This window comes from Ramlibacter paludis (assembly GCF_022012305.1).
Classification (GTDB): domain Bacteria; phylum Pseudomonadota; class Gammaproteobacteria; order Burkholderiales; family Burkholderiaceae_C; genus Ramlibacter; species Ramlibacter paludis.
On record NZ_JAKLTM010000004.1, the window covers coordinates 275,476 to 491,566 of the forward strand.

The following is a 216,091-nucleotide window of genomic DNA, read 5'->3' on the forward strand; positions in this document are numbered from 1 at the left end:
AGCGTCGACGAATGTAGCCCAGGATCGTGCCTGAGGCCTTTTTGCACGGCGTCCCCCCTCTGTCGGATTGACGCCAGCTCGGCAGTTGCTCATCATTGCTACAACAACAAGTGCGACTCCCCGCGGGAGGCGCACGCCATCGGAGTCGGACATGGGAATTTTCGGGCGAATCATGGGCAAGGGCGAGCCGTCCAAGCCCGCCGGCTCCAGCCGCAGCGGCAGCAACAGCAAATCGCCGGTCAACAGCACGCAGTTCGCGCCGTCGCAGGCGGCCAACTCGCGCGACCCCGCCACCAGCGTGCACGCCGTGCGCAAGGAAGTGCTCAAGCTGGTGATGCGCGAGACGCTCAACCGCAACGGCATTCCCGAAAACTGGCTGTCGGCCGACCTCCTGCGCACCAACAGCGCCCGGCGCGAGCAGGGCATCCACGTGCGCCTGCTGCTGCGGCACTGGGACCCGCGCCTGATGCAGCACGGCGTGGCGCTCGAGCAGGAGTTCTACAAGCGGTTGCTGGCGCTGGACCCGACCGCGCCGAACTGGCTGATGGGGTTCTCCTGGCAGTTCGCGATGGAGGACCTGTCGGCCTGCCCGCCCCTGCCGCATCCAGGCTCCTGGACCGCCCCGACGCAAGCCCAGGCGGGCGACGACCGGCCCACCACCCGCGCCGGCGACATCATCGAAGGCCCGGTGATGATCCCGCAGACGCAGGACGAGGTGCGCGCCGACCTCGAGCGACTGCTCGCGCTGCGCGACGAAGACATGAAGCAGCACGGCGACGGCTTCGCGCCGACGCGCCCGGTGCAGCTCTAGGCCGCACGGGCCTTCCAAGCATTCCCGCGGCCGTGTCTTCGCGCCGCTTCGCCTTTCTGCTCTCCGCCTGGCTGGCGCTGTGGCTGCTCGCCGGCCCCGCCGGCGCGCGCACGGGGCCGGTTCGAGATGGGGCCCTGGACCTCGACGCCCGCTCGGCCGCCAGCGAGGTGATCGAATTGCGCGGGGACTGGGGCTTCACCTGGCGGCGCTTCCTCGACCCCGACCAGCCGGCAAGTGCCGGCGCCACCGCGCCCGTGCCGTCCAACTGGAACGCGGTCACGGCCGGCGGCAAGCCGCCCGGCACCGACGGCTACGGAACCTACACCACACAGATCAATTGCCCGGCCGGCCAGCAGATGGCGCTGGTGGTGCCGGCGCAGCGCACGGCGATGAGCCTGTACGTCAACGGCCGGCTGGCGGCCAGCCAGGGCGAGCCCGGGAACACGGCCGCAGTGGCGCACCCGGCCATCGGCAGGCGCGCGGTGCTCACCGACAGCTTCCCCTGCCCGCTGCGCATCGTCGCGCACGTCTCCAACTACGAGCACCGCGCCGGCGGCATGGTGCGCGCGCCGGTGCTGGGCCCGCTGGAGGCGCTGTCGGCGCGCTTCAACCAGAACCTGGCGCTGGACACCATCCTGCTGGGCGCCTACCTGATGCTGGGCGTGTCGCCGGTGATCTTCTGGCTGGGCCGGCGCAAGGATGCGGCGCCGCTGTTCGCAGGCCTGTTCTGCCTGGCGCAGATGGTCTACGCCGACATGACGGGCGAACGCCTGCTGCTGCAGCTGCTGGGCCCCGAGACGCCGTGGGAGGCCTACCTGCGTTCCGAGTACCTGGCCTGGTTCGCGTCGATGGCCTTGTTCCCGGTGATGGTCGACCGGCTGTTCCCGCGCACCTTGCATCCCGCAGCCGTGCGTCTGTGCGTGGCGCTGTGCGGCCTCGGCGCGATGGTGGTGGCGGTGACCTCCTCGCGCACCTTCAGCGAACTGGTGCTGTTCGGCCAGGTGGTCGGCGCGGCGATGGGCCTGTACATCACGGTCTCGCTGCTGCGCGTGGCCCGCCATGGCCGCACGGATGCCGGCGTGCTGCTGGCCGGCATGGGCTTCCTGCTGCTGGTGCTGGTGTTCAACCTGCTGCAGTTCTACACCGGCATCGCGCTCAAGACCTTCACGGCCTTCGGCCAGCTCTGCTTCGTGTTGTCCGCGCCCATGGTGCTGCTGCGGCGCCTGGCCCGCGCGCTGACCGCGGAGGAACTGCGCAGCACCGAGCAGCGCGAGAAGGTCGACCTGCTGGTGCGCACCACGCAGGCAGGCATCCTGGACTGGGACGACACCCGCAACCTGCGGCGCTATTCTCCGCGCTTGCTGGAGATCCTGGGCTACCCGGCCGGCACGGACACCGACGGCGAGGGCTTCCCGGATTTCTTCGGCCACCTCCATCCGGACGACCGCGGCCGCGTGCTGGACCTGTTTCGCAACCAGCTGCGCGACCGCTCGGTGAAGGGCGGCGAGCTGCGTCACGAGCCCCTCGAATACCGGATGCTGCGCCGGGACGGCAGCTCGGTGTGGGTGCATGCGGAGGCCATCAGCATCCGCGGCGACGACGGCCGCACGCTGCGCTACATCTGCTCCGTCCTCGACATCACGGAGCACCGCGCGCTGGCCGAGCGCCTGCAGCGGCAGAACGCGGCGCTCGCCGAGAACGCGCGCCTGCGCGAGGACGTGGAGCGCATGTCGCGCCACGACCTGAAGACGCCCTTGAACAGCATCATCGGCGTCGCGCGGCTGCTGGCGGAAGACGCCAGCCTGCAGGCGGAGCACCGCGAGCTGCTGGCGATCACCGAGCGCGCGGGCTACCGCATGCTGGAGATGGTGAACCTGTCGCTGGACCTCTCGCGCATGGAGCTGGGCACCTACGACTTCCGGCCGCAGGCGGTGAACCTCGTGGACGTGGTGAGCCGGGTGATGCTCGACTTGCACAGCCTGGCGGAGTCGTCCGGCGTGCGCGTGCGGCTCGACCAGGCCTTCAGCCGCCCCGTCTACGCCCGCGCCGAGGAGCTGCTTTGCTACTCGATCCTGGCCAACCTGCTGAAGAACGCGATCGAGGCCACGCCCGCCGGCGGCATGGTGCGCGTGGGCATCGTCCCCGGCGACCCGGTGCAGCTGCGGCTGCGCAATCCCGGCCGCGTGCCCGAGGCGGTGGCGGGGCGCTTCTTCGACAAGTACGTGACCGCGGGCAAGAGCGGCGGCACCGGCCTCGGCACCTACTCGGCCCGCCTGATGGCGCGGGTGCAGGAGGGCGAGCTGGAGATGACCACCGGCGACGACGGCACCGTTCTCACCCTCAGCCTGCGCGCGCTGGGCGCCGAGCAGCTGCCCGTGGCCGGCGCGCACCTTGCCAGTACGCTGGGCCGCGCGCCGCAGCCGGCCGCGGTGGCGCTGGCCGATTTCGCGCCGCGCCGCGTGCTGCTGGTCGACGACGACGAATACAACCGCCTGCTGCTCCTGCGCTACCTGCCCTCGCCGCCGTTCACCGTGGACACCGCGGCCAACGGGCGCGCCGCCACCGAGGCCTTCGTGCGCCATTGGCCGGACATCGTGCTGATCGACATGGAGATGCCGGTGATGAACGGGCTGGAGGCCGTGGCGTGGATGCGCGAGCGCGAGCGCCAGGACGGCCGCCCGCCCTGCGTGGTGCTGATGATGTCGTCCAACGACGACCAGGCATCGATCCGCCGCGGCCTCGCCGCCGGCAGCAACCGCTACCTGACCAAGCCTTTCACGCGGGAGACGCTGCTGGCGACCTTGCACGAGCTGGACACGGGGGCGGCACCGGCCCAGGTGCCGCTGCAGCTGGAAGCACCGGCGCGTGCCGAAGACAAGCCACCGGCCGCGCCAGATGCGCCAGTGCCAGTCGATGCGGAACTGCTGAAGGAAGTGCCGGCCTTCCTGGAGTCGCGCCGCGCCATGGCGGCAACCATGGCGCAGGCGCTCGCCGCCGGTGACCGCACCCAGCTGCGCTCGGTGGCCCACCGGGCGGCGGGCGGCCTGGCCTTGTTCGGATTCCAGTGGGCCGCCTGGCAAAGCCGGCGCATTTCGCACCAGGCCGCGGCCGGCGAGGCGCAGGCGCTGGAGCAGGAGATCGCGCGCCTGCGGGAGCACCTGGAGTCGGTGCGGGTGCGCTGAGGGCAAACAAAAGCGGCCCGCAGGCCGCTTGGACTCAACGCCGGCGGTATTGCGGCGGCGGGGGCGAACCGGGGTTGCGGTTCGGCAGGTGGCGGAACATGATCCGGCCCTTGGTCAGGTCGTACGGGGACAGCTCCAGGCTCACCAGGTCACCCGCGATGATGCGGATGTGGTTCTTGCGCATCTTGCCGCCCGTGTAGGCCACCAGTTCGTGGCCGTTGTCGAGGATCACGCGATAGCGCGAATCCGGCAAAATCTCGGCCACCCGGCCGTTCATCTCGATCAGTTCTTCCTTCGCCATATCCCGCGATTGTAGCCGGATCAGGTGGAAAGCGCCGCAACACGCGCCAACTCCGTGCGCAGCCATTGAATGCCGCGATCGGCCCCGGCCCTGGCATCCCAGCACAGCAGCGACTGGTAAGCAGGCAGCGCGAAAGGCACTTCCTGGATGTGCAGGCGATCGGCGAACGCCCGGGCCACCCGGCCTCCGAGCACCGCCGCGTGGTCGCTGTGTTGCAGCTGGTGGACGATCTGGCCGAAGCTGGTGACGGCAATCTGGGCCAGCCGCTGGCGCCCGCTCCTGGCCAGGGTCTCGTCGATCAGGTCGTCCAGCATCGAGGCGCCGTAGCCCAGGAACACCTGCGGGATCGCGCAGAAGCTGTCCAGCGTCACCGGTTCGCCGGCGCGCGGATGGTCCTTGCGCATCACGTACACGTAGCGGTCTTCGTAAAGCACCTCGGTTTCCATGTCCTGCGGCCGCCGGATGCGCGCGACCACGGCCAGGTCCAGCTCGCCCTGGCGCAGGTGCTCCGCCAGCGACCAGGTGCCGGGCGGCACCCAGACCAGGCGGATGGACGAGCCCAGCGCGATCAGCGTGCGCGAGAGTTCCGGCAGCAGCATGCGGCTGGCGTGGTCCGAGCCGGCGATGCGGAAGATGCGGCTGCTGGTCGCCGGATCGAAGCCGGCGTCCGCCTCCAGCAGGCCGGCCAGGTCCGCCAGCAGCTTTTCCACCTGCGGCGCCAGCGCCCGCGCGCGTTCGGTCGGCAGCACGCCGTGGCTGGTGCGCGTGAAGAGCGGGTCGTCGAAGACTTCGCGCAGGCGATTCAGCGACGCGCTCACGGCGGGCTGGCTCAGGAACAGGCGGGCGGCGGCGCGCGACACGTTCTGCTCGCGCATCAGCGCGTCGAAGGTGCGCAGCATGCCGACGTCGAGGCCACGGATATCACGCCGGTTCATATGTCATATCCAAACATTGGACTGGACGGCCGGCGGCCGGCACGGGCAGGATGGACGAACCAGAAAAGCATCAGGAGACAACATGACGATCACGCGTAGAGCCTGGCTGGCCACGGCCGGCGCCACCCTGTCGGCGGCGGGCCTGCCCGCCTGGGCCCAGTCCGGCTTCCCCAGCCGGCCCGTGCGCATTGTGCCTTTCGGCACCGCCGGCGGCCCCATCGACACCATTGCCCGCGTCTACGCCGACAAGCTGTCGGCGCGCTGGGGCCAGCCCGTGGTGGTGGACGCGAAGCCGGGCGCGAGCGGCATCATCGCCGCCGACTTCGTCGCCAAGGCCGCGCCCGATGGCCACACCGTGCTGCTGACGCTGCCGCTCACGCACATCAACAACGCGATCCTGCAGCCCAAGCTGCCCTACGACCCGGTGAAGGACTTCCAGCCGCTGTCGATGGTGGCCGCCGGCGGGCCGATGATCGTGGCGCGCGCCAACGCGCCCTACAACAACCTGCAGGAGTTCGTCGAGTTCGCGAAGAAGAAGGGCCGCATGACCTACGGCACCTGGGGCAACGGCTCCACGGCGCACCTGTTCGGCGAACTGCTCAAGCGCCAGACCGGCGCCGAGCTCGTGCACGTCGCCTACAAGTCGGAAGCGGCGGCGCACAACGACCTGTTCGGCGAGCAGCTGGACTTCGCCTGGGCCAATCCTTCGACCGCGCGCAACCAGAGCCAGGGCGGCAAGATGAAGGTGCTGGGGATCGCCGCGACGCAACGCGTGTCGACCCTGCCCAACGTGCCGACCTTCAAGGAACAGGGCTTCCAGGGCTTCGACGTCGAAAGCTGGATCGGCGTGTATGCGCCGGCGAAGACGCCCGAACCCATCGTGCAGGGCTGGGTGAGCGCTCTGCGCGAAGCGACGGCCATGCCGGACGTGCAGGCGCGCCTGATCGGCTTCGGCTTCGAGCCGCTGGGCAACACGCCGGCGCAGTTCATGGAGCGCTACCGCGCCGACTATCCGCGCGTCGCCGAACTGATCAAGGCGGCCGGCGTAACGCTGGACCAGTGAGCCCATGAACGCACGCGTCATCCCCATCGTTCCGGACACGGGCACCGCCTACGGCCGGCCCGCGCCCACCTCGCGCAGCGAGCTCACGCAGGTCGGCGCCGGCACGCCCATGGGCGAGCTGCTGCGCCGCTACTGGCACCCGATCGGCCTGGCGGGCGACGCCAACGCCACGCCGCGCAAGGTGCGCGTGCTCGGCGAAGACCTGATCCTGTTCCGCGACGGCCAGGGCCGGCCCGGGCTGGTCTATCCGCATTGCAGCCACCGCGGCGCTTCGCTCTACTACGGCAAGGTGGAGGAACGCGGCATCCGCTGCTGCTACCACGGCTGGCTGTTCGACGTGCAGGGCCACTGCATGGAGCAGCCCTGCGAACCCGAAGGCGGCCGTGCCCGCGCGGCGGCGCGCCAGCCCTGGTATCCGGTGCAGGAGTTGTACGGCCTGGTGTGGGCCTACCTCGGCCCGCCGGACAAGAAGCCGGTGCTGCCCCGCTACGAATGCCTCGAAGTGCTGGACGAGGGTGAATTCCTGGAAGCCGACGACGCCAGCATCGGCGGCGGCGGGCCGCAGGTCATCCCCTGCAACTGGCTGCAGCACTACGAGAACCTGGTCGATCCCTTCCACGTGGTGGTGCTGCACTCGTCTTTCAGCGGCACGCAGTTCGTGCCCGAGATGGCGGTGATGCCGCAGGTGCAGTGGGACACGACGGAGATCTCGGTGCGCACGCTGTCGCAGCGCAAGTTGCCGGACGGGCGCAACTTCCGCCGCATCAGCGAGGCGGGGCTGCCCACCTTGCGCGTGATCCCGAGCCCGCGCGTGGGCCGCATGGGCCGCGTGGAGTCATTGGGCTGGGTGCTGCCGATCGACGACCACAGCTTTCGCATCTACGTGGTGGGACGCGTGCTGGAAAAAGGCGAACTGCACAAGATGCGCTCGCGGCCCGACGGCAAGAAGCTGTGGGAGGAACTCACCGAGGCCGAGCACCAGCAGTACCCCGGCGACTACGAAGCCATGGTCAGCCAGGGCGCGGTGGCGAAGCACTCCGAAGAGCACCTAGCATCGACGGACAAGGGCATCGTGATGCTGCGCCGGCTGCTGCAGCAGCAGCTGGAGGCCGTGCGCAACGGCAAGGACCCGGCCGGCGTGAGTTTCGATCCCGACGCCGCGCCGGTGAAGTTCAGCGCCGGAAACTGGATGGAGTGACGCTCAGCGCATCAGGCCGTTGATGCCGTCGACCACCATCATGGAGCCGAGGGCCACCAGCAGCACGTCGCCGGCCACGTTCACGTAGCGGTAGCCCGTGGGCACGGGCGGCAGCTGCACCAGCACCGGCTGCGGCACGGGGGTGTAGACCACCGTCGTCGGCAGGCGCTGGCCCACGTGCCACTTCTTCGCCTGGCCGGGAGGCATGCAGCCGTTGTGCTTCTTGGCCAGGCCCGGCGGGCAGTGCCGCGGCTCGGCGTAATAGGTGCGCACGACTTCGCGATGGTGGTCGTCGAAGTAGGCGCCCGGCGCAATGTGCCGTTCCTCGTGCTTCTCGTGTTTCTCGGCCTTGTCGTGGCCCTTGCCATGGCCCTTGCCGTGGCCTTCGCCATGGTCCTTGGCGTAAACCGGCGCGGCGGCCAGGACGGCGGCGGCCAGCATGGCCGGAAGGAAAGAAATGGACGCGCGCATGTTCGACTCCCTGGATGAGATAGCCAGACTGTCGATGCAGCCGGCGACGCGGCCCGTAGGACGGGCGCGCGTTGCGGCCTCAGACGGCGGCGAGCGCCGGCGCGACTGCGGCCTTGGTGAGGCCCAGGCGCTCCGGCGAGATGTACTGCTGCCGGTACTGCTCGAAGGGCATGCTGTCGCCGGCTTCCACCGCTTCCTGGTCCGCGAGCGATTGGCGGGCCACCGCATCCAGCTTCGTGTGCAGCGCGTCGGCATAAGGCAGCTTCAAAAGCTTGGCCTTCGCCTGTTCGGATTGCGCCAGCGTGAACGCCGCGAAGCTGTTCTCGTGGTCGCGCGCCATGGCCGCCAGCACGCGGGCGGAGGGCAGCATGTCGGGGGTCTGCAGCAGGGCCTCGGCGGCCCGCACGGCGTCGCCGTAGTCGGTGGTGCTGTGCACTTGGTCGAGCAGCGCGGCGAGCGGCGCGCACTCGGCCACGATCTCGGCGCCCCAGTCGGCCAGCGTCACCTCGCGGCCGCCGCGCTCCAGCGCCAGCCCCGGCTGGCGGCCGAAGGCCGCGGTGCGATGCTGGTTGCGGCCCAGGGCGGCGATTTCGGCCGGCGTGTCGTCGGGGCTGTCCGAGAACAGGCAGTGCAGCAGGAAGACGTCGAGGAAGCGGATGGTCTGCGCCTTGATGCCGACGGGCACGAAGGGGTCGAGGTCCATCAGGCGCACCTCGACGTATTCGACGCCGCGCTCGCGCAGCGCATGCAGCGGCCGTTCGCCGGGACGAATCACGCGCTTGGGCCGGATCGTGCCGTAGAACTCGTTCTCGATCTGCAGCAGGCTGGTGGCGAGCTGGTTGTATTCGCCGCCCGGGTTGACGATGCCGATCGCCTCGTAAGCCGGGTAAGGCCGCGTCAGCGCCTCGTGCAGCGAAGCCGCGTAGCCATCGAGGCTGTTGTAGCTGACGGCCAGGCTCGCCTGCGCGTCGCTCTGGTACCCGAGGCGGCCCATGCGCAAGGAGGTGCCGTGCGGCATGTAGACCGTGCCGGGCGACAGCGTCTGCAGTTCGTGCTTGCGGCCCGCCACGAAGCTGGAACAGGCGGCCGGCGAGGCGCCGAACAGGTACAGCAGCAGGAAGGCGTGGCGGCGGAAGTTGCGGATCAGGCCGAAGTACTGCGCGTCCGTGACGCCGGGCAGCGACCAGTTGTAGTGGATGCCCGAGATGGTCTGCATGCGGCGGCCGTAGCGGTGCGCCAGGCCCATGCGGTAGACGCTCTTGGCGCGGCCCACGTTGGAGGAGCCGTACCGGCCGATCGGGATGTTCTCGTCGGCCGGCAGCGTACAGGGCATGCTGCCCACCCACATCAGCTCGTCGCCCAGCGCGCGGTAGGTGTACTGGTGCACCTGGGTCAGCTCTTCCAGGCACTGCTCCACGCTGGCATGCACGCCGGTGATCAGCTCGAGCTGCGACTCGCTGTAGTCGGTGGTGATGTGGGGATGGGTCAGGGCCGAGCCCAGGCCGGCCGGATGCGGCGTGAGGGCCAGGGCGCCGGTGAGGGTGGCGCGCAGGCTTTCCTTCTCGATGCCGCGGCGGATGCCTTGCAGGCGCGCGGGCGCAAGCGTGCTCAAGGCCTGTTGCAGGTTGCTCATGTTCCGGGGATGCGCCAGTAGCGTCTGTCTTCTGAAGTGTGGCGAAGTTAACACCTTTGCGCAAAACCTGCTGGGGCGGGTTCAAGCCGGATTTGCTAGGGAAGCGGCTCTACGAGAAGCGCCTCCATTAGGTCGCCTGCCCTAGGCCGGATCCGGAGAATGGGCGTCAACAACCCGGAGCAAGAACCATGAACACCGAACGTTTCGCCCCCGTGGCCGAGCAATGGATCCACCTGTTCGACAACGGCGCCCAGCGCGCCATCGGCGCCTGGCGCGATGGCGGCGAGCAGCTGGGCGCCCTGGCGCGCGAGCGCTGGGACAGCGCCCTGGCCGCATCGCGCAAGGAGCTGTCGAAGGAAACGCTGCGCAACGCCGCCCGCACCCGCCAGGCCGTCGCCGGCGCCTACGCCAAGGGCCTGGAACTCTCGACGGCCGGCGCCGAGACCGCCGTCGGCACGCTCGTGCAGGCGGCCCGGGGCGCCGTGGCGCGCGCCGAAGCCTGGCGCGCCGCTCGGGCCTGACGCAGAATCCGGCCACCCCAACCAGCGAGGAGGCGGCAATGACGGTCAGCGTGAAGATCGACCTGGGCTACGAGTTCGAGGTCAAGGCGAAGTTCGACACCGTCTTCGCGGTGCTGTCGGACGTGCCCAAGTCGGCCTCGCACTTCCCCAAGCTGGAGAAGCTTACCGACCTGGGCGACGGCGCCTACAAGTGGGAGATGCAGAAGGTGGGCACCGCGCAGGTGAACATCCAGACCGTCTACGCCAGCAAGTACGTGAGCGACCCGGCCAAGGGCACGGTGAAGTGGACGCCGGTCAAGGGCGTCGGCAACGCCCTCGTCGGCGGCAGCTGGAAGATCACCGACAACAAGGGCAAGTCGACCAAATGCGTGCTGAAGATCGACGGCACCGTCGACGTGCCCCTGCCAGGCCTGATGAAGATGGTGGTCGAGCCGGTGGTCACCGCCGAATTCGAGAAGGCCGTCGAGAAGTACATCGACAACCTGATCAAGACCTTCGGCGGCGAGGTCTAGCGAGGTCCAGGTCAGTGCGGCGTCGCCGACTCCCGGAACTGCACGTCCTCGATTTCCTTTTCCAGCGTCGCCCGGCCCTCGTCCAGCACCTCGTCGACGTGCGGTGACACGTCGCCCTGCGGCGTCAGCTGGTCCACCATCTCCGGCATGATTTCGGCAAACGCCTGCGCGACCTGCTCGCGCGGCACGCCCAGGCGGTCGGCCATCTGCTGGATGTCGGCATCGCCGACGATCTGCTGCACCGCCTGTTCGTCCAGCGGCTGGTTGTCGCCCGGCTCCAGCCAGGAACGGGCCTGCTGGCCGTAGCCCTTCTGCTGCACGCGCTTGAGCACCGCGCCCAGGCCGCCGGTGTTCTGCACCCAGCGCATCGCCAGGGGCAGCAGCATCATCAGCAGCGCCGAGCGGTTGCCGCCGAGCGAACGGCCGGCGGCGACGCTGCCGCCCCGGCGCGCCATGGCGCCGCCCAGCACGCTGCCCAGGACTGCGCCGCCGAGGCCGCCACCCATGCCACCCATGGCGCCGCCACCGCGCCGGGCGAGCGCCCGGCCGAAGACGCCGCCCAGTACCTGCCCCAGCAAAGGATTCCTGGTCATCGAAAGCTCCTGTGTTGTTTGAACTGCTTTCGACACTAGCGGCGGCAAGGTCCTGGCGGTGTCAGCCGCCGGGCCGTTCAGGAGGTGGCCGGTTTCGCCAGAACCCGGACCAGCCAGGCATTGAGGTCGGCAACCTCTTCCATGCAGACCGAATGGCCCATCGGATAGCTGTGCCACTCGACCTGGTAGCCCAGCGCTTGCAGGGCATCGCGCGACGCCGCGCCGCGCTGCGGCAGCACGATGTCGTCCATGTCTCCGTGCGCCAGGAAGATCGGCGTGTCCTGGTTGGCCGGGCTCCGTTCGGCAGCGGTGGTGGAAGCCAGCGGCAGGTAGCCCGACAGGCCGGCGATGCCCGCGAGGCGTTTGCCATGGCGCAGGCCCGCCAGCAGCGACATCGCACAGCCTTGCGAAAAGCCCGCCAACACGATGCGCTCGGATGCGATGCCGCGCTCCTCCTCGCGCACCAGCAGCGCCTCCACGGATTCCCGGGAAGCGCGCAATCCCGCTTCGTGCTCGCGGCCCTGCATCTCGCTGCCGAGGATGTCGTACCAGGCCCGCATGCGGTAGCCGCCGTTGATCGTCACCGGCATCACGGGTGCATGCGGGAAGATGAAGCGCACCGGCCCCAGGGCCTCCAGGTCCAGCTCCTGCGCAATGGGGACGAAATCATTGCCATCGGCGCCCAGCCCATGGAGGATGATGATGGTGGCCGAGGGATGGGGACCCGACTCGGCTTCGATGGTTTCCAGCGCGGCCATGGACAGAACTCCTTGATGCGCGCGAGCATAGCAAGCGCAACGACCGGCAAGCGGCGTCCCACAGGCCAATAGCCCTTGTCCGACTTGCCGCCGCTGCCGTGGACCGCAGAGTAGAAGGTGGACCCCAAGAAAGGAAACCGCATGAAAGTTCAAGTCAACGCCAGCAATGCCATCCACAACAAGGAGGCCCTCGAAACCTGGGCCAACGAGTTCCTGAACGAGCGCCTCTCACGCTTCGTGCAGGACGTCACCAGCATCGAAGCGCAGCTGACCGACGAGAACCATGCCACCAAGGGCGGCGACGCCGACAAGCGCTGCATGCTCGAAGCCCGGATGGCGGGCCGCGCGCCGCTCGCCGTCACTGCCTTCGGCGCCGACCAGAACCTCGCCTTCCGCGCGGCCACCGAGAAGCTCGAGCACGCGCTCGACCACGCCATCGGCAAGCTGGACCGCCGCGAGCACCGCGTGCGCGACACGATCCGCAAGGACCCGGAGATGGTGGACGCGATCGCCACCCTGCCGCCGCAGAGTTGAGGCGGGCTCAGTAGCGCACGGGCACGCTGTAGCGCGGCTCGTAGTGCCAGTCCCAGTACATCTGCAGCACCCGGCGCGTGATGGCGCCGGGCTCGCCGTTGCCGATCCGGCGGCCGTCGACGATGGTCACGGGCAGCACGCCGCCGCCGGAAGAACTGAGGAAGGCTTCGTCGGCGGTGCGCAATTCCTCCGCTGGCAAAGCGCGCACGTCCACCGGAACGCCCAGCGTCCCCGCGATCTCCACCACCGTGCGCCGGGTGATGCCTTCCAGCACGCCCTCCGCGGGCGTGACGAGGCGGCCGCCGCGCACCGCGAAGATGTTGAAGCCTGGCCCCTCGACGACGTTGCCCTGCGCATCGCTCAGCACCACCGTATCGGCGCCCGCATCGAGCGCATCGAGCAGGCCCATGGTCATGTCGTTCCAGTGGTAGTTCTTGGCGGTGGGATCGACGCTTGCCGGCGGGATCCGCTGCACCTTGCTCACCTGCACGTGCAGGCCGTGCTGCCGCTGCTCCTCGTTGGCGATCCAGACGTAGGGCACGGCGAAAGCGCGGAACTGGTTGACCGCCTGGCGCGGGTCGCGCGAACCCCAGGGCGGCTGGCCGCGCGTGACCAGCATCTCCACGTAGGCGCTGCGCAGGCCGGCCAGCTTCACGCACTGCGACAGGATCTCGACGATCTCCTGCGGCGTCCGGCCGGGGTCGAGCCGGAACTTGCGGCAGCTGCGCAGGAAGCGTTCGAGGTGCAGGTCCAGCCGGAAGAAGGCGCCGTCCCAGACCGTGACCACGTCGTAGGCGGCGTCGGAACGCAGGAAGCCCCAGTCGGTCAGCGGGACGCTGGCCTCGGCGATGGGAACGTAGCGGCCGCCCTGCCAGGCCGCGCCCTTGGAATAGTCGGCACTGCTCATCGGGGCATTCTGGCGCACGGCCGCACTGCCCACCATGCGGGTCACCCCGCAAGGACCGATCGCCGCGGCGATCGTCGCAGGCTTACCTGGACGGCCCGCCGGCGACGACGGCGTTCGCCGGGCCGTGGTAGCCCAGCATGCTGTTCCAGATGCCGTCGTTCCAATGCGAGTCCGCGGCAACGGTGCGCGGCACATTGGCGCATCCGCCCAGGGCGAACGCGACGGCCAGCAATGCGATCCAACGAGTCAACATGGTGCTCCCCTTGTATGTAGCACCCGATTGGATGCCGCGGCGGGCGGCGCGGCTGTAGGTTACAGCGCCTTCATCACGCGCGACACGAACCCCGGCGAGTGCGCAGGATCGAGCCAGCGTACGACGGCGACCAAGGCGTTCTCGGGATCGACCCAGGTGTAGTGGCCGCCTGCGCCCACCAGGAAGAAGCTGGCGCGCGAGGCGTCCGCGAACATCTGGCCCTCGCGGTTCAGCCAGGTGAGCCAGCCGTAGAACGGTGCGACGGCCGAAGGCCGGCGCATGCGCGCGATCCAGTCCGCGGGCACCAGTTGCCGGCCGCCATGGGCGCCGCCATCCAGCATCAGCTGGCCGATGCGGGCCTGGTCGCGTGCGCTGATCTTCACGCCGCCGCCCCAGTGCGTCCCGCCGGTCACCGACTGCATGCGCCGGCCGTCGATCTCCACCCAGGCGTCGTCGTAGCCTTCCCACAGGAAGCCCTCGCCGCCGCCGAGCGGGCCGAGGATCTCCTGCACGAACACTTCGGGCAAGGGACGGCGGAACAGGTGCAGCAGCGCCAGCGCGAACTGGTTGATGCGCACGTCGTTGTATTCCCAATAGGTGCCGGGCGGCTGCAGCTTGCGCGCCTCGCCCTTGCGCCCCTGCGGCGGCTTGGGGTCGTGGCTCACGCGCCGGTTGTGTTCGACCTGGTCGGGCATGCCGAAGCAGCTGCCCTGCCACTCGCTGGTCTGCTCCAGCAGGTGGGCCCAGCGGATCTCGCGGTTGTGCGCGTCGTCGAAGCCGATGCCGGGCAGGGCCTCGCCCACGCGCTGCTGCGCATCCAGCAGGCCGCGCGCCTGCGCGACGCCGGCCAGCAGCGCGAGATAGGTCTTGGCGACGCTGAAGGTCTGGTCGGCGCGATCGGGCTCGCCCCAGCGCGCCAGCTCTTCGCCATGGCGCCGGATCACGCCCGACACGCCGCCGCGCACGTGCACCGGCCCGCGCAAGCGGTTGTAGGGCGGCGGGTCCTCATGGTGCACGCCCCAGCGCGCGGGGTCCGCCTGCGGGTCGCGCGGCCAGGGCACTTCGTGCGCCTGGGCGAAGGTGATGGCTTCCGTGAAATCCGGCATGGGAGGAGCATAGCGGCCCGGCCACGCCCTCTGCTAGTCTTGTCCCATGGAATTGATGAAGGAGCGGGTCGAGTCGCCGGCGCTGGCGTCGGCCAGCGTGGTGCTGCTGCGCGACGGCGCGCAGGGCCTCGAGGTGTTCCTGCAGAAGCGGCACGGCCTGTCCGACGTGCTGGGCGGCGCCTACGTCTTCCCCGGCGGCAAGGTCGACCCGGAAGACGCCGACTGGGCGCTGCGCACCGATCGCACGCCGGCCGAATTGCAAGCAGCGCTGGCCGAACCCGAGCTCGAGCCGGAAGCGGCCGCCGCGCTTTTCGTAGCGGCGATCCGCGAAGCCTTCGAGGAAGCCGGCATCCTCTTTGCCGACGTCAGCCCGGAACAGGCGCGCGCCGACTGGGAAGCGCTGCGCCGCGGGCCACGCTTCGGCGAACTGCTGGAAGGCCGCGGCCTGCGCCTGGCCGCGAGCAGCCTGCTGCCCTGGTCGCGCTGGGTCACGCCCACGCTGCCCAGCATCAGCCGCAAGCGCTTCGACACCCGCTTCTTCCTGGCCACCGTTCCGGAAGGCCAGGTCGCCTCGCACGACACGCACGAGGCGACCGAGAGCCTGTGGCTGCCGCCGAAGGACGCGCTGCGGCAGTACTGGGACGGCGGGATCGAACTCGCCCCGCCGCAGATCATGGGCCTGGCCCACCTGGCGCGGCATGCCAGCGTGGCAAGCACCTTTGCAGCGGCGCGCGCCCGCACGCCGCCTTGCATCCGGCCGCAGCCCTTCGACGTCGACGGCGTGCGCACGCTCTGCTATCCCGGCGACCCCTGGCACTCGTCGCCCGAGCAGCTGCTGCCCGGGCCGACGCGCCTGCATTACCGGAACCGGCGCTTCGAGCCGGACGGCGGCCTCGCGGTATTGCTGGGCGAATAGGAACCTGACGCCCGCGGTCGAGCGGGGACTACAGCCGCTGCCGCCGTGCGCCTTCGAATTCGCGCCGGCCCGCCCGCTCCAATCCATTGAAAGCCAGCCGGACTCCGCGCTACGACGACAGGTATCGGACTCTCCGCCTCCGCAAGCGATCAGCGAGAACATTGTCCAGTGGACCGGTTGGCTTTTACCGCGGCGCGTCGCACACACGGGCTTCCCACGCAGCCGCGCGACGGCGGACTACAGGGTCATTGCACCCCCCGGCCCTAAGCTCCCTGTGCAGTTTCCAAAGTACCAGGGAGAACTCCGATGAGCCCGCTGATGATGCGCTTCTTCACGCTGGTCGGCATTGCACTTGCCGCCGCCAGCATGCAGCTGAAGGCCCGTGCCGCGGCCCTGGACGAGCCCATCGTGCAGCAGCAGGTTCATGCCGTGCCCACCGCGAACAAGGGCGAGCGATGAACGAGGACTTCGTCGGACCTTTTCGGCGCGCACCCCAGCCCGGCCGCTGGCATGGAGCCGCAGCTGCCTGGGCGCTGCTCTTCGCGCTGATCCTCGGCACCGCGGCCATGTTCGCGAGCGCCGCGCCCAAGCAGCACGAGGTGGACCCCGGCGTGCGCGAAGTCGTGCAGAGCCAGCTGCAGGCGCTGGCCTCGGAAGACGCGGGCAAGGCCTTTGCCCTGACCGACCCCGCGCTGCGCACCCGCTTCGGCAGCGCCGAGGCTTTCTACGCCACCGTGCGCGAGCAGTACCCGATGGTGGTGCGGCCGGCCAGCGTGCTGTTCCTCAAGCCCGAGAGCGACGGCAGCATCGCCTTGCAGAAGGTGCGGCTGACCGACAGCGACGGCTTCAACTGGGTGGTGACCTACCTGCTGAACCGGCAGACCGACCACCAGTGGCGCATCAGCGGCACGCTGGTGGAACGCGAAGGCGTGCACGTCATCGTCTGAGCCGGCCCACAACGCTTCGCCCTACTCCGCGCGTTCGATGGCGGAGACGAAGTACGCGCCGTCCTTCTTGTCGGCGGTGAACCGCACCTTGTCGCCTTCCTTGAGCCCTTCCAGCAGCTTCGGATCGCTGGCGGTGAATACCATCGTCATCGCCGGCATGTCGAGGTTGGCCAGCGGTCCATGGCGCAAGGTGATCTTGCCCAGCGCCAGGTCGATCTTGCGGACTTCGCCTTCGGACTGCGGCTTGCCCGCCGCCTGTTCGGCGTGGTGCCCCGCGTGATCGGCGGAGGGAGCCGCTTGCTGTGCGAAGGCGCCGGCGGATGCCAACAGGCTGGCGGCGATGACGAGCGTGTGCACTGCCTTCATCGCACGACCACCTTTCCGATCATGCCGGCCTCGAAGTGACCCGGCTGCAGGCACGCGAACTCGAAGCTCCCGGGCTGGGTGAACTGCCACACGATCTCGCCGCTGCTGCCCGGCTTCACATGGGCCATGTTCGGGTCCGCATGTTCCATGCCGGGAAACTTCTTCATCAGCGCGGCATGCTCCTTCAGCGCTTCGGCCGTGCCGAGCACCATCTCGTGCAGGACCTGGCCCTCGTTGCGGACCACGAACTTCACCGTCTCGCCGCGCCTGACCGTGATGGACGACGGGGTGAACCGCATGCTGTCGGTCATGCCGACCTTCACGGTGCGCGACACCTTCGCCGGATCGCCCTCCTGCCCGAAGGCAGTCGCTTCGACCTTGCTCGCGTCGAAGCGGCGTGGAGCGGCGTGCTCGTCGCCATGCGCCATGGACTGCGTCGACACGAGCATCACCGAAAGGGCGGCGCAAATGGTGAGGGACTTCATCTTCATCTCCTTGTTCAATGGCCCGCATGGCCGGAAGGCCGGCGCACGGACAGGTTCGTCTTTCCCGGGGCGGGCGGCTGGGCGCGCGCCGGCTCCCGCAGCTGGCCGGTGTATTCATAAACGACGGTGCCGGGCGGGTGCTTGTAGGCGCCGGGATCCTTGAAGTCGCCGGGACGGACGTCGTCGCGCACCTTCACCACGCTGAACATGCCGCCCATGCCCACCGGGCCGAACGGGCCGCGGCCGGTCATCATCGGCAGGGTGTTGTCCGGGATGGGCATTTCCATCTCGGCCATCTCGTGCATGCCCTTCTCGCCCATGGCCATGTAGTCGGGCACGAGTTTCGCGATCCGTTCCGCTACGCCCCGCTGGTCCACGCCGACCATCGTGGGCACGTTGTGCCCCATGGCGTTCATGGTGTGGTGCGACTTGTGGCAGTGGATGGCCCAGTCCCCGGCCACGGCGTTGAACTCGATCGCGCGCAATTGCCCGACCCCGATGTCGGTCGTCACCTCCGGCCAGCGGGCCGCCTTGGCGATCCAGCCTCCATCGGTGCCGGTGACTTCGAAGTGCGGACCGTGCATGTGGATCGGATGGTTCGTCATGGTCAGGTTGCCGATGCGGATGCGGACGCGTTCACCGGTGCGGGCGACCAGCGGGTCGATGCCCGGAAAGACGCGGTTGTTCCACGTCCACATGTTGAAGTCGGTCATGGTGCTCACCTTCGGCGTCATCGCGCCCGGCTCGACGTCGTAGGAAGCCAGCATGAACATGAAGTCGCGGTCGACCTTCATGAAGCTGCTGTCCTTCGGGTGCACCACGAGGCAGCCGTACATGCCGAGCGCGAGCTGCAGCTGTTCGTCCAGGTGCGTGTGATAGAAGTGCGACCCCGGCCGCAGCAGCGTGAACTCGTAGACGTAGGTCTTGCCCACCGGGATGGGCGGCTGCGTCAACCCTGACACGCCGTCCATGCCAGAAGGCAGCAGAATCCCGTGCCAGTGGATCGCGGTCGGCTCCGGCAGCTTGTTGGTGACGAAGATGCGGACGCGGTCGCCTTCCACCGCCTCGATGGTGGGGCCGGGGCTGGAGCCGTTGAAGCCCCACATGTTGACCTTCATGCCCGGGGCGAACTCGCGTACCACCGGCTCGCAGACCAAGTGGAATTCCTTGACGTTGGCGTTCATGCGCCAGGGCAGCGACCAGCCGTTGAGCGTCACCACCGGGTTGAACGGCCGCCCCGTGGGCGGGGCTGGCGGTGGCTGCGTGGCGGCCGAGGACTGGACCACGGCTTCCGGCAGCGAGGCAGCGCCGGCGCGGCTGACCGCACTGGCACCGAGCGCGACGGCTCCTGCGGTCTTGAAGAAGTTGCGACGATTCGACATGGTTGTTCTTTCTCAGTGCGCCTGCGACGGAACCGCACCGGTCGCAGTCCTTGGCTGCGCCAGGGCCGACGCGCCCGGCGACCCGCCCGTGAGCGCCGTCTGCAGGTTGGTATCCGCGACCCAGAAGTCGCGCAGCGCCTGCACGTAGCCGGTCACGCCCGCGACCTGTTCGCGCGCATCGGCCAGCAGCTCGAACACGCTGATCAACATGCCGTTGTAGCGAAGCAGGTTCTCCTCGGAGATGCGCTTGCGCAGCGGCACGACTTCGTCGCGGTAGTGCCGCGCCAGGTCGTACGCCGTGCGATAGGCCGAGTACGACTCGCGCACTTCGGAGCGCGCGTTGACGGCCACTTCCGCCGTGCGGTTCACCGATTGCATGTAGATCGCTTCGGCGCGCGCCGCGCGGGTGGCGCCGAAGTCGAACAGCGGCAGTTCCAGCTCGATCTCGTAGCCGTCGGATCGCGGGACACCCGTCTCGCTCTTGTTCTGGTAGCCCAGCTCCAGCACGTTGATGAATCGCGTGGCCATCGTGAGCCCCAGCGACCTGGCAGCGGCCTCCGTGCCGCGCGTGGCCAGGAGGACGTCCAGGCGCTTTTCCAGCGCCGTGCGCTCCGCGTCGCGCGGGTCGGCTGGCTGTTTCGGCAGGTCCGGCAACCGCTCGGGGAGCCGGATGGCCGGGTCGCCGGAAAGTCCGAGCAGCCGGATGAGGCGTTCACGATCGGCAGTGGCCTGGTGCTGCGCGCGGGCCAGCTGCGCGCTTGCGTCCGCGTAGAACGCCTGCTCGCGCATCTGCGTGAGCTTGCTGAAGTTGCCGGCCTGCAGCATGCGCTTGGCGAGTTCATTGGAGGCATCGGCCGCCTCCTTCACCTGCTGGTGGAACCTGACCAGTTCCTGCGCCGCCACGGCGTCGAAGTAGGCGCGCCGCACGGTGTTCGCCACGCCGACTGCGTCCAGGGCGGCCTGGTACTGGGCCTGCTCGAAGCGGCGCTGGCCGACTTCCGAAGCCACGGGCAGGGTGAGCAAGCCCAGCACGTTGAACAACACGCTGCGTTCGATTTCGACGCTGCCGCCGCCGGAAAGGCGGCCGAAGCGGAAGACCGGATTCGGCAGCCGCCCGGCACGCACGGCGTCGGCCTCCGCGATGCCGAGTTCACCCAGCCGGGCCTGCAGCCCGCGGTTGTTCAGGAAAGCGATTTCGACGGCGGCGTCCGCCGTGAGTGGTTGCGCAAGCAGTTCGGCAACGCGTCCCTGGGCCACCTGGCGCTCGCTGTCGGCGCGCTGCATCGCCACTTGCTGGCCAGTGCGCTCCTTGGTCAGCTGCGCCACCTTGTCGAAGCCGCCGTCGGCGGAGAAGGAGGCGCAGCCGGCCAGGAGCGCGGATGAGGCCGCGATTGCGCACGGGCGCAACCACGGAAAGGCTGCGGGCAGCCTGCAGGTGTTCTTGTTCATTCCAAAGCCAATCCGAATCGCCGACGGGGGTCGGCCGATGCCCGTGCGCAGCGCGCGCGAGCGCCATCAGGCCTCGTGCGGAGGCCTCAATGGGTCAGATGGTTCGGGGTGGGCGCTCCTGCCCGCCGCAGAAGAACTCGGCGGCCGGAGCCAGGTACTCGGAAGCCGGAGCCGCTGCGGGCGGCCCCTGGGGAAGCGTGATGCTGGATGCAACCGTGGCCGGCACGGAACAGCAGGACGCGCACGAGCTGCACTTGTCCGTGCCGTCGTGGCCGCCGCCGTGATCGTGTGCGGCATTCGGCTGGGCAGCCGCTTGGTCGTGGCTTGCCTGGTGCTCATGGCCGTGGTGGCCGCCGGCGGCTGCAACGTGCGCATGCGTGCCGGAGGGCGCGCACAGCATGGCAGCGGCCATCGCACCCCGCATCGGGAGTGCGAACGCCAGCAGGACCAGGAGCCACACGCGAATCAACTTCACAGTGCTTAGGTTAACACGGGCGGAAAAGTTCCATCGACGCCGCGCAAAATAGTCCTTGACCTTGCCACCATGGGAAGGTTGATCATTGCTCCATCACCATCGCATCGGAGCACTCCATGGTCACTTTCAAGATCCCCGACATGACCTGCGGCCACTGCGCCGCAACCATCGCCAAGGCCATCGCTGCCGAAGACGCAGGCGCGCGCGTGGAGTTCGACCTGCCTGGTCACCTCGTGCACGTGGCCGGCAACTCGGCCATCCCCGCGGAACTCGAATCGGCGATCCGGGAGGCGGGCTATTCGCCGAGCGCCGTTGAAGCCCAGCCGGCGCGCTCCGGAGGCTGCGGTTGCGGCTGCGGCAGTCCGAAGGGAGTTGACCTGCCTCAAGCGCAGGGGAGCGCCAGGGGCGGATGCTGCATCTGATTACCTGGGAGCACTTTCATGAAATCCACGACCTTCGCGATCGCACTCGGTCTTGCCAGCTCGCTTGCCGCAGCACAGGGGAATCCGCAAGACCACGCCGCTCACCATCCGGAAGGCGCGGCGTCCGCTCCATCCGCGCCGGCACAGCCTGCAAAGCCTTCCGCGGAGCAGTTCGAACGGCAGATGCGAACGATGCAGGACATGCACCAGCGCATGGAGTCCGCCAGGACGCCGGCCGAAAAGCAGGCGCTGATGGCGGAGCACATGAAGCTCATGCAGTCCGGGATGGAGATGATGTCCCGCATGGGCGGCAAGGGCATGGGCGGCATGGGCGGCATGGGCGGCATGGGCGGCATGGGTGCTACGGGCGGCATGGGCGACATGATGGGCATGCACGGCGCCATGGAGCGCCGCATGGCCATGATGGAGCAGATGATGCAGATGATGGTCGACCGCGAGGCGGCGACGCCGCGTCGCTGATCCCGGGCGGTCACCAGGCTCTGCGCAACCCTTGGCGCAGGCCTGAAAGAAAACAGGAAACGCTGCCATGCAAGTTCCCTCCATTCACGCGGAGCACGGCCACCACCACGCCCCCACCGCCCCGGCCGCTCCGCTGACCGGCCATCAGGACGGCAAGGCCGTGGAATACACGTGCCCCATGCACCCGCAGGTTCGCCAGATGGGGCCCGGCCATTGCCCCATCTGCGGCATGGCCCTCGAACCGGTGCTTGCCACGGGCGACGCCGAGAGCCCGGAACTGCGCGACATGACCCGCAGGTTCTGGATCGGGCTGGCCCTGACGGCGCCGGTGTTCATCCTGGAAATGGGCGGGCACCTCCTCGGCTGGCATCTCCTGCCCGGCCAGGCGTCCAACTGGGTGCAGCTGCTCCTGGGCACGCCGGTGGTGCTGTGGGCCGGTTGGCCGTTCTTCGTTCGCGCACTGGCGTCCGTGAGGAACCGCAGCCTGAACATGTTCACCCTGATCGCCCTGGGCACCGGGGCGGCGTGGCTGTACAGCATGGCCGGCACGCTGGCGCCGGGCCTGTTCCCGCCGGAGCTGCGCGCCCACGATGGCTCGATCGCGGTGTACTTCGAGGCCGCGGCGGTCATCACCGTGCTCGTGCTGCTGGGCCAGGTGCTGGAACTGAGGGCGCGCGAGAAGACGTCCGGCGCGATCAAGGCCCTCCTCGACCTCGCGCCCAAGACCGCCGTGCGCGTGGGGCACGAAGGCGCCGACGAAACCGTCCCGATCGACACCATCCAGGCCGGCGAGCTGCTGCGCGTGCGGCCCGGGGAGAAGGTGCCGGTGGACGGCGAGCTGGTGGAAGGAAAGGGAACCGTGGACGAGTCCATGGTCACCGGCGAGCCGATGCCGGTCGCCAAGGCGCCGGGCGCGAAGGTCACGGCGGGCACCTTGAACCAGACCGGTGGCTTCGTGATGCGCGCCGAGAAGGTCGGCGCCGAAACGCTGCTGGCGCAGATCGTGCACATGGTGGCCGCAGCGCAGCGCAGCCGCGCGCCCATCCAACGCATGGCCGACCAGGTGGCCGCCTGGTTCGTGCCCCTCGTGCTCGCGGTGGCGCTCGCCACCTTCGCAGCATGGCTCGCTTGGGGGCCGGCTCCGGCTTTTTCGTACGCACTGATCGCCGCGGTCGCGGTTCTCATCATCGCCTGCCCCTGCGCCCTGGGGCTGGCGACGCCCATGTCCATCATGGTGGGCGTGGGGCGCGGCGCCCAGCACGGCGTGCTGGTGCGCGACGCCGAGGCCCTGGAGCGGATGGAGAAGATCGACACCCTGGTCGTCGACAAGACCGGCACGCTGACGGAAGGCCGGCCCCGCGTGGTCCACGTCGAGCCGGCCGCCGGCATCGAGGCCGACGACCTGTTGCAAAAGCTGGCCAGCGTGGAGAGGAACAGCGAGCATCCCCTGGCCATGGCGATCGTTGCGGCCGCGCTCGAGCGCGGGCTGACCTTGTCCGCCGCGACCGACTTCGATTCGCCGGTCGGACAGGGCGTGGTCGGCCGCGTCGAGGGCGTCGACGTGGCCAGCGGCGCGCCCCGCTTCCTGGCGCAACACGGCGTCGACGTGTCTTCGCTGCAAGCCGCCGCCGAGCAGCAGCGCGCCCGCGCCGCCACCGTGATCTTCGTCGCCTTCGATCGCCGGCTGGCCGGCTTCGTCGCCATCGCCGACCCGATCAAGGCGACCACGCCCGCCGCGCTGCAGGCCTTGCGAGCCGCCGGCGTGCGCATCGTGATGCTCACGGGCGACGGCAAGACCACCGCCGAGGCCGTGGGCCGCGAGCTGGGAATCGAGGAGGTGGTGGCCGAGGTGTTGCCGCAGGACAAGGCCAGCACCGTGCAGCGCCTGCGCCAGCAGGGCCGCATGGTGGCCATGGCCGGCGACGGCGTGAACGACGCGCCGGCCCTGGCGGCCGCCGAAGTCGGCATCGCCATGGGAACCGGCACCGACGTGGCGATGGAAAGCGCCGGCATCACGCTGCTGAAGGGCGACCTGATGGGCATCGTGCGCGCACGCAAGTTGTCGCACGCGACCATGCGCAACATCCGCCAGAACCTCTTCCTGTCCTTTGCCTACAACGTGGCCGGCATCCCGCTCGCGGCAGGCGTGCTCTACCCGTTCTTCGGGCTGATGCTGTCGCCGGTGGTCGCGGCGGCCGCGATGGCGCTGTCCTCGGTGAGCGTGATCGCCAACGCCTTGCGGCTGCGCACGGCCCGCGTCGACTGAATTCCGGCGCCGCAAGAAAAAAGGCCCGCGACTGCGGGCCCCTTTCCTGGCGCCAGGCGCGATCAGCCGCGGTCGGCCTTGACGACCTTCTTCTTGGCCTTCTTGGTGGTGTGCTTGGTGCTCGACTTGGAGCCCATGTCATTGCCGGCCATCGTGGTCGACGAACCGGCGGTGGTGCCGGCGTTGGCGGCGGCGCTGGTCGCAGCGGTGCTGCCGGCGCTGCTCGTGCCCATGCTGCCCTGCGCCGTGGCGCCGGCGCCGCCCGGCGTGCCGGTCGTGCCCATGGGGGTGTTCTGGCTGCTGCGCTGGCCCGCGCCCTGCGCGGGGTTGGCCACCGCGGGGTTCGGCGGGTTGCCCTGGGCAAAGGCAAGGGCGACGGTGGCGGTGGCCAGACCGGCGACCAGGGTCTTCAGGATGGTGTTCATGGTTCAGATCTCCTAGCTATGGTGTACGTTGTAACCGGCAGATGCCAGCCCGCCCAGCGTGAGGAGAATGACGCAACGGCTTCGTCGGTGCCGCGCTTGCGGCTGTGTCGGACGGCGCCTCAGGACGCTTCGAGCGCGGCGAAGAAGGACTTGGCCGGTCGCGATTCCGGCAGCACGTAGACCACGCTGCGGCCGGCGCCGAGCACGTTGGCGACCACACCTTCGTAGAACGCCACCGGCACCACGACGCAGCCCCAGGACACCCGGTTGTCCGTGGGCGTGGCCGTCGCCAGGCGCTCGGCCCGCGCCTTCCAGGCCTTGCCCGGACGCACGCGGTGGATGGCGAAGGCGCTTTCGTAGTCGACCCAGACCACGTCCTCGCCCTGCAGGTTGCGGCCCGGCTGCGCCTCGAAGCGGCCGGCCGGCGTGGTCTTGTCCTCGTTGCGCAGGCTGCCGGCCGCGGTGCGTTCGCCCACGCCCGGCACGATGTGGTCGCCGCGCGCCGACCCGAGCAGGGCCACGCTGCTGCCGGCGAGTCGGCCGTCGGCGTCGAACACGTAAAGCATGGCGTGGCGCTTGTCGACCAGCGCAAAGGGTCGGCCCTGGGTGTCGCCGCTGGCCTTGATCCAGGCGAGCAGCCTCTGCGCCTCGGGCAAGGCCTTGAGCAAATAGGGCTGGCCGGCGCCCGCTGCAGCGGCCAGCATGCAAAACGCCGTACAGACGGCTGCTTTGCGCAGCCACCGGCTTGCCATCGACATCCGAGTCCCCCGTGCCGAGCGGTGGGTGGCTCAGCTGGGGTCGGATGCTAGCAAGCCCGCTCGGCGGTGGGCAAGGGATGTAAAGGTAACAGCCGGGCCAGGCCCGACGTTCAGCGCTTGAATGCGACTTGTTGCGCGTGCGCGTTGCCGGCTTGCGCCTGCAGCACGTCGTAGGCGCCGAAGACCTGTTCGGCCGACCGCGTTTCGGGCAGCACGTAGACGATGGCGCCGTATTTCTTCACGGTGGGATTCAGGACGTCTTCGTAGAAGCTCACCGGCAGGTTGATGCAGCCGAAGGAAATGCGGTTGTCGTCCACGGTCAGCGTGGCCAGGCGCTCCAGGCGGCGTTCGGCGGCCACCAGCGGGCGGATGCGGTGCATGGAGACGGCCGCTGCGTAGTCCACCCAGACGACGTCTTCGCCGTTGGCGTTGCGGCCCGGCTCGGCGACGAAGCGGCCGGCCGGCGTGGTCTTCTCTTCCGGCAGCACCTGGGCGATCGGCTTGTCGCCCACGCCCGGGAAGGTGTCGTCGCCGCGGGCGGCGCCCAGCAGCGCGGGAGCGCTGTCCTTCAGCTTGCCGTCCGGGCCGAACACGTAGACGCGGGCGTCCTTCTTGTCGACGATCACGAAGGCGTGCTTCTTGGCGTCGCCGGTGAAGACCGCCCAGTTCGCCACCTTGAGGGCGTCGGCGGAGGGCTGCTCGCCCTTGAAGTCGGCCAGCTGCACGCCGTTCACGCTGTCGGGTGCGGGAGCCGCGGCGGGAGGCTGCTGCGTGGCCGGGGCAGTCGCCACGGCCGCATGTTCGGCCGCCTTGTTCTTCTGCGCCATGCGCAGCGGCGGGATGATGATCACCAGCAGCGCGATGCCGACCAGGGCGCCCTTGCGCAGCGCATCCCAGAACTCGTTGCGTTCGGTGTTCTCTTCGGGCTTGTCGGATTGCATGGCTACGGCGGAGGAAGTGGGCAGGTGGCGGCCAGCTTAGGAAGCGGGCCGCTCAGCCCGGGTGGGCGGAAGGCGGCGTCGCCTGTAGGCGTCCGCGCCCTCCCGCTTCGCTTCAGGAAAGTTCGCGCGGCGCGGGACTGGCCTCGGTGGACCAGCACGCGATGTGCAGGGACGGGTCGGCGCACTCGAAGCCGAGGGCGTAGTCGAAATCGTCCTCCGGGGCGGCGGCCATGGCCACGGCGGGGGGCAGGCCGGCGGAAGCCGGATCGGGCTGGTGCAGGTCAGGCATGGACTTCTCCCTCAATCGAAGAGCCATTCTTGGGGCGCGCGTGCAATCGCCCTATCCGCACAAGGCGCAAGGCAGCGTAGGAAGGCCCCTACGCATGAGCGGTAACCCTAGGGTGGGCGCGCTAGGCGTGCGCCGAAGCTTTCTTCCCGCGCAGGCGTTGCGCCAGCGCGTAACCCGCCAGCAGCACGCCGCCCGCCACCATGCCGACCACGGCATCCAGCAGCATCGCCAGCGGCTTTTCCCAGGCCCCGGCGGCCGCGGCCGTCGCCTCGATCCAGTGGTGCAGCGGGGGGATGCCGTGCGCCAGGATGCTGCCGCCCACCAGGAACATGGCGACGGTGCCGGCCAGTGACAGGCCTTTCATCAGCCAGGGTGCGGCGCGCAGGATGCCGTTGCCGACGGCCTGCGCGGCTCCGCTGCCGCGCCGCGTCAGGTAAGCGCCGAAGTCGTCCAGCTTCACGATGGCGCCAACCAGGCCGTAGACGCCGGCCGTCATCACCAGGGCGATGCCCACCAGCACCGCCAGCCGCGTGAGGAAATCCTGGCCGGCCACCGCCCCGAGCGAAATCACGATGATCTCGGCGGAGAGGATGAAGTCGGTGCGGATCGCGCCCTTGATCTTGGCCTTTTCGAAGGCCACCACATCGACCTGCGGATTGGCATTGGCCTCCACCATTTCGCGGTGGTGCGCATCGTCCTCGGCCCGGCTGTGCAGCAGCCGGTGCGCCACCTTCTCCATGCCTTCGAAGCAGAGGTAGGCGCCGCCCACCATCAGCAGCGGCGTGACGGCCCAGGGCGCGATCGCGCTGATGGCCAGCGCCGCCGGCACCAGGATCGCCTTGTTCACGAGCGAGCCCTTGGCGACCGCCCACACCACGGGCAGCTCGCGCTCGGCGCGCACGCCGCTCACCTGCTGCGCGTTCAGCGCGAGGTCGTCGCCCAGCACGCCGGCGGTCTTCTTGGCGGCGACCTTGGTGAGGACGGAGACGTCATCCAGCAGGGTGCTGATGTCGTCGAGCAGGGCAAGCAGGCTGGTGGCCATGGAGGAAGGAAGGGTGGGGGCCGGCCATTATCATGGGACCATGAAAGATGAGGGGGCGAACGCGCCCGTCTACCAGGCGGTGCTGCTGCCCTCGGGCCGGCGCTTCAGCGCGCGCGGCGACCGGCCGCTGCTGCTGTCGGCGGCCGACGCGGGCTTCGCGCTCGCGAGCTCGTGCCGCAACGGCACCTGCCGTGCCTGCCTGCGGCCCTTGCACTCCGGGGCCGTGCGCTACCGCATCCCCTGGCCGGGACTGTTGCCGGAGGAAAAGGCGAGCGGCGGCTGGGTGCTGCCCTGCGTCGCCTTTCCCGAAGGCGACGTCGTGCTGGGGGACTAGTAATTCCCGGTGCGGTACGGGCTGCGCGGCACGTACTTGTGCTCGCCGTCGGGAATCGGTTCGGCCTTGGGGTCCGGACGGTGCTGGACGGCGTTGGTGCCCTCTTCACCCTGCGGCGGCCGCCGGCGCGGACGGTCTTCGGCCTGCTGCCTGGGCTTGCTGGAGCGTCGGTAGAGATTCATGCGACTCACCATAGTGAGCGCCTTTCGCGGCCCGTGTAGGACGAGCCCCCTGCGCTTGTCCGCTGGCTGCCGACGGGGCGGGACGCGCGCGTCAACAATGGCATAGTCCCGCGGATGCGCGACATGATTTTTTTCCTGGCGATGGGCGTGGCGGCAATCGCCGCCACCGCCGCGCCGGTGCGTTTCGAGGACACCATCGCGCAACGCACGCTGGCTTGCACCAGCTGCCACGGCCGCGAAGGCCGTGCCGGTCCGGACGGCTACTACCCGCGCCTGGCCGGCAAGCCGCAGGGCTACCTGTACAACCAGCTGTTGAACTTCCGCGAAGGCCGCCGGCACTACGGCTTGATGAGCGCCCTGCTCGATCCGCTGTCCGATGCCTACCTGTACGAGATCGCGCAGCACTTCGCTTCGCTCGACGTGCCTTACCCGCCGCCGCAGCCCGCGGGCGCGCCACCAGAAGTGCTGGAGCGGGGCCGCGCGCTCACCTTGCACGGCGACCCCGCGCGCCAGCTGCCCGCCTGCATCAGCTGCCACGGCAAGGCCTTGACCGGCGTGCAGCCCGCCGTGCCGGGCCTGCTGGGCCTGTCGCGCGATTACCTCAATGCGCAGCTGGGCGCGTGGCGCACCGGCCAGCGGCGCGCGCATGTGCCCGACTGCATGGGCGAGATCGCGCGCCGGCTCGAGCCGGAAGACCTGGCGGCGGTCACCGCCTTCCTTGCGGCCGAAGCGTTGCCGCGCAATCCCAAACCTGCCGCGGCCCCGGTGGCGGTTGCGCCCGTGCGGCACAAGGGCCGGCGCGGGGCACCCGCCGCGGCCGTCGAACCCCCACCGCCGATGCGCTGCGGATCCGCGCAGGCGCCGGCCGGAGCCAGGCCATGATCAAGCGCGTGCTCTGGGCGTTGCTGGCGCTGCTGCTGGCCGGCGCGGCGCTGGTGTGGATGATCAACTTCGGCAGCGGCCCGCGCATCCAGGACCTGGCGCCGACGGCGGCGCCCAGCGGCGAGCAGGTCGCGCGCGGCGCCTACCTGGCACGCGTGGGCAACTGCATGCTGTGCCACACCGAGCGCGGCGGCCCGCCCTATGCCGGCGGCCGGCCGATCGCCACGCCTTTCGGCACGGTGTTCTCCAGCAACCTCACGCCCGATGCGCGCACCGGCATCGGCAGCTGGTCGGCCGCGCACTTCCGGCGCGCGCTGCACGAAGGGCGGTCCCGCGACGGCCGCCTGCTGTACCCCGCCTTCCCCTACACGCACACGACACTGGTGACCGGCGCCGATGCGGATGCCCTCTTCGACTACCTGCGCAGCCTGCCGCCGGTGAACCGTCCCAACCGGCTGCATCGCCTGCGCTTTCCCTACGACAGCCAGGCGGCGCTGGCCGTGTGGCGCACGCTGTACTTCCGGCCGGAGAAGTTCGAGGAGGACGCGGCCCACACGCCCGAGTGGAACCGCGGCGCCTACCTCGTGCGCGGCCTGGGCCACTGCGGCGCCTGCCACACCGCGCGCAACGCACTGGGCGGCTCGCGCGACCTGGCCGACCTGTCGGGCGGGCTGATCCCGATGCAGAACTGGTACGCGCCTTCGCTGTCCTCGCCCAACCAGGCCGGTGTCGCGGAGTGGCCGATTGCGGAGATCGAGCAGCTGCTGTCCACCGGCGCCTCGCGCAATGCGATGGTGCAAGGGCCCATGGGCGAGGTGGTGCTGCACAGCCTGCAATACCTGGAGCCGGTCGACATCCGCGCGATCGCGGTATTCCTCAAAAGCCTGCCGCCCACGGGCGGCGACAGCGATCCGCGTGAAGTGCCGCAAGCCGGCGCGCAGCTCCTGGCACGCGGCGGCAAGATCTACGAGCAGCACTGCGCCGGCTGCCACGGCGACGCGGGGCAAGGCGTGCCCAATGCCTATCCGGCGCTGGCCGGCAACCGCGCGATCACGCTGCCGGTGACCGCCAACCTGGTGCAGGTGGTGCTGAACGGCGGCTTCGCGCCGGCCACGCGCGGCAACCCGCGGCCCTTCGGCATGCCGCCCTTCGCGATGCAGCTGAGCGATGCGGACGTCGCTGCCGTGCTGACCTTCGTACGCGCGTCCTGGGGCAACCGCGCGGCACCGGTGTCGGAGCTGGAAGTGACCCAGCAACGCAGCAGCGCGCGACCATAATCCGCCATGGCTTTGCGACGCGTCCACCTCCCGCCCGAAGTGCCCGGCCAGTTGTGGCTGGGCTCGATGCCGGGCCGCTTCGAAGCCTGGTCGGCTTTCGAGGCGCAGGCCGACCGCACGCGGCTGCGGCTGGTGGTGTGCCTGACCCCGCGCCAAGAGCTGGCCGAACTCTCGCCCGACTATCACGCGGCCGTGGTGGCGGGGCGCGTCAACTTCCGCTGGCAGCAGGTGGCGATGCGCAACTTCGGCGTGCCCGAAGACCCGGCGGCCTTCCGCCGCGACATCGCCAACGTCGTCACCGCGCTCCAGACCGGCGACGCCGTGCTGCTGCACTGCGCCGCCGGGCTGGGCCGCACCGGCACCGCCGCCGCCTGCGTCCTCAAGGCCCTGGGGCTGGACACCGGCGAGGCACTGCAGCGCGTGCGCGAGGCCGGGTCGAATCCGCAGAATGCGGAGCAGTCGGGGCTGGTCGACTGGTTCTAGGGGCCCTGGATCCCCGCCTGCGCGGGGATGACATTATTTTGCGAACGGGTTCGCGAACACGAACATCATCGCCACGCCGACGCCGATCAGGAAGTTGGCGTCGATCAGGCCGGCCAGCAGGAACATCTTGGTCTGCAGGGGTTCCATCATCTCCGGCTGGCGCACCGCGCCGTCGATGAAGCGGCCGCCCATGGCGCCTATGCCCAGGCAGGCGCCGATGGCGCCCAAGCCGATGATGAGCCCGCAGGCCAGCGCGATCAGTCCGGTGTCAGTCATGATTACCTCCGTTGTCGAAATCCATGCCGGTATCGTGCCGGCCGGCCGTCATGCTGGCGATGACGCGGGAGGTAATGCGGTGATGCGCTGGGAGGCGACGGCTTGCAGTTCGTCCCCCGTGACGAGGTGCGGTGCGATCTCGGCGAGCGGACGCAGCACGAAGGCGCGTTCGCGCATGCGCGGATGCGGCACGACGAGCGACGCGCTGCCAACCTGCGCCGAGCCGTACAGGAGCAGGTCCAGGTCCAGCGTGCGCGGCGCGTTGCGGTAAGGCCGCTCGCGCCCGGCGCCCTGCTCGATCGTTTGCAGCTGCGCGAGCAAGGCATAGGGGTCGAGGGCGGTGGAAATCGCCGCGACTGCGTTGACGTAGTCAGGCCCGCCCGCATCGATCGGCTCGGAGCGGTAGAAGGACGAACGTGCAAGCACCGACGTTGCCGGCAGCTGCGCGAGCGAAGCCAGGGCGTCGTTCAGCGCCCGCGCGGGATCGCCGAGGTTCGCGCCCAGCCCCACGTAGGCAGTGACCGGGTCGCGCATGGCCTCAGGACGAAGCGTCCTGTCCCTGGCCGTCGCCGCCGCCCTGCCCCGCGGGCTTGCGGCGGCGCCGCCGGCGCTTGCGCGGGGCGTCGGCGCTGGCGCTGCCGGCTTCCGCATCCTCGGCCTCGGGGGCCACGGAATCGGGCGCGGATTCGTCGCGCGGCGGCGCCGGCGGCCGCGGCTTGCGCACGCCGCGCTGGTGCTTCTGCTGCTCGTCGCGCAGCTGCATCACCAGGTCCTCGCGCACGGCGTCGCTGGCCTGGCTGAACTCCTGCCACCAGTCGGCCAGCACCACGTCCACTTCGCCGATGTCGGCGCGCAGGCGCATGAAGTCGAAGGCGGCGCGGAAGCGCGGCTGCTCCACCAGGCTGAAGGGCGTGCTGCCCATGCGCTTCTCGAAGCGCGGCTGCATCATCCAGATCTCGCGCATGTCGGCGCCGAGCTTGCCGCGGCCCGAGATGTCGCCGATGCGCGACTCGAACACTTCGTCGATCGCTTCCTGCAGCGCCGGGAAAGGATGCTGCCGGCGGGCGAGACGGGCGGCCCAGCCGTCGCGCACGTCCGCCCACAGCACGCAGGCCAGGAGGAAGCTGGGCGCCACCGGCTTGTTCTCGGAGACGCGGCGGTCGGTGTCCTGCAGCGCCGCGCGCACGAAGGGCTGCTCGGCGCGCTCGACCACCAGGTCCAGCAGCGGATAGATGCCGCGTGCCATGCCGAGGAACTTCAGCTGCTCGATCGTGGCCAGCGAGTGGCCCGTCTGCAGCAGCTTGAGCATTTCGTCGAACAGGCGGCTTTGCGGCACTTCCTGCAGCAGCGACAGGCTGGGCAGCAGCGGCGCCTTGGTCTTGGGATCGAACTTGAAGCCCAGCGCCGCCAGCTTGGCGGAGAAGCGCACCGCGCGGATGATGCGCACCGGGTCCTCGCGGTAGCGCGCAGCGGGGTCGCCGATCATGCGCAGCACCAGCTTCTTCGCGTCCTTGATGCCGCCGTGGTAGTCGACCACCACGCGCCGCTCGGGGTCGTAGTACATCGCGTTGATCGTGAAGTCGCGGCGCGCCGCGTCCTCTTCCTGCGGGCCCCAGACGTTGTCGCGCAGCACGCGGCCGGCGGAGTCGACGGCGTGCTTCATGCCCGCCAGCTGGCTCTTGCTGGTGCGCTCGTTGCCGCTGACGGATTCCGCCGCGGCGCTGTCCATGTAGGCGCGGAAGGTCGAGACCTCGATCACCTCGTGCTCGCGCCCGCGGCCGTAGACCACGTGGACGATGCGGAAGCGCCGGCCGATGATGAAGGCGCGGCGGAACAGCCCCTTCACCTGCTCCGGCGTGGCGCTGGTGGCCACGTCGAAGTCCTTGGGCCGCAGCCCGAGCAGCAGGTCGCGCACGGCGCCGCCGACGATGTAGGCCTCGAAGCCCGCTTCCTTGAGCGTGTGCACCACGTTGAGGGCGCGCTCGTCGACCAGCGTGGGGTCGATCGCGTGCTCTTCGGGGCCGACTTCCTGGCGCTTGCCGAACTTCGGCGGCTTGCCGCCCCCGAGCAGGTTTTCGATGAACTTTTTAATCATTGGTATCGGTGAACAGGTCGAGGATACGCCAGCCGCGCTCCAGGGCGATGGCGCGCAGCCGCGGGTCCGGATTGGTGGCGACCGGATGGTCGACCTTCTCCAGCAGCGGCAGGTCGTTGGTGGAGTCCGAATAGAAGGTCGTTTCCACGTCCAGCCAGTCCTGGCCGCGCGCGCGCAGCCAGTCGGCGACGCGTACCACCTTGCCCTCGCGCATCGAAGGCACGCCGGCGATTTCGCCGGTGATCCAGCCGCCGGCGTCGCGCACGAGGTCGACAGCGATCAGCTCCGGCACGCCGAAAGCCTCGGCGATCGGACGCGTCACCAGCTCGTTGGTCGCCGTCACGATGGCCACCGCGTCGCCGGCCTGCTGGTGGGACCGCACGAGGTCGACGGCCGCGGCACGCAGCGGCAGGATGTGCTGCCGCATGAAGCGGGCATGCGCATCCGCATAAGCCGCTGCGCCCTTCAGGCGCAGGGCTTCGGTGGCGAAGCGCACGTAGTCGTGCACGTCCAGCGTGCCGGCGACGTAGTGCGCGTAGAACTGGTCGTTGCGGCGCTTGAACTCCACGCGATCGGTCCACCCGATCTCCTGGGTGAATTCGCCCCAGGTGTAGTCCGAATCGATCGGCAGCAGCGTGTGATCGAGGTCGAACAGCGCAATCCGGGGTTTGCTCACTCGCTCTCCAGCATGGATCGGATCAGGGGAATGGTGATGGCGCGCTGCGTCTGCAGCGCATAGGCATCGAGGTGGTCCAGCAGCTGCATCAGGCTGGCGAGGTCGCGCGAGAAGCGCGAGAGGATGAAGTCCATCACCTCGTCGCTGAGGAACACGCCGCGCGCGTCGGCCGCCTGGCGCAGCACCGCGCGGCGCTCGGGCTCGCTCAGCACGTGCAGCTGGAACACGTGGCCCCAGCCCAGGCGCGTGCGAAGGTCCTCGCGCAGCTGCAGCTGCACGGGTGCATGCAGGCCGGCGGACAGCACGCCGCGCTGCAGGGCCTGCGCCTGCACGAACCAGGAGAAGGCGGCCTGCTGCTGCACCGCCGAATAGAGATGCACGTCGTCGAGCAGCACGACCGCCCAGCGTTCGTCGAAGGGCGGCGGCTCCGCCAGCGAAGGATCGAGCCAGCCGGTGGCGGCGCCCTGCTCCCGCAGGCTCTCCTCCACCGCGCGCAGCAGGTGCGTCTTGCCGCTGCCCGGCTGGCCCCAGAGGTAGGTCGGCACCGGCGAGCGGGTCGGGTTGCCGGCCCAGAGCTGCAGGTGCCTCCAGGCCGCTTCGTTGGGGCCGGCGAGGAAGCTCGCGAGGCTGGGCGCGCGGGCCAGGCCGATGTCGAGTGCGAGTTGCTTCATCGGCATGGCGCTCACCCGTGGTACAGCTGGCTGGCGAGGTAGCCGCTGCGCGCGCGCCGCACGGCCACCAGCAGCACCGCGCTGGCCGGCAGGGCGACCAGCACGCCGACGAAGCCGAACAACTGGCCGAAGGCGAGCAGCGCGAAGATCACGGCCAGCGGATGCAGGCCGATGCGCTCGCCGACGAAGCGCGGCGTGAGGTAGAAGCCTTCGATCACCTGGCCGGAGCCGTAGACCACGCCCACCATCACCAGCGCCTTGATCGAAGCGAATTCGAGGAAGCCGGCCATCAGCGCCAGCACCAGCCCGATGCCGAAGCCGACGTAGGGCACGAACATCGCCAGGCCGGTGAACACGCCGATCGGCACGGCGAGGTCGAGCCCGAACAGTGCCAGGCCCGTGCTGTAGAAGATCGCCATCACGACCATCACCAGCAGCTGGCCGCGCAGGTACTGGCCCAGCACCTGGTCGGCCTCCGCCGTGAAGGCATCGACGCCGGGACGCGCACGCGGCGGCACCAGTTCGAGCACGCGCGCGACCACCTGCTTCCAGTCCATCAGCAGGTAGAACAGCGCCACCGGGATCAGCACCAGGTAGCCGACGACGGTGAGCGCGACGTTGCCACCCATCTTGACCGACGACCAGATCGAGCCGAGGCCGAGGCCGCTGCCGGTGCTGAGGTAGTCCACCAGCTGGGCGCGCAGGCTTTGCAGGTCCAGCGAGATCTTCAGGCCGAACTCCGCCAGCAGCGGCGACAGCGCCGCATGCAGGCGGTCGAACAGGACCGGCAGCTGCTCGCGCATCAGCGGCAGCTCCTTCACCAGCACCGGCACGATCAGCAGCACCAGCGACACCAGCGCCAGCAGCACGATCAATTCCACCAGCACCACCGCCAGCACGCGCGGCATGCGGCCGCGCCCCATGTCGTCGAGCCGGTCCACCAGCGGCGTCAGCGCATAGGCCAGCACCGCGGCCACCACGAAGGGCGCCAGCACCGGGCCGAGCGCGCGCAGCACGAGCACGGCCAGGAGCGCGATGCCCAGCCAGGTTGCGGCCCGCTTCTGCGTGGGGGTGAATTGCATGCGAGGGAAAGCGCGCCTTTTTCAGCGGAGCTGCAGGTCCTCGTCGCTGAAGCGGATGCCCAGCGGTTCGATCAGCAGCTGCTTGTCGCCCGCCTCGACGCGGCCCGCGAGCGTGGCGGCGATGCCCAGCGACTGCGCGATCTCCACGGTGCGCTGCGCATCGCCCGCGGCGACGAACAGCGCGAAGCCCGCGCCCATGTTCAGCGTGCTGTAGGCCTCGCGGTCGTCCTGGTTGGCCTGCTGCTGGATGAAGCGCAGCACCGCCGGCACTTCGGGCAGCGCGGCTATGCGGTACGTCAGCTTCGCCTGGTGCCGCAGCAGCTTGCGCCAGCCGTGGCCGGTGACGTTGGCGCAGTAGTGCGGCGTGATGCCGGCCTTGTACAGCGCTTCGGTCACGGGCGAATACAGCACGGTGGGCGCGAGCAGCGCCTCGCCGTAGCTCTGGCCGTCGGGCAGCTTCGTGAGATAGCCCTGGGGCAGGCGTTCGACCAGCTTGCGCGCCAGGCTCAGGCCGTTGGCGTGGATGCCGCTGGAGGCGAGCAGCACGATTGCATCGCCGGCGGCCAGCTTGTCGCCCACCGAGAGGCGTTCCTTGGGATTGATCAGGCCGGTGCAGGAGGCCGCCAGGTCGATGCGCCCGGCTTCGACCACGCCGGCCAGCGCCGGCGTCTCGCCGCCGCCCCAGGCCACGCCGCAGGTGTCGCAGGCGCGCTTCCAGCCTTCGACCAGGGCCTGCGCGCGCTGGGCGTCGCCGAACCAGTCGGAGCCGCCGGCGGCCCAGTAGGCCTGCACCACCAGCGGCGTCGCGCCGACGGTGATCAGGTCGTTGACCGCCATCGCGATCGTGTCCTGGGCGATCGCGTCGTAGTAGCTCTTGCCGGTCAGTTGCCGCATCTCGTCGGCCACCAGCGCCTTGGAGCCGAGGCATTCGACGATGGAAGCCAGGTAGAACGGGCCGACGTCCACGACGTAGGCCGACTCGCCGCGCGAGGCCTTGACTTCGCTGAAACCGTGGGCCGCCAGGTGGCCGGCGGTCGCGGCCGCGGACCGCTGCGCAGCCACCTTGAGGGGATCGATCAGGTCGTAGTTGACGCCGGCCTGCTCGTAGCTGAGGGTGGTGGCGGAGGACGCGGCTTTCGGATTCATCCCTAAATTATCGCCGCTCGCCCTACACTGCCCCGGCCGCCATGAATCGCCACCCCGCTTGAACGAAGCCAGGACGCCCCCGAGCACGCTGCCGCCCGGCATCTGGGCGCTGGGCCTGGTGAGCCTGCTGATGGACGTCTCTTCGGAGCTGATCCACAGCCTGCTGCCGGTCTTCATGGTCACCACGCTGGGCGCCAGCATGGTCACGGTGGGCCTGCTGGAAGGCGCGGCGGAGGCGACGGCCTTGATCGTCAAGGTGTTTTCCGGCGCCTGGAGCGACTGGCTGGGCCGGCGCAAGCCGCTGGCGCTGCTGGGATACGGCCTGGGTGCGGCATCGAAGCCGCTGTTCGCCCTGGCCGGCTCCGCCGGACTGGTGGTGGCGGCCCGGCTCATCGACCGGGTCGGCAAGGGCATCCGCGGCGCCCCGCGCGACGCGCTGGTGGCCGACCTCGCGCCGCCCGGCATGCGCGGCGCCGCCTTCGGCCTGCGCCAATCGCTGGACACCATCGGCGCCTTCCTCGGCCCGGTGCTGGCCATCGCCTTGATGCTGCTGTGGGCCAACGACATCCGCGCGGTGTTCTGGGTGGCGGTGATTCCCGGCGTGCTCGCGGTGGCCGTGTTGCTGTTCGGGGTGCACGAGGCGCCGCACGACCCCGCCGCCGTGCGCATCAACCCGATCCGGCGCGACAGCCTGCGCCTGCTGCCGCCGGCCTACTGGTGGGTGGTGGGGATCGGGGCGCTTTTCACGCTGGCGCGCTTCAGCGAAGCCTTCCTGGTGCTGCGGGCTCAGCAAGGCGGGCTGGCGCTGGCCTGGGTGCCGCTGGTCCTGATCGTGATGAACCTGGTCTACGCGCTGGGTGCCTATCCGCTGGGCAAGCTGGCCGACCGCGCCAGCCACCGCGGGCTGCTGGCCGCCGGCCTGGTGGTGCTGGTGGCCGCCGACGTCCTGCTGGCGCGCGCCGACCACGGCTGGCCGCTCTGGGGCGGCATCCTGCTGTGGGGCCTGCATATGGCCATGACCCAGGGCCTGCTGGCCACGATGGTCGCCGATACCGCGCCGGAGCAGCTTCGGGGGACCGCCTTCGGCGTGTTCAACCTGGCCGGCGGCCTCGCGCTGTTGCTGGCAAGCGGCATCGCCGGCTGGCTCTGGGACCGCTTCGGGGCCTCCACCGCCTTCCTGGCGGGCGCCGGCTTCAGCACCCTGGCGCTGGCGGCACTGGCCTGGCGGCGGCCGGCCGCGGCGTGACCGAAGCCACGCCTCGCTACAACATCTCTAGCATCTGGATACCACGCCTGCTGGACGGCCGGCCGGTTCTGGCCCACACTGCCGAGGTCGTTGGGGAGGATGGAACATGCCAGTGATCGCCGTCGTCAACCGCAAAGGTGGGAGCGGCAAGAGCACCTTTGCCGCCCACGTGGCGGCCTGGTGCGCCCGCCAGGGCCATGCCGTGATGCTGGGGGACATCGACCGCCAGCAATCCAGCCGCGGCTGGCTGCGCCGGCGCGATCCGTCCCTCCCGGGCATCGCGCCCTGGACCGTCGACCAGAAGAACGTGCTGCGCGTGCCGACCGGCATCACCCACGTGGTGCTCGATACGCCCGGCGGCCTGCACGGCTTCGAGCTCGCCCGCATCGTCATGTTCGCCGACGCCATCGTGCTGCCGGTGTGTCCTTCCGTCTTCGACCGCGAATCGGCCGCCGCCTGCCACGCGGAACTGATGACGCTGCCGCGCGCCGCCAAGGGCCAGTGCAAGCTGGCGGCGATCGGCATGCGCGTCGACGGCCGCACCAATGCCGCCGCGGTGCTCAAGGACTGGGCCGCCGAGCGCAACCTCGAGATGCCGGGTCACCTGCGCGAGACGCAGCTCTATGTGCGCAGCCTGGAAAGAGGCCTGACCCTGTTCGACCTGCCGCCCAGCCAGGTGGCGACGGACCTGGCGCAGTGGGAACCCGTTTTGGACTGGCTGCGGCCGGTGATGAATCCGGCGCCCGTGGCGCGCGAGCCGGCGCCGCGCGACGTGTTGCGCACGCGCACGCCGATGTCGGGGGTGCTGGCCGGGGCCAGGCCCTTGAATCCGGTGCAAAGGGTGGCGTAACCCACGTCATTGCGGGCTGGACCCGCAATCCAGCTACGCTGCTCGATCAGGCCGGGATGACAAGTTCCTAGTGCTTCTCGCGTCGCAGGTCCGCGACGCGGTCCGCGATCGCATCGATGTCCAGCGCGTCCTGCGCATGCACCAGGTAGGTCTCCAGGTCGTCGACCGCCAGCGCCGTGTGGCCTTGTTCGGCGTGCGCCAGTCCGCGGTCGCGGTACTCGGCCCAGGCATCGGGCAGCAGGATCAGCAGCCGGTCCTGCACCGCGATCACGCGCTGCCAGTCTTCCTGCGCCCGGTGGATTTCCTTCAGGTTGCGCAGCATGCGCGCCAGGATGTCGCGCGGCGGCGCGGCTTGCAGGTACAGGCCCAGCGGCACCTCGAATTCGTCGACCAGGCCGCTGCGGCGCTTGTAAGGCTCCAGCCGTTCACTGAGTTCTTCGCGGGACAGCGACTGGCCGGTGAACGGATCGATCACCACCTGCCCCTTCGGCAGGTTGACCTTCACCATGAAGTGGCCCGGGAAGCAGACGCCGCGCGCATGCAGGCCGATGCCTTGCGCCAGCTCGATCCACAGCACGGCCAGCGAGATCTGGATGCCGCGGCGCGTGCGCAGCACCACGTTCAGGTAGCTGTTGTCCGGGTCGCAGTAGTCGTTGACGTTGCCGCCGAAACTCAGGTCGCGGAAGAAGAACTGGTTCAGGGTGCGCAGCCGCTGCAGGGCTGCGGCATCGGCGGGAATGCGGCGCTTCAGGCGCGCCAGCAGCTGGTCGACGTCGCCCAGCACCAGCTGGAGGTCGAGATCGGGATATTCGTCCTGCGCCAGGCTGGCCGCCGCTTCCAGCAGGGGGAAGTGCTCGTCGCTTTGCACCAGCATCCGGAAATACCCCAGAGGCGATGGTGACGCGAATTGCAGGGTCATGCGTTCCTTTGTAATGGACCGGGTGGGGAGCGTCAAGCCACCGTTGCCGCCAGGCTTCAGTGGCGCACGAACTGGCGCAATTTGAGTCCCGCGATCCGCAGCGCGCCGAAGTAAAGCACGCCCGACGCGGCCATCAACCCCGCCATCACGCCGATGCGCAGCAGCTTCTGGTCGTTCCAGGCGATCCAGGGCAGGTTGAAGGTCGCCCACGTCAGGAATACCCCCAGCAAGGCGCTCGCCGCGAACACCTGCAGGGCGAAGCGGCCCCAGCCCGGGCTCGGCTTGTAGCGGCCGCGGCGCAGCAGCCCCGCCAGCAGCAAGCCGGCATTCACCAGGGCCCCCAGCCCGATCGACAGGGCCAGGCCCGCGTGCCTGAGCCACGGGACCAGCGCGAGGTTCAGCAATTGCGTGATGAGCAGCGCCACGATCGCGATGCGCATCGGCGTGCGCATGTCCTGGCTGGCGTAGTACCCGGGAGCCAGCACCTTGATGGCCACCAGGCCCAGCAGCCCGCTGCCGTAGCCGCCCAGCGCCAGCGCCACCTGGTCGACGTCGCTGGCCTTGAAGGCGCCGTAGTGGAACAGCGTGGCCACCAGCGGGCGCGCGAACACCAGCAGCGCCACCGAGCAGGGAATCGCGAGCAGCACCACGAGGCGCAGGCCCCAATCGAGCATGCCCGAATAGCGCTCCTCGTCCTGGCTGGCGCGCGCCGCGGCCAGCTGCGGCATCAGCACCACGCCCAGCGCCACGCCCAGCATCGCGGTCGGGAATTCCATCAGCCGGTCGGCCGAATTCAGCCAGCTGACGCTGCCCGGCGCCAGGTGCGAGGCGATCTGCGTATTGATCAGCAAGGAGATCTGGGCGACGCTCACGCCCAGCAGCGCCGGCAGCATAAGGCGCAGGATGGTGCGGGTGGACGGGTCGTTCAGCGCCGCGCGCAGGCCGGCGAAGGTGGCGCCGATGCGCGGCAGCATGCCGATCTTGCGCAGCGCGGGCAGCTGGAAGGCCAGCTGCAGGATGCCGCCCAGCATCACGCCCACGCACTGGGAGTAGATCGGCTCGATGCCCAGGCGCTGGAACCAGGGCGCGACGACGACGATCGACAGGATCAGCGTCAGGTTCAGCAGCACCGGCGAAGCCGCCGGCACGGCAAAGCGCTTCCAGGTGTTGAGGATGCCGCCCGCCAGCGCCACCAGCGACATGAAGCCGATGTAGGGGAACATCCAGCGGGTCATGACGATGGCCGCGTCGTAGGCATGCGGCGTCTGCTGCAGGCCGCTGGCCAGCGCCCAGACCAGCAGCGGCGCGCCCACCACGCCCAGGATGCAGAGCAGCACCAGGGTCCACAGCAGCACGGTGGACACGTGGTCGACCAGTACCTTGGCGCCGGCATCGCCTTCGGTGGCCCGGTTGCCGGCCAGCACCGGCACGAAGGCCTGGCTGAAGGCGCCCTCGCCGAAGACGCGGCGGAACAGGTTGGGGATGCGGAAGGCGACGTAGAAGGCGTCGGTGAGCGCGCTGACGCCGAACACGGAGACCATCAGCACGTCGCGCAGGAGCCCGGTGACGCGGGAAGCCAGGGTCAGGAGGGAGACGGTGGAGGCGGCTTTGAAAAGGCTCACTGGCCCGAGTGTAGCCCCCGGAAACGGCCGACTACCCCTTGGGCGGCGGGGAAATGGCGGGCGGCTATAATGGTGGGCTTTGCTGGCATCATCCTCAGACACCTAAGGACTCACCATGGCCTCTGCCAAACCCAAGAAAAAGAACCCGCGCCTGGCCTCCGGCCGCAAGCGCGCCCGCCAGGACGTGAAGCTGAACTCGGCCAACACGTCCCTGCGCTCCAAGTACCGTACCGCTGTGAAGAACGTCGAAAAGGCGGTCGCAGCGGGTGACAAGGCCAAGGCGACCGAACTGTTCGCCAAGGCCCAAGCCATCGTGGACACGGTTGCCGACAAGGGAATCTTCCACAAGAACAAGGCAGCTCGCGACAAGAGCCGCCTGTCGGCGAAGGTCAAGGGCCTCGCCGCCGCCACCGCCTGACACTTCCGTCAGGTCAGCCCGTGGGCCGCAAGGCTCGCGCCGTTTGAACCGGGTGCGCTGCCAGCAAGCAAAAGTGAAAAACCGCCTTCGGGCGGTTTTTTCATTTCACCGGCCGGTCTTCGGGCAGCAGGCAAGCCTCGCCCACCTGCAGGTCGTTGTCCTTGGCGAAGTTCAGGCAGAAGTCCCAGGCCATGGGCTCGTGGGCGCGCAGATCGCTGTTGACGATCACGCACTTGATGCCGTTGATGACGGTGGGCACGACCCAGGGCGAATAGCTCAGGTGGCTGCCCGGCTGGGCGCCGCCGGGGCGGAAGGAGCTCATCACCCCGGCCAGCCGCTCGGCCCAGTCGCTGGGGCGGAAGGTGCGGCCATCCTGGGTGATGCCCTGGATGAACACTTCTTTGGCGTTGCTGGAAACCATGGGTCGGAGGGGCGGCGGCGCGTGGCCCGTCTGCCTTGCTGCGCCGCACAAGTATTCTATCTTATATAAGAGTTGGCTCGTCCGGCGGTGCATTGGAGTGATGCGGAATTCTCAAACATTGCACGCAAGCCGTGTGCCTACAATCGCGTTCCAACGGCTCACCAGACACGTTGAGCCGCTTTCATTTGTGACGCGAAAAGGAACAGCTGCAATGGCCCACATCGAGCCGTCGTCCCCCCACACCATGAACACCTATGGCCGGCTGCCGATCGCGCTGTCGCATGGCCAGGGCGTGCACGTCTGGGACGTCAACGGCAAGCGATACCTGGATGCCCTGGCCGGCATCGCGGTCAACACGCTGGGGCACAACCACCCCAAGCTGGTGCCTGCCCTGCAGGACCAGGTGGCGAAGATCATCCACAGCTGCAACTACTACCACGTGCCCAACCAGGAGAAGCTGGCGGCCAAGCTGGTGGAACTGTCCGGCATGACCAACGTGTTCTTCGGCTCGACCGGGCTGGAGGCCAACGAGGCGGCGATCAAGCTGGCGCGCAAGTACGGCCACGACCGCGGCATCGAGAAGCCGCAGATCGTCGTCTACGAGAAGGCCTTCCACGGCCGCAGCATTGCCACCCTCTCGGCCACCGGCAACGAGAAGGTGCAGGCCGGCTTCGGCCCGCTGGTCGAGGGCTTCATCCGCGTGCCGCTGAACGACATCGCCGCCCTGAAGAAGGCCACCGAGGGCAACAAAGACGTGGTGGCCGTGTTCTTCGAGACGATCCAGGGCGAAGGCGGCATCAACGCCATGCGCATCGAATACCTGAAGCAGGTGCGCGCCCTGTGCGACCAGAACGACTGGCTGCTGATGATCGACGAGGTGCAGTGCGGCATGGGCCGCACCGGCAAGTGGTTCGCGCACCAGTGGGCCGGCATCGTGCCGGACGTGATGCCCCTGGCCAAGGGCCTGGGCTCGGGCGTGCCGATCGCCGCGGTGGTGGCCGGCCCCAAGGCCGCCAACATCTTCCAGCCCGGCAACCACGGCACGACCTTCGGCGGCAACCCGCTGGCCATGCGCGCGGGCGTCGAGACGCTGCGCATCATGGAGGAAGACAAGCTGGTCGAGAACGCCGCCCGGGTCGGCGCCCACCTGAAGGCGGCGCTCGAGCGCGAGCTGGGCGGCCTGAAGCAGGTGGTGGAGATCCGCGGCCAGGGCCTGATGATCGGCGTGGAGCTGGACCGCTCCTGCGGCGTGCTGACGCAGCGCGCGGCCGACGCCGGCCTTTTGATCAGCGTGACCGCCGACACCGTCATCCGCCTGCTGCCGCCGCTGATCATGACCGAGGCGCAGGCCGACGAGGTCGTGGCCATCCTCGCCCCGCTGGTGAAGAAGTTCCTGGCCGAATGAGCAAGAGCGACATGGCGATCCGGCATTTCCTGCAGTTCACCGATTTCACCGCCGACGAGCATCGCTGGGTCTTCGAGCGCGCCGCGGCGATCAAGCGCAAGTTCAAGGGCTACGAGAAGTACCACCCGCTCGCGGACCGCACGCTGGCGATGATCTTCGAGAAGGCCTCGACGCGCACGCGCGTGAGCTTCGAAGCGGGCATGTACCAGCTGGGCGGCTCGGTGGTGCACCTCACCACCGGCGACAGCCAGCTGGGACGCGCCGAGCCGATCGAGGACAGCGCCAAGGTGATCAGCCGCATGGTCGACCTGGTGATGATCCGCACCTTCGGCCAGGACAAGATCGAGCGCTTCGCCGCGCACTCGCGGGTGCCGGTGATCAACGGGCTGACCAACGAATTCCATCCCTGCCAGATCCTGGCCGACATCTTCACCTACATCGAGCACCGGGGGTCGATCGCCGGCAAGGTGGTGGCCTGGGTCGGCGACGGCAACAACATGGCCAACACCTGGCTGCAGGCCGCGGAGCTGCTCGGGTTCACCGTGCACGTCAGCACGCCGTCCGGCTACGAGGTCGACCAGGCCGTGGCCGGCTTGCGCAGCAACGACAGCTACAAGGTCTTCCGCGACCCGATGGAAGCCTGCCGCGGCGCCGACCTGGTGACCACGGACGTCTGGACCAGCATGGGCTTCGAGGCCGAGAACGAAGAGCGCCGCGCCGCCTTCGCCGACTGGCGCGTCGACGCCGACATGATGAAGGTCGCCAAGCCGGATGCGCTCTTCATGCACTGCCTGCCCGCGCATCGCGGCGAGGAAGTCGAGGCCGAAGTGATCGACGGCCCGCAGTCGGTGGTGTGGGACGAGGCGGAGAACCGCATGCACGTGCAGAAGGCGCTCATGGAGTTCCTCCTGCTGGGACGCGTCAAGGACTGACGCCGCGGGTCAGGCGCTGGTGGCTTCCGCCTTCGCGCCATCCAGCACGCTCGCCACCGCATCGCCCAATTGCGCGATGTCGAAAGGCTTGCGCAGGATGGTGGGCTTGCCGGCCAGGCGTTCCACCGCCGCCATGTCGGCATAGCCCGTGGCCAGGATGACCGGGATCGCTCCCAGCAGCTGGCGCGCGCGCGAAATCACCTCGGCGCCGGTCATGTCGGGCATGGCGTAGTCCACCACCAGCAGGTCGGGCCGGGACGTGCCGAGCTGCGCCAGCGCCTCGCCGCCGTTGGCGGCCTCGGAGACGCGGTAGCCGATCAGGCTCAGGCACTCGACGATCACGCGGCGCACGTCCGGGTCGTCTTCCACCACCAGGATGTGGCTGGCGTTCGCCTTGGGGGGCAGGCCCACGGCGCGCACCGGCGCGGCCGGCGGCTCCGCTTCCTCGTCGGCCTGCGGGAACAGCATCTCCACCGTCGTGCCCTTGCCCAGCTCGCTGCGCAGGCGCACCACGCCGCCGGACTGGCGCGCGAAGCCGTAGACCTGGCTCAGGCCCAGGCCCGTGCCGCTGCCCACCGGCTTGGTGGTGAAGAACGGGTCGAACACCTTCTGCAGCAGGTTGGGCGGGATGCCGCTGCCGCTGTCGCTCACGGACACCAGCACGTAGTCGCCGGCCGGGAGGTCGCGCTCGTCGTCGAAGTAGCGGGTGCCGGTGGTGATCGTGAGCTTGCCGCCTTCGGGCATCGCGTCCTTGGAGTTCACCGCCAGGTTCAGGATCGCCATTTCCAGCTGGCCCGGGTCGAGCACCGCCGTCGCGTCTTCCTCGCACAGGTCGTAGGTCACTTCCACGCCCGAGCCCACCGAAATCTCCAGCAGGTCCTTCATGCCGCCCAGCAGCTGGTTCACGCTGGTGAGCTTGGGCATCAGCGACTGGCTGCGGGCAAAGGACAGCAGCTGGTTGGTCAGGCGCGAGCCGCGCCGCGCCGCGCTCTTGGCGCGGTCCACCACGGGCTTGACCTTCTCCTCCTTGGCATAGAGGGAGACCAGCTCGAGGTTCATGTTGACCACGTGCAGCAGGTTGTTGAAGTCGTGCGCGATGCCGCCGGTGAGACGGCCGATCGCCTCGAGCTTCTGCACCTGCGTCAGCGCGTTCTGCGCCCGCTCGCGTTCGTTGATCTCCTTCATCAGGCGATCGTTGGCGCTGGCGAGTTCCCTGGTGCGCGTGAGGATGCGGTTTTCCAGGTCGCCGTTCAGGCGCTCCAGCTCCTGCCGCGTGCGCCCGAGTTCCTCCAGGTGCTGGCGCGCCGCGTACTGGCGGCGGCGCGCGCGCACGGCGGACTCGGCGGCGCTGGCGAGGGTCTCGGCGTTGAGCGGCCGCTCCAGCAGCACCAGGTTGCCCAGGCTGTGCAGGGAGCGGAAGTCCTTGTCGGCGCGGCGGCCCTCGCGCTTGGTCGCGAGCACCACGAAGGGGAAGTCGGACCAGGGCGGCTGGTTCTGCAGCCACTGCGTGAGGCGGTTGTCCTGCAGCAGTTCGGCCAGCGCTTCCTCGGTCAGGATCACCGCGGCGGCGCCTTCGTCCAGGCGGGCCAGCAGGTCATCCTGGTCGGCACAGACCCGGGCCGTGATCTTCTGTCCGGCCAGCACGCTCTCCACCACCGCGGCATCGCGGCCGCGGGGTGCGTAGACCAGGACCCGCAATTCCATCAGTGCTTCCTCGAATGCTCGTCGTCACCGAGCAGCGGCATCGCGCCGCGGTAGTGGGCCACGCCGGCCAGCACGCCGATGAAGTCGGTCAGCGCCTCGCCGATCTCGATGCCGCCGGCCTGCATGCGCAGCTCGCGGATGGTCTGCTCGTGCTGGTTGGTCCGGCTCTTCACCATCGAAACCGCCTTCAGCACCTGGCCGCGCGCCTCGAAGAAGCGGAACAGCAGGATGCCGTCGGCGAGGTAGCTCATGTCGATGTCCGACTGGATCTCGCCGATGATGCCGTGCTGCCCGAGGATCAGCAGGGTGACCACGTCGCGGTGGCTCAGGTAGGTGAGCAGCTCGTGCATCTGCAGCATCAGGTACTTGCTGCCGGGCATGGCCTGCAAGTAGGCGTTGAGGCTGTCGATGACCACCATCCCCGCGCCATCTTCCTCCACCGCATGCCGCACCCGGTGCGCGAACTCGCCGGCGGACACCTCGGCCGGGTCCAGCGGCACCAGGCTCAGCTGCCCGTTGTCGAGGTACGGCGTGATGTCGAGATTGAGCGCCTTGGCGCGCTGCACCAGCGTGGCCAGGCCTTCGTCGAACAGGTAGTAGACCGCGCGCTCGCCACGCTTCAGCGCCGCCAGCACGCAAGCCAGCGCCGTGGTCGTCTTGCCGATGCCCGAAGGACCGCAAAGGAGCGTGTTGGTGCCCCGGGACAATCCACCGCCCACCAGGCCGTCCAGCCGCGCCATGCCGGTGCTCACCACCTTGGCCGTGGACTCGACGCGGTGCTCCGCCGCCACCAGGCGCGGGAACACCGCGAGGCCGCCGGTGTCCAGCACGAAGTCGTGTTCGCCGCCCCGGAACTTGATGCCGCGCATCTTGATCACGCGCAGGCGGCGCCTTTCGGGACCGTACTGGTCGACCGCCTGCTCCAGGTTCACCACGCCGTGCGCGATGCTGTGCAGTTGCTGGTCGGTGTGGCGGCTGGAGCGGTCGTCCAGCATCAGCACCGTGCAGTCGTGGTCGGAAAAGAATTTCTTCAGCGCGAGCACCTGGCGCCGGTAGCGCAGCGGGTCCTGCGCCAGCAGGCGCATCTCCGACAGGCTGTCGAAGATCACGCGCTGCGGTTTCAGGCGCTGCACCGCCGCCATCACGCCGCGCACGGTTTCGCCGAGTTCGACTTCGGCCGGATGCAGGATCGACTGTTCCAGCTCCGGGCTCAGGCCTTCGCTGCTGACCAGTTCGAACAATTCGATGCCTTCGAGGGACCAGCCGTGCGACGCGGCGACCGTGCGCAGCTCGGACGAGGTTTCGGACAGCGTGACGTACAGGCCGCGCTCGCCGTGGCGCGCGCCCTCGGCCAGGAACTGCAGCCCCAGCGTGGTCTTGCCCGCGCCGGGATCGCCCTCCACCAGGTAAAGGTGCCGGACGGGAAAGCCGCCCCCCAGCACGTCGTCGAGACCGGGGATGCCGGTGGACGCGCGTTCCTGGGTGGGTAGGTTCAGGGGAGGAGGTGGCCGTTTCATGCGGTAGGTAAAAGCCGCATGAAATGCGGTGCGCGGCCATAGTAACGGGGCCGCACCACCGGGGCTGTAGGCCCTTTCCGACAGTTCAGTTCGGTTGCTGCCTTGGTCGAGCTTCAGCTGGCGCTTTCGGCCTCCTGGAGGCTTCGCCACATCACCTTGCCGCTGCCGCTCTTGGGCAAGGCATCCGCGAACTGGACGATGCGCGGCACCTTGTAGACGGCCATGTTCTCGCGGCACCAGTCCACGATCTCCTGCTCGCTCACCTGGCCCTTGAAAGACGGCCGCAGGACGACGACGGCCTTGACCGTTTCGCCGCGGTAGGCGTCGCGCGCGGCGATCACGCAGGCTTCCTGGATCGCCGGGTGGCGGAACATCAGGGCCTCGACTTCCGCCGGCCAGACCTTGAAGCCTGACGCGTTGATCATTCGCTTGAGGCGGTCGGTGAGGAAGAAGTAGCCGTCCTCGTCGGTGCGCCCGAGGTCGCCGGAGCGGAAGAAGCGCTTGCCCTCGAACTCGACGAAGGCCGCAGCGGTCGCATCGGGCCGCTTCCAGTAGCCGTCGAACACCATCGGGCCGTGGATGATGATCTCGCCCTGCTCGCCGGGCGGCAGCTCGCGCAGCGTCTCGGGGTCCACCACGCGCGCATCGCAGCTCATGAAAGGCACGCCCAGGCACTGCTGCTTGGGTGCATCGATCGGGTTGCTGTGCGAAGGCGCAGCCGTCTCGGTGAGGCCGTAGCCCTCGATGTATTTCAGGTTGAACTGCTCCAGCAGCCGCTGCGCCACCGCCTGCGGCATCGCGGCGCCGCCGCCGCCGATGTGCACCAGGCTGGAGAGGTCGTAGCTCGCGAAGTTGGGGCTGGCCAGCAGGTCGATCACCATCGTCGGGATGTTGGTCCAGCTCGTGACCTTCCAGTTGGAGATCAGCCAGCCGGCCAGCTCGCGGTCCCAGCGCGGCATGAGCACGATGGTGGCCGCGGAGTAGATGTTCGAATGCAGCGCGCTCACCATGCCGGTGATGTGGAACATCGGCACCACGAGCAGCGTGACGGTCTCGGAGGTGGCGTTGCCCCACACGGCGCTCGCGATCGCGTTGTGCATCAGGCTGCGGTGCGGATGCATGCAGCCCTTGGGGTTGCCCGTGGTGCCACTGGTGTAAGGCAGCACGGCCAGGTCGCTTGGCCCCACCTCCAGGGCGGGGAGGGCCAGCGTGTTGTCCAGCGCCGCGCTCCACGCCTGCACTTCGCCGCCGGCGAGCTGCGGCAGCGGGTGCCGCGTGAGCAGCCATTCGCGCCAGGCCGCGGGCATGGGGCCGGCTTCCGGCGCTTCCGGGTCGAAGGCATCGGTGAACTGCGTGACGATCATGTGCCGCAGGCGGTCCGCCTCGGGCAGCTGGGCGTCGGCCTTGGCGATCTCGGCGGCGAGGTCGCCGGTGGTGATGGCGACCTTCGCGTCCGGGTCGGTGATGTAGTGCTTCAGCTCCTCGGCGCGGTTCATCGGGTTGACCGGCACAACCACCGCGTTGGCGCGCAGGATGGCGAAGTGCGCGATCACGAGCTGCGGGCAGTTCTGCATGTCCAGCAGCACGCGGTCACCCTTGCGCACGCCCAGCGCGTGCAGGCGCGCGGCGAGCCGCTCGGCCCGCTGCTGCAGCTGCGCGTAGGTCAGCACGCGGCCGAAGAACACGAGCGCCGCCTTGCCGGGATAGCGGCGGGCGCTGGTGGCCAGGTTGTCCCAGAGGGAAGTGGCAGGCAGCGTGATGGCGTGCGGCAGGCGCTTCGGCCAGAACTTGTGATGCGGACGGTCCATGGAGCGGAGGGTAGCGAACACCGGCCCCGGCGCCATCGGGAAAGGTCCCGAGCCCGGTCGCCTGGGCGACCCACCCTATCATGGCTGCGCATTCGAACCAAGGAGACACCATGCGATTCTGGAAGGCCGCCGCCGCGGCCCTGCTGGCTGCCACGTCCTTCACCGCCCTGGCGGCCTACCCCGACAAGCCGATCCGGCTGGTCATCGGCTTCCCGGCCGGCGGCCCGCTGGACCAGCACGCCCGCCTGTTGTCGGAACGCCTGCAGGCCGTGCTGGGCCAGCCGCTCGTCATCGACTACAAGGCCGGGGCCGGCGGCACGGTGGGCGCGCAGGAAGTGATGAAGGCGCCCGCCGATGGCTATACCCTGATGCTGGCCAATACCGGCGTGATGGTGATCAATCCGGCGCTGTACGCGAAGCTGCCCTACCAGACGCTGCGCGACTTCACGCCCATCGCGCGCACGGCCATGCAGCCGCTGGCGCTGCTGGTGAATCCCAAGCTGCCGGTCAACACGCTGCCCGAATTCATCGCGTATGCGCGCTCGCGCCCGGGCCAGGTGAACTACGGCTCGGCGGGCAACGGCGGCATCAGCCACCTGGCGCCGGAGATGTTCAAGAACGCCACCGGCCTGTTCATGGTGCACATCCCCTACCGCGGCAGCGCGCCCGCGTTCACCGACCTGATGGGGGGCCAGGTGCAGTTCATGGCGGAGTCGATCCCGCAGGCGGCGGCGTACCACAAGCAAGGCAAGGTGAAGGCGCTGGCGGTCACCAGCCGCGAGCGCAATGCCGCCCTGCCCGAGGTGCCGACCGTGATCGAGAGCGGCGTGAAGGACTTCGAGGTGGTCGGGTTCTACGGCTTCCTGGCGCCGGCCAACCTGCCGAAGGACGTGACGGCGAAACTGAGCGACGCCTTCCGGCAGGTGCTGGCCAGCCCCGACATCCGCAGCCGCATGACCGCGCAGGGCGCCGACCCCGCCTTCCTGGGCAGCGAGGACTTCGCGAAGTACCTGGCCGCGGAGATGCCGCGCTGGGCCGACGCGGTGAGGAAGTCCGGCGCGAAGATGGACTAGGAGAGCACGAAGACGAGCCCGAAGGCGCCGACGGACACCGTCTTGCCGCGCAAGGTGGTGTACGAGGCGACGCCCAGCGAGTGGTAGCTGGAGGCAAAGGCCGCCAGCGCGCCGACTCCGAGCGCGCGCACCACCGGGTTGCGCTCGCCCAGCGCTTCCTGGATGCGCTGGCGGTGCTTCTCCGGCGAGGGGTTGAGGAGGACGGCCAGCAGCAGCACGACGGCGGCCGCCAGCAGCGAGATGCCTGCTTTCTTCATGCCGCAATCTAGCAGACGGCACAATGCCGGCATGCGCCATTCCACCCTCGCCCGGGCCGCCCTGCTGGCCGCTGCCCTGTTCGCATCCTCCGCCTTCGCCTTCGACCTGCAAGGCCATCGCGGCGGCCGCGGACTCTCTCCGGAAAACACCCTGCCCGCCTTCGAGCGCGCGCTCGCGCTCGGCGTCGACACGCTCGAACTCGATGTCGGCCTGACGGCCGACGGCGTGGTCGTCGTCTCGCACGACCCTTACCTCAATCCGATGATCGCGCGCGACGCCAACGGCCAATGGCTGGAAGGCTCGCGCGGGCCGCTGATCAAGTCGCTGACGCTGGCGCAGCTGCGCGCCTACGACGTGGGCCGCATCCGCCCGGACAGCACGTACGCCGCGAGCTTCGCGACCCAGGAAGCGCGCGACGGCACCCGCGTGCCCACCCTGGCCGAGCTTTTCGCGCTGGTGAAGGCGCGCCGCTCCGGCGTGCGCTTCAACATCGAGACCAAGGTGTTTCCCAACCGGGCCGAGGACACGGTGGCGCCCGAGGTGCTGACGCGCGCCCTGCTGGCCGTGATCCAGGAAGCGGGCATGCAGTCGCGCGTGAGCATCCAGAGCTTCGACTGGCGCACGCTCAAGCTGGTGCAGCAGCTGGCGCCGGCGATTCCCACGGTCTACCTCACCTCGCAGACCGCCACCAGCGACAACAGCAAGGACCCGGCCTGGACGGCGGGCCTGCGTTTCGACGACCACGGCAGCGTGCCGCGCATGGTCAAGGCCGCCGGCGGCGCCGCCTGGTCGCCCAACGGGCCGGCCCTGACCGAGCCGCTGGTGAAGGAAGCGCACGCGCTGGGCCTGCAGGTGATCCCCTGGACCATCAACAACCCGGCCGACATGGAGCGCTTCATCGCCTGGGGCGTGGACGGGATCATCACCGACTACCCGGACCGCCTGCGCGAGGTGATGGGCAAGCGCGGCATGCCCTTGCCGGCCCCCGCTCCGAACTAGTGTCCGTGGCGGTGGTGCGCATCCGGGTAGTGCGGATGCGTGTGCACCACCGGGGCATGCACGTGCGGATGGCTGTGGCGCGTGCCGGGCGCCACCGGCGGCACGTGCACGTGGCCGTGGTGCGCGTCGTCGTGCACATGCTCGTGCTCGTGCGCCAGCTCCTCGTGCGCGTGGGCATGCTCGTGCCGCTCGCGCAGGTGCAGCCACACGCCTGAGGCCATGAGGAGGGCTGCGGCGGCCAGTTGCCAGTGCACCGGCTCGCGCAGCAGCAGCACGGCCAGCAACGCGCCGAAGAAGGGCGCCACCGAAAAATAGGCGCCGGTGCGGGCCGTGCCCAGCCGCCGCAGCGCCAGCACGAACAGCACCAGGCTCACGCCGTAGCTCGCGAGTCCGAGCAGGCCCGCGGCGAACACCGCCGATGGGGCGGGCCAGTGCGCGCCCAGCGCGAGGGCGATGGCCAGGTTGACGCTGCCGGCCAGCAGCCCTTTCACCATCGCGAGCCACGACGCATCCGCCAGCGAGACCTTGCGCGTGAGGTTGTTGTCCACGGCCCACGCGAGGCAGGCCGCCACCACCAGCAGCATGGAAGGCCACGCGCCCTTCGCCTGCGTGCCGTCCGGCCAGGCCAGCACGACGCCGCCCGCAACGATGCAGGCCATGCCCGCGGCCACGTGGCGGTCCACGTTCTCCCTGAACACCACCCAGGCCAGCAAGGCCGTGAGCACGGCTTCGGCGTTCAGCAGCAGCGAAGCCTGCGAAGCCGGCAGTCCCGACAGTCCCAGCAGCAGCAACACCGGGCCGGCCACGCCGCCGCACAGGATCGCGCCGGCGAACCAGGGCCATTCCCCCGCGGCCAGGCGCACGCGCTCGCCTCGTCGCAAGGCGCGCAGGACCGCGAGCCCGAGGCCGGAGCCGAGATACAGCAAGGCAGCCAGCAGCCAGGGGCTGGCGATCTGCAGCAGCAGCTTGGCGAGCGGCGCCGCGGCGCCGAACAGCAGCGCGGCGGCCAGGGCAGCGCCCACGCCGGGCGGAAGTCGCTTCATGGAAGCCATGGTTGCAGAAACAGGAAAGCCGGGCGGATCGCTCCGCCCGGCCGTCCGGATTGGGTCGGGCCCGATGGCCCGGGGCGCTTCAGCGCAGGATCTTGGCGATCACGAAGCCGGCGGCGAAGGCGACGCCCAGCGCGGCCAGCGGGTTGGCGCGGACCTGTTCGCGGGCCATGTCGCCGTATTCCTGCTGCAGGCTCATCATCTTGTCGCTGCTGGTCCCGAGCTTCTGCTCGAGCGTGTCCACCGCCTCGTGCAGGGTCTGGGCGACCTTGCGCACGCGGTTCACGTCGCCGTTCAGTCCGTTGGCGCCGCTGCTGCTCTGGCCCTGCTCGGCACTGGTGGGGAAGGGGTTGCTGGCCGTTTCGGCGTTCATGGCGGTTCCTCTCTCGGGGCTTCGTTGCGGTGAATGCCGGCACATGCCGGCGGAAGCCACCACTTTAGGAAGCCCAGCCTTTGGCGACTGTCGGAGAAGGCGCCGCTCAGGGTGTAGGACAAATCCTCCCCCGATAATCCCCGCATGCGGACTTCGATCACCAGCGTCGCCGGCATCCTGGTCGGCCACTTCACCGATACGCGCCGGCCCACCGGCTGCACCGTGGTGCTTGCACCGGGCAGCGCCATTGCCGGCGTGGACGTCCGCGGCGCGGCCCCCGGCACGCGCGAAACCGACCTGCTGCATCCTTCCAACGTGGTCGAGCGGGTCCACGGTGTGCTGCTGTCCGGCGGCAGCGCCTGGGGCCTGGACGCCGCCGGCGGCGTCATGCGCTGGCTGGACGAGCAAGGCATAGGCATGACGGTCGGGCCCGCACGCCTTCCGATCGTGCCCGGCGCGGTGCTGTTCGACCTGCCGCTGGGCGACCAGCGCATCCGGCCCGATGCCGCCGCGGGCTACGCCGCGTGCCAGTCCGCCAGCAGCGCGCCGCCGGAAGAAGGCTGCGTCGGCGCCGGCGCCGGCGCGGTGGTCGGCAAGATCTTCGGCTTCCACCGCGCGATGAAGGGCGGCATAGGCACCGCTTCGATCACCGTGGACGGCGTCACCGTGGGCGCGATCATTGCCTGCAACGCGCTGGGCGACGTGGTCGATCCCGACACCGGCACGGTGATCGCCGGCGCGCGCAGCGAGGACGGCCTACGCCTGCTGGACACGCGGCGGGCGCTGCTGCGCGGCGACACGCCCAAGCCCATGCTGGCGGGCAGCAACACCACCATCGGCGTCATCGCGACCGACGCCGTGCTCACCAAGGTGCAGGCGGGCCGCCTTGCCACCATGGGCCACGACGGGCTCGCGCGCGCGATCAACCCGGTGCACACGCTCTCCGATGGCGACGCCCTCTTCGCGCTGGCCACCGGCGCGAGCGGCAAATCGTTGGGAATGATGACCCTCGGCACCATGGCCGCCGAGGCCTGTGCGCTGGCGACGGTGCGTGCGATCCGTGCCGCGCGCGGCGTGCGCCTGGGCGACCTGCACCTGCCGGCGACGGGCGAGCTCGCATGAAGCGGCACATGAAGCCGGTGAAGGCGCTGCACAACACCCTGCTGTCCCTCCGCGACCTGCTGGTGTCCGCGGGGCCTGTGCTGCTGCTGGCCGTGGGCCTGCTGGTGCTGGCCTACTGGTGGCTCGACCCCAACCCGCCCAAGCGCGTGGTGCTGGCCACCGGCGGCCCGCAAAGCGCGTACGAGGAGTTCGGCAAGCGCTACCAGAAGGCGCTCAAGGCCTACGGCATCGAGGTGGTGCTGGTGCCCAGCGAAGGCTCGCCCGCCAACCTGCGGCTGCTGCGTGCCGGCAAGGCAGACCTGGGCTTCGTGCAGGGCGGGACGAACGACCGCAGCGTCAGGGAGGAAAGTGGCATCCAGTCGCTGGGCAGCCTGTTCCTGGAGCCGCTCTGGATGTTCTACCGCACCGAGGCGGCCAAGGGCATGCCGGCCGGGGTGCTCAGCTCGCTGACGCAGCTGCAGGACCTGCGCATCAACGTCGGCTTTCGCGGCAGCGGCTCCCCCTCGCTGATGCGCAAGCTGTTCGAGCAGAACAGCCTCGACCCCGCCAGGATGAAGATCTCGCGCCTGGACGAGACGACGGCGACAGTCGGATTCCTGAACGGTGAACTCGACGTGATCGTGTTCGCTTCCGCGCCCGAGTCGCTGATGGTGCAGATGCTGCTGCAGACGCCGGGGGTGAAGCTGATGGACTTCAGCCAGAGCGAGGCCTACTCGCGCCGCCTGCCTTTCCTGACCCCGGTGGTGCTGCCGCGCGGCATCGTCGACCTGGCGAAGGACCAGCCGCCGCAGGACGTGCGGCTGGTGGCGACGACCACCTCCCTGCTCGCGCGCGAGGGCACGCACCCGGCGCTGCTGCAGCTGTTCGCGCAGGCCGCGCGCGACATCCACGGGCCGGCCGGCTGGTTCAACCGCGCGAGTGCCTATCCGACGCTGGAGCGCACCGAATACCCGGTCTCGGCCGAAGCCGAACGCATGCTGCGCAGCGGCAAGCCTTTCCTGCAACGCTGGCTGCCCTTCTGGATCGCCAACCTGGTGGAACGCATGTGGCTGGTGCTGGGCATCATCCTGGCGGTGCTGCTGCCGCTCACGCGCATCGTGCCGCCGCTGTACCAGTTCCGCATCCGCTCGCGCGTCTTCCGCTGGTATGCGCAGTTGCGCGACATCGAGGCCCGGCTGCATGCCGAGCCCGCAGCGGGCCAGGAACTGGTGGGGGAACTGGACGCGCTCGACGAGCGCGTCGGGCGCGTCAGCGTGCCGCTGTCGTATGCCGACGAGCTCTACGCCTTGCGCAACAACATCGAGGCCGTGCGGCGGCGCGCCGCCGCCTGATCAACGACCCTTGGGCGAGTCGTAGGAGGCGGTCATCGTGCCGCCCTGGTTCATGCGGCCCTTGAGCTCGCCCAGCTGCTGCTCCAGCTCCGCGGCTTCGCGCGCGCCCAGGCGGGCGTTGGCGATGTGGCGGCGGGTCTCCACCGGCAGCTTGGCGGTATTCTTGCCGTTCCAGACACTGCGGCCCTTGGACGACAGGTTGTAGTAGATCGAGACGCCTTCGCGCAGCTTGCGCGCCTGTTGCTCCGGCGTGAGCTTCAGGCCGGCGATGCGGCGCGCGCTCCAGATGGCGGCGTCGCGCATGTGTTCCGCGGCCGCATGCACGGCTTCCACCGGGTCGGCAGGATTCACGATGCCCATCGCCTTGGCGGTGGCGGGCTCGAACTGCGCGATGCCGAGGTTGGGCGTGCCGTCCTTGCTGGCGCCCAGGCGCGGGATCCAGCTGGTTTCGGCGTTGATGATGCCGTAGACGTCGCGGTAGCTCAGCCCCACTTGCTGCAGGTTGGCGTCGCGGGCGGCCGACTGCGCGAGCAGCAGGCGCGATTGCGCGTCCGGGGTCTTGAGTTCGGTGCCGCCGAAGCGCACCGGCAGCCAGCGCACCTTCTCGCGCAGCGCGTCGTAGCGGCTGTTGAACTTGAGCGTGGCGGCGGCAGCGTTGGCGACCATCATGGGCGCGGAGCCGACGTCGTGCGCGGCCGCGGTGATCGCGGCCACGGCGGCCTGCGCGGTTTCCGTGACGTGGCCGGCGTGCTGCCGCTGGGCCAGGGTATCGGAGGTGGAAGGGGCGACGGCGATCGAACCGCTGAGCCCGATGCCGACGAGGCCGGCGAGGACCAGGTAATTCGGCACGCGGGCCACTTTCGCTGCGATGCGCTGGTTCATTTGCAATGTCCCCTACTGTTCGTAACTGCGAACTCTCTTGAGGGGTCGTGTCGGAGAAAGTTCAGGCCGTTACAAGGTCCCGTCCTACACGCCTTTTCGCCTGCGCCGACTGATCCATGGGAAAGCGAGCCGACACGCGGGCTGCGGCGGTTCCTGCAGCTGAGGCAGCGCGTCAGCGTGCCGACAGGGACACCTCGGAACCATGCATGGCGGAGGCGTGAATATTCACGCCTCGCGCTTGTGGCTCAACTTGTATACGTGTATAAATCGTTTCCGCATGCATGCCTCAGCCATTCCCCAGACCACGTCCGCCGCCGTCATCCAGCTGCTGAGGCAGTCGCTCGATCACGGCCGCTGGTCGCCCGGCACCGTCTTGCGGCAAGAGGACATCGCGGCCGAATTGGGCGTGAGCCGCGTTCCCGTGCGCGAGGCCTTCTTCCAGTTGCAGGCCGAAGGATTGGTGCAAGTGGTGCCGAACAAGGGCGTCTACGTGCGCACCTTGAGTGAAGCGAACCTGCGCGAACTGTTCCGCTTGCGCCGGCTGCTCGAATGCGACCTGCTGGCCGATGCGGTTCCCTTGCACGATGCGGCGAGCCTCAACCGGCTCGACACGGTGCAGGCTGCGCTCGACAAGGCCGGCCGGGTGGCCGACTGGATCGCCGGCGACCGCGAATTCCACGAGGCGCTGTACGCGCCGGCGGACCGCCCCGAAACGATGGCCATCGTGCGCAGGCTGCGGCACCAGGTCGACCGCTTCTACTACGCGCGGATGAAGCCCACCACACGCACGCAAGGCTGGTACGACGAACACCACGCGTTGATTCGCGCCGTGCGCAGGCGCGATGCCGCCGCCGCGTGCAAGCTGCTGGCAACGCACCTGGCGGAAACGGAGCGCAGCGCGCTGCTCGCGCTGGCCAGGGCCTGAAGAAGGAGACGCGATGTCGCGCCACACCTGCACCGTGAGCTGGGAGCGCGGCGACGCCTCCTTCCTCGACCAGCGCTACAGCCGTGCGCATGCGTGGCGCTTCGATGGCGGCGCGGTGGTGCCGGGGTCCAGCTCGCCGCACTCGGTGAAGCTGCCCTGGTCCGATCCCGCGGCCGTCGATCCGGAAGAAGCCTTCGTCGCTGCGGTCTCGAGCTGCCACATGCTGTGGTTCCTCTCACTCGCGGCGCAGGAGGGATTCCGTGTCGATCGTTATCTCGACGCCGCCGAGGGCACGCTCGGCACGATGAGCGATGGCCGCCAGGGCATGACCGAAGTCGTGCTGCATCCGGACATCGCCTTCTCCGGGGAACGCCTGCCCGACGATGCGTCGGTGGACCGCCTGCACCATGCCGCCCACGAGCGCTGCTTCATCGCCAATTCGATCCGCAGCGAAGTGCGCATCGCCGGAAGCTGGCGCGCCGCCTGACGTGGCCCGCAAGCGCGCCTCCCTGCACTACCACGTGTACGTGGTGGAACTGGGCGACGCCGTGTGGAACAACGCGCGCTTTCGCCGCTGCAATCCCGACTACCGGCTCGGCATGCCTTTCGTCTATGTCGGCATGACGGGCCTCGATCCGGACGTGCGCTTCGACAAGCACAAGGCCGGCATCCAGGCCAACAACTTCGTGCGCGACCACGGCGTGCGGCTGCTGCCCGCTCTCTATGCGGTGTACAACCCGATGCCCTACCAGGCGGCGGTGGAGATGGAAGTGGAGCTGGGGATCGCGCTGCGCGAGAAGGGCTACGGCGTCTGGCAGGCGTGACTACAGACTGTTCTTCCAGGCGGCGCGCACGACCGCATCGAGCGCGCCATCGACGACTGCCTGCGTCGCCACCAGCCTGAGCGAGCCTTCGGCCAGCATCTCCTGCAGGCGCCGCCGCGTCATCGAACGGCTCGCGCCGTTGCCCTGCGCGAACAGGAACAGCAGGCCGTGCGGGCTGGCCCAGGTGAGCTGCCAGCGCTCCCAGCCTTCGCCCAGCACGTCCACCCAGGTGCCGGGCCGCAGTTCCACCGGCGGCAGCGTTTCCGGCTCCGGGCGGTCCCAGCCGGAAGGCGTGCGCAGCTCCGGCACGAAGCCCGAGTCGTGCATCTCCAGCGGCGCCAGCCAGGTGTCGACACCGGGCGGCAAGGGCGCCGGTTCCGACGCGTGCGGCTCGGCGCCGGCCGCCTTGAACTGCGCCTGCACGCGCAGCTTGCGCAGCAGGGCCTGCCAGCGCGCGGTCTCGCCGGCCGGATGGTCGATGCTCGCGAGCCCGGCTTCGATGCGGCCGGCGAGCTGGCCGGGCTGCGCGCCGGCGCGGCCGCAGAGCGCCGGCTGCACGCTCCACAACACGCCTTGCACGACGCTGCTCCAGCCGCCGGGATCGTCGGCGCCGGTGTCGTCACGCAGCCGCGCCTGCGCCATCACCTGCGCCCAGGGGCCGGCGAGGAAGGCCAGCGCCTCTGGGGGCACGTCCAGGGCATCGGGCCGCTGCCGCAACTGGCGCGCGATGCGGTCGGCCAGCAGGTTGCGCTGCTCCGCCCGCACCAGCGCACGCACCGCCTTCTCACGGCCACCGCGGCGCGCGCGCGGCTGCGCATCGTCCCAGGCCTCGTGCAGGGCCTCCAGCGCCACTTCGAAAGGCTCGGCGCCGGCGGCGCGGGTTTCCAGCAGCACCTCCACCGCCTGCAGCAGGCCCTCGAGGAACTCGCGAAACCCCGGCGCGCGCGTGTCGCTCCAGGCCAGGCTGCGCTGCGTGGCCTCCTCGAGCAGCTGGCGGGCCGGATGCTCGCGGTCGCTGAAGAAGCGCGGGTCCGCCAGGGCCAGCCGCAGCAGCGCAGGTTCGAGATCGCGCACCGCCTCCTGCACCGGCGGCAGCAGGCGCGGATCGTCGGCCAGGTTCTCCACCATCAGGCGCACGACCTCGAGTCCGAGGGCTTGCGCCGGCGTGCGTGCTTCGCGATGGACCGCGGCGCGGAAGTCGGCCCGGCTGCCGGCCGCGCTGTCCGGCATCGCGGCCTGGCGCTGGCGCAACTGCAGCAGCAGCTGGTCGACCTTGCGCATGTCCTGCAGGGCCGTGAGCGCCGCCGGAACGGTCTGCGAGAAGTCGGGCGGCGGCGGCTCGCCGGCTTCGATGGCCGGCATCGGCGCCGCGTCGCCGGCCAGCAGCTTCTGCAGTTCGCGGATGGTGATCTGCGTCTCGCGGTCCTCGCCCGGGGCCGGCGGGCCGGGAGGCGCCGGCGGGGCGGCGACCACGCCCTGTGCCGCCAGTGTCGCGGCCAGCTGCTCGTAGCCCTGCGCGAGCTCGGGCGCCATCGCCAGCGGCAGGTAGCGCAGCCAGCGCCGACGCACGATGGCCGAGACGGGGCTCTGGCGCGCCAGCCGGTGCAAGGCGCGCACGTAGATCTCGGGACGCAGCGGATGGCGCTGGACGCCGCCGGCGGGCGCCAGCCGGGCCGCGGCCAGCAAGGTTTCGAACGGCGCGAGCTGCGCCTGCACGGACTGCGCCAGCGCTTCGCCGGCGCGCATCACGTGCACGTTCTCCTGCAACTGCTCGTCGACCAGGAGCGGCAGGCTGTCGAAACTCAGGGGGGTGGCGCGGTCACCGGCAATGGCCTGCGCGAATTCGGCCAGCAGCGCCTGCGGATAGGCCTCGGCCAGGGCCTGCTGCTGCTCGCGCGCCACCGCCAGCGCGTCCAGCAGCAGGTTGCGCTCCACCACGTCGCTGATGGCTTCGGCCTGCGCCGGCAGCTCGGCAAGCGCACGCCGCAGCGTGGCCTGCATCAGGGTCGCACCTTTGGCGGCCGCCTCCTTGATGCAGGCGCGGTAGAGCGCCTGGTACTGGGGTTGCGTGCCGCTCATGGCGGCTGCCTCTCCTCGACGGTCGTCCGTGCTGGGTCCCCGCCTGCGCGGGGACGCTGAAGCACGCCCATCCTGCGGATGGGCTTACTTCAGCGCTTTATACCTGACGCGGTGGGGTCTTGCACCTTCCTCGCCCAGGCGCTTCTTCTTGTCGGCCTCGTATTCCTGGTAATTGCCGTCGTAGAAGACCCATTTGCCTTCATCTTCGGCCGCCAGGATGTGCGTGGCGATGCGGTCGAGGAACCAGCGGTCGTGGCTGATCACCATCACGCTGCCCGCGAATTCCAGCAGGGCGTCTTCCAGCGCGCGCAGGGTTTCCACGTCCAGGTCGTTGGACGGCTCGTCCAGCAGCAGCACGTTGCCGCCCTGCAGCAGGGTCTTGGCCAGGTGCAGCCGGCCGCGCTCGCCGCCGGACAGCATGCCGACCTTCTTCTGCTGGTCGCTGCCGTTGAAGTTGAAGCGGCCGCAATAGGCGCGGCTGGCCATCGTGAACTTGCCGATGTTGATCATGTCGAGGCCGCCGGAGACGTCCTCCCACACGGTCTTGTCGTTGGCCAGCTCGTCGCGGTGCTGGTCGACGAAGGCCATCTGCACGGTCTTGCCGATCTTCACCTCGCCCGCGTCCGGCTTTTCCTTGCCGGCGATCATCTTGAAGAGCGTCGACTTGCCGGCGCCGTTGGGGCCGATGATGCCGACGATGGCGCCGGCCGGCACCTTGAAGCTCAGGTTGTCGATCAGGACGCGGTCGCCGAAGGACTTGCTGACGTTCACGAACTCGATCACTTCATGGCCCAGGCGGTCGCCCACCGGGATGAAGATCTCGTTGGTCTCGTTGCGCTTCTGGTATTCGTAGTCCGACAGTTCCTCGAAGCGGGCCAGGCGCGCCTTGCTCTTGGCCTGGCGGCCCTTCGGGTTGGAGCGCGCCCACTCCAGTTCCTTCTTCATGGCCTTGGTGCGGGCGTCCTCGGTGCGCTGCTCGCTCTCCAGGCGCGCTTCCTTCTGCTCCAGCCAGGTCGAGTAGTTGCCCTTGTAGGGAATGCCGCGGCCGCGGTCCAGCTCCAGGATCCATTCGGCGGCGTTGTCCAGGAAGTAGCGGTCGTGGGTGATGCCGACCACGGTGCCCGGGAAGCGCGCCAGGAACTGCTCCAGCCACTCGACCGATTCGGCGTCCAGGTGGTTGGTGGGTTCGTCGAGCAGCAGCATGTCGGGCTTGGACAGCAGCAGGCGGCACAGCGCCACGCGGCGCTTCTCGCCACCCGACAGGTTCTTGATCACCGCCTCCCAGGGCGGCAGCCGCAGCGCGTCGGCGGCGATCTCCAGCAGGTGCTCGCCATCGCCTTCGGCGCCGGCGGCGGCGATGATCGCCTCCAGCCGGCCCTGCTCTTCGGAGAGCTTGTCGAAGTCGGCGTCGGGTTCGGCGTAGGCGGCGTAGATTTCCTCCAGCCGCGCCTTGGCCTGCTTGACCTCGCCCATGCCGCTTTCGACGGATTCGCGCACGGTGTGCTCGGGGTCGAGCTGCGGCTCCTGGGGCAGGTAGCCGATCTTGATGCCGGGCATGGGGATCGCTTCCCCTTCGATCTCGGTGTCGATGCCGGCCATGATCTTCAGGAGCGTCGACTTGCCCGAGCCGTTCAGGCCCAGCACGCCGATCTTGGCGCCGGGGAAGAAGGACAGCGAGATGTCCTTCAGGATCTGCCGCTTCGGCGGCACGATCTTGCCGACGCGGTTCATTGTGTACACGTATTGAGCCATGGGGGGATTATCCCGCATGACGAAATGACCTCGGGGCGGCACGGCCGCCCGCGGGCACTCAGCGCTTCTTGTCGATCGAGTTCTTGAGCGCCGCCTGCGCGACCTGGTCGAGCGCCTCGTCGACCACCGGCCGGTCGGCCACCACCTTCAGCTGGCCGTTGCCGCGCAGCTTGTCGAGCGTGCGGCGGGACATCGAGTGCGCGGCGCCGCCGATCGAGGTGAACATGAAGAGGGTCGAGTGCGGGCTGCACCAGGTGAGCTGGGCGCGCACCCACTGGCCCTTGATCTCGATCTCGGCCCAGGTGCCGATGCGCAGGTCGTCGCGCGGCAGGTCCGGCAGCGGCTCGGCTTCCGAGAGTTCCACCACCTCCACGTCGCCCTGCGGGAAGTCGTCGGGCGGGGCGGCGGCCGCGGCCGCTGCAGCCTCGGCTTCAGCCGCTGCGGCCGCCGCGGCAGCGTGCGCAGCCGCCTGCCGCGCCCGCGCTTCTTCGGCCGCGGCCTGCTCGGCCTCCTGCTGCACCGCCTCGGGCGAGGCGACGCGCTCGGTTTCCATGTCGGGGCCGGAGTCGACGTAACCGGACTCCTGTGCCTCGTTCTCGTCCAGCCACATCTGGATCTCGTCCTGCGCGCTGTCGCTGAACTGCGACTCTTCCGCCCAGACCGAATCGGCCGCCTCGCGCGCGGCCTTGGCCTCCGGCACGTCGCGGCCGTCCTGCACGGCGGCGCGGTGCAGGGTGATCAGGTGGTCGAAGAAGCGCTGCGTCAGCTCCGGCGGATAGCCGATGCCCTGCAGGCCCTCGCGCAGGCGCTGCAGCAGGCCCGGGATCATCTGCACCAGCCGGCGCGCGCGGCCCTTCTGCGCGGCGCTCTTCTGCACGCTCCAGATCAGGTCTTCCACCAGCTGGCGGTAGCCGAAGGGGTCGGACGAGCCGTCGGCGCAACTGAGCTGCGCCTCGGCCACGACCTGCGCCCAGGCGTTCTTCAGGAAGTCGCCGATGAAGTCGGCGACGTCGAGGCCCTGCAGCATCTGCGCGAAATCGGCGGCGAGCTTCTGGGCCAGCAGGTTGCGCTGCTCGGCGTGCAGCAGCGCCCGGGCGGCCTCCTCGCGGCGCTGCTTGGCGCCCACGTCCTGGCCGGACCATTCGTTTTCCAGCTCGTCCAGCATTTCGCCGAAGGTGTCGGCGTCGATCACCTTGCTGGTGAGCCAGCGGCTGGTCTTGTCGAGCGTGGCTTCGAAGCGGGCCCAGCCCGGGTCCTGCTCGGAGCTGAAGGCCAGGCTGCGCTGCGTGATGCGATCGAGCAGCTGCCGCGCCGGATGGTTGCGGTCGCTGAAGAAGCGCGAATCCTGCTCGGTCAGCCGATGCACGGCCGGCTCGAACTTCTTGAGCTGCTTCTTCAGCTGCGGCAGCAGGCGGCGGTCGTCGCCCAGGTTGTCGAACATGAGCCGCACGACTTCTTCGCCCAGCTGCTGGCCGATGCGTGGCGACTCCTTGGGCGGGGCGGCCATCTCGGCCAGCATGTCCACCGGCTGGGCCGGCGCCGCCGCGGGCTTGGGCCTTTGCTCCAGCCGCTTGACGAGCTCGTCGGCCTTCTTCAGTTCCTGCAGCATCGACATCGACGCCGGCACGGTGTGCATGAAGTCGGCCTTCTTCGGCTGGTCGAAATCGCCCGTGAGCAGCTTGCGCAGGCGGTCCAGGGTCAGCAGGGTCTTGGCGGCGGTGTCCGTCACGGGCGCGCCACTGGCGCCGGTCGCCTTGTTGATGCGGCCACCCAGCGGCACGGCGGGCTCGACCCCGGTGGAGCGCAGCCAGTCGGCCAGTTCGCGGTACAGGCGGCGCAGGTTCACGCCCAGCAGGCCGGCGGCGGGCACGATCAGCACTTCGCGGACCTGCCCGTCGGGCACGTGTTCGGCCAGGGTGGCCTGCAGCGCGCGCACGAAGACGTCGGGCCGGATCGGATTCAGGCCCGGCTGGATGGTGCGCCAGCCCAGCATCGTGCTGACCAGCGCATCCAGCGGCGGCAGGGCATCGTCGACCGAATGCGCCACCTCCTGCTGGGCCCGCGCCACTTCGATGCTCTGGTCGAGATCCTCGTCCTCGAACAGCTGCAGGTCCTGGAAGCGCAGCGTCTCGGTGGGCTGCTGGTCCTTGCCGCCGCCTTCATAGACGAGGCGGGTGAGTTCCTTGACGAAGCTGGCGCTGACCGCGGCCGACTTCTCGTTGAGGCCCTGCACGGTCTGCTTGATGTCGGCGCGCTGGAAGGACTGGATGCGGCGGGCCCCCGCGGCCACGGCGCCCTGCTCCAGGCCCTGCAGGACGCCCAGGAACAGCGGCTCCGCCTGTTGCAGCATGGCGGCCAGGCAGTCGTTCAGCGTCGGCTGCAAGGCGGTGGGATCGTCGGAGACGCCCACCCGGAGCTTCATCTTCGAGGTGGCCATGGGTCTTATGGGTTACGGCCCATTATGGGACTGGGCGCGCGGTGTCAACATTTTCCGCCGCCGTACGGCCGCGTAGCGGGGGCGAGCGGCACGCTGTGGCAGCGCGCTGACACGGTTCGGCACGTCCGGCCGATCCATGCGACAATAGGGGCTCTTGCGACGCTCCAGTTGCCCGCAAGCTCAGCGTTTCCGCTGGGGACGAAGCTGGTCCGCCACCCAAGAAAATGGCGCGTCCGCTGGCTCCCGCCACCAAAACCTTCATCTGCCTCCACTGGATCCGGCTGCTCTTTGCCCGGAACGGCCGATGCCCCAGCGCCCGGGAAGGCGCTTATCCACTTAATGACTTTTGATGAACTGAATCTCGCCCCGGCCATCCTGAAGGCCGTGCACGAGCAAGGCTACGAAACCCCCACCCCGATCCAGGCCCAGGCGATTCCCGCCGTGCTCGAGGGCCACGACCTCCTCGCCGGCGCCCAGACCGGCACCGGCAAGACGGCTGCGTTCACGCTGCCGATGCTGCACAAGCTCACCAAGGGCCAGGTCAAGACCAACAAGTTCGGCAAGGACGGCGTTGCCGCCCTGGTGCTCACCCCCACGCGCGAACTCGCCGCGCAGGTGGAAGAGTCCATCCGCACCTACGGCAAGTACCTGCCGCTCACCTCCACGGTGATCTTCGGCGGCGTGGGCATGAACCCGCAGATCGACCGCATCAAGAAGGGCGTCGACATCCTGGTGGCGACGCCGGGCCGCCTGCTCGACCTGCAGCAGCAGGGCCACCTGGACCTGTCCACCGTGGAAATGCTGGTGCTCGACGAAGCCGACCGCATGCTGGACATGGGCTTCCTGCCCGACGTGAAGAAGATCCTGGCGCTGGTGCCCAGGGACAAGCAGAGCCTGCTGTTCTCGGCCACCTTCAGCGACGAGATCCGCGACCTGGCCCACACCCTGCTGAAGAACCCGCAGAGCATCCAGGTCACGCCGCGCAACACCACCGTGCAGCGCATCACCCAGGTGGTGCACCCGGTGGGCCGCGGCAAGAAGAAGGAACTGCTGGCGCACGTGATCAAGGAGCACAACTGGTCGCAGGTGCTGGTGTTCACGCGCACCAAGTTCGGCGCCAACAACGTCGCCGAGTACCTGGCCAAGCACGGCATCAGCGCGATGGCGCTGCACGGCAACAAGAGCCAGACCGCGCGCACGCAGGCGCTGGCCGGCTTCAAGAGCGGCGACATCCGCGCCCTGGTGGCGACCGACATCGCCGCCCGCGGCATCGACATCGACGAACTGCCGCACGTGGTGAACTACGAGATCCCCAACGTGCCGGAAGACTACGTGCACCGCATCGGCCGCACCGGCCGCGCGGGCAACGACGGCGCCGCCGTCAGCCTGGTGTGCCTGGACGAGGAAGGCTTCATGCAGGAGATCGAGCGCTTCACCAAGCAGCAGATCGCCGTGCAGGAAGTGCCGGGCTTCGGCCCCGAAGCCGGCGAGCAGGCCGAGCCCATCGCCATGGGCCGCCAGGTCCTGTGGGGCGGCAAGGGCCGTCCGCCTTCGCGCGACGTGCTCAATGCCGCGGCGAAGGCCGCGCGCAGCGAGATGATGCAGCGCATCCGCGAGAACAAGGAAAAGTCCGGCGGCTCCGGCCGTGGCGGCCGCGGCGGCAATGGCCAGGGCCAGCGCAATGGCGACGGCCAGCAGGCCCGCGGCGCCAACGGTGGCGGCAATGGTGGTGGCGGCAATGGCCGCCGCCAGCAGCCGCAAGGCGAAGGCGCCCAGGCGCGTCCGCCGCGCCAGCAGAATGGCGCCGGCGGCAACGGCCACCGCAATGGCAACGGCAACGGCAATGGCGCTTCGCAGCGTCCGCCGCAGCCGCGCCGCGACGACGAGCAGCAACCCCGCGAAGGAGCGCACAATAGCCGCAGCCCCTTCGTCGTGAGGGAACCGGTTCAACGAAGCACCGATGGACAACCCGATCCGCTCCGCACCAGTGTCGACAGCATGGCCAAGAACGGACGCCGCGGCGGCGGCGGGGGCGGGCGCCCGAACCGTGGCGGTGGCGGGGGCTACGGGTCTCGTGGGCAGGGCAATCCTCCAAGGACTTTTGGCCGATGACGGCATAGCGGCGGTCCATGTCCTGGGCCGCCGCGCCCCGCAGCTGCAACACGCCAAGCTGCATTTCCACCAAGTCGAATTTTCCGACCCGGCGGCGCTGAAGGCGCTGCCGCCGCTGGACGAGGTCTACCTCGCCCTCGGCACCACCATCAAGGTGGCCGGCAGCCAGCCGGCCTTTCGCGCCGTCGATTTCGACGCCAACTACGCCGTCGCCCGGGCGGCCCGCGCCGCCGGCGCGCGCCATGCGGGCGTGGTGAGCGCGATGGGCGCCGACGCCCGCTCCCGCATCTTCTACAACCGCGTCAAGGGCGAGCTCGAGGAAGCGCTGGGCGCGATGGGCTTCGAAGGCCTGGTGATCGCCCGGCCGTCCTTCCTGGCCGGCGACCGCGAATCCCTCGGCCAGCCCGTGCGCGGCGGCGAGAAGCTCGCGCTGCGCGTGAGCCAGTGGCTCAAGCCGCTGATCCCCGCCAACTACCGTTCCATTGCCGCCCAGGACGTGGCCGGCGCGCTGTTGCGGCACGTGCCGCAGTCGCGCGGCCGGCTGGTGCTGTCTTCAGGCGTGATGCAGCGCGGCGCCTAGGAGCCTGGGCTCAGGAAAGGCGGCGCGGTCCCCGGGCGGGCGCGCCCTTGGGCCGGGAATCGCGCAGGCGGCTGATGCCGCGCTGCATGGCCGGCGCCAGCACGTTCCAGTGCAGCAGCCGCGCGAAGCGGCTGCGCAGCGCGCGGTAGGCGTGCGAATCGACGAACTCCCCCGGGTCCTGGTACACGCCCAGGTCGTCCAGCACCATCGGGTCCTCGTGGGTGGCGCGGCCGCCGACGAAGGAGTGCTCGTAGCCGTCCCACAGCATGGCACCGCCGACGTGGACGCCGAAGCCGTAATCCCAACCCCGCTCCTTCAGCCGCTGGCGCGCAGCCGCCATGTAGGCGGCGTCGAAGATGTAGGTGTCGGTGCGCAGCCAGCGGCCGTGCAGCCAGATCTCCGCCAGCGGGCGCGCCGCCTTGCGCACCCGGGTCGTCAGCCCGCGCAGGATGTCGCCGCTCACCAGCACGTAGCGCAGGCGCGCCGGGATGCCGGCGGCGCGCAGCATCGCCACCAGCAGCGTGGCCTTGTCGGTGGCATCGCCGTGCCCGGAATCGATCACCTCGCGCGCGGTGCGCAGGCGCAGCTTCACCCGCTTGGTCAAGGGCATGCGCTTGACGAAGCCGTACACCGCCAGGGCCTTCTCGCGCTCGGTCTTGGAAAGCTGCGTGAGCGCGCGCACCCGCAAGCGCAGCTTGGGGTCTTCCAGGTCGATCAGCGAAGAGGCGCCCAGCCAGAGCGAGGGAAGGTCTTCCTCGACCGCCGGCTGCGAGGCAGGGGAGTTCAACACGTGCGATGCCAGGTCAATGCGGATGGCGGGCGCTGCCGATCGTGAGCGCCGCCGCGTGAACGTCGCGCGCCGCCCTCAGGGGCGAACGATCGTTCGATTTCCAGGGAATTTTAACTTGGAAGTTCTAAGGGGCGCCGCCTAAATCCTTATAGGCGCCCTATCGAATTCAGTAAGACCTGAGCATTCTTACCGGTTCGTTCAGCCGGGGCAGGCGCTTGCGGCTGGCCAGCACCAGCTCGATGTCGTCGCGCGCGCCGTCGATCAGGACCAGGACCGCCTTTTCGGCGCGGGCGGGCTCGTGCGCGATGACCGCGTCGAGCACCGCGCGGTGCAGCGGCAGCGAGTTGCGCGGCCCGTCCTTGCGGCTGGTGGAGATCTCGAAACTGGTGCGCAGCAGCGCGCCCAGCGCCTTGCTCATCTGCACGATCATGCGGTTGCGGCAGGCCCGCAGCAGGCCCTGGTGGAAGCGCAGGTCGCTCGTCACGTAGTCGCCGCCCTCTTCCACCGCCTTGCGCATGCCCTCGAAGGCGGCTTCGATCTCCGCGATGTCTTCCGGCGTGGCGCGTTCGGCCGCCATGCGCACCGCGGCGGGTTCCACCACGCGGCGCAGGTCCTGCAGGTCGCGCAGGAACTCCGCGGTCAAGCCCGCCTTGGACTGCCACACGATCACGTCGGGGTCGAACCAGTTCCACTGCTCCGCCGGCAGCACGCGGGTGCCGACCTTGGGTCCGCTGCTCACCAGGCCCTTGGCGATGAGCGACTTCACGGCTTCCCGCACCACGGTGCGGCTCACGCCCAGTTCCTCGCACAGCATCGGCTCGGGCGGGATCGAACTGCCCGGCGGATAACGGCCGGCGAGGATGGCTTCCCCGAGATGGTCGACCGTGTTGCCGTGGACGTTCTTGATCATTGGGTGCGGTTCAACCGCGCACGAACAGCGTCTGCAGCGGCTCGCTGCCGGCCTGCGCGCTCCAGTGCCCGTGCACCTTGGGATCGAAGGCCGCGCCTTCGGGCAGCAGGTCGGCCGAGTGGAAGTGCTGGCCGGGGCCGAAGCTGCGCGTGCTGCCGTCCTGCAGGCCGATCACCATGGTGCCGCGCAGGATGAACACCCACTGCGGATGCGGCGAGCAATGGAACTGGCTGCGAAAACCCACCGGGCTCTCGCGCAGCTGGTAGCCGCCCGAGGGCGCCAGCTTCGACAGCATCGATTGCGGCGTGCCTTCGGACAGGGGCACGGCCTCTTCCCGGAAGCGGGCGCGGCCGTCGCTGTCGGTGAAGAGGACGACCTTGGTGAAGGCGGTCATTGGACGGTGGCGTTGATGGTGTCGAGGCGCTGGCCGCCGGCGGCGTCGAACACGTGCGTCTTTTCCTCCGCCACGCCCAGCATCACGGTGTCGTCGGGCTTGGCCGTCGTGCGGCCATGCATGACGATCACCATGTCGGTCGCGCCGACGCGCACCAGCAGTTCGGTCTCGGCGCCGGTGGGTTCCACCACCACCACCTTGGCCGGAATGCCCTCGCCCGTCAGCGACACGCGGATGTCCGTCGGACGCACGCCGTACTGCACGGCCTGCCCGTCCTTGCCCTGCGCCTGGTTCTGCGTGGGCCACATCTGGCCCTCGGCCTCGACGAAGCTGCGGCCGTCCCGCATGCGCAGCGTGCCGGGCAGCACGTTCATGGAAGGCGAGCCGATGAACTGGGCGACGAACAGGTTGCCCGGCCGGTCGAACAGTTCGAGCGGCGTGCCGATCTGCTCCACGATGCCGTCGTGCATCACCACGATGCGGTCGGCCATGGTCATGGCTTCGATCTGGTCGTGCGTGACGTAGACGGTGGTGGTCTTCAGCCGCTGGTGCAGCGCCTTGATCTCGGCGCGCATCGCCACGCGCAGCTTGGCGTCCAGGTTCGACAGCGGCTCGTCGAACAGGAAGACCTTGGGATCGCGCACGATCGCGCGTCCCATGGCGACGCGCTGGCGCTGGCCGCCGGAGAGCTCGCGCGGGAAGCGGTCGAGCAGCTGCGTGAGGTTGAGGATGCGCGCGGCATCGTCGACGCGTTGGTTGGTCACGCCCATGTCCGCCTTGCGCAGCTTCAGGCTGAAGGCCATGTTGTCGCGCACCGTCATGTGCGGATAGAGCGCGTAGCTCTGGAACACCATCGCGATGTCGCGGTCCTTGGAGTCCAGGTCGTTGACCACGCGGTTGTCGATGTCGATCTGGCCGCCGCTGATCGGCTCCAGGCCGGCCAGCATGCGCAGCAGCGTGGACTTGCCGCAGCCCGAGGGCCCGACCAGCACCACGAACTCGCCGTCGGCGATGTCGAAGCTGATGCCGTGGATGATCTTGAACTTGCCGAACGATTTCTCGATGCCGCGGAAGGAGACGGAAGCCATGCGTGATTCCCTGGACGTCAGCTCTTGACGGCGCCGGCCGTGAGGCCGCCGACCATGTAGCGCTTGAAGGCGTAGTAGATCGCCGCCGGCGGCAGCGCGTAGATGAGGCCGGTGGCCATCAGCAGTTCCCAGGGCGAGTCGTCGGCCGACAGGAAGCTGCCGAGCGCCACGCCCAGCGTGGTGCTGCGGTCGTTGGACAGCAGCAGGAAGGCGTAGAGGTACTCGTTCCAGGCGAGCAGCAGCGAGTAGGTGCCGACCGCCACCAGCGAGGGCACCATCAGCGGCAGGTAGACCAGGCGGAACAGCTGCATCGGCGTGGCGCCGTCCATGCGCGCGGCCTCGTCGAGCTCGAAGGGCAGCTTGTCGGACGCCTGCTTCAGCACCCAGATGCAATAGGGCGACGCGATGGTCACCATCGCCAGGATCAGTGCCCACTGGTTGTTCAGCAGGCCGTAGTTGCCCATCGCCTTGTACATCGGCACGGCAAGGAAGGCCGCGGGAATGAAGTACGTGAACAGCGCCAGGTTCATCACCGTGCGGCCGCCCGGCACCTTCAGCCGGCTGATGGCGAAGGCCGCGCAGGTGGCGACGAACAGGGTCAGGGCACCCACGGTCACCGCGATGAGCACCGAGTTCCACATCTGGATCCAGAAGTGGTTCAGGTAGTGGTGCTCCTGGTTGAAGACCACCCGGAAGTTCTGCAGCGTGGGGTTCTGCGGCCAGATGCGGCCCGAGGTCGCCTGGTCCTTGCTCGAGATCGAGAACAGGAACAGGTGGTAGATCGGGATCATCGTCCAGATGAACACCGGGATGCCGATCAGCAGCAGCTTGGCCTCGGTGGTGACGTCGCGCCAGGTGATGCGCTTCATTTCGAGAGCCTCTTCATCATGAAGTAGACCAGCGGCAGCACCGCGGGCAAGGCCACCACGATCGAGGCCATGGCGAGGTCCACCTGGTCGAGGCGCAGGTAGCGGATGCCCAGCGTCGCCAGCACGTGCGTGAGGTCGGCCGGGCCGCCGCCGGTGAGCAGGTAGACGCTGTTGAAGTCGCCCAGCGTCCAGATCATCGACAGGATGGTGGACGTCAGGTACAGCGTGCGCATCGACGGCCAGGTGATGAACTTGAACTTCTGCCAGGTGGTCGCGCCGTCGACGGCCGCCGCTTCGTACTGCTCGGCCGGGATCGCCATGCGGCCGGCCAGCAGGATCAGCGTCCAGAAGGGCAATGACTTCCAGACGTGCATCACCATGGAGAAGGACAGGGCCAGGGCCGGCTCGTTGAGCCAGTTGGGGCCGTCCATGCCGGTGAAGCGGAAGATCAGCGAATTGATCACGCCCCACTCGGGATTGAGCATGAAGCGGACCGAAAGAATGGTGGGGATCGAAGGCACCGCCCAGGGCAGGATGAACAGCACCGAGAGCACCTTGATCCACCAGCGGGTGTGCAGGAAGAATCCGGAAAGCAGCAGCGCGATCATCATCTTGATGTTGATCGCCACCACCAGGAAGACCAGCGTGTTGACCGCCGTGCGGAAGAAGATCGGGTCGGCAAAGAGGTGCTCGTAGCTGACGGGATGCCGCGCCAGCCAGAGCCCGTAGCAGACCGGGTAGAGCACGAACACCGCGAACACCAGCAGGTAGGGCAGCACCAGCAGGCGCCCCCAGTTGTCCCAGGTGCTGCTGGCGCGGGACTTCGGCGGCGCCGCCGCCGGCAGTTCTTCGGTGTGCGCGAGGATCGTGCTCATGGCCGGGAGGCTGTTGCGCTTACTGGCCGGAGCCGGCGACCGTCTTGATGCGCGCGATCATCTCGTCCACGGCCTTGTCGACCGGCACCTTCTCGTTCAGCACGCGGTTCGCCGCTTTCGCCCACACGTTCTCGTTGTTCAGCACCGTAAACTTGTAGTTCTTGGTGAATTCGAACGTGCTCGTGCCGGCCATGAACTGGTTGTAGACCGTGAGGCGGTGCGGGTCGTTCTTCCAGAACGCGCTCTGCTGGCCGGCCTTGGTCACCGGGAACCAGCGGCCGAGCGAGCCTTCGACGTAGGGCGTGAGGTTCTCTTCCTGCAGCAGGAAGCCCACGAATTCCTTCGCGCGCTTCATGTTCTTGGCGTTCTTGAAGATCACGCCGGTCTTGACCGCCGCGCGGTACTTCATCTTGGTGCCGTCCGGCTTGTCCGGGAAGGCGCCGGTGGCGATCAGCTCGGTGTAGTTCTTCTTCGCTTCGGCGCGCTGCGCGTCGGTGAGCGAAGCGTTGTTCATGTCGTCGAGCCACTTGGCCGCGATCGAGATCGTGGCGTTGTGCGTGAGCACCGTCGTCTTGTTGTGGAAGGCGACGTTGTTGTCCGGGTCCTTCCAGCTGGTGGCCGACGGCGGCGCGCAGCCCTTGGTGTAGGGCGCGGTGTAGTCGGTCAGCGCGTTGATCAGGCCCGTGCGCACGGTGGGGTCATCCACCAGCAGCTTGCCGGAGTCGTTGACCAGCTTGACGTTGTACGCGTCCATGAAGGTCAGGAACGAGAAGAACGAATCGCTCGAGTCCACGCCCAGCGGCTGGCCGATGCCGAAACCGCGCTTGCCGGTCTTCTGGCGGTAGGCCGGCTGCACCTTGTCGCACCAGAAGCTCCAGTAGTCCTTCCAGCCCTTGGGGATGTCGCTTTCCTTGAAGCCCGCATCGGCCAGCATGTCCTTCCAGTACTGGATGTGCATGGTCTGCTGCTTGATGGGGAAGGCGTAGTAGGCGCGCTTCTGCGCCTTGTCGTCGTAGAGGAAGGTGGTCGACAGCGCGACCGGCTCGAAGCGCGCGGTCATCGGGCTGATGACGCTGGAGATGTCTTCCAGCTTGTCGTCGAAGGCCCACTTGGCGGTGACCTGGAAGTCATAGACGTCCGCATAGGCGACGTCGGGCGGGCTGCCGGAGTCCAGCGCTGCGACGGTCTTCGGGATCATGTCCTGGATCGGGTACTGCGAGAGCTCGACCTTCACGCCCTTGTGCTTCGCCTCGTACTTCTTGATGGCGGCGAACAGCGCGTCGTCCTCGGCCTTGTAGAAGCCCTTGACCCACCACACGGTCAGCGTTTCCTGGGCGGCCGCCGGCACGGCGGCCATCACGCCCGCGGCAGCCAGCGTGGCGGCCAGTACGGTCCTCAGTTTCATGCCTTGTCTCCTGTGCTTTTCATTGGTTGCGAAAGGGTCGGCAAAGCCTCGCGAGGCCTTCCATTCTTATCATATGATGATTAAAACTTGGGCAGGTCTCGGGACTTACCCTCAGCGCGCGCGGCACTCTGGAACCGGGCTTTTCAAGGGCTCGCCGGCAAAGTGCGCAAGGAGGTTGGCCAGCGCGAGGTCGGCCATCGCCTGGCGCGTTTCGTGGGTGGCGCTGGCCATGTGCGGAGTGAGCACCACGTTGTCGAGGTCGCGCAAGGCCTGCGGCACGCGCGGCTCGTCCTCGAACACATCGAGGCCGGCGCCGGCGATGGTGCCTTGCTGCAAGGCTTCGATGAGCGCGGCTTCGTCGACGACCGTGCCGCGCGCCACGTTGATCAGATAGCCACGCGGACCGAGCGCCTGCAGCACTTCCCGGTCGATCATGCGGCGCGTGAATTCGCCGCCGGGCGTGATCACCACCAGGAAGTCGACCTCGCTCGCCAGCGCTTTCGCGCTCGGGTGGTAGGGATAGCCCACGCCGGCCTGCTGGCTGCGCCCCGTGTAGGCGATGGACATGCCGAAGCCTTCGGCGCGTTTGGCGATCGCCTTGCCGATGCGTCCCAGGCCCACGATGCCCAGGCGCGCACCCGACATCTTGCGTGCGAGCGGCATGTTGCCCTTCCCGGCCCAGTGCCCCGCGCGCACGTAGCGGTCCGCCTGCGGGATCTTGCGCGCCACCGACAGCATGAGGCCGAGCGCGAGGTCCGCCACTTCGTCGTTCAGCACGTCGGGCGTGTGCGTCACCGGCACCTTGCGCGCGATGGCCGCGGGCACGTCGACCTTGTCGTAGCCCACGCCCATGATGGAGACGATGCCGAGTGCGGGCAGCTTGTCCATCAGCTCGCGCGGCACCTGCGACTCGCCGCCGCCGGTGATGCCGCGGATGGTGGGCGCGACCTTCGCGAACGCCTGCGGATCGGTCTCGTGCAGTCGCTCGTACACGGTGAAGTGCCGGCGCAGCGGCTCGAGGTAGAAGGGCGGCAGGTTCGCCACCGTCAGCACGGCGGGACGGTCAGGAGCGCTCATGGTTTGTACGGAGAGTTGCGCCACAATCGTATGAACATAATATGTTTAAACCTTCCGGACTTACCCTATGACCGACGCCACGCCCAAGAAGAAAAAGCCCTCCCAGTTGCGCAGCCAGCAGTGGTTCGGCCGGCAGGACCGCGACGGCTTCGCGTACCGCAGCTGGGTCAAGGGCAAGGGCGTGCCGCACGACCAGTTCGACGGCCGTCCGGTCATCGGCATCTGCAACACCTTCAGCGAACTCACGCCCTGCAACTCGCACTTCCGCACGCTGGCGGAGCAGGTGAAGATCGGCGTGTACGAAGCGGGCGGCTTCCCGCTGGAGTTCCCGGTGATGTCGCTCGGCGAATCGCTGCTGCGCCCCACCGCAATGCTTTATCGCAACCTCGCGTCCATGGACGTCGAGGAATCGATCCGGGGCAATCCGGTCGACGGCGTCGTGCTGCTCATGGGCTGCGACAAGACCACGCCGTCGCTGTTGATGGGCGCGTCGAGCGTCGACCTGCCGACCATCGGCGTCTCCGGCGGTCCCATGCTCAATGGCAAGTGGCGCGACCAGGAACTGGGCTCAGGCACCGGCATGTGGAGCATGAGCGAGCAGGTGCGCGCCGGCACGCTGAAGCTGCAGGACTTCTTCGAGGCGGAGAGCTGCATGCACCGCAGCCACGGCCACTGCATGACCATGGGCACGGCGTCGACGATGGCCAGCATGGTGGAGGCGCTGGGCGTCGGCCTGACCGGCAACGCCGCCTATCCCGCGGTCGACGGCCGCCGCAACGTGCTGGCCCGCATGGCCGGACGGCGCATCGTCGACATGGTTCACAACGACCTCAACCTGTCGAAGATCCTCACGCGCGAAGCCTTCGAGAACGCCATCAAGACGCTGGCCGCCATCGGCGGCTCCACCAACGCGGTGATCCACCTGATCGCGATCGCACGCCGCATCGGCGTCGAGCTCTCGATCGAGGACTTCGACAAGCTGGCGAGCGAGCTGCCTTGCCTGGTCAACCTGCAGCCATCGGGCAAGCACCTGATGGAAGACTTCTGCTACGCCGGCGGCCTGCCGGTGGTGATGAAGGAGATCCAGCACGAACTGCACCTGGGCGCGCTCACCGCCACCGGCAAGACCATGGGCGAGAACATCGCCGATGCGCAGAACTGGAACAAGGAAGTGATCCAGCCGCTGGCCACGCCCTTCAAGGACAAGGCCGGCATCGCCGTGCTGCGCGGCAACCTGGCGCCACGCGGTGCCGTGATCAAGCCGAGCGCCGCCACGCCGGAGCTGATGGTCCATCGCGGCCGTGCCGTGGTGTTCGAGGACATCGAGGACTTCCACAAGCGCATCGACGACGAGAACCTCGACGTCGACGAACATTGCGTGCTGGTGCTGAAGAACTGCGGCCCCAAGGGCTATCCCGGCATGGCCGAAGTGGGCAACATGCCGCTGCCGCCCAAGGTGCTGCGCAAGGGCATCACCGACATGGTCCGCATCAGCGACGCGCGCATGAGCGGCACGGCCTACGGCACCGTGGTGCTGCACACGGCGCCGGAAGCGGCTGCCGGCGGTCCGCTGGCGGTGGTGCGCAACGGCGACATCATCGAGCTGGACGTGCCGCAGCGCCGCCTGCACCTGGAGATCAGCGACGAGGAACTGGCGCGCCGTCTCGCCGCCTGGCAGGCGCCGAAGCCGCCGCTCGCATCCGGCTACTGGAAGCTGTACGTCGACCACGTGCTGCAGGCCGACGAAGGCGTGGACCTGGACTTCCTGGTGGGCAAGCGCGGGGCGTTCGTGCCGCGCGACAATCACTGAACCTTGTCATCCCCGCGCAGGCGGGGACCCAGGGCCCCCTGGTTTCCCGCCTCCGCGGGAATGACGGAAGATCGCGTCCATGACCCGCTCCCTCATCGCCGTCGACTGGGGCACCTCCTCCCTGCGTGCCGCGCGCATCGCGCTCGACGGCCGCGTGCTCGAGGAGCGCTCCTCCCAGCGCGGCATCCTCACCGTTCCTCCCGGCGGCTTTCCCGCGGTCCTCGACGAAACCTGCGGCGACTGGCTCGGCGCCCCCGACGCGCTGTGCCTCGTCAGCGGCATGGCCGGCAGCAAGCAAGGCTGGCGCGAAGCGCCTTACTGCCCCTGCCCCGCGGGTTTCGGCGAACTCGGGCGTGCGCTTGCCTGGATAGCACCGGGCCGCATCGCGCTGGTCCCCGGCCTGCGCTGCGAACACGAAGGCGTGCCCGATGTGATGCGCGGCGAGGAGGTGCAGGTCTTCGGTGCGCTCTCGCTGCTGGACCTCGACGACGGCGTCTTCGTGCTGCCCGGCACGCACAGCAAGTGGGTCGAGGTGCGCGATGGCGCGGTGCAATCCTTCCGCACCTGCATGACCGGCGAGTTCTATGCGCTGCTGCGGCAGCATTCGATCCTCGCGCGGACCTTGCCGCCGGAAGACGGCCCGCTGCAGGAAGCGGAATTCCTGCAAGGCGTGCGGCATGCACAAGCCGCAGGCAGTCTTCTCGCCGCGGCCTTCAGCGCACGCACGCTCGCCCTGTTCGACCGGCTGCCTCCCGCGGCGCAGGCCAGCTACCTCTCCGGCCTCGTGATCGGCGAGGAACTGCGCGCGCAAGGCGCACTGCCGCCGCACGTCGTGCTGATCGGCAGCGACGCCCTCACCCGCCGCTACACGCTGGCCCTCGGCGAACTGGGCACCGGCACCCGCAGCCTGGGCTCCGAAGCCACCTGGCGCGGCCTCCGGGCCCTCGCCTCCACACTGGAATCCCCATGAGCACCACCCTTCCCGCCGCCCTCGATCCGCTGCCGCTGGTGGCCATCCTGCGCGGCCTCACGCCGGCCGAAGCGCCGGCCATCGGCGCGGCCCTGGTCGAGGCCGGCTTCCGCGTGCTGGAAGTGCCGCTCAATTCGCCGCAGCCCTTGCGCAGCATCGAGGCGCTGGCGAAGGCGTTCCCCGATGCCGTGATCGGCGCAGGCACGGTGCGCAGCGCCGACGAAGTGCGCCTGGTGCACGACGCCGGCGGCCGCGTGATCGTGTCGCCGCATTTCGACGAGGAAGTGGTCGCGGCCGCCGTGGAACGGCGCATCGCTTCGCTGCCCGGTGTCGCAACGCCCAGCGAGGCTTTCGCCGCGCTGGCTGCCGGCGCCTCCGGCCTCAAGCTGTTTCCCGCCGAAATGATTCCGCCGGCCGCGGTGAAGGCGATGCGCGCCGTGCTGCCTCCCGAGGTGCTGCTGCTGCCGGTGGGCGGCATCACGCCCGTCACGATGGCGGTCTATCGCGCGGCCGGCGCCAACGGCTTCGGCATCGGCTCCGCGCTCTACAGCCCGGGCAAGGATGCCGCCGCGGTGGCGGTGTCCGCGCGCGCCTTCGCCGACGCATGGGCGGGTACCATGCGCGCATGATCGCGCCTGCACCCTCTTCCAGCGTCTCCTTCGGCCTCGGCGGCCGCGTCTGCATCGTCACCGGCGCCGCGCAAGGCATAGGCGAAGCGTGCGCCCGCCGGCTGGCGCGCGACGGCGCCCACGTGGTGCTGGCCGACCTCGACGACGCCCGCGGCCAGGCGCTGGCGCAGGAACTGCGGGGCCTCTACGTGCACTGCGACGTCGGCGACAAGGCGCAGATCGACACGCTGGTGCAGAAGACGCTGCTCACCCACGGACGCATCGACGTGCTCGTGAACAACGCCGGCATCTTCAAGGCCGCCGACTTCCTCGACGTCACCGAATCGGATTTCGACGCGGTGCTGCGCGTCAACCTCAAGGGATCGTTCCTGTGCGGCCAAGCCGTGGCGCGCGAGATGGCCAAGGCCGGGCGCGGTGCGATCGTGAACATGAGCTCGGTGAACGCCGTGCTCACCATCCCCACGATCTCCAGCTACAACGTGAGCAAGGGCGGCATCAACCAGCTGACGCGCGTGATGGCGCTGTCACTGGCCGACAAGGGCATCCGCGTGAACGCGGTGGCTCCGGGCACCATCGCCACCGAACTGGCGGCGAAGGCGGTGCTGACCAGCGAGGAGGCCAAGCAGCGCATCATGATGCGCACGCCGATGAAGCGCCTGGGCGAACCTTCGGAGGTGGCCGACGTGGTGGCCTGGCTCTGCAGCGACGCCGCGAGCTACGTCACCGGCGAGATCGTGGTCGTCGACGGCGGCCGGATGACCCTGAACTACACGGTGCCGGTTTAACGACCGCGCTTGGCCGGCGCGGCCTTGCGCGGCGCAGCCCGCTTGGCGGCAGGCGCAGCGGGCGCTTCCTGCTCCATGTAGTCGCGGATGAGCCGGCGGACCACCTGGGAGGGGGTCATGTCCTGCGCGCGGCAGAGTTCTTCGAACGCCTGTTTCTTCGCGGGGTCGATCAGGATGGTAAGCCGTGCGGTCTTGAGCTCCATGGGCGAACGGTTTCTGATGTTAATCAGATTGTAATCCGTTTCCGCCCGCCGCGGGGCCGCGCGGCCTCCCTATTCCGGCCGAGGCCGCAGGGCCGGCTGGTATTCCACGCCGTGCTGCACGAGGTACTCGCGGATCAGTTGCCGGACCACTTGCGAGGCCGTGATGTCCTGCGATGCGCAGAGCTCTTCGAAGGCTCTTTTCTTCTCCGCATCGATGAGGATGGTGAGGCGGGCCGGTTTGTCTTCCATGCGAACAACGGGATTTGCAGACATGATAATACTCTGCACCTATCATGTGAGTCGTATGGTAGTACCCGGACTGACGCGCCAGAGCGACAACCTCAGCACTGCGCATCGGTTTCGACCGCCACGGCGTGTAGGCGCGGGGCAACGCTGAGCCAGAAAATGCGCGCTTTCGGCGTACTTTTCAAGAGCCCCAAAGACACAGGCGCGCCCCGTTGGGGCGCGGCAACTCGGCAGGAGCCGCGTCAGGCGGCCGCAGGCTGCGGCGCGCGCGCGAGGCGCGCCTCGCGGATGGGCAGGTGGATCAGCGCGGCGCCGATCGCCAGCACGATGTCGATGTACCAGGCCCAGTCGTAGGCGCCGGTCCACTCGAACACCTTGCCGCCGAGCCAGGTGCCGGCGAAGGCGCCGATCTGGTGGGTGAGCATCACCAGGCCGAACAGCGTGGCCATGTTGGCCGGTCCGAAGAACTTGGCGACCAGGCCGGCGGTCGGCGGCACCGTCGCCAGGTAGGTCAGGCCCATCACCGCCGCGAACAAGAGCACGATCGGGCCGGTCTTCGGCGCGGCCAGGAACATCAGCACGAAGACGGCGCGCGCGGCGTAGAGCATGACCAGCAGCGATTTCATGCGCCAGCGCTGCGTCGCCCAACCGACCGCGAGGCTGCCGACGATGTTGAAGAGGCCCAGCATCGCCAGCGCCCAGCCGCCCCATTGCGGCGGCAGCCCGCAGGCGGCCACCATGCCGGGCAGGTGGATGGCCAGCAGCGCCACGTGGAAGCCGCAGACGAAGAAGCCGGCCAGCAGGAACAGGTAGTTGCGGTCACGGAAGGCCTCGGCCACCGCGGCCTTCGTGCCTTTCGGCTTCGCGTCAGCGGCCGTCGCGCCGTGCGAGGCCGGCGCACCGGAGCCGCGCAGCACCCACGCCGCCGGCAGCGATAGCAGCACGATCAGCCCCACGGCCTGCATCGCGCTGCCCCAGCCCAGGCTGACGATCCACGCCGCGGCAAGCGGCGCCACCGCGAACTGGCCGAAGGAGCCTGCGGCATTGACGATGCCGGTGGCGACCCCGCGCTTCTCGGCCGGGATCATGCGCATCGTCGCCGCCACCAGCACCGCGGGGCCGGCCAGGCCGGAGCCGCCGGCGGCGATCACGCCGATCGCCAGGATCAGGCCCAGCGTCGTCGTCATATAGGGCGTGATGAAGGTGCCGAAGGCCGCCAGCAGCGCACCGGCGACGAGGACACGGCCCGGCCCCCAGCGATCCGCAATGGCGCCGGCGATCGGTTGCGTGAGCCCCCACCACAGCTGGCCGAAGGCGAAGGCGAGGCTGATCGCGCCGAGGCCGAGCCCGGTGCTGGTGTTCAGCGAAGGCAGGAAGAGGCCCATGCTCTGGCGCGAGCCCATGCTGAGCGCAAAGGTGCCGCCGGCGGCCAGCAGCACCAGCCAGTAGGCCAGCTTGCGCTGGCCGGACGCGTCATTCATCCGTCTCTCCTTCGGGGACGTCGGCCAGCAAGTCCTGGCATTCGTCCAGCAATGCATGCAGCGCCACCACGCGCTGCGCACCGAGCCGCTCGTTGAGCGCCTCCTGCGCGACGCGCCAGCGCCGCTGCGCCTCCTGCCGCTTGTCGCGCCCGGCCTGGGTGCAGTTCACCAGCCGGCTGCGCGCATCGGGTCCCGCGTCGAGTGTCACATAGCCGGCCGTGATCAGCAGTCGCAGATTGCGCGTGAGCGTCGAAGCGTCGACTTTCATCACGCCCGCGAGGTCCACCGGCCGGATCGGCCCCAGCTTCGCGACGTAGGAGAGCAACGAGTACTGGGTGCCGCGCAAGCCGGTCTTGCCGACCTCGGCGTCGTAGTGCTGCGCCACCCGGCGCATCAGCTGGCGCAGCTTGAGGTTGGTGCAGCCATGCGGCTTGACAGCGGTGTCCATGCCGATTAGTGTAGCTGCAACTATTGCAGATGCAACTGTCCATGGAGAAGAACGCGATGACCCAGATGAACCAGCTCGAAGCCTGGCTGGCCCAGGAACAGGAGATCCAGTCGCGGCTGGAAGCGGGCGCCGGTTGCGGCGTCGCGCGGCCCGAACAGGTGGCCTGCCGCAGCGGGCTGGAGACGCTGCAGGCCATGCTGCGCGGCGAGCTGCCCTACCCGCCGATCGCGCGGACACTCTCCTTCCAGCTGCTGGAAGTCGATGCGGGACGCGCGGTGTTCCAGGGCCAGCCCGGGCCGGACCACCTCAATCCCATGGGCGGCATCCATGGGGGCTGGTATGCGACGCTGCTCGATTCCGCGCTGGGCTGCGCCGTGCACACCATGATGCCGCCGGGGCGCGGCTACACCACCGCGGAACTGGGCGTGAACCTGGTCAAGGCGATCGGGCGCAACGTGCAGCGCGTGCGCGCCGAAGGCAAGGTGCTGCACTGCGGCCGGCAGCTGGCGACGGCGGAAGCACGCCTGGTGGGGCCGGACGGCACGCTGTATGCGCATGCCACGACGACCTGCCTCGTGTTCGAACTGCCGAAGTAGTCGTCATCCCGCGCAGGCGGGAATCACTTCTTCCCGCCGCCGATCCGGTCGAACGAATACGTGTAGATCAGGTCGATCCCCATCCGCTCCCCCGCTTCGGCCCGCACGGTGAGGCGGCGCGAGACGTCGTAGAAGATGTACAGCGTGCCCACCGCACCCGACAGGCTGCGCTCGTAGGCCGCATAGAAGTTGTCGGCAAAGCGCTTGCCCACCTTGACGATCGCGCTGCCGCCGGACGATCCCACCGACAGGTCGTCCAGTCCGAAGCGGCCCGCGATGCCCTTGCCGGTGCCGCCGCGGCTGGCCAGCAAGGCGGCAGCGGCCCGCTGCAGCAGCGCCGCTTCGGCGCCATCGCCCGAAGACGAGCGGCCCAGCACCAGCCACGACAGCGTCTCCGCTTCCGACAAGCCGCCTTCGGAATACAGCTCCACGTGCGGCGCCTGCGCGCGCCCGCTCACCAGCACGCCGACGCGCTGCGTCAGGTTGGGACGGATCGCCAGCACGTCCAGCGCCGGGTTGTCCGCTGGGCCGGTGAAGCGCAGCTCGCCACGCTCGATGTTCATGCGCTGGCCGTAAGCCTCGTAGGTGCCACCGACCGTGCGGATCAGCCCGGTGATCTGCGGCAAGCCGAGCGACCGCCCTTTCACTTCCAGCGTGCCCGCCAGGCGCGTGTCGACACCGCGCCCGCTGACGCGGAAGTCCTGGCCGAGATCGAGCCCCAGCGTCAGCGTGACCGTGCGCCCCGCTTCCGTGGGCGCGGGACGCAGCTTGCGCTCGTCCCGCGTCTCCGCCACGCCGCGCGCTTCGCGCACCACCACGTCATCGCCGAGACGCGGCGGTGATTCGTCGGGGATCGTGATGCGGGCGCGGTCCACCGTGAGCTTGCCCGTGACGACCGTGCCGCCCTTCCCCATCTGCGCGCTCACGGGTCCGGACACCACCAGCTGCCGGTCGCTGCGGATGCTGGCGCGCAGTTGCACGAGCTGCGCTTCCCCCTGCAGCAGCGGACCTTCCGGCGTCCACTCGCCTTCGCCGCGCGCGGTGAGGCTGCCGCCGTCGCTGCCGCCCTCGGCGGCGCCATGCAGGGTGAACTCGCTCACCACCAGCTTCTGGCCCACAAGTTGCGCGCGCAGGCGGCCGTTGCGCAGCTCGATGCCGTCGACCACGGAACGCAGCGCCAGGTCGTCCGCCTGCACGGTGCCGGAGAGTTGCGGCTGCGCGCGCGTGCCCGCCAGCGTGACGTCGGCCAGCAGCGAGCCGCGCAAGCGCCAGCCCGGCGGCGCCAGCAGCGACCACACGCCGATGCGCGGCAGCTGCGCCTTCACGTTGCCCGCCAGCGGCGCCTGTTCGGCCCATTCCCAGCCGCCTTCCACCGGCGTGAGACGCGTGCGGATCCGTCCCTGCGCATGACCGGCGCGCTCGCTGTCCCACAGCAGGTCCAGCGTGAGCTGCTCACCCTGGCTGGAAAGCGTGAGCCGCGCGTCGCGCACGCCGGCGGCCACCCGCGCCTGCGCGCCGTCGGCGGTTTCGGCCAGCACGGTCACGTCACCCCGCACGCGCGCCAGCGATGCGTCGACCCGCACGTTGGCGCCGATCTGCGCATTCCATTGCGCATCGAACACGAGGTCGCCCGCCAGCGCGGAGCCGGCCAGCTGCGGGCCGCCCACCAGCTCGATCCAGGAAAGCGGCAGGCCGGCCAGCTTGCCGGTGGACGTGAGCTGCCCCTGCTGGCGCCGCACCGGTCCCCATGTGAGCAGTGCTTCGCCCGCCGGTGCCGCACCTTGCACGTTGGGCGCGCGCAGCACCGCCTCGCCCGCGGCCAGTTCGAAGTTGCCGTTGCCGGCGCGCCAGTCGACCGCGCGCCGCAGCTGCAACTGCCACGGCCCGGGCGTGATGCCGGGATCCTGCACCTGCAAGGCCAGCGTCGCGACCTGCCCGTGCCAGCTGCCGGCCGTGCCCAGCGCGCCGCCGACGCGACCGGCCGCGGCGAGGCCCACCTTGCGCTGGCCACGTTCGAGCTGCAGGCGCACATCGAGCGCAGCATCGCGCAGGCGGCCATCGACGCGCACGTCGCCATCGCGCACGACCCAGGGCGGCGGCGCCTGCACCGCGGCCGTTGCCACCGGCTGCCATTCGACGCCCTTGGCCTGCACGCGCGCCTGCACGGCGGGATCGCGCCAGCCGCCTTGCCAACCCAGGCTGCCATCCGCACGGCCACGCACCGCGCCGTGCGCCAGCGCTTCGCGCAGCATGGGGAAGCGGCGCAGCCACTGCTGCGCGGTCGCGAGGTCGTTGGCGGCCAGGGTGATGCTGCCGTTGCCGCGCGTCTCGGCCAGCGTGCCGCCCGCCTGCGCCTGCAAGCCCGGGGCGCGCAGTTGCAGCTTGCCCTCGCCGCCCAGGCTGGCGAGCTGCAGCACCAGGTCGCCCTCCAGCAATGCGTCGCTGGTGCGCACGCGCAAGGGCTTCAACGTCAGCGCCTCGCCGCTGTAGCGCCCCTTGGCCACGACTTCGCGCAACTCCAGCGCGGCCAGGGCCTGCTGCAGGTCGCCGCTGCCCTTGCGCGCGCGCACCGCGCCTTGCGCCTGCAGGGCGACATCGAAGTCGACCTCCGAGCCGCGGCCGGCCAGTTTCAGCGGACCGGTGAGCGGCAGCGAGGCCAGGCTCGTGTGCAGGCCCGCGGGATCGACGTCGTCGACCCGGCCTTCGAAGCGCCAGCCATCGCCTTCCCACGCACCCTCGCCGGCCACGCTGCCGCCGGCCAGCTGCGCGCGCAGCTGCTTCACCAGCGCGGTGCCGCCGCGCCATTCGCCCTCGGCCTTGGCACTTTCGACCGGCAGGCGCTGCGCATCCCAGGGCCCGGCCAGGCCGTTGCGGACGTCGGCTTGCAGCTTCCACGCGCCGGCAGCGAGCGGGGCGACCTCCACATGGCCGGACAGCAGCGTGCGCGGCGCGGCCGGCCAGAACTGCGCCAGGTCCACGCGCCGGAAATCCGCCGCGCCCTGCGGCACCGGCATGGGATCGAAGGCGGTGATGCGCGCCGTGGCGGTCGCACTCGGCAGGTCGGCGGTCGCGCTGCCCGCGCGCGCCACCCGCAGCTGCGCGTTCGCATCGAGCTGCGCCAGCGGGCCTTTCAGCTGCGCGTCGAACTGCAGCGGCACCGGCGCCTTCGCGCCCGGCACGGCCGCCGCATACGTGCCGCCCAGCTTCGCATCGAGCTCCATCGCGCCGCGCGCCTGCAGCGTGCCCTTGCCCTGGTAGTTGCCGCCAGCGAACTGCAGCGACTTCAGATCGAGGTCGTGCTGGATGCCATCGAAGGCGTAGCGGCCGGCCAGTGCGGAAGCCTCGACCTTTGTCCGTCCCACATACGCCAGTTTCGCGACGACCACCTCGTCGACGGTCACGCGCCAGGGCAGCACCAGCGCCGTCGGCGGCTTCAAGGGTTCGTTGCTGACCGCCCGCGTGTCGGTCACGCGCGCGCTGCCCACCCGCACCTGGTCCAGGCGCAAGGTGCGGCCCAGCAGCGCCAGCGGCTGCCACTCGAGCGAGATGTCCTGCGCTTCGAGCCGCAGGCCGTCCTGCTCCCAGACGATGCGGTCGATGTGCCAGCCCGCGCGCAGCGAGCCGCGCACGCCTTCGCTGGTCAACGGCCGGCCCGCGGCCACGCGGCGCAGCGTCCATTCCAGCGAGCCTTCCTGCCCGGCCCACCACCAGAGGCCGGCCACGCTGACGACCAGCAGCAGCAGCACCCCCAGCAGGCCGCGCCAGGTCCAGGCCAGCACGCGCCGGGCATGTCGCGTGATCAAAACACGAACCCCGCGGTGATGTGCAGCCGGAGCTTTTGCGGCCGCAGGCCATACGCCAGCGCGGCGTCGATCGGGCCGACCGGGCTGCGCCACTTCACGCCGGTGCCGACGCCGGTGCTCGCGCGCAGGTCGTTCCACTTGTCGGCCACGGCGCCGCTATCCACGAAGAGCGTGTGCTCGAAGGCGGTGGGGCTGCCTTTCCAGGAGATCGGCCGCTGCCACTCGATGCTGCCCACCGCCAGCACCCGGCCCGGGCCCACCACGCCATCGGGGAGCGGCACGCCGATGTCCAGGTACTTGTAGCCCCTCACCGTGGTGTCGCCGCCCGTGCGGAACAACTGGGTGGCGGGGATCTGCGCGTCGTGCTGCGCGATCACCGTGCCCATCTCGCCGCGCAGCTGGATGCGGCCGACCTTCAGCGGTCGCAGCCACAGCCCGCGCACCAGCGTGCGCTGGAACAGCTTGTGGTCGCCGGCCAGCGTGATGCCGCCGCCCAACTCGAAGCCGACGGCATACCCGCTGGTGGGCAGGGTGACGTTGTCGAAGTAGCGCCCGGTCCAGATGTAGTTGGCGCTCAGCGCGGAACCGGAGCCGGTATCCTGCGGCGTCAGCACCACGTTGTTCGGGTTGTCGACGGTGGAGTGCTCGTACTGCAGGTAGACGTTGCGCTCGATGTTCTCGCCGGTCTTGAAGCGGCCGCCGCGCAGGCGCTGGCTGTAGGTGACGAGGCGATCGTCGTCCAGCCGCTCGAAGCGCGCCAGCGTCGACCAGCGCCAGCCGTCCGGATCGGGAATGGCGGTCCACTCCGTCTGCGCGTAAGGGTTGCGCGTTTCCGCCTTCAGCTTGGTGATCGCGCGCCAGCCGATGCCCGGCAGCCGGTTGTGGGTGTGCTCCAGCGACGCGCGCGGACCGCCGTCGGTGGTGAAGCCCAGGCCGACCACGGCCTTCTGCAAGGGCGCCTCGCGCAAGGTGACCTGCACCGGCGCCGCCGCCGGGTCCGCGGCCGGGTCGACGAACAGGAAGGCCGAATCGAAGTAACCGCTGCCGGCCAGCCGCAGCTGCGCCTGCACCAGCTTCTCCTGGTCGTAGACCGCGCCCACGGGCAGGCGGGCGATGCGCGGCACCAGCACCGGGTCGTACCGTTCGATCCCGGTCACTTTCAGCTCGCCCAGGTGGAACACCGGCCCCGACTCCAGGCGCAGGCCCAGCTTCGCCTGCCGGCTGGAGGCGTCGACGTCGGCCAGGCTGTAGCTGATGCGGCCGGCCGGATAGCGGCGCGCCAGCAGGCGGCGGGTGGCCCCCGACTTGGCGGCGTCCCAGCCCGCCTGCGTGAAGTTGCGGCCCACCGGCAGCTCCCAGTCCTTGCGGATGCCCTCGCGCTGCTTGACGGCGTCCTCGTCGGGGCTGGTGGCAATGTCGCCTTCGAAGGCGATGTCGACGGCGGCGACCTTGGTCGTCTCGCCGGGCTCCACCGCCACCACCAGCTTGGGCCGCGGCGGCCCGGGCTCGCGCGTGATGCGCACCTCGGGCGAGAAGTAGCCCTGCGTCGCCAGCAGCTCGCGGGCGTCCTTGTCGGCCAGCACCACCAGCCGCGCCAGCTCGGCGTCGTCGAGGTCGCTCACCTGCTGGTAGCGGCGCAGTTCGAGGTGCTTTTCCAGCAGCGTGCGCAGCGCGTCGGGCGCGCGCACGACGAGGTCGAAGGCGGGTTCGGTCTTGTCGGCCTGGGCCAACGCCGCCGGCGCCAGCAGCCAGAGCGCGGCCAGCGCCAGGGCGGCCAGGAGCGTGCGAATCATGGAGCCCGAACTATGGACGCGGCGGCGCCAGCCCGGCGTAGGCCGAATTCGACTCATGCGGCTGCGCGCGCGGGTCGCCATAATCGGCGCCATGAGACTCCTCCACACCATGCTGCGCGTCGGCGACCTGCAGCGCTCCATCGATTTCTACACCCAGGTGCTGGGCATGAAGCTGCTGCGCACGACGGAGCGGCCGGAGCAGAAGTACTCGCTGGCCTTCGTCGGCTACGGCAGCAATCCCGAGCACGCGGAGCTGGAGCTTACCTACAACCACGGCGTGAGTTCGTACGACCTTGGTAACGCCTACGGCCACATCGCGCTGGGCGTGCCGGACGCCTACGCGGCCTGCGACAGGATCCGCGCGGCCGGCGGCAACATCACGCGCGAGCCCGGCCCGGTCAAGGGCGGCAGCACCGTGATCGCCTTCGTGACGGATCCGGACGGCTACAAGATCGAGCTGATCCAGCGCGCGACGACGTCCGAGTAAGCCCCGGGCAGCCCGAGCTCATGGTCGATGGCCATGTGGCTCATGGCCTTGGGCAGGACGGCCACGCGCGGCCCGGCCTTGTCCGCGAAGGCCTGCGCCTGCGCGCAGGAATGCGACCGCAGGCTGGAGCACACCAGCAACATGGGCGAGGCGACCATCTTGCCTTGCAGCGCGTGCACGGGCGACACGCTTTCCCAGAAGGTCCGGTCGCGGCCGAAGGCGCGGTCGTACAAGGGCGCATGGCGCGCGCGCATCAGCGCCGGCACGTCGAGCGCCGCTCCGTCCAGGTTGATGGTGGCGCGCCAGGGCTTCGCGCCTTGCGCTTGCGCAAGCTGCGGTGCCGCGTGCAGCAGCGCGACCAGGTGCCCGCCGGAGGAATGCCCCATCAGCACGACGCGCTGGCCGTCCGCGCCCCAGGACGCGGCCTTCTGCTGCACCAGCGCCAGCGCGCGGGCGACGTCCTGGGCCTGCACCAGCGGATCGGCCGCCGGCAGCAGCCGGTAGTTGACGGAGACGACCACGTAGCCGCGGGCCGTCCAGTAAGCGACCTTCGGGCGGATCATCGCCGCCGAGGCCTTGTCGCCGATGGCCCAGGCGCCGCCATGCACCATCACCAGCACCGGGCCGGTGGGATGCAGGGGAACATAGGCGTCGATGCGCTGCAGCGGGTCGTCGCCGTAAGCGAGGTCGCGCACCGGCTGGACGGCGGTGTCGGCCTGCGCCTGCGCCCCGCCACCCAGCAAGGCGGAGGCCAGGGCCAACGCGAGGAACGCCGCCCTCATGCGCGCGGCAGGCGCGCGGCTTCCCCGGCCAGCTGGGTGATGCGCGCCCAGTCGCCCTTCACCACCGCATCGCCCGGCGTCAGCCACGAACCGCCCACGCATTCCACGTTGAGGAGCGCCAGGAACTCGCCCGCGTTGGCCGGCGTCACGCCGCCGGTGGGACAGAACTTCACGTCGTTGAACGGGCCGTGCCAGGCCTTGAGCATCGCCGGGCCGCCCGCCTGCATGGCGGGGAAGAACTTGAGCGCCGCATAGCCGTCTTCCTGCGCCGCGAGGATCTCGCTGCCGGTGGCGACGCCGGGCAGCAACGCCAGTCCGAGGTCGTGGCACGCCTTGCCGATGGCATGGGTGTAGCCGGGGCTGACGGCAAAGCGAGCGCCCGCCATCGCCGCGGCCTGCGCATCGGCGGCGCTGCGCACGGTGCCCGCGCCGACCACGGCTTCCGGCACTTCCTTGGCGATCCGCTCGATGCAGGCCAGCGCCACCGGCGTGCGCAGCGTGACCTCCAGCATGCGGATACCGCCCGCAACCAGTGCGCGCGCCAGCGGCACCGCATGGGCGACATCGTTCAGGACGATCACCGGGATCACCGGCGCGTCCTGCATCACTTCCAGGGCCGAGGGCTTGCCACCGGCCGACCACTTTCCATCCGTGTCTACAGCCATGTGCAGGCTCCTTCTTCCGCGGCGAGCGCATTGTGGCGCATGCCGGCAAAGAGCTCGCGGCCTATGCCATGCCCGTTCGCATCGGCCTGCGCCGCGGGCATCTTGAGGGTTTCGCGCGCGGCCCACTCCTGCGCGTCGACCAGCGCCTGCAGCGTGCCCTTCACGCCGTCGACCCGCACGATGTCGCCGTCGCGCAGCTTGGCGAGCGGCCCGCCCGATGCGGCCTCGGGTGACACGTGGATCGCGGCCGGCACCTTGCCCGAGGCGCCGCTCATGCGGCCGTCGGTCACCAGCGCCACCTTGAAGCCCTTGCCTTGCAGCACGGCCAGCGGCGGCGTCAGCTTGTGCAGCTCCGGCATGCCGTTGGCGCGCGGGCCCTGCCAGCGCACCACGCAGACCACGTCGCGCTCCAGCTCGCCCGCCTTGAAGGCGGCGTGCAGCGCGTCCTGGCTGTCGAAGATGCGCGCCGGCGCCTCGATGACGTGCCGGTCTGCCGGCACGGCCGACACCTTGATCACGCTGCGCCCCAGGTTGCCGGTCAGGAGCTTGAGGCCGCCGGTCTGGCTGAAAGGAGCGCTGGCGGGCCGGAGGATGGTGTCGTCGCCGGAAGTGCCCGTGTCCGCCCAGGAGAGCTTTCCATCCTGCTTGGCCGGAATCCGCGTGTACTCGCGCAGCCCGCCTTCACGCACCGTCAGCACGTCCTCGTGCATCAGGCCCGCGTCGAGCAGTTCGCGGATCACGTAGCCGGGCCCGCCCGCATCCTGGAACTGGTTCACGTCGGCCGTGCCGTTGGGATAGACGCGCGCCAGCAGCGGCACTACGTCGGACAGCTTGTCGAAGTCGTCCCAGTCGATCACCAGGCCCGCCGAACGCGCCACGGCCACCCAGTGGATCAGGTGGTTGGTGCTGCCGCCGGTGGCCAGCAGCGCCGCCATGGCGTTGACGATGCAGCGCTCGTCGACGATGCGGCCGATGGGCGCGAAGCGCCGTGCCTTGACAATGCCGAGCACGCTGCGCACGGCCTCGCGCGTGAGCTGCTCGCGCAGGCCGTCCTGCGGCTGGATGAAGGCACTGCCCGGCACGTGCAGCCCCATCGCCTCCATCAGCATCTGGTTGCTGTTGGCGGTGCCGTAGAAGGTGCAGGTGCCTTGCGTGTGATACGCCTGCGATTCCGCTTCCAGCAATTCCTCGCGGCCCACCAGGCCCTGCGCCGCCTGCTCGCGCACCTTCGCCTTCGCGCTGTTCGACAGGCCGCTGGGCATGGGCCCGCCGGGCACGAACACGGTCGGCAGGTGGCCGAAATGCAGCGCGCCGATCAGGAGGCCCGGCACGATCTTGTCGCAGATGCCCAGCAGCAGCGCGGCGTCGAAGACGTCGTGGCTCAGGCTGACCGCGGTGGAAAGCGCGATGGTGTCGCGCGAGAACAGGCTCAGCTCCATGCCGGGCGTGCCCTGCGTCACGCCGTCGCACATGGCCGGCACGCCGCCCGCCACCTGCGCGGTGGCGCCGTGCCGGCGCGCTTCGTCCTTGATGATGTCCGGATAGCTGGCGTAGGGCGCGTGCGCCGACAGCATGTCGTTGTAGGCGTTGACGATGCCGATGTTGGGCGCGCGCTCGGCGACGATCCTGAGCTTGTCGTTGGAGGGGATGCCGGCAAAGGCATGCGCCACGTTGGCGCAGCCCATGCGGTCGGCGCCGCGGTCGCGGGCCGCGGCGGCATCGATACGGGCAAGGTAGGCGGAGCGGGTGGGTTGGCTGCGTTCGCGAATCCGCTGGGTGACCGCCGCCAGCACGGGATGAAGGCTCATGGAAATCCGGTAACTTTGTTTCGTCTCCATCGTACCCCCCGTCCAAGGCCCTTGGGGTTACGAACCGGTTACCAAAAGGCCCTACAGTCCTGCTTCATGACGGAGGTGTTGAAGCCGCAGCGCGACCCGCAGGCCATGCTGGAGCACGCCATGGCCGAATGGGGCGGCGCCGAGGACCTGTGGATCTTCGGCTACGGCTCGCTCATCTGGCGGCCCGAGTTCGACTTCGCCGAGCAGCGCCCGGCGCGCGTGCACGGCTGGCATCGCGCGCTCAAGATGTGGAGCCGCATCAACCGCGGCACGCCGGAGCGGCCGGGCCTGGTGTTCGGGCTGCTCACCGGCGGCTGCTGCCGCGGCGTGGTGTTCCGCATCGCGCGCGAGCACGGGGCCCCGACCCTGGCGCGGCTGTGGTCGCGGGAGATGAAGACGGCCGTCTACGACCCGCGCTGGCTCATGGCGCACACGCCGCAGGGACCGGTGCGCGCGCTGGCCTTCACGCTGTCGCGCCAGAGCCCCAGCCACACGGGCGAGCTCAGCCCCGAGGAGTACCGCGCCATCTTCGCGCAGGCGCAAGGCATCTACGGCACGACGCTCGACTACGCGCACCGCACGCTGGAAGAGCTGCGCCGGCACGACATCCACGACCGCAACCTGGAGAAGCTGCTCAAGCTGATCCAGCCGGGCGACGCCTGAGGCACTCCGGGGCATTACAGTCGGCCTCCTGTACGAGGAGACTCCGATGAAGCGCATTTCCCGGCTGCTGGCCGCGGCAGCCACGGCCTCGCTGGCCGCGTGCACCACGCTGCCCGGCGGCCCGGTGGCCACGGCAACGCTGTCGTCCACCACCGGCAACAAGACCGCGGGCAGCGTGCGGTTTGCCCAGCAGAGCGACGGCCGCGTGCTGGTGTCGGGCGAGATCCAGGGATTGAAGGCCAATGCCGAACACGGCTTCCACATCCACGAGAAAGGCGACTGCTCCAGCGGCGACGGCATGAGCGCCGGTGGCCACTTCAACCCGAAGGCGCAGCCGCACGGACGCCACGACGCGGCCGCGCGCCACGCCGGCGACCTGCAGCCGCTGCGGGCCGATGCGAGCGGCGTGGCGCGCTTCAGTTTCGAATCGACGGGGATCAGCGTGGGGCCGGGCGCAGCGGACGTCGTCGGCCGCGGCCTGGTCGTGCACCGCGACCCCGACGACCACAAGGCGCAGCCGATGGGAAACACCGGCCCGCGGCTGGCCTGTGCGGTGATCGTAAGAGGTTGATTCCTGCACCCCCCCCGGTGCTTGACTTCCGGGGCGCACTGGGACATGTTGTCGGCTCCTCGACCGGAGACGGAGCGCCGCATGGACCCCGCCGAATTCTTCGACTACGGCACCGGCCGGCAGCAGGATGCGCAAAAGGCCGCGCCGCTGTTCCTGGCGAACCTTGCGCAGGAGGGCTGGACGCGCTTCCTGTCGGTGGCGCGGCGGCGTGCCTTCGAGCAAGGCGAGGTGATCGTCAGCCACGGTGAGACCTCGCGCGAGTTCTACATCGTCGCCAGCGGCCGGCTCGAGGTCGTCGCGCCGCAGCGCAATGGCAGCGAGCGCCACGTCTACTTCGTGGAGCCGATGTCGATCTTCGGCGAGCAGGCCTTCTTCGACGGCCAGCCGCGCTCGGCCACCGTGCGCGCGCTCAGCGAAGGCTCGCTGTTCGGCGTCACGCCCGACGCGTTCGAGGTGCTGTCCGCCCGCTTCCCGGACCTGACCCGCCTCGCGCTGTTCGACCTCGGCCGCATCCTGTCGCTGCGGCTGCGCGAGATGACCCAGTTCGCCTTGCAGGGGAAGTGAAGATGGCCGCGCCCGTTCCCTTCCCCAACTACCTCGAACTGCCCACCGGCCTGCCGATCGCGGCCTGGAAAGTGCTGCGCGTGTTCAGCGTGTTGTCGGCCCTGGGCCTGGCCGCCCTGCTGATCCTGCGGCCCGCGCTCGGCCTGCCGCTGTTCTGGCAGCTGATCGTCCCGTTGCTTCCGCTGGTGTTCCTGCTGGCCCCCGGCGTGTGGCGCAACGTCTGCCCGATGGCGGCCTTGAACCAGGCACCACGGCTGCTGGGATTCGCACGCGGGCGCGAACAGACGCCCGTGATGCGGGAGTACAGCTATGTCGCCGGGATCGCGCTGTTCCTGGTCCTGGTGTCCAGCCGCAAGTGGCTGCTGGACGAGAGCGGCAGCGCCACGGGGCTGCTGATCCTGTTCGGCCTGGGCGGCGCCCTGCTTGGCGGGCTGGTGTTCAAGGGCAAGAGCGGCTGGTGCAGCAGCATCTGTCCGATGCTGCCGGTGCAGCGCCTGTACGGCCAGACCCCGTTCAAGGCGGTCGCCAACGCCCACTGCCGCCCCTGCCTCGGCTGCACCAAGAACTGCTACGACTTCAACCCGCGCGCGGCCTACCTGAGCGACCAGTACGACGCCGATCCCCACTACGTCGCCTACCGCAAGCTGTTTGCCGCCCTGCTGCCCGGCTTCATCCTCGCCTGGTTCACCGTGCCCACGGGCAGCCCGCCGGCGGCGGTGTATGCCCTGATCGGCCTGTACTGCGCGCTCAGCCTGGCCCTGTTCCACGTGCTCGACACCTTCCTGAAGGTGCACAACAACCGGCTGCCGATCGCCTTCGGCGCCGTGGCCTTCTGCTGCTACTACTGGTTCGCGGCCGACACCTGGCTGCACAGCGCCGGCCGGATCGCGGGCTGGGACGTGCCGGCGGCGGCCGTGTGGGGCGCGCGCGCCGCGCTCGGCGCGTTGGCGCTCGCCTGGGTCGCCCGCAGCTTCGCCACCGAAAACGTCTTCCGCGAGCAGATGGCGCAGCGCAGCGCCGGCCAGCCGGTGCGCCTTGGCGCGGGAGCGGCGGCCGCCCTGCGGGCCGCGGAACGGCAGGCCGACGTGGAGCTGGTGATCGCACCGGAACAGAAACGCGTGCCCGCCCAGGCCGGCCAGACCCTGCTGGAGCTGATCGAAGGCTGCGGAGGCAAGATCGAAGCCGGCTGCCGCATGGGCGTGTGCGGCGCCGATCCGATCGCGGTGTGCTCGGGCGCGCAGCACCTCTCGCCGATCGGCCATGACGAGCAGAACACGCTGGCCCGCCTGGGCTTCGCACCCAACACGCGGATGGCCTGCTCGGCGCGCCTGCAGTCGGGCAGCGCCACCATCACCCTCACGCCGGAGAAGGCGCCGGTGTCGCTCGCGCCGGCGGTGGCCGCCTTCGACCGCTCGATCCGCGAGGTCGTGATCATCGGCAACGGCATCGCCGGCGTCACGGCTGCGGACCACCTGCGGCGCCGCCATCCGGAATGCAGCATCCGCCTGGTGGCCGAGGAAAACCACCACCTGTACAACCGCATGGGCATCACGCGCCTGGTGTACGGCCGCTCCGCCATGCAGGGCCTGCACCTCATGCCCGATGGCTGGTACGCCGAACGCAACATCGACGTGCTGCTCAATACGACCGCCCGCGGCATAGACCGCGAAGCCCGCGCCGTGGAACTGGCGGACGGCGGCAGCCTGCCCTACGACCGCCTGATCCTCGCGACCGGCAGCAGCAGCTTCGTGCCGCCGATGGCGCAATGGAGCGCCGACGGCTGCTTCGTCCTGCGCAGCGCCAACGATGCGATGCAGATCCGCCACTATGCGCAGCACACCAACGCCCGTACCGCGGTCGTCGCCGGCGGCGGCCTGCTGGGGCTGGAGGCCGCCTACGCGCTGCACAAGCTCGGGCTGCACGTGTCGGTGGTGGAACGCAATGCCTGGCTGCTCCACCGGCAGCTCGATCGGCAAGGGGGACAGGTCCTGCAGCGCTACCTGCGCAGCGTGGGCCTGGACATCCTGGTCGCCACCCAGCTCGACTCGCTCACGCGCGACGAATCGCAGCGCCGCATGGTCCGCCTGTCGGGCGACAACACGGTGCCCGCCGACATCTTCGTGGTGGCCGCCGGCATCGTCCCCAACATCGCGCTGGCCCAGGCGGCCGGCCTGGCCACCCGGCGCGGCGTGGTCGTCGACGGCGGCATGCGCACCAGCGACCCGGCGATCTTTGCCGCGGGCGACGTGGCGGAGTTCGACGGCCGCATCCCCGGGCTCTGGCCGGTCGCGGTGGAACAGGCCGAGGTGGCGGCCTGCAACGCCCTCGGCGAGAGCCGCGCCTACCGGGAACCGGTGCTCTCGACGATGCTGAAGGTCGTCGGCGCGGACCTCGTTTCGGTCGGCCAATACGATCCGGCCGAGGGCGACGAAGCCCTGGTGGAAGAAGACATCAGCGAGCACCGCTATCGCAAGCTGGTGCTGCGCAACGGCGTGCTGCGCGGCGCCATCCTGATCGGCTGGCCCGACCTGGTCGAGCCGGTCTGCACTTGCGTCAAGGCGGCACGCGATGCGACGCCGGTGCTGGATTCCGTGCGGGCGAGCGACTGGAGCCCGCTGACCACGCTGTGAACGCTCAGGCGCCGGCGAGCATCCTTTCAGCGCGCGCCAGGTCGGCCACCGTGTCGATGTCGGTGACGATGCCTGCGTCGTCCAGGTCCAGGCGCAAGACCTGGCCTTGCTTCACGATCGCCGCCGCGCCCTCGGCGCCCTGCAGCGCCTGCAAGGCCGCGCCGTGCCGGGCGGAGAAGCCCACCGGATGCCCGCGCGCGCCTTCATGGAAGGGCATCACCACGTCGTGCGTCGCCAGCGCTTCGGCCACCGCGCGCAGTGAACGCGCCTGGACGAGGGGCAGGTCGCCCGGCAACACCAGCCATCCCGGCGCATCGCGCGTGGCCCGCACCGCCGCGGCGATCGACTCGCCCATGCCGGGGTGACCCGCATCTTCCACGTGATAGGGCAGCCCGCTCGCGCGCACCGCCGCCAGCGTGTGTTCCAGCACCGGCCTTCCGGCCAGCAAGGCCCGCAGCTTGGAACCCCGCCCGCCCGAAGCGTTGAAGCGCTCGCCCCGTCCCGAGGCGAGCACCAGCACCACGGGCGACGACGCCTCAGGCAGAACGGATCGCCTCCGCCGTGATCGGCAGCTTGCGCACCCGCTTGCCGGTGAGCGCCGCCACCGCGTTGGCGATGGCCGGCACCACGACGGCCGTCGCCGGCTCGCCGATGCCGCCCGGCTTCTCGGTGCTGTTCACGAGCGTGATGTCGATCACCGGCGCCTCGTTCATGCGCACCAGCGGGAAGTTGTGGAAGTTGGTCTGCTGCACGCGGCCATTGTCCAGGGTGATCTCCTGCATCAGCGCCGGCCCCATGCCGAACACCACGCTGGACTGGATCTGCGCTTCCACCGTGTCCGGGTTCACCATGCGCCCGAGGTCGGCCGCCACCGTCACCTTGTGCACCTTCACGGAACCGTCGGCGTTCAGGCTGACCTCCGCCACCTGCGCCATGTAGGTGTCGTAGCCTTCCATCAGCGCGATGCCGCGCGCGCGGCCGGCCGGCAGCGGCGTGCCCCAGCCCGCCTTGTCGGCGGCGATCTTCAGCACGTTGGCGAAGCGCGGCTGGCTGGCGACCAGCGCCATGCGGTAGGCATAAGGGTCCTGCCCCGCTTCCTTCGCCAGTTCGTCGATGAAGCTCTCGTTGGCAAAGGCATTGAGCAGGTGGCTGACCGAGCGCCAGTAGCCCACGCGCAGGCCGGCGTCGTGCTTGACCACGTCGTGGCGGAAGGCGGGGATCGCATAGGGCGCCAGCGCGGCTTCGGTCATCAGCGGGTCCTGCACTTCCGCCGGCAGGCCGAACACGCGCCCGGTGATCGACTGCGACGTCATGCGGAAGGTCATGGCCGTGGGCTTGCCGTCCGGGCCGAGCGCCGCCGCCAGCTGGTGCAGCGCCTGCGGCCGGTAGAAGTCGTGCGTCATGTCGTCCTCGCGCGACCACACCAGCTTCACCGGCCGGTTCACCGCCTTGGAGATCTGCGCGGCCTGCACGATGAAGTCGAGGTCGATGCGCCGGCCGAAGCCGCCGCCCAGGAAGGTGGTCTGCACCGAGACGTCCTGCGGCTGCACGCCCAGTGCCTTGGCCACCGCGCCCTGCGCGCCGTCCTGCCACTGGGTCGGACCGATCAGCATCACCTTGCCGTCCTTCCACGAGGCCGTGAAGTTCATCGGCTCGAGCGGCGAATGCGACAGCAGCTGGCTCACGTATTCACGCTTGACGACGCGTTGCGAGCCGGCGATGACGGCGTCCGGGTCGCCCTGCGTCTTGATCACCAGCGGCTTGCCGGTGCCCGAGGCCGCGCGTATGCCTTCCAGCATCGCCTTGTCATTGAGCTTCGCGTTGGGGCCGTCGTCCCACTGGATCTGCAGCTCCTTGCGGGCCTTGTTGGCGCGCCACCAGCTGTCGGCCACCACGGCGACGCCGTCGGGGATCTGCACCACGTCGATCACGCCCGGCATCGATTTCGCCTTGGCCGCGTCGAAGCTCTTGACCGTGCCGCCGATCACCGGCGCCTGTTCCAGCGCCGCGTAAGCCATGCCCGGCACCTTGACGTCGATGCCGAACTGCGCGGTGCCGTTCACCTTGGACGGCGTGTCGAGCCGGCGCGTGCGCTTGCCCACGATGCGGAAGGCGCTCGGGTCCTTCAGCGGCGGCTTTTCCGGCACCGGCATGTTGGCGGCGCTGGCCGCGAGTTCGCCGAAGGTGGCCTTCAGGCCGCGCGGGCCGGTGATGATGCCGTTGCCGGCCTTCACCTGGTCGCGGTCGACGTCCCAGCGCGCGGCCGCCGCGGTGATCAGCATTTCGCGCACCTGGGCGCCGCCTATGCGCAGCTTGTCCCAGCCGTCGCGCACCGAGGTCGAACCGCCGGTGAGCTGGGGGCCGCCCAGCAAGGCGTTACCGTAGGCCTTGGCATCGGGCGGCGCGATGGCGACGCGGATCTTGTCCAGGTCGACGCCCAGTTCCTCGGCGATCAGCATCGGCATCGAGGTGTAGACGCCCTGCCCCATCTCCGAGCGGGCGGAGATCAGGGTGATGGTGTTGTCGTCGGCGATGTGCACCCAGGCGTTGGGCGTGTAGAGCGTGCCCGCGGCATGCGCGTCGCGCAGGCCGGGAATCGACACGCCCAGGAGCAGGCCGCCGGAAGCGAGGGCCGTGGTCTTGAGGAAGCCGCGGCGGGAGGTGTCAGCGATGGGGTCCATGGTGTGCTTCTCCTCAGGCCTTGCGCAGCGTGGAGGCGGCGTCCTTGATGGCGGCGCGCACGCGGCCATAGGTGCCGCAGCGGCACAGGTTGCCGCTCATGGCGGCGTCGATGTCGGCGTCGCTCGGATTCCTGTTCTTCGCCAGCAGCGCCGCGGCACTCATCAACTGGCCGGACTGGCAGTAGCCGCACTGCGGCACGTCGTGCTTGATCCAGGCCACCTGCAGCGGATGCGTGTTGTTGCGCGACAGGCTTTCGACCGTGGCAACCTTCTTGCCGGCCACCGCGGAAACCGGCGTCTGGCAGGATCGGATGGCCTGGCCATCGAGATGCACCGTGCAGGCGCCGCACAGCGCCGCGCCGCAGCCGAACTTGGTGCCGGTGAGGCCCAGTTCATCGCGGATCACCCACAAGAGCGGCGTGTCGGGCTCGGCCTGGGCCGCCACTTGCTTGCCATTGAGATTGAAACTGACGCTCATCTTCCTGCCTCCTTAAGCTCATCGGAGCCTAGCTTTACGCGGAGGAAAGTTCATCGGGTTAACCCTTGCGCCTCACACTTCGTCGCAGATTGCGACACTTAGAATTCGCGGCATGAGCAGCAGCACTTCCTCCCAGGTCGCCGACCTGCGCAAAAGCTACGAGCGCGCCGAACTGGGCGAGGACGCCTCGCATGCCGATCCCTTGAAGCAGTTCGACCAGTGGCTCACCGAGGCGATCGCCGCGCAGGTGCCGGAACCGAACGCGATGACACTGGCCACCGTCGGCAGCGACCTGCGTCCCAGCACGCGCGTGGTGCTGGTCAAGGGCTACGACGCACGCGGCATCGTCTGGTACACCAACTACGAAAGCCGCAAGGGCCAGGAGCTGGCCGGCAACCCTTACGCGGCACTGCAGTTCCACTGGGTCGAACTCGAGCGCGTGGTGCGCATCGAGGGCCGGGTGGAGAAGGTAGGCGCCGACGAAAGCGACGCCTACTTCGCCAGCCGCCCGCTCGACTCGCGCATCGGCGCCTGGGCCAGCCCGCAAAGCCAGGTCATCTCCGGCCGCTCGGTGCTGGTGGCGAACGCGGCGAAGTACGGCGCGCAGTTCCTGCTGAACCCGCCGCGGCCGCCGCACTGGGGCGGCTACCGGCTGGTGCCGGACAACTGGCAGTTCTGGCAGGGACGCAAGAGCCGGCTGCATGACCGGCTGCGGTATTCGCTGCGGGACGGAGCTTGGATCCGGGAGCGGCTCGCTCCCTAGACCTTGTCATTGCGGGCTAGCCCCGCAATCCATCGCCGGCTGCTTGAACGGCCGCGGGAGATGGATCCCGGGTCAAGCCCGGGATGACAAAAGCACGAACTAGACCGACACGAAAGGCAACGCGCGCGGCGTCTTGCCCGTGATCCGCGCGATCGCATTCGCGAACGCCGGCGCCAGCGCCGGCAAGCCCGGCTCACCCATCCCCGTGGGCGGCTCCGCGCTCGGCACGATGTGCACCGCGATCTTCGGCATGTCGGTGATGCGCGCCACCGTGTAGTCGCCGAAGTTCGACTGCTGCACCACGCCGTCCTTCAGCGTGATCGCAGCGCCCGGCAGGCACATGCCCAGGCCCATCAGCGCGGCGCCCTGCACCTGCGCTTCGACCGACAGCGGATTCACCGCGAGGTTGCAATGCACGCCGGCCGTCACCGCATGCAGCTTCGGCGTGCCGTTCTCGACCGACGCTTCCACGACGTACGCCACCACCGACTCGAAGGACTCGTGCACGGCCACGCCCCAGGCCCGGCCCGCCGGCAGTTGCCGCTTGCCGTAGCCGCTGCGGTCCACCGCGAGCTGCAGCGCCGCCTGGTGGCGCGGATGCTTGCCGCCCATCAGCCGCAGCCGGTAGGCCACCGGATCCTGCTGCGTCGCGCGCGCCACTTCGTCGAGCAGCGTCTCCATCACGTAGGCCGTGTGGGTCGAACCCACGCTGCGCCACCAGAGCACCGGCACGTTGACCTCCGGGTGGTGCACGCTCAGGCGCATGGGAAGCGCGTACGGCTCCTTCATGCCTTCGACCATCGTCGCGTCGATGCCGTCCTTGACCATGAAGGCCTCGAAGGGCGAGCCCTTCAGGATCGACTGGCCGACGATCACGTGGTCCCAGGCCAGGATGTTGCCCTGCGCGTCGTGGGCGATCTCCGCGCGGTGCACATGCATGGGCCGGTAGTAGCCGCCCTTGACGTCGTCCTCGCGGCTCCACAGCGTGCGCACCGGGGCGTCGACACCGGCGCCGCGTGCCGCCTTGGCGACATTGCAGGCCTCGACGACGTAGTCGCTGCTGGGAATGGCGCGCCGGCCGAAGCCGCCGCCGGCCATCTGCGTGTTGACCTTGATCGCGGTCGGCGGCACGCCCAGCGTGCGCGACGCTGCCAGCGCGTCCAGCCCGGGCATCTGCGTTCCCATCCACAGCTCGGCGCGGCTGCCGTCGAAGGCCACCGTGCAATTCAGCGGCTCCATCGGCGCGTGCGCCAGGTAGGGGAAAGTGAATTCGGCGCTGATCTTGTGCGGCGCCGAAGCCAGCGGGCCCATGTCCGCATCGAATTTCTTCGCGCCCGGCTTGCGCGCGAGTTCGCGGTACTGCGCCAGCAGCTGTTCGCTGTCGGCCTTGGCGACGCCGGAAGTGTCCCAATCGAGCTTGAGCGCGTCGCGCCCTTGCTTGGCGGGCCAGTAGCCGTCGGCGACCACGGCTACGGCTTCGCCGCCGCGGTCGGCGGGAATCCGCACGACGGCGCGCACGCCGCGCACCTGCTTCGCCGCGCTGTCGTCCACCGCGCGCAGCTTCGCGCCGAACACCGGCGGCCGCGCGACCACCGCGGTCAGCATGCCCGGCACGCGCACGTCGATGCCGAAGGCCTGCTGGCCGCTGGACTTGGCGCGCGCGTCGAGCCGGCCGGTCGGCTTGCCGATCAGGCGGAACTGCTTCGGGTCCTTCAGCGTGACGGCTTGCGGCACCGGCTGCTTCATCGCCGCCCCGGCGAGCTCGCCGTAGGCCAGCTTGCGACCGCCCGGGCCGACGACGAAGCCGTTCTCGGTACGCAAGGCGGACGCATCGACCTTCCACTGGTCGGCGGCGGCCGCGAGCAGCATCGCGCGCGTGCGGGCGCCGAGCTCGCGGTACTGCGTGTACGAGTTCTTGATCGAGTTCGAGCCGCCGGTCAGGTGCATGCCGAAGGCCGGATCCGCATAGGCCGGATTCGCGTCGCCATGCACGCTGCGCACCCTGGACCAGTCCGCATCGAGCTCCTCGGCGAGGATCAGCGGCAGGCCGGTCAGCACGCCCTGCCCGAATTCGAGGCGGTTCACGGTGACGGTGACGATGCCGTCCGGCGCGATGCGCACGAAGGCGGACGGTTGCTGGTGTGGCTTCAGGGCGGCGGGGCCGTCCTGCTGCGCGCCGGCGGCGAGCGGAAAGGCGCCGAGCGCGAAGCCGGTGCCGGCGGCGGCGCCGGCCAGCTTGAGGAAGGTGCGGCGCGGCAGGCCTTCAGCCGCCTGGGGCGCGAGCCGGTGCAGGAGCTGCGGCGGGAGCGTGGGATCGAAGTGCATGGTGCGGCTCCCGTTCAGGCCAGCGACCTGGCGGCGTCGTGGATGGCCGCACGGATGCGGGCATAGGTGCCGCAGCGGCAGATGTTGCCGGCCATGGCGGCGTCGATCTCGGCATCGCTCGGGTTCTTCTTGCCTTGCAGCAGCGCGGTGGCGCTCATCACCTGGCCGCTCTGGCAATAGCCGCATTGCGCCACGTCGTGCTTGACCCAGGCCGCCTGCACCGCCTTGCCGACCCGGTCGCTGCCCACCGCTTCGATGGTGGTGATCTTGCGCCCGTCGACCGCCGAGATCGGCGTGATGCAGCTGCGGGTGGCCTGGCCGTCGACGTGCACCGTGCAGGCGCCGCACAGCGCCTGGCCGCAGCCGAACTTGGTGCCGGTCATGCCCAGCGTGTCGCGCAGCGCCCAGAGCACGGGCGTGGAAGGATCGGCATCGACCGCGTGGTCCTTGCCGTTGATGTGGAGTGTGGCCATCGCGGAACTGTAGGGCCGCGATTCTTAGCCCACCGTTAGGAGCGCTACTTCTGCAGCGCCGCGAACGTCTTCCTGAACTTCGCCACCTTCGGCGCCGCCACGGCCATGCAGTAGCCCTGGTTCGGGTTCTTCTCGAAGAAGTCCTGGTGGTATTCCTCGGCGGGCCAGTAGTTCTGCACCGGCTTCACCTCGGTGACGATCGCCTTGCCGAAGGCGTTGTCGCGGGTCAGCTCCTGGATGATGTCCTCGGCCGCCTGCTTCTGCTCCGGCGTGGCGTAGTAGATGCCGCTGCGGTACTGGGTGCCGCTGTCGTTGCCCTGGCGATTGAGCGTGGTCGGGTCGTGCACCACGAAGAAGATCTCCAGGATCTGGCGCGTGCTGATCTGCGCCGGGTCGTAGGTGAGCTTCACCACTTCGTTGTGGCCGGTGGTGCCGGTGCACACCTGTTCGTAGCTCGGTCGCTGCGCGCTGCCGTTGCTGTAGCCCGATTCGACGTCGGTGATGCCCTTCACTTCCTTGAAGACCGCTTCCGTGCACCAGAAGCAGCCGCCGCCCAGCACCAGGGTTTGCGTATCCGCCATGTCATTTCCTTTCGCCATCCGGAACACTGTAGTCGCTCCAGTACGATCGCGCCCGATGCTGCCCGGCGAACTCAAACCCATCCTCACCGCCCTGGCGCTGCCGCCCGCCGGTCCCTTGTTCCTGGCGCTGGCCGGGCTGCTGCTGGCGCGCCGGCGGCGTCGGGCCGGGCTCGCACTGGCCTTCGTGGCACTCCTGGGCCTGTTCCTGGCCAGCACCAACGGCGTGGCCGTGTTCCTGGCGCGCAACCTGCTGCCGCAGGTTCCGGTGGTGCAAGCGGCCGAACTCGAATCGGTGCAGGCCATCGTCGTGCTGGGCGGCGGTGTCGATCTCGACACGCCGGAATACGGCAGCCCGCAGCTGGACGTGCACGCGCAGAACCGCCTGCGCTACGGCGCCTGGCTGGCGCGGCGCACCGGCAAGCCCTTGGCCTATGCGGGCGGGCTGGGCTGGGCGGCGGTGGGCACGCAGCAGGAACCGGAGGCGCAGGTCGCGCGGCGCGTCGCCCAGGAGGATTACGGTCTGGCGCTGCGCTGGCTGGAGGACCGTTCGCGCGACACACGGGAGAACGCGCTCTTCATGGCCGAGGCCATGAAGCCCGATGCGGTCAGGCGCGTGGCGCTCGTCACCGACAGCTGGCACATGCCGCGCGCGGTAAAGGCCTTTCGCGCGGCCGGCTTCGAGGTGGTCGCAGCGCCCACCGGCTACCCGCAGGTGAAGCGCAACCCGGTGCTGGAGTGGTTGCCGTCGGACGATGGCCTGCGCCTGTCGCGGCAGGTGTTGCGGGAGTGGCTGGGCTTGCGGGTCGCGGGCGGCTGAACCCGGACGGTTGGGCTGCCTTGACGCGTCCAGCCTCGCGCCGCTACATTACTAACCAGTCAGTCAGTAATCAATCGGCACCCCCCATGTCCCTGGAAAAAGAGACGGCCGCGCGTCCGGACGACGGCCCGGCACGGCGCGGCCGCCGCAAGGAAGCGCGGCCCGGCGAGCTGCTCGATGCCGCGCTCGACCTGTTCGTCGAAAAGGGCTTCGCCGCCACCCGCAGCGAGGAAGTCGCCGCGCGCGCCGGCGTTTCCAAGGGCACGCTGTTCCTCTACTTCCCCAGCAAGGAAGAACTGTTCAAGGCGGTGGTGCGCGAGAACATCTCGGGCCGCTTCGCCGAATGGAACGACGAGTTCGAAGCCTTCGAAGGCAGCACGCCGGACATGGTGCGGTACTGCCTGCGCGTCTGGTGGGAGCGCATAGGCGCCACGCGCGCCAGCGGCATCACCAAGCTGATCATCAGCGAGGCGCGCAACTTCCCCGACATAGCGGCCTTCTACCACCAGGAAGTGATCGAACCCGGCACGCAGCTGGTGCGCCGCATCCTCGAACGCGGCGTCGCCCGCGGCGAGTTCCGCGCTCTCGACATCGACTACACCTTGTTCAGCATCGTGGCGCCCATGGTCTACCTGACCATGATGAAGCACTCGGTGGGGGCCTGCGTGCCGGCCGACTTCGAGGTCGACCCGGCCCGCTACGTGGAAACACAGGCGGACAACCTGCTGCGCGGCCTCTGCGCGGAGAAGAAATGAAACTGAAGAACCTGCCCTGGAAGTGGCTGGTGGCGAGCCTCGTCGTGCTGCTGCTGGTGGGTGGCGTGCTGCGCACGCTGGCTTCGCGCAAGGCGCAGCAACCCGCCGTCGAGACGGCCGCGGCGCAGCCCGTGGTCGAACTCGCGCAGACCGACGTGGTGCAGGCGCAGCCGCGCGAGCTGCAGCGCGGGCTGCCGGTGTCGGGCTCGCTCAAGGCCGTCAACTCTGCCCTGGTCAAGGCCCGCGTGCCGGGCGAATTGCAGGGCCTGACCGTACGTGAGGGCGACACGGTGAAGGCCGGCCAGGTGATTGCCCGGGTCGACCCGACCGAGGCCGGCGCGCGCCTGAAGCAGGCGCAGCAGCAGGCCGACGCCGCCAAGGCGCAGATCGACATCGCCCAGCGCGCCTTCAGCAACAACAAGTCGCTGGTGGAACAGGGCTTCATCTCGCGCTCCGCCGTCGACACGGCGCAGGACAACCTGGCCGCGGCCCAAGCCAATCATCGGGCGGCGCTGGCCGCGGTGGACGTGCTGCGCAAGGGCCTGGACGACGCCGTGCTGCGCGCGCCGATCAGCGGCGTGGTCTCGCAGCGGCTCGCGCAGCCGGGCGAGCGCGTCGCGCTGGATGCGCGCGTGGTGGAGATCGTCGACCTGGGTTCGCTCGAACTGGAAGCCGCGCTGAGCCCGGCCGATTCGCTGGAGCTGCAGGTGGGCCAGCAGGCGACGCTGCAGGTGGAAGGCAATCCGCGGCCGCTGCCGGCGCGCGTGGTGCGCATCAGCCCGAGCGCGCAGGCCGGCAGCCGCAGCGTGCTGGCCTACCTGGCGCTGGCCGACACGGCGGGCCTGCGCCAGGGCCTGTTCGCGCAAGGAACCGTCGCCACCGGACGCGCCTCGGCGCTCGCCGTGCCGCTGCCTGCCGTGCGTACCGACAAGCCATCGCCTTATGTCCAGGTCGTCGAGAACGGCAAGGTCGCGCACAAGCCGGTGAAGCCGGGCGCGCGCGGCGACAGCGACAAGGAAACCTGGGTCGCGGTGGACGGCATCGCGGCGGGCGCGACGGTGATCCGCGGGCACGTGGGCCCGCTGCGCGAGGGCACGCTGGTGAAGTTCACGGCCGCGCGAGCGCCCTAGGCCATGTGGTTCACCCGCGTCAGCCTGAAGAACCCCGTGTTCGCCACGATGGTGATGTTCGCCATCGTGGTGCTGGGGTTGTTCTCGTACCAGCGCCTGAACATCGACCAGTTCCCCAACATCGACTTCCCGGTGGTGGTGGTCACGGCCGAATACCCAGGCGCCTCGCCCGAGATCGTCGAGTCCGAGGTCAGCAAGAAGATCGAGGAGGCGGTGAATTCCATCGCCGGCATCAACGCCCTCACCTCGCGCAGCTACGAAGGCCAGTCCGTCGTCATCCTGGAGTTCCAGCTGTACGTGGACGGCCGCAAGGCGGCGGAGGACGTGCGCGAGAAGATCGCCGCCGTGCGGCCCACCCTGCGCGACGAGGTGAAGGAGCCGCGCGTGCTGCGCTTCGACCCTTCCAGCCGCGCCGTCTGGTCGCTGGCCGTGCTGCCCGACGCGGCCAAGGGCAAGGCGATGAGCGCGGTGGAGCTCACCAACTGGGCCGACCAGGTGCTGAAGAGGCGGCTGGAGAACGTGCGCGGCGTCGGCTCGGTCACGCTGGTGGGCGGCACCAAGCGCGAACTGAACCTCTACCTGAACCCGGCGGCGATGGAAGCGCTGGGCATCACCGCCGACCAGGTCGTGGCCGCGGTGCGCACCGAAAACCAGGACTTGCCCGTGGGCGCGATCCGCTCGCAGGCGCAGGAGCGCGTGGTGCAGGTGGCCGCGCGCATGGAACGGCCCGAAGACTTCGGCCGGATCATCGTCGCCCGCCGCAATGGAGCGCCGGTCCGCCTGGACCAGGTCGCCCGCGTTGCCGACGGCGGCCAGGAAGTGGAGAGCCTCGCGCTCTACAACGGCCAGCGCACGCTGCTGCTCACCGTGCAGAAATCGCAGGACGAGAACACCATCGCCGTCATCGACGGCCTGCGCGCCACGCTGGCGGAAATGCAGGCGCAGCTGCCGCCCGGGGTGAAGCTCGAGCCGGTCACCGACGCCTCGCGGCCGATCCGCGTTTCGGTGGAGAACGTACGCCGTACGCTGCTGGAAGGCGCGCTGCTCACGGTGCTGATCGTGTTCCTGTTCCTGAACTCGTGGCGCTCCACGGTGATCACGGGCCTGACGCTGCCGATCGCGCTGATCGGCACCTTCCTCTTCATGTACGCCTTCGGCTTCTCCATCAACATGGTGACGCTGATGGCGCTGTCGCTGTGCGTGGGCCTGCTGATCGACGACGCGATCGTGGTGCGCGAGAACATCGTGCGGCACGTGCAGATGGGCAAGTCGCCCTATCAGTCCGCGTTGGACGGCACCCAGGAGATCGGCCTCGCGGTGCTGGCCACCACCTTCTCGATCGTCGCGGTGTTCCTGCCGATCGGCTTCATGGGCGGCATCATCGGCAAGTTCTTCCACGAGTTCGGCGTCACCATCGTGGCGGCGGTGCTGATCTCGATGTTCGTCAGCTTCACGCTCGACCCGATGCTGTCCTCGGTGTGGCACGACCCCGAGATCGAGGCGCACGGCCGCAAGCAGGCGCCGCGGACCTTGTACGAAAGGACGATCGGCCGCGTCACCGGCTGGTTCGACACCGCCACCGAGCGCCTGGCGGACGGCTACCAGTCCATCCTGCGCTGGTCGCTCGCGCACAAGCTGGCCACCGTGCTGGCGGCGGCGGCGATCTTCCTCACCAGCATCTTCATGGTGCCGCTGCTGGGCACCGAGTTCGTCCCCAAGGCGGACTTCTCCGAGACCAGCATCAGCTTCTACACGCCGGTCGGCTCCTCGCTGGAGCTCACGGAATCCAAGGCGCGCCAGGTCGAAGCGATCGCGCGCGAGTTCCCGGAAGTGAAGTACACGGTGGCCACCATCAACACCGGCAATGCGGCCGGCAAGATCTACGCCTCGCTGTACGTGCGGCTGGTCGACCGCAAGCAGCGCAGCCGCAGCGTAGACCAGATGGCGGCGGTGCTGCGCGAGCGGCTGAAGCAGGTGCCCGGCATCACGGTCACGCATGCCGGCCTGCTGGATGCGGTGGGCGGCAACAAGCAGATCGAGTTCTCGCTGCAGGGGCCCGACCTGAAGGAGCTGGACCGCCTGTCGCGGCTGGTGACGGAGCGCATCCGGAACATCCCCGGGCTGGTCGACCTCGATAGCAGCGTGAAGCCGGACAAGCCCACGGTCAGCATCGCGATCCGGCGGGATGCGGCGTCGGACCTCGGCCTGGGCGTGGCCCAGGTCGCCGGCGCCCTGCGCACGCTGGTGGCCGGGCAGACGGTGGGCAACTGGCGCGCCAGCGACGACCAGACCTACGACGTCAACGTCCGTCTGGCGCCCGAAGCGCGCACCGCACCGCAGGACCTCGAACGCCTCCCCTTCGCCCTGGGCGCCAACGCCGACGGCAGCACCCGCGTCGTGCGCCTGAACCAGGTGGCGACCGTCAGCGAAAGCACCGGCCCGAACCAGATCAACCGGCGCGACCTGACGCGCGAGGTGGCCATCAACGCCAATGCCTACCAGCGCTCGGCCGGGGAGATCTCCAAGGACATCAAGGCGCGCCTGGACGGCGTCCAGATGCCTCCCGGCTACCGCTACCAGTTCGGCGGATCCACCAAGAACATGCAGGAGTCCTTCGGCTACGCGGTGTCGGCCCTGGTGATGGCGATCCTGTTCATCTACATGATCCTGGCCAGCCAGTTCAAGAGCTTCCTGCAGCCCCTGGCCCTCATGACCTCGCTGCCGCTCACGCTGATCGGCGTGGTGCTGGCGCTGCTGATGTTCAACTCCACGCTGTCGATCTTCTCGGTGATCGGCATCGTCATGCTGATGGGCCTGGTGACCAAGAACGCCATCCTACTGGTTGACTTCGCGATCCGCCTGCAGGAAGACGGCATGCCGCGCGCCGAGGCGCTGCTGCAGGCGGCGCGGGTGCGGCTGCGCCCCATCCTGATGACGACGCTGGCCATGATCTTCGGCATGGTGCCGCTGGCCTTCGCCCTCACCGAGGGCTCCGAGCAGCGCGCGCCCATGGGCCAGGCCGTGATCGGCGGGGTGATCACCTCGTCGCTGCTCACCCTGGTGGTGGTGCCGGTCGTGTACTGTTATCTCGACGACCTGGCCCGCTGGGCCAAAGGCCGGCGCAAGCCGATTTCGGGCGGTTCCGGGGCCCTGCCCGTCGCCGCTTCTAAAATGGACGGTTTGTCCTGACTCCCGCCCGAAATTGACCATGACCCCCCAAGCCGACCTCGAACGCGCCCGCTTCAACCTGATCGAGCAGCAGATCCGGCCCTGGGACGTGCTGGACCTCGACATCCTGGACCTCCTGGGCCGCATGCGCCGCGAGGATTTCGTGCCGCCCGCCCACCAGGCGCTGGCCTTCGTGGACATGCTGATCCCCCTGGGGACCAGCGCCGAGGAAAGCATGCGCAGCGGCCAGTGCATGCTGGAGCCCAAGGTGGAAGCCCGCATGCTGCAGGACCTGCAGGTGCAGCCCACCGACAAGGTGCTGGAAGTCGGCGCCGGTTCCGGCTACATGGCCGCCCTGCTGGCCGCCCGGGCGCAGCGCGTGATCTCGCTGGAGATCGCGCCCGAACTGGTGAAGATGGCCCGCGACAACCTGCAGCGCGCGGGCGTGCGCAACGCGGAAGTGCGGGAAGCCGACGGCGCCAAGGGCCTGGCGGCCGAAGGCCCGTTCGACGTGATCGTGCTTTCCGGCTCGGTGGCCGAAGTGCCGCAGGCCCTGCTGTCGCAACTGAAGGTCGGCGGCCGCCTGGGCGCGGTTGTGGGCAGCGAGCCGATGATGCGCGCGACCTTCATCCGCCGCACCGGCGAGGCGGCGTGGAAGACCGAGCAGCCCTGGGACACCGTGGCCCCGCGCCTGGCGCACTTCCCGGAACCCACCCGTTTCCATTTCTGAAAGCAGTACCCCCGATGATCGACCAGGTCCGCCCCTCCCGATTGAAAGACTGGCTGCAAGGCCAGGACGGCGCCCCGCTGGTGCTGGACGTGCGCGAGGACTGGGAGCTCAAGACCGCAAGCGTGCGCGCCGACGGTTTCGAGCTGCGCGCCATCCCGATGGGTGAAGTGCCGGCGCGGCTGGCCGAACTGCCGCAGGATCGGCCGCTGGCCGTCCTGTGCCACCACGGCGGCCGCAGCCAGCGCGTGGCGGCGTTCCTGGAGCAACAGGGCTACACCCGTGTGGCGAATATCGCGGGCGGAATCGATGCGTGGTCGCAGGAGATCGATCCGGGCGTGCCACGCTATTGACAACGCCCCGAGAATGGGGCGCTGCGGTAGACAACGAGACAAAAGCAGAATCAAAGAAGGAAGACGGACCATGAAACTGATGCGGCTCCTCCCCCTTTCGGCGGCGGTCGCCCTGGCCCTCACGGGCCAGGCGCGCGCGGAAGGACTGCTCGAACTTTACGAAGCAGCCCGCGCCTACGACGCCACGTTCCAGGCAGCCAGGAACCAGTACGACGCCAACGTGGCGCGGGCGGACCAGTCCCTGGCGGGCATCCTGCCGCAGGCCGGCCTTTCAGGTTCGATCAACCGCAACGCGTTCAACCTCGACCTGGGTAGCGTCGATCGCAAGTACACGACGCAGGCGGTGACCTTGAGCGCCTCCCAGCCGCTGTACCGGCCGGCCAACCTGGCCACCTACCGGCAGGGCAAGCGCCAGGCCCAGCTGGCCGATTACCAGCTGACCGCGGCGGGCCAGGACCTGATCGTGCGCATCAGCCAGGCCTACTTCGACGTGCTGGCGGCGCAGGACACCCTGGGCTATGTACGCGCGCTCAAGGCCGCCACCGCGGAGCAGCTGGCCTCGGCCAAGCGCAACTTCGAGGTCGGCACCTCCACCATCACCGACACGCGCGAAGCGCAGGCCCGCTACGACCTGGTGCTGGCGCAGGAAATCGCCGCCGACAACGACCTGCGCATCAAGCGCCTGGCGCTGGACACCGTGGTCGGCAAGAGCAACACCCAGCCCACCCCGCTGGCCACGCCGCTCTTCGTGCCCGAGCCGCAGCCGGCCGACCCCGAGGCCTGGGTGGCCGCCGCGGAAGCGGCCAGCCCGCTGATCCAGCAGGCCAGGACCAACGTCGAGATCGCGCAGCTGGAAACCGAGAAGGCCTACGCCGGCCACAAGCCCACCCTGGACCTGACGGCCAACGTGGGCGAGACGCGCTTCATCGGCGGCAGCACCACCTCCACGCTGGACCAGCGGCCGAAGACCGGCGCCGTCGGCGTCGCCTTGAACGTGCCCCTCTTCAACGGCTTCGCCGTGCAGAACCGCGTGCGCGAAACGCTGGCGCTGGAAGAAAAGGCCCGCACCGACCTCGAAGGCGCCCGCCGCCTGGTGACGCAGCAGGTGCGCACCGCCTACTTCGGCGTGGTCTCCGGCCTGGGCCAGGTCCGCGCGCTGGAAGCCGCCGAAGCCTCCAGCCAGAGCTCCCTGGACGCCAACCGCCTGGGCTACCAGGTCGGCGTGCGCATCAACATCGACGTGCTGAACGCGCAGACCCAGCTGTTCCAGACCAAGCGCGACCTCTCGCAGGCGCGCTACAACGTGCTGCTGGGGCACCTGAAGCTGCGGCAGGCGAACGGCACGCTGCAGCCGGAAGACCTGGTGCGCTTGAATACGCTGGTTCAGCGCTGATTGGCGCCAGCCGGGGTTGCCACCCCGGCCTACGAGTCAAGGCCGCCCGCAGGCCGGGGTGGCAACCCCGGCTGTCCCACCGGCACCAGCAAGGTCTCCCCGGTCGCCACCAGCGTCTCCCCGGCAAACAGCTCGCAAGCCGTGAACACCTGCGTCCTGCCCGGCTTCACCACCCGCGCGCGCGCGACGAAACGCTCCCCCGCCGCCGGCCGCAGGCAGTTCACCGAGTAATGCGAAGCCAGCACGCGCCCGACCAGGGTTGCAGCCGCGAAGCCGCAAGCCGTGTCGATCAGCGCGCCTTGCAGCCCCGCGTGCAGCAGGCCCGCATACTGGCCCGCCTCGCCGCGCCAGGGCATGGCGATCTCGGCGAAGCCAGGCTCGGCGCGCAGCACCTCGATGCCGCACCAGCGGTTGAAGGCGGCGCTGGCATTGATCGCCCGGATGCTGGCCAGAAGGTCGGTGTCCATGCGGCCAATCTAGGACCGGGGACTGGCGGCCGCAGTCATGGCGGCGACGCGCCGTCGCCCAGGCGATAGGAGGCGCGCGCCCTACTTCCGTGCGACGAGCGCCAGCACGGCTGCGGCGGTCTTGCCCGCCGCCCCCCGGTGCGCCGCCGCGAACTGCTCGCCGGCCGCCGCGACTCGCGCGCGCTCCTGCGCATCGCGCGCCAGCGCCACCGCTTCGCGCACGCCCTCCTCCATGTTCGCGACGCGGCGCGCCGCGCCGGCCGCCAGCGCCAGCTGCGCAGCCTCGCTGAAGTTGAAGGTGTGCGGCCCCATCACCACCGGGCAGCCGCAGGCCGCCGCCTCGATCAGGTTCTGGCCGCCCAGCGGCGCGAAGCTGCCACCGAGCAGCGCCACGTCCGCCATCGCGTAGTAAAGCGGCATCTCGCCCAGCGAATCGCCGATCCACACGTCGCCGGCCGCCGGCGACTCGCCCCAGGCGCTGCGGCGCGACACTGCAAACCCCGCCTGCGCCGCCAGTCCCGCCACCTCGTCGAAGCGCTGCGGATGGCGCGGCACCAGCAGCCACTGCACGCCGGGATGGGCCGCGATCGCGCGCAGGAATTCCGCTTCCTCGCCCTCGCGCGACACGGCAAACAGCACCACCGGCCGGTCCTGCGCGGCGCGCCAGGCGCGGCCGCGTTCCAGCAGCTGCGGCCCCGGCGTGGCATCGAACTTGATGTTGCCGAACACCCCTTGCACCGTGGCCCCTGCTTGCGCCAGCCGCCGCGCATCGTCCTCGGTCTGCGCCCACACGGCGCCGAGCGCCCCATATGTCGGCCGCGACAGGCGCGGCAGCCGCAGCGCCTGCCTGAGCGACTTCTCGCTCAGGCGCGCATTGGCCAGCGCCAGCGGCACGCCCTGCTCCTTGCACAGCAGGGTGACGTTCGGCCAGACCTCGGTTTCCATCAGCACGCCGGCACTGGGCCGGAAGTGGTTCAGGAAGCCCTTGACGGCCTTCGGCGTGTCCCAGGGAAACCAGGCCTGCGCATCGCCCTCGCGCAGCAGGCGCACGCCCTCGGCGCGGCCGGTCGCGGTGCCGTGCGTGAGCAGGATGCGCACGTCCGGCTGCGCGCGGCGCAAGGCGTCGACCAGGATGGCCGCGGCGCGCGTCTCGCCCAGCGACACCGCATGGATCCACAGGCGGCCCGGCTCGGTGTTGTCGGTGTAGCGGCCGAAGCGCTCCTCGACGTGTTCCAGGTAGCCCGGCTCGGCCACGCCGCGGCGGCGCAGCTTACGGCGCAGCAGCGGCTGGGCGCCATAGAGCGCCAGCGTGTAGAGCGGGTGGATCATCCCGCCATCATGCCTTGCCGGCGACGGCCTTCCAGGCGGCCCAGACCGCCTCGACCGAAGGCGCCGGTTCGGCGTAGACACTGCGCTGCCGGCCCGCATCCGCGGGCGGCCCGGTGCGCCAAGCCGTGTCGAAGTTGTAGATCTGCACGTGCGGCAGGTCCAGGGCCACGGCGATGTGGCTCAGGCCGCTGTCGACGCCGATCGCGCCGGCGCAGCCGCCCAGGCGCTCCGTCAGCGCATCCAGCGCGAGCCGCGGCCAGGCTTGCGCCCGCGGCCCGAGCGCGCCGGCAAGGCGTTCGCTGCGTTCACGCTCCTCGTCGTTGCCGTGCGGGAAGGCCAGCGAATAGCCGTGCGACAGCAGGCGCTTGCCCAGCTGGATCCAGGACGCCTCGGGCCAGAGCTTGTCGTCGCGCGAAGTCCCGTGGATCAGAGCGATGCAGTTCGTGGGCGCTGCGGATGTGACCAGCCCGTAGTTCGTGCCGGCCGGCACCGCGTAGCCCAGGGCCGCCGCGCAGAGGTCGCGCGAGCGCCGCACTGCATGCGACTGCGGCTGCACCGGCACCGCGACGTCCGCCACCCAGCGCGTCGGCGCTTCGTAGCTGGAGCCTTCGGTGCGGTTGGCCATTGCATAACGCTTGCCGCCGGGCGCCAGGCGCGCCATGTGCGCGACCAGCGCCGACTTGGTGAGCCCCTGCAGGTCGATCACCGCGTCGTAGGCTTCCTGTTTCAGGTCGGCGCGGAAGGCCCGCCACGCGGCGCGCGTTTCATGCGCGAAGGGCGACTTGCGCCACTTGCGCAGCTCGCAGGGGATCACGCGCCGCACGCCGGCGCAGCGCTGCACCAGCGGCGCGAAGCCGCGCTCCACCACCCAATCGACGCGCGCACCCGGCACCGCCGCCAGCATGTCCTGCACGGCCGGCATGGAGTGCACGACGTCACCGAGGGACGAAAGCTTGACGATGAGGATGTTCAATGCAGGGCGTCAGTGCGCAGCCTCGCCGATCTTCGCATCCGGCTTCGCCTGCCGCAACAGCGCCAGCATGTCCTTCTCGATGCGGTTCATCGCTTCCTGCGTGTGGCCCTCGAAACGCAGCACCAGCACCGGCGTGGTGTTCGAAGCGCGCAGCAGGCCGAAGCCGTCCGGCCAGTCGGCCCGCAGGCCGTCGATGGTGGAGATCTTCGCGCCCGGGAAGCTGGCCTTCTTCACCAGTTCGTCGACGATGCGGTGCGGCTCGCCTTCCTCGCATTTCACGTTCAGTTCCGGCGTGGAGAAGCTGGTGGGCAGCGCGTCGAGCACGGCGCTCGGGTCCGCGTGCTTCGAGAGGATCTCCAGCAGCCGGCAGCCGGCATAGGTGCCGTCGTCGAAGCCGAACCAGCGCTCCTTGAAGAAGATGTGGCCGCTCATCTCGCCGCCCAGGGGCGAATTGACTTCCTTCATCTTCGCCTTGATCAGCGAGTGGCCGGTCTTGTACATCATGGCCTTGCCGCCGGCCGCCTCGATGGCCGGGGCCAGGCGCTGCGTGCACTTGACGTCGAACAGGATGGGGGCGCCCGGCACGCGCGAGAGCACGTCCTGCGCGAACAGCATCATCTGGCGATCCGGATAGATGTTGTTGCCGCCGCGCGTGATGATGCCCAGGCGGTCGCCGTCGCCGTCGAAAGCCAGGCCCAGTTCGGCGCCCGTTTCCTTCAGCTTGGCGATCAGGTCGCGCAGGTTCTCGGGCTTGCTCGGGTCGGGGTGGTGGTTGGGGAAGTTGCCGTCGACCTCGCTGAACAGCTCGATCACTTCGCAGCCGATGGCGCGCAGGATGGCCGGGGCCGAGGCGCCGGCCACGCCGTTGCCCGAATCGACGACGATCTTCATGGGCCGCGCCAGCTTGATGTCGGCGAAGATGCGGTCGCGGTAGGGCGCGAAGATGTTGACGTTGCGGACCTTGCCGTTGTGCTCGGCATGGGGGACGCCCTGCTCCATGAGCTTGCGCAGGGCCTGGATCTCCTCGCCGTAGATGGCGCGGCCGGCCATCACCATCTTGAAGCCGTTGTAGTCCTTCGGGTTGTGGCTGCCGGTGACCTGGATGCCGCTCGAGCACACCGTGTTGGCCGCGAAGTACAGCATGGGCGTGGTGACCATGCCGACGTCGACGACGTCGATGCCGACGGCCAGCAGGCCGCGGATGAGCGCTGCGCTGAGCGAAGCACCGCTCAGCCGGCCGTCGCGGCCGACGGCGACGGTCTTCTCGCCTTCCCGCAGGGCGACGGTGCCGAAAGCCCGGCCGAGCGACTCGGCCACGTCCTCGTCGAGGGTGCTCGGCACGATGCCGCGGATGTCGTAGGCCTTGAAGATGCTGGGACTGAGGTGCATGGCCCGATTCTAGGGTGTGTGGGTCGAGGAACATGTCCGGAAACGGCCAGTCCGGCTGGCCGCGCTGCGTATCATGCAAGCCATGCCCCCCGTCGAACCGCCGCTGCACCCGGACGCCTGCTACCTCGCGCTGAAAGCCCGGGATCCACGCTTCGATGGCGCCTTCTTCACCGGCGTGACCAGCACCGGCATCTATTGCCGGCCGGTCTGCAAGGTGCGGACGCCGCGGCGCGAGAACTGCCGCTTCTTCGCCCACGCGGCGCAGGCGGAAGGCGCGGGCTTCCGGCCCTGCCTGCGCTGCCGGCCCGAGCTGGCACCCCAGGCGCTGCGCTGGAGCATCCAGGATGCCAGCAGCGTTCTGGCGCAGCAGGCAGCGCGCCTGCTCGACGAGCCGGAAGCCTGGCTCGACGCGCCGCCGTCCGCCGAACTGCTGGCATCGCGGCTGGGCGTGAGCGACCGGCACCTGCGCCGCATCTTCGAACAGCAGCTGGGCGTGTCGCCGCTGCAGTACCTGCAGACGCGCCGGCTGCTCACCGCCAAGCAGTTGCTGGCGGACACCGACCTGCCGGTCACCGAAGTGGCATTGGCCAGCGGCTTTGCCAGCGTGCGCCGCTTCAACGCGGCCTTCAGCGAGCACTACGGCCTGAACCCGACGCAGCTGCGGCGCGAAGGCAGCCAGCGTGAGACGGGCAGCCTGGTGCGGCTGGGCTATCGGCCGCCCTACGACGTGGCCGCGATGCTGGGCTTCTTCAAGACGCGGGCGATCGCCGGCATGGAGCTGGTCGACGACAAGAGTTTGCTGCGCACCTTCGCCATCGACGTCGCGGGCCAGCGCCACGCCGGCTGGCTGCAGGTGGAATTCGACGAGGAACGTTGCCAGCTGCTGCTGCGCACCAGCGACACCTTGCGCGGCGTGCTGCCGCTGGTGATCCGCCGCGTGCGCGCGGCCTTCGACCTCGACGCCGACCCGAATGCGATCAACGCGCGGCTGCACGGCAGCTTTCCCCAGGGCGACGGCCTGCGGGTGCCGGGCACGCTCAACGGCTACGAGCTGGCCGTGCGGGCCGTGCTGGGCCAGCAGATCACCGTGGCCGCGGCGCGCACGCTGGCGCAGCGGCTCGTGCACCGCTTCGGCGAAATGGTGGAAACGCCCTTCGCCGGCCTCGACCGCCTGTTTCCCTCGGCGGAAGTGCTGGCCGCCGCGGAAGGCGATGCGCTCGGGCAGCTGGGCATCGTGCGCCAGCGGCAGGCGGCCATCGTTGCCATCGCGCGGGCGGTCGCCGAGCGGCGCGTGCACCTGCATGCGGGCGCCGACGTGCCCGCGACGATGGCGGCCTTGAAGGAGCTGCCCGGCATCGGCGACTGGACGGCGCATTACATCGCGATGCGGGCGCTGCGCTGGCCCGACGCCTTTCCGGCGGGCGACGTCGCCTTGCACAAGGCGCTGGGCGTGCAGCAAAGCAAGCAGCCGGCGCGCGAGGCGGAAGCCGCCTCGCAGCAGTGGAAGCCCTGGCGCAGTTATGCCGTGGTGCGCGCGTGGAGCGCGCTGTAGAAGGAGGACCCCATGAAGATGAACACCGAACTCGTTTGCAGGCGCTATGAAAGCCCCTTGGGCGCCATGCTGCTGGCCGCCACCGATGCCGGCCTGGCCGGTGTCTGGTTCGTGGGCCAGCGCCACGAGCCGCAGGACGTGGCATGGCGCGCCGTGCCGGACCACCCGGTGCTGCAGGAGGCGGTGCGCCAGCTGCAGGAGTATTTCGAGGGCACGCGCACGGCCTTCGAACTGCCGCTCGACCTCGCGCACGGAACGCCCTTCCAGCAAAGCGTCTGGCAGGCGCTGCTGGCGATCCCGCCGGGGGCGACCACCAGCTATGCCGAACTCGGCCGGCAGCTCGGAAGGCCGCAGGCCGCGCGCGCCGTCGGCGCCGCCGTGGGGCGCAACCCGGTCAGCATCGTCGTGCCCTGCCACCGCGTGCTGGGGAAGGCGGGCGGGCTCACCGGCTATGCCGGCGGGCTGGAACGCAAGACGGCCCTGCTGACGCTGGAGGGCGCGCTCGGCCGCCATTGATGTGCCCGCAGTATCAATCCCCCGCGCAGGTTTCATCAGTGCGCGGCGGCCGGTCCCTGCATTCGCGCGACACTAGCCCATGCCCCTCGCCTCGATCATCGACTTCATCCTGCTGGCTGCCATCTGGGGCTCGTCTTTCCTCTTCATGCGCTTCGCCATCACGGACTTCGGCGTGGTGCCGGCGACCGCCATGCGCGTTGCGATCGGCGCGGCCTTCCTCGTGCCGCTGATGCTGTGGAAGGGCGGCGCGCGCGAGTTCCGCCGGCATTGGCGCGCGGTCTGCCTGATCGGCGTGATCAACTCCGGCCTGCCCTTCATGCTGTTCGCGTTCGCGCTGCTGACGATCAGCACCGGCCTGTCGGCCATCCTCAATGCGACGGTGCCGCTGTTCGGCGCGCTGATCGCGTGGTTCTGGCTGAAGGACAGGCCGACGGCTTCGCGGGTGCTGGGCCTGGCGATCGGTTTCGTCGGCGTGGCGATGCTGGCCTGGGACAAGGCGACGCTGCAACCGGGCGCTTCCGGCATCGCGCCGATCTGGGCGGTGCTCGCCTGCCTGCTGGCGACGGTGAGCTACGGCGTGGCGGCCAGCGCCACCAAGCGTTTCCTCACCGGCGTGCCGCCTCTCGTGAACGCGGCCGGCAGCCAGCTTGGTGCGACGCTCGCGCTGGTGCTGCCCGCGCTGTGGCTCGCCCCGCACGCGATGCCGGGCCGCCAGGCCTGGCTGGCGGTGCTGGTGGTGGGCGTGATGTGCACCGGCGTCGCGTACATCCTGTACTTCCGCCTGATCGAGAACACCGGGCCGGCCAAGGCGCTGACGGTCACGTTTGCCGTGCCGGTCTTTGCCGTGATCTATGGCGCGCTGTTCCTCGACGAACACGTCACGCCGTGGATGGTGGCTTGCGGGCTGGTGATCGTCTGCGGGACCGCCCTGTCGAGCGGGCTGCTGAAGCTGCCGTCGCTGCGGCCGCAACCTCGCTAGGGAATCTAGAAGCGAGGCAGGTCGGTGATCCGGCGGCCGGGCCGGTCTTCCGAAGCCGCCAAGGTCTCGATGCCGCCAGGCAGCAGGTCGACGGTGACCTGCGAGCCGAGCTGCAGCGTGCCGCGCTCGGTCGGGAACAGCGTGACGACCGTGTCGCCCTCCACCAGGCGGTCGACCACCTCGACCAGCCGGGTCGGCGCGGGCCGCAGGTCCCAGTGTTCCAGGCTGGGCGCGATCATGCCCATCATCACCCAGGACACCTCGCCGTTCTCCACGCGCACGGCCGTGATGCCGTACACGACCGCCGGCTCGGCGCTGTCCGCCAGTGCTGCAAGTGCCGCGCCGCTGCGCGAGTGCTCCATCGATTTCTCAACCATGCGTGCATTGTGTTCATGCACTTTGGCCGGGCGATAAGCGAAAGACCTCACCGTACGTGGGAGGGTGCCTACCGCAAGCCGTACACTTTTGCGTGCAGATGCCGTCCATCGAGAACTCCTTCACGCCTCCCGCCCTGGGCAAGCCCCATGCCCGGCGGCTGCGCGACATTTACCGCTCGGCCGGCTGGCCCTGCCAGGACGCGCTCGAGATCGACCTGCTGGCGGCGGGAATGCTGGAGCGCGTGCGTGCGCCGCTCGGGCATGAAACGCTGCGGGTCACCGATCTCGGCGTGCAGTGGCTGGCGCGCACGCTGGCCGGCAATCGCGCCGCGCTGTCGGCGCACGAAGCGCTGGTGGAACGCGTGGCGCAGGAAATGGCGCGCGCCGGACGGCTGGCCTGGCGCGGCCTGAGCCTGCGCGCCCAGGTGCCCACCGGCGACGAAGCCAAGCCCTTGCGCTGGTGCGTCGCGCGGCCCGACGTGTTCTCGATCCGCCAGACCTCGGTGGAGGCCTACGTCGAGCCCATCGTGCACGAGATCAAGGTGCGCCGTTCCGACCTGCTGGCGGACCTGCGGCAGGATGCCAAGCGCGCGGCCTATCGCGACCTGGGCGAATGCTGGTACGTGCTGGGGACCGATGCCAAGGGCAAGCCGATCGCGCAGCCGGACGAAGTGCCTCCCGAATGCGGGGTGCTGGTGCTGGAAGGCGAGCGGCTGAACGTCGCGCGGCCGGCACTCCGGCCGGCGCGCGGCGCCCTGCCTTTCGGCGTCTGGATGGCGCTGGCCAAGGCGACGCCGCTGGAAACGGCGGATGGCGATTCGCAGGCGATGCTGGGCGCCAACTAGCCTATTGCTTCGGATGCTCCGACTTCCCCTCTTCCTGGGGAGTCTTGGGACGGCCTTTCTCCGGGTCCACCGGGGCCGGCGTCGGCTCCGGGTTGGCGGGCTTGGGAGCGCTCCCGGGCGAGTTCATTCCCGTTCCGGCTTGTGCGGACGCTCTTCGCGCGCGCCCGAGCTTTCGCGCTCGGAGCGCGCGGCCGGCCGGCGCTCGCCGTCGTCCGACGGGATGTCGTCCTCGATCCAGAAGTCCGGCTCCTCGCGTTCGAGGTTGGGCGTGGGCGGCGTGATGCCTTGCGGGGTGCTGCTCATGGGATTTCCTTCTCTACAGATGCGGTGCCTGCACGCCGGGCTCGTCGGGCTCGCCCGGCGGCAGCATCGGACCGAATTCCGGCTCGATCGGCAACTGCGTCGGGTTGGGCGCCGGGTCGTCGGCCTCGTGGCCTTCGGGATCCGGTTCGACCGGGTGGTGCGGCGTGGTGGCGTTCATGGTGGGTCCGGCCTCAAAAAGGGCTCTTGCTGCCCAGGGAGATGTCCTGTTCGGGCGCGGCGGCCGGCTTGGCCTCCTCGTCCGGGTGGAGCGGGGCGGGCGGCGAAAACCCGTCGTCCAGGCTTTCCAGCGTCCGCTCGCCGGTACACAGGCTCGGGTCGATGTCGGCGTGGTTCATGGCACTTCCTTTGCCATCCATGCTGCACCGCTGCCAGCCCGTTCGTTGTCGGCCCGGGTCCTGCGCGCCGTCAGCGCTTTTCGCCGGCCAGCCGCAGGGCTTCGCGCCGCATCACGGTGCTCGGCTCATGGGTGAATGGCAGGCGCGGCAAGCCGATCAGGGCCTGCAGCCGGGCATGGGCGCGATCCATGTCGGCGCCGATCATGGCCAGCGCGACCTCGTGCGTGGGTTCGTGCTCGACCAGGTCCAGGTAGGCGGCGCGCAGGCGCTCGTAGTCGCCGTCGGCGCGCGCCACTTCGTCCTGCAGGGCGAGCACCTTGGCGTACTCGGCCCGGCTGTAGCGCGGGGTGGCGGGGGTCTCGCTGGCCGGGCGGGGGACGCTCGTCGAGCCGCCGCCGCTGCGGCGTTCTTCGGCCATCGGATGGGCGCGGGCAGAGGGGCCGTGGCGTTTGCTCATGCACTCATGCTAGGAACTACCGCACGGTGGCGCTGTAGGACGATGCGCCATGCGCCCGCAGGCTGAGCCTACGGGCGCAACATTTTCACGCGCCGCGCAGGGCGGCGAAGCGTGCCTCGGTTTCCTTGCGCAGCGTCTTGCGCAGCTGCGCCTCCTCGAACCGGCGCTTCTCCTCGGGCGTGAACGGCCGCAGCGGCGGCACCGGCACCGGCTTGCGCTCGTCATCGACCGCGACCATCGTGAAGAAGCAGCTGTTGACGTGGCGCACCTTCTGGCTGCGGATGTCCTGCGCCAGCACCTTGATGCCGATCTCCATCGAGCTGGTGCCGGTGTGGTTGACGGCCGCGAGGAAGGTCACGAGCTCGCCGACGAAGATCGGCTCGCGGAAGGTGACCTGGTCGACCGAGACGGTGACCACGTAGCGGGCGGCATAGCGGCTCGCGCACGCGTAGGCGACCTGGTCCAGCCACTTCAGCAGGTGGCCGCCGTGCACGTTGCCGGCGAAGTTGGCGGTGTCCGGCGTCATCAGCACGGTCATCGTCAGCTGGTGGGCGGGCAGGTCCATCGAAAGGCTCCAATACGTCTCAGGGTTAGGATTGTCGGGCATGCCGCAAGCCGCGGCTACGATGGAAGCCATGCAAGAACCGTCCCCGCGGGTCGCCCTGATCCACGCCACCGCCTTGTCGGTGCCGCCCATCCTCGCCGCCTTCGACCGCCACTGGCCGCAGGCGCAGCGCATGAACCTGCTGGACGACAGCCTGTCGGTCGACCGCGCCGCGGCCGGCGAGCTGACGCCCGCGATGGTGCAGCGCTTCGTCGACCTGGCCCGTTATGCCCAGGGCACCGGCTGCCGCGGCATCCTCTTCAGCTGCTCCGCCTTCGGCCCCGCGATCGAAGCGGCCGGGCGCGCCACCGGCCTGCCGACGCTGAAGCCCAACGAAGCGATGTTCGACCAGGCGCTGGCCGTGAAGCCGGACCCGGTGCGGCTCGGGCTGGTCGCGACCTTCCAGGCCTCGCTCGGCTCCATGGGCGAGGAGCTGCAAGCGCTGGCCCGCGCGCGCGGCCGCAGCGTGGACCTGCGCACCGTGTTCGTGCCCGAGGCGATGGACGACCTGGCGCAGGGCCGCGCCGATGAGCATCACCGCAAGATCGCGGCGGCCGCGCGCGCAGTGGCCGATTGCGACGCGGTGATGCTGGCGCAGTTCTCGATGGCCGCCGCCCAGCCGCTGGTGCAGAAGGAGCTGCCCTGCCCCGTGCTGACCAGCCCCGACTGCGCCGTGCTGGCGCTGCAAAAGGCGCTGCGCCATGCCTGAGTCGCGCATCCCCGCCGCGCAGCTGCGCCGCTTCATGACGCGCGCGCTGGAGCGCCTGGGCCTGCCCGCCGCGGACGCGGCGACCGTCGGCGAGTTCATGACCGAAGCGGAGCTGCAAGGCTCCGACGGCCACGGCGCGATCCGCCTCGCGCCCTATGCGCGCCGCATCCGCGCCGGCGGCATCAATCTCACGCCGGCGATCCGCATCGAGAAGGAAAAGGCCGGCATGGCCTTGCTCGATGGCGACAACGGCATGGGCCACCTGGTGATGAAGCAGGCCGCCGAAATCGCGATCGCCAAGGCGCGCAATTGCGGCGTCGCCTGGGTCGGCGCACGGCTCTCCAACCATGCCGGCCCGGCCTCGCTCTACGCGCGCATGGCGCTGGAGCACGACATGATCGGCGTGTATTTCGCGGTCGGCAATGCGAACCACCTGCCGCCCTGGGGTGGCCTCGACATGCTGCTCTCGACCAACCCGATCGCCGTCGCGGTGCCGGCGGGCGAAGAACCGGCGGTGGTACTGGACATGGCCACCACCGTCGCGGCCTACGGCAAGGTGAAGGCCAAGGCGCAGCGCGGCGAGCAGATGCCGGTGGGCTGGATGATCGATCGCACCGGCGCGCCGCTCACGGATCCCAAGCGCTCGGAGGAAGGCTTCCTGATGCCGATCGGCGGCTACAAGGGCTATGGCCTGGCGCTCGTCGTGGGCCTGCTGGCCGGCACGCTGAACGGCGCCGCCATGGGCAGCGAGACCATCGACTTCAACAAGGACCAGTCCAGCGTCACCAACACCGGGCAGGCGATCCTCATGATAGACCCCGATGCCTTCGGCGACCTCGCCGCCTTCAAGGCGCGCGTCGACAAGCTGGTGCGCGAGATGCGCGCCAGCGAGCGCATGCCGGGCGTGGACCGCATCTGGCTGCCGGGCGAGCAGAGCCATGCCAGGCGCGTCGCCAACCTGCGCGACGGCATGGCACTGCCGCCCACGCTGGTCGCCCAGCTCGACGCGCTGGCGCGCGAGCTCGGCATCCCGCTGCTGCAAGAGACCTGAACCAGGAGACCCCCGCATGACCGTGTCCCGCCGTTGCCTCGTGATCCTTCTCGCCGGCCTGTGCGCCGCCGGCCTGGCGCAGGCGCAAGCCTGGCCGGCCAAGCCGATCCGCATGATCGTGCCGCTGGCGGCCGGCAGCGCCGTCGACAACGCGGCGCGCATCGTCGCCGAGAAGATGGGCCGCAACCTCGGGCAGTCCATCGTCATCGAGAACCAGCCCGGCGCGGCGGGCCTGATCGGCGCGGGCAACGTGGCCAAGGCGGCGCCCGACGGCTACACGCTGGGCGGCTTCAACGACAGCATCATGACCATGGTGCCCAACATGACGCCGAAGATGCCCTGGGACATCCTGAAGGACTTCGAGCCCGTGTCCCTGGTGGCCACGGTGGAGTGGGGGCTGGTCGTGAATGCCGAAGCGCCGGAGAAGACCGCGGCCGACCTCATCGCCACGGCAAAGAAGGAGCCAGGCAAGCTCAATTACGGCTCGGGCGGCAACGGCAGCCCGCAGCACATCGCGATGGCGCTGTTCGCGTCGCAGGCCGGGCTGAACATGAAGCACGTGCCATACAAGGGCGCGACGCAGGCGGCGATGGGCGTGGCCGGCAAGGAGGTGGATGCGGCCTTCCAGGGGATCGCCACGGTCAACCCGCTGGTGAAGGCCGGCAAGCTGCGCCTGATCGGCGTGACCACGCCGAAGCGCATGCCGCAGTTCCCCGACGTGCCGACGGTGTCGGAGTCGGGCATGCCGGGCTTCGAGTTCAACTCGTGGTTCACGATCATGGCGCCCGCGGGCACGCCGAAGGACATCGTGCATCGCCTGTCGGCCGAAGTGCAGAAGGCGCTGGCCGATCCGGAAGTGCGCGAGAAGCTGCTCGCCAACGGCCTCACGCCGCGCGGCACCACGCCGGAGGAGCTCGGCACGGCGACGCGGGGGCAATTGGCGAAGTACGGGGCCTTGATCAAGGCGAACAACATCACGGCGGAATAACCGCCGGGGGGTGTCAGGCCGGCAATCCCTTGCCGTCGCCCAGCACTTCCTTCTCGTAGGCATGCAGCGACGGCAGGCCGCCCGTGTGCAGGAACAGCACGTTCTCGTCCTTCCTGAACGCGCCCTGGCGGGCCATGCCGATCAGGCCCGCCATGATCTTGCCGGTGTAGACCGGGTCCAGCGGAATGCCTTCCGTGCGCGCCAGCATCTGCACGGCTTCCACCATGCGCGCGTTGGGCACAGAGTACTTCGGCTGCCAGAAGCCGCCGACGCACTGCACGTCTTCCGGCTTCACCTGGAGCTTCACGCCCAGCAGGTCGAGCACCGCCTGCGCTTCCTTCAACACCAGCGGCGCCTGGTCGGCTGGGTCGCGGCTGACGCCGATGCCGGTGATCGGGATGCGGATGTTGTTGCCGAGGAAGCCGGCCACCATGCCGCCGTGCGTGCCCGAGCTGCCGGAGCCGACCACCACGCGGTCGATGGCGATGCCTTCATCGAACAGCTGCTGCTGCAATTCCTGCGCGCAGGCCACGTAGCCCAGGCCGCCGATGGCGTTGGAGCCGCCGCCGGGAATGATGTAGGCCTTGCGGCCCTCGCCCTGCACCTGCTCGGCCACCTTCTGCATCTCGGCGGCCATGTTGCTGCCGCCGGGCACCACGGTGATGGCTTCCACGCCCAGCAGGCGGAACATGAAGTTGTTGCCGCTCGCGTTCGGGTCGTAGCTGTTCGGCACGCGTTCTTCGATGACGAAACGGCACTTCAGGCCTTCCTTCACCGCGGCGGCCAGCGTGATGCGGCAGTGGTTGGACTGCGGCGCACCGCAGGTCACCAGCGTGTCGGCGCCCTGTGCCAGCGCGTCGGCCACCAGGAACTCGAGCTTGCGCGTCTTGTTGCCGCCGGGGAACAGGCCCAGCATGTCGTCGCGCTTGATCCAGATGCGCGGCGCGGCGCCATCGGGACAGGAAGCCGCGAGCGCGCGGGTGAAGTTGGGAAGGAATTCAATGGGCGTCGCGAAGGAGGTGTAGCGACGGCGGGGGAAGCGGGAGAGGTCCATGGGGTGAACGATAACAGGCCGCGATGACGGTGGGCCTAGATCGCGGACGCCGCCCGCAGCGCCGCGATCTCCGCATCGCCCCGCCCCAGCTCACGCAGGATCGCCTCGCTGTGCGCCCCCACGGCCGGCACCGGATCCATGCGGTAGTCGTAAGCGCTGTTCACCCCCGGTGGCAGCAGGGCCCGCAACGGCCCGGAGGGCGATTGGACTTCGCGGAAACGCTCGCGCGCCTGCAGCTGTGGATGCGCCCAGAGCTCGCCCACGCTGTTGACGTGCGCGTTGGCGATCTGCGCTTCTTCCAGCCGCGCGATCACCTGCTCCGCCGTCAGCGCGGCGAAGGTCTGTTCGATCAGCGCCTGCAGGGCCGCGCGGTTCTCGTTGCGCTTCGCATTCGCATCGAAGCGCGCATCGGCCGCCAGCGCCGGCTGCAGCAGCACCTTGTCGCAGAACAATTTCCACTCGCGTTCGTTCTGCAGGCCCAGCATCACGGTCTTGCCGTCGCCCGCGCGGAAAGGGCCATAGGGATAGATCGTCGCGTGGGCCGCGCCGTTGCGCGGCGGCGGCGTGGCGCCTTCGTAGGCGTAGTACATGGGGAAACCCATCCACTCGCCCAGCGCTTCCAGCATGGACACGTCGATGTGCGAACCCTTGCCCGTCTTCCCCCGCTGCAGCAGCGCGGCCAGGATGTTGCTGTACGCGTACATGCCCGCGGCGATGTCGGCAATGGAGTTGCCGGCCTTCACCATCTCGTCCGGCGTGCCTGTGATGGAAAGGAAGCCCGCCTCGCTCTGGATCAACAGGTCGTAGGCTTTCTTGTCACGGTACGGACCGTCGTTGCCGTAGCCGGAGATGTCGCAGACGACGAGGCGCGGATTCGCCGGCGCCAGCTGCGCGTGCGACAGGCCCATGCGCGCCGCCGCGCCGGGCGCCAGGTTCTGCACCAGCACGTCGGCCTGCGCCAGCAGGTCCTTCAGCACCTGCAGCGCGGCGGGCTGCTTCAGGTCCAGCGCCAGGCTTTCCTTGGACCGGTTCACCCAGACGAAGTGCGAGGACAGGCCCTTCGCGCGGCTGTCGTAGGCGCGGGCGAAGTCGCCGCTGCCCGGGCGCTCGACCTTGATGACGCGCGCACCCAGGTCGGCCAGCTGCCGCGTGCAGAAGGGCGCGGCGATCGCATGTTCCAGCGAGACGACGGTGATGCCGTCGAGCGGCCTCGTCATGCCTTGCTCCCCGGCAACAGGCGGCCGACGCGCGGCGCATCCGCCAGCGACCAGCAGGTTGCGACCAGGTGGCGCACTTCCTGTTCGGTGGCGGCGCCGGCGAACAGCGCCAGGCGCAAGGCCTTGTCCTCCAGCTCCCGGCGGCTGAGCGTATTGCCCGGGTCGCCCTTGGGATCGTCGACCCGCCCCTGCAGCACGCGGCCGTCGCGCGTGCGCACGGTGACCTTGCCGATCCACTTCGCCGGATAAGCGCCGTCCACTTCCGGATCGAGCGCCATCGTCACCTTGGGACGGAAGCCGGACACGGCCGCGTCGCCCAGCACCTGCTCGAAGTCCGCGACGCCCGCGCGGCCCGCGGTGGCGACCAGCCCCAGCACCGTGCCCATGGAAAACTTGGCCTGGTGCACGCTCTGCGGCTCGACCACCGCGCCCAGCACGTCGATGGCGCCCTGGTGCACGTGCGTGACCACGCTTTCGATGTCGGAAGGCGCCAGCTTCTCGCGTTGCATCACGTGCAGCAGCGCATCGGCGGCTGGGTGCGTGTGGCGGCAGGACGCGTGGAACTTGAACGAGGTCTCGGCCAGCGCCCAGCGCGCGCCCAGGCGATCGGTCAGGCGCGACGGATCCGCATCGGTCGACATGCCCGCGGCCATCCCTTGCGCGCCTTCCAGGATGCGCTGCGCGCCGGTGAAGCCGTCGCGGGCGAGGTAGGCCGACATCAGGCCCGCGCCCGCGGCATGCGCGGTGTGCAGCTGCTTGGAGTGCGCGGCGTCGCGCAGGAACTCCCACAGCCCCGCCGCCTGCGTACCGGCGGAACCGAAGGCATGCAGCATGCGGTCGGCATCGAGCTTCAGCAGGTTGCCCACCGCGGCCGCCGCCGCCAGCGTGCCCACCGTGGCGGTCGTGTGGAAGATCTTGTAGTGCGAACGCCCGAGGAATTCGCCGACGCGGATGCCGACCTCGTAGCCGGCGACGCTGGCTGCCAGCAGCTCCTTGCCGCTGGCGCCTGTCGCCTGCGCCACCGCGAGTGCCGGCGGGAAGACGACGGTGGCCGGATGCAGCACCGAGCTGTTGTGCAGGTCGTCCTGCTCGATGTAGTGCGAGGCGGCGGCATTGACCATCGCGGCGAAGTACGGCGAGCTGCTCGCGCGCGAGACCAGGATCTCGGACGGGCCTTCGGCCGGACCCATGGCGGCGGCGAAGGATGCAATCGCCTGCACCGGCGCGCCGGCCTTGCCCGCCAGCGCCGACCCGGCCCAGTCGAGGAACAGGTCCTCGGCGCGGCGCAGGACTTCGGAAGGAACCTGCTCGTAGCGCAGGCCGGCGGCAAAGGCCGCGAGTTCACGCGAAGGATGGGAAGACATCGACAGCCCCTTCAGAACGAGCGCGGCAGGCCCAGCAGGTGCTCGGCCACGTAGGAGTAGATCAGGTTGGTGGAGATGGGCGCGACCTGGTACAGGCGCGTTTCGCGGAACTTGCGCTCCACGTCGTATTCGTGAGCGAAGCCGAAGCCGCCGTGCGTCTGCAGGCAGGTGTTGGCCGCTTCCCAGGATGCCTTGGCCGCGAGGTACTTCGCCATGTTGGCTTCGCCGCCGCAGGGCTTTCCGGCGTCGAACAGCGCGCAGGCCTTGAAGCGCATCAGGTTGGCGGCTTCGGTCTCGATGTAGGCATCGGCGATGGGGAACTGCACGCCCTGGTTCTGCCCGATCGGCCGGTTGAACACCACGCGCTCGCTCGCGTACTTGCGCGCCTTGTCGACGAACCAGTAGGCGTCGCCTATGCATTCGGCCGCGATCAGCGTGCGCTCGGCGTTGAGTCCGGTCAGGATGTACTTGAAGCCCTGCCCTTCCGCGCCGATCAGGTTCTCCGCCGGGATCTCGAGGTTGTCGAAGAAGACTTCGTTGGTCTCGTGGTTCACCATGTTCGGGATCGGCCGCACCGTCATGCCATGGCCGATGGCCTCGTGCAGGTCGACCACGAAGATGCTCATGCCTTCGCTCTTCTTCTTCACCTCGGCCAGCGGGGTGGTGCGCGCCAGCAGGATCATCAGGTCGGAGTGCTGGATGCGCGAGATCCACACCTTCTGCCCGTTGACCACGTAGCGATCCCCCTTGCGCACCGCGGTGGTCTTCAACTGCGTCGTGTCCGTGCCGGTGGTCGGCTCGGTGACCGCCATCGATTGCAGCCGCAGCTTGCCGCTGGCGATGCCCGGGAGGTACTTCTGCTTCTGCGCCGCCGAGCCGTGGTGCAGCAGCGTGTTCATGTTGTACATCTGGCCGTGCAGCGCACCGGCATTGCCGCCGGAGAAGTTGATCTCCTCCATGATCACCGAGGCTTCGGTCAGGCCCAGGCCCGAGCCGCCGTACTCGGACGGGATCAGCGCCGCCATCCAGCCGGCCTCGGTCAGCGCGTCGACGAAGGCCTCGGGATAGCCGCGCGCCGTGTCCACGTCCTGCCAGTAGCGCGAGTCGAAACGGCCGCACAGGTCGCGCAGCGCGTCGCGCATTTCCTGGTGGGCATCGGGGGTGGGAATGGTGGTTTTCATTGGAAGCGGGCTTCGGCCTGCATGGTCAACCAGCCTTCGTGGTCCTGCGCCCACAGCTGCACGCCGCGGCCGTCGGCCGAGGGCTTGCCGCATACGCGCATGGGGTGGCCATCGAAGGTGGGCCGCACGGCCTTGAAGGAAAAGGACTGCAGCGCGGCGCCGGGGCGCTGGCGCCGCACCAGGTCGACCAGCAGCGTGGCGATCAGCGGGCCGTGGACGACCAGGCCCGGATAGCCTTCGACCTCGGTCACGTACTTGCGGTCGTAGTGGATGCGGTGGCCGTTGAAGGTGAGCGCCGAATAACGGAACAGCAGCACGTCGTCGGGCGTGAGTTCGCGCGACCACTCGGCTTGGGTGGGCGCCGCCTGGGGCGACGGGACCGGGTCGCCCGGCTGCGGCGGCGCGCGGTAGACGATGTCGTGCTCCTCGGTCAGGGCCAGGCCTTGCGCGTTGCGCACTTCGTGCTGCACCAGCACGAAGACGAGGTCGCCGGTGCGGCCGGCCTTGTGGCTGACGGAGGCGATGCGCGAGGTCCGCTGGATGTCGTCGCCCACGCGCAGCGGCGCGTGCCACTGCAGCCGGCCGCCGGCCCACATGCGGCGCGGCAGCGGCACCGGCGGCAGGAAGCCGCCCAGCTTCGCGTGGCCGTCCTCGCCCAGCTCGCTCTGGCGGTGGCGCGGCAGGAAGTAGAGCCAGTGCCACAGCGGCGGCAGTGCGGTGCCGGCGGCGGGTTCGGGATCGGCGCGGTCCAGCGTGGCGGAGAGGTTGCGCACCGGCGCCGCGGTCACCTCGTCGGCCAGGGTTTCGCTGCGGCCTTCCCAGCCGCGCAACTGGGTCAGCAGTTCAGGCGTGATGCGGGGTACGTCGGGCATGGCACGCCATCGTGCCATAGCCGGTCACACACCCCAAGCCCGGAAGATGTCCTCGGGCGAAGCCTGCACGCTGCCCCCCGCTGCTCCCGGCGTGCGGCTGAAGCGCGGCGCCGCATTCGGCTGCACCACGCCACCCTGCTCGATGAAGGTCTGCCGCGCCACGTTGTGCGGGTGCCGCGGCGCCTCGTCCCAGTCGAGCACCGGCGCGAAGCAGGCATCGCTGCCCTCCAGCAATTCGCACCAGGCATCGCGGCTGCGCGTGCGGAACAGCGCCGCCAGCTTCTGCTTGAACTCCGGCCAGCGCTGCCGGTCGTTCTGCATCTGCGCGAGTTCGGGATCGGTGATGCCGCAACGCTCCAGCAGCAGCGCATAGAACTGCGGCTCGATCGCCCCCACCGCCACGCTCTTGCCGTCGGCGCATTCGTAGCAGGCGTAGAAGTGGGCGCCGCCATCGAGCATGTTCTCCTCGCGCCCGAGCGACCACATCTGCCGGCCGCGAAAGCCGTACATCATGGCCGACAGCAGCGCCGCGCCATCCGTCATCGCCGCATCCACCACCTGCCCCTGGCCCGAATTGCGCGCCTCGAACACCGCCGCCATCACGCCGAATGCGAGGAACATGGCGCCGCCTCCGAAGTCGCCCACCAGGTTCAGCGGCGGCACCGGCGGCTCGCCCTTGCGGCCGATGGCATGCAGCGCGCCGCTCAAGGCGACGTAGTTGATGTCGTGGCCGGCCGCCTGCGCCAGCGGGCCGTGCTGGCCCCAGCCGGTCATGCGGCCGTAGACCAGGGCCGGCCGGCGAGCGAGGCATTCGTCCGGCCCCAGGCCTAACCGCTCCATCACGCCGGGGCGGAAGCCTTCGATCAGCACGTCGGCCTCCTCCACCAGGCGCAGCACGGTGTCGCGCCCTTCGGGCTGCCGCAGGTCGAGCGGCAAGGTCGGGCGCCCGCGCGCGGTGACCGGCTCGGAGACCACCTTGGCCTCACCCGGCCGCGCGATGCGCAAGACCTGCGCGCCCTGGTCGGCCAGCAGCATGGCGCAGAACGGCGCGGGGCCGAGGCCCGCCATCTCGATCACCTTCAGGCCTTGCAGGGGTCCGGGCATGCGAAATCTCCTCGATGTGCTGCCGGCCATTGTGAACGCTCGGAGACAATGCCCCTCGCCCATGGAACCCTTCGCCGCCCCGCCCGCCTTCCTGCGCCTGCTGTCCGCCCGGGTGCTGGCGGGCATGGCCACCCAGATGATGATGGTGTCGCTGGCGTGGCAGATGTACGAGCTGACCAACAGCGCCTGGGACCTCGGCCTGGTCGGCCTGTTCCAGTTCCTCCCGGTGCTGCTGTTCACGCTGCCTGCCGGGCACGTCGCCGATCGCTACCCGCGCGGCCGCGTCGTGGCCTGCACGCAGTTGCTGCAGTTTGCCGCCGCGGCGCTGCTGCTGGCCGCCAGCGCCACGCACCGCCTCTCGAGCGAACTGCTGTTCGGCGTCTCCGTGCTGCTCGGCACCGCGCGCACCTTCCAGAGCCCCGCCGCGCAGTCGCTCGTGCCCAGCCTCGTGCCGGCGGGCATGCTGGCGCGCGCGACGGCCATGAGTTCCGCCGGCAACCAGGTCGCGGTGATCGGCGGGCCGGCCCTGGCCGGCTTGCTGTTCCTGGGCACGGGCACCGTCGTCTACGCCGTCGCGACCGTGCTGCTGGCCGTGGCCATCTTGGCCATGCTGCGCGTGCACGACACGCGCGTGCTCGCCAGCCATGTCGCGCCCAGCCTGAAGACCATGCTGGCCGGCGCGCACTTCGTCTGGTCGCGCAAGCCCATCCTGGGGGCCATCTCGCTGGACCTGATGGCGGTTTTGTTCGGCGGCGCGACGGCGCTGCTGCCGATCTTCGCCAAGGACATCCTGCACGTGGGCCCTACCGGCCTGGGCGCACTGCGCGCCGCACCTGCCGTCGGCGCGCTGGTGATGTCGGTGGTGCTGGCCCGGCATCCGATCCGCAACCACGTGGGCCGCTGGCTGCTGCTGGCGGTGGGCTGCTATGGCCTGTGCATGCTGGCCTTCGGCCTGTCGACGCACTTCGCCTTGTCGCTGGTGGTGCTCGGCCTGTCCGGCGGCTTCGACATGGTCAGCGTCGTGGTGCGGCAGACCCTGGTGCAGATGGACACGCCCGACGACATGCGGGGACGCGTCGGCGCCGTCAGCTCGATGTTCATAGGTGCGAGCAACCAGCTGGGCGAATTCGAGTCGGGCGCAACGGCGGCGTGGTTCGGGCCGGTCGGGTCCGTCGTGGTGGGCGGCGTGGCGACCTTGCTGGTGGTGGCGGCCTGGTGGCGCATGTTTCCTGGCCTTGCCAGCCGCCGCACCTTTACTTCAGAGCCGACGCGTGATGCGCGAGATGGTCCGCCATGAAGCTCGCGACGAAGAAGTAGCCGTGGTCGTAGCCGGCATGCCGGCGCAGTTGCAACGGCTGGCCGACGGCGGCACACGCTGACTCCAGCAACTCGGGACGCAGCTCACGCGCGAGGAACTGGTCGGCCAGCCCTTGGTCCACCAGCAGCGGCGGCACGCGCGCGCCGCTTTCGATGAGCTTCACCGCGTCGTGCCGCGCCCATTGCGCACGATCACTTCCAAGGTAGCCGCCGAACGCCTTCTCGCCCCAGGGCACTTGCGCCGGCGCGCAGATCGGCGCCAGCGCCGACACGCTGCGGTACACGCCGGGATGGCGCAGTGCCAGCGTCAAAGCGCCGTGGCCGCCCATGGAATGGCCGAAGATGCCTTGCGCGCCGGGCCGCACCGGAAAGTGCTGCGCGACCACCGCCGGCAGCTCCTGCGTCACGTAGCTCTCCATGCGCCAGTGCTTCGCATAGGGCTCCCGCGCCGCATCGAGGTAGAAGCCCGCGCCCTCGCCGAAATCCCAGTCCTTCTGCGCGTCGGCCACACCCGTGTTGCGCGGACTGGTGTCCGGCGTCACCAGCAGCAGGCCATGCTCCGCCGCGTAGCGCTGCGCGCCGGCCTTGATCGCGAAGGTCTGCTCGTTGCAGGTGAGCCCCGCCAGGTAATAGAGCGCCGGCACCGGCCCTTGCGCGGCTTGCGGCGGCCGGTACACGCCGAAGCGCATCGGCAGGCCGATGGCGTCGGACGCGTGTTCGTAGAAGCCTTGCACGCCGCCGAACGAGGCGTGCTCTTCCAGGGTCGTGAGCGCCATCAGTAGACGACCACCGAACGGATGGACTCCCCGGACTTCATCAGCGCGAAGCCCTGGTTGATGTCTTCCAGCTTCAGCGTGTGCGTGATCAGGTCGTCGATGTTCAGCTTGCCTTCCATGTACCAGTCGACGATCTTCGGCACGTCGGTGCGGCCGCGCGCGCCGCCGAAGGCCGAGCCCTTCCACTGCCGGCCGGTCACCAGCTGGAAGGGGCGCGTGCTGATCTCGGCGCCGGCTTCCGCCACGCCGATGATCACGCTCTGGCCCCAGCCCTTGTGGCAGCACTCCAGCGCCTGGCGCATGGTCGTGGTGTTGCCGATGCACTCGAAGCTGTAGTCGGCGCCGCCGTCGGTGAGTTGCACGATCGCATCGACGATGTTGGGATGGTCCTTCGGGTTCAGGAAGTGCGTCATGCCGAACTTGCGGGCCATCGTCTCGCGTTGCGGGTTCAGGTCGATGCCGATGATCTTGTCGGCGCCCACCATCTTCGCCCCCTGGATCACGTTGAGGCCGATGCCCCCGAGGCCGAACACCACCACGTTGGCACCGGCCTCCACCTTGGCGGTGAAAAGCACGGCGCCCACGCCGGTGGTCACGCCGCAGCCGATGTAGCAGACCTTGTCGAAGGGCGCGTCGCTGCGGATCTTCGCCAGCGCGATCTCGGGCGCGACGATGTAGTTGCTGAACGTCGACGTGCCCATGTAGTGCAGGATGGGCTGGCCATCCAGCGAGAAGCGCGAGGTGCCATCGGGCATCAGGCCCTTGCCCTGGGTCGGGCGGATCGCCTGGCACAGGTTGGTCTTGCGCGACAGGCAGAACTTGCACTGCCGGCATTCCGGCGTGTAGAGCGGGATCACGTGGTCGCCGGGCCGAAGCGTGGTCACGCCCGCGCCCACGTCGACGACAATGCCCGCGCCTTCGTGTCCCAGCACCGCGGGAAACAGCCCCTCGGGGTCGGCGCCGGAGAGCGTGTAGTAGTCGGTGTGGCAGATGCCCGTGGCCTTGACCTCGACGAGGACCTCGCCGGGGCGCGGCCCCTCGAGGTCCAGCTTTTCGATGGTGAGCGGCTGGCCGGCCTGCCAGGCGACGGCGGCGCGTGTCTTCATGCGGACTCCCGGAATGGTGTCCGCTATCTTAGGTGGGCCGCCGGCGCCGCGCGGGCACCGGCGAAGAAAGAACGCGCTTAGCTGTAGCGGCGATCGTCCGGCCGGCGATCGCGCGCGTTGCGCACGCCGTCGCCGTCGCGGTCCTTGTCGTAACGGTTCTGGATGCCGTCGCGGTCGAGGTCGCCGTAGGGGCCGAAGCGGTCGACGCGGCGGTGCTGGTTGCGCGCGACGATCACGTTCTTCACGTTCGGGTTCGGGTCCTGCGCATTGCGGATGCCGTCGCCGTCGCGGTCGGCGTCATGGCGGTTTTGGATGCCGTCGCGGTCCAGGTCCTGGCGCGGCGCGTACTGCGCCTGGGCGGACAGGCCCAGCGTCATCAGGGAACCGGCAACGAGGGCGGCGAAAAGGGTTTGCTTCTTCATGTTCGTAACTCCTGGATTCAATGCATCGACTATCGCGCCCCAGCCCGGCCGTGGCCATAGTCCCGCCCCTGTCAAGCACGTGGGACCAGTCCTAAACGCAAGGGACTAACCGGCATACTTCGACATCCTCCAGGAGTTCCTGCATGCCCGAGCCAGAAATCCGCGACAACCCTTCCGCCCACCGCTTCGAGCTGAAGATCGGCGACAAGGTGGCCGCCTACGCCGAATACAACGTGCTGTCGCACGCGCTGCTGTTCACGCACACCGAGGTGCTGCCCGAATTCGAAGGCGCGGGCCACGGCTCGCGCCTGGCGAAGTTCGCGCTGGACGCCGTGCGCAGCCGCGGCCTGAAGGCGATTCCCGCCTGCCAGTTCATCGCCGGCTACATCCGCAAGCATGCGGAGTACCACGACCTGGTGGCGGACGAGCACCGGCGCGCGTATCACATCTGACCGGTCGTCATCCCCGGGCAGACGGGGAACCCAGGGCGTTGAAAACGCGCGCAGCGCGCGGCCCGTGCCGAAGCCCTGGATTCCCGCCTTCGCGGGAATGACGATCCTTCCCTAGGCCGCCTACTCCAACTGCGCCAGCGCATCGTCCCGGAGCAAAGGCCGCAGCACCGGCCACGACTTTGCCGAAGTGTCGAACGCGATGCTCGCGCCCGCCAGCACGCCGCCGATCGCCGCCAGCACGGCCGCGGCCACCGAGGGCCAGTGCCAGGGCATGCCGGCAATGGCCCAGGCGCCGACGATGCAGGCGATGCCCACCGCCTTGAACACGAAGCTGGTGCGCCTGGCCTTGGCGAAGTGGGCGCCCTCGTCCCGCAGCAGGGACTCGAGCTCCGCGGCCATCCTGGCGCGAGTCTTGTCGTCGTTCATGGCCATCCTCCTTGAAAGTCGAGCACGCTGTCGAGTGAGCGGGGAACGCGGTCCAGCGACAGCGCGTCCGCCAGCAGCGCGCCATAGCGGATCTTGCGCCGGGCCCGGGTGCCGAGGAACCGGCGCATGTGCGCTTCCACCTGGCGTCCCCTTTGCGCCGGCTGTTCCTGGAAGCGGCGGAAGGACGGCAATTCACCCTCGGCCTCGATCACCGCTTCCACCGCCGCGGCGCCCAGCGCGCGGATCATTTCGTCCTCGAGGTCCGCTTCGCACACGAAGAAGCCGAGCGCTTCCCGTCCTGCGCGCGTGCTCGCATCGCCGAGACCCAGTCGCTGCAGCTCGCGTGCGACGACGGCTTCCTCCGGTGCATCGCAGAGTCCCGCGAGACGCAAGCCCAGGCCGTCCGGCCCGAGCGCCCGCGCGAACTTGCCGAGATTCGTGATGCCGCCCATCGGCAGGACGGCGATCCCTTCCACCGCCAGGTCGCGGCCACGCCGGCGCGCCAGCGCTTCCAGCGCCGCCTGGTCGCTCCAGCCTTCGACCAGGATCACCGCCCGCGCCTTGGCGGCGACGAGGAATTCGCGCGCAGCCTCGACCTGCAGCGGCGGCCGCGGCCCCGCCTGCGGCAGCTCAGGCGGCATCGGCGGGCTGCCGCACGTAGTGGTTGTCGAACTCCTCCTGGCGCACGAGCCGGAAGCCGTGCCGCGCATAGAAGCGGTTGGAGTCGCTCTCGCGCAAGGCCCCGACCCGCAGTGGCTGCCGGCGCGCATCGGCTTCCGCGAAGACGGCCCGCAACACTGCCGCGCCCGTGCCACTTCCCTGCGAGCCGGGCCGGATGTAGAGATGCTCGAGCAGCAAGGCATCGTCCTGCGGCTTGAGCACGAGGAAGCCGACGCGAGCGCCATCCCGCAAGATCCAGCGCGTGTGCGCCGGCGAGAAGCCATCGAGCAGGCGGGCGCGGGCCCGCGCCGGATCGAAGCGACCTATCCGCTCCAGGCTCTCGCGCATGGCCTCCTCGCGCAAGCGCGCGAGTTCATCGGCGTCGCCGGCGCTGGCGGGAGAAAACGAGATGTCCACGGACGGCGAGCATACAGGCGCTCCTCACTTGCCCGCCATCACGTACAGCCACAGCGCCTGCACGTCCGCGGGCTTCAGGATGGCGCCCCAGGCCGGCATGGCGCGCAGGCCTTGCGTCACCGAGCGCTCGAAGCGATCCTGCTCCGCCGGCGTCAAGGTGCGCAGGTCGAAGAAGGCCGCGCCCGGCGTCACCATGTTCAGGCCGTGGCAGCGGGCGCAGTAGCTGCCGTACAGGCGCCGGCCCTGGTCCACGGAAGGTTCCTGCGCGAAGGCAGCCAGCGGCAGCGCCGCCACGGCAAGCACGAGCCCGAGCAGCCGCTGCCGCATCCGCATCACTCCTGCAAGGCAAAGGTCCAGAGCGAGGACCCCGGCACGACGTTCACCAGTTCCGGGTCGCCCGACAGCGCGCCGTACACGGTGGCCGCGCCGCTGGTCACGGTGACGTACTGCTTGCCGTTGCGCTCCCAGACGATGGGCAGGCCGCTGATGCCGGAACCGGTCTGGAACTGCCACAGCTTCTGGCCGGTGGCTGCATCGAAGGCCATGAACTCGCCGGTCTGCGCGCCGGTGAAGACCACGCCGCCCGCGGTCGACACCACGCCGGACCAGTTGGGCGCCTTGCTCGGGGCTTCCCACAGCTTCTTGCCGGCGACCGGGTCCCAGGCGACCAGCGCGCCGCGCACGCCGTCTTCCGGCGCGACGAAGCCGCCGAGTTCCAGGCCCAGGTACCAGGTCGGCTGCGCCGGCCGCTCCTGCGGCACGTACTTGATCTTCATGCCCAGGTTGATGGTGTTGAAGTAGGCGATGCGGCGCGCCGGGTCGTAGCTCATGGGCATCCAGTTCTTGCCGCCGAAGGCGCTCGGCCAGACCTCGATGAAGTCCGTCATGTTCTCGGTCTTGCGCACCATCGCCGTCATCGGCGTGTCGATCGGGCGGCCGCTGGCCATGTCGATGCCGCTGGCCCAGTTGACCTTCTTCGCGAACTGCGTGGCCGAGAGCAGCTTGCCGTTGGTGCGATCGACGACGTAGAAGAAGCCGTTGCGATTGGCCTGGATCAGCGCCTTGGTCGTGCGGCCGCCCATCGGCAGGTCGGCCAGCACGAGCTCGTTGGTGCCGTCGTAGTCGTAGGGGTCACCGGGCGAGAACTGGTAGTGCCAGACGACCTCGCCGGTTCCCGGCCGGATGGCGAGCACCGAGCCGACATAGAGCGAATCGCCGCCGCGCGTCGCCGGGTTCCACGGGCCGCCGTTGCCGGTGCCCCAGTAGACGAGATCGAGTTCGGGGTCGTAGGTGCCGGTGAGCCAGGTCGAGGCGCCGCCGTATTCGTAGCGTCCCGGCGCCCAGGTTTCCGCGCCCTTGTCGCCAGGCCCTGCGGTGGTCCAGCGGTGCCACTTCTTCTCGCCGGTCTTCAGGTCCCAGCCATCGAGGAAGCCGCGCGAGCCGTACTCGCCGCCCGAGATGCCGGTGATCAGCACGCCGCCCGCGATGAGCGGCGCGTGCGTCATGCTGTAGCCCTGCTTGTAGTCGGCCGCCTGCTTGGTCCACACCACCTTGCCGTCGGCGATGTTCATCGCGACGACCTGCGCATCGATCGTCGTGCGGTACAACATGCCGTCCATCACCGCGAGGCCGCGGCTCTGGATGCCGCAGCACAGGTAGGCATTGATGTCGGCCGGCAGCTTGACGGGCACGCGCCACTTCTGGCGGCCGGTCAGCGCGTCGACCGCGATGGTCGCGTCGTGCATCGACAGGTACATCGTGCCGTCGATGATCAGCGGCTGCGTCGAGGCATTGGCGGTGTGGTTGAGGCTGAGGTTCCACACCGGCACCAGGCGCTTGACGTTGGCCGCCGTGACCTGTTTCAGCGGCGAGTAGCGCTGCTGGCCCCAGCCCATGCCGTAGGTGACGACGTTGCGCGGGTTGGCGGCGTCGTTGCGAAGGTCCGAGAGGGTCTGGGCGCCGGCGCCGGCGGCGGCCGCGACGGCCGCGAAGGCCAGTGCGCGCATGCAGTGTGCGAGGGTCATGGTGTCTCCGAATGGGTGGATGGCCAGTACTGCCAGTCCATTCTTCGACGCACGTCCAGCGGGCTCCTCAGTTCAAACCCGCAGCGCGGCGCGAATTTCTCAAAATGAAACACGCGCCGGGGGAAGCTGCTCCCTATTTGGCTTTCGCGGCGGCCTGGGCCTCCTGCAGCAGCCGCTTGGCTTCGCGCAGTTCCTGGTCGACCTTCTTCGCCTCGGCCTGCGCCTGCCGCTTGTCCTGCGGCGTCGTGCTCAGGCGGCTCAAGAAGGAGACCACGGCGTCGTGCCGCTCCGTGGCGGCCTTGAGCCGGGCCTCCGCCTCCTGGAGGACGGTCGCGTTATCTTTGGTGGTGGGCTTCTTGGCCATGTGTGCGCTCTTGGGGGAAACGCAGACGATAGCAGGCCCGGAAAGCAAAAAGGGCGCGCAGCAAGCTGCACGCCCCTGGGAGACCGCCGCAGGAAGGATTACTTCTTCGCGCCGCGCAGCTTGGCCAGCGAAGCCTGCGTCTCGTTCCACAGGTCCATGCCGACCTGCGTGCCGATCGAGGCGTTCACCTTGGTCAGCTTGTCGCGCATGCGCGCGGCTTCGGAAGCGGGCAGTTCGTTGATCTGCATGCCCTTGGCCTTCAGGTCGGCCAGCGCCTTCGCGCCCTCTTCGCGCGTGTCCTTGCGCTCGAAGTCGCGGCTGGCCTTGGCGGCGTCGGCCAGCACCTTCTGTTCGTCCTTGCTCAGGCCGTCCCACCACTTCTTGCTCACCAGCACGATCCACGGGCTGTAGACGTGGTTGGTGACGCTCAGGTACTTCTGCACTTCGTAGAACTTGGACGACAGGATGGTGTTGTACGGGTTCTCCTGGCCGTCGACCGTCTTGGTCTCCAGCGCGCTGAACAGCTCCGAGAAAGGCAGCGGCACGGCGTTGGCGCCCAGGGTCTTGAAGCTGTCGAGGTAGACGTTGTTCTGCATCACGCGCAGCTTGATGCCGTCCAGGTCTTCCATCTTCTGCACCGGACGCTTGCTGTTGGTCAGGTTGCGGAAGCCGTTTTCCCAGTAGGCCAGCCCGACCAGGCCCTTGTCCTGCAGCTTGTCCATCACCTTGGTGCCGATCGGGCCGTCCAGCACGGCGTCGGCTTCCTTGGCGTTGTTGAACAGGAAAGGCGTGTCCCACAGCGCCATTTCCTTGGTGATGCCCACCAGGGTGGCGGTGGAGCCCACCATCATTTCCTGCGCGCCGCCGATCAGCGCCTGCTGCATCTGCGTGTCCGGGCCGAGGGCGGCGGCGCCGATGGCGCGCACCTTCATCTTGCCGCCGGAGTTCTTCTCGACCTGCTGGGCGAAGAACTTGGCGGCGCGGCCCTGGTTGCTGTCCTCGTTGAGGCCGTAGCCGAAGCGGATCAGGCGCGGCTTGATGTCGGCGGCGAAGCCGGCGAAGGGCGCCAGCAGCGCGGCGGCAGCCGCGGTGGCGAGGACGGTACGACGAATGGCGTTCATGGTTTTGTCTCCTGGGACGACGAAGGAAAAGGGAGCTCAGCGCATCCACACGACCGGCATGGTGACCAGCTGCGGGAAAGCGACGAACAGGGCAAGGATGAAGATGTAGGTGACGAGGAAGGGGTTCACGCCCTTGATCACCTGGTGCAGCGAGAGCCGGCCGACGCCGGCCACCACGTTCAGCACGGTGCCCACCGGCGGCGTGATGAGGCCGATGGCGCCGTTCAGCACGAACATCAGGCCGAAGTACACGGGGTCGATGCCGGCCTTCACCGCGATCGGCAGCATCACCGGCGCAAAGATCAGGATGGTGGGCGTGAGGTCGAGCGCGGTGCCGATGATCACCAGCACGATCATCATCACCAGCATCAGCAGGCGCGGGCTCTGCACCAGCGGGCCCAGCCAGCCGGTCAGCAGGCCCGGCAGGTCGGCCAGCGTGATCATGTAGCTGGCGACCTGGGCTCCCGCGCACAGGAACATCACGATGGCGGTCGTCTTGGCCGCGCGCACCAGCACCGGGCCGATCTCGGCGATCTTCATTTCGCGATGCACGAACAGCGAGATCACCAGCGCATAGAAGGCGGCGACGACGGCGGCTTCGGTCGGCGTGAACACGCCGGTCTTCATGCCGCCGATGATGATCAGCGGCATCAGCATGGCCCAGAAGGCCTTGGCCGTTGCCTTCAGGCGCTCGCGCATGGGCAGCGGCTCGCCCGCGGGGAGGTCGATGCGGCGCAGCACCCACTTCCACGCGATCACCAGGCCGACGCCCATGATCAGGCCCGGCACGATGCCCGAGACGAACAGCGCGGAGATCGAGGTGTTGGTGGTGACGCCGTAGATCACGAAAGGCATCGACGGCGGAATGATCGGGGCGATGATGCCGCCCGAGGCCAGCAGGCCGGCCGACGTGGCCATGGGATAGCCCTGGCGCTTCATCATCGGCAGCAGGATGGTGGCCAGCGCCGCGGTGTCGGCCAGCGCCGACCCGCTCATGCTGGCCATCAGCACCGCGGCGCCGATGGCGACGAAGCCGAGGCCGCCGCGGATGTGGCCCACCCAGGCCTGCGCCATGTCGATGATCCGGCGGCTGATGCCGCCCGTGTTCATCAGCTCGCCGGCCAGGATGAAGAAGGGCACGGCCAGCAGCGGGAAGCTGTCGATGCCGGCCACCAGGTTCTGCGCCAGCAGCTGCGTGTCCCAGAAGCCCAGCACCCAGGCCATGCCGGCGCCGGTGAGCACCAGGGCCAGCGCCATGTTCATGCCGATGCCCATGAGCACCAGCATGCCGGCGGAGAAAACGACGAAAGCAAGTCCTTCGGGGCTCATCGCATCACTCCACTTCGGCGCCGTGGCCCAGGTCCAGCGGCTCGCGCTTCACGAGTTCGATCAGCGCCATCACCGCGATGGCGGCGGCACAGAGCAGCGCCGGCAGCGGCAGCAGCGCCGCCGAGTAACCCAGCACCACCGAGTGGCTCTCCATGCCGACCACCACCTGCTGCCAGGCGCCCCAGGCCAGCAGGCCGCAGGCCAGGATCACCAGCAGGCGGATCACCACGGTCATCGCCAGCATCGCGCCGGGCCGCTTCTGCAGCAGGCCCACCAGCGAGGTGAAGGCCATGTGCTCGCCGGCCGGATAGGCGGCGGTGGCGCCCAGGAACACCATCCACACGAACAGCAGGCGCGAGAGTTCCTCGCTGGCCGCGATGCCGCTTCCGAAACCGTAGCGCAGCACCACGTTGATGAAGACGGCAACGGCCATCACGCCCAGGCAGGCGGCCATGGCGGCGTTGGTGAAGCGCTGGAAGCGCCCGCTGGCAAGCGGCTGGTTCATGCGGCTTTCCTTTCATGCAGCCAGGCGCTGGCCTGGCCACGCAGCACGGCGATGGGTTGCAGGGCATCGACGGTCAGCACGCCCGGCTCGCCGGTGGGCGGCTCGAGGGTGGCGAACTGGCTGTCGACCAGGCTGGCGCTGAAGAAGTGGGCGCCGCGCGCGGAAACGCGGGCCTGTGCGGCCTCGCGCGCGATTTCCATGAAGACGAAGCGCAGTTGCGGCGCGGCGGCGCGCAGCTGGTCGCGGTAGGCGCGCTTGAGCGCGGAACAGGTCAGCACCAGGCCGTCCGGATGCGCCTGGAGCTGCGTGCCCAGGGTCGCCAGCCAGCCGGCGCGGTCGGCATCGGTCAGCGCCGTGCCTGCAGCCATCTTGGCGCGGCTTTCGGGGCTGTGGAAGTCGTCGCCCTCGATCAGGGGCAGGCGCTCGCCGCGGGCCAGTTCGGCCCCCAGGCTGGATTTGCCGCAACCGGCGACGCCCATGATGACGATGCGAGGTCCCACTGGATAGCGCTGTCCAAGATAGCCAAAGAAAATGGCGCTCAACCCTGCGGTATGCGGCTCCCCAGGGCTACGCCGCCGAAGGAAGCCGACCGCGCTTGTCAAACGCCATCGGATAGCGCTATCCTAGCCGCCGAACGAAACCCAACATTATAGGGTTTACCCCATGACCGACAAAACCGCCCGGTCCCGGGCCACCGGCCGGGTCACCCTGGCCGACGTGGCCCAGGCCGCGGACGTGAGCCCGATCACCGTTTCGCGCGCGCTGCGCGGCGAACGCGCCGTCGATCCGGAGCTGGTGGCGCGCGTGCAGGCGGCCGCCAACCGGCTGGGCTACGTGCCCGACCCCGCCGCGCGCGCGCTCGCCTCGCGCACCAGCACGCACGTGGCGCTGCTGGTGCCGATGTTGTCGAACGCGTTGTTCGTCGATTTGCTGGAAGCGGCGCAACGCACGCTGGGACAGGCCGGCTACCAGACGCTGATCGGCGTGACGCACTACGACGCGGCGGAAGAGGAGCAGCTGTTGCGCGGCCACATGCTGCATCGCCCCGCCGGCATGCTGGTGACGGGCTTCGATCGCAGCGAGGCGACGCGCGCGCTCATTGCGGCCAGCGCCGTGCCTTGCGTGCACCTGATGGAAACCTCTGCGGCGCCCGGGGTCTACAGCGTCGGCCTGTCGCAGGACGAAGGCAGCGCCGCGATGACGCGCCACCTGCTGGAACGCGGCTGCCGCCGCATCGCCTTTGCCGCCGCGCAATTGGATCCGCGCACGATGCAGCGGCTGGAAGGCTGGCGCCGCACGCTGCAGGAGGCGGGATTGCATTCGCCGACGCTCGAGTGGCTGAATCCCGCGCCCTCATCCATCGAGCTGGGCGGCCGGATGTTCGAGCAGATCCTGGGCCAGTCGCCGCCGGTGGACGCCATCTTCTTCTGCAACGACGACCTGGCACAGGGCGCCTTGCTCGCCGCGCTGCGCATGGGCGTCGCCGTGCCCGGGCGCGTGAAGATCGCGGGCTTCAACGACCTGACCGGCAGCGACCAGATGCTGCCGCCGCTCACCACCGTGCGCACGCCGCGCGGGGAGATCGGCAGCGCGGCGGCGCAGATGCTGGTGAAGCTGATGCGCGGGGAAGCGGTGGAGAAGCATTGCATCGATCTCGGGTTCGAGATCGTTGTGCGCGGAAGCACCTGATCGGCATGTCATTGCGGGCCTGACCCGCAATCCATCTCCCGTTGCTGGCGCGGCCGCGGGAGGTGGATCCCGGCTCGAGGCCGGGATGACATCAATGGAACATACCGGGCACGTACGTCAGCAAGTGCAGCAACAACCCGATGACGCCCCCCACCACCGTGCCATTGATCCGGATCGCCTGCAAATCCTTGCCGATGTTCAGCTCGATCTGCTGCGCCATGTCGTGCGCGTCCCAGTTGCGGATGGTGTCGCGGATGTGCAGGGTGAGGAACTCCGCGAAGTCCGGCGCCAGGCCGCGCGCCGCTTCTTCCATCTGCAAGGTCAACGCGTGCCGCAGCCCGCTGTCCTGCGCCAGCTGCTGCCCGATCCACGCACCCGCACCGGCCACGCCGCGGTGAAAGGCTGAATCGGGCCGCCGCAGGTCGTCGGCCAGCCACTGCTTCATGGAGGCCCAGAGGCCGCCCACGTAGGTGCCGAAGGCGGCGTCGCGCAGGATGTACTCCTTGACCTGCTCGCCGCGCGCGCGCAGCTCCGGCTCCTGCTGCAGCCGCGTGACGAAGTCGTGCACCGCGCGGTCGAACTGCTGCCGGTACTCGTGCTGCGGATTCGCGCGGATCGCGTCCAGCCGGCCATGCACCGCTTTCGCAATCACGCTGGCCGCGTTCTCGCCGATCCAGTGCGTGGGCAGCATCTTCTGCTTCTTCGGATGGTCTTCCTTCAGCCAGGCGACGATCTGCTCGGCGATCCACTCGCGCGTGGCCGGCCGCTCCAGCCACTCCATCGCCTTGGCGATGCCCTGCTCCAGCAGCCGCTCGTGCCTGTCCTTGCCGGTCAGCGTTTCCAGCACGCCCGCCAGCGACTGCGTGAGGTCGACGCCGGACAGCACCTCGCGCACGCCGTCGCGCAGCAGCTGCTCGATGCGCGCGTCCTCCACCATGTGCAGCGCGCCCTCCACGGCGCGCGCCACGTACTGCCCGAGCTGGCGCGTGTTCGCTTCGTCGGTGAGCCAGCGCGCCACGTAGCGCGCGGGGTCGTTCTGCCGGATCAGCGCCACCAGCGATTCGGGCGCCAGGAACTTCTCTTTCACGAAGGCGGCGAGGTTGTCCGCGATGCGGTCCTTGCTGCGCGGGATGACCTCGGTGTGCGCCGTGATGAAGGGAATGCCGGTGGGGATGCGCTTGAACAGCGCGGTGACCGCGAACCAGTCGGCCATGCCGCCGACCATCGCCGCCTCGGCCACCGCGCGCAGCGCGAGCAGCCAGCGGCTTTCCGGCAGCAGCATGGTGGCGACGAAGACGGCGGCCGCGCCGGCCAGCAGCAGCGAGGCATTGCGCTTGGCGCGGCCCAGCTGGGCCAGCTTGGCTTCCACCCGGATCGCTCCTTTCAGCGCGCCGCCAGCTGGCGCGCGACTTCCTTGCGCTTCATCCGCAGGTAGTCGTCGCGCTCCACTTCGTGCAGCTGGCGCGGATATTTTTCGGTGGCGTCGAACCACGCCTGCAGCCGCCGCTCCAGCTGCTGCGCCGGCGGCACGGCCAGCGAACGGAGGTAGGCATCGATGGCCAGGTAGTAGCGCATGGTGTTGCGTTCCACCACGCCGCGCTGGCCGCCGACGTACGCGCCGTTCACCTTGGAGAAGCCCACCTTGTCGTGCGCGATGGTGGCGAGGTACATCCGCATGGCCAGGCTGCTGGCGCCGCCGTAGCTCAGCGCGTAGCCCATGTGCAGCAACGTGCGGTGGTCGTCCAGCGGAACGGCTTCGGCCAGCAGCAGGTAATCGCGCGTGTCGTAAGGCCCGTCGGGCGCGACCATCTGCGCCACGAAGTAGTCCGGCCGCGCCGCGGGAGGCTGCCAGGCAAAGCGCAGCTGCGTGGCCGCGTCGACCTTCTGTTCTTCCTTCTTGCCCACGCGCACGTCGAGCGTGTCGCCGCTGCGGCGGCAGTACTTGGTGTTCAGGTGCAGGATCAGGATCTCGCACCATTGGCCGGGATCGGTGAGCGCGGTGCTCACGGCCGCGAAGGGATGCTCCAGCACGGCGTAGACGTCACCCTGGCTGCGCCGGCCCGCCTCCTCGTACTGCAGCACCAGCGGACCGCCGAAGGCGTTTTCCGCCAGCTGCGGCGCCAGGCTGGCGTGGCGCGCGCGCAGGCCGGCGGGACCGAGCGCGCCGGCGGCGAAAGCGAAGCTCGGCAGGACAAGCAGGAGGACGAAGGCGAAGCGTCGCAGGAATGGCATGGCGACACCATAGCCCAAGCTCAGGCCCCGCGGCGCACCAGCGGCCACATGGCCAGCAAGCCCAGCATCGGGCCGGGCAGCAGCAGCCATCCGACCGCCGGGCCGATCTCCTCCAGCCAGGCCGTCGCGAGTGCGATTGCAGCGACGGTGATGCCGAAGCCAATGCTGTTCTGCAGCGCCAGCGCACTGCCTACCAGGTGCGGCGGGCACGCCTGTGCCGAGAGCGCGGAAAACTGGCCGGAGTCCGCGACCACCGCAACGCCCCAGGCCAGCAGCAGCAACAGGGCCAGCGGCAGCGCCATGGATCCTGCGACGGGGTACAGCAGGCACATCGCGCCGGACGTCGCGAGCGCCACGGCCGCCACCCGCGCGCTGCCGAAGCGGCGACTCAACCGGCCGGCCGCGATGCAGCCTGCCGCGCCCGAAGCGATCACCGCGAACGACAGCCACGAGACGAGCGTGGCATCGCCGTCGCCGACGAGGCGTGCGAGCAGGAACGGCACCACCGTCCAGAAGGCATACAGCTCCCACATGTGGCCGAAGTAGCCGAAGGCCGAAGCGCGGAAAGCGGGCAGGCGGAAGGCGCTCCACACTTCGCCCCAGCGCAGGGTGCCGACGGGCCGCGGCGCCTGGGGTCCGCCGTCGCCGAGCCGGAAAATCGCCGCCGCCGCCAGCAGCGCGAGCGCCGACGAGGTGAGCACGACCGCCTGCCACGGCCAGCCCGCGCCGGCGGCGCGCACGGCGTGCGGCAAGGCCGTGCCCAGCGTCAGCATGCCGATCAGCAGGCCCAGCGCGCCGCCGGCCTGCCCGCGGCTCCAGACGATCACCATCTTCATGCCCAGGGGGTAGATGCCGGCCAGGCACAGGCCCACCAGGACACGCAGCACGAAGCCTTGCGCCGGCGTGCCGGCGAACAGGGCGAAGGCCGCGTTGAAGGCCGCGCCCAGCACGGCGGCCACCGTGAAGATGCGGCTGGCGGGAAAGCGATCGGCAAGCCCGGTGGCCGCGAAAGCCAGCGTGCCCGCAATGAAGCCGAGCTGCGTGGCGCCGGCGAGCCAGCCGAACTGCGCCGGCGTCATCGCCCACGCCCGCATGAGGTCCGCTGCGGCGCTGTTCGGGCTGAACCAGAGCGAAACGCCGAACAGCTGCGCCAGCACGATCACCGCGATCGGATGGCGTCGCACGGCGCGCTTACGCAGCCCGGTACCAGGCGACGCCGTCACGCAGCGTCTTCACCGCTTCGCCGCGCTGCACGACGTAGTTCAGGCAGGCCACCGCCTCGCCCGTCGCCATGCCCAGCAGGCCGGCGTCGGATTCCTCGATGGGTCGGCGGAACAGCGCCGGGAAGACGTCGACCACGCGCCTGGGCTCGCGCAGCAGCTCGCGCAGCTTGGCGAAGGCTTCTTCCTGCCCGCTGCGCAAGCTGTCTATGCGCGCATGCAGGCCGTGGAAGCAGTCGTTGTGCGCGGGCAGCACCAGCACGTCGTCGGGCACGCGGGCCTGCACCTTGTCGAGGGACGCCATCCAGTCGCCCATCGGGTTGGCCTCGGGCTCCATCGGCTGCACCGACACGTTGGACGAGATCTTGGGCAGCACCTGGTCGCCGGAAATCAGCAGCTTGAGCGCGGGGCAATACAGGCAGGAGTGCTCGGGCGAGTGGCCGTTGCCGCCCACCACTTCCCAGTCGTGCTCGCCGATGCGGATCACCTGGCCGTCTTCCAGGCGGCGGAAGCTGTCGGGCAGTGTGTAGATGTTCTTGCCGAAGTTGCCGAAGCGCGCGCGGTAGCCTTCGATGGCGCTCGTGCTCCAGCCGGCCTCCTTGTAGAAGCGCAGGGCGTCGGCGGGCGCTTCACGGCCGGTGTCCGACACCACGACCCGGCAAGCGAGGTATTCGAGGCGTGAGATCCACATCTGCACGCCGTACTTGCGCGTGAGCCAGCCCGCCATGCCGATGTGGTCGGGGTGCATGTGGGTGACGAAGATGCGCGTGAGCGGCCGGTCGAAGGGCGCCTGCGCGAACAGCCTTTCCCAGGCGGAGACGGTGGCTTCGGTGCGCACACCGGTGTCGACCAGCGCCCAGCCCTCGCCGTCGGCGATCGCCCAGACGTTGATGTGGTCCAGGCGGAAAGGCATGGGCAGGCGGATCCAGTGCACGCCGGGGGCGACTTCGGTGAAGGCGCCGGGGGACGGGGGGGAAAGCTCGGGCATGGGCCTCATGCTAACCGGGTCGGTGTCGCGGGGCGGGAGCGCGGGGGTCGCTGGCGCGAACCCAGCCTACGGGTGCTGCGCGCTGTGGTGGGGTCGCTGGCGCGAACCCACCCTACCGGGAGCGGCACGGAGGTCGGCAGTTCGTAGGGTGGGTTCGCGAATGCGACCCCACCATCACTCCGGATTCGCCGCGTGCTCCGCAAACCACTCCGTCGCCGACAACATCACCTCGTGGTGCCCGCGGCCGGCGGGAATCATGGGAAAGCAGTTCTCCTGCGCCGCGACGACGGCATCGAGGAAGAACGGCCCGTCATGCAACAGGCATTCCGCCAGCGCCTCTTCCAGCTCCTCGCGCCGCTCGACCCGCCGCGCGCCCCAGCCGAAGGCCTTGGCCAGCGCGACGAAATCCGGCAGCGCCTCGTTCCAGCTGTGGCTCAGGCGGTTGCCGTGATTGAGCTGCTGCCACTGCCGCACCATGCCCATGTAGCCGTTGTTGGCGAGCACGACCTTCACCGGCGCCTTGTGCTGCCGCGCCGTCGCCAGCTCCTGGATGTTCATCAGGATCGAGGCGTCGCCGGTCACGCAGACCGTGGTCGCTTCCGGATGCGCCACCTGCGCGCCGATCGCGGCGGGCAGGCCGTAGCCCATGGTGCCGGCGCCGCCGGAGGTGAGCCAGCGCCGCGGGGCGTCGAAGCGCAGGTACTGCGCGGCCCACATCTGGTGCTGGCCGACGTCGGTGGAGACGATCGCGTCGCGGCCGGTGAGTTGCTGCTGCAGCGAGGCCATCAGCTGCTGCGGCAGGATCACGTCGTCGCGATCGGGAAAGGCGAGGCTGTCGCGCGCACGCCAGCCGGCGATGCGGTCCCACCAGGGGGCGAGGCGTTCGGGCTCCAGGCCTTGCAGCTGCGGCTGCGCCAGCAGCGCGTTCAACACCGCCGCGCAATCGCCCACCAGCGGCGCGTCGACCTTCACCACCTTGCCGATGCTGGAGGCGTCGATGTCGATGTGGACCTTGCGCGCGTTCGGACAGAAGCTGGCCAGCTTGCCGGTGACGCGGTCGTCGAAGCGCGCGCCCACGCAGACCACCAGGTCGGCGTTGTGCATGGCAAGGTTGGCCTCCAGCGTGCCGTGCATGCCCAGCATGCCGAGGAAGCGGCGGTCCGACGCGGGGAAGGCGCCGAGTCCCATCAGGGTCAGGGTCGCCGGCGCATCGAGCAGGCGCGCGAGCTCGGCGAAGGCCGCGCAAGCCGCGAGGCCCGAGTTGACCAGGCCGCCGCCGCCATAGAGCACGGGCCGCCGCGCCGTTGCCAGCAAATCGGCCGCACGCTGCAAGCTGCCCGAAGGCGGCAGCCGCGGCGTGTTGCGCAAGGGGCGCGCGGGTGGCGCGGCGGGGCCGCCGGCGGGATGCGCCAGCTGCACGTCCTTGGGCACGTCCAGCAGCACGGGGCCGGGCCGGCCGGTTGCCGCGACTTCGAGCGCGCGCCGCACGGCCGCCGCCACGTCTTCGGCCCGGCGCGCCTGGTGGTTCCACTTGGTCACCGGCCGCGACATGCCCAGCGCATCGCTTTCCTGGAAGGCGTTGGTGCCGATCACGGCGGTGCTGACCTGGCCGCTGATGCACAGCACCGGGATCGAATCGCTCATCGCATCGAGCAGCCCGGTGATGGTGTTGCCGACGCCGGGGCCGGAGGTCACCAGCACCACCCCCACGCGCCCGGTGCTGCGCGCATAGCCTTCGGCTGCGTGCACGGCGGCCTGCTCGTGGCGCACGAGGACGTGGCGCAGTGCCGGCCGGCTGTAGAGCGCATCGTAGAGCGGCAGCGCGGCGCCGCCGGGGTAGCCGAAGATCGTGGTGACGCCGCTCTCGATCAGCGTGTCGAGCAGGATCTCCGCGCCGTTGCGCGTTGCGGCGGCGGCGGCCGGCCGGGTCGGGGAGACGGCGGACGGAGCGAGGACGGCAGGGACGACGGCGGAGTGCGGAGGAGGCATGCCGGAAGTATCCGGGCGAAGCGCCGGAAGAACCAGCCGTCTTTCGGGGGATTCCCGGGAATCCGCAGCAAATCCTTCCACTCGACCACGGGAGTCCTGGAAATGCTTGCCGCCGCGAACCATACTGGACGCGGCGCAGCAGCCAAGGAGTCCGCCATGTGCTACGGGATTCGTGCCTTGCAGGCTGGACCGGGCCGCGACAGCAGCTCGCAGCCCGCCTCCGGAACCGATCGCCTGCGTCCGCGCCTGGCCGGCGCGGCCGCGGCCGTGCTCGTGGCGGGCTTCGCCACCGCGGCGCTGCTCACGCCGTCACCGCGGCCCGCTGCAGCCGTCGAGAAGGTGCCGGCCGTGCCGGTGGCGCCGGTGGTCGAGCAGACGTCGCTGGGTGTCGACGATGGCGTGCCGACCGCGCTGAACGAGGTCAAGCGCAGCAGCGGCGAATGCCACCACGGCTTGTGACCCTCAGGCGCGCTCGAAGATCGCCGCGATGCCCTGCCCGCCGCCGATGCACATCGTGACCAGCGCATAGCGACCGCCGGTGCGCTGCAGCTCGTAGAGCGCCTTGGTCGCGATGATCGCGCCGGTGGCGCCGACCGGATGGCCCAGCGAAATGCCGGAGCCGTTCGGGTTCACCTTGGCCGGATCGAGGTCCAGCTTGCGCGTGACCGCGCAGGCCTGCGCCGCGAAGGCTTCGTTCGACTCGATCACGTCCATCTGCGACGCCTTCAGCCCCGCGCGCTTGAGCGCCAGCTGCGTGGCCGGCACAGGGCCGAGGCCCATCAGCGTCGGGTCGACTCCGGCATGGGCGTAGCTCACCAGGCGCGCCATCGGCTTCAGCCCGCGTGACCTCACCGCCTCGCCGCTCGCCAGCACCAGGGCGCCGGCGCCGTCGTTGATGCCGGAGGCATTGCCCGCGGTAACGGTGCCGTCCTTCTTGAAGGCGGGCTTCATCTTGGCCAGCTGCTCGAGCGACGCGTCCGCGCGCACGTGTTCGTCGGTGTCGAACAGCACCGTGCCCTTGCGGGTGGCGATCTCCACCGGGACGATCTGCGACTTGAAGCGGCCTTCGGCGATCGCCTGCGTGGCGCGGCGGTGGCTTTCCAGCGCCACCTGGTCCTGCATCTCGCGGCTGATGCCTTCGGCTTCGGCCACGTTCTCCGCCGTGATGCCCATGTGGATGCGGTGGAAGGGATCGTGCAGGATGGCCAGCATGTAGTCGATGGCCTGCACGTCGCCCATGCGGGCGCCCCAGCGCGCGCCGTTCATGAAGTAAGGCCCGCGGCTCATGCTTTCGGCGCCGCCGCCGATCGCGAACTCCGCCTCGCCCAGCAGCAGCGTCTGCGCCGCCGACACCACGGCCTGCAGGCCGGAGCCGCACAGGCGGTTGACGTTGAAGGCCGGCGTTTCCTTGGGCAGGCCGGCCTGGATGGCGGCCACGCGCGACAGGTAGGCGTCGCGCGGTTCGGTCGGGATCACGTTGCCCAGCACCACGTGGCCGATGTCGGCGGCGGCGACGCCGCTGCGGCTCAGCGCTTCCTTGACGGCGGTCGTGGCGAGCTGGGAGAGCGGGACGTCCTTGAGCGTGCCGCCGAAGGTGCCGATGGCGGTGCGTGCGGCGGAGAGGACGAAGACTTCGGCTTGGGCCATGGCATTCCTTTCGATGACGATGCCCGATGGTAAGGCGAAGGCCTTGCCGCGCGCCCCTCGCCATGGGGGGGCGGCCCCGGCCGGGACACCACATGAGTATCATGCGGGACGGATTGCCAGGCAGTCTGGCGCCCAGCGAAGGAGTGGCCTGATCTTCCTGCCCCCCAATCCCTTGAAAGTCGATTGATGTTCCAGCGAAGGCGGTTGGCGATAGGCGTAGGCGCGGGCCTGGCGATCGGCTTCCTGGCGCTGATCCTGATCGTGGGCACCACGATCTGGCTGGTCGAACGCGGCAACAGCCTGTTCGAGCAATCGGCCTTGCAGCGCACGATCCGCATCGTCGCGGTCGACCTGCGCGATCACTTGCGCACCGCGGAGTCGAGCCAGCGCGGATTTCTGCTGACCGGCAACCAGATCTACCTGGCCCCTTACGACACGTCCAAGACGCGGGCACGGCAGGAGCTCGACGACCTGGGCCGGATGATCGCGCCGGATGCCCCCAACCGGGCCATGCTGCCCAGGTTGTCGGAAGCAGTGGCCGAAAAGATTGCCGAGATGGACTCCACCATCGCGCTGAAGAATGCCGGTCGCGATGCCGAAGCCATGGCCGTGCTCCAGCGCAATCGCGGCAAGACGCTGATGGATGAGATCAATGTCTTCCTCTATGGGGCGATCCTGATCGCCGACGAGAACGCAGCGCTCGCCAGCGCGGAACAGCAACGCAATGCATCGCTGCTGCGCTGGATCTCGGCGGGCTCCGCGGTGGTCATCGTCCTGGTGGTGTGGGTGGTGGCTTTCACCGTCTACCGCAACGGGCAGGACCTGAAACAGGCGCGCGACGAAGTGCGGGCCATCAACCTGACGCTGGAGGAACGCGTGAAGACCCGCACGGCCGACCTGGCGCTGGCGCGGGAACGCGCGGAAGTCCTGCTGGTCGAGGTCAATCACCGGGTGGCCAACAGCCTGCAGCTGGTGTCGGTGCTGGTGCGGATGCAGATGCGTTCCGTCGCCGATCCGGCCGCCAAGGATGCCCTGGCCCAGACGCAGGCGCGGATCAACGCCATCTCGCTGATCCACAAGAGCCTCTACACCTCGGGCGACGTGAGCAACGTGGCCCTGGACGATTACCTGGGCGCCATGCTGGGCAATCTGGAAACGGCTATGAAGAAGGACGGCCATACCGCGATCCTGAAGTGCTACCTGGAGCCGGTGTCGCTGCGCACGGACGCCAGCGTCAGCCTGGGCGTGGCGGTGCAGGAACTGGTGACCAACGCCTTCAAATATGCCTATCCCGACGACCAGCCCGGCGAGGTGCGGGTGCGGCTGACGCGGCTGGGGGAGGGCAAAGCCGAGCTCACGGTCGAGGATGACGGCGTCGGGATCGCGCCCAATGCCAAGCATACGGGCACGGGGCTGGGCAGCAAGATCATCCAGACGATGGCGGCGGCGCTGCAGACCCAGGTGGAATACATTAGCCGCGGCCGGGGTACGGCGGCGCGGCTGGTGCTGACGACGGCTTGATGGCATTGCGATGAAACTTCGACTGTGTGCGGTGGCTTCCCTGGTGTGTCTCAGCGGCGCTTCGCTTGCCGCCGGCGAAGGCCTGACCGTGCCGGTCAAGCTGCCTGCCTACGATGCGGCACGGGCTTCCTGCCGGGCGCCCACCGGTTTGCAGAAGAAGCTGGTCTTCGTGCAGGACAACCGGCGCGAGTTCATGCAGGGCGCGGGACGCGGGCTCGAAGCGGCGGCGCGGGCGCGCGGCCTCGCCTATGACGTTGCCTTTGCCAACAACGATGCCGCGCTGATGATCAAGCAGGTGGACGGCATCGCCACCGACCGGACGGGGGCGATCGTGGTGGCGCCCATCGATCCACCGTCGCTCGCTCCGGCGCTGAAAAAGGTCCTGGGCGCCGGCGCCTATGTGGGTGCGGTCGTGCCGCCGCCGGCGACGACGGTGCTGAACGCGCCGCAGTACCTGACCGGCAAGGTCCTGGCGGATGCGGCGGCAAGTTACATCAACACGCGGCTGGGCGGCAAAGCCAAGGTGGTGCTGCTGACGCACGACAGCCTGCAATTCCTGGCGCCGCGTTTCACCGCCATGCGCGATACGCTGCGGACCCTGCCGGGCGTGACGATCGTGGCCGACATTTCTCCCGCCACCGTCGACAAGGAGGGCGGACATCGCACGATGAAGACGATCCTGCTCGCGCAACCGAACATCGACGTGGTGCTCGGCGCGGACACGGTGGTGCTGGGAGCACTGGCGGCGTTGCGCGAAGCGGGCAAGGCGCGGGCGGACCAGTTCCTGGGCGGCATCGACGGCGAGCAGGAAGCGGTCGCCGAAATCAAGAAAGGCGGCAGCCCCTACAAGGCGAGCATCAGCCTGGCCTCCTCCATCTTCGGCTATGCGATGGGCCAGCAGGCGGCCGATTGGCTGGAGGGAAAGTCGATCCCGCAGGCCATGGACATCCTGCCCAAGGCGCTCACCAGCAGCAACATCGCGGACTACGAGCGCGACACGGCCAACCCCGGCGCGGTATATGCCGATCCGGCGCGGCGCGCGGCCTACCTGAAGATGTACGGCAATATCTGCTTCGATACGCGCGACAACTACATCAACTTCCCCTGGTCGTCGGAGACCAAATAGGTCCACCAGGCCAGCCATGACCGCCAACCCTTTCGTCATCCTCTACGTCGAAGACAACGAGTACATCCGCGAGTCCTTCGCCGAGCTGCTCGCCACGCCGGAGCGCCTGATCGTGGGTGTGGCGGACGGCGCGGCCGCGCGCGCGGCGCTGCAGGCGCAGACCGTGAACCTGCTGCTGACCGACGTCAACCTGCCCGACGGCTCGGGCCTGGACGTCGCGCGCGACGCCCTTCGGCAGAACCCGGGGCTGCCGGTGATCGTCTGCTCCGGGCATGACTTGCGGGAAGCCGTCCGCTCGCTCGGCCCGACCGCGCATGCGCTGCGGAAGCCCGTCGACCTGGACGAACTCGAGGCGCTGGTCGAGCGCCTCGCGCAGTAAGCGATCCGGAAAAGAAAAAAGGCCCGACGCATCGGGCCTTTTGAAAATGTTGGCGGAGTGGACGGGACTCGAACCCGCGACCCCCGGCGTGACAGGCCGGTATTCTAACCAACTGAACTACCACTCCACTCGCCAGCCAGGCTGGCGATTTTCGAATTTGCCAGTAGAACTGGCGACCCTACGGGGATTCGAACCCCGGTACTCACCGTGAAAGGGTGATGTCCTAGGCCTCTAGACGATAGGGTCGGACCTATTGGTGGAGGTATGCGGGATCGAACCGCAGACCTCTTGCATGCCATGCAAGCGCTCTCCCAGCTGAGCTATACCCCCGAAACTCTCTGAAAACAAACACGGGCCTGGGGGGCCCGTGCTTTCGCGACTACTAGCTGGCGGAGTGGACGGGACTCGAACCCGCGACCCCCGGCGTGACAGGCCGGTATTCTAACCAACTGAACTACCACTCCAAATGCCAAGCAACTTGGCGACCCTACGGGGATTCGAACCCCGGTACTTACCGTGAAAGGGTAATGTCCTAGGCCTCTAGACGATAGGGTCAAAACCTTGGAACGTCCTTGCGGACTACCTTCGACACTTTGGTGGAGGTATGCGGGATCGAACCGCAGACCTCTTGCATGCCATGCAAGCGCTCTCCCAGCTGAGCTATACCCCCGTCTGGTGTCGAGCCTCGCATTATATGGTGTTTTTCAAGCCTTCCGCAGCCGCTCGACCACAACTTCGCGCCGGCTTGCCGCCAGCACCGCGTCCAGCGACGGCGTCTGCGCCGTGCCCATCACCAGCACGCGCACCGGCATGGCCAGCTGCGGCATCTTCAGGCCGGTGGCGCGCAGCACGTCCTTGATGGCCTCGCCGATCGCCTCTTTCGTCCACTCGTTGGTTTCCAGCGTCTTGGCCAGCATGCTGATCGCCGGGCGCACGCCATCGGTGATGTGCTTGGCCGCCTCGTCCGCATTGGGCGTGACGTCGGCGTAGAAGCGCTGCGCCCAGTCGGCCAGCACCAGCAGCGTGTCGCAACGGTCCTTGACCAGGCCGCAGATCACCGGCAGCCGCGCATCGGGTTCCACGCCGCGCTGGCGCAGCAGCGGCTCGACCAGCTGCGCCAGCGCCGCGTCGTCCATCGCCTTCATGTGCTGGCTGTTCACCCAGCGCAGCTTGGCGTCGTCGAACTGCGCCGCGCTCTTGCCCAGGTGGTCCAGGTTGAACCACTGCAGGAACTGCTCGCGGCTGAAGATCTCGTCGTCGCCGTGCGACCAGCCCAGGCGCGCCAGGTAGTTCACCACGGCGTCGGCCAGGTAGCCCTCGTCGCGGTAGCCCGTGACCGGCTTGGCGCCGTTGCGCTTGCTCATCTTCTCGCCCTGCTCGTTCAGCACGGTGGGCAGGTGCGCGAACACCGGCGGCTCGTAGCCGAGCGCGCGGAAGATGTTGATCTGGCGCGGCGTGTTGTTCACATGGTCGTCGCCGCGGATCACGTGCGTGATCTGCATGTCGATGTCGTCCACCACCACGCAGAAGTTGTACGTGGGCGTGCCGTCCGGCCGCGCGATCACCAGGTCGTCGAGTTCGTCGTTGGCGATCTCGATGCGGCCCTTGACCTTGTCGTCCCAGGCGACCACGCCGCCGATCGGGTTCTTGAAGCGCAGCACCGGCTGCACGCCTTCGGGCACGGGCGGCAGCGTCTTGCCCGGCTCGGGGCGCCAGGTGCCGTCGTAGCGCGGCTTCTGCTTGGCGGCCATCTGCTTCTCGCGCAGCGCGTCGAGTTCGGCCACGCTCATGTAGCAGGGATAGACCAGGCCCTTGTCCTGCATCTCCTGGACGACCGCGCGGTAGCGCTCCATGCGCTGCATTTGGTAGAACGGGCCTTCGTCGGGATCGAGGCCGAGCCACTTCATGCCTTCGAGGATGACGTCGACGGCTTCCTGCGAGGAGCGCTCGAGGTCGGTGTCTTCGATGCGCAGGATGAAGGTGCCGCCCTGCGAGCGGGCGAAGGCCCACGGATAGAGGGCGGAGCGGATGTTGCCGAGGTGGATGAAGCCGGTCGGCGAGGGGGCGAAGCGGGTTCTGACTTTCACCGGAGGATTCTCTCACTCCGCCCGGCCCGGCGCGGCGCTGCGCCACAATGGGCCCAACCTCCCGATGAAGCGCCCCCTCCTTTCGCTTGCCGTGATCCTGGCCGCGTGCCTCGCCGCAGTCCTGGGGTATCGCCTGGGGCCGGGCCGCCCGCCGAGCGAGCAGAAGGTGGAGTTGCTGGACCCCGCGCGGATCGAGGTGGTGCGCACGCCCGGAGGATTCCTCCAGGTGAGCGAACTGCGCAAGACGGAGGAATTCGGCTGGCAGACCGCGTGGGACTGTCCGCTGGTGGACTGCAGCATGCTGCCCAAGACGGTTTCGCGCGTCCGCGTGCCGGCGCACTACGTCTACCGCATTCCGCTGGCGGAGGAATGGCGGCTGCTGCCGGCCGGCGACCACTACCGGCTCACCGTGCCGCCGCTGCAACTGCAACGACCGGTGGCCTTCGATACCGATCGCATGGAGATCGTCACGTCCGAGCAAAGCGTGCTGTCGCCGGCGCCGGCGGCCAACCGCGAAAATGCCATCCGCCACCTGGGGCCGGAACTCGCGCTGCGCGGCGAGAGCCTCCCCTACCGGCAGGCGCAGTTCGCGAGCGCGCAGGAGACCGTGCGGGAGTTCGCCCGCAAGTGGATGGCGCAGCAGGGCAAGGCGCTGCAGCGGCCAGTGGAAGTGGTCTTCGACGGGCCGGCGCCGCAATAGCGCGCCCGGGTCAGGCTTCCTGCGCGTTGGGAATGGCCAGGCGCGTCGTGTTTTCTTCCAGCGGGTCTTCCTGCCCGATGCGCGCCTCGTTGATGCGCGAGATGTCCTCGGGGTTGATGTCGCCGGTGACGTAGACACCGTCGAAGCAGGACGCGTCGAAGCCGTCGATCGCGGGGTTGAGCGAGCCGATGGCCTTCTTCATGCCGTCGACGTCCTGGTAGATCAGCGCGTCGGCGCCGATCAGCTCGCGCACCTCTTCGACAGTGCGGCCGTGGGCGACGAGCTCGGTCGACGTGGGCATGTCGATGCCGTAGACGTTGGGGAAGCGCACCGGCGGCGCGGCGCTGGCCATGTAGACCTTGCGGGCGCCGGCGTCGCGCGCCATCTGCACGATCTCGCGGCTGGTGGTGCCGCGCACGATGGAGTCGTCCACCAGCAGCACGTTGCGGCCCTTGAACTCGCTCTCGATCACGTTGAGCTTCTGCCGCACGCTCTTCTTGCGCACGCCCTGCCCCGGCATGATGAAGGTGCGGCCCACGTAGCGGTTCTTGACGAAGCCCTCGCGGTACGGAAGGCCAAGGAGCTGCGCCAGCTGCATCGCGCTGGGACGGCTGGATTCGGGGATCGGGATCACCACGTCGATCTCGTTGGGCGGCACCGTGGAGATCACGCGCTTGGCCAGGGTCTCGCCCAGGTTCAGGCGGGCCTGGTAGACCGAGATGCCGTCCATGACGGAGTCGGGCCGCGCGAGGTAGACGAATTCGAAAATGCAGGGCGACAGCTGCGGCTTCTCGGCGCACTGGCGCGCATGCACCTGGCCCTTCAGGTCGACGAACACGCACTCGCCCGGCGCCACGGTGCGCTCGAACTTGTGGCCCGTGCCTTCCAGCGTGACCGATTCGCTGGCCACCATCACCGTGCCGTCGGCGCCGCGGCCGATGGAGAGCGGGCGGATGCCGTACGGGTCACGGAAGGCGACCAGGCCGTGGCCGGCGACCAGCGCCACCACCGCGTAGGAGCCGCGCACGCGCTTGTGCACCGCGCCCACGGCGGCAAACACGTCCTGCGGTGTCAGCGGCAGGCCGCGCGTGTTGCGCTCGAGCTCGTGCGCGAACACGTTCACCAGCACCTCGGTGTCGCTTTCGGTGTTGATGTGGCGGTGGTCGGTGGAGAACAGCTCCGCCTTCAGCGCCTGCGCGTTGGTGAGGTTGCCGTTGTGCGCCAGCGTGATGCCGAACGGCGCGTTCACGTAGAAGGGCTGCGCCTCTTCCTCGCTGTAGGCGTTGCCGGCGGTGGGATAGCGCACCTGGCCCAGGCCCGCGGTGCCGGGCAGCGCGCGCATGTTGCGGGTGCGGAACACGTCGCGCACCATGCCCTTGGCCTTGTGCATGAAGACCTTGCGGCCCTGCAGCGTGACGATGCCGGCCGCGTCCTGGCCGCGGTGCTGCAGCAGCAGCAGCGCGTCGTAGATCAGCTGGTTCACCGGGCCCTGGCTGACGACCCCAACGATTCCGCACATAAGTTCGCTTCCTTTACGCCGGCAGGTAGGCACCGAATTTCTCGGGCACCACCGGCTTCAAACCACGCAGGGCCGCGGTTGCGACGCCGCCCGAAACAGATTCCGTCCACCAGTCGGCCGTGCGCCAGCTCGTGAGATGCACCACCACCGCCAGCGCCAGCACGGCCACCGTGCCACGCACCAGGCCGAACACGCCGCCCAGCGCCCGGTCCACCGGACGCAAGCCTACCGCCTCCACCAGCTTCTTCACCAGCCAGGCGACGAGGCCGCCGAGGATGAGCGAAGCGATGAACACCACCACGAAGCCGGCCGCATACCGCAGGGCCTGGCCCGCGCCGCCCATCGGCAGCCACTGCGCGGCCGTTGCGGCGAACCACTGCGCCAGCACGAAGGCCACCAGCCAGTTCAGCACCGAGAGCACTTCGTAGACCAGCCCGCGCAGCAGCCCCAGCAGCACGGAGGCCGCGAGCACGATGATGACGGCCCAGTCGAGCGCTGCCACTTACAAGGTGAGGATGGCGGCCGGCAAATCCAGCCCCTTGATCTTTTCCGCGGCCCGAGTGGCCTCGTCCTTCGAAGCAAACGGACCGGCGCGCACGCGGATGCGCTTGCCGTCCTTGGTCTCGGCGACGTTGGTATAGGTCTTCAGGCCGGCTTTTTCGACCTTCTGGCGCGCTTCGCGCGCCTTGGTCACGTCGGCAAAGGCGCCCACCTGCACCACCCAGCGGGTACCGTTGGCCGCGGCCTCGACGGTCTTGCCGTCCAGCAGGGCGCGGGCCTTGGCCGCTTCATCGGCTTTCGCTTCGGCCTTCGCGTCGGGCTTGGGTTCGGGCTTCGCTTCCGCTTTGGGCTCGGGCTTTTTCTCGACCGGCGCCGGCGCCGTCACAACCTCCGGCTTGGCCTCGGCGACCTTGGCCTCGGCCTTGGACTCCGTGATCACGGGCGCGGGCTCGGTGATCACCTTGCCGGCGGCGACGGGCGCCTGCGGCGGCAGGGGCAGCGGCTTGACCTTGTTGCGGTCGGGAATCTCGATCGGGATGTCCACGGCCACCGGACGCGGCTGCGTGTCGAAGAGCAGCGGGAAGCCGACCACGCCGGCCAGCACCAGCACGACGGCGCCGATCAGGCGGTGCCGCGCGCGCCGGCGCATGGCGTCGATGCTCTCGGCCGGCGTTGCCGCCGCGACCGGTTCGTCGACCTTCTTGCGGTTCTTGAACAAAGCCATGGGTTGGGGGTTGTCAGCCGAGGTGTTTGGCGGCCAGGCGGGGCACGCCCTGCTGCAGGACGCCACCCACCGTGAAGAAGGATCCGAAGACCAGGATTCTATCAGCGGGGTCCGCCAGCTCGACCGCAGCCTGCAGGGCGGCCTGGGGGCTGGCATGGGTGCTGGACGGCACCTCGCGGCGGCCGGGCGTCGCCTGCCAGCGCGCCTGCAAGTCTTTCGCCGACGCCGCGCGCGGGGTCGGCAGGTCGGTGAAGTACCACCGGTCGACCAAGGGGCCGATCTTCGCGAACATCGGCGCCAGGTCCTTGTCGGCCATCGCACCGAAGACGGCGTGCGTGGTCGGATAGAAGCCCATCGCGTCGAGGTTGGCCGTGAGCGCCGCCACCGAATGCGGGTTGTGCGCCACGTCCAGCACCAGCGTCGGCTGCCCGGGGACGATCTGGAAGCGGCCCGGCAACTCCACCATCGCCAGCCCGTTGCGCACGGCCTGCGCCGTCACCGGGATCCGCTGGCGCAGGGTCTGCAGCGCGGCCAGCACGCCCGAGGCGTTGATCAACTGGTTGGCGCCGCGCAGGGCCGGATAGGCCAGGCCCGCGTAGCGGCGGCCGCGGCCGGCCCAGGCCCACTGCTGCTTGTCGCCCGAGAAGTTGTAGTCGCGCCCCAGCAGCCAGAGGTCGGCGCCGAGCGCGTCGGCGTACTGCAGCACGCTGTGCGGCGGAATCGGGTCGCTGACGATGGCCGGCTTGCCGGCGCGCAGGATGCCGGCCTTCTCGCGGCCGATGCTCTCGCGATCCGGCCCCAGCAGCTCGGTGTGGTCCAGGTCGATGCTGGTGATGATGGCGCAGTCGGTGTCGATGGCATTGACCGCGTCGAGCCGGCCGCCCAGCCCCACCTCGAGGATCGCGACATCCAGGTTGCTGGCCGCCATCAGGCCGAGGATGGCCAGGGTGGTGAACTCGAAGTAGGTCAGCGAGGTGTCCTGCCGCGCCGCTTCGACGCGCTCGAAATGCGGCAGCAGGTCGGCCTCCTTCACGATCTCGCCGGCGATGCGGCAGCGTTCCTCGAAGTGCACCAGGTGCGGCGAGGTGTAGACGCCGGTGCGCCAGCCCGCCTGCAGGCAGATCGCTTCGGTCATCGCGCAGGTCGAGCCCTTGCCGTTGGTGCCGGCCACGGTGATCACGGGGCAATCGAAGCGCAGGTTCATGCGTTCGAGCACGGCCCGCACGCGCTCCAGGCCCATGTCGATGGTCTTCGGGTGCAGCCGCTCGCAGTGCGCCAGCCACTCTTCCAGTGTCTTCATGCCCCCTATTGTCCGTGACTAAGATCACACCCATGAGCATCACCGTTTATGGCATCCCGAATTGCGACACCGTGAAAAAAGCACGGGCCTGGCTCGCGAGCGAAGGCATCGCTTACACCTTCCACGATTTCAAGAAGCAAGGCGTGCCGCCGGATCGGCTCGATCACTGGGTCGCCAGCGCCGGCTGGCAGAAGCTGCTCAATCGCCAGGGAACGACCTGGCGCAAGCTCGATCCCGCCGTGCAGTCGGCTGCCGCCGACGCGTCCGGCGCGCGCGCCCTGATGCTGGAGCAGTCCAGCGTGATCAAGCGCCCGGTGGTCGAATGGGATGCGCGAACGGTGACGGTCGGTTTCGACCCTGACGACTGGCGCACACGAAAGGCCGCGTAGCGCTGTCGCTTTTTACCCGGGCTTTACCGTAAAGCCTGGCGACCCTTTGTGGCTCTGCCTAAACTTCCGCCATCGCAGTACAACGGGCTCTCGCCATGAAGCAAACCATTCTCTTCGCCGCCCTGGGCGCAGCCGCCCTGGGAGCGAGCGCGCAGGAAGTCGGCCTCGTCGTTTCCTCGCAACCGATCGTGCAACAGGTCGCGGTGCCGCGCCAGGTGTGCAACAACCAGGTCGTGCAGTACCCGCAGTCGGGCGGCGGCGCCCTGGTCGGCGGTATCGCCGGCGCGGCGCTGGGCAGCGCGGTCGGCGGCGGCGCGGGCCACGCGGCGGCCATGGGCGTGGGCGCCATCCTGGGCGCGGTCGTCGGCAGCAACGTCGAAGCCTCGAACAACACCCGCATGGTGCCGAACTGCATCACCGAGAACACGTACGAGAACCGCACCGTCGGCTACAACGTGACCTACGAATACGCAGGCCGCCAGTACACGACGCAGATGGCCAACGACCCGGGCCGCACCGTGAACCTGAACATCGCCCCGGTCGGCGCGATGGCCGAAGGCAGCGCGAACCTGGCGCAGGGCCAGGTCGTGACGGCGCCGGCGATGCAGGGCCAGCCGCAGGTGATGCAACCCCAGGTGATGCAGCCGCAAGTCATGCAGCCGCAAGTGATGGCGCAGCAGCCGATGATGGCGCCGCCGCCGGTGGTCTATTCCGCCTACCCGTATCCGTACCCGGCGTACCCGGTGTACCCGGTGTACCGCCCGTACTACCCGCCGGTTTCGTTCAGCTTCGGCTACGTGTACCGCGGAGGCGGGCGGCACTGGCGCTGACGCGCCCCGGTGGGGTCGCTGGTCGCGAATCCACCCTCCGCGAATCCGTGCAGACGGCCTCCCTCGGGAGGCCGTTTCACTTTCAGATCGGCGTCTGGATCACCGCGCCCTTCCACAGCACCGGCCCCGCCGCCGGGCTGCCGGCGGGCACCCCGCCCTTGGCCTCCAGGGTGATGGCCAGCGCGCTCGATGCGCCCATCACCTGCTCGGCGGCCGTCATGCGCAGCACGGGCTGTTCGCCCAGCACGCCCAGCGAGCGCGGAGCCCCGCCATCGGGGATCGCCCACAGCTGCAGCGACTTGTCCGGACCTTCCTGGTACCCGCCCACGCGCTTGAGCATCAGCGTGTTGCGGCGGGGGTCGAAGGTGGCCAGCATCGCCGGCGCCGCCTTGTCGTCGGTGAGCACGGCGACATAGCGCACGTCGGGCTGCGCCGCCAGCTGCGATTGCAGCTGCGCCACGGTGGCTTGCTTGCCTTCGAGCTCGCCCCGCAGGCCGAGCGAGACGGTGACGGCCGCAACGGCGGCAACCCCGGCCACGAGCGCCGCCCCGCGCCACAGGTTGCGGGCGCGCCGCAGCAGGTCGGCCATCGGGTCGGCCGCAGGCACGGCCCGCGGCTCCGCCGCCAGCACGTTGGCGATCTTCTTCCACACCTCGGGGCTGGGCTGCTCGGACTTCTGCAGCTCGGTCATGGACATGAAACGCTCCTGCCATACGCGCGCCGTGACGCGCAGCGTCGGGCTCTGGCGCGCCATGGCCTCGAAGCGGCGCCGCGCCCCGCCGCGCAAGGTGCCCAGGGCGTAGGCCGCGGCGAGGCGGTCGACCAGTTCGGGATTCTGAAGGATGTTCATGGCGCGTCCTTCAGGCAAAGTTGGCCATGCAGCCACGCAACTGGTCCAGCCCGCGCCGGATCCAGGTCTTGACGGTGCCCAGCGGCAGCTTGAGCTGCTGCGCCAGCTCGCTGTGGCTCAGGTCGCGCAGGTAGGCCAGGGCCACCACCTCGCGCTGGCGGCCTTCCATCTTGCGCAGGCACTCGTGCAGCGCCCAGGCCTGTTCGCTCGCCTCGGCGGCGTCCATGGGATCGGCGGCGTCGCCGGCCACGGTCTCCGTCACGGCATCGTCCAGCGTCTGGTGGACGTCGGCCCGTTCGCTGGTGCGGCGGCGCAGGAAGTCCAGCGCGCGGCTGCGCACGATCATGCCCAGCCACGCCAGCGGCGGGCTGAGCGAAGCGCGGTAGTCGCCCGCCGAGCGCCAGACGGTGATGAAGGCCTCCTGGAGCACGTCTTCGGCGAAGTCGCGGTTGCCGGTGACGCGCAAGGCCAGCCCGAACAGGCGGGACGAAGTGCGGTCGTAGAGGTCGCGCAGCGCCCGCTCGCTCTGGCGCTGGCGCTCGGGGTCCGCCAGGCGGGCGCCGACGCCGTCGATCAGCGCAATCAGGTCCTGGTCGGAAGTGGTTGGTGTCATGGGCAGCATTCTGGATGCAGGAGATACGCAGGGCCAGGCCGGCCGGATTCAGTGGCGCCGCCGCCACTCGCCTAAAATTACGGGTTTCCCCCAGCCCCACCCTTATTCCATGAGCACCGAGCAACTCGCCGTCGCCTCCGTCGCGACCAAGGCCAACGTGTATTTCGACGGCAAGTGCGTCAGCCACAGCATCACGCTGGCCGACGGCACGAAGAAGTCGGTGGGGGTGATCCTGCCCGCGTCGCTGACCTTCAAGACCGGCGCCCCGGAAGTCATGGAATGCGTGGGGGGCTCCTGCGAATACAAGCTGGCCGGCTCGACCGAGTGGAAGAAGTCGGGCGCCGGCGAGAAATTCTCCGTGCCGGGCAACTCGAGCTTCGAGATCCGCACGGCCGAGGGCTACCACTACATCTGCCACTTCGGCTGAAGCGAACACCATGAGCACCATCCTCGAGAACCTGCCCCTGGGCCAGAAGGTCGGCATCGCCTTTTCCGGCGGCCTGGACACCAGCGCCGCGCTGCACTGGATGAAGAAGAAGGGCGCGATGCCCTATGCCTACACCGCCAACCTGGGCCAGCCCGACGAGCCGGACTACGACGCGATCCCGCGCAAGGCGATGGAATACGGCGCCGAGAAGGCACGCCTGATCGACTGCCGCAAGCAGCTCGCGCACGAAGGCATCGCCACCCTGCAGTGCGGCGCCTTCCACATCTCCACCGCCGGCATCACCTACTTCAACACCACGCCGCTGGGGCGCGCCGTGACCGGCACGATGCTGGTGGCGGCGATGAAGCAGGACGACGTGCACATCTGGGGCGACGGCAGCACCTTCAAGGGCAACGACATCGAGCGCTTCTACCGCTACGGCCTGCTGACCAACCCCAACCTGAAGATCTACAAGCCCTGGCTGGACCAGGCCTTCATCGACGAACTGGGCGGCCGCGCGGAGATGTCGGCCTTCATGACGGCGGCGGGCTTCGGCTACAAGATGTCCGCCGAGAAGGCCTATTCCACCGACAGCAACATGCTCGGCGCGACCCACGAGGCCAAGGACCTGGAGAACCTCAACTCCGGCATCCGCATCGTGAACCCGATCATGGGCGTGGCCTTCTGGAAGGACGACGTCGTGGTGAAAGCCGAGGAAGTGCGCGTGCGCTTCGAGGAAGGCCAGCCGGTCGCCCTGAACGGCAAGACCTTCGCCGACCCGGTCGAACTGATCCTGGAAGCCAACCGCATCGGCGGCCGCCATGGCCTGGGCATGAGCGACCAGATCGAGAACCGCATCATCGAAGCCAAGAGCCGCGGCATCTACGAGGCTCCGGGCCTGGCGCTGCTGTTCCTGGCGTATGAGCGGCTGGTGACCGGCATCCACAACGAAGACACCATCGAGCAGTACCGCGACAACGGCCGCCGCCTGGGTCGCCTGCTGTACCAGGGCCGCTGGTTCGACCCGCAGGCCATCATGCTGCGCGAGACGGCGCAGCGCTGGGTGGCGCGCGCGGTGACCGGCGAGGTGACCGTCGAACTGCGCCGCGGCAACGACTACTCGATCCTGAACACCGAGTCGCCGAACCTCACCTACGCGCCCGAGCGCCTGTCGATGGAAAAGGTGGAGAACGCCCCCTTCTCGCCCAAGGACCGCATCGGCCAGCTGACCATGCGCAACCTGGACATCACGGACACGCGGGAGAAGCTGGCGGTGTATTCGCGCGCCGGCCTGCTGGTCACGGGCGGGGATACGCCGCTGCCGTCGCTGGAGTAAGTCCAGGTCATCCCCGCGCAGGCGGGGATCCAGGACATTGGAGAAGCGGCCTGCGGGCCGCTTTTTACTTGTTGCAAGCCCTGGGTTCCCGCCTACGCGGGAAGGACGGAAATCGCTATGCTGGGTCGCCCAACAACGGAGGAGACCCCATGCGAATCGCACGCCTGTTCCTTCCTTTCGTCTTTGCCTTCCTGGCCGGCTGCGCCAGCATGCAGTCGCCAGCGTCGATTGCCATGGAGGAGTTCATGGTGCCGTCCGAGCCCGGCATCGACCTCTACGTGCGCAACAAGCACGCCGCCGGCCGCAGCGACTACAGCGGCGACAAGATCGTGCTGTTCGTGCACGGCGCCACCTACCCGGCCGAAACGGCCTTCGACCTGCAGCTCAATGGCTTGTCGTGGATGGACTACATCGTCCGCCACGGCTACGACGTCTACCTGGTCGACGTGCGTGGATACGGGCGCTCCACGCGTCCGCCGCAGATGGACCAACCCGCCGAGCGCAACGAACCGTTTGCCGGCAGTGCCACCGCGGTGAAGGACGTCGCCGCTGCCGTCGATTTCATCCGCAAGCGCCGGGGCGTCGACAAGATCAACCTGCTCGGCTGGTCATGGGGCACCACCATCATGGGCTGGTACACCGCGCAGAACAACGACAAGGTCAACAAGCTGGTGTTGTATGCGCCGCAATGGATCCGCAATACGGCGGCCCTGACCGACAGCGGCGGCAAGATCGGCGCCTACCGGCTGGTCTCCATGGACTCGGCCAAGGCGCGCTGGCTCACCGGCGTCCCCGAAGCCAAGAAAGCCGACCTGATTCCGCCCGGCTGGTTCGAAGCCTGGGCCGCCGCCACGATCGCCACGGATCCCGTGGGCGGCAAGATGAACCCGCCGATGCTGCGCGCGCCCAACGGCGTGGTGCAGGACGGCCGCGACTACTGGGGCGCCGGCAAGGCGGTTTACGATCCGGGACTGATCCGCGTGCCGACCTTCCTGGCCCATGCCGAGTGGGACGCCGACCTTCCGAGCTACATGCTCTACGCCTATTTCGACAAGCTGACCAACGTGCCTTACAAGCGCTACGTCCAGATCGGCGAAGGCACGCACACGGTCATCATGGAAAAGAACCGGATGCAGTTGTTCCGGGCAGTGCAGCAGTTCCTGGACGAGAGGCTGGAGCCAGGGCGCTGAGTGGGGTCAATCCCCACCGCCCCCGCAACCACCCCCGCCGCAACCGCCGTCCCCGCCCCCTCCGCCGTCGCCACCGCCTTCCGCGCTGCCGCCGTCGGACGACACCTCACCACCGAACCCGCCGGCGTCCCCGCTGGCGGAGCCGTCGCCGAAGCTGGTGGCGCAATGGACGGGCGCGCCGTCCGCATCGCGTGCGCCGAACAGCGCCCGGCAGTCGGGCACGTAGTGAAAGCCGTTGGCGATGGCCAGCTTGGTGTCCAGCGCGAACAGCAAGGGCAGGCGCGTCGGCTGGCGCGGGTGGATCGCCTCGTCCTTGCAGGCCCAGTACCAGGCGCGGCGCAGGCCGTCGTTGTGCGCCGCATTCGCGCCCAGCACCTCCGACGGCGTGTGGTGCAGGAAATGCCCCAGCGCCAGCGCGCACCACTCGCGATACGCCTGGGTGTGCAGGATGAACTCGTGCCACATCGCGTCGACCACGCGCGAAGGCATGGCGACGAAGCGCATCCGGCTGCGGTGGCAGGCCAGGAAGAACTGCCGCAGGCCGCGTTCGACCAGCGCGGCGTCCTTCTGCGTGAGCTGGGGATAGGTTTCGCGCAGCTTGCGCTTGAGGAACTGCGGCAGCGGCGCTTCGCGGATCACGCGCTCGCGCCGCCAGCGCAGCCAGCCGCCGAGGGCGAAAGCGGCGATTCCCACCGCGACGACGGCCGGGATCCAGCCGCGAACGCCCCGCATCAGGCCCAGGGCGACGATCACCGGCACGCTCAATAGCAGCACGCCTTGCGCCAGCCGCCCGTGGCGCAGGAGCCCCTGCTGCCAGGCCGCGAGGCTGCCGCCGCTCACACGACGACAGGCTCGGGTTCGAGCCGGATGCCGAAGCGCTCGTAGACGCTGGTCTGGATCGCCCGCGCCAGCGTGACCACTTCGCCGCCGGTGGCGCCGCCGCGGTTCACCAGCACCAGCGCCTGCTTCTCGTACACGCCGGCCTGGCCGACCGACTTGCCCTTCCAGCCGCAGGCGTCGATCAGCCAGCCCGCGGCGAGCTTCATGGTGCCGTCCGGCATCGGGTAGTGCACGATGTTCGGCTCGCGGGCGATGATGTCCTGGCACTGCTCGGGCGTCACCGTGGGGTTCTTGAAGAAGCTGCCGGCATTGCCGATCACGCGCGGATCGGGCAGCTTGGCGCTGCGGATGGCCACCACCCAGTCGTAGATCTGGCGCGCGGTGGGGTTCTCGACCTTCACTTCGGCCATCTTGCGCTGCAGGTCCAGGTAGCCGAGCACCGGCTTCCAGGGCTTGGGCAGGCGCATGCGCACGCGCAGGATCAGCGCCCGGCCGGCCAGGCCGAAGTCGCTGTCGCGCGCCGGCGAGTGCTTGAAGACCGAGTCGCGGTAGCCGAAGGCGCACTGGGAGGCGTCCAGCGTGAAGACCTTGCCGGTCTGCAGGTCGATGGCGTCCAGCGACTCGAAGCGGTCCTGCAGCTCGATGCCGTAGGCGCCGATGTTCTGCACCGGCGAGGCGCCCACCGTGCCGGGGATCAGGGCCAGGTTCTCCAGCCCGCCCAGCCCCTGCTCGATGGTCCAGGTGACGGCCTCGTGCCAGTTCTCGCCGGCGCCGAATTCCACGATGGTGGCCTTGGGCCCGTCCTCCAGGATCCGCCGCCCGGGCACCTCCACCTTGAGCACCACCGGCTTGACGTCGCCGGTCAGCACGATATTGCTGCCGCCGCCCAGCACGAACTTGGGCTCCGGGCCCAGCTCCGGATGAGCCAGGACGGCCTGGACGTCCTCCTCGCCCCGCACCCGCACCAGGGTCCGGGCCTTGGCGACGATGCCAAAGGTGTTGTGCGGCTGCAAAGACGCGTTTTGCTCGACGATCATGGGAGAATTGTGACCGAAGAGAACCCGCCACAGGGGTAGGAGAGGAACCGCAATGCCGTCATTCGATACCGTCTGCGAGCCCAACATGGTGAAGGCCAAGAACGCCGTGGAGAACACCGCCAAGGAAATCGGCACCCGCTTCGATTTCAAGGGCACGGCCGCCGCCATCGAGCTCAAGGAAAAGGAGAAGGAGATCGTCCTGACCGGCGACGCCGACTTCCAGCTGCAGCAGGTGATGGACGTGCTGCTCGGCAAGCTGACCAAGCAGGAGGTCGACGCCCGGTTCCTGGACAAGGGCGAGGTGCAGAAGATCGGCGGCGACAAGGTCAAGCAGGTGCTCAAGATCCGCAGCGGCATCGAGTCGGAGCAGGCCAAGAAGATCCAGCGCCTGATCAAGGACAGCAAGCTGAAGGTGCAGGCGGCGATCCAGGGCGACGCGGTGCGCGTCACCGGCGCCAAGCGCGACGACCTGCAGGCGGCCATGGCGCTGGTGCGCAAGGAAATGGCGGACCTGCCCCTGTCGTTCAACAACTTCCGGGATTGAGCATGAAGCGCATGGTGGCCGCCCTCGTGGCGGCGCTGGCGGGTTGCGCCTTCGCGCAGGTGGCGCTGCAGGGCATGATGGGCAACAAGGCGCTGCTGATCATCGACGGCAGCGCGCCCAAGGCGGTGGCGCCGGGCGAGTCCCACAAGGGCGTGAAGGTCCTGTCGACGCAGGGCGACCAGGCCGTGGTGGAGTTCGACGGCCAGCGGCAGACGCTGCGCGTGGGCGACGCGCCCGGCAGCTTCGGCGGCGGCGGCAGCTCGCGCGGCAGCAAGATCGTGCTCACCGCCGGCAGCGGCGGCCACTTCGTCACGCCGGGCAGCATCAACGGCCGCCAGGTGCAGTTCATGGTGGACACCGGCGCCACCGGCGTGGGCCTGAGCGTCAGCGATGCCGAACGCATCGGCCTCGACTACAAGAAGGGCCAGCCGATCCGCCTCAACACCGCCAACGGCCAGGCCCAGGGCTGGCTGGTGCGCCTGAATTCCATCCGCATCGGCGACGTGGAAGTGTTCGACGTGGAAGCGGCCGTGTCGCCCGGCGGCATGCCTTACGTCCTGCTCGGCAACAGTTACCTCAGCCGCTTCCAGATGCGCCGCGACAACGACCAGCTGGTGCTGGAACGCCGCTTCTGAGCGCCGCGCCTTTGCCCGACTCCCGCTTCGACGAAACCGACACGCGGCGTCCCGTCGTCCAGCCCGAATCCGCGTTCGGGCCGCTGCAGTCGCGGGTGTTCCGCATGCTGTGGTTCACCTGGCTGGCCGCCAACACCTGCATGTGGATGAACGACGTGGCATCGGCCTGGCTGATGACGTCGCTGGGGCCCTCGCCGCTGTGGGTCGCGCTGGTGCAGAGCGCCTCGACGCTGCCGGTCTTCGTGCTGGGCATTCCCAGCGGCGCGCTGGCCGACACGGTGGACCGCAAGCGCTACTTCATGTTCACGCAGTTCTGGGTGGCGATCGTGGCCACGGTGCTGTGCGTCGTGATCGTCACCGACCACCTCACGGCGCCGCTGCTGCTGGCGCTGACCTTCGCCAACGGCGTCGGCCTGGCGATGCGCTGGCCGGTGTTCGCGGCCATCATTCCCGAGGTGGTGAGCCGGCCGCAGCTGCCCCAGGCGCTGGCGCTGAACGGCATCGCGATGAACGCCTCGCGCATCATCGGGCCGCTGGCCGCCGGCGCGCTGATCGCCAGCGCGGGGAGCGCCTGGGTGTTCGTGCTGAATGCGGCGCTCTCCATCGTGGCCGGCCTGGTGATCTGGCGCTGGCGGCGCGAGCACCGCGAAAGCCCGCTCGGGCGCGAGCCGCTCACCAGCGCCATGCGCGTGGGCGTGCAGTACGTCTGGCAATCGAGCCGCATGCGCGCCCTGCTGGTGCGCATCGCGATCTTCTTCCTGCACTCCACGGCCGCCATGGCGCTGCTGCCGCTGGTGGCGCGCGCCCTGCCCGGCGGCTCGGCCGGCACTTTCACCCTGCTGCTGGCGTCGATGGGCGTGGGCGCCATCATCGCGGCTGTCCTGATGCCGCGCATCCGGGCCTGGCTGCCGCTGCAGAAGCGCGTGGCCGTGGGGACGATGGTGCAGTCGGCCGCGATGCTGGTGGTCGCCTTTTCGCCGACCATCTGGCTGTCGGTGCCGGCCATGGTGTTCTTCGGGGTCTGCTGGATCACGGTGGCGAACTCGCTGACCGTCGCCGCGCAGATGGCGCTGCCCGACTGGGTGCGCGCGCGCGGCATGTCGATCTACCAGATGGCCTTGATGGGCAGCACGGCGCTCGGCGCCGCCGTCTGGGGCCAGGTCGCCACCGTCAGCAACATCCACGAGGCCCTGGCGATCGCCGCGGTGAGCAGCGTGGTCGTGATGGCGCTGGCGCAGCGCTTCGTGGTGGACCGCGGCACCGAGGAAGACCTGACGCCCAAGCCCGGCGTGCTCAAGGTGCCGGAGATGATCGAGCCGCCGCGGCCCGGCCGCATCCAGCTGCGGGTGGAGTACCGCATCGATCCGGCGCGCACGGAAGAATTTCTGGCCCTGATGCAGGAGAGCCGCCGCGCCCGCCTGCGCCAGGGCGCGCTCGACTGGCAGCTGCTGCACGACCTGTACGACCCCGCGCACTACGTCGAACAGATCATCGATGCGTCGTGGACGGAGCACCTGCGCCGCTTCGACCGGGTGACGGCGGATGACGTGAAGCTGCGGGACCTGCGGCTGTCGTTCCACGTCGGGGACGCGCCGCCCCTGGTCACGCGCTACCTCATCGAACAGGAGTAAGGTGGGTTCGCGCAGCGACCCCGCCATTCCTCACTCGCTCGCCTCCTCCCCATCCGCCCCGCACAAGTCCCGCAGCTTGTGCAAAGCGCCGAACAGCGCGCGCCGCTCCACCGGCGACAACTGCCGGATGAAAGCCGCCTGCCGCTTGCGCGCCACCGGCATCACCTGCCGATAGAGCGCCAGGCCTGCCTTCGTCACCACGCAGGTCACCTTCTTCGCCGCTTCGCTGCGCATGTCCAGCAGGCCGCGCTCCTGCATGGCCCGCAGCGTCCGGCTCAACTGGCCCTTGTCGGTGGCCGAGCGCACGGTGAGTTCGGCAAAAGGGAGCTCGCGCGCCTCCGCCAGCACCGAGAGCACGCGCCACTCGGGCATGGTCAGGCCGAACTCCCCGGTGTACTGCAGCGTGACCGTGCGCCGCAGCGCATTGCCGGTCGTCACGACCAGCGTGGTCAGGAAATCGTTGACCAGCAGGCCACGGCCGTCCTCGTCCAGGTCGTCCCAGGGGCTGGCTTGCTGCGTGCTGTCGTCGGTCGGGGGCATGGAGGGGGCGGATTGTTCCACAGGTGAGATTTGTCCCAGGCAGCTGCAAGGATACCTCTTGTTGACATGTCAACACAGGCCTAGGATGCGCGTGTTGACCAATCAACACAACTGGAGAGCACCCATGCACGCATCCCGTCGACAGCTGGCGCTTGGCGCCCTTGCCCTGGCCTGCGGCCTGGCCCTCGCGCCGGCCTCCGCCCAGACCGCGTACCCGGCCAAGCCGATTTCCATCGTGGTTTCCTACCCGCCGGGCGGCGACACGGATGCCATCGCGCGCATGTTCGCCGAGAAGCTGTCGCAGCGTCTCCACCAGTCGGTGATCGTCGACAACCGCCCGGGCGCCGGCGGCACGATCGGCAACAGCTACGTCGGCCGTGCCGCGGCGGACGGCTACACGCTGCTGTTCACGCCCAACCCCTTCACGACGGCGCCGATGGTCATGGGCCTCGCACCCGCCGCCAGCTACGACGTTCTGAATGGCTTCGAGCCGATCATCAAGACCGCCACCCAGCCGCTGCTGCTGGTGGCCAACCCCGGTGCGGGCGTGAAGTCGGTGCCGGAACTGGTCGCCGCCGCCAAGTCGGGCAAGACTCTCAGCTACGCCAGCCCCGGCGCCGGTTCGCCGATGCACTTCGCGGGCGAATGGCTCAATCGCAGCGCCGGCGTGAAGCTCTCGCACGTGCCTTACCGCGGCGTCGGCCCCTCGGTGACCGACGTCGTCGCGGGCCACGTCAACACCGCTTGGGTCACCATCGGCGCGGTTTCGCAATACGTGAGCACCAACCGCTTGGTGCCGCTGGCCATCGGCGACGCCAGGCGCAGCAAGCTGGCGCCCAACGTGCCCACGCTGGTGGAGTCGGGCTACAAGGACGTGGTGGTCGGCGCCTGGAACGGCTTCTTCGCGCCCAAGGGCACGCCCAAGGAGATCGTGACGCTGCTCAACACGCACCTGAACGCGATCCTGAAGGAACCGGAAGTCGTGGAGAAGCTCGCCACCTACGGCGCCGAGCCGGCCGGCGGCGCGCCCGAAGTGCTGCAGCGGACCAATGCCGAGGAATACGCGCAGATGGGCAAGCTGATGAAGGAACTGGGCATCAGCGCCTCCAACTGAGACCCGCGATGACTGCCTCCACGCTCGGCACCGCGGTGCCCCAGGTCAACGCCCGCGCCAAGGTGCTGGGCCGCGCCCAGTACACGGGCGACCTCCAGCTGCCGGGGATGCTGCATGCCAAGGTGCTGCGCAGCCCCTGGCCGCATGCGCGCATCGTCCGCATCGACGCCACCGAGGCGCTGGCGCTGCCCGGCGTGAAGGCGGTGATCACCGGCGAGGACGGCCCGCAGGTGCCCTGGGGCGTGCACAAGAAGGAGCGCCTCACCTTCGCCCGCGGCATGGTGCGCTTTGCCGGCGAGGAAGTCGCCGCCGTGGCCGCCGTGAGCGAGGAGATCGCCCGCGACGCGCTCGACCTGATCCAGGTCGAGTACGAGGAGCTGCCCCCCTTGCTCACGCCGGAAGCGGCGCTCGCGGCCGACGCGCCGCACGTGCACCCCGGCCGCAGCGACAACGTCGCGCACGACATCCGCTACGAGCGCGGCGACGTCGATGCGGCCTTCGCCCAGGCGCACCTGGTGCACGAAGCGACTTACACCACGCATGCCCAGTACCCGGGCTACATGGAACCCATGGCCACGGTGGCGACGGTCGATGCCGACGGCCGCCTGCAGGTGTGGACCTCCACCCACTCGGCGCACCTGGTGCGGGCACGCCTGGCCGCGGTGCTGGAACTGCCGGTGACGCAGGTGCGCGTGATCCAGGCCACCACCGGCGGCGGCTTCGGCGGCAAGATGATCGAGGACGCCAACAGCCTGGTCGCCGGCGCGCTGGCGCTGCGCACCCGCCGGCCGGTGCGGGTGGTCAACAACCGGCTGGAAGATTTCCTGGCCGCGCCGTCCAGCGTGCCGGAGCGCATCACGCTCAAGCTGGGCATGGACCGCGCCGGCCGCATCGTCGCCAAGGACGTGCGCATCGTCGCCGACTGCGGCGCCTACAGCGGCCTGGCGCCGGAGGTGATGCACGTGAGCGCCATGCGCAGCGACAACATGCACCGCAACGCCAACGTACGCTCGCACGCCACCCTGGCGTACACCAACACGCCGCCGCACGGCGCCTTCCGCGGCTTCGGCGGCACCCAGATGCAGTTCGCGCTGAACAGCCACATCGACACGATGGCGCGCAAGCTCGATCTCGACCCGGTGCAGGTGCACCGCATCAACGCGATCGAGGCCGGCGAGACCTCGGTGCACGGCTGGAAGATCGGCAGCACCGGCCTGCAGGAGTGCCTGTCGCAGTGCGTCGACGCGATCGGCTGGAACGACAAGCGCGGCCGCGGCGCGCGCCAGGGCGCCAAGCGGCGTGGCGTCGGCATCGCGGCAGCCATGCACGTGAGCGGCAACCGCACCATCGGCAACTGGGACGGCTCCAGCGTGATGGTGAAGATCAACGAGGACGGGCGCGCCATCATCCACTGCAGCGAGGCCGACGTCGGCCAGGGCGCGCAGACCATGCTGTGCCAGGTGATCGCGCACGAGCTCGACATCCCGCTGGCGCACGTGCACATCACCCTGCCCGACACGGATTCCTCGCCCTGGGCCATCGGCACGCTGGCCTCGCGCGTCACCATCGTCGCCGGCAACGCCGCCATCGTCGCCGGGCGCCTGGCGCGCGACAAGCTGGTGGCGCAGGCCGCGCTGATGCTGCAGGTGGACGCGTCCGAACTGGAATGCGCGAACGGCACGGTGCGACTGAAGGCCGACCCGGCACGCAAGCTGACCCTGGCCGAACTCGCCCGCAATCACATCTGGAAGCACGGCGGCGAAGGCATCCAGGTCACCGGCAGCTGGGACGCCCAGACCACCATGTTCGACAAGCAGACCATCATGGGCAACATCTCGCCGGCCTACTCCTTCGCGGCGCAGGCGGTCGAGGTGGAAGTCGACACCGCCACCGGCCAGGTGACGCTGGTCGACAGCTTCGTCTCCGACGATTGCGGCAAGGCCTTCAACCCGCTGGCGGTGCACGGCCAGAGCAACGGCGCCGCGGCGCAGGCGATCGGCTGGACGCTGTACGAGCAGCTGGTGCTGGAAGACGGCCGCATCGCCAACGGCAACTTCGCCGACTACACCATGCCGACGCCGGACGCCTTGCCCATGCTGCGCAGCGGGATCGTGGAGTCCATCGACCCGAACGGGCCTTACGGCGCCAAGGGCGCCAGCGAGTGCGCGATCCTGCCCGGCGCCGCGGCGATCGCCAACGCGGTGTTCGATGCCGTCGGCGTGCGCATCACCGACCTGCCGATCACGCCCGAGAAGGTGCTGGCGGCGCTGCGTGCGCGGGAGGCCGGCCATGCGTGATTTCGACTTCCTGCAGCCCGCGACGGTGGCGGAAGCCAGCCGCATGCTGGCCGACCTGGTCGACGAGGTGCGCGTGATGGCGGGCGGCACGGCCCTGATGCTGGCGATGCGCCAGCGCATGGTGACGCCGACGCACATCGTGTCGGTGGCCAAGCTCGAAGCCTTGCGCGGCATCTCCTTCGATCCGAAACACGGCCTGCGCATCGGCGCCTTGTGCAAGCACAGCGACGTTGCGCGTTCGGAAATCGTGCAGAAGCACTATCCGGTGCTCGCGGCGATGGCGGCACAGGTCGCCAACCCGCAAGTGCGCAACCAGGGCACGCTCGGCGGCAACCTCTGCTACGCCGACCCGGCGACCGATCCGCCCGGCTGCCTGATGGCGCATGGCGCGCAGGTGGTCCTCGGCAGCGCGCGCGGCGAGCGCGTGCTGGCCGTCGAGGAGTTCCTGGTCGACTACTACGTGACGGCGCTGGAGCCGGACGAACTGGTCACCGAGATCCGCGTGCCGGCGCCGGTGCCCGACAGCAGCGGCCACTACACGCGCTTCCTGCGCACGGCCGCCGAACACCGGCCCCTGGCCAGCGTGTCGCTGGTGACGCGCCGCGACGGCGCGCTGTGCCGCGAGGCCAGGCTGGTGGTCGGCGCATCGGTGGCCGTGCCGCATCGGCTGGCGCGCGCCGAGGACTTCCTGCGCGGCAAGCAGGTGACGCGGGAGGTGGCCGCCGAAGCCGCCGCCATCGTCGCCGAAGACATCACCCCCATTTCCGACATCCGCGGCTCGGCCGACTACCGCCGCGACATGGTGCGCGTCGTGGCCCGCCGCACCATCGCCGGCCTGTTCGGCGTGGAAGGAGAACCTGCATGAGCAAGCATTGCATCGCCCTCGTCGTCAACGGCGAGCGGCAGGAAGCGGAAGTCCCGGCGCGGCGCATGCTGTCGGACTTCCTGCGCGACGACCTGCACCTCACCGGCACCAAGCGCGGCTGCGAGACCGGCACCTGCGGCGCCTGCTCGGTGCTGGTCGACGGCGAAGTGGTGAAGTCCTGCCTGTCGCTGGCCGTGCAGGCCGACGGCTGCAGCGTCACCACGGTGGAAGGCCTGGCGCAAGGCGAGCGGCTGCATCCGCTGCAGGAAAGCTTCATGCAATGCGGCGGCCTGCAATGCGGCTACTGCACGCCCGGCTTCCTGATGGCGTCGTGCACCCTGCTCGCGCGCAACCCGAGGCCGACCGAGGAAGAAGTGCGGCACGGCCTGGGCGGCAACCTGTGCCGCTGCACCGGCTACAGCCAGATCGTGGAGTCCGTGCTGGACGCGGCGGAGAAGATGCATGGAAATTGAGAAGACCCTGGACATTCCCGCGCCGGCCGCGCGGGTGTGGGAGCTGCTGCTGGACCCGCAGGTGATGGGCCGCACCGTGCCCGGGATGCAGTCCATCGAGGTGGTCAGCCCCACCGAGTACAAGGCGCTGATGGCGGTGAAGATCGCCTTCGTCAGCGCGAAGTTCAAGCTGAAGACGACGATCGTGGAGCAGCGCGCGCCGCACTACCTGCGCGCCGAAGGCACGGGCGAGGACGCTTCGGTGGCCAGCTCGCTCAAGCAGCAAAGCGAGATGTTCCTCGGCGAGCGCGCGGACGGCACGACCGAGCTGCGGATCAAGGTCAAGGTCGACGTGCTGGGGCGCCTGGGCAGCTTCGGCCTGAGCGTGATGAAGACGAAGGCCGACCGGATGTGGGACGAGTTCGGCCAGAACCTCGTTCGCGAGCTGGGCCCCAAGGTGGAAGCCCCGTCGGCACCCGCGCCCGCGCCGGCGAAGGTCGAGGCGGTGGTCGTCGAGGCGCCGAACCTGCAGCCGGCGGCTCCGGGTTGGCTTCAGCGGCTGCTGGCGGGTTTGTCGCGGCGCAGGGCTCCCGCCAACGAACGCAGCATCCGCATCGAGATCCAGCGCGAAGGGACGACGGTGACCGTGCACTGGCCGCTCGAAGCGGCCAACGAGTGCGCGGCCTTGTTGAAGGAACTGATGCGCGCCTGACGGCCGCCGCCGGTCACGACCCGGCCACGCCCCCGGGCAGCGTCGGATCGTCGCTGTGGGCGCGCTCGTAATCCTCGACGAGCCGCTCCCAGATCGCCTCCAGCTCGTAGCTGACCGAGCGCGCCAGGCCGTCGAGATCCGGGAACAGCGTGGCGTAGGTGACGTTCATGCGGTACAGCGCGCGCATCGCCTCCTCGCGCATGGCGGCCGACAGCACGAACTGCGTGAGCAGGTTCTCCGAGCCGCCATAGCAATCGAGGATGGCATCCAGCGGCTTGTCCAGCACGCCGGGCAGCACGAACAGTCCCGACTGCGCGACCAGGCGGCTGTCCATCTCCGAGGGCTCGCCGAACCAGATCACCGGCAACCGGTTGCCGGCGAAGTACGCGTCGAAATTGCCGGGCACGCGCGGGTCGATCTTGGTGCGCGTGAGCGAGGGGTCGAAGGACGGCGCGCCGTGCCACAGCGCCGGCGTATTCAGGGCGAACACGGCGACGTCGTGGGTCGCGCTTTCCAGGGCGAAGAAGGCCGCGACGAAAGGCGACTTGGTGAAGTCCAGCAGGCGCGTGGAGGCGCCGTGGTGCTGCATCAGCGCGAGGCAGCGGAGGTCGTCCTCGAGCGCCGCGCGGTCGTGCAGGTAGACGTGGGCCTTGCGCCGGAAGATGCGCATGGCCCGCGCCTCGCGCAGCGGCCAGAGCCGGGAATCGGGCGAGAACTGCTGCAGCCGGCGCGACAGCGAGGGCACCAGCGGCCATTCCAGCGACACGTGGCCGCGGAAGGCCCAGCCCTCCAGCGCATCGGTCTGCGCCACGAACTCCGACCAGCGCTCCAGGCGGATGACTTTCATCACCCGATCTTAGCCGCGCTGCCGTCAGAAGATGTGGCGAATCCCCGCCTCGTAGCCGTTCGAGTTGCCCCCCAGCGTGGTGCCCGGCGCGGCCAGGCCCTGCACGCCGATCGAGCGCTGCGCGCCGTCGCTGTTGCTCACGTGCGCCACGGTCGCATAGAGCTGCGTGCGGCGCGACAGGTTGTAGCCGTAGCCGATGGCGAACTTGGTCCAGTCGGCGTTGCTGTTGCTGGTGTCGTAGCGGCTCGCCTGCGCGCGCACTTCGCCCGGCCCCACCGGCGCGACCACGCCCAGTTCCAGCGCCGTGATCTTCACGCCGTTCTTCTGCTCGGTGGCCCACAGCAGCGAAGGCCGCGCGATGCCGAAGTCGTAGGAAATGCCGGCGTTGTGGATCTTCACGTTGTCGGCTGCCGTCGCGCCCTTCAGCTCGCCGGTGGCCGCCGCCAGGTTCAGCACCTTGCTGCGCCAGCCGCCGCGCACGCCCCAGTACTTGCCTTGCCTGGGAGCGCCGGACGGCTGCTCGCTCGGCGTGTACTGCAGCTGGCCGTAGAAGCCGCCCAGGTTCGCCGGCAGGAAGTAGCTGATCGCGTTGCTCACCTGGATGGGCGCGCCCTGCATGATGAAGGCGTTGTTGCCGCCGACGCCGTTGGTGAGGAAGGGGTCGAAGATCAGCGTGTTGAGGAAGGTCGCAGCGTCGTCGCGACCGAGGCGCAGCTCGCCCCAATGGGCGCCGGACAGGCCCACCGTGGCGCGACGGTTGAAGTTCAGGCCGCCGGCCAGGCCCTTGCCGATGCCGGTATCGACATCCAGGCCCGCCTCCAGCCAGAAGCTGGCTGCCAGGCCGCCACCGAGATCCTCGGTGCCGCGAAAGCCGAGCCGGCTGATGTTGGCGCCGCCGGTGGACACGCCGGTGCGCGAGGTGTCGGTGCCGGTGAGGTGCGCGATGCCGACGTCGACGACGCCGAACAGGGTGAGGGACGATTGGGCAAAAGCTCCGCTTGCCGCGCCGGCCAGCGCCAGCGCGATCAGTTTCTTCTTCAAGTTTTTCTCCGGGGGTTTACAAATCCAGTACGAGTCGCTCGCTCTTGCAGCCGCCCACGCAGACCATCATGGTCTTGTTGCTCGCGCGCTCGGCCGGGCTCAGCACCGAGTCGCGGTGGTCCGGGGTGCCTTCCAGCACGCGGCTCTCGCAGGTGCCGCAGACGCCTTCCATGCAGCTGTACTCCACGTGCACGCCTTCGTCGATGATGGCCTGCAGGATGCTCTTGGCCGGCGTGATCTGGATGACCTTGCCGCTGCGCTTCAGCTCCACGCTGAAGGTCTCGCGCGCATCGCTGGCAGCCTTCACTTCCACGGGTGCGAAGCGCTCGATGTGCGCGTTGGCGTAACCGAGCGACTCGCAGGTCTGCACGAAGCCGTCCAGCATCACCGCCGGGCCGCAGGCGTAGTAGTGCGCCTGCGCGCCCTGCTCCACGCGCGCCAGCAGCCGGCGCAGGTCGGGCGGGCCGCCCTGCTCGTCGTCGAAGTGCAGCGTGAGCGGCACGCCCAGGGCATGCACTTCGTCGAGGAAGGCCGCGCTGGCCCGCGAGCGGGCGAACAGCATCAGCTCGAAGGGCCGGCCCAGCGCCTTCAGGCGGCGCGCCATGCACAGGATGGGCGTGATGCCGATGCCGCCCGCCACCAGCACCGTGTAAGGCGCGTCCTCGTGCAGCGGGAAGTTGTTGCGCGGCGCCGAGATGTCCAGCTTCTGGCCGACCCGCAGCGTGTCGTGCACGTAGCGCGAGCCGCCGCGGCTGGCGCGGTCGCGCAGCACGCCGATCACGTAGCGGTGCCGCTCGCCGACCGGGTTGACCAGCGAGTAGTTGCGGATCAGGCCATTGGCCAGGTGCAGGTCGATGTGCGCGCCGGCGTCGAAGGCGGGGAACTCGCCGCCGCCCACGGGGCGCAGCTCGACCCCCATCACGCCGTCGGCCTCGTGCCGCATCGTGTGGACGAAGGCTTGCAGCATCGTCATGGCTTCAGCCCGCCGTGGCCCCGAGCTGCTCGGTCGCCAGTTGCTTGAGCACGCGGCGCAGGCGCACCAGGCCGATGTCGTGCTGGTACAGGTGCTCGTACTGGTCGGCGTCCGGCTCCATGTCCTCCAGCATCACGCGGTCCTGCTCCAGCACGTGCCAGTGGCGTGCCTCCAGCCGGTTGCGGTACAGGAAGCGCCAGGTGTCGCGCATCCAGCCGCTCACCTTGCGGCTGCGCCAGAAGAACACGGCCGCCATGTTGGGCGCGATCGGCGTGAAGCTGCCGACGATGCTGAAGCTGCCGCCCGGGCCGCCGGTCTTCGGATAGGGAATCGCAAGCCGCATCCAGTGGATGTTGGTGCTGCCCCATTCGGTCCAGTCGAAGTTGACGCCTTTCTGCCCGGTCTTCTCGAACACGAAGCCGGCGTCGGTGGGACGGATCTGGAACTGCGCGGTGTTCTCGCCCTCGGCCATCGAGTGCGACTGCTTGTGCAGGAAGGTCCCGTGCATCGGGTCCATCACGTTGTCCATCACGTAGCGGTAGTCGCCTTTCCACTCCGTGTAGCAGAGGAAGTGCGAGTACTCGGGGCTTTCCAGCTCCTCGGGCAGTTCCAGCGGCGGCGGGGTGTCGATGTTCTCGTCGCTGTTGAACAGGAACACGGCACCGTGCCGTTCCTGCACGTGGAAGGACAGCGTGGGGCGCGACCCTTCCAGCTTGCAGCCGGGGCTGCCGGGCACCTTGGTCACCGTGCCGTCGCAGCGCACTTCGACGCCGTGGTACGGGCAGGCCAGGCGGTCGCCGAGCACTACGCCTTGCGACAGCGGCGCGCCGCGGTGGGGGCAGCGGTCTTCCAGCGCATGCAGCTTGCCGGCGCCGTCGCGCCAGAGGGCGATCTTGCGGCCGAGGCGGCGCAGCGCGACCGGCTTTTCCTTGACGAAGCCGGAGGGGCAGATCGGGTACCAGAGGTTCTTCAGGCCCACTTCGAGCAGGGCATCGACGGGATCGGCGGCCTGGGCAATCTTGATCGGGATCATGGTACTTCTCTCCTTCAGGCGCCCAGGCGCGCCATCAGGGCGCAATAGGACGATTCGGTCCAGGGCTGGCCGTTCTCGGCCGAGGGGCCGGTGCGGTTCAGGTAGCCCACCAGGCCGGGCAGGTCGTGGATGCCTTCGGCGAAGGCGCGCTCGATGGCGTCGCCCAGCAGGTCCTCGAACTGCGTGGCCGGGCGCTGCTTGGCTTGCTCGGGCTGCAGGTAGCGGTCTTGAGTCATGGTGTGTCGCCTCGCGTCTTCAGTCGGCCGAGATGCCGAAGTCCTTGATGATCTTGCCGAAGCGGGCGTTGTCGTCCGCGGTGGTCTTCGCCAGGCGAGCCGGTTCGCCGCCCGCGGGCAGCGCGCCGAACACCTTCATCTTGGCGACGACGTCGGGCATCTTCAGGATCTCGTTCATGTGCGTGTTGAGCGTCTTCTGGATCTCGGGCGGCAGGCCCTTGGGCGCCAGCAGGCCCTGCCAGGCGCCGACCTCGACGTCCTTCACGCCCAGTTCGGCCAGCGTCGGCACGTTGGGCGCGAGCGGCGAACGCTGCTTGTCGGCCACGGCCAGCACGTGCACCTTGCCGCCGGCGACGTAGGGCTCCACCGGGCCCCAGGTGATGAAGGTCAGCGGAATGTGGCCGCCCAGCACGTCGTTGACGGCCGGCGCAACGCCGCGGTACGGCACGTGGGACACCTTGACGCCCGCCGACTTGTTGAACAGCTCGCCCAGGATGTGCATCGGCGAGCCGCTGCCCGGGCTGGCGTATGACATGGGCTTGCTGCGCGCGGTAGACAGCAATTCCTTCATGTCCTTGGGACCGGTGGCGCTCGAGACCAGGAACAGCGGCTGGGTGGCGGTCTGGATGATGGGCGTGAAGTCGGTCAGCACGTCATAGGCGTTGCCGGAACCGGTCTTCACCACCAGTGTGGCGATGGAGAGCGTGCTGGGCGCCATCAGCAGCGTGTAGCCGTCGGCGGGCGCCTTGGCGACGAAGCTGCTGCCGATGATGCCGCTCGCGCCCGGCTTGTTGTCGACGATGACCGGCTGGCCGAGGCGCTGCGTGAGCTTCTCGGCGTACAGGCGCGCCATCGCATCGGTGTCGCCGCCCGCGGGATAGGACACGACGATGGTGATCGGCTTGCTGGGCCAGTTGCCCTGCGCGAAAGCGGCAGGGGCAAGGCAAAGGGCGGCGGCGAGCGCCAGGAGGTGACGGCGATGCGATTTCATGGACCTTCCTTGTCGGCGCCTTATTGCGCCTCGATCTTGCGGGTGCGGATGATGGGAGCCCAGGTCGCCGTCTCCTTGCGGATCAGGTCGCCGAAGGCGCCGGTGGTGACGAGCCAGGCATGCAGGCCCTGCTGCTCCAGCCGCGCCTGGTTGGCGGGCGTGGTCAGGATGCGGTTGATGTCCTTGGCCAGCTGTTCGACGACGGCGGGCGGGGTGGCCTTGGGCGCGAGCACGCCGTACCACGAGGTGACGGCGATGCCGGGCACGCCCGCTTCGGCCAGCGTGGGCACGTTCGGGATGTTCGGGTCGCGCGTGGCATCGGTCACGGCCAGCGGACGCAGCTTGCCGGCCTGGATGTGCGGCAGCAGCACCGGCAGGTTGCCGATGATCATCGGCACGGTGCCGCCCAGCACGTCGTTCAGGCCCGGGCCCGAGCCCTTGTAGGCCACGTGCAGGAAGTCGGCGCCCGCCTGCTGGCCCAGGAGTTCGCCGGCCAGGTGCAACTGGCTGCCGACGCCGGGCGTGGCGTAAGCGACGCTGTTCGGCTTGGCCTTGGCCAGCGTCACCAGTTCCGCGATGGTCTTGGCCGGCACCGCGGGGTTCACGGCAACCACGTTGGCGGCGCGCGCCAGCGAGCTCACCGGCGCGAAGTCGCCCAGGATGTTGAGGCCCGCGGCCGGCATCAGCGTCGGGTTGATGGTCAGGTTGCCGGCCGGGATCACCAGCAGCGTGTGGCCGGTGGGCACCGAGCGCTTGACCTGGTCGATGCCGATGTTGCCGGCCGCGCCCGGCTTGTTCTCCACGATCGCGGTCTGCTTGTATTGCGCCGCCAGGCCGTCGGCCAGCATGCGCGCCAGCGTGTCGACCGGGCCGCCGGGCGGGAATGGCGCGACGATGGTGAAGGGCTTGGTCGCGAGGGCGGCCACGTCCTGCGCCTGCACGGCGGGGACGCAGGCCAGCGCGGCCAGCGTGAAGGGGAGGAGGAATTTGCGCATGGGTGTCACTTCTTGTCGGTGATGAACTTGCCGGTCGGCGCTTCCGCCGATTTCTGGCGGCGGGTGTTGCCGTCGATGCCGCCGTCGATGGCCCACTCGGCGAACACGGTGGGGCCGGGCTCGAACTCGCGCGGCTGCCAGTCGCCGGTGAGCTGGTCCTCGTCGGCGTAGTACTCCACCAGCGCGCCCGCCGGGTTCTTGAAGTACCAGAAGTAGGCCGAGGAGATCGGGTGCCGGCCCGGGCCGAGCTGGGTGTCCCAGCCGCAGCGCGAGATGTGCAGGCCGCCGCCGAACACCTCGTGGATGTCGCGCACGGTGAAGGCCACGTGGTTCAGGCCGGCATGCCTGTCCGGGCGCTGCAGCAGGAACAGGTCGTGGTGGCCGCCCTCGGGCGCACAGCGCAGGAAGGCGCCCTTGCCCGGGTAGCGGTCGGAGGCGGTGAAACCGAAGTTCCCGGTGTAGAACTTCTCGCAGGCGGCCACGTCCTTGACGAAGAAGACCACGTGGCCCACTTCGATCGGCTGCGCGCGCTCGTAGGCGGGCGCGGCCTGGTTGACGCGGCCCTTGCGGTTCCAGGTGTTGTAGTCGGCGCTCTGGACGTCGACGTCGTGCTTCTTCGTCACCTGGAAGCGCACGGCCAGGCCGTTGGGGTCGGTGCAGCCGATGCGGCCGCCCTGCTCCACAAAGCCCGGTTGCTTCGCGATGCGCTGTGCGTAGGTGACGAGGTCGGCCTCGCTCTCCACGCCCCACACCACTTCGCGCAGGGTCGGGCCGCTTTCCATCGCCGGCGGCAGGTCGGCGCGGGTGCTCGCGGCCACGATCACTCGGCCGCCGTTCAGGGTTTCGAACACGAGGCGGTCCGCCTCCTCCGCCACCAGCTTCAGGCCCCAGTCCTGGAAGAAGCGCTTGCTGGTGGCGAGGTCGTCCGCGCCGTAGGTGATTTCGTCGATGCCGAGGGTGGCCATGGCTTGTCTTTCAGTTCGCCCAGGCGATCGGGTTGGTGTTGAGGCCCCAGTACAGGCTCTTCTGCTCCATGTACTGCTGGATGCCGAGGCGGCCCTTCTCGCGGCCCAGGCCGCTGTCGCGCCAGCCGCCGAACGGCGTGGAAATGGAGAACTGCTTGTAGGTGTTGATCCAGACGGTGCCGGCCTGCACCGCGCGGCCGATGCGCCAGGCCTTCTGGTAGTCGCGCGTCCAGATGCCGGCGGCCAGCGCATACACGCTGTCGTTGGCCTGCCGCAGCAGGTCCTCTTCGTCGTCGAAAGGCATGGCCACCAGCACCGGGCCGAAGATCTCTTCCTGGCAGATGCGGTCGCTGTTCTTCAGGCCGGCCAGGATGGTGGGCAGGTAGTAGTTGCCCTTGTCGTACAGCGCGCCTTCGGGCCGCTTGCCGCCCGTGAGCAGCTGGCCACCCTCGGAGCGGCCCAGCGCCACGAAGCTCTCGATGGTCTCGCGGTGCTTGGCCGTGATCAGCGGGCCCATCTGCGTGCGCTCGTCGGCCGGGTCGCCCACGCGCAGCGCCGCGGCCCTGGTCGCCAGCTTGTCGAGGAAGCCCTCGTACAGCTTGCGCGCCACGAACAGGCGCGAGCCGGCGATGCAGGACTCGCCCGAGGAGCTGAAGATTCCGTACAGCACGCCGTTGACGGCGTGATCGAGGTCGGCGTCTTCCAGCACCATGGTGGCCGACTTGCCACCGAGCTCCAGCGACACCGGCATCATCTTGTCGGCGGCGATGCGGGCGATGTGCTTGCCGGTGGATGTGCCGCCGGTGAAGGAGACACGCTTGACCAGCGGATGCTTGGTGATGGCGTCGCCGATCACCGAGCCTCGGCCAGGCAGCACGCTGACCATGCCGCGCGGCACGCCGGCTTCTTCGCAGAGCGCGGCAAGTTCCAGCGCCATCAGCGGCGTGACTTCGGCGGGCTTGATCACCACGGCGTTGCCGGCAGCCAGCGCCGGTGCGAGCTTCTGCGCTTCGCTGGCGATGGGCGAGTTCCACGGCGTGATCGCCGCGACCACGCCCATCGGCTCGAACACGCTCATGGTGAAGAAATCGCCGCGCGACGGCGTCATCGCTTCTTCCATCGTCTCCAGCGCGGCGGCGAAGAACTGGAAGGTGCCGGCGGCGCTGGCGACCAGGTTGCGCGTCTCGGGGATCGGCTTGCCGTTGTCCAGGCGCTGGCGCTGCGCGAGCGGCTCGGCCCGTTCGCGGATCAACGCCGCGACGCGATGCAGGACGGCGGCGCGCTCGTGCGGCTTGCGCTGCGCCCAGCCGCTGGTGCGGAAGGCGTGGTCGGCGGCGGCGATCGCCTCCTCCACGTCGGCCTGGCTGGGCGCGCGCAGGCGCGCGACCACTTCGCCGGTGGCGGGATAGAGCGTGGCGCCCTCGTCGCCGCGGCCCAGGCGCCGTTCGCCGGCGATGAAGAGGGGCAGCAGTTCCTTCGAATCGGTGACCAGCATCTCGGTCTCCTCAGATGGCCAGCGCGCGGCCGCGGTTGGCCAGGGCGCGCACCACGCTGAACACCGTCAGCGCGGAAGTCTTGGGATTGGCGGCGAGCGGCTTGCCGCGCATGGTCAGCTCCAGGCTGCCGAAGGCGCCGCGGGCTTCCACGTAGTGCACGTTCTCGGTCACCGAAGGATCCGCATACAGCTTCACCTGCGTGCGCTGCAGGCCCAGGCCCGCGAGCGACAAGGTGGCCGCCACGTTGGCGTTCTTCGGATAGAGCCGCGCCGCATCTTCGGCGTTGCCTTCGAAGATGCAGTACGGCTGGTCGAGGGCGGCGAGGTCGACGTCGCGTTCGGCCGGCGTGCCTTTCCAGGCGAGCGGCGGCTTGCGGCCGACATACACCACCGAATCGAGGCCGCCCACCCGGGCCGCCGCGATCGCGTCGATGCCGCCGATGGCGCCCGACAGCAGCTGCACCTGGGTGCGGCCGCGCCGCGCCGCCTGCTCGATGCGCTGCGCCATGCCCGGGGCGCTCAGCGCGCCGACCGAAGCAACCATGCAGGGAATGCCGCGCTCCAGCGCCGGCAGCACGTGCTCCTCGATGGCGGCGTGGCCCGCGCACTCGACGACCACGTCGACCGGCACCGCGCCGTCGATCTGCGAGACGACCTGCGCCTGCGGCGCGAACTTCGCCACCGCTTCGCGCACTTCGCTGTGCGCGCCGGCCGGCAGCACCACGGCGGCAACCTGCAGGTCGGCGTCGCCGTGCAGCAGTTCCAGCACGCCGGCGCCGATGGCGCCGCAGCCGATCATGGCAATCCTGAGCATCGTGTCCTCTTCGGTATGGCGGGGTTCAGGCGGGCTGGGCCAGCTTCGTCGGCGGGCCGGCGAAAGCCGTCTTGAAGCTGCCGATGGAAAGCATGTCGATTTCCAGGATGAAAGGTCCGCTCGCGCTTTGCGCGCGGTCGAGCGCGGCGGGCAGCTCCTTCAGGTTCTTCACGCGCGTGTGGCCCAGGCCCAGGGATGCGCTCAGCTGCGCGTAGTCCGGCGTGTGCAGGTCGACGTAGCAGCGGCGGCCGCCGTAGTGCGCGTCCTGGATGTTGCGGATCACGCCGTACTTCTGGTCGTTCATCAGCACGTAGACGACGTCGGCCCTTTCCTGCACCGCCGTGGCGAGCTCGCCCAGGTTCAGGATGAAGCCGCCGTCGCCGGAGAGCGCCAGCGTCTTGCGGCCGGACTTCGTTTCGGCAGCAGCCACTGCCGCGCCGATGCCCATCGCCAGGCCCTGGCCGATGCCGCCGCCCAGCGCGTGCACGCCGGCGCGCGGGTCGAACACCTTGAGCTGGCGGTTGCCCCAGGTGCTGTTGGAGACGGTCACGTCGCGCACCCAGTTGAAGTTGCGGCCGGCCGCCTTCTGCAGTTGCGTGACCAGTTCCGCATAAGGGCCGAGGCCGTCGATCAGCGAAGCCTCGGCCTGCGCCCGGGCGGCGCGCAGGTCTTCCGCGAACTGCGGGTCGACCTGCATGCGGCCTTGCAGGCGATCGGCCAGGCCGTTCAGCGCCAGTTCGGAGTCGCCCTGCACGAAGAAGTCGGTGGTGTAGCAGCGGCCGTCGGCGGAAGCGTCGGCATCGATGCGGTACAGCGGCTTGGGCAGCTTCAGCTTGTACTTCAGCGTTTCGTTGCCGCGCAGGCGCGAGCCCACCACCAGCATCGCGTCGCAGGTCTGGTAGAACTTCTCCACCGGCGCGTGCAGGTTGTAGGCGCCGAGCGAGCGGGCGTCGTCTTCCGGCACGATGCCTCGGCCCTGCGTGCTGGTGACCACGCCAACGCCCAGCGCCAGCAGGCGCTGCACGGCGGCGCCGGCATGGCGCGCGCCGCCCCCGAGCCACAGCAGCGGGCGCTTGGCCTTGGCCAGGCGTTCGGCCAGGGCGTCGAGCGCGGCGGCGCTGGGTTCGGCGCGCGGCACCGGCAGCGCCGTCAGGTCGGGCAACGGGATCAGCGCTTCCTGGATGTCGATCGGGATCTCCACGCTCACCGGTCCGGTGGGCGCGGTCAGCGCGGTCTGCACGGCCTGCTTCAGCGTGGACAGCGCGGTCTCGGCGCTCCGCACCCGGAAGGCCGCCTTGGAGATGGACTGCAGCATGGCCAGCTGGTCCGGCGCCTCGTGGATGTAGGCCAGGTTCTGGTCCAGGTACTCGGTCTCGATCTGGCCGGTGATGTGCAGCAGCGGCGTGCCGGCCGTGAGCGCTTCCACCATCGCGCCGGCGGCGTTGCCGGCGGCCGTGCCGGTGCTGGTGATGCACACGCCCAGGCGGCCGGTGGTGCGGGCATAGGCGTCGGCCATGTTGCAGGCGCCGGCTTCGCCGCGCGCCATCACCCAGCGCACCCGGTCGCGCGCATGCATGGCGTCGAGGATCGGCATGTTGTGGATGGAGATGACGCCGAACGCGGCTTGCACGCCGCATTCCTCCAGGAAGCGGGCGACGGCGGCGCCGACGGTCAGGGTGTTGGTTTGTTCAGGCATGGTGGCTGAGGCCTCCGGAAACGTCGATGTGGCTGCCGGTGGTGTACGAGGACGCCGGCGAGGCGAGGAAGAAGATCGCCCGGGCCGCTTCTTGCGGCAGCCCCAGGCGTTGCAGGGGAATGCGTTTGCGCGCGGCCAGCTCGCCGGTCCAGGCGGCCCAGTCCTGCGCCTTGTCCTCGCGCGCCTCGAAGCGGCGGCGCCATTGGCCCGACTCGATCAGGCCGACCAGGATGCCGTTGACGCGGATGCCGGCGGGCGCGAACTCGGTGGCCATGGAGCGCACGAGGTTCTTGATGCCGGCGCGGGCGGCGGAGGTCGCCACCATGTGCGGCTCCGGCTGCGCGGCCAGCAGCGAGTTGACGCAGACGATGGCGGGCTTGGCCTGGCTGCGCAGCTGCGGCAGGAAGGCGCGCGTGGGATGGATCACCGAGAAGAACTTCAGCTGCAGTTCCTCGGTCCAGGCCGCATCGGTGGTGTCGGCGAAGGTGGAGACGCGGCCCTGGCCGGCGTTGTTCACCAGGATCGAGGCCGCGCCCAGGGCGCGCTCGCTGTCGGCGGCGAAGGCCTGCACCTGCGCGGGGTCCAGCACGTTGCAGGCTTGCGCGTGCAGCTGCGCTTGCGGGAACTGGCTGCGCAGCGCGGCGGCGGCCGTTTGCAGGCGATCCGCGTCGCGGCCGCAGATGGAGACCGCGGCGCCCGCCGCCAGGAACAGTTCCGCGGTGGCGAGGCCGATGCCGGAGGAGCCGCCGGTGACGACGGCGGTGACGCCCTGGAGTTCGAGGCCGTTCATGATGCCTTCTTCAGCGCCACGACCTGGGCGCCCTTGCGCGGCTGGTAATCGAGCAGGCCGGAGAGTTCGTCGGCCGCGGCACGCACGCGGGCGACCAGGCCGTCGATGCGGTCGGGCTCGATGTGGGCCGAGGGAATCGTCGCGCCAAGCGCGGCGACGATGTGGCCGGTGTGGTCGCGCACCGGCGCGGCGATCGTCGAGATGCTGGACTCGAAGAAGCCCTCGCCCAGCACGTAGCCGCGCTGGCGGTCGATCTCCACCATGTTGAACAGCTCCAGCACGGTCTTGGGCGTGTTGGTGGAGAACTCCTCGAGGTGTTCTTCCGGATAGAGCGCGCGCAGCTCCGGCAGCGTCAGGTCTTCCAGCAGGATGCGGCCCAGCACCGTGCCGTGCGCCGGCAGCCGCGTGCCCACGCGCACCGCGCTGGCGAACGGCGTGGGCGGCGTGACCTTCGCGACGTACACGATCGAGCGGCCGTCGCGCACGACGATGTTGACCGGGAAGCGGATCTCGTCGCACAGGCGCTGCAGCACGGGCTGGCCCAGCTCGGTCAGCTCCAGCGAGGCGATGTATTCGAAGCCCAGGCGCAGCACGGCGACGCCCAGGCGGTAGTCGTTGCCCGAGCGCTCGACGAAGCCCATGGCTTCCAGCGTCGAAAGCAGGCGGAACACCGTGGAGCGCGGCAGGCCGAGCCGGCGCGCGAACTCGGGCGCGCCGATGACGCGGGTGTCGCGGTTGAATTCGCCCAGCAGCTTGAGGCCGCGCTCGAGGGCGGGGACGGTGTACTTGTCGCTGCTGTCTTCCGCCACGTTGCCGTCAGCCATTTGCTTTTCCAATCAATGCGGCCACCGCTTCGGGCCGTTCCGCCGGGCTTGCGTGCCCCGCATTCGCGATGGTGGAGAACGTCGCACCCAGCGCGCGGGCCACCTGCTCGCATTGCGCCAGCGGCGTGACGACGTCGGCCTCGCCGCAGTGCACTTCCACCGGGATGTCCTGGGGCACCTTCGCCAGCGTGCTGCCCGCGAGCATCTGCACGGCCTGCAGGTAGCCCTGCGGGTTCAGGCGCGCTGCGCTCGCGCGCACGAGTTCACGCGCCTGCGCACCGGCCTGCGGCGACAGCAAGCGCTGGTCGATGGCGGCGGCGATGCCGGCCACGCCCTTGTTCTTCAGCGCCTCGCCGCGTTCGCGCCGCACGCGCTCGGCCGCCGCGGCGTCGTCGCCGTAGCCGCGGGCGGGGCTGATCAGGACGAGCCGCTCGACCTGCACCTTGTCGGCGCGGGCCGCATAGGCGCAGGCCATCAGCGCTCCCAGCGAGTGGCCGACCAGCACGCAGCGCTGCACGCCCAGGGCCAGCAGCGTCTCGTGCAGGCGGGCGGCGTAGTCGGCGGCGAGCGGCGCGTCCTGCGCCAGCGGCGTCGAGGCGCCGTAACCGGGCGCATCCCAGGCGAGCACATGGCCGGTGGCGGGCAGCGCCTGCGCCCACGAAGCGGCGCCCGAGCTGATGCCGTGCAGCAGCACGAGGCTCGCGCCCGCGCCGGCCGCCCCGCGCTCGCGCACGGCGACCTGCGCGCCATCGCGCAGCGCCAGCACGCGTTCGGGGAAGGAGGCCAGCCGGTCCATGCCCGTTCCGCTCAGCGCTTGATCTTGGCGAGCGGGTGCTCGGGCGGGTAGGTCGGCGTGACCGGCTTCGGCGAGCCCAGCATCACGCACATCAGCGCGTCCTCGTCGCCGATGTTGATCTCCTCGCGGTACACGCCGGGCGGCACCGAGACCACGTCGCGGTCGGTGAGGATGGTCTCGTAGCGCTCGCCGTCCTTCTCCAGGATCACCTTCATCTTGCCGCGGATCAGGAAGAACACTTCCTCGACGTCGGTGTGCAGGTGCGACGGGCCCTCGTGGCCGGCCGGGATGACCATGGTGGAGAAGGTGAAGTGCTCCGCCGGGATCGTGTTGACGTCCTTGGCCACGCCGGTGCCGCCGGTGCCGATGTAGCGCATCTGGCCGCGGCGGTACTTGGGGTCGAAGTCGGCCTGGAACTTCAGCGCGTCGAAGTCGTACTTGCGGGTCGAGAAGCGCGCGACGCGGCTCTCCATCCAGTCCTTGAAGCTGGCGCCCTCGGGCTGGTCCCAGCTGCGCTTGGTGTTGTCGTTGCTCATGGTTTCTTCCTTGGGGATCAATGCATGACGAAGCCGCCGTTCACCGCCAGCAGCTGGCCGGTGACGAAGCGCGCGAGGTCGGACAGGGCGAAGAGCACGGCGCCGGTCACGTCGTCAGGCAGCTGGTTGCGCGAGAGCGCGCGCTGCTCCACGTACTGGCGATGCCGCGCTTCGGGCACGTACTGGGTGGCTTCCACGTCGACCAGGCCGGGGGCGATGGCGTTGACGGTGATGTTGTCGGCGCCGAGCTCGCGCGCCAGCGAGCGCGTCATGGCGATCACGGCGCCCTTGCTCGCCACGTAGGCCAGCAAACGCGGCGCGCCCCACAGCGCGGTGTCGGAAGCGAGGTTGACGATGGCGCCGCGGCCGCTTTCTCGCAGCGCGGGGCGGCAGGCGCGCGTGACGAGCCAGGTGCCGCGCACGTTGACGTCCATCACGCGGTCCCAGGTCTCGATCTCGAGCTCGTCGGCGGTCCTGCCGCCGGAATCGGTGATGGCGGCGTTGTTCACCAGGCCGTCGAGGCCGCCCAGGTGTTCGACGGCTTGCTTCACGCAGCCCGTGATCGAAGCCGCGTCGGCCACGTCCACAACCACGCCGTGGGCATCGAAGCCCTGCGCCACCAGGCCGGCGACACTGGCCTTCAGCTGCTCGGCCCGCAGGTCCGCCAGCACCACGCGCGCGCCTTGCGCGCAGAGCGCCTGCGCGAAGGACAGCCCCAGGCCGCGCGCGGCGCCGGTCACGAGGATGCGGCGGCCTGCGAGCAGCGTGGAAACGGGGGCGGCGAGGGCCATTCGGTTCGTCCTTTGTTGTTTCGTATGGGAAACAACGATCTATATGTGGAACAGGACGGACTTTAGCGGCGGAGAAATCTCCTAAAAACTAGGGAAAACCCTTGGTTTGGCGAAGCGAGTGCTGGCGGGGTCGCTGTCGCGAACCCGCCCTACGAGGACAGACTTTGGGGATTTGTAGGGTGGGTTCGCGCCAGCGACCCCACCAAGCCGCTCTACGGAGCGGCCTTCTTCTTCGAGCCCAGCCGCGACTCGGTGCCCTTCAGCAAGCGCTGGATGTTCTCCCGGTGCCGCCAGGCCAGCAGCGCCGCCATCGCGAACAGCGCGAACGCGATCGGCTTCTCCGCGTACCAGGCCACCCGGTCACCGAGCAGGTAGTACACCGGCGCGAAGATCGCGGCGACCAGCGAAGCCAGCGAGGAGTAGCGGAAGAAGAAGGCGATGATCAGCCACGTGAGGCCGGTGGCCACGCCCAGGATCCAGTGGATGCCGAACACCACGCCGATGAAGGTCGCCACGCCCTTGCCGCCCTGGAAGCGGAAGAACACCGGGTACAGGTGGCCGAGAAAGGCCGCGAGGCCCACCATCGCCACGGTGGCGTCGCCCAGTCCATAGGGCTCGCCGTACAGCCGCACCAGCAGCACCGGCACGAAGCCTTTCAACGCATCGAGCAGCAGCGTGATGATCGCCGCCGGCTTGCTGCCGGAACGCAGCACGTTGGTGGCGCCCGGGTTCTTGCTGCCGAAGGTGCGCGGGTCCGACAGGCCCATGACCTTGCTCACGAGGACGGCAAAGGCCAGCGAGCCGAGCAGGTACGCGGCCAGGACGGCGAGGAACGGGGCGATCGTTTGCATCGGCGGCTATTCTGCCAGCGCGCAGTTCACCGGCTTCGCAGCCAGCAGCTTCACGACAACACCCGGCTCGATTCCAACCAGGTAGCCGCGCCGGCCGCCATTGAGCACGATGCGCGGAAGCGAAAGAATGCTTTCCTCCACGTACACCGGCATGGGCTTGCGCGTGCCGAAAGGCGAAGTGCCGCCCACCAGGTAGCCGCTGTGGCGGTTGGCCACTTCCGGCTTGCACGGCTCGACCGACTTGGCGCCGATCTGGCGCGCCAGGTTCTTGGTCGACACCTTGCGGTTGCCGTGCATCAGCACGATCAGCGGCCGGGCCTTCTCGTCTTCCATCACCAGCGTCTTGACGACCGTGAACGGGTCGAAGCCGAGCACCTGCGCGCTGTGCTGCGCGCCGCCGTGCTCGAGGTATTCGTATGGATGCTCGGTGAAGGCGACGCCGTTCGCCTTGAGGAATGCGGTGGCGGGCGTTTCGCTGACGTGGTCCTTGCGTGCCATGGCGGCAGGATTGTGCCAGCGGGAAGGAATCAGACCGCCGGGTCGCGCATCTCCCACCGGACCTTGTCGATCTCCGCCAGCAGCTCCGGCGGCAGCGTCGTGCCCCAGGCGTCCAGGTCCTCGTCGAGCTGCGCCACCGAGGTCACGCCGATGATGGTGCTGGCCACGCGCCAGTTGGTGTAGCACCAGGCCAGCGCCATGCGCGTGGGCGTGAGGCCGTGCGCGCGCGCCAGTGCGTTGTAGCGGCGGGCGGCGGCCAGCGCCTCGGGGCGGCCCCAGCGCTGCTTGCGCACCGTCTCGTAGCTCGCGATGCGCGCGCCCTTGGGCGCGTCCGGCCCGTCGGTGCCGCCCGCGTCGTACTTTCCGGTGAGCAGGCCGAAGCCGAGCGGCGAATACGGAATCTGCGACACGCCGAGCCGGTGCATCGTTTCGTCCAGGCCGTTTTCGAGCGCCCGGCTGATCAGGCAATACGGGTTCTGCACGGTGGCGATGCGCGGCAGGTCGTATTGCTCGGCGACGCGCACGAACTCGTGGACCCCGTAAGGCGTCTCGTTCGACAGGCCGATGTGGCGCACCTTGCCCTGCGTCACGAGCTTGTCCATGGCCTTCAGCTGCTCATGGATCGAGGTCTTGGTGCGCTCCAGCTTCGGGTCGTAGTACATCGCGCCGAAGGCCGGCACGTTGCGCTCGGGCCAGTGGATCTGGTAGAGGTCGATCACGTCGGTCTTCAGGCGGCGCAATGATCCTTCGCACGAGGCAATGATGTCGTCGGCCGTCATGCCGTCGCCTTGCCGCACCCAGGGCATGCCGCGCGAGGGACCGGCGACTTTCGTGGCCAATACGATCTTCTGCCGCATGCCGGGCCGCGCGGCCAGCCAGTTGCCGATGATGGTCTCGGTGGCGCCGAAGGTTTCCTTGCGTGCCGGCACCGAGTACATCTCCGCGGTGTCCAGGAAGTTGATGCCGCGCGCGATGGCGCGGTCGAGGATGGCGTGCGAGTCGGCTTCGTTCACCTGCTCGCCGAAGGTCATGGTGCCCAGGCAGATGGGCGTGACGCGCAGGTCGCTCTGGCCGAGCTGGATCTTTTCTTGCATGGAGTTACAGCGGGGAATGGAGAGGGGATCGGTCGAGCATAGTACGAACCATGCCGGAAGGTCCCTCGATCGTCATCCTGAAGGAAGAAGCCGCCTCCTTCGAAGGCCGCACCATCACGCGCGTGGCCGGCAATACGACGATCGAGAAGGAGAAGCTGCTGGACCAGCCGGTGCTGGCTTTCCGCAGCTGGGGCAAGCAGTTCCTGCTGGAGATGCCCGACTTCAGCATGCGCGTGCACTTCATGCTGTTCGGCAGCTACCGCATCGACGAGCGCAAGAGCTGGGCCGAGCCGCGCCTGTCGCTCGGCTTCGGCGAGCGCGAGCTGAACTTCTACGCCTGCTCGGTGCGCTTCATCGACATCCCGCTCGACCTGGCCTTCGACTGGTGGGCGGACGTGATGTCGCCGCTGTGGGACCCGCTGCTGGCACGCCAGCGCCTGCGCTCCGCGCCGGACATGCATGCCTGCGACGCCATCCTCGACCAGGACATCTTTGCCGGCTGCGGCAACATCTTCAAGAACGAGGTGCTGTTCCGCATCCGCGTGCATCCGCTGTCGACGATGGGCGCCCTGCCCGCGCCGAAACTGCGCGAGCTGGTGCTGGAGTGCCAGCGCTACGCCTACGAGTTCTACGAGTGGAAGAAGCAGTACGTGCTGAAGAAGCACTGGCTGGCGCACACGAAGCGCACCTGCCCGCGCTGCAACATCCCCTTCAGCAAGGGGCACCTGGGACGTACCCAGCGTCGAAGCTTCTACTGCGAGCGCTGCCAGGTGAAGTACGAATAGGGACCAGGTGCTCGCGCAGCTGCGCCACCTTTTCGGCCTCGTTCGCGTCCGAGATGTCCAGCAGTTCGACGGCCCAGGGCGTGCCGTGGAAGCCGAAGCCGTGCACCAGCGCGAGCTCGCACAGCGTGACCACGGCCAGCTCCGAGTGCAGGCCCTTGCGATTGGCCAGGCGCGTCGCCGCGGTCACCAGCAGCGCCCAGTCGAATTCCGGCGGCAGCAGCTCGCGCGGATAGTGTTCACTGAGATAGCGCGCCGCGTCGTCGCGCATGTGTTCGGCCTGCCTGCGATGCAGGTCGGCCGCCTGACCGGGGGTCATGCCGAGCATAGCCACCTCCTCGAAGGCGGCATTGTGAACCGCGGGCGGCGCGCGTCAAGGACGCACGTCACCTCGATGGCGCAGGCTACTGCTGCGCCGAGCCTTCGGCGGTGCTGGTCGCGCTGCCGGACGCACTGGCGGGCGGCTCGACGATGATCGTTTCGGCCGGCTCGCGCCTGGGCGGCTCTGCGCGCTCGACCGGGCGGGGCCGGGGCGGCGCCGGCCGGGCGACGGCGACTTGCGGCTGCGGCTGCGGCGCCGGCTTCGCTTCGGCCACGGGTTTCGGCTCGGCCACCGGCTTGGTCGCCACTGCGACCTTCGGCTCCGGCGCCGGCTTGGGCGCCGCCACCGGCTTGGGTTCGGGGGCGGGCTTCGCTACGGCGACCGGCCGGGCGGGCTCGGCCTTGACGACCTGCGGGACGGGTTCGACCTTGGGCGGCTCTGGCTTGGCGGGCTCGGTCCTGGCGACCTCGACCTTCGCCGGCGTCGGCGCGGGTGTGGCCTTGGCAAGCACCTTGGCCTCCGCCGCCTTCTTCGCCGGCGCCGCCGCCACGGCCGGCGCCCCACCGGCCGCATGCGCCTGCACTTCCGCGAGCCCCTTGGCCGCGAAGCGCGTCTTGTCGCTGTCCTGCCCGTAGCGCGCATCGAAGGCCTTCAGGCTGGCGGCGAACAGCCCTTGTGCGCGCTGCCACAGCTCGGCGCTGCCGCCCGCGGGGGCGGCCCCGGCCAGGCCTGCGTAGTGGCGGCCGAGGTGGTACATCGCTTCGGCCTGCGGCAACACACCGGAATCGCCCAGCTCCTCGGCGGCCCGGCAGGCCATCAGGAAATCCGCTTCGGCATCGCGCTGGCGGCCGGCGGCGACCGCTTCCTTGCCTTCCAGCAGCCAGCTCTCGATCTCCTTCGGGCCGCGGCCGGACAAGGACGCCTGCAGCTGCACGCGGCCGTCGTCGCTGGCGGCCGTGGACACGACCGGCTTGAAATCGCAGGCGCCCACGGCCACCGAAACCGGGGCGACCCCCGCGCTTTTCGCGTTGGCCGTCGGCGCCTTCCTGTCGGCAACCGCATCGGCTGAGCCGCCGGAGCGTCCGAAAACGGCCCAGGCAGCGGCGACGCCAATGGCGAGGCCGGCAACGAACACGATGGTCTGACGGGTGCTGAGTGCCATGCAGCGAGGCTAAGGCCGGGCGACGCGGCCACAAGCGGGACGGAACAGCACGCGTGGGACGGTTCGGTCCTACGCTGGCTGCTTTACAGGAGCGAGGCGGCCACCACGTTGATCGACAGCGCGATCAGGCTGGCGTTGAAGAAGAAGGCGACGATGCAGTGCACCGTGCCCACCGGCCGCATCGCCGAGCCCATGAAGGAGATGTCGGCGGTCTGGCCGGAGGTGCCGATCACGCAGGAGAAGTGGAAGAAGTCGCCGTAGGTGGGGTCCGGGGTGCCGGGGAACTCCAGCGGGTCGGGCACGCCGCCCAGGCGCGCCAGGTAGAAATCGTGCGCGTAGTGGAAGGCGAACAGCACCTGCGTGAACAGCCAGGACGTCAGCACCGTCACCACCGCCAGCAGCACGTGCCAGGCGCGCTGCGCGCCGTGCAGCTCGCGCGCCAATGCCAGCTGCGTGCCCACCGCCAGCAGGATGGCGCCGGCCGCGATCACCACCAGCGCCAGGATCGCGAACTTGCCGTCGTCCTGGGCGGGGGCGCGCTGGCGGATGGTCTCCACATGGGTGCCCCACATCGCACGCGAGGCCAGCACCAGGTACAGCAGCGCGCCGGCGTTCCAGGCGACCAGCGCGCTGGTGGCGGTAGCCGGCAGGCCGAAGACGCGGCCGGCGAGGTAGACCGCCGCGCCGAAGGCGATCGAGCCGAGCAGGCGGGGCCGCGCGCGCAGGGCGGGCCAGATCGGAAAGATGTGTCGAACCTCGGCCATGGGCCCGAGGATCGCACAGGTCAGCCCATGATGTGCACGCCGCCGTCGACGTAGATGGTTTCCCCCGACAGCCGCCGCGCGTAAGGCGTGGCCAGAAAGGCGCAGGTGAAGCCCACGTCCATGATGTCGACCAGCTCGCCCAGCGGCGCGCGCTGCGCGGCCTCCGCCAGCAGCAGGTCGAAGTCCTTGAGCCCCGAGGCCGCGCGCGTCTTCAGCGGGCCGGGCGAGATGGGATGCACGCGGATGCCGCGCGGCCCCAGCTCGAAAGCCAGGTAGCGTGCCGACGCCTCCAGCGCCGCCTTCACCGGCCCCATCAGGTTGTAGTTGGACACCACCTTGTTGGCGCCGTAGTAGCTCATGGCGAACAGCGTGCCGCCCTCCTTCATCAGCGGCGCGGCCAGGTGCGCCATGCGGATGAAGGAATGGCAGGAAACGTCCATGGCCTTGGCGAAGCCGTCGGCCGAGCAATCCAGCAAGCCGCCTTGCAGGTCGTCCTTGGGTGCCCAGGCGATCGAGTGCACCAGCGAATCGAGCCGGCCCCATTCAGCGGCGATGCGCTCGAACACGGCTTCCAGCTGGCCCGGCTGCGCCACGTCCAACGGCAGCAGCAGCGGCGCCTCCAGCGCGCGCGCCAGCGGCTCCACGTAGGTCCGCGACTTCTCGTTCAGGTAGGTGATGGCGAGATCGGCGCCGAGTTCGCGGAAGGCCTTGGCGCAGCCGTAGGCGATGGAGTGCTCGTTGGCGATGCCGCAGACCAGCACCTTCTTGCCTTTCAGCAGCGGATTCGGGTTCATGGCGCGACTCCTGCGACCCGCGCCGTGTGGCGCGCGATCATCGTTTCCTCGTCGGTGGGGACGACCCAGACGGCAACCTTGCTGGCCGCCGTGCTGATCCGGGGGCCGCCCGCGAGATTGGCCTCGGCGTCCAGCTCCACCCCGAGCCAGGCCGCGTCGCGGCACAGCGCCTCGCGGATGGGCGCCGCGTGCTCGCCGATGCCACCGGTGAACACCAGAGCGTCCAGCCCGCCCGCCGCGGCGGCGAGCGAACCGAGCTCGCGCGCGAGGCGATAGGTGTAGAGCGCGATCGCGAAACGCGCGCGCTTGTCCTCGCTGGCCAGCAGCGTGCGCATGTCGCTGGAGATGCCCGACACGCCCAGCAGGCCCGAGCGCTTGTAGACCAGTTCCTCGATCGCGCGCGGCGCCATGTGCAGTTCGTCCAGCAGGTAGAGCACCACGCCCGGGTCGAGGCTGCCGCAGCGCGTGCCCATGGGCAGCCCGTCGACGGCGGTGAAGCCCATGGTGCTCGCCCGGCTGCGGCCGCCGACCATGGCGCACATGCTGCTGCCGTTGCCCAGGTGCGCCACCACCGTGCGGCCCGCGCCGGCTGCGGCATCGATCTTCGGCAGCACGCTGGCGATGTACTCGTACGAGAGCCCGTGGAAGCCGTAGCGCCGCACGCCGAGATCGGTGATGGCAGGCGGCAGTGCATAGGCCTGCGCGACCTCGGGCTGCACGCGGTGGAACGCGGTGTCGAAGCAGGCCACCTGCGGCAGCTGCGGTCGCACGCGCGCCACGGTCTCGATCGGCTTCAGGTTGTGCGGCTGGTGCAGGGGCGCCAGCGGCGAGAGCTTGGCAAGTGCCGCGACCACCTCCGGCGTCACCTGCACCGCGTCGGAATAAGCGACGCCGCCGTGCACCACGCGATGGCCGACCGCCACCAGCTGGTCGGAGCCGCGCCGTGCCTGCAGGAAGTCGACCAGGTAGGCGATGGCTTCGGCGTGCCCGACCTCGCTGCCCGGCTCCCAGGCCCGCGCCCCGATGTTGGTGCCCTGGGCATCGCGCGCGGCGAAGCGCGCCGCGCCGTACAGGCCTTCCACCTGTCCCTTCAGCATCAGCGGCAGGCCCGGGCGGCCGGCGTCGAAAGTGCTGAACTTCAGGCTGGAGGAGCCGGCGTTGAGGACGAGGATGGCCTGGGCCATGCGCTCAACCCACGGCCTTGGCGGACTCGCGCCGCGCCTTGGCGACCATGGCCGCCACCGCGCACGAGGCCAGCCGGGTCAGCACCGAGTCGGCGCGGCTGGTGAGGATGATGGGCACCTTGGCGCCCAGCACGATGCCGGCGGCATCGGCTCCGGCCAGGAAGGACAGGCTCTTGGCCAGCATGTTGCCGGCCTCGAGGTCCGGCACCATCAGCACGTTGGCGCGCCCGGCCACCGGCGAGTCGATCTTCTTGATCCGCGCGGCCTCGAGGTCGATGGCGTTGTCCAGCGCCAGCGGGCCGTCGACCAGCGCGCCCGTCACCTGGTGGCGGTCCACCATCTTGCACAGCGCCGCGGCCTCGACGGTCGACGGCACCTTGGGATTGACGGTCTCCATCGCCGACAGGATCGCCACCCGCACTTCGGCGATGCCCATGGCATGCGCCAGGTCGATCGCGTTCTGCAGGATGTCGGCCTTCTCCTCCAGCGTGGGCGCGATGTTGACGGCGGCGTCGGTGATGATCAGCGGCTCCGGATGGTTGGGCACGTCCATCACGAAGCAGTGGCTCACCCGCCGGGCCGTGCGCAGCCCGGTGTCGCGCCTGACCACCGCGGCCATCAGTTCGTCGGTGTGCAGGCTGCCTTTCATCAACGCTTCGGCCTTGCCCTCGCGCACCAGCCGCACCGCGGCTTCGGCCGACGCCACGCTGTGCGGCGTGTCGATGATGGGCGCCTCCGCCAGGCTGATGCCGGCCGCCTTGGCCACGGCCAGGATGCGCTCGCGCGGGCCGACCAGCAGCGGCTCGATCAAGCCGAGGCGGGCCGCCTCCATCGCGCCTTCGAGCGAGGCGGCGTCGCAGGGATGCGCCACCGCCGTCGGCGTGGGCGGCAGCAGCTTGCACGCCTCGATCAGGCGGCGGTACTTCTCGTGCTTTTCGGGCATGGCGTGCTCCTCAGGCGCGCCGCGCGGCGGGCCGCCTGGCGGCGGTGCGCTTGCGCGCGGGCTTGGGACGCGGCACCGCCAGCACCTTGCGGATGCGGGCCAGCATCGCCACCTGCGGCGCGCTCGGCGGCGTGGCCTGCACGCGCTTGTCCGCCAGCAGCTTGTCCAGCAGCGCCACCAGCCGCTCGCGGTCGCTGCCTTCGTCCAGCAGCAGCGGCAAGGTGGCCAGCGCCTGTTCCGGTTCGTAGCGGGCGATGATTTCCTGCTCCCCGCGGATGCGCCGCCAGTCGTGCGGCGACATGCCGGGCAGGTAGTCCTCGTAGTCGGGCACCAGGTCGTCCTTCAGCTCCAGGCGCGACAGCGGCAGCGGCTCGCCCTGGCGCATCAGCAGGAAGGCGACCCGCGCCAGTGCTTCGACGTAGCCGCCGTGGTCCATGGAAGCCAGCGCGTCGCGCACGATCGGCAGGGCGCGGGCATCGGCCGCCGTGGCCGGCAGGCTGCCGCCGTCACCGTGCACCTGTGGCTTGCCGGGCTTCACGAGGTTGGCGTAGGTCGAGAAGAAGCCGGCTTCGGTCAAGGCGTCGCGCACGCCGCGGTAGTGGTCCAGCATCGCGCTGTAGATCTCCGCGTTCGCGTGCTCCAGCTTGCGCAGGGGCTGCGCCTCCTCCACCGGCTTGCGGTTGGCGCGCACCTGCTGCGCCACCGGCTCCAGCGCCGCCATGAAGGGATTGAAGTGCGACAGCGCCCAGTTCTGAAAGCGCAGCGGATGGAAGGCGCGCATCATGGCCGCGGACTGCTCGGTGGCCATCGCCTGCACCATGGGCCGCGCGAACAGCTCGTAGCCGCGCTGCAGGAAGTCCGACACCTGCGCGACCGCCTCGAAGGGCTTCTCGTCCTGGCGCCCCAGCCGGTTCAGCCGCTGCGCGATGTCTTCCAGCGCGTATTCCTGGAAAGTCACCTGGTACTGCGGCTTGTCGCCCTTGCCGTGCGTGTCGGCGATCTCCATGCCGTACAGGCCGGGCGGCAGCCGCTCGATGGTCTCCAGCACATTGACGATCTGCGCGTGCTCCTTCTTGGCGACGCGGCCCGACACGAAGATGCCCAGGTGCCCGATGTCCTCGTGCACCAGGCCCACGATCACCTGCCCCAGCTTCTTGATCTCCGCGGTGCTGCCGTAGACGTCGACCACCCAGTTGAAGGCCTGCTGCGGCGGGGTGATGTTGTCGCCCATGGAGGCGAACAGGATGATCGGCTGGCGGATCGCCTTCAGGTCATAGACCTGGCCGCTCGCATCCTTCACGCCCTGGTCCCACAGCTTGTTGCCGACGAACAGGTTCTGCGTGATCCACTCGATCTCCTCGGCGTTCATCAGGTAGTAGCCGCCCCACCAGCGCTCGAACTCCAGGAAGCGCGGCGGCTCGGTGTCGGCCCGGTCGAACAGGTGGTAGTACTTGTCCCAGAGGCTGTTGGCCGGGTTGAGGTTCTCGAAGTTCTGCACCAGGTGGGCGCCGTCGAACTTGCCGTTGCCCAGGTCGGCCATCAGCGACGACAGCCAGGTCCCCCCCAGCATGCCGCCGGCATAGCGCATCGGGTTGTCGCCCTCGCCTTCGCTGAGCGCGCCGCCCCAGTAGGACATGGGCGCGCCGTTGATCACGATGGGACCGGCGTCGCGCGGGTCCGAGGCGGCCAGCATCATCGCCGCCCAGCCGCCCTGGCAGTTGCCCACCAGCGCCGGCTTCTCGCTGTGCGGATGCAGCTCGCGCACCTTGCGCACGAACTTCTGCTCCGCCGCGCAGACGTCCACCAGCGTCTGGCCCGGCTCGGGGTCGCGAAAGAACATGACGAAGTACACCGGGTGGCCGGCGCGCAGCGCCACGCCCACCTGCGAGTCGTCCTTGAAGCCGCCGATGCCCGGGCCGTGGCCGGCGCGCGGGTCGATGATGATGTAGGGCCGCTTGCGCGCGTCGATCTTCACGCCCTCGGGCGGCAGGATGCGCAGCAGCGCGTAGTTGACCGGCTTGTCGAACTCGCGCGCGTCCAGCACCGTTTCGTAGTCGAAGTGCAGCACCGGCTTCAGGCCGGCCGCCGTGTTCTCCAGGAAGTCGTCGCCGCGCTGGCGCAGCGTGTCCCAGAACAGCACCGAACGCTGGGCGGCGTCCACCACGTAGTTGGCCCAGGCCATGGGGTCGACGGGATGCGTCAGCGCTTCCGGCGAATCCGCGCCCGCCTTGGCGCAGGCCGCCCCGACCCGCTCGCTGAACTTGTCGTTGGCCACTTCCAGGCGCTTGCCCAGCATCCGGGCGACCTGGTCACCCACCTCCTGGCTGCGCGCCAGGCGACTCCCGGTTTTCATTGCGGAACTCCTCTTCGATCGCGATTCATTCTGCGGTGCAGCAAGGAGGCGGCGCATTGGACCAAGGTCCACTATGGAGCGCGGACGCGAGCGGAACCAATGCGGGCATGCAGGAACTCGACCCCACCCTGCGCGACGGCCGCGTCGTGCATCTGCGCGCGATGCAGGCCCGCGACGAGGAAGAACTGCTGCAGGCCTTTGCGCGCATGAGCAGCGAGGCGCGCTACATGCGGCTGATGCACGTGGTGCGCGAGCCCGACCGCGAGCGGCTGCGCGCGCTGCTCGCCTCCTTTCCGCAAGCGGGCATCGGCATCGTGGCCACCGTGCCCGCGGCCGACGGGCTGGACGTGGTGGGCAGCGCGATGGCGATCTACGCCGCCGGGGGCGCGAGCTGCGAGTTCGCCACCAGCGTCTCCGCGGCCTACGGCGGCGCCGGCCTGGGCACGCTGCTGCTGCGGGTGCTGATCGACGAGGCCCGGCAGCGTGGTTGCAAGGAGATGGAGGGCTACGTACTCTCGGAAAACAAGGCGATGCTGGCGCTGGCGCGCAAGCTCGGCTTCAGCGTCGCGTATGTGCCCGGGGATGCGTCGGTGCGGATCTGCAGGCTCGCGCTGTAGCGCCCCCGCCGCCGGCGCTCAGGCGAACCGGTCCTGCAAGATCCGCGCGCTCAACTTCCGTTTTTTCCAGAACATGTCGTTGATGCGTTGCTGCAGCGTGAACAGCGAGGTCGCATCCACGCCGCTGAAGGTGACCAGCGCACCCGGCCGGGTGCCGTCGCCCGGCTCGTGCTCGATGGTGTCGAAGGGCGGAAAGCCGTACTTGACGAGAAAGTCGCGGATCTCGTCGTCGGTGGTGCCCGGTTCCAGGTTGGCCAGCATCAAGCGTCCCATGTGCGCCTCCGGTGTTCAGTACTTGGCTTGGATGTAGCGGAAGGGATGGTCCGACTCGCGGTAGTCCCCCGCCTTCTGCCGCTTGGGCAGCACCACCTTCTCGCGCGGCGGGTCCTTGTAGGGGATGCGGCCCAGCAGGTCGGTGATGATGTTCAGGCGGGCGCGGCGCTTGTCGTTGGAATCGGCCACCAGCCACGGCGCGTACGAAGTGTCGGTGGCCTTGAACATCTCGTCGCGGGCGCGCGAATAGTCGTACCAGCGGCTGTACGACTTGAGGTCCATGGGCGTGAGCTTCCAGGTCTTGCGGCCGTCGGCGATGCGCGCCTGCAGCCGGCGGGTCTGCTCCTCCTCGCTCACTTCCAGCCAGTATTTCAGCAGGATCACGCCCGACTCCACGACGGCGCGCTCGGCCAGTGGCGCGGCGACCTTGAGGAAGTTGGCGGCCTGCTTCTCGCTGCAGAAGCCCATCACCCGCTCGACGCCGGCGCGGTTGTACCAGCTGCGGTCGAAGATCACGATTTCGCCGGCGGCGGGCATCAGCTGCAGGTAGCGCTGCATGTACATCTGGCTCTTCTCGCGCTCGGTCGGCGCGGGCAGCGCCATCACGCGGAACACGCGCGGGCTGGTGCGCTCGGTCAGCGCCTTGATGGTTCCGCCCTTGCCGGCGCCGTCGCGGCCCTCGAAGACGACGCAGATGCGCGCGCCCGAGTGCTGCACCCAGCGCTGCAGCTTGACCAGCTCCACGTGCAGGTCGTACAGCGCCTTCTCGTATTCCCTGGCCGAGAGCCTGCCCTTGGACTTGCCCTCGGACACGCCGGCGGCAACGGTGTCCGCGACTTCGGCGACGGCCGGTTCCTGCTTCCTGTCCTTGCGCATGGCTTGCCTCCTTGTTCGTCTTCAGCCGCCCAGCGCCTTGATGGCGCCCACCAGCAGCGTGCCGACGGCGGCCATGATGAAACCCGAGCGCCAGCTGCCGTAGCCGGCATAGCGGCCGAAGCCGAGACCGCCCAGGAACAGCAGCACCACCGCGATTCCACGCGAGACGTCCTTGGCCAGGCCCACGTCCTGCATCACGCCGAAGGGCAGCACCACCGGGAAGGTCGACGCCACGACGATCAGGAATACCGCGAGCGCAGCCAGCAGGTCTTCGCCATGGATGCGCGGCCGCTCGGGCACGGAAGGCAGCGCCACGATGCGGCCACGGATGCCCTCCAGTTCCGCCGGCGAGACCAGGCCCGCGACCGTCTTCGACAGCGACGCTTCGATCAGGGCACGGCCTTCCTGCGCGGTGGCGGCTGCCTTCACCCCGCGCGCCAGCGTGTAGTTCCGGCCGCGGTCCGTGACCGTGCGCACGATGTACATGACGGCGTCGACCAGGCCCCAGGCCAGGTTGCAGCCGAAGGAGGTGATGAACAGCTCGCGGATTTCCGCCTTGCCGGCGCTGGCCACGGCAACGGCGCCGGTGAAGCTGAGGGCCATCAGCAGCCCGAACAGGAATTCGGAGAGGCGGTCGACCGGATTCAGCACGCCCTCGCGAGGCGGTTCGACGGCAGCGTCGGGGTCGAGTGTGAGTTCACTCATGGGCAGGTCCGTGGAGCTTCAGCCCTGCCGTTTTAGCCCCCGGCCCTCCCCGGCCGCAATGCGCCTAAGGTCCAATACCGGCGCGGGCGCGCTCCTCTTCCCGCAGGCGCAGCACGCGCCGCTGCACCTTGCCCGTGGTGGTCATGGGCAGCGCCTCGATGAACTCGATCTCCTTCGGGTACTCGTAGGGCGCCAGCTTGCCTTTGACATGAAGCTGGAGCTCGGCCACCAACGCGGCGTCGAAGCGGCTGGCGTCGCCCCCGTCCGCGCGTGCCTGCACGGCCTGCGGCGCCAGCACCACGTAGGCCTTCACCAGCGCGCCGCGCTCGGCATCGGGCTTGGGCACCACGGCCGCGTTCACCACCGCGGGATGCTTGACCAGGCAGTTCTCGATCTCGCTCGGGCCGATGCGGTAGCCCGCCGCCTTGAAGACGTCGTCGGCGCGGCCCTGGTACCAGAGGTAGCCGTCCTCGTCGCGCGTGGCCAGGTCGCCGGTGCGGCACCAGTCGCCGGTGTACTTGCGCCGCGTGGCCTCCTCGTTCTTCCAGTAGCCGAGGAAGAAGATCGGGTCGGGGTCGCCGTGCACGTCGTAGCGGTTCACCGCGACGTCGCCGGGCACGCCGGGCGTGCATTCCTTGCCCTCGTCGTCGATCACCGCGACGCGGTGGCCCGGATAAGGCCGGCCCATGCTGCCGGGCCGCGCCGGCCACTGGTTGGCGCAGTTGCCCACCACGTAGTTGATCTCGGTCTGGCCGAACATCTCGTTGACCACCACGCCCAGCTGGTCGCGGCAATACGCGAACACCGCGTCGCCGACCGCTTCGCCGGCGCTCATGATCGCCTGCAGCTGCAACGCGAACTGCTCGCGCGGCCGCGGGTAGGCCTTCATCATGGCCTTCAGCGCGGTGGGGAACAGGAAGGTGTGCGTCACCCCGTGCTGCTGCAGCAGCTGGAAGGCCAGCTCGGGGCTGAAGCGGCCCCTGTGGCCGATGATGGTGCGGCCGAAGTAGAGCGTGGGCAGCAAGGCGTCCATCAGGCCGCCGGTCCAGGCCCAGTCGGCCGGCGACCAGAAGATGGCCGCGCTGTCGCCGCCGGCGCCGAAGCCGAACCAGTTCTGGCTGCACACGAATCCGCTCAGGTTGCCGATCAGCGCCCGGTGCGGGATCAGCGCGCCCTTCGGCGGCCCGGTCGTGCCGCTCGTGTAGATCAGCACCGCGCCTTCATCGGCCTTGGTCGCCACCGGCGTGAACTCCTCGGCCAGCTCCCGGCGCTGCGCTTCCCAGCGCAGGTCCGCATCCACGCCGACGCCGATCACCCCGCGCAGCAGCGGACACTCCGCCCGCACCTCGTTGATGTTGGCGATCGAACTCTCGTCGCAGATCGCCAGCACCGCCTCGCTGTCCTGCAGCCGGTACTCCAGCGCCTCGGGGCCGAACAGCATCGACAGCGGCATGGCCACCGCGCCCAGCTGCAGCACGGCCATGTAGGCAATGGCGGTCTCGAAGCGCTGCGGCATCACGATAGCCACGCGGTCGCCGCGCTGCACGCCCAGCGCGCGCAGCAGGTTGCTCATCGCGTTGGCTTCGCGCTGCAGCTGCGCATAGGTGAAATGCTCGCCGCTGCCGTGGTCGATGATCGCGACGCGATCGCCCGCATCCGGCTTGCGCGCCCAGCGGCCGCAGCAGGCCTCGGCGATGTTGAATTGCGCGGGCACCTGCCAGCCGAAGCGGCCGTGCAGCGCCGCCCAGTTGTCCCTGCCTTGACTGACTGACATCCGGCTCGTCTCCTATAGTCGAGCCAATGTACCAAGCCCGAAGAGCCTGCCGCAGCGCGTTTGTCCCGATCCGCAACCTGCGCTACCACGTCCGCCTCTGGGGCGAGCCGGGTCCCGGCAAGACGCCGCTGTTCATGGTGCACGGCTGGATGGACGTGGCGGCGTCCTGGCAGTTCGTGGTGGACGCCCTGGCCGGCGACCACTACGTGATCGCGCCGGACTGGCGCGGCTACGGCCTGACCGAGACCCCGCACACCGACAACTACTGGTATCCGGACTACCTGGCCGACCTGGACTTCCTGCTCGATCACTACGCGCGTGACCAGCCGGTCGACCTCGTCGGCCACAGCATGGGCGGCAACATCGCGATGATCTATGCCGGCTCGCGGCCGCAGCGCATCCGCAAGCTGGTGAACCTGGAGGGCTTCGGCATGGCCGCCACCCGCCCGGACCAGGCGCCGGGCCGGTACGCGAAATGGATGGACGAACTCAAGGCCTACCACCGCGGCGAGATGGCGCTCAAGTCTTATGACAGCGTCGCCGGGGTGGCGGCCCGGCTCATGAAAACCAACCAGCGGCTGGCGCAGGACAAGGCCGACTGGCTGGCGCCGCACTGGGCGCGGCAGGAGGCCGATGGCCGCTGGCACATCCTGGGCGATGCGGCCCACAAGATCGTCAACGCCAGCCTGTACCGCGTCGACGAGGTGCTGGAGGTCTTCCGCGCGATCACCGCCCCCTTGCTGGCGGTCGAAGCCAGCGACGACAGCCTGACGCAGTGGTGGAAGGGCCGCTACACCCTGGACGAATACCACGAGCGCCTGAAGTCGGTGGCCAACGTGCGCGTGGGCAAGGTCACCGAGGCCGGGCACATGCTGCATCACGACCAGCCGGAGCAGGTAGCCCGGCTGATCGAGGAGTTCCTGGGCCAGTCATCGATTCCCTGAAAGCGTGAATTTTCCCAGTTGGGGTCGTGCTACGAAACCACACGCTGGTAACACCACTTGTCGTAGGAGCCGTCCTACCTCATAGTCAGACATCTTCGATCGGAGGGTGAGTCGCTATGTGGAAGTCGGGTGTGGTGGCCCTTCTATCGGCTGCGGCCTTGAGCCCAGCCTTCGCACAGTCGGATGAGTTCGAGCAGGGGCTCGGCACCATGTGGGAAGTTCTCTGGCACCAGAGCGGCACGCCGACGCGGCTGGTGCGCTGGGAACAGGACATGAAAGTCCGCATCTACGGCGTCAACCTCGCCCAGCACAAGCAGCACACGCTGCAGGCCTTGAGGGCCGTGGCCGGCGAAGCCGGTGTCAAGCTCATCGACGTGAGCGACCAGACCAACGCGGCGCAGGTCGCCAACATCAGTGTCGAGATCGTTCCCGACACCATGCTGGAAGACAACCAGCCCTGCGTCACCTACCTGAATTTCCAGAACGAGACCCGGATCGACTCGGCCGCGATGCAGATGCGCAGCCGCGACGCCTGGCGCTGCGCCTACCACGAGTCCATGCACGTCATGGGCGTGCGCGGCCACCCGGGCGGCAAGACGGTTCTCTCGTACTTCCCGACCAAGGTCGACGGCCTGATGCCGCTGGACAAGGCCATGCTGCGCGCCTGGTACTCGCCGCGCATGCAAGGCGGCATGACGCCCTTCGAGGTGCTGCCCATCCTGGCCGACGAACTGGTCGCCACGATGCCGGACCGCCAGGCCGCCGCCGGCGCCCGCGACCGCTTCTTCGGCCGCATCATCGACCAGATGCAGAGCTTCGCCCAGGGCGCCGGCGACGTGCCCATGATCGTCAAGCGCTCGGGCAAGTCGACCGAAGAAGGCATCCGCTTCGGTCGCATGGAGATGAGCTACTTCCTGGGCGTCGCCTACCTCGAAGGCAGCACGGTCAGCCAGGACCCGAACCAGGCCGTGCGCTGGCTGCAGCGTGCCGCCACGCTCGGCAGCCGCACGGCGCAGGCCAAGCTGGGCGCGGCCCAGGCCAGGATCAGCGGCTCCACCCGCTGACGCTGCGCGGGCGGCGGCCCGCGCGACGGGGCGTTTTCCTACGCCTGAGTTAGGAGCGCTCCGGCAAACTCGACGGCTTGCCTACCGGCCGACCGTCGATGAGCCCATCCGCCGCCAACCCCTCCGATCCCACCGGCTTTCGCCGCATCCTCGCCCGCAACGTCGCCCTGCCTCTGGTGCTGGGCCTGGCGAGCGCCGCGCTGTTCGTCACGCTGCTGCTGTACCTGATGGACGCCATGCGCTGGGTGGAGCACACCGACCAGGTGCTGGCCCGGGCCTACGCGGTGCAGAAGCTGGACCTGGAACTCGAGTCCTCCGTGCGCGGCTTCCTGCTCACGGGCGACGATCGCTTCCTCGAAACGCTGGAGCGCAACCGCACCGACCTGCGCTCGGAGCTCGAGCGGCTGAAGGGCCAGATCGCCGACAACCCGCCGCAGGTGCAGCGTCTGGAGCGCATCCAGTCGCTGCAGCAGCAGTGGAACAAGGTGGCCGACGAACGCGTGGCCGCCAAGCGCAGCGATCCCACCTACAACGCCGCCTCCCGCGCCGGCCAGGGCAAGCAGCTGAAGGACGCGGTGCGCGAGGAGTTCGACGACTTCGTCGCCTCCGAACGGCGCCTGCGCCAGGACCGCACCGACACGGCCAACCGCAACACCTGGACCACCATGACGGCCTTCGTGCTGTTCATGATCGCCGTCGGCGGCCTGCTGGCCTGGCGCGGCCGCGTCGACCTGCTGAAGCTCTCGGACACGTTCGAGTCGGCGCTGGGCGAGCAGAAGCGGCAAGCCGACATCCTGGCGGCGCAGGCGTGGCTGCGCGAAGGTCAGTCGCAGCTCTCGGAGCGGCTGGCGCGTGAACAGGAACTGGCCGGCGTCGGCCACGGCGCGCTGGAGTCGCTGTCGCAATACCTGGGCATCGCCGTCGGCGCCGTCTACACGGCGGAAGAAGGCGGCGGCTTCGTGCGCGCCGCCACCTGGGGCTGGGCGCCCGAGGCGGCCGCCCACGGCGAGCGCCTGCCCGCCGGTCGCACGCTGGTGGCCGAGGCCGCCACGCAGCGCCGCCAGCTCACGCTGTCCGACGTGCCGCCCGGCTACCTGCAGGTCAATTCCGCGCTGGGCAGCGCCACCGCCAGCTCGGTGCTGCTGTCGCCCATCGAACACGAGGGCCGCCTGGTCGGCGTGCTGGAGCTGGGTTTCATGCGGGCGCTGGACGAACGCGACGGCCAGCTGGTGGCGTCGGCCAGCACGGTGCTGGGTGCCTCCATCGAGTCGGCGCGCTACCGCAAGCGCCTGCAGGACGTGCTGGAGGAAACGCAGCAGCTGAACGAGGAATTGCAGGTGCAGCAGGAGGAACTGCGCACCGCCAACGAGGAACTCGAGGAGCAGTCGCGCGCGCTGAAGGAATCGCAGGCGCACCTGGAAAGCCAGCAGGCGGAACTGGAACAGACGAACGTGCAGCTGGGCGAGCAAGCCGAGCGCCTCGCCAACCAGCGCGACGAGCTGCAGCAGGCGCAGCGGGCGCTGGAGGAACGCGCCACCGAACTGCAGCGCGCGAGCCGCTACAAGTCGGAGTTCCTCGCCAACATGTCGCACGAGCTGCGCACGCCGCTGAACAGCTCGCTGATCCTGGCCAAGCTGCTGGCGGACAACGCCGAAGGCAACCTGAGCGAGGAGCAGGTCAAGTTCGCCGACTCGATCTACGCGGCCGGCAACGACCTGCTGAACCTGATCAACGACATCCTGGACATCGCGAAGGTCGAGGCCGGCAAGCTGGACGTGCGCGCCGAGCTCGTGCCGGTGCAGTCCGTGGCGGAAGGCCTGAAAGGCATGTTCGAGCCGCTCGCGCGGCGCAAGGGCCTGCAGCTGGAGCTGCTGGTCGCCTCCGACGTGCCGAGCACGCTCTACACCGACCGCCAGCGGCTGGAGCAGATCCTGCGCAACCTGCTGGCCAACGCCGTCAAGTTCACCGAGCGGGGCAGCGTGGCACTGCACGTCACGCGCAGCGGCACCGATGCGCTCGCCTTCGAAGTGCGCGACAGCGGCATCGGCATCGACCCGTCGCAGCAGGAACTGATCTTCGAGGCCTTCCAGCAGGCCGACGGCACCGTCAGCCGCCGCTTCGGCGGCACGGGCCTGGGCCTGTCGATCTCGCGCGACCTGGCGCGCCTGCTGGGCGGCAACATCACCCTGAACAGCGCGGCCGGCGTCGGCAGCACCTTCACCGTGATCGTGCCGCTGGAATACAAGGCCAGCCAGGCTATGGAGCCGGTGGCGATGGTGCCGCCGTCGCAGCGCGACGCGCCGGTGCAGGCTGCCGCGCCGGCGCGTCCGCGGCCAGCCGCGGCGCCGGCCCCCACCGCCTCTCCGCGACCGGCCAAGGCGCCCGCCTTCGCCGACGACCGCGATACGCCCACCGGCGCGGAGCGCACGGTGCTGGTGGTGGAAGACGACGAGCCCTTTGCCCGCATCCTGTTCGACCTGGCGCACGAACTCGGCTACCGCTGCCTGGTGGCGCACCAGGCCGACGAGGGCGTGCAGCTCGCGCTGGAGCAGGTGCCCGATGCCGTGCTGCTGGACATGCGCCTGCCCGACGACACCGGCCTCTCGGTGCTGCAGCAGCTGAAGGAAGACCCGCGCACCCGCCACGTGCCGGTGCACGTCATCTCGGTGGAGGACCGGGTCGAGGCGGCCATGCACCTGGGCGCGGTGGGCTACGCGCGCAAGCCGGCGACGCGAGAGGAGCTGCAGGAAGTGTTCGCCCGGCTCGAGTCGAAACTGAGCCAGAAGGTCAAGCGCGTGCTGCTGGTGGAGGACGATGCGCGCCAGCAGGAAAGCGTGATGAAGCTGATCGGCGACGGCGACGTCGAGATCGTGCCGGTGTCCGAGGGCAAGCAGGCCCTGCAGGCGCTCGCCGATTCGGTGTTCGACGTGATGATCATCGACCTGAAGCTGCCCGACATGACCGGCCAGGAACTGCTGCGGCGCATGGCTTCGGGCGAAAGCCGCTCCTTCCCGCCGGTGATCGTCTACACCGGCCGCAACCTGACGCGCGACGAGGAAGCGGAGCTGATGCGCTATTCGCGCTCGATCATCATCAAGGGCGCCCGTTCGCCGGAGCGGCTGCTGGACGAAGTGACGCTGTTCCTGCACCGGGTGGAGACGCAGCTGTCGGCCGAGCGGCAGAAGATGCTGCGCGCCGCCCGAAGCCGCGACAAGGCCTTCGAGGGCCGGCGCATCCTGGTGGTGGACGACGACATGCGCAACATCTTCGCCCTCACCAGCGCGCTGGAGCACAAGGGCGCCGCGGTGGAAGTGGCGCGCAACGGCATCGAGGCGCTGGACAAGCTGCGCAACGGCGGGGCCGACGTCGACCTGGTGCTGATGGACATCATGATGCCGGAGATGGACGGCTACACCGCCACCCGCGAGATCCGCAAGGACCCGCGCTGGCAGAAGCTGCCCATCATCGCCGTCACCGCCAAGGCGATGAAGGAAGACCAGCAGCGCTGCCTGGACGCCGGCGCCAACGACTACCTGGCCAAGCCGATCGAGCTGGAGCGCCTGTTCTCGCTGATGCGGGTGTGGATGCCGAAGATGGAGCGCCTGAATTGACGTCCCTTGCGGACATCGAGATCCGGCTGCTGATCGAGGCCGTGTTCCTGCGCTACGGCCACGACTTCCGCGACTACGCGCCGGCGTCGATGAAGCGGCGCGTGCTGCAGGCGCAGACACGCATGGGCATGGGCTCGATCTCGGCGCTGCAGGAGCGCGTGCTGCACGACGCCGCGGAGTTTGCCGTGCTGCTGCAGTACCTGACGGTCCCGGTGAGCGAGATGTTCCGCGACCCGGCCTACTTCCTGGCGCTGCGCCGCCACGTGGTGCCGGTGCTGCGCACCTATCCGTCCATCAAGATCTGGGTGGCCGGCTGCAGCACCGGCGAGGAGCCCTACTCGCTGGCGATCCTGCTGCGCGAAGAGGACCTGCTGGAACGCACCATCCTCTACGCCACCGACATCAACCACGCCTCGCTCGACAAGGCGCGCGCCGGCATCTTCAACCTGGACAGCATGCAGGCCTTCACCCGCAACTACCAGAAGGCCGGCGGGACGAAGAGCTTCAGCGACTACTACACGGCGGCCTACGGCGGCGCTCTGTTCGACAAGTCGCTGCGCGACAGCATCACGTTTGCCGACCACAGCCTGGCCACCGACGCGGTGTTCTCCGAGACGCAGCTCGTCTCCTGCCGCAACGTGCTGATCTACTTCAACCGCAAGCTGCAGGACCGCGCGCTCGGCCTGTTCCACGATTCGCTGTCGCACCGCGGCTTCCTCGGGCTGGGCTCCAAGGAGACGCTGGACTTCTCCGCCTATGCCGACCGCTTCGAGTCCGTCAGCCGGCCGGAGCGCATCTACCGCCGCAAGCCATGAGGACGACGCTGCCGCGCAACTTCAGTGCCTCGGTGGAGGCGGTGGCCATCGGCGCGTCCGCCGGCGGCATCGACGCGCTCTTCACGCTGCTGGGCGGCCTGCAGGCGCCGTTCCGCGGCAGCGTGATGATCGTGCTGCACCTGCCGGAAGACCACGAGAGCCGGCTGGTGGAGGTGTTCGCCTCGCGGCTGGCCATCGACGTGCAGGAGGCGCAGCCCGGCGCGCCGGTCGGCTCCGGCAAGCTCTATTTCGCGCCGCCCGGCTACCACCTGCTGGTGGAGGCGGACCGCACCTTCGCGCTGAGCTGCGACCCGCCGGTGCTGTTCTCGCGCCCCTCCATCGACGTGCTGATGGAGTCCTGCGCCGACGCCTACGGCGGGGAGGTGGCCGGCCTGGTGCTGACCGGCGCCAACGAGGATGGCGCCCGCGGCCTGGCCGCGATCAAGGCACGGGGCGGCATGACCGCCGTGCAGGACCCGCAGGAGGCGCAACACGCCACCATGCCGCAGGCGGCGATCGCTGCCGCCGACCCCGATTTCGTGCTTCCCCTGGCGGGCCTGCGCAGCCTGCTGCAAACTGTGGTCCGCTGATGAGCCCTGCCCCCTCCTCCGATGTCAACGTGCTGCTGGTCGACGACCTGCAGGAGAACCTCGTCGCCCTGGAGGCGCTGATCCGCCAGCCCGGCCGCCGCATCTTCCAGGCGCGTTCCGGGGACGAAGCGCTCTCGCTGATGCTCGAGCACCCGTTCGCCCTGGCCATCCTCGACGTGCAGATGCCGGCCATGAACGGCTTCGAGCTGGCCGAACTGATGCGCGGCACCGAGCGCACCCGCAACATCCCGATCGTCTTCGTCAGCGCCGCCGGCCGCGAGCTGAACTACGCCTTCCGCGGCTACGAGACCGGCGCGGTCGACTTCCTCTACAAGCCGCTCGACCCGATGGCCGTGCGCAGCAAGGTCAACGTGTTCGTCGACCTGTTCCGCCAGCGGCTGGAGCTGCAGACCATCCAGGCGCAGCTGGAGCGCGCCGTGACCATGCGCGACGACTTCATGTCGATGGTGTCGCACGAACTGCGCAATCCGCTGAACTCGGTCTACCTGCAGGCGCAGCTGCGCCGCAAGATGATGAGCGGCCCCACGCCGCCCGACCGCGCCACGATGCTGCGGATGGTGGAGCGCGACGAGCGCCAGATCCGCAGCATGATCCGGCTGCTGGACGACATGCTGGACGTCTCGCGCCTGCGCACCGGCCGCCTGGCGATGGACCCCAAGCCCTTCGACCTGGCGGAGCTGGGCCGCCGCGTGGTCGAAGCGATCTCCGAGCAGGCCGCGCCCGCGGGCATCGCGGTGACGCTGGAGGCGCCCGCCGAACTCCTGCTCGAAGGCGACGAGTTCCGCATCGAGCAGGTGATCACCAACCTGCTGACCAACGCGCTGCGCTATGGCGACGGCAAGCCGGTGGCCGTGACCGTGAGCGCCGGCGAGGGCCGTGCGCTGGTCTCGGTGAAGGACCAGGGCATGGGCATCGCGCCGGCGGACCAGGAGCGCATCTTCAGGCAGTTCGAACGCACCGAAGGCTCGGCCGCCGTGCCGGGGCTGGGACTGGGCCTCTACATCGCGCGCCAGATCGTCGAGGCGCACCGCGGCCGGCTGGAGGTGGTGAGCGAGCTGGGACAGGGCTCGGAGTTCATCCTCTACCTGCCGCTGCCGGGAGCCGCTGCGGCGTAGTCCGACCCCGGCATCAGGCGGCATGCGAAAATGCGCAGTTCAGAAGGAAGCAGCACAAAATGGACGCAGAACGCATCAACCTGATCGGCAGCACCCTGACCGACCTGCAGGCCCGCACCGCGGACCTCCGGAGGTATCTTTGACTTCGATCAGAAGTCGGAGAGGCTGAGAACGGTCAACGCATCGCTGGAAGACCCGGCGGTCTGGAACGATCCCAAGAAGGCCCAGGAACTGGGCCGCGAAAAGAAGCAGCTGGACGAGATCGTCCTCGGCCTGCAGAACCTCGACAGCGAGCTGTCGGACAACCTCGAGCTCTATGAGATGAGCAAGGAGGACGGCGACGAAGCCGGCCTCCAGACCATCGAGGCCGAAGGCGCCAAGCTCGCCAAGATCGTCGAGGGGCTGGA

Annotated in this window: 224 protein-coding genes and 6 tRNA genes (1 of these 230 cut by a window edge); 86 read left to right on the plus strand and 144 right to left on the minus strand. The window is 69.4% G+C overall.

Annotated features, from left to right (window positions below; translation table 11 throughout):
• Positions 1 to 151: 151 nt before the first annotated feature.
• Positions 152 to 811, plus strand: coding sequence for a hypothetical protein (locus tag LZ009_RS14970; RefSeq protein ID WP_275698749.1), 660 nt, complete (start codon positions 152 to 154; stop codon positions 809 to 811).
• Positions 812 to 843: 32 nt separating this feature from the next.
• A complete protein-coding gene (locus LZ009_RS14975; RefSeq protein ID WP_275698750.1) occupies positions 844 to 3,993 on the plus strand; it encodes a response regulator in 3,150 nt (1,049 codons plus the stop codon).
• 34 nt (positions 3,994 to 4,027) lie between these two features.
• Here the strand turns inward: LZ009_RS14975 and infA are convergent, their stop codons facing one another.
• Entirely contained in the window at positions 4,028 to 4,294 is a 267-nt protein-coding gene (gene infA, locus LZ009_RS14980; protein ID WP_275698751.1) for a translation initiation factor IF-1, read from the minus strand.
• A gap of 20 nt (positions 4,295 to 4,314) precedes the next feature.
• Positions 4,315 to 5,229 carry a LysR family transcriptional regulator gene (locus tag LZ009_RS14985; protein WP_275698752.1) on the minus strand — a complete coding sequence of 305 codons (915 nt, stop codon included), beginning with the start codon at positions 5,227 to 5,229 and terminating at the stop codon, positions 4,315 to 4,317.
• 82 nt (positions 5,230 to 5,311) lie between these two features.
• Here LZ009_RS14985 and LZ009_RS14990 point away from each other — a divergent pair, with 82 nt between their 5' ends.
• On the plus strand, positions 5,312 to 6,292 hold the full coding sequence (locus LZ009_RS14990) for a Bug family tripartite tricarboxylate transporter substrate binding protein (RefSeq protein WP_275698753.1): 981 nt from the start codon (positions 5,312 to 5,314) through the stop codon (positions 6,290 to 6,292).
• Positions 6,293 to 6,296: 4 nt separating this feature from the next.
• Positions 6,297 to 7,490 (plus strand): Rieske 2Fe-2S domain-containing protein, encoded by a 1,194-nt coding sequence (locus LZ009_RS14995; RefSeq protein ID WP_275698754.1) that lies wholly within the window; start codon positions 6,297 to 6,299, stop codon positions 7,488 to 7,490.
• A 3-nt stretch (positions 7,491 to 7,493) separates the two neighbouring features.
• On the opposite strand, the gene LZ009_RS15000 is transcribed toward LZ009_RS14995, so the two are convergent.
• Positions 7,494 to 7,961: a hypothetical protein gene (locus tag LZ009_RS15000; protein WP_275698755.1), complete on the minus strand. Its 468-nt coding sequence runs from the start codon at positions 7,959 to 7,961 to the stop codon at positions 7,494 to 7,496.
• A 79-nt stretch (positions 7,962 to 8,040) separates the two neighbouring features.
• Positions 8,041 to 9,594, minus strand: coding sequence for a glutamate--cysteine ligase (gshA, locus tag LZ009_RS15005; protein ID WP_275698756.1), 1,554 nt, complete (start codon positions 9,592 to 9,594; stop codon positions 8,041 to 8,043).
• A gap of 188 nt (positions 9,595 to 9,782) precedes the next feature.
• Between gshA and LZ009_RS15010 the strand changes: the two genes are divergently transcribed.
• Both LZ009_RS15010 and LZ009_RS15015 read left to right on the plus strand, forming a co-directional pair.
• Positions 9,783 to 10,115 (plus strand): hypothetical protein, encoded by a 333-nt coding sequence (locus tag LZ009_RS15010; protein ID WP_275698757.1) that lies wholly within the window; start codon positions 9,783 to 9,785, stop codon positions 10,113 to 10,115.
• 38 nt (positions 10,116 to 10,153) lie between these two features.
• The gene (locus tag LZ009_RS15015) at positions 10,154 to 10,627 is read left to right on the plus strand and encodes an SRPBCC family protein (protein WP_275698758.1); all 474 of its coding nucleotides are present in this window, start codon (positions 10,154 to 10,156) and stop codon (positions 10,625 to 10,627) included.
• Between the two features lie 11 nt (positions 10,628 to 10,638).
• On the opposite strand, the gene LZ009_RS15020 is transcribed toward LZ009_RS15015, so the two are convergent.
• Both LZ009_RS15020 and LZ009_RS15025 read right to left on the minus strand, forming a co-directional pair.
• A complete protein-coding gene (locus tag LZ009_RS15020) occupies positions 10,639 to 11,220 on the minus strand; it encodes a YidB family protein (RefSeq protein ID WP_275698759.1) in 582 nt (193 codons plus the stop codon).
• Positions 11,221 to 11,297: 77 nt separating this feature from the next.
• Positions 11,298 to 11,978: an alpha/beta hydrolase gene (locus tag LZ009_RS15025; protein ID WP_275698760.1), complete on the minus strand. Its 681-nt coding sequence runs from the start codon at positions 11,976 to 11,978 to the stop codon at positions 11,298 to 11,300.
• Between the two features lie 141 nt (positions 11,979 to 12,119).
• On the opposite strand from LZ009_RS15025, the gene LZ009_RS15030 reads away from it, so the two are divergent.
• Positions 12,120 to 12,512 carry an HPF/RaiA family ribosome-associated protein gene (locus LZ009_RS15030; RefSeq protein ID WP_275698761.1) on the plus strand — a complete coding sequence of 131 codons (393 nt, stop codon included), beginning with the start codon at positions 12,120 to 12,122 and terminating at the stop codon, positions 12,510 to 12,512.
• Between the two features lie 7 nt (positions 12,513 to 12,519).
• Here the strand turns inward: LZ009_RS15030 and LZ009_RS15035 are convergent, their stop codons facing one another.
• From LZ009_RS15035 to LZ009_RS15045, 3 genes are all read right to left on the minus strand, one after another.
• On the minus strand, positions 12,520 to 13,419 hold the full coding sequence (locus tag LZ009_RS15035; RefSeq protein ID WP_275698762.1) for an aminotransferase class IV: 900 nt from the start codon (positions 13,417 to 13,419) through the stop codon (positions 12,520 to 12,522).
• Positions 13,420 to 13,501: 82 nt separating this feature from the next.
• On the minus strand, positions 13,502 to 13,672 hold the full coding sequence (locus LZ009_RS15040; RefSeq protein WP_275698763.1) for a hypothetical protein: 171 nt from the start codon (positions 13,670 to 13,672) through the stop codon (positions 13,502 to 13,504).
• A gap of 59 nt (positions 13,673 to 13,731) precedes the next feature.
• Positions 13,732 to 14,778 carry a serine hydrolase domain-containing protein gene (locus LZ009_RS15045; RefSeq protein ID WP_275698764.1) on the minus strand — a complete coding sequence of 349 codons (1,047 nt, stop codon included), beginning with the start codon at positions 14,776 to 14,778 and terminating at the stop codon, positions 13,732 to 13,734.
• A gap of 46 nt (positions 14,779 to 14,824) precedes the next feature.
• Here LZ009_RS15045 and LZ009_RS15050 point away from each other — a divergent pair, with 46 nt between their 5' ends.
• The 3 genes from LZ009_RS15050 to LZ009_RS15060 all read left to right on the plus strand — a co-directional run bounded on the left by LZ009_RS15050 (position 14,825) and on the right by LZ009_RS15060 (position 16,641).
• Positions 14,825 to 15,694, plus strand: coding sequence for an NUDIX hydrolase (locus LZ009_RS15050; RefSeq protein ID WP_275698765.1), 870 nt, complete (start codon positions 14,825 to 14,827; stop codon positions 15,692 to 15,694).
• Positions 15,695 to 16,000: 306 nt separating this feature from the next.
• The gene (locus LZ009_RS15055; protein ID WP_275698766.1) at positions 16,001 to 16,153 is read left to right on the plus strand and encodes a hypothetical protein; all 153 of its coding nucleotides are present in this window, start codon (positions 16,001 to 16,003) and stop codon (positions 16,151 to 16,153) included.
• Entirely contained in the window at positions 16,150 to 16,641 is a 492-nt protein-coding gene (locus LZ009_RS15060) for a DUF4864 domain-containing protein (protein ID WP_275698767.1), read from the plus strand. The genes LZ009_RS15055 and LZ009_RS15060 overlap by 4 nt, the downstream gene beginning before the upstream one ends.
• Positions 16,642 to 16,662: 21 nt before the next feature.
• Here the strand turns inward: LZ009_RS15060 and LZ009_RS15065 are convergent, their stop codons facing one another.
• The 5 genes from LZ009_RS15065 to LZ009_RS15085 all read right to left on the minus strand — a co-directional run bounded on the left by LZ009_RS15065 (position 16,663) and on the right by LZ009_RS15085 (position 20,798).
• Entirely contained in the window at positions 16,663 to 17,007 is a 345-nt protein-coding gene (locus LZ009_RS15065; protein ID WP_275698768.1) for a copper-binding protein, read from the minus strand.
• The gene (locus LZ009_RS15070) at positions 17,004 to 17,492 is read right to left on the minus strand and encodes a cupredoxin domain-containing protein (protein ID WP_346730748.1); all 489 of its coding nucleotides are present in this window, start codon (positions 17,490 to 17,492) and stop codon (positions 17,004 to 17,006) included. The genes LZ009_RS15065 and LZ009_RS15070 overlap by 4 nt, the downstream gene beginning before the upstream one ends.
• 14 nt (positions 17,493 to 17,506) lie before the next feature.
• Entirely contained in the window at positions 17,507 to 18,874 is a 1,368-nt protein-coding gene (locus tag LZ009_RS15075; protein ID WP_275698770.1) for a multicopper oxidase family protein, read from the minus strand.
• A gap of 12 nt (positions 18,875 to 18,886) precedes the next feature.
• The gene (locus tag LZ009_RS15080) at positions 18,887 to 20,323 is read right to left on the minus strand and encodes a TolC family protein (protein ID WP_275698771.1); all 1,437 of its coding nucleotides are present in this window, start codon (positions 20,321 to 20,323) and stop codon (positions 18,887 to 18,889) included.
• Between the two features lie 94 nt (positions 20,324 to 20,417).
• Positions 20,418 to 20,798: a hypothetical protein gene (locus LZ009_RS15085; RefSeq protein ID WP_275698772.1), complete on the minus strand. Its 381-nt coding sequence runs from the start codon at positions 20,796 to 20,798 to the stop codon at positions 20,418 to 20,420.
• A gap of 116 nt (positions 20,799 to 20,914) precedes the next feature.
• Between LZ009_RS15085 and LZ009_RS15090 the strand changes: the two genes are divergently transcribed.
• From LZ009_RS15090 to LZ009_RS15100, 3 genes are all read left to right on the plus strand, one after another.
• On the plus strand, positions 20,915 to 21,220 hold the full coding sequence (locus LZ009_RS15090; RefSeq protein ID WP_275698773.1) for a heavy-metal-associated domain-containing protein: 306 nt from the start codon (positions 20,915 to 20,917) through the stop codon (positions 21,218 to 21,220).
• A gap of 183 nt (positions 21,221 to 21,403) precedes the next feature.
• The gene (locus tag LZ009_RS15095; protein WP_275698774.1) at positions 21,404 to 21,700 is read left to right on the plus strand and encodes a hypothetical protein; all 297 of its coding nucleotides are present in this window, start codon (positions 21,404 to 21,406) and stop codon (positions 21,698 to 21,700) included.
• A gap of 67 nt (positions 21,701 to 21,767) precedes the next feature.
• Positions 21,768 to 23,966 carry a copper-transporting P-type ATPase gene (locus tag LZ009_RS15100; protein ID WP_275698775.1) on the plus strand — a complete coding sequence of 733 codons (2,199 nt, stop codon included), beginning with the start codon at positions 21,768 to 21,770 and terminating at the stop codon, positions 23,964 to 23,966.
• A 62-nt stretch (positions 23,967 to 24,028) separates the two neighbouring features.
• Here the strand turns inward: LZ009_RS15100 and LZ009_RS15105 are convergent, their stop codons facing one another.
• The 5 genes from LZ009_RS15105 to LZ009_RS15125 form a co-directional block, all read right to left on the minus strand.
• A complete protein-coding gene (locus LZ009_RS15105) occupies positions 24,029 to 24,391 on the minus strand; it encodes a hypothetical protein (RefSeq protein WP_275698776.1) in 363 nt (120 codons plus the stop codon).
• A 119-nt stretch (positions 24,392 to 24,510) separates the two neighbouring features.
• Positions 24,511 to 25,095 (minus strand): L,D-transpeptidase, encoded by a 585-nt coding sequence (locus tag LZ009_RS15110; RefSeq protein ID WP_275698777.1) that lies wholly within the window; start codon positions 25,093 to 25,095, stop codon positions 24,511 to 24,513.
• A gap of 164 nt (positions 25,096 to 25,259) precedes the next feature.
• Positions 25,260 to 26,090, minus strand: coding sequence for a hypothetical protein (locus LZ009_RS15115; protein ID WP_275698778.1), 831 nt, complete (start codon positions 26,088 to 26,090; stop codon positions 25,260 to 25,262).
• A 112-nt stretch (positions 26,091 to 26,202) separates the two neighbouring features.
• Positions 26,203 to 26,379: a hypothetical protein gene (locus LZ009_RS15120; RefSeq protein ID WP_275698779.1), complete on the minus strand. Its 177-nt coding sequence runs from the start codon at positions 26,377 to 26,379 to the stop codon at positions 26,203 to 26,205.
• A gap of 121 nt (positions 26,380 to 26,500) precedes the next feature.
• The gene (locus LZ009_RS15125; protein WP_275698780.1) at positions 26,501 to 27,421 is read right to left on the minus strand and encodes a DUF808 domain-containing protein; all 921 of its coding nucleotides are present in this window, start codon (positions 27,419 to 27,421) and stop codon (positions 26,501 to 26,503) included.
• Between the two features lie 40 nt (positions 27,422 to 27,461).
• Between LZ009_RS15125 and LZ009_RS15130 the strand changes: the two genes are divergently transcribed.
• On the plus strand, positions 27,462 to 27,755 hold the full coding sequence (locus tag LZ009_RS15130; protein ID WP_275698781.1) for a 2Fe-2S iron-sulfur cluster-binding protein: 294 nt from the start codon (positions 27,462 to 27,464) through the stop codon (positions 27,753 to 27,755).
• Here the strand turns inward: LZ009_RS15130 and LZ009_RS15135 are convergent.
• Positions 27,752 to 27,937 (minus strand): hypothetical protein, encoded by a 186-nt coding sequence (locus LZ009_RS15135; protein WP_275698782.1) that lies wholly within the window; start codon positions 27,935 to 27,937, stop codon positions 27,752 to 27,754. The genes LZ009_RS15130 and LZ009_RS15135 overlap by 4 nt on opposite strands.
• A gap of 123 nt (positions 27,938 to 28,060) precedes the next feature.
• Between LZ009_RS15135 and LZ009_RS15140 the strand changes: the two genes are divergently transcribed.
• Genes LZ009_RS15140 through LZ009_RS15150 form a run of 3 tightly spaced genes read left to right on the plus strand, consistent with a single transcriptional unit; the run spans position 28,061 to position 30,579 of the window.
• Positions 28,061 to 28,819, plus strand: a complete 759-nt coding sequence (locus LZ009_RS15140; RefSeq protein ID WP_430300383.1) for a c-type cytochrome — start codon at positions 28,061 to 28,063, stop codon at positions 28,817 to 28,819.
• Complete coding sequence (locus LZ009_RS15145) at positions 28,816 to 30,096, plus strand: c-type cytochrome (protein ID WP_275698784.1); 1,281 nt, start codon at positions 28,816 to 28,818, stop codon at positions 30,094 to 30,096. Before LZ009_RS15140 ends, LZ009_RS15145 begins: the two co-directional genes overlap by 4 nt.
• Positions 30,097 to 30,102: 6 nt before the next feature.
• Positions 30,103 to 30,579, plus strand: coding sequence for a protein-tyrosine phosphatase family protein (locus LZ009_RS15150; protein WP_275698785.1), 477 nt, complete (start codon positions 30,103 to 30,105; stop codon positions 30,577 to 30,579).
• Between the two features lie 33 nt (positions 30,580 to 30,612).
• Here LZ009_RS15150 and atpE read toward each other — a convergent pair whose 3' ends face one another.
• The 7 genes from atpE to LZ009_RS15185 are packed head-to-tail and all read right to left on the minus strand — an operon-like array spanning position 30,613 to position 36,525.
• Positions 30,613 to 30,855 carry a F0F1 ATP synthase subunit C gene (gene atpE / locus LZ009_RS15155; RefSeq protein ID WP_275698786.1) on the minus strand — a complete coding sequence of 81 codons (243 nt, stop codon included), beginning with the start codon at positions 30,853 to 30,855 and terminating at the stop codon, positions 30,613 to 30,615.
• A 48-nt stretch (positions 30,856 to 30,903) separates the two neighbouring features.
• Positions 30,904 to 31,389, minus strand: coding sequence for a 2-amino-4-hydroxy-6-hydroxymethyldihydropteridine diphosphokinase (gene folK / locus LZ009_RS15160; RefSeq protein ID WP_275698787.1), 486 nt, complete (start codon positions 31,387 to 31,389; stop codon positions 30,904 to 30,906).
• A 4-nt stretch (positions 31,390 to 31,393) separates the two neighbouring features.
• Positions 31,394 to 32,950 (minus strand): polynucleotide adenylyltransferase PcnB, encoded by a 1,557-nt coding sequence (pcnB, locus tag LZ009_RS15165; RefSeq protein WP_275698788.1) that lies wholly within the window; start codon positions 32,948 to 32,950, stop codon positions 31,394 to 31,396.
• The gene (locus LZ009_RS15170) at positions 32,943 to 33,644 is read right to left on the minus strand and encodes an HAD family hydrolase (RefSeq protein ID WP_275699146.1); all 702 of its coding nucleotides are present in this window, start codon (positions 33,642 to 33,644) and stop codon (positions 32,943 to 32,945) included. The genes pcnB and LZ009_RS15170 overlap by 8 nt, the downstream gene beginning before the upstream one ends.
• On the minus strand, positions 33,623 to 34,297 hold the full coding sequence (gene hda, locus LZ009_RS15175) for a DnaA regulatory inactivator Hda (RefSeq protein WP_275698789.1): 675 nt from the start codon (positions 34,295 to 34,297) through the stop codon (positions 33,623 to 33,625). Before hda ends, LZ009_RS15170 begins: the two co-directional genes overlap by 22 nt.
• Before the next feature lie 11 nt (positions 34,298 to 34,308).
• Positions 34,309 to 35,379 (minus strand): AI-2E family transporter, encoded by a 1,071-nt coding sequence (locus LZ009_RS15180; RefSeq protein ID WP_275698790.1) that lies wholly within the window; start codon positions 35,377 to 35,379, stop codon positions 34,309 to 34,311.
• Positions 35,380 to 35,400: 21 nt separating this feature from the next.
• Entirely contained in the window at positions 35,401 to 36,525 is a 1,125-nt protein-coding gene (locus LZ009_RS15185; RefSeq protein ID WP_275698791.1) for an AIR synthase related protein, read from the minus strand.
• A 58-nt stretch (positions 36,526 to 36,583) separates the two neighbouring features.
• On the opposite strand from LZ009_RS15185, the gene LZ009_RS15190 reads away from it, so the two are divergent.
• A complete protein-coding gene (locus LZ009_RS15190; protein ID WP_275698792.1) occupies positions 36,584 to 37,771 on the plus strand; it encodes an MFS transporter in 1,188 nt (395 codons plus the stop codon).
• Between the two features lie 106 nt (positions 37,772 to 37,877).
• Positions 37,878 to 38,621, plus strand: coding sequence for a ParA family protein (locus LZ009_RS15195; RefSeq protein WP_275698793.1), 744 nt, complete (start codon positions 37,878 to 37,880; stop codon positions 38,619 to 38,621).
• Positions 38,622 to 38,688: 67 nt separating this feature from the next.
• Here the strand turns inward: LZ009_RS15195 and LZ009_RS15200 are convergent, their stop codons facing one another.
• Together LZ009_RS15200 and murJ are read right to left on the minus strand one after the other, a co-directional pair.
• On the minus strand, positions 38,689 to 39,540 hold the full coding sequence (locus LZ009_RS15200) for a SirB1 family protein (RefSeq protein WP_275698794.1): 852 nt from the start codon (positions 39,538 to 39,540) through the stop codon (positions 38,689 to 38,691).
• Between the two features lie 56 nt (positions 39,541 to 39,596).
• Positions 39,597 to 41,162: a murein biosynthesis integral membrane protein MurJ gene (gene murJ / locus LZ009_RS15205; RefSeq protein ID WP_275698795.1), complete on the minus strand. Its 1,566-nt coding sequence runs from the start codon at positions 41,160 to 41,162 to the stop codon at positions 39,597 to 39,599.
• Between the two features lie 115 nt (positions 41,163 to 41,277).
• On the opposite strand from murJ, the gene rpsT reads away from it, so the two are divergent.
• The gene (gene rpsT, locus LZ009_RS15210) at positions 41,278 to 41,580 is read left to right on the plus strand and encodes a 30S ribosomal protein S20 (protein ID WP_275698796.1); all 303 of its coding nucleotides are present in this window, start codon (positions 41,278 to 41,280) and stop codon (positions 41,578 to 41,580) included.
• Between the two features lie 100 nt (positions 41,581 to 41,680).
• Here rpsT and LZ009_RS15215 read toward each other — a convergent pair whose 3' ends face one another.
• Complete coding sequence (locus LZ009_RS15215) at positions 41,681 to 42,001, minus strand: DUF3579 domain-containing protein (protein WP_275698797.1); 321 nt, start codon at positions 41,999 to 42,001, stop codon at positions 41,681 to 41,683.
• Between the two features lie 211 nt (positions 42,002 to 42,212).
• Between LZ009_RS15215 and LZ009_RS15220 the strand changes: the two genes are divergently transcribed.
• Both LZ009_RS15220 and argF read left to right on the plus strand, forming a co-directional pair.
• Positions 42,213 to 43,406, plus strand: coding sequence for an aspartate aminotransferase family protein (locus tag LZ009_RS15220; RefSeq protein WP_275698798.1), 1,194 nt, complete (start codon positions 42,213 to 42,215; stop codon positions 43,404 to 43,406).
• The gene (gene argF, locus LZ009_RS15225; protein ID WP_275698799.1) at positions 43,403 to 44,338 is read left to right on the plus strand and encodes an ornithine carbamoyltransferase; all 936 of its coding nucleotides are present in this window, start codon (positions 43,403 to 43,405) and stop codon (positions 44,336 to 44,338) included. Before LZ009_RS15220 ends, argF begins: the two co-directional genes overlap by 4 nt.
• 9 nt (positions 44,339 to 44,347) lie before the next feature.
• On the opposite strand, the gene LZ009_RS15230 is transcribed toward argF, so the two are convergent.
• The 3 genes from LZ009_RS15230 to LZ009_RS15240 all read right to left on the minus strand — a co-directional run bounded on the left by LZ009_RS15230 (position 44,348) and on the right by LZ009_RS15240 (position 49,367).
• Positions 44,348 to 46,042, minus strand: a complete 1,695-nt coding sequence (locus LZ009_RS15230) for a response regulator (protein WP_275698800.1) — start codon at positions 46,040 to 46,042, stop codon at positions 44,348 to 44,350.
• Complete coding sequence (locus LZ009_RS15235) at positions 46,042 to 47,559, minus strand: ATPase domain-containing protein (protein ID WP_275698801.1); 1,518 nt, start codon at positions 47,557 to 47,559, stop codon at positions 46,042 to 46,044. Before LZ009_RS15235 ends, LZ009_RS15230 begins: the two co-directional genes overlap by 1 nt.
• A 113-nt stretch (positions 47,560 to 47,672) precedes the next feature.
• Complete coding sequence (locus LZ009_RS15240; protein ID WP_275698802.1) at positions 47,673 to 49,367, minus strand: long-chain fatty acid--CoA ligase; 1,695 nt, start codon at positions 49,365 to 49,367, stop codon at positions 47,673 to 47,675.
• A 110-nt stretch (positions 49,368 to 49,477) separates the two neighbouring features.
• On the opposite strand from LZ009_RS15240, the gene LZ009_RS15245 reads away from it, so the two are divergent.
• Positions 49,478 to 50,440 (plus strand): Bug family tripartite tricarboxylate transporter substrate binding protein, encoded by a 963-nt coding sequence (locus tag LZ009_RS15245; RefSeq protein ID WP_275698803.1) that lies wholly within the window; start codon positions 49,478 to 49,480, stop codon positions 50,438 to 50,440.
• Here LZ009_RS15245 and LZ009_RS15250 read toward each other — a convergent pair.
• Complete coding sequence (locus tag LZ009_RS15250) at positions 50,437 to 50,697, minus strand: hypothetical protein (protein ID WP_275698804.1); 261 nt, start codon at positions 50,695 to 50,697, stop codon at positions 50,437 to 50,439. The genes LZ009_RS15245 and LZ009_RS15250 overlap by 4 nt on opposite strands.
• A gap of 31 nt (positions 50,698 to 50,728) precedes the next feature.
• On the opposite strand from LZ009_RS15250, the gene LZ009_RS15255 reads away from it, so the two are divergent.
• Positions 50,729 to 51,697, plus strand: a complete 969-nt coding sequence (locus LZ009_RS15255; protein ID WP_275698805.1) for a glycerophosphodiester phosphodiesterase — start codon at positions 50,729 to 50,731, stop codon at positions 51,695 to 51,697.
• Here LZ009_RS15255 and LZ009_RS15260 read toward each other — a convergent pair.
• Together LZ009_RS15260 and LZ009_RS15265 are read right to left on the minus strand one after the other, a co-directional pair.
• Entirely contained in the window at positions 51,694 to 52,749 is a 1,056-nt protein-coding gene (locus LZ009_RS15260; RefSeq protein WP_275698806.1) for a DMT family transporter, read from the minus strand. The genes LZ009_RS15255 and LZ009_RS15260 overlap by 4 nt on opposite strands.
• 79 nt (positions 52,750 to 52,828) lie before the next feature.
• Positions 52,829 to 53,119: a hypothetical protein gene (locus LZ009_RS15265; protein ID WP_275698807.1), complete on the minus strand. Its 291-nt coding sequence runs from the start codon at positions 53,117 to 53,119 to the stop codon at positions 52,829 to 52,831.
• Positions 53,120 to 53,263: 144 nt separating this feature from the next.
• Between LZ009_RS15265 and LZ009_RS15270 the strand changes: the two genes are divergently transcribed.
• Both LZ009_RS15270 and LZ009_RS15275 read left to right on the plus strand, forming a co-directional pair.
• The gene (locus LZ009_RS15270; protein ID WP_275698808.1) at positions 53,264 to 54,241 is read left to right on the plus strand and encodes a P1 family peptidase; all 978 of its coding nucleotides are present in this window, start codon (positions 53,264 to 53,266) and stop codon (positions 54,239 to 54,241) included.
• Positions 54,242 to 54,249: 8 nt separating this feature from the next.
• Positions 54,250 to 55,572: a TAXI family TRAP transporter solute-binding subunit gene (locus LZ009_RS15275; RefSeq protein ID WP_275698809.1), complete on the plus strand. Its 1,323-nt coding sequence runs from the start codon at positions 54,250 to 54,252 to the stop codon at positions 55,570 to 55,572.
• Here the strand turns inward: LZ009_RS15275 and LZ009_RS15280 are convergent, their stop codons facing one another.
• On the minus strand, positions 55,573 to 56,454 hold the full coding sequence (locus tag LZ009_RS15280) for a hypothetical protein (protein WP_275698810.1): 882 nt from the start codon (positions 56,452 to 56,454) through the stop codon (positions 55,573 to 55,575).
• 277 nt (positions 56,455 to 56,731) lie between these two features.
• On the opposite strand from LZ009_RS15280, the gene LZ009_RS15285 reads away from it, so the two are divergent.
• From LZ009_RS15285 to LZ009_RS15295, 3 genes are read left to right on the plus strand one after another with little or no spacing between them, the layout of a single operon-like run.
• The gene (locus LZ009_RS15285) at positions 56,732 to 57,379 is read left to right on the plus strand and encodes a GntR family transcriptional regulator (RefSeq protein WP_275698811.1); all 648 of its coding nucleotides are present in this window, start codon (positions 56,732 to 56,734) and stop codon (positions 57,377 to 57,379) included.
• A gap of 13 nt (positions 57,380 to 57,392) precedes the next feature.
• On the plus strand, positions 57,393 to 57,866 hold the full coding sequence (locus LZ009_RS15290; RefSeq protein ID WP_275698812.1) for an OsmC family protein: 474 nt from the start codon (positions 57,393 to 57,395) through the stop codon (positions 57,864 to 57,866).
• Between the two features lies 1 nt (position 57,867).
• On the plus strand, positions 57,868 to 58,203 hold the full coding sequence (locus tag LZ009_RS15295; RefSeq protein ID WP_275698813.1) for a hypothetical protein: 336 nt from the start codon (positions 57,868 to 57,870) through the stop codon (positions 58,201 to 58,203).
• On the opposite strand, the gene LZ009_RS15300 is transcribed toward LZ009_RS15295, so the two are convergent.
• The 3 genes from LZ009_RS15300 to LZ009_RS15310 form a co-directional block, all read right to left on the minus strand.
• Positions 58,204 to 60,282, minus strand: coding sequence for a DUF1631 family protein (locus LZ009_RS15300; protein WP_275698814.1), 2,079 nt, complete (start codon positions 60,280 to 60,282; stop codon positions 58,204 to 58,206).
• Positions 60,283 to 60,366: 84 nt separating this feature from the next.
• Positions 60,367 to 62,034, minus strand: a complete 1,668-nt coding sequence (gene ettA, locus LZ009_RS15305; RefSeq protein WP_275698815.1) for an energy-dependent translational throttle protein EttA — start codon at positions 62,032 to 62,034, stop codon at positions 60,367 to 60,369.
• A gap of 58 nt (positions 62,035 to 62,092) precedes the next feature.
• Positions 62,093 to 64,471 (minus strand): DUF1631 family protein, encoded by a 2,379-nt coding sequence (locus LZ009_RS15310; RefSeq protein WP_275698816.1) that lies wholly within the window; start codon positions 64,469 to 64,471, stop codon positions 62,093 to 62,095.
• 339 nt (positions 64,472 to 64,810) lie between these two features.
• Between LZ009_RS15310 and LZ009_RS15315 the strand changes: the two genes are divergently transcribed.
• Together LZ009_RS15315 and LZ009_RS15320 are read left to right on the plus strand one after the other, a co-directional pair.
• The gene (locus LZ009_RS15315) at positions 64,811 to 66,583 is read left to right on the plus strand and encodes a DEAD/DEAH box helicase (RefSeq protein ID WP_275698817.1); all 1,773 of its coding nucleotides are present in this window, start codon (positions 64,811 to 64,813) and stop codon (positions 66,581 to 66,583) included.
• Entirely contained in the window at positions 66,573 to 67,163 is a 591-nt protein-coding gene (locus tag LZ009_RS15320) for a Rossmann-fold NAD(P)-binding domain-containing protein (protein WP_275698818.1), read from the plus strand. Before LZ009_RS15315 ends, LZ009_RS15320 begins: the two co-directional genes overlap by 11 nt.
• 10 nt (positions 67,164 to 67,173) lie before the next feature.
• Here the strand turns inward: LZ009_RS15320 and LZ009_RS15325 are convergent, their stop codons facing one another.
• The 8 genes from LZ009_RS15325 to LZ009_RS15360 form a co-directional block, all read right to left on the minus strand.
• Entirely contained in the window at positions 67,174 to 67,950 is a 777-nt protein-coding gene (locus tag LZ009_RS15325) for a transglutaminase-like domain-containing protein (RefSeq protein WP_275698819.1), read from the minus strand.
• Between the two features lie 169 nt (positions 67,951 to 68,119).
• Positions 68,120 to 68,863, minus strand: coding sequence for a FadR/GntR family transcriptional regulator (locus tag LZ009_RS15330; RefSeq protein WP_275698820.1), 744 nt, complete (start codon positions 68,861 to 68,863; stop codon positions 68,120 to 68,122).
• A 10-nt stretch (positions 68,864 to 68,873) separates the two neighbouring features.
• Positions 68,874 to 69,257: a cupin domain-containing protein gene (locus tag LZ009_RS15335; protein ID WP_275698821.1), complete on the minus strand. Its 384-nt coding sequence runs from the start codon at positions 69,255 to 69,257 to the stop codon at positions 68,874 to 68,876.
• On the minus strand, positions 69,254 to 70,345 hold the full coding sequence (locus tag LZ009_RS15340) for an ABC transporter ATP-binding protein (protein ID WP_275698822.1): 1,092 nt from the start codon (positions 70,343 to 70,345) through the stop codon (positions 69,254 to 69,256). The genes LZ009_RS15335 and LZ009_RS15340 overlap by 4 nt, the downstream gene beginning before the upstream one ends.
• Before the next feature lie 17 nt (positions 70,346 to 70,362).
• Positions 70,363 to 71,214: a carbohydrate ABC transporter permease gene (locus LZ009_RS15345; RefSeq protein WP_275698823.1), complete on the minus strand. Its 852-nt coding sequence runs from the start codon at positions 71,212 to 71,214 to the stop codon at positions 70,363 to 70,365.
• Positions 71,211 to 72,089, minus strand: a complete 879-nt coding sequence (locus tag LZ009_RS15350; protein WP_275698824.1) for a carbohydrate ABC transporter permease — start codon at positions 72,087 to 72,089, stop codon at positions 71,211 to 71,213. Before LZ009_RS15350 ends, LZ009_RS15345 begins: the two co-directional genes overlap by 4 nt.
• A 19-nt stretch (positions 72,090 to 72,108) precedes the next feature.
• The gene (locus LZ009_RS15355; protein ID WP_275698825.1) at positions 72,109 to 73,494 is read right to left on the minus strand and encodes an ABC transporter substrate-binding protein; all 1,386 of its coding nucleotides are present in this window, start codon (positions 73,492 to 73,494) and stop codon (positions 72,109 to 72,111) included.
• Positions 73,495 to 73,605: 111 nt separating this feature from the next.
• On the minus strand, positions 73,606 to 74,571 hold the full coding sequence (locus tag LZ009_RS15360) for a 2-hydroxyacid dehydrogenase (protein ID WP_275698826.1): 966 nt from the start codon (positions 74,569 to 74,571) through the stop codon (positions 73,606 to 73,608).
• A 67-nt stretch (positions 74,572 to 74,638) separates the two neighbouring features.
• Here LZ009_RS15360 and LZ009_RS15365 point away from each other — a divergent pair, with 67 nt between their 5' ends.
• The 4 genes from LZ009_RS15365 (at position 74,639) to LZ009_RS15380 (ending at position 78,765) form a co-directional block, all read left to right on the plus strand.
• A complete protein-coding gene (locus LZ009_RS15365) occupies positions 74,639 to 76,381 on the plus strand; it encodes an IlvD/Edd family dehydratase (RefSeq protein ID WP_275698827.1) in 1,743 nt (580 codons plus the stop codon).
• A 79-nt stretch (positions 76,382 to 76,460) separates the two neighbouring features.
• A complete protein-coding gene (locus tag LZ009_RS15370; protein WP_275698828.1) occupies positions 76,461 to 77,351 on the plus strand; it encodes a 2-dehydro-3-deoxygalactonokinase in 891 nt (296 codons plus the stop codon).
• Positions 77,348 to 77,980 (plus strand): 2-dehydro-3-deoxy-6-phosphogalactonate aldolase, encoded by a 633-nt coding sequence (locus LZ009_RS15375; protein WP_275698829.1) that lies wholly within the window; start codon positions 77,348 to 77,350, stop codon positions 77,978 to 77,980. The genes LZ009_RS15370 and LZ009_RS15375 overlap by 4 nt, the downstream gene beginning before the upstream one ends.
• The gene (locus tag LZ009_RS15380; RefSeq protein ID WP_275698830.1) at positions 77,977 to 78,765 is read left to right on the plus strand and encodes an SDR family NAD(P)-dependent oxidoreductase; all 789 of its coding nucleotides are present in this window, start codon (positions 77,977 to 77,979) and stop codon (positions 78,763 to 78,765) included. The genes LZ009_RS15375 and LZ009_RS15380 overlap by 4 nt, the downstream gene beginning before the upstream one ends.
• Here the strand turns inward: LZ009_RS15380 and LZ009_RS15385 are convergent.
• The 4 genes from LZ009_RS15385 to LZ009_RS15400 form a co-directional block, all read right to left on the minus strand.
• Positions 78,762 to 78,968 carry a ribbon-helix-helix protein, CopG family gene (locus LZ009_RS15385; RefSeq protein ID WP_275698831.1) on the minus strand — a complete coding sequence of 69 codons (207 nt, stop codon included), beginning with the start codon at positions 78,966 to 78,968 and terminating at the stop codon, positions 78,762 to 78,764. The genes LZ009_RS15380 and LZ009_RS15385 overlap by 4 nt on opposite strands.
• Before the next feature lie 69 nt (positions 78,969 to 79,037).
• Positions 79,038 to 79,217 (minus strand): ribbon-helix-helix protein, CopG family, encoded by a 180-nt coding sequence (locus LZ009_RS15390; protein WP_275698832.1) that lies wholly within the window; start codon positions 79,215 to 79,217, stop codon positions 79,038 to 79,040.
• A 239-nt stretch (positions 79,218 to 79,456) separates the two neighbouring features.
• Positions 79,457 to 80,695: an MFS transporter gene (locus LZ009_RS15395; protein WP_275698833.1), complete on the minus strand. Its 1,239-nt coding sequence runs from the start codon at positions 80,693 to 80,695 to the stop codon at positions 79,457 to 79,459.
• A complete protein-coding gene (locus LZ009_RS15400; protein ID WP_275698834.1) occupies positions 80,688 to 81,143 on the minus strand; it encodes a MarR family winged helix-turn-helix transcriptional regulator in 456 nt (151 codons plus the stop codon). Before LZ009_RS15400 ends, LZ009_RS15395 begins: the two co-directional genes overlap by 8 nt.
• A gap of 29 nt (positions 81,144 to 81,172) precedes the next feature.
• On the opposite strand from LZ009_RS15400, the gene LZ009_RS15405 reads away from it, so the two are divergent.
• Complete coding sequence (locus LZ009_RS15405; protein WP_430300384.1) at positions 81,173 to 81,739, plus strand: PaaI family thioesterase; 567 nt, start codon at positions 81,173 to 81,175, stop codon at positions 81,737 to 81,739.
• Between the two features lie 23 nt (positions 81,740 to 81,762).
• On the opposite strand, the gene LZ009_RS15410 is transcribed toward LZ009_RS15405, so the two are convergent.
• Both LZ009_RS15410 and LZ009_RS15415 read right to left on the minus strand, forming a co-directional pair.
• Positions 81,763 to 85,542 carry a translocation/assembly module TamB domain-containing protein gene (locus LZ009_RS15410; RefSeq protein WP_275698835.1) on the minus strand — a complete coding sequence of 1,260 codons (3,780 nt, stop codon included), beginning with the start codon at positions 85,540 to 85,542 and terminating at the stop codon, positions 81,763 to 81,765.
• Positions 85,539 to 87,335 carry an autotransporter assembly complex protein TamA gene (locus tag LZ009_RS15415; protein WP_275698836.1) on the minus strand — a complete coding sequence of 599 codons (1,797 nt, stop codon included), beginning with the start codon at positions 87,333 to 87,335 and terminating at the stop codon, positions 85,539 to 85,541. The genes LZ009_RS15410 and LZ009_RS15415 overlap by 4 nt, the downstream gene beginning before the upstream one ends.
• A gap of 91 nt (positions 87,336 to 87,426) precedes the next feature.
• Between LZ009_RS15415 and gloA the strand changes: the two genes are divergently transcribed.
• Positions 87,427 to 87,822, plus strand: a complete 396-nt coding sequence (gloA, locus tag LZ009_RS15420) for a lactoylglutathione lyase (protein WP_275698837.1) — start codon at positions 87,427 to 87,429, stop codon at positions 87,820 to 87,822.
• Here gloA and LZ009_RS15425 read toward each other — a convergent pair.
• The 3 genes from LZ009_RS15425 to edd are packed head-to-tail and all read right to left on the minus strand — an operon-like array spanning position 87,780 to position 91,077.
• Entirely contained in the window at positions 87,780 to 88,604 is an 825-nt protein-coding gene (locus LZ009_RS15425) for an alpha/beta hydrolase (RefSeq protein ID WP_275698838.1), read from the minus strand. The two genes, gloA and LZ009_RS15425, sit on opposite strands and share 43 nt — an antisense overlap.
• Positions 88,601 to 89,269, minus strand: coding sequence for a bifunctional 4-hydroxy-2-oxoglutarate aldolase/2-dehydro-3-deoxy-phosphogluconate aldolase (gene eda / locus LZ009_RS15430; protein ID WP_275698839.1), 669 nt, complete (start codon positions 89,267 to 89,269; stop codon positions 88,601 to 88,603). The genes LZ009_RS15425 and eda overlap by 4 nt, the downstream gene beginning before the upstream one ends.
• Positions 89,260 to 91,077, minus strand: coding sequence for a phosphogluconate dehydratase (gene edd / locus LZ009_RS15435; protein WP_275698840.1), 1,818 nt, complete (start codon positions 91,075 to 91,077; stop codon positions 89,260 to 89,262). Before edd ends, eda begins: the two co-directional genes overlap by 10 nt.
• Before the next feature lie 96 nt (positions 91,078 to 91,173).
• Here edd and LZ009_RS15440 point away from each other — a divergent pair, with 96 nt between their 5' ends.
• The 4 genes from LZ009_RS15440 to LZ009_RS15455 all read left to right on the plus strand — a co-directional run bounded on the left by LZ009_RS15440 (position 91,174) and on the right by LZ009_RS15455 (position 95,535).
• Positions 91,174 to 91,770: a gamma-glutamylcyclotransferase gene (locus tag LZ009_RS15440; protein WP_275698841.1), complete on the plus strand. Its 597-nt coding sequence runs from the start codon at positions 91,174 to 91,176 to the stop codon at positions 91,768 to 91,770.
• Positions 91,771 to 91,816: 46 nt separating this feature from the next.
• On the plus strand, positions 91,817 to 92,341 hold the full coding sequence (locus LZ009_RS15445; RefSeq protein WP_275698842.1) for a superoxide dismutase family protein: 525 nt from the start codon (positions 91,817 to 91,819) through the stop codon (positions 92,339 to 92,341).
• Positions 92,342 to 92,422: 81 nt separating this feature from the next.
• A complete protein-coding gene (locus tag LZ009_RS15450; RefSeq protein WP_275698843.1) occupies positions 92,423 to 92,905 on the plus strand; it encodes a Crp/Fnr family transcriptional regulator in 483 nt (160 codons plus the stop codon).
• 2 nt (positions 92,906 to 92,907) lie between these two features.
• Positions 92,908 to 95,535 carry an FAD-dependent oxidoreductase gene (locus LZ009_RS15455; RefSeq protein WP_275698844.1) on the plus strand — a complete coding sequence of 876 codons (2,628 nt, stop codon included), beginning with the start codon at positions 92,908 to 92,910 and terminating at the stop codon, positions 95,533 to 95,535.
• A 4-nt stretch (positions 95,536 to 95,539) separates the two neighbouring features.
• Here LZ009_RS15455 and LZ009_RS15460 read toward each other — a convergent pair whose 3' ends face one another.
• The 3 genes from LZ009_RS15460 to LZ009_RS15470 are packed head-to-tail and all read right to left on the minus strand — an operon-like array spanning position 95,540 to position 98,694.
• Complete coding sequence (locus tag LZ009_RS15460; RefSeq protein ID WP_346730750.1) at positions 95,540 to 96,058, minus strand: nucleotidyltransferase family protein; 519 nt, start codon at positions 96,056 to 96,058, stop codon at positions 95,540 to 95,542.
• 13 nt (positions 96,059 to 96,071) lie between these two features.
• The gene (locus LZ009_RS15465; RefSeq protein WP_275698845.1) at positions 96,072 to 98,216 is read right to left on the minus strand and encodes a xanthine dehydrogenase family protein molybdopterin-binding subunit; all 2,145 of its coding nucleotides are present in this window, start codon (positions 98,214 to 98,216) and stop codon (positions 96,072 to 96,074) included.
• A gap of 13 nt (positions 98,217 to 98,229) precedes the next feature.
• The gene (locus LZ009_RS15470) at positions 98,230 to 98,694 is read right to left on the minus strand and encodes a (2Fe-2S)-binding protein (RefSeq protein ID WP_275698846.1); all 465 of its coding nucleotides are present in this window, start codon (positions 98,692 to 98,694) and stop codon (positions 98,230 to 98,232) included.
• 112 nt (positions 98,695 to 98,806) lie between these two features.
• On the opposite strand from LZ009_RS15470, the gene pdxH reads away from it, so the two are divergent.
• Entirely contained in the window at positions 98,807 to 99,457 is a 651-nt protein-coding gene (gene pdxH, locus LZ009_RS15475) for a pyridoxamine 5'-phosphate oxidase (protein ID WP_275698847.1), read from the plus strand.
• Between the two features lie 99 nt (positions 99,458 to 99,556).
• On the opposite strand, the gene LZ009_RS15480 is transcribed toward pdxH, so the two are convergent.
• Genes LZ009_RS15480 through msrA form a run of 3 tightly spaced genes read right to left on the minus strand, consistent with a single transcriptional unit; the run spans position 99,557 to position 102,836 of the window.
• Positions 99,557 to 101,782 (minus strand): xanthine dehydrogenase family protein molybdopterin-binding subunit, encoded by a 2,226-nt coding sequence (locus tag LZ009_RS15480; RefSeq protein WP_275698848.1) that lies wholly within the window; start codon positions 101,780 to 101,782, stop codon positions 99,557 to 99,559.
• Positions 101,783 to 101,796: 14 nt separating this feature from the next.
• Entirely contained in the window at positions 101,797 to 102,255 is a 459-nt protein-coding gene (locus LZ009_RS15485) for a (2Fe-2S)-binding protein (protein WP_275698849.1), read from the minus strand.
• Positions 102,256 to 102,299: 44 nt separating this feature from the next.
• On the minus strand, positions 102,300 to 102,836 hold the full coding sequence (msrA, locus tag LZ009_RS15490) for a peptide-methionine (S)-S-oxide reductase MsrA (protein ID WP_275698850.1): 537 nt from the start codon (positions 102,834 to 102,836) through the stop codon (positions 102,300 to 102,302).
• Between the two features lie 55 nt (positions 102,837 to 102,891).
• Here msrA and LZ009_RS15495 point away from each other — a divergent pair, with 55 nt between their 5' ends.
• The 7 genes from LZ009_RS15495 (at position 102,892) to LZ009_RS15525 (ending at position 111,179) form a co-directional block, all read left to right on the plus strand.
• Positions 102,892 to 103,653 carry a YdcF family protein gene (locus LZ009_RS15495; protein WP_275698851.1) on the plus strand — a complete coding sequence of 254 codons (762 nt, stop codon included), beginning with the start codon at positions 102,892 to 102,894 and terminating at the stop codon, positions 103,651 to 103,653.
• An 86-nt stretch (positions 103,654 to 103,739) separates the two neighbouring features.
• Positions 103,740 to 104,408: a TetR/AcrR family transcriptional regulator gene (locus LZ009_RS15500; protein ID WP_275698852.1), complete on the plus strand. Its 669-nt coding sequence runs from the start codon at positions 103,740 to 103,742 to the stop codon at positions 104,406 to 104,408.
• The gene (locus LZ009_RS15505; RefSeq protein WP_275698853.1) at positions 104,405 to 105,538 is read left to right on the plus strand and encodes an efflux RND transporter periplasmic adaptor subunit; all 1,134 of its coding nucleotides are present in this window, start codon (positions 104,405 to 104,407) and stop codon (positions 105,536 to 105,538) included. The genes LZ009_RS15500 and LZ009_RS15505 overlap by 4 nt, the downstream gene beginning before the upstream one ends.
• 3 nt (positions 105,539 to 105,541) lie before the next feature.
• The gene (locus LZ009_RS15510) at positions 105,542 to 108,727 is read left to right on the plus strand and encodes an efflux RND transporter permease subunit (RefSeq protein WP_275698854.1); all 3,186 of its coding nucleotides are present in this window, start codon (positions 105,542 to 105,544) and stop codon (positions 108,725 to 108,727) included.
• 19 nt (positions 108,728 to 108,746) lie between these two features.
• Positions 108,747 to 109,436, plus strand: coding sequence for a protein-L-isoaspartate O-methyltransferase family protein (locus tag LZ009_RS15515; RefSeq protein WP_275698855.1), 690 nt, complete (start codon positions 108,747 to 108,749; stop codon positions 109,434 to 109,436).
• Between the two features lie 14 nt (positions 109,437 to 109,450).
• Positions 109,451 to 109,786, plus strand: a complete 336-nt coding sequence (locus LZ009_RS15520) for a rhodanese-like domain-containing protein (protein ID WP_275698856.1) — start codon at positions 109,451 to 109,453, stop codon at positions 109,784 to 109,786.
• Between the two features lie 79 nt (positions 109,787 to 109,865).
• Positions 109,866 to 111,179, plus strand: coding sequence for a TolC family outer membrane protein (locus LZ009_RS15525; RefSeq protein WP_275698857.1), 1,314 nt, complete (start codon positions 109,866 to 109,868; stop codon positions 111,177 to 111,179).
• Between the two features lie 29 nt (positions 111,180 to 111,208).
• Here the strand turns inward: LZ009_RS15525 and LZ009_RS15530 are convergent, their stop codons facing one another.
• From LZ009_RS15530 to LZ009_RS15545, 4 genes are all read right to left on the minus strand, one after another.
• Entirely contained in the window at positions 111,209 to 111,646 is a 438-nt protein-coding gene (locus LZ009_RS15530; RefSeq protein WP_275698858.1) for a PaaI family thioesterase, read from the minus strand.
• An 81-nt stretch (positions 111,647 to 111,727) separates the two neighbouring features.
• Positions 111,728 to 112,975 carry a 3-deoxy-D-manno-octulosonic acid transferase gene (locus tag LZ009_RS15535; protein ID WP_275698859.1) on the minus strand — a complete coding sequence of 416 codons (1,248 nt, stop codon included), beginning with the start codon at positions 112,973 to 112,975 and terminating at the stop codon, positions 111,728 to 111,730.
• Between the two features lie 7 nt (positions 112,976 to 112,982).
• Positions 112,983 to 113,948 (minus strand): lipopolysaccharide heptosyltransferase I, encoded by a 966-nt coding sequence (gene waaC, locus LZ009_RS15540; protein WP_275698860.1) that lies wholly within the window; start codon positions 113,946 to 113,948, stop codon positions 112,983 to 112,985.
• A 9-nt stretch (positions 113,949 to 113,957) separates the two neighbouring features.
• Positions 113,958 to 115,337 (minus strand): phosphomannomutase/phosphoglucomutase, encoded by a 1,380-nt coding sequence (locus tag LZ009_RS15545; protein WP_275698861.1) that lies wholly within the window; start codon positions 115,335 to 115,337, stop codon positions 113,958 to 113,960.
• An 82-nt stretch (positions 115,338 to 115,419) separates the two neighbouring features.
• Here LZ009_RS15545 and LZ009_RS15550 point away from each other — a divergent pair, with 82 nt between their 5' ends.
• From LZ009_RS15550 to LZ009_RS15560, 3 genes are all read left to right on the plus strand, one after another.
• Positions 115,420 to 116,889, plus strand: coding sequence for a DNA-3-methyladenine glycosylase 2 family protein (locus tag LZ009_RS15550; protein ID WP_275698862.1), 1,470 nt, complete (start codon positions 115,420 to 115,422; stop codon positions 116,887 to 116,889).
• A 12-nt stretch (positions 116,890 to 116,901) separates the two neighbouring features.
• Complete coding sequence (locus tag LZ009_RS15555; RefSeq protein WP_275698863.1) at positions 116,902 to 117,405, plus strand: methylated-DNA--[protein]-cysteine S-methyltransferase; 504 nt, start codon at positions 116,902 to 116,904, stop codon at positions 117,403 to 117,405.
• 79 nt (positions 117,406 to 117,484) lie between these two features.
• Entirely contained in the window at positions 117,485 to 118,384 is a 900-nt protein-coding gene (locus LZ009_RS15560) for a DMT family transporter (protein WP_275698864.1), read from the plus strand.
• Between the two features lie 5 nt (positions 118,385 to 118,389).
• On the opposite strand, the gene LZ009_RS15565 is transcribed toward LZ009_RS15560, so the two are convergent.
• Positions 118,390 to 118,761, minus strand: coding sequence for a hypothetical protein (locus LZ009_RS15565; protein WP_275698865.1), 372 nt, complete (start codon positions 118,759 to 118,761; stop codon positions 118,390 to 118,392).
• Positions 118,762 to 118,859: 98 nt separating this feature from the next.
• On the opposite strand from LZ009_RS15565, the gene LZ009_RS15570 reads away from it, so the two are divergent.
• The gene (locus LZ009_RS15570; protein WP_275699149.1) at positions 118,860 to 119,606 is read left to right on the plus strand and encodes a hypothetical protein; all 747 of its coding nucleotides are present in this window, start codon (positions 118,860 to 118,862) and stop codon (positions 119,604 to 119,606) included.
• Between the two features lie 123 nt (positions 119,607 to 119,729).
• Here the strand turns inward: LZ009_RS15570 and LZ009_RS15575 are convergent, their stop codons facing one another.
• The 5 genes from LZ009_RS15575 to LZ009_RS15595 form a co-directional block, all read right to left on the minus strand.
• On the minus strand, positions 119,730 to 119,909 hold the full coding sequence (locus LZ009_RS15575) for a hypothetical protein (protein ID WP_275698866.1): 180 nt from the start codon (positions 119,907 to 119,909) through the stop codon (positions 119,730 to 119,732).
• Between the two features lie 13 nt (positions 119,910 to 119,922).
• Positions 119,923 to 120,087 (minus strand): hypothetical protein, encoded by a 165-nt coding sequence (locus LZ009_RS15580; protein WP_275698867.1) that lies wholly within the window; start codon positions 120,085 to 120,087, stop codon positions 119,923 to 119,925.
• 13 nt (positions 120,088 to 120,100) lie between these two features.
• Entirely contained in the window at positions 120,101 to 120,265 is a 165-nt protein-coding gene (locus LZ009_RS15585) for a hypothetical protein (RefSeq protein ID WP_275698868.1), read from the minus strand.
• A 70-nt stretch (positions 120,266 to 120,335) separates the two neighbouring features.
• Entirely contained in the window at positions 120,336 to 120,722 is a 387-nt protein-coding gene (locus LZ009_RS15590) for a hypothetical protein (protein ID WP_275698869.1), read from the minus strand.
• An 85-nt stretch (positions 120,723 to 120,807) separates the two neighbouring features.
• Complete coding sequence (locus tag LZ009_RS15595) at positions 120,808 to 121,287, minus strand: acyl-CoA thioesterase (RefSeq protein ID WP_275698870.1); 480 nt, start codon at positions 121,285 to 121,287, stop codon at positions 120,808 to 120,810.
• 70 nt (positions 121,288 to 121,357) lie between these two features.
• Between LZ009_RS15595 and LZ009_RS15600 the strand changes: the two genes are divergently transcribed.
• Genes LZ009_RS15600 through LZ009_RS15610 form a run of 3 tightly spaced genes read left to right on the plus strand, consistent with a single transcriptional unit; the run spans position 121,358 to position 124,074 of the window.
• Entirely contained in the window at positions 121,358 to 122,035 is a 678-nt protein-coding gene (locus LZ009_RS15600) for an aspartate/glutamate racemase family protein (RefSeq protein WP_275698871.1), read from the plus strand.
• Entirely contained in the window at positions 122,028 to 123,086 is a 1,059-nt protein-coding gene (locus LZ009_RS15605) for an Ldh family oxidoreductase (RefSeq protein WP_275698872.1), read from the plus strand. Before LZ009_RS15600 ends, LZ009_RS15605 begins: the two co-directional genes overlap by 8 nt.
• Before the next feature lie 16 nt (positions 123,087 to 123,102).
• The gene (locus LZ009_RS15610) at positions 123,103 to 124,074 is read left to right on the plus strand and encodes a Bug family tripartite tricarboxylate transporter substrate binding protein (RefSeq protein ID WP_275698873.1); all 972 of its coding nucleotides are present in this window, start codon (positions 123,103 to 123,105) and stop codon (positions 124,072 to 124,074) included.
• A 13-nt stretch (positions 124,075 to 124,087) separates the two neighbouring features.
• Here LZ009_RS15610 and cuyA read toward each other — a convergent pair whose 3' ends face one another.
• Genes cuyA through LZ009_RS15640 form a run of 6 tightly spaced genes read right to left on the minus strand, consistent with a single transcriptional unit; the run spans position 124,088 to position 130,866 of the window.
• A complete protein-coding gene (gene cuyA, locus LZ009_RS15615) occupies positions 124,088 to 125,128 on the minus strand; it encodes a D-cysteate sulfo-lyase (protein ID WP_275698874.1) in 1,041 nt (346 codons plus the stop codon).
• Between the two features lie 35 nt (positions 125,129 to 125,163).
• Positions 125,164 to 126,345: a CaiB/BaiF CoA transferase family protein gene (locus tag LZ009_RS15620; protein WP_275698875.1), complete on the minus strand. Its 1,182-nt coding sequence runs from the start codon at positions 126,343 to 126,345 to the stop codon at positions 125,164 to 125,166.
• Complete coding sequence (locus tag LZ009_RS15625; protein ID WP_275698876.1) at positions 126,342 to 127,709, minus strand: MmgE/PrpD family protein; 1,368 nt, start codon at positions 127,707 to 127,709, stop codon at positions 126,342 to 126,344. The genes LZ009_RS15620 and LZ009_RS15625 overlap by 4 nt, the downstream gene beginning before the upstream one ends.
• 11 nt (positions 127,710 to 127,720) lie before the next feature.
• Positions 127,721 to 128,890 (minus strand): acyl-CoA dehydrogenase family protein, encoded by a 1,170-nt coding sequence (locus LZ009_RS15630; RefSeq protein ID WP_275698877.1) that lies wholly within the window; start codon positions 128,888 to 128,890, stop codon positions 127,721 to 127,723.
• On the minus strand, positions 128,887 to 129,762 hold the full coding sequence (locus tag LZ009_RS15635) for an HTD2 family dehydratase (protein WP_275698878.1): 876 nt from the start codon (positions 129,760 to 129,762) through the stop codon (positions 128,887 to 128,889). The genes LZ009_RS15630 and LZ009_RS15635 overlap by 4 nt, the downstream gene beginning before the upstream one ends.
• A gap of 24 nt (positions 129,763 to 129,786) precedes the next feature.
• Entirely contained in the window at positions 129,787 to 130,866 is a 1,080-nt protein-coding gene (locus tag LZ009_RS15640; RefSeq protein ID WP_275698879.1) for a CaiB/BaiF CoA transferase family protein, read from the minus strand.
• Between the two features lie 61 nt (positions 130,867 to 130,927).
• On the opposite strand from LZ009_RS15640, the gene LZ009_RS15645 reads away from it, so the two are divergent.
• Positions 130,928 to 132,163 carry an MFS transporter gene (locus LZ009_RS15645; RefSeq protein WP_275698880.1) on the plus strand — a complete coding sequence of 412 codons (1,236 nt, stop codon included), beginning with the start codon at positions 130,928 to 130,930 and terminating at the stop codon, positions 132,161 to 132,163.
• Here LZ009_RS15645 and fghA read toward each other — a convergent pair.
• The 3 genes from fghA to LZ009_RS15660 form a co-directional block, all read right to left on the minus strand.
• On the minus strand, positions 132,120 to 132,959 hold the full coding sequence (fghA, locus tag LZ009_RS15650) for an S-formylglutathione hydrolase (RefSeq protein ID WP_275698881.1): 840 nt from the start codon (positions 132,957 to 132,959) through the stop codon (positions 132,120 to 132,122). The two genes, LZ009_RS15645 and fghA, sit on opposite strands and share 44 nt — an antisense overlap.
• Positions 132,959 to 134,065, minus strand: coding sequence for an S-(hydroxymethyl)glutathione dehydrogenase/class III alcohol dehydrogenase (locus LZ009_RS15655; protein ID WP_275698882.1), 1,107 nt, complete (start codon positions 134,063 to 134,065; stop codon positions 132,959 to 132,961). The genes fghA and LZ009_RS15655 overlap by 1 nt, the downstream gene beginning before the upstream one ends.
• Before the next feature lie 77 nt (positions 134,066 to 134,142).
• Positions 134,143 to 134,487, minus strand: a complete 345-nt coding sequence (locus tag LZ009_RS15660; RefSeq protein ID WP_275698883.1) for a hypothetical protein — start codon at positions 134,485 to 134,487, stop codon at positions 134,143 to 134,145.
• Positions 134,488 to 134,630: 143 nt separating this feature from the next.
• Here LZ009_RS15660 and LZ009_RS15665 point away from each other — a divergent pair, with 143 nt between their 5' ends.
• The gene (locus LZ009_RS15665) at positions 134,631 to 134,939 is read left to right on the plus strand and encodes a GNAT family N-acetyltransferase (RefSeq protein ID WP_275698884.1); all 309 of its coding nucleotides are present in this window, start codon (positions 134,631 to 134,633) and stop codon (positions 134,937 to 134,939) included.
• Positions 134,940 to 135,059: 120 nt separating this feature from the next.
• Here the strand turns inward: LZ009_RS15665 and LZ009_RS15670 are convergent, their stop codons facing one another.
• The 10 genes from LZ009_RS15670 to LZ009_RS15715 form a co-directional block, all read right to left on the minus strand.
• Positions 135,060 to 135,365 (minus strand): hypothetical protein, encoded by a 306-nt coding sequence (locus LZ009_RS15670; RefSeq protein WP_275698885.1) that lies wholly within the window; start codon positions 135,363 to 135,365, stop codon positions 135,060 to 135,062.
• The gene (locus LZ009_RS15675; RefSeq protein ID WP_275698886.1) at positions 135,362 to 136,006 is read right to left on the minus strand and encodes an ATP-dependent endonuclease; all 645 of its coding nucleotides are present in this window, start codon (positions 136,004 to 136,006) and stop codon (positions 135,362 to 135,364) included. Before LZ009_RS15675 ends, LZ009_RS15670 begins: the two co-directional genes overlap by 4 nt.
• Positions 135,996 to 136,442: a GNAT family N-acetyltransferase gene (locus tag LZ009_RS15680; protein WP_275698887.1), complete on the minus strand. Its 447-nt coding sequence runs from the start codon at positions 136,440 to 136,442 to the stop codon at positions 135,996 to 135,998. Before LZ009_RS15680 ends, LZ009_RS15675 begins: the two co-directional genes overlap by 11 nt.
• 24 nt (positions 136,443 to 136,466) lie before the next feature.
• Entirely contained in the window at positions 136,467 to 136,769 is a 303-nt protein-coding gene (locus tag LZ009_RS15685) for a c-type cytochrome (protein ID WP_275698888.1), read from the minus strand.
• Between the two features lie 5 nt (positions 136,770 to 136,774).
• Positions 136,775 to 138,466: a PQQ-dependent dehydrogenase, methanol/ethanol family gene (locus LZ009_RS15690; protein WP_275698889.1), complete on the minus strand. Its 1,692-nt coding sequence runs from the start codon at positions 138,464 to 138,466 to the stop codon at positions 136,775 to 136,777.
• 133 nt (positions 138,467 to 138,599) lie between these two features.
• Positions 138,600 to 138,830 carry a hypothetical protein gene (locus tag LZ009_RS15695; RefSeq protein WP_275698890.1) on the minus strand — a complete coding sequence of 77 codons (231 nt, stop codon included), beginning with the start codon at positions 138,828 to 138,830 and terminating at the stop codon, positions 138,600 to 138,602.
• 98 nt (positions 138,831 to 138,928) lie between these two features.
• The gene (locus tag LZ009_RS15700; RefSeq protein WP_275698891.1) at positions 138,929 to 139,951 is read right to left on the minus strand and encodes a TRAP transporter substrate-binding protein; all 1,023 of its coding nucleotides are present in this window, start codon (positions 139,949 to 139,951) and stop codon (positions 138,929 to 138,931) included.
• A gap of 36 nt (positions 139,952 to 139,987) precedes the next feature.
• On the minus strand, positions 139,988 to 141,280 hold the full coding sequence (locus LZ009_RS15705; RefSeq protein WP_275698892.1) for a TRAP transporter large permease: 1,293 nt from the start codon (positions 141,278 to 141,280) through the stop codon (positions 139,988 to 139,990).
• Positions 141,281 to 141,284: 4 nt separating this feature from the next.
• Positions 141,285 to 141,785 carry a TRAP transporter small permease subunit gene (locus LZ009_RS15710; RefSeq protein WP_275698893.1) on the minus strand — a complete coding sequence of 167 codons (501 nt, stop codon included), beginning with the start codon at positions 141,783 to 141,785 and terminating at the stop codon, positions 141,285 to 141,287.
• Positions 141,782 to 142,264 carry a gluconokinase gene (locus tag LZ009_RS15715; protein WP_275698894.1) on the minus strand — a complete coding sequence of 161 codons (483 nt, stop codon included), beginning with the start codon at positions 142,262 to 142,264 and terminating at the stop codon, positions 141,782 to 141,784. The genes LZ009_RS15710 and LZ009_RS15715 overlap by 4 nt, the downstream gene beginning before the upstream one ends.
• Positions 142,265 to 142,448: 184 nt before the next feature.
• Between LZ009_RS15715 and gntR the strand changes: the two genes are divergently transcribed.
• Complete coding sequence (gene gntR, locus LZ009_RS15720) at positions 142,449 to 143,474, plus strand: HTH-type transcriptional regulator GntR (protein ID WP_275698895.1); 1,026 nt, start codon at positions 142,449 to 142,451, stop codon at positions 143,472 to 143,474.
• Between the two features lie 91 nt (positions 143,475 to 143,565).
• On the opposite strand, the gene LZ009_RS15725 is transcribed toward gntR, so the two are convergent.
• The 5 genes from LZ009_RS15725 to ilvB all read right to left on the minus strand — a co-directional run bounded on the left by LZ009_RS15725 (position 143,566) and on the right by ilvB (position 149,903).
• Positions 143,566 to 144,843 carry a DUF445 domain-containing protein gene (locus LZ009_RS15725; protein ID WP_275698896.1) on the minus strand — a complete coding sequence of 426 codons (1,278 nt, stop codon included), beginning with the start codon at positions 144,841 to 144,843 and terminating at the stop codon, positions 143,566 to 143,568.
• A 14-nt stretch (positions 144,844 to 144,857) separates the two neighbouring features.
• A complete protein-coding gene (locus LZ009_RS15730; RefSeq protein WP_275698897.1) occupies positions 144,858 to 145,706 on the minus strand; it encodes a hypothetical protein in 849 nt (282 codons plus the stop codon).
• A gap of 20 nt (positions 145,707 to 145,726) precedes the next feature.
• Positions 145,727 to 146,890, minus strand: coding sequence for an MFS transporter (locus tag LZ009_RS15735; protein WP_275698898.1), 1,164 nt, complete (start codon positions 146,888 to 146,890; stop codon positions 145,727 to 145,729).
• Positions 146,891 to 146,897: 7 nt separating this feature from the next.
• Entirely contained in the window at positions 146,898 to 147,914 is a 1,017-nt protein-coding gene (locus LZ009_RS15740) for an MBL fold metallo-hydrolase (protein WP_275698899.1), read from the minus strand.
• A 174-nt stretch (positions 147,915 to 148,088) separates the two neighbouring features.
• Positions 148,089 to 149,903, minus strand: coding sequence for a biosynthetic-type acetolactate synthase large subunit (gene ilvB / locus LZ009_RS15745; protein WP_275698900.1), 1,815 nt, complete (start codon positions 149,901 to 149,903; stop codon positions 148,089 to 148,091).
• 156 nt (positions 149,904 to 150,059) lie between these two features.
• Between ilvB and LZ009_RS15750 the strand changes: the two genes are divergently transcribed.
• Entirely contained in the window at positions 150,060 to 150,362 is a 303-nt protein-coding gene (locus LZ009_RS15750; protein WP_275698901.1) for a hypothetical protein, read from the plus strand.
• 3 nt (positions 150,363 to 150,365) lie between these two features.
• On the opposite strand, the gene LZ009_RS15755 is transcribed toward LZ009_RS15750, so the two are convergent.
• Positions 150,366 to 151,550 carry an acetyl-CoA C-acyltransferase family protein gene (locus LZ009_RS15755; protein ID WP_275698902.1) on the minus strand — a complete coding sequence of 395 codons (1,185 nt, stop codon included), beginning with the start codon at positions 151,548 to 151,550 and terminating at the stop codon, positions 150,366 to 150,368.
• A gap of 186 nt (positions 151,551 to 151,736) precedes the next feature.
• On the opposite strand from LZ009_RS15755, the gene LZ009_RS15760 reads away from it, so the two are divergent.
• From LZ009_RS15760 to LZ009_RS15770, 3 genes are read left to right on the plus strand one after another with little or no spacing between them, the layout of a single operon-like run.
• Positions 151,737 to 153,071 (plus strand): sensor histidine kinase, encoded by a 1,335-nt coding sequence (locus LZ009_RS15760; RefSeq protein ID WP_275698903.1) that lies wholly within the window; start codon positions 151,737 to 151,739, stop codon positions 153,069 to 153,071.
• 10 nt (positions 153,072 to 153,081) lie between these two features.
• Positions 153,082 to 154,197 carry a sugar ABC transporter substrate-binding protein gene (locus tag LZ009_RS15765; RefSeq protein ID WP_275698904.1) on the plus strand — a complete coding sequence of 372 codons (1,116 nt, stop codon included), beginning with the start codon at positions 153,082 to 153,084 and terminating at the stop codon, positions 154,195 to 154,197.
• Between the two features lie 16 nt (positions 154,198 to 154,213).
• The gene (locus LZ009_RS15770) at positions 154,214 to 154,576 is read left to right on the plus strand and encodes a response regulator (RefSeq protein WP_275698905.1); all 363 of its coding nucleotides are present in this window, start codon (positions 154,214 to 154,216) and stop codon (positions 154,574 to 154,576) included.
• Positions 154,577 to 154,626: 50 nt separating this feature from the next.
• Here LZ009_RS15770 and LZ009_RS15775 read toward each other — a convergent pair.
• The 7 genes from LZ009_RS15775 to gltX form a co-directional block, all read right to left on the minus strand.
• A tRNA-Asp gene (locus LZ009_RS15775) sits at positions 154,627 to 154,703 on the minus strand.
• 43 nt (positions 154,704 to 154,746) lie between these two features.
• Positions 154,747 to 154,822: transfer RNA gene (locus LZ009_RS15780), tRNA-Glu, on the minus strand.
• Between the two features lie 8 nt (positions 154,823 to 154,830).
• A tRNA-Ala gene (locus LZ009_RS15785) sits at positions 154,831 to 154,906 on the minus strand.
• A 57-nt stretch (positions 154,907 to 154,963) separates the two neighbouring features.
• Positions 154,964 to 155,040, minus strand: a tRNA-Asp gene (locus tag LZ009_RS15790).
• A gap of 15 nt (positions 155,041 to 155,055) precedes the next feature.
• Positions 155,056 to 155,131 (minus strand) — tRNA-Glu (locus LZ009_RS15795).
• Between the two features lie 39 nt (positions 155,132 to 155,170).
• Positions 155,171 to 155,246: transfer RNA gene (locus LZ009_RS15800), tRNA-Ala, on the minus strand.
• 34 nt (positions 155,247 to 155,280) lie between these two features.
• Complete coding sequence (gene gltX, locus LZ009_RS15805) at positions 155,281 to 156,663, minus strand: glutamate--tRNA ligase (protein WP_275698906.1); 1,383 nt, start codon at positions 156,661 to 156,663, stop codon at positions 155,281 to 155,283.
• Positions 156,664 to 156,727: 64 nt separating this feature from the next.
• Between gltX and LZ009_RS15810 the strand changes: the two genes are divergently transcribed.
• Positions 156,728 to 157,363: a hypothetical protein gene (locus tag LZ009_RS15810; protein ID WP_275698907.1), complete on the plus strand. Its 636-nt coding sequence runs from the start codon at positions 156,728 to 156,730 to the stop codon at positions 157,361 to 157,363.
• Positions 157,364 to 157,373: 10 nt separating this feature from the next.
• Here LZ009_RS15810 and purF read toward each other — a convergent pair whose 3' ends face one another.
• The 4 genes from purF to folC are packed head-to-tail and all read right to left on the minus strand — an operon-like array spanning position 157,374 to position 161,407.
• Positions 157,374 to 158,882 carry an amidophosphoribosyltransferase gene (gene purF / locus LZ009_RS15815; protein WP_275698908.1) on the minus strand — a complete coding sequence of 503 codons (1,509 nt, stop codon included), beginning with the start codon at positions 158,880 to 158,882 and terminating at the stop codon, positions 157,374 to 157,376.
• Between the two features lie 13 nt (positions 158,883 to 158,895).
• Entirely contained in the window at positions 158,896 to 159,384 is a 489-nt protein-coding gene (locus LZ009_RS15820; protein WP_275698909.1) for a CvpA family protein, read from the minus strand.
• Positions 159,385 to 160,107: an SPOR domain-containing protein gene (locus LZ009_RS15825; RefSeq protein WP_275698910.1), complete on the minus strand. Its 723-nt coding sequence runs from the start codon at positions 160,105 to 160,107 to the stop codon at positions 159,385 to 159,387. It abuts the gene before it with no gap.
• A 13-nt stretch (positions 160,108 to 160,120) separates the two neighbouring features.
• Positions 160,121 to 161,407 (minus strand): bifunctional tetrahydrofolate synthase/dihydrofolate synthase, encoded by a 1,287-nt coding sequence (gene folC / locus LZ009_RS15830; RefSeq protein ID WP_275698911.1) that lies wholly within the window; start codon positions 161,405 to 161,407, stop codon positions 160,121 to 160,123.
• Between the two features lie 32 nt (positions 161,408 to 161,439).
• Between folC and LZ009_RS15835 the strand changes: the two genes are divergently transcribed.
• Positions 161,440 to 161,796, plus strand: coding sequence for an ArsC family reductase (locus tag LZ009_RS15835; RefSeq protein WP_275698912.1), 357 nt, complete (start codon positions 161,440 to 161,442; stop codon positions 161,794 to 161,796).
• Positions 161,797 to 161,891: 95 nt separating this feature from the next.
• Positions 161,892 to 162,626 carry a glycine zipper 2TM domain-containing protein gene (locus tag LZ009_RS15840; protein ID WP_275698913.1) on the plus strand — a complete coding sequence of 245 codons (735 nt, stop codon included), beginning with the start codon at positions 161,892 to 161,894 and terminating at the stop codon, positions 162,624 to 162,626.
• Positions 162,627 to 162,708: 82 nt separating this feature from the next.
• Here the strand turns inward: LZ009_RS15840 and LZ009_RS15845 are convergent, their stop codons facing one another.
• Both LZ009_RS15845 and LZ009_RS15850 read right to left on the minus strand, forming a co-directional pair.
• Positions 162,709 to 163,476: an anti-sigma factor gene (locus tag LZ009_RS15845; protein WP_275698914.1), complete on the minus strand. Its 768-nt coding sequence runs from the start codon at positions 163,474 to 163,476 to the stop codon at positions 162,709 to 162,711.
• 10 nt (positions 163,477 to 163,486) lie between these two features.
• Positions 163,487 to 164,089, minus strand: coding sequence for an RNA polymerase sigma factor (locus tag LZ009_RS15850; protein WP_275698915.1), 603 nt, complete (start codon positions 164,087 to 164,089; stop codon positions 163,487 to 163,489).
• 109 nt (positions 164,090 to 164,198) lie between these two features.
• On the opposite strand from LZ009_RS15850, the gene ppnP reads away from it, so the two are divergent.
• The 3 genes from ppnP (at position 164,199) to LZ009_RS15865 (ending at position 167,042) form a co-directional block, all read left to right on the plus strand.
• Positions 164,199 to 164,516, plus strand: a complete 318-nt coding sequence (gene ppnP / locus LZ009_RS15855) for a pyrimidine/purine nucleoside phosphorylase (RefSeq protein ID WP_275698916.1) — start codon at positions 164,199 to 164,201, stop codon at positions 164,514 to 164,516.
• A 10-nt stretch (positions 164,517 to 164,526) separates the two neighbouring features.
• Positions 164,527 to 165,852: an argininosuccinate synthase gene (gene argG, locus LZ009_RS15860; RefSeq protein WP_275698917.1), complete on the plus strand. Its 1,326-nt coding sequence runs from the start codon at positions 164,527 to 164,529 to the stop codon at positions 165,850 to 165,852.
• A gap of 149 nt (positions 165,853 to 166,001) precedes the next feature.
• On the plus strand, positions 166,002 to 167,042 hold the full coding sequence (locus LZ009_RS15865) for an alpha/beta hydrolase (protein WP_275698918.1): 1,041 nt from the start codon (positions 166,002 to 166,004) through the stop codon (positions 167,040 to 167,042).
• Between the two features lie 6 nt (positions 167,043 to 167,048).
• Here LZ009_RS15865 and LZ009_RS15870 read toward each other — a convergent pair whose 3' ends face one another.
• Both LZ009_RS15870 and murB read right to left on the minus strand, forming a co-directional pair.
• Positions 167,049 to 167,882 carry a glycine-rich domain-containing protein gene (locus LZ009_RS15870; RefSeq protein ID WP_275698919.1) on the minus strand — a complete coding sequence of 278 codons (834 nt, stop codon included), beginning with the start codon at positions 167,880 to 167,882 and terminating at the stop codon, positions 167,049 to 167,051.
• Complete coding sequence (murB, locus tag LZ009_RS15875) at positions 167,879 to 168,919, minus strand: UDP-N-acetylmuramate dehydrogenase (protein WP_275698920.1); 1,041 nt, start codon at positions 168,917 to 168,919, stop codon at positions 167,879 to 167,881. Before murB ends, LZ009_RS15870 begins: the two co-directional genes overlap by 4 nt.
• A gap of 52 nt (positions 168,920 to 168,971) precedes the next feature.
• Between murB and LZ009_RS15880 the strand changes: the two genes are divergently transcribed.
• The 3 genes from LZ009_RS15880 to LZ009_RS15890 are packed head-to-tail and all read left to right on the plus strand — an operon-like array spanning position 168,972 to position 171,729.
• The gene (locus LZ009_RS15880; protein ID WP_275698921.1) at positions 168,972 to 169,463 is read left to right on the plus strand and encodes a YajQ family cyclic di-GMP-binding protein; all 492 of its coding nucleotides are present in this window, start codon (positions 168,972 to 168,974) and stop codon (positions 169,461 to 169,463) included.
• Positions 169,464 to 169,465: 2 nt separating this feature from the next.
• On the plus strand, positions 169,466 to 170,098 hold the full coding sequence (locus tag LZ009_RS15885; RefSeq protein ID WP_275698922.1) for a retropepsin-like aspartic protease family protein: 633 nt from the start codon (positions 169,466 to 169,468) through the stop codon (positions 170,096 to 170,098).
• A gap of 11 nt (positions 170,099 to 170,109) precedes the next feature.
• Positions 170,110 to 171,729, plus strand: coding sequence for an MFS transporter (locus LZ009_RS15890; protein ID WP_275698923.1), 1,620 nt, complete (start codon positions 170,110 to 170,112; stop codon positions 171,727 to 171,729).
• Between the two features lie 30 nt (positions 171,730 to 171,759).
• Here LZ009_RS15890 and LZ009_RS15895 read toward each other — a convergent pair whose 3' ends face one another.
• On the minus strand, positions 171,760 to 172,269 hold the full coding sequence (locus tag LZ009_RS15895) for a MarR family winged helix-turn-helix transcriptional regulator (RefSeq protein ID WP_275698924.1): 510 nt from the start codon (positions 172,267 to 172,269) through the stop codon (positions 171,760 to 171,762).
• A gap of 124 nt (positions 172,270 to 172,393) precedes the next feature.
• Here LZ009_RS15895 and LZ009_RS15900 point away from each other — a divergent pair, with 124 nt between their 5' ends.
• Genes LZ009_RS15900 through LZ009_RS15920 form a run of 5 tightly spaced genes read left to right on the plus strand, consistent with a single transcriptional unit; the run spans position 172,394 to position 177,709 of the window.
• Positions 172,394 to 173,383: a Bug family tripartite tricarboxylate transporter substrate binding protein gene (locus LZ009_RS15900; RefSeq protein WP_275698925.1), complete on the plus strand. Its 990-nt coding sequence runs from the start codon at positions 172,394 to 172,396 to the stop codon at positions 173,381 to 173,383.
• A gap of 8 nt (positions 173,384 to 173,391) precedes the next feature.
• Positions 173,392 to 175,680, plus strand: a complete 2,289-nt coding sequence (locus LZ009_RS15905) for a xanthine dehydrogenase family protein molybdopterin-binding subunit (RefSeq protein ID WP_275698926.1) — start codon at positions 173,392 to 173,394, stop codon at positions 175,678 to 175,680.
• Positions 175,673 to 176,545: an FAD binding domain-containing protein gene (locus tag LZ009_RS15910; RefSeq protein ID WP_275698927.1), complete on the plus strand. Its 873-nt coding sequence runs from the start codon at positions 175,673 to 175,675 to the stop codon at positions 176,543 to 176,545. Before LZ009_RS15905 ends, LZ009_RS15910 begins: the two co-directional genes overlap by 8 nt.
• Positions 176,542 to 177,018: a (2Fe-2S)-binding protein gene (locus LZ009_RS15915; protein WP_275698928.1), complete on the plus strand. Its 477-nt coding sequence runs from the start codon at positions 176,542 to 176,544 to the stop codon at positions 177,016 to 177,018. The genes LZ009_RS15910 and LZ009_RS15915 overlap by 4 nt, the downstream gene beginning before the upstream one ends.
• Positions 177,008 to 177,709, plus strand: a complete 702-nt coding sequence (locus LZ009_RS15920; RefSeq protein WP_275698929.1) for an SRPBCC family protein — start codon at positions 177,008 to 177,010, stop codon at positions 177,707 to 177,709. The genes LZ009_RS15915 and LZ009_RS15920 overlap by 11 nt, the downstream gene beginning before the upstream one ends.
• A 13-nt stretch (positions 177,710 to 177,722) precedes the next feature.
• Here the strand turns inward: LZ009_RS15920 and LZ009_RS15925 are convergent, their stop codons facing one another.
• The 19 genes from LZ009_RS15925 to LZ009_RS16015 all read right to left on the minus strand — a co-directional run bounded on the left by LZ009_RS15925 (position 177,723) and on the right by LZ009_RS16015 (position 194,975).
• Complete coding sequence (locus LZ009_RS15925; RefSeq protein ID WP_275698930.1) at positions 177,723 to 178,556, minus strand: FRG domain-containing protein; 834 nt, start codon at positions 178,554 to 178,556, stop codon at positions 177,723 to 177,725.
• Positions 178,557 to 178,580: 24 nt separating this feature from the next.
• Positions 178,581 to 179,597, minus strand: a complete 1,017-nt coding sequence (locus LZ009_RS15930; RefSeq protein ID WP_275698931.1) for a porin — start codon at positions 179,595 to 179,597, stop codon at positions 178,581 to 178,583.
• A 16-nt stretch (positions 179,598 to 179,613) separates the two neighbouring features.
• On the minus strand, positions 179,614 to 180,570 hold the full coding sequence (locus tag LZ009_RS15935) for a PDR/VanB family oxidoreductase (RefSeq protein WP_275698932.1): 957 nt from the start codon (positions 180,568 to 180,570) through the stop codon (positions 179,614 to 179,616).
• Positions 180,571 to 180,574: 4 nt separating this feature from the next.
• Positions 180,575 to 181,603 carry an aromatic ring-hydroxylating oxygenase subunit alpha gene (locus tag LZ009_RS15940; RefSeq protein ID WP_275698933.1) on the minus strand — a complete coding sequence of 343 codons (1,029 nt, stop codon included), beginning with the start codon at positions 181,601 to 181,603 and terminating at the stop codon, positions 180,575 to 180,577.
• 14 nt (positions 181,604 to 181,617) lie between these two features.
• A complete protein-coding gene (locus LZ009_RS15945) occupies positions 181,618 to 181,839 on the minus strand; it encodes a recombinase-like helix-turn-helix domain-containing protein (protein WP_275698934.1) in 222 nt (73 codons plus the stop codon).
• Between the two features lie 19 nt (positions 181,840 to 181,858).
• Positions 181,859 to 182,830, minus strand: coding sequence for a Bug family tripartite tricarboxylate transporter substrate binding protein (locus LZ009_RS15950; protein ID WP_275698935.1), 972 nt, complete (start codon positions 182,828 to 182,830; stop codon positions 181,859 to 181,861).
• A gap of 20 nt (positions 182,831 to 182,850) precedes the next feature.
• The gene (locus tag LZ009_RS15955) at positions 182,851 to 183,825 is read right to left on the minus strand and encodes a Bug family tripartite tricarboxylate transporter substrate binding protein (protein WP_275698936.1); all 975 of its coding nucleotides are present in this window, start codon (positions 183,823 to 183,825) and stop codon (positions 182,851 to 182,853) included.
• A 5-nt stretch (positions 183,826 to 183,830) separates the two neighbouring features.
• On the minus strand, positions 183,831 to 184,790 hold the full coding sequence (locus tag LZ009_RS15960; protein WP_275698937.1) for a VOC family protein: 960 nt from the start codon (positions 184,788 to 184,790) through the stop codon (positions 183,831 to 183,833).
• 10 nt (positions 184,791 to 184,800) lie between these two features.
• Positions 184,801 to 186,285 (minus strand): aldehyde dehydrogenase, encoded by a 1,485-nt coding sequence (locus LZ009_RS15965; RefSeq protein ID WP_275698938.1) that lies wholly within the window; start codon positions 186,283 to 186,285, stop codon positions 184,801 to 184,803.
• Between the two features lie 10 nt (positions 186,286 to 186,295).
• Entirely contained in the window at positions 186,296 to 187,099 is an 804-nt protein-coding gene (locus LZ009_RS15970; RefSeq protein WP_275698939.1) for an aspartate dehydrogenase, read from the minus strand.
• A 25-nt stretch (positions 187,100 to 187,124) separates the two neighbouring features.
• Positions 187,125 to 188,795, minus strand: a complete 1,671-nt coding sequence (locus LZ009_RS15975) for a thiamine pyrophosphate-binding protein (protein ID WP_275698940.1) — start codon at positions 188,793 to 188,795, stop codon at positions 187,125 to 187,127.
• Positions 188,788 to 189,585 (minus strand): SDR family oxidoreductase, encoded by a 798-nt coding sequence (locus tag LZ009_RS15980; protein ID WP_275698941.1) that lies wholly within the window; start codon positions 189,583 to 189,585, stop codon positions 188,788 to 188,790. The genes LZ009_RS15975 and LZ009_RS15980 overlap by 8 nt, the downstream gene beginning before the upstream one ends.
• Positions 189,582 to 190,409, minus strand: coding sequence for an IclR family transcriptional regulator (locus LZ009_RS15985; protein ID WP_275698942.1), 828 nt, complete (start codon positions 190,407 to 190,409; stop codon positions 189,582 to 189,584). Before LZ009_RS15985 ends, LZ009_RS15980 begins: the two co-directional genes overlap by 4 nt.
• Positions 190,402 to 191,205, minus strand: coding sequence for an alpha/beta fold hydrolase (locus LZ009_RS15990; protein ID WP_275698943.1), 804 nt, complete (start codon positions 191,203 to 191,205; stop codon positions 190,402 to 190,404). The genes LZ009_RS15985 and LZ009_RS15990 overlap by 8 nt, the downstream gene beginning before the upstream one ends.
• 11 nt (positions 191,206 to 191,216) lie before the next feature.
• Positions 191,217 to 191,741, minus strand: coding sequence for a cupin domain-containing protein (locus LZ009_RS15995; protein WP_275698944.1), 525 nt, complete (start codon positions 191,739 to 191,741; stop codon positions 191,217 to 191,219).
• Positions 191,742 to 191,758: 17 nt separating this feature from the next.
• Complete coding sequence (locus LZ009_RS16000) at positions 191,759 to 192,532, minus strand: SDR family oxidoreductase (RefSeq protein WP_275698945.1); 774 nt, start codon at positions 192,530 to 192,532, stop codon at positions 191,759 to 191,761.
• Between the two features lie 212 nt (positions 192,533 to 192,744).
• Positions 192,745 to 193,383, minus strand: coding sequence for a glycerol-3-phosphate 1-O-acyltransferase PlsY (gene plsY / locus LZ009_RS16005; protein ID WP_275698946.1), 639 nt, complete (start codon positions 193,381 to 193,383; stop codon positions 192,745 to 192,747).
• 6 nt (positions 193,384 to 193,389) lie between these two features.
• A complete protein-coding gene (locus LZ009_RS16010; protein WP_275698947.1) occupies positions 193,390 to 193,881 on the minus strand; it encodes an aminoacyl-tRNA deacylase in 492 nt (163 codons plus the stop codon).
• A 29-nt stretch (positions 193,882 to 193,910) separates the two neighbouring features.
• Positions 193,911 to 194,975 carry an aldo/keto reductase gene (locus tag LZ009_RS16015; protein WP_275698948.1) on the minus strand — a complete coding sequence of 355 codons (1,065 nt, stop codon included), beginning with the start codon at positions 194,973 to 194,975 and terminating at the stop codon, positions 193,911 to 193,913.
• Positions 194,976 to 195,025: 50 nt separating this feature from the next.
• On the opposite strand from LZ009_RS16015, the gene LZ009_RS16020 reads away from it, so the two are divergent.
• Positions 195,026 to 195,760 carry a DNA-formamidopyrimidine glycosylase family protein gene (locus LZ009_RS16020; protein WP_275698949.1) on the plus strand — a complete coding sequence of 245 codons (735 nt, stop codon included), beginning with the start codon at positions 195,026 to 195,028 and terminating at the stop codon, positions 195,758 to 195,760.
• Here LZ009_RS16020 and LZ009_RS16025 read toward each other — a convergent pair.
• From LZ009_RS16025 to LZ009_RS16055, 7 genes are all read right to left on the minus strand, one after another.
• On the minus strand, positions 195,687 to 196,085 hold the full coding sequence (locus LZ009_RS16025; RefSeq protein WP_275698950.1) for a hypothetical protein: 399 nt from the start codon (positions 196,083 to 196,085) through the stop codon (positions 195,687 to 195,689). The two genes, LZ009_RS16020 and LZ009_RS16025, sit on opposite strands and share 74 nt — an antisense overlap.
• Before the next feature lie 76 nt (positions 196,086 to 196,161).
• Positions 196,162 to 197,241: a hypothetical protein gene (locus LZ009_RS16030; RefSeq protein WP_275698951.1), complete on the minus strand. Its 1,080-nt coding sequence runs from the start codon at positions 197,239 to 197,241 to the stop codon at positions 196,162 to 196,164.
• An 83-nt stretch (positions 197,242 to 197,324) separates the two neighbouring features.
• On the minus strand, positions 197,325 to 198,005 hold the full coding sequence (locus LZ009_RS16035; RefSeq protein ID WP_275698952.1) for a DUF1345 domain-containing protein: 681 nt from the start codon (positions 198,003 to 198,005) through the stop codon (positions 197,325 to 197,327).
• Positions 198,006 to 198,025: 20 nt separating this feature from the next.
• Positions 198,026 to 198,799 (minus strand): enoyl-ACP reductase FabI, encoded by a 774-nt coding sequence (gene fabI / locus LZ009_RS16040; RefSeq protein WP_275698953.1) that lies wholly within the window; start codon positions 198,797 to 198,799, stop codon positions 198,026 to 198,028.
• Positions 198,796 to 199,983 carry an acetate/propionate family kinase gene (locus tag LZ009_RS16045; protein WP_275698954.1) on the minus strand — a complete coding sequence of 396 codons (1,188 nt, stop codon included), beginning with the start codon at positions 199,981 to 199,983 and terminating at the stop codon, positions 198,796 to 198,798. The genes fabI and LZ009_RS16045 overlap by 4 nt, the downstream gene beginning before the upstream one ends.
• Positions 199,984 to 199,987: 4 nt before the next feature.
• A complete protein-coding gene (locus LZ009_RS16050; RefSeq protein ID WP_275698955.1) occupies positions 199,988 to 200,926 on the minus strand; it encodes a phosphate acetyltransferase in 939 nt (312 codons plus the stop codon).
• Between the two features lie 10 nt (positions 200,927 to 200,936).
• Positions 200,937 to 203,279 carry a DUF3141 domain-containing protein gene (locus tag LZ009_RS16055; protein WP_275698956.1) on the minus strand — a complete coding sequence of 781 codons (2,343 nt, stop codon included), beginning with the start codon at positions 203,277 to 203,279 and terminating at the stop codon, positions 200,937 to 200,939.
• 107 nt (positions 203,280 to 203,386) lie between these two features.
• Between LZ009_RS16055 and LZ009_RS16060 the strand changes: the two genes are divergently transcribed.
• Positions 203,387 to 203,896 (plus strand): GNAT family N-acetyltransferase, encoded by a 510-nt coding sequence (locus LZ009_RS16060; RefSeq protein WP_275698957.1) that lies wholly within the window; start codon positions 203,387 to 203,389, stop codon positions 203,894 to 203,896.
• An 18-nt stretch (positions 203,897 to 203,914) separates the two neighbouring features.
• Here the strand turns inward: LZ009_RS16060 and LZ009_RS16065 are convergent, their stop codons facing one another.
• From LZ009_RS16065 to LZ009_RS16080, 4 genes are all read right to left on the minus strand, one after another.
• Entirely contained in the window at positions 203,915 to 204,169 is a 255-nt protein-coding gene (locus tag LZ009_RS16065; RefSeq protein ID WP_275698958.1) for an RNA-binding protein, read from the minus strand.
• A gap of 15 nt (positions 204,170 to 204,184) precedes the next feature.
• Positions 204,185 to 205,045, minus strand: a complete 861-nt coding sequence (gene ppk2, locus LZ009_RS16070; protein ID WP_275698959.1) for a polyphosphate kinase 2 — start codon at positions 205,043 to 205,045, stop codon at positions 204,185 to 204,187.
• A gap of 21 nt (positions 205,046 to 205,066) precedes the next feature.
• Positions 205,067 to 205,750, minus strand: coding sequence for a hypothetical protein (locus LZ009_RS16075; RefSeq protein WP_275698960.1), 684 nt, complete (start codon positions 205,748 to 205,750; stop codon positions 205,067 to 205,069).
• Between the two features lie 64 nt (positions 205,751 to 205,814).
• A complete protein-coding gene (locus LZ009_RS16080; RefSeq protein WP_275698961.1) occupies positions 205,815 to 207,524 on the minus strand; it encodes an acetate--CoA ligase in 1,710 nt (569 codons plus the stop codon).
• Between the two features lie 26 nt (positions 207,525 to 207,550).
• On the opposite strand from LZ009_RS16080, the gene LZ009_RS16085 reads away from it, so the two are divergent.
• From LZ009_RS16085 to prfB, 7 genes are all read left to right on the plus strand, one after another.
• Entirely contained in the window at positions 207,551 to 208,468 is a 918-nt protein-coding gene (locus tag LZ009_RS16085) for an alpha/beta fold hydrolase (RefSeq protein WP_275698962.1), read from the plus strand.
• 158 nt (positions 208,469 to 208,626) lie between these two features.
• On the plus strand, positions 208,627 to 209,532 hold the full coding sequence (locus LZ009_RS16090; RefSeq protein ID WP_275698963.1) for a hypothetical protein: 906 nt from the start codon (positions 208,627 to 208,629) through the stop codon (positions 209,530 to 209,532).
• Between the two features lie 98 nt (positions 209,533 to 209,630).
• Complete coding sequence (locus tag LZ009_RS16095) at positions 209,631 to 213,143, plus strand: response regulator (RefSeq protein ID WP_275698964.1); 3,513 nt, start codon at positions 209,631 to 209,633, stop codon at positions 213,141 to 213,143.
• A complete protein-coding gene (locus LZ009_RS16100; RefSeq protein ID WP_275698965.1) occupies positions 213,140 to 213,958 on the plus strand; it encodes a CheR family methyltransferase in 819 nt (272 codons plus the stop codon). Before LZ009_RS16095 ends, LZ009_RS16100 begins: the two co-directional genes overlap by 4 nt.
• Positions 213,955 to 214,548 carry a chemotaxis protein CheB gene (locus tag LZ009_RS16105; protein ID WP_275698966.1) on the plus strand — a complete coding sequence of 198 codons (594 nt, stop codon included), beginning with the start codon at positions 213,955 to 213,957 and terminating at the stop codon, positions 214,546 to 214,548. Before LZ009_RS16100 ends, LZ009_RS16105 begins: the two co-directional genes overlap by 4 nt.
• Positions 214,548 to 215,684 carry a hybrid sensor histidine kinase/response regulator gene (locus LZ009_RS16110; protein ID WP_275698967.1) on the plus strand — a complete coding sequence of 379 codons (1,137 nt, stop codon included), beginning with the start codon at positions 214,548 to 214,550 and terminating at the stop codon, positions 215,682 to 215,684. Before LZ009_RS16105 ends, LZ009_RS16110 begins: the two co-directional genes overlap by 1 nt.
• A 59-nt stretch (positions 215,685 to 215,743) precedes the next feature.
• A protein-coding gene (prfB, locus tag LZ009_RS16115; protein ID WP_275698968.1) for a peptide chain release factor 2 occupies positions 215,744 to 216,091 on the plus strand; the annotation gives its coding sequence in 2 pieces (ribosomal slippage) (positions 215,744 to 215,824 and positions 215,826 to 216,091; 1,104 coding nt in all) (it continues 757 nt past the right edge of the window).

Excerpts from the sequence above, each read along its gene's own strand:
- LZ009_RS14970 (WP_275698749.1), top strand. The coding sequence starts at position 152 with ATGGGAATTTTCGGGCGAATCATGGGCAAGGGCGAGCCGTCCAAGCCC.
- infA (WP_275698751.1), bottom strand. The coding sequence starts at position 4,294 with ATGGCGAAGGAAGAACTGATCGAGATGAACGGCCGGGTGGCCGAGATT.
- LZ009_RS14985 (WP_275698752.1), bottom strand. The coding sequence starts at position 5,229 with ATGAACCGGCGTGATATCCGTGGCCTCGACGTCGGCATGCTGCGCACC.
- LZ009_RS14990 (WP_275698753.1), top strand. The coding sequence starts at position 5,312 with ATGACGATCACGCGTAGAGCCTGGCTGGCCACGGCCGGCGCCACCCTG.
- LZ009_RS14995 (WP_275698754.1), top strand. The coding sequence starts at position 6,297 with ATGAACGCACGCGTCATCCCCATCGTTCCGGACACGGGCACCGCCTAC.
- LZ009_RS15000 (WP_275698755.1), bottom strand. The coding sequence starts at position 7,961 with ATGCGCGCGTCCATTTCTTTCCTTCCGGCCATGCTGGCCGCCGCCGTC.
- gshA (WP_275698756.1), bottom strand. The coding sequence starts at position 9,594 with ATGAGCAACCTGCAACAGGCCTTGAGCACGCTTGCGCCCGCGCGCCTG.
- LZ009_RS15010 (WP_275698757.1), top strand. The coding sequence starts at position 9,783 with ATGAACACCGAACGTTTCGCCCCCGTGGCCGAGCAATGGATCCACCTG.
- LZ009_RS15015 (WP_275698758.1), top strand. The coding sequence starts at position 10,154 with ATGACGGTCAGCGTGAAGATCGACCTGGGCTACGAGTTCGAGGTCAAG.
- LZ009_RS15020 (WP_275698759.1), bottom strand. The coding sequence starts at position 11,220 with ATGACCAGGAATCCTTTGCTGGGGCAGGTACTGGGCGGCGTCTTCGGC.
- LZ009_RS15025 (WP_275698760.1), bottom strand. The coding sequence starts at position 11,978 with ATGGCCGCGCTGGAAACCATCGAAGCCGAGTCGGGTCCCCATCCCTCG.
- LZ009_RS15030 (WP_275698761.1), top strand. The coding sequence starts at position 12,120 with ATGAAAGTTCAAGTCAACGCCAGCAATGCCATCCACAACAAGGAGGCC.
- LZ009_RS15035 (WP_275698762.1), bottom strand. The coding sequence starts at position 13,419 with ATGAGCAGTGCCGACTATTCCAAGGGCGCGGCCTGGCAGGGCGGCCGC.
- LZ009_RS15040 (WP_275698763.1), bottom strand. The coding sequence starts at position 13,672 with ATGTTGACTCGTTGGATCGCATTGCTGGCCGTCGCGTTCGCCCTGGGC.
- LZ009_RS15045 (WP_275698764.1), bottom strand. The coding sequence starts at position 14,778 with ATGCCGGATTTCACGGAAGCCATCACCTTCGCCCAGGCGCACGAAGTG.
- LZ009_RS15050 (WP_275698765.1), top strand. The coding sequence starts at position 14,825 with ATGGAATTGATGAAGGAGCGGGTCGAGTCGCCGGCGCTGGCGTCGGCC.
- LZ009_RS15055 (WP_275698766.1), top strand. The coding sequence starts at position 16,001 with ATGAGCCCGCTGATGATGCGCTTCTTCACGCTGGTCGGCATTGCACTT.
- LZ009_RS15060 (WP_275698767.1), top strand. The coding sequence starts at position 16,150 with ATGAACGAGGACTTCGTCGGACCTTTTCGGCGCGCACCCCAGCCCGGC.
- LZ009_RS15065 (WP_275698768.1), bottom strand. The coding sequence starts at position 17,007 with ATGAAGGCAGTGCACACGCTCGTCATCGCCGCCAGCCTGTTGGCATCC.
- LZ009_RS15070 (WP_346730748.1), bottom strand. The coding sequence starts at position 17,492 with ATGAAGTCCCTCACCATTTGCGCCGCCCTTTCGGTGATGCTCGTGTCG.
- LZ009_RS15075 (WP_275698770.1), bottom strand. The coding sequence starts at position 18,874 with ATGTCGAATCGTCGCAACTTCTTCAAGACCGCAGGAGCCGTCGCGCTC.
- LZ009_RS15080 (WP_275698771.1), bottom strand. The coding sequence starts at position 20,323 with ATGAACAAGAACACCTGCAGGCTGCCCGCAGCCTTTCCGTGGTTGCGC.
- LZ009_RS15090 (WP_275698773.1), top strand. The coding sequence starts at position 20,915 with ATGGTCACTTTCAAGATCCCCGACATGACCTGCGGCCACTGCGCCGCA.
- LZ009_RS15095 (WP_275698774.1), top strand. The coding sequence starts at position 21,404 with ATGCGAACGATGCAGGACATGCACCAGCGCATGGAGTCCGCCAGGACG.
- LZ009_RS15100 (WP_275698775.1), top strand. The coding sequence starts at position 21,768 with ATGCAAGTTCCCTCCATTCACGCGGAGCACGGCCACCACCACGCCCCC.
- LZ009_RS15105 (WP_275698776.1), bottom strand. The coding sequence starts at position 24,391 with ATGAACACCATCCTGAAGACCCTGGTCGCCGGTCTGGCCACCGCCACC.
- LZ009_RS15110 (WP_275698777.1), bottom strand. The coding sequence starts at position 25,095 with ATGCTGGCCGCTGCAGCGGGCGCCGGCCAGCCCTATTTGCTCAAGGCC.
- LZ009_RS15115 (WP_275698778.1), bottom strand. The coding sequence starts at position 26,090 with ATGCAATCCGACAAGCCCGAAGAGAACACCGAACGCAACGAGTTCTGG.
- LZ009_RS15120 (WP_275698779.1), bottom strand. The coding sequence starts at position 26,379 with ATGCCTGACCTGCACCAGCCCGATCCGGCTTCCGCCGGCCTGCCCCCC.
- LZ009_RS15125 (WP_275698780.1), bottom strand. The coding sequence starts at position 27,421 with ATGGCCACCAGCCTGCTTGCCCTGCTCGACGACATCAGCACCCTGCTG.
- LZ009_RS15130 (WP_275698781.1), top strand. The coding sequence starts at position 27,462 with ATGAAAGATGAGGGGGCGAACGCGCCCGTCTACCAGGCGGTGCTGCTG.
- LZ009_RS15135 (WP_275698782.1), bottom strand. The coding sequence starts at position 27,937 with ATGAATCTCTACCGACGCTCCAGCAAGCCCAGGCAGCAGGCCGAAGAC.
- LZ009_RS15140 (WP_430300383.1), top strand. The coding sequence starts at position 28,061 with ATGATTTTTTTCCTGGCGATGGGCGTGGCGGCAATCGCCGCCACCGCC.
- LZ009_RS15145 (WP_275698784.1), top strand. The coding sequence starts at position 28,816 with ATGATCAAGCGCGTGCTCTGGGCGTTGCTGGCGCTGCTGCTGGCCGGC.
- LZ009_RS15150 (WP_275698785.1), top strand. The coding sequence starts at position 30,103 with ATGGCTTTGCGACGCGTCCACCTCCCGCCCGAAGTGCCCGGCCAGTTG.
- atpE (WP_275698786.1), bottom strand. The coding sequence starts at position 30,855 with ATGACTGACACCGGACTGATCGCGCTGGCCTGCGGGCTCATCATCGGC.
- folK (WP_275698787.1), bottom strand. The coding sequence starts at position 31,389 with ATGCGCGACCCGGTCACTGCCTACGTGGGGCTGGGCGCGAACCTCGGC.
- pcnB (WP_275698788.1), bottom strand. The coding sequence starts at position 32,950 with ATGATTAAAAAGTTCATCGAAAACCTGCTCGGGGGCGGCAAGCCGCCG.
- hda (WP_275698789.1), bottom strand. The coding sequence starts at position 34,297 with ATGAAGCAACTCGCACTCGACATCGGCCTGGCCCGCGCGCCCAGCCTC.
- LZ009_RS15180 (WP_275698790.1), bottom strand. The coding sequence starts at position 35,379 with ATGCAATTCACCCCCACGCAGAAGCGGGCCGCAACCTGGCTGGGCATC.
- LZ009_RS15185 (WP_275698791.1), bottom strand. The coding sequence starts at position 36,525 with ATGAATCCGAAAGCCGCGTCCTCCGCCACCACCCTCAGCTACGAGCAG.
- LZ009_RS15195 (WP_275698793.1), top strand. The coding sequence starts at position 37,878 with ATGCCAGTGATCGCCGTCGTCAACCGCAAAGGTGGGAGCGGCAAGAGC.
- LZ009_RS15200 (WP_275698794.1), bottom strand. The coding sequence starts at position 39,540 with ATGACCCTGCAATTCGCGTCACCATCGCCTCTGGGGTATTTCCGGATG.
- rpsT (WP_275698796.1), top strand. The coding sequence starts at position 41,278 with ATGGCCTCTGCCAAACCCAAGAAAAAGAACCCGCGCCTGGCCTCCGGC.
- LZ009_RS15215 (WP_275698797.1), bottom strand. The coding sequence starts at position 42,001 with ATGGTTTCCAGCAACGCCAAAGAAGTGTTCATCCAGGGCATCACCCAG.
- LZ009_RS15220 (WP_275698798.1), top strand. The coding sequence starts at position 42,213 with ATGGCCCACATCGAGCCGTCGTCCCCCCACACCATGAACACCTATGGC.
- argF (WP_275698799.1), top strand. The coding sequence starts at position 43,403 with ATGAGCAAGAGCGACATGGCGATCCGGCATTTCCTGCAGTTCACCGAT.
- LZ009_RS15230 (WP_275698800.1), bottom strand. The coding sequence starts at position 46,042 with ATGGAATTGCGGGTCCTGGTCTACGCACCCCGCGGCCGCGATGCCGCG.
- LZ009_RS15235 (WP_275698801.1), bottom strand. The coding sequence starts at position 47,559 with ATGAAACGGCCACCTCCTCCCCTGAACCTACCCACCCAGGAACGCGCG.
- LZ009_RS15240 (WP_275698802.1), bottom strand. The coding sequence starts at position 49,367 with ATGGACCGTCCGCATCACAAGTTCTGGCCGAAGCGCCTGCCGCACGCC.
- LZ009_RS15245 (WP_275698803.1), top strand. The coding sequence starts at position 49,478 with ATGCGATTCTGGAAGGCCGCCGCCGCGGCCCTGCTGGCTGCCACGTCC.
- LZ009_RS15250 (WP_275698804.1), bottom strand. The coding sequence starts at position 50,697 with ATGAAGAAAGCAGGCATCTCGCTGCTGGCGGCCGCCGTCGTGCTGCTG.
- LZ009_RS15255 (WP_275698805.1), top strand. The coding sequence starts at position 50,729 with ATGCGCCATTCCACCCTCGCCCGGGCCGCCCTGCTGGCCGCTGCCCTG.
- LZ009_RS15260 (WP_275698806.1), bottom strand. The coding sequence starts at position 52,749 with ATGGCTTCCATGAAGCGACTTCCGCCCGGCGTGGGCGCTGCCCTGGCC.
- LZ009_RS15265 (WP_275698807.1), bottom strand. The coding sequence starts at position 53,119 with ATGAACGCCGAAACGGCCAGCAACCCCTTCCCCACCAGTGCCGAGCAG.
- LZ009_RS15270 (WP_275698808.1), top strand. The coding sequence starts at position 53,264 with ATGCGGACTTCGATCACCAGCGTCGCCGGCATCCTGGTCGGCCACTTC.
- LZ009_RS15275 (WP_275698809.1), top strand. The coding sequence starts at position 54,250 with ATGAAGCCGGTGAAGGCGCTGCACAACACCCTGCTGTCCCTCCGCGAC.
- LZ009_RS15280 (WP_275698810.1), bottom strand. The coding sequence starts at position 56,454 with ATGAACCAGCGCATCGCAGCGAAAGTGGCCCGCGTGCCGAATTACCTG.
- LZ009_RS15285 (WP_275698811.1), top strand. The coding sequence starts at position 56,732 with ATGCATGCCTCAGCCATTCCCCAGACCACGTCCGCCGCCGTCATCCAG.
- LZ009_RS15290 (WP_275698812.1), top strand. The coding sequence starts at position 57,393 with ATGTCGCGCCACACCTGCACCGTGAGCTGGGAGCGCGGCGACGCCTCC.
- LZ009_RS15300 (WP_275698814.1), bottom strand. The coding sequence starts at position 60,282 with ATGAGCGGCACGCAACCCCAGTACCAGGCGCTCTACCGCGCCTGCATC.
- ettA (WP_275698815.1), bottom strand. The coding sequence starts at position 62,034 with ATGGCTCAATACGTGTACACAATGAACCGCGTCGGCAAGATCGTGCCG.
- LZ009_RS15310 (WP_275698816.1), bottom strand. The coding sequence starts at position 64,471 with ATGGCCACCTCGAAGATGAAGCTCCGGGTGGGCGTCTCCGACGATCCC.
- LZ009_RS15315 (WP_275698817.1), top strand. The coding sequence starts at position 64,811 with ATGACTTTTGATGAACTGAATCTCGCCCCGGCCATCCTGAAGGCCGTG.
- LZ009_RS15330 (WP_275698820.1), bottom strand. The coding sequence starts at position 68,863 with ATGATCAAGAACGTCCACGGCAACACGGTCGACCATCTCGGGGAAGCC.
- LZ009_RS15335 (WP_275698821.1), bottom strand. The coding sequence starts at position 69,257 with ATGACCGCCTTCACCAAGGTCGTCCTCTTCACCGACAGCGACGGCCGC.
- LZ009_RS15340 (WP_275698822.1), bottom strand. The coding sequence starts at position 70,345 with ATGGCTTCCGTCTCCTTCCGCGGCATCGAGAAATCGTTCGGCAAGTTC.
- LZ009_RS15345 (WP_275698823.1), bottom strand. The coding sequence starts at position 71,214 with ATGAAGCGCATCACCTGGCGCGACGTCACCACCGAGGCCAAGCTGCTG.
- LZ009_RS15350 (WP_275698824.1), bottom strand. The coding sequence starts at position 72,089 with ATGAGCACGATCCTCGCGCACACCGAAGAACTGCCGGCGGCGGCGCCG.
- LZ009_RS15355 (WP_275698825.1), bottom strand. The coding sequence starts at position 73,494 with ATGAAACTGAGGACCGTACTGGCCGCCACGCTGGCTGCCGCGGGCGTG.
- LZ009_RS15360 (WP_275698826.1), bottom strand. The coding sequence starts at position 74,571 with ATGAGCGCTCCTGACCGTCCCGCCGTGCTGACGGTGGCGAACCTGCCG.
- LZ009_RS15365 (WP_275698827.1), top strand. The coding sequence starts at position 74,639 with ATGACCGACGCCACGCCCAAGAAGAAAAAGCCCTCCCAGTTGCGCAGC.
- LZ009_RS15370 (WP_275698828.1), top strand. The coding sequence starts at position 76,461 with ATGACCCGCTCCCTCATCGCCGTCGACTGGGGCACCTCCTCCCTGCGT.
- LZ009_RS15375 (WP_275698829.1), top strand. The coding sequence starts at position 77,348 with ATGAGCACCACCCTTCCCGCCGCCCTCGATCCGCTGCCGCTGGTGGCC.
- LZ009_RS15380 (WP_275698830.1), top strand. The coding sequence starts at position 77,977 with ATGATCGCGCCTGCACCCTCTTCCAGCGTCTCCTTCGGCCTCGGCGGC.
- LZ009_RS15385 (WP_275698831.1), bottom strand. The coding sequence starts at position 78,968 with ATGGAGCTCAAGACCGCACGGCTTACCATCCTGATCGACCCCGCGAAG.
- LZ009_RS15390 (WP_275698832.1), bottom strand. The coding sequence starts at position 79,217 with ATGGAAGACAAACCGGCCCGCCTCACCATCCTCATCGATGCGGAGAAG.
- LZ009_RS15395 (WP_275698833.1), bottom strand. The coding sequence starts at position 80,695 with ATGAATGACGCGTCCGGCCAGCGCAAGCTGGCCTACTGGCTGGTGCTG.
- LZ009_RS15400 (WP_275698834.1), bottom strand. The coding sequence starts at position 81,143 with ATGGACACCGCTGTCAAGCCGCATGGCTGCACCAACCTCAAGCTGCGC.
- LZ009_RS15405 (WP_430300384.1), top strand. The coding sequence starts at position 81,173 with ATGCAACTGTCCATGGAGAAGAACGCGATGACCCAGATGAACCAGCTC.
- LZ009_RS15415 (WP_275698836.1), bottom strand. The coding sequence starts at position 87,335 with ATGATTCGCACGCTCCTGGCCGCCCTGGCGCTGGCCGCGCTCTGGCTG.
- gloA (WP_275698837.1), top strand. The coding sequence starts at position 87,427 with ATGAGACTCCTCCACACCATGCTGCGCGTCGGCGACCTGCAGCGCTCC.
- LZ009_RS15425 (WP_275698838.1), bottom strand. The coding sequence starts at position 88,604 with ATGAGGGCGGCGTTCCTCGCGTTGGCCCTGGCCTCCGCCTTGCTGGGT.
- eda (WP_275698839.1), bottom strand. The coding sequence starts at position 89,269 with ATGGCTGTAGACACGGATGGAAAGTGGTCGGCCGGTGGCAAGCCCTCG.
- edd (WP_275698840.1), bottom strand. The coding sequence starts at position 91,077 with ATGAGCCTTCATCCCGTGCTGGCGGCGGTCACCCAGCGGATTCGCGAA.
- LZ009_RS15440 (WP_275698841.1), top strand. The coding sequence starts at position 91,174 with ATGACGGAGGTGTTGAAGCCGCAGCGCGACCCGCAGGCCATGCTGGAG.
- LZ009_RS15445 (WP_275698842.1), top strand. The coding sequence starts at position 91,817 with ATGAAGCGCATTTCCCGGCTGCTGGCCGCGGCAGCCACGGCCTCGCTG.
- LZ009_RS15450 (WP_275698843.1), top strand. The coding sequence starts at position 92,423 with ATGGACCCCGCCGAATTCTTCGACTACGGCACCGGCCGGCAGCAGGAT.
- LZ009_RS15455 (WP_275698844.1), top strand. The coding sequence starts at position 92,908 with ATGGCCGCGCCCGTTCCCTTCCCCAACTACCTCGAACTGCCCACCGGC.
- LZ009_RS15465 (WP_275698845.1), bottom strand. The coding sequence starts at position 98,216 with ATGGACCCCATCGCTGACACCTCCCGCCGCGGCTTCCTCAAGACCACG.
- LZ009_RS15470 (WP_275698846.1), bottom strand. The coding sequence starts at position 98,694 with ATGAGCGTCAGTTTCAATCTCAATGGCAAGCAAGTGGCGGCCCAGGCC.
- pdxH (WP_275698847.1), top strand. The coding sequence starts at position 98,807 with ATGAGCAGCAGCACTTCCTCCCAGGTCGCCGACCTGCGCAAAAGCTAC.
- LZ009_RS15480 (WP_275698848.1), bottom strand. The coding sequence starts at position 101,782 with ATGCACTTCGATCCCACGCTCCCGCCGCAGCTCCTGCACCGGCTCGCG.
- LZ009_RS15485 (WP_275698849.1), bottom strand. The coding sequence starts at position 102,255 with ATGGCCACACTCCACATCAACGGCAAGGACCACGCGGTCGATGCCGAT.
- msrA (WP_275698850.1), bottom strand. The coding sequence starts at position 102,836 with ATGGCGGATACGCAAACCCTGGTGCTGGGCGGCGGCTGCTTCTGGTGC.
- LZ009_RS15495 (WP_275698851.1), top strand. The coding sequence starts at position 102,892 with ATGCTGCCCGGCGAACTCAAACCCATCCTCACCGCCCTGGCGCTGCCG.
- LZ009_RS15500 (WP_275698852.1), top strand. The coding sequence starts at position 103,740 with ATGTCCCTGGAAAAAGAGACGGCCGCGCGTCCGGACGACGGCCCGGCA.
- LZ009_RS15505 (WP_275698853.1), top strand. The coding sequence starts at position 104,405 with ATGAAACTGAAGAACCTGCCCTGGAAGTGGCTGGTGGCGAGCCTCGTC.
- LZ009_RS15510 (WP_275698854.1), top strand. The coding sequence starts at position 105,542 with ATGTGGTTCACCCGCGTCAGCCTGAAGAACCCCGTGTTCGCCACGATG.
- LZ009_RS15515 (WP_275698855.1), top strand. The coding sequence starts at position 108,747 with ATGACCCCCCAAGCCGACCTCGAACGCGCCCGCTTCAACCTGATCGAG.
- LZ009_RS15520 (WP_275698856.1), top strand. The coding sequence starts at position 109,451 with ATGATCGACCAGGTCCGCCCCTCCCGATTGAAAGACTGGCTGCAAGGC.
- LZ009_RS15525 (WP_275698857.1), top strand. The coding sequence starts at position 109,866 with ATGCGGCTCCTCCCCCTTTCGGCGGCGGTCGCCCTGGCCCTCACGGGC.
- LZ009_RS15530 (WP_275698858.1), bottom strand. The coding sequence starts at position 111,646 with ATGGACACCGACCTTCTGGCCAGCATCCGGGCGATCAATGCCAGCGCC.
- LZ009_RS15535 (WP_275698859.1), bottom strand. The coding sequence starts at position 112,975 with ATGATCCACCCGCTCTACACGCTGGCGCTCTATGGCGCCCAGCCGCTG.
- LZ009_RS15545 (WP_275698861.1), bottom strand. The coding sequence starts at position 115,337 with ATGCACCTCAGTCCCAGCATCTTCAAGGCCTACGACATCCGCGGCATC.
- LZ009_RS15550 (WP_275698862.1), top strand. The coding sequence starts at position 115,420 with ATGCCCCCCGTCGAACCGCCGCTGCACCCGGACGCCTGCTACCTCGCG.
- LZ009_RS15555 (WP_275698863.1), top strand. The coding sequence starts at position 116,902 with ATGAAGATGAACACCGAACTCGTTTGCAGGCGCTATGAAAGCCCCTTG.
- LZ009_RS15560 (WP_275698864.1), top strand. The coding sequence starts at position 117,485 with ATGCCCCTCGCCTCGATCATCGACTTCATCCTGCTGGCTGCCATCTGG.
- LZ009_RS15565 (WP_275698865.1), bottom strand. The coding sequence starts at position 118,761 with ATGGTTGAGAAATCGATGGAGCACTCGCGCAGCGGCGCGGCACTTGCA.
- LZ009_RS15570 (WP_275699149.1), top strand. The coding sequence starts at position 118,860 with ATGCCGTCCATCGAGAACTCCTTCACGCCTCCCGCCCTGGGCAAGCCC.
- LZ009_RS15575 (WP_275698866.1), bottom strand. The coding sequence starts at position 119,909 with ATGAGCAGCACCCCGCAAGGCATCACGCCGCCCACGCCCAACCTCGAA.
- LZ009_RS15580 (WP_275698867.1), bottom strand. The coding sequence starts at position 120,087 with ATGAACGCCACCACGCCGCACCACCCGGTCGAACCGGATCCCGAAGGC.
- LZ009_RS15585 (WP_275698868.1), bottom strand. The coding sequence starts at position 120,265 with ATGAACCACGCCGACATCGACCCGAGCCTGTGTACCGGCGAGCGGACG.
- LZ009_RS15590 (WP_275698869.1), bottom strand. The coding sequence starts at position 120,722 with ATGAGCAAACGCCACGGCCCCTCTGCCCGCGCCCATCCGATGGCCGAA.
- LZ009_RS15595 (WP_275698870.1), bottom strand. The coding sequence starts at position 121,287 with ATGGACCTGCCCGCCCACCAGCTGACGATGACCGTGCTGATGACGCCG.
- LZ009_RS15600 (WP_275698871.1), top strand. The coding sequence starts at position 121,358 with ATGCAAGAACCGTCCCCGCGGGTCGCCCTGATCCACGCCACCGCCTTG.
- LZ009_RS15605 (WP_275698872.1), top strand. The coding sequence starts at position 122,028 with ATGCCTGAGTCGCGCATCCCCGCCGCGCAGCTGCGCCGCTTCATGACG.
- LZ009_RS15610 (WP_275698873.1), top strand. The coding sequence starts at position 123,103 with ATGACCGTGTCCCGCCGTTGCCTCGTGATCCTTCTCGCCGGCCTGTGC.
- cuyA (WP_275698874.1), bottom strand. The coding sequence starts at position 125,128 with ATGGACCTCTCCCGCTTCCCCCGCCGTCGCTACACCTCCTTCGCGACG.
- LZ009_RS15620 (WP_275698875.1), bottom strand. The coding sequence starts at position 126,345 with ATGACGAGGCCGCTCGACGGCATCACCGTCGTCTCGCTGGAACATGCG.
- LZ009_RS15625 (WP_275698876.1), bottom strand. The coding sequence starts at position 127,709 with ATGTCTTCCCATCCTTCGCGTGAACTCGCGGCCTTTGCCGCCGGCCTG.
- LZ009_RS15630 (WP_275698877.1), bottom strand. The coding sequence starts at position 128,890 with ATGAAAACCACCATTCCCACCCCCGATGCCCACCAGGAAATGCGCGAC.
- LZ009_RS15635 (WP_275698878.1), bottom strand. The coding sequence starts at position 129,762 with ATGCCCGACGTACCCCGCATCACGCCTGAACTGCTGACCCAGTTGCGC.
- LZ009_RS15640 (WP_275698879.1), bottom strand. The coding sequence starts at position 130,866 with ATGCCCGGACCCCTGCAAGGCCTGAAGGTGATCGAGATGGCGGGCCTC.
- LZ009_RS15645 (WP_275698880.1), top strand. The coding sequence starts at position 130,928 with ATGGAACCCTTCGCCGCCCCGCCCGCCTTCCTGCGCCTGCTGTCCGCC.
- fghA (WP_275698881.1), bottom strand. The coding sequence starts at position 132,959 with ATGGCGCTCACGACCCTGGAAGAGCACGCCTCGTTCGGCGGCGTGCAA.
- LZ009_RS15655 (WP_275698882.1), bottom strand. The coding sequence starts at position 134,065 with ATGAAGACACGCGCCGCCGTCGCCTGGCAGGCCGGCCAGCCGCTCACC.
- LZ009_RS15660 (WP_275698883.1), bottom strand. The coding sequence starts at position 134,487 with ATGAAGAAGCAAACCCTTTTCGCCGCCCTCGTTGCCGGTTCCCTGATG.
- LZ009_RS15665 (WP_275698884.1), top strand. The coding sequence starts at position 134,631 with ATGCCCGAGCCAGAAATCCGCGACAACCCTTCCGCCCACCGCTTCGAG.
- LZ009_RS15670 (WP_275698885.1), bottom strand. The coding sequence starts at position 135,365 with ATGAACGACGACAAGACTCGCGCCAGGATGGCCGCGGAGCTCGAGTCC.
- LZ009_RS15675 (WP_275698886.1), bottom strand. The coding sequence starts at position 136,006 with ATGCCGCCTGAGCTGCCGCAGGCGGGGCCGCGGCCGCCGCTGCAGGTC.
- LZ009_RS15685 (WP_275698888.1), bottom strand. The coding sequence starts at position 136,769 with ATGCGGCAGCGGCTGCTCGGGCTCGTGCTTGCCGTGGCGGCGCTGCCG.
- LZ009_RS15690 (WP_275698889.1), bottom strand. The coding sequence starts at position 138,466 with ATGACCCTCGCACACTGCATGCGCGCACTGGCCTTCGCGGCCGTCGCG.
- LZ009_RS15695 (WP_275698890.1), bottom strand. The coding sequence starts at position 138,830 with ATGGCCAAGAAGCCCACCACCAAAGATAACGCGACCGTCCTCCAGGAG.
- LZ009_RS15700 (WP_275698891.1), bottom strand. The coding sequence starts at position 139,951 with ATGAACGCCATTCGTCGTACCGTCCTCGCCACCGCGGCTGCCGCCGCG.
- LZ009_RS15705 (WP_275698892.1), bottom strand. The coding sequence starts at position 141,280 with ATGAGCCCCGAAGGACTTGCTTTCGTCGTTTTCTCCGCCGGCATGCTG.
- LZ009_RS15710 (WP_275698893.1), bottom strand. The coding sequence starts at position 141,785 with ATGAACCAGCCGCTTGCCAGCGGGCGCTTCCAGCGCTTCACCAACGCC.
- LZ009_RS15715 (WP_275698894.1), bottom strand. The coding sequence starts at position 142,264 with ATGGGCGTCGCCGGTTGCGGCAAATCCAGCCTGGGGGCCGAACTGGCC.
- gntR (WP_275698895.1), top strand. The coding sequence starts at position 142,449 with ATGACCGACAAAACCGCCCGGTCCCGGGCCACCGGCCGGGTCACCCTG.
- LZ009_RS15730 (WP_275698897.1), bottom strand. The coding sequence starts at position 145,706 with ATGCCATTCCTGCGACGCTTCGCCTTCGTCCTCCTGCTTGTCCTGCCG.
- LZ009_RS15740 (WP_275698899.1), bottom strand. The coding sequence starts at position 147,914 with ATGCCCGAGCTTTCCCCCCCGTCCCCCGGCGCCTTCACCGAAGTCGCC.
- ilvB (WP_275698900.1), bottom strand. The coding sequence starts at position 149,903 with ATGCCTCCTCCGCACTCCGCCGTCGTCCCTGCCGTCCTCGCTCCGTCC.
- LZ009_RS15750 (WP_275698901.1), top strand. The coding sequence starts at position 150,060 with ATGTGCTACGGGATTCGTGCCTTGCAGGCTGGACCGGGCCGCGACAGC.
- LZ009_RS15755 (WP_275698902.1), bottom strand. The coding sequence starts at position 151,550 with ATGGCCCAAGCCGAAGTCTTCGTCCTCTCCGCCGCACGCACCGCCATC.
- LZ009_RS15760 (WP_275698903.1), top strand. The coding sequence starts at position 151,737 with ATGTTCCAGCGAAGGCGGTTGGCGATAGGCGTAGGCGCGGGCCTGGCG.
- LZ009_RS15765 (WP_275698904.1), top strand. The coding sequence starts at position 153,082 with ATGAAACTTCGACTGTGTGCGGTGGCTTCCCTGGTGTGTCTCAGCGGC.
- LZ009_RS15770 (WP_275698905.1), top strand. The coding sequence starts at position 154,214 with ATGACCGCCAACCCTTTCGTCATCCTCTACGTCGAAGACAACGAGTAC.
- LZ009_RS15810 (WP_275698907.1), top strand. The coding sequence starts at position 156,728 with ATGAAGCGCCCCCTCCTTTCGCTTGCCGTGATCCTGGCCGCGTGCCTC.
- purF (WP_275698908.1), bottom strand. The coding sequence starts at position 158,882 with ATGTGCGGAATCGTTGGGGTCGTCAGCCAGGGCCCGGTGAACCAGCTG.
- LZ009_RS15825 (WP_275698910.1), bottom strand. The coding sequence starts at position 160,107 with ATGGCTTTGTTCAAGAACCGCAAGAAGGTCGACGAACCGGTCGCGGCG.
- folC (WP_275698911.1), bottom strand. The coding sequence starts at position 161,407 with ATGAAGACACTGGAAGAGTGGCTGGCGCACTGCGAGCGGCTGCACCCG.
- LZ009_RS15835 (WP_275698912.1), top strand. The coding sequence starts at position 161,440 with ATGAGCATCACCGTTTATGGCATCCCGAATTGCGACACCGTGAAAAAA.
- LZ009_RS15840 (WP_275698913.1), top strand. The coding sequence starts at position 161,892 with ATGAAGCAAACCATTCTCTTCGCCGCCCTGGGCGCAGCCGCCCTGGGA.
- LZ009_RS15845 (WP_275698914.1), bottom strand. The coding sequence starts at position 163,476 with ATGAACATCCTTCAGAATCCCGAACTGGTCGACCGCCTCGCCGCGGCC.
- LZ009_RS15850 (WP_275698915.1), bottom strand. The coding sequence starts at position 164,089 with ATGACACCAACCACTTCCGACCAGGACCTGATTGCGCTGATCGACGGC.
- ppnP (WP_275698916.1), top strand. The coding sequence starts at position 164,199 with ATGAGCACCGAGCAACTCGCCGTCGCCTCCGTCGCGACCAAGGCCAAC.
- argG (WP_275698917.1), top strand. The coding sequence starts at position 164,527 with ATGAGCACCATCCTCGAGAACCTGCCCCTGGGCCAGAAGGTCGGCATC.
- LZ009_RS15865 (WP_275698918.1), top strand. The coding sequence starts at position 166,002 with ATGCGAATCGCACGCCTGTTCCTTCCTTTCGTCTTTGCCTTCCTGGCC.
- murB (WP_275698920.1), bottom strand. The coding sequence starts at position 168,919 with ATGATCGTCGAGCAAAACGCGTCTTTGCAGCCGCACAACACCTTTGGC.
- LZ009_RS15880 (WP_275698921.1), top strand. The coding sequence starts at position 168,972 with ATGCCGTCATTCGATACCGTCTGCGAGCCCAACATGGTGAAGGCCAAG.
- LZ009_RS15885 (WP_275698922.1), top strand. The coding sequence starts at position 169,466 with ATGAAGCGCATGGTGGCCGCCCTCGTGGCGGCGCTGGCGGGTTGCGCC.
- LZ009_RS15895 (WP_275698924.1), bottom strand. The coding sequence starts at position 172,269 with ATGCCCCCGACCGACGACAGCACGCAGCAAGCCAGCCCCTGGGACGAC.
- LZ009_RS15900 (WP_275698925.1), top strand. The coding sequence starts at position 172,394 with ATGCACGCATCCCGTCGACAGCTGGCGCTTGGCGCCCTTGCCCTGGCC.
- LZ009_RS15905 (WP_275698926.1), top strand. The coding sequence starts at position 173,392 with ATGACTGCCTCCACGCTCGGCACCGCGGTGCCCCAGGTCAACGCCCGC.
- LZ009_RS15910 (WP_275698927.1), top strand. The coding sequence starts at position 175,673 with ATGCGTGATTTCGACTTCCTGCAGCCCGCGACGGTGGCGGAAGCCAGC.
- LZ009_RS15915 (WP_275698928.1), top strand. The coding sequence starts at position 176,542 with ATGAGCAAGCATTGCATCGCCCTCGTCGTCAACGGCGAGCGGCAGGAA.
- LZ009_RS15920 (WP_275698929.1), top strand. The coding sequence starts at position 177,008 with ATGGAAATTGAGAAGACCCTGGACATTCCCGCGCCGGCCGCGCGGGTG.
- LZ009_RS15925 (WP_275698930.1), bottom strand. The coding sequence starts at position 178,556 with ATGAAAGTCATCCGCCTGGAGCGCTGGTCGGAGTTCGTGGCGCAGACC.
- LZ009_RS15935 (WP_275698932.1), bottom strand. The coding sequence starts at position 180,570 with ATGACGATGCTGCAAGCCTTCGTCCACACGATGCGGCACGAGGCCGAC.
- LZ009_RS15940 (WP_275698933.1), bottom strand. The coding sequence starts at position 181,603 with ATGATCCCGATCAAGATTGCCCAGGCCGCCGATCCCGTCGATGCCCTG.
- LZ009_RS15945 (WP_275698934.1), bottom strand. The coding sequence starts at position 181,839 with ATGACTCAAGACCGCTACCTGCAGCCCGAGCAAGCCAAGCAGCGCCCG.
- LZ009_RS15950 (WP_275698935.1), bottom strand. The coding sequence starts at position 182,830 with ATGAAATCGCATCGCCGTCACCTCCTGGCGCTCGCCGCCGCCCTTTGC.
- LZ009_RS15955 (WP_275698936.1), bottom strand. The coding sequence starts at position 183,825 with ATGCGCAAATTCCTCCTCCCCTTCACGCTGGCCGCGCTGGCCTGCGTC.
- LZ009_RS15960 (WP_275698937.1), bottom strand. The coding sequence starts at position 184,790 with ATGGCCACCCTCGGCATCGACGAAATCACCTACGGCGCGGACGACCTC.
- LZ009_RS15965 (WP_275698938.1), bottom strand. The coding sequence starts at position 186,285 with ATGCTGGTCACCGATTCGAAGGAACTGCTGCCCCTCTTCATCGCCGGC.
- LZ009_RS15970 (WP_275698939.1), bottom strand. The coding sequence starts at position 187,099 with ATGCTCAGGATTGCCATGATCGGCTGCGGCGCCATCGGCGCCGGCGTG.
- LZ009_RS15975 (WP_275698940.1), bottom strand. The coding sequence starts at position 188,795 with ATGCCTGAACAAACCAACACCCTGACCGTCGGCGCCGCCGTCGCCCGC.
- LZ009_RS15980 (WP_275698941.1), bottom strand. The coding sequence starts at position 189,585 with ATGAACGGCCTCGAACTCCAGGGCGTCACCGCCGTCGTCACCGGCGGC.
- LZ009_RS15985 (WP_275698942.1), bottom strand. The coding sequence starts at position 190,409 with ATGGCTGACGGCAACGTGGCGGAAGACAGCAGCGACAAGTACACCGTC.
- LZ009_RS15990 (WP_275698943.1), bottom strand. The coding sequence starts at position 191,205 with ATGGACCGGCTGGCCTCCTTCCCCGAACGCGTGCTGGCGCTGCGCGAT.
- LZ009_RS15995 (WP_275698944.1), bottom strand. The coding sequence starts at position 191,741 with ATGAGCAACGACAACACCAAGCGCAGCTGGGACCAGCCCGAGGGCGCC.
- LZ009_RS16000 (WP_275698945.1), bottom strand. The coding sequence starts at position 192,532 with ATGGCCCTCGCCGCCCCCGTTTCCACGCTGCTCGCAGGCCGCCGCATC.
- plsY (WP_275698946.1), bottom strand. The coding sequence starts at position 193,383 with ATGCAAACGATCGCCCCGTTCCTCGCCGTCCTGGCCGCGTACCTGCTC.
- LZ009_RS16010 (WP_275698947.1), bottom strand. The coding sequence starts at position 193,881 with ATGGCACGCAAGGACCACGTCAGCGAAACGCCCGCCACCGCATTCCTC.
- LZ009_RS16015 (WP_275698948.1), bottom strand. The coding sequence starts at position 194,975 with ATGCAAGAAAAGATCCAGCTCGGCCAGAGCGACCTGCGCGTCACGCCC.
- LZ009_RS16020 (WP_275698949.1), top strand. The coding sequence starts at position 195,026 with ATGCCGGAAGGTCCCTCGATCGTCATCCTGAAGGAAGAAGCCGCCTCC.
- LZ009_RS16025 (WP_275698950.1), bottom strand. The coding sequence starts at position 196,085 with ATGCTCGGCATGACCCCCGGTCAGGCGGCCGACCTGCATCGCAGGCAG.
- LZ009_RS16030 (WP_275698951.1), bottom strand. The coding sequence starts at position 197,241 with ATGGCACTCAGCACCCGTCAGACCATCGTGTTCGTTGCCGGCCTCGCC.
- LZ009_RS16035 (WP_275698952.1), bottom strand. The coding sequence starts at position 198,005 with ATGGCCGAGGTTCGACACATCTTTCCGATCTGGCCCGCCCTGCGCGCG.
- fabI (WP_275698953.1), bottom strand. The coding sequence starts at position 198,799 with ATGAACCCGAATCCGCTGCTGAAAGGCAAGAAGGTGCTGGTCTGCGGC.
- LZ009_RS16045 (WP_275698954.1), bottom strand. The coding sequence starts at position 199,983 with ATGGCCCAGGCCATCCTCGTCCTCAACGCCGGCTCCTCCAGCCTGAAG.
- LZ009_RS16050 (WP_275698955.1), bottom strand. The coding sequence starts at position 200,926 with ATGCCCGAAAAGCACGAGAAGTACCGCCGCCTGATCGAGGCGTGCAAG.
- LZ009_RS16055 (WP_275698956.1), bottom strand. The coding sequence starts at position 203,279 with ATGAAAACCGGGAGTCGCCTGGCGCGCAGCCAGGAGGTGGGTGACCAG.
- LZ009_RS16060 (WP_275698957.1), top strand. The coding sequence starts at position 203,387 with ATGCAGGAACTCGACCCCACCCTGCGCGACGGCCGCGTCGTGCATCTG.
- LZ009_RS16065 (WP_275698958.1), bottom strand. The coding sequence starts at position 204,169 with ATGGGACGCTTGATGCTGGCCAACCTGGAACCGGGCACCACCGACGAC.
- ppk2 (WP_275698959.1), bottom strand. The coding sequence starts at position 205,045 with ATGCGCAAGGACAGGAAGCAGGAACCGGCCGTCGCCGAAGTCGCGGAC.
- LZ009_RS16075 (WP_275698960.1), bottom strand. The coding sequence starts at position 205,750 with ATGAGTGAACTCACACTCGACCCCGACGCTGCCGTCGAACCGCCTCGC.
- LZ009_RS16080 (WP_275698961.1), bottom strand. The coding sequence starts at position 207,524 with ATGTCAGTCAGTCAAGGCAGGGACAACTGGGCGGCGCTGCACGGCCGC.
- LZ009_RS16085 (WP_275698962.1), top strand. The coding sequence starts at position 207,551 with ATGTACCAAGCCCGAAGAGCCTGCCGCAGCGCGTTTGTCCCGATCCGC.
- LZ009_RS16095 (WP_275698964.1), top strand. The coding sequence starts at position 209,631 with ATGAGCCCATCCGCCGCCAACCCCTCCGATCCCACCGGCTTTCGCCGC.
- LZ009_RS16105 (WP_275698966.1), top strand. The coding sequence starts at position 213,955 with ATGAGGACGACGCTGCCGCGCAACTTCAGTGCCTCGGTGGAGGCGGTG.
- LZ009_RS16110 (WP_275698967.1), top strand. The coding sequence starts at position 214,548 with ATGAGCCCTGCCCCCTCCTCCGATGTCAACGTGCTGCTGGTCGACGAC.